The following is a 228,893-nucleotide window of genomic DNA, read 5'->3' as shown; positions in this document are numbered from 1 at the left end:
CGGGTCTATCGACCTTCCACGCTGGGGCAGAACGGGGTGCGCCACCCGGTACTGTTGTGGGGCAACGGGACCGGGACGGGCCCTACCGCGTATTCGGGCCTCTTGTCGCACTGGGCGAGTCATGGCTTCGTCGTCGCCGCCGCAGAGACCTCCAATGCCGGAACCGGCCGGGACATGCTGGCCTGCCTCGACTACCTGGTGCAGGAGAGCAACCGCAGCTTCGGTACCTACGTTGGCGTGCTCAACACCGGCCGGGTCGGCACGTCAGGTCATTCCCAGGGCGGCGGTGGGTCGATCATGGCTGGGCAGGATGATCGCGTGAGCGTGACCGCGCCAATTCAGCCCTACACCATCGGGCTGGGGCATGACTCGTCGTCCCAGCGGAATCAGAAGGGGCCGATGTTTCTGATGTCAGGCGGCGGCGACACCATCGCGTTTCCGTATCTCAACGCGCAGCCGGTCTACACACGGGCCAATGTGCCGGTGTTTTGGGGTGAACGGCGCTATGTCAGTCACTTCGAGCCGGTCGGTGACGGTGGAGCCTACCGCGGCCCCTCAACAGCGTGGTTCCGATACCAGCTGATGGAGGACGAAACGGCGCGCAGCACCTTCTATGGTCGCTTCTGCGGGTTGTGCACCAGCTATCTTTGGACCGAGGAGCGCAAGGGTATCGAGTAAGGCGGTTAACGAAGCCCGGCACGCGTCTTGGTGTGGGGCTTCGTTCGTCTGGCGGGAGCTATCAGCTGTTAGGCAGGATGCGACAGGTGATGCTTTTGATATAGCGGGTCTCGGGGATCGCCGGATGCACCGGATGGTCCGGGCCCTGTGATCCACGCTCGAGCAGCTGGATGTTGCGATCCAGATGGCGGGCACTGCCGAGCAGGATGTTCTGCAGGTTGTCTTCTTCGAGGTGCATCGAGCAAGAGGCGCTGACCAGGATGCCGTCCTTGTTCAGCAGGCGCATCGCGGTTTCGTTGAGACGACGGTAGGCGGCCTCGCCGTTCTTGATGTCTTTCTTGCGCTTGATGAATGCTGGCGGGTCGGTGATGACCACGTCGAAGCGCTCTTCGGCGTTCTTCAGCTCCCTCATCGCTTCGAAGGCATCGCCTTCCACGCAGGTCATTTTCTCCGCAACGCCATTGAGCGCGGCGTTGCGCTCGACGCCATCCAGCGCAAACGCGGAGGCATCCACGCAGAACACTTCGCTGGCGCCGAACGCTGCCGCCTGTACGCCCCAGCCGCCGATGTAACTGAACAGGTCGAGCACGCGCTTGCCTTTGACGTAGGGCGCCAGGCGTGCGCGGTTCATCCGGTGATCGTAGAACCAGCCGGTCTTCTGGCCTTGAAGCACAGGGGCTTCGAACTTCACGCCGTTCTCTTCCAGCGCAACCCATTCCGGAACTACACCGAAGGCGGTATCGACGTAGCGCTCCAGCCCTTCGGCGTCGCGGGCACTGGAGTCATTTTTCCACAGCACGCCGCGGGGCTTGAGGACCTGCACCAGGGCTTCGAGCACGGCATCCTTGTTGCGCTCCATGGTCGCCGAGGCCAGCTGCACAACCAAGTGGTCGTGAAAGCGGTCCACCACCAGGCCTGGCAGCAGGTCCGAGTCGCCATAGATCAGGCGGTAGCACGGTTGATCGAACAGGCGATCGCGCAGCGACAGAGCGACCTGGATGCGGTGCACAAGCAGCGACTTGTCCAGGCTGTGCTTGAGATCTCGAGACAAGAGACGAGCACAGATGAGGTTGTTTGGCGAGACGCCGACGATGCCCAGCGGCTTTCCGCCCGCCGCTTCGAGGATGGCCTGATCGCCAGCGGCAAAACCACTCAGCGGTGTGACTGCGGTGTCCACCTCGTTGCTGTAAACCCACAGATGGCCGGCGCGCAGGCGGCGATCGGCGTTGGCTTTGAGGCGCAGGCTGGGCAAGCTCATCGGGAGGGCTCCGGGAAAAGGGCGCGATTATAGGCCAGAGGGCTGACAAAAGCGCTGGCTGGTTGAGCGCAGGGCAATGGCCTAGGCTGGACGGAAGGGCGTTGAAAAGGGGGCTGTGCAAAGGATCGCCGGCGATTGGCTGCATCCTAGGCTTCAAAGAGCACCGAACCTAGGGTGGATCGATGAAGCGCGATCCACCCTAGGTTCAGCCTCCAGCTTCCATCAGGCCGCAAGGGCCTGGATCAGGGCTTGACTGAAGGCCGGAATGTCATCCGGCTTGCGGCTGCTGATCAGGTGTCCGTCAACCACGACCTGCTCATCGACCCAATCGGCACCGGCGTTCTTAAGATCGTCGGTCAGCGAAGGCCAGCTGGTCATCTTCTTGCCCTTGACCAGACCGGCCGAGGCCAATAGCCAAGCGCCATGGCAGATCACCGCGATGGTCTTGTTCGCTCGCGCCGCGTCGCGAACCAATTCCTGAGCCATCTCGTCGGTGCGGATGGTGTCGGAATTCACCACCCCGCCAGGCAACAGCACGGCGTCATAGTCCTCCATGCGAATGCTGTCGAACGTTTTGTCTACGTGAAACTTGGTGGCGGGTGTGGTGTGGTTCCAGCCGGTGACCTCGCCGTTTGATGACGAAACGATCTCAGCGGTCGCGCCGGCGTTCTCCAATGCTTCTTTTGGACCAGTCAGCTCGATTTGCTCGAAACCATCTGTTACCAGGATCGCTACGCGTTTTCCTTTCAGCGAATCGGCCATCTCGTTTCCTCCTCGTCGGATTGCAAAGTGATCTACTTGAATCCGACCATGAACTCGGCCAAAGTTCGCACTCTTTATTTAGTGGCTTTGTGCTATTCGCCAGGCCTGGCCGTCTCCATGTCCATCGAACTCACCGACGAGCAGATCCGCAGCGTGCTGCAAGGGATCAGTGTTCCACCGCAGCCGCAGATCATGGTTGATCTGCAGATGGAACAGGTCATGCCTGATCCCGACCTACGCGCGATTGCGCGGCTGATCAGCCAGGATCCGGGGTTGTCCGGCGCCTTGCTGAAAACCGTGAACTCGCCGTTTTTCGGCCTTGCCAATCGCATTGCCTCGATTCAGCAAGCCGTCAACCTGCTGGGTTGCCGTTCGGTGATCAATTTGATCAACGCGCAATCGATCCGGGGCGAGTTGACCGATGCCGCCATTGTCACGCTTAATCGTTTCTGGGATTCGGCGCAGGATGTGGCCAGTACCTGTCTGGCGCTGGCCAAGCGTATCGGGCTTCCCGCGCCTGATGAGGCCTATACCCTCGGGCTGTTTCACAACTGCGGCATTCCGCTGATGCTGACGCGCTTCCCTGGCTACATGACGGTGCTGGAGGAGGCCTACGCCAGCGTTGGCGCCGAGACGCGTATCACTGACATCGAGAATCGGGTGCTCAATACCAACCACGCCGTGGTGGGTTACTTTGTGGCGCGCTCCTGGAAGCTGCCGCAGCACTTGTGCGAAGCCATTGCCAACCACCACAACGCCATGGCCCTGTTCAGCGACGAGTGGGGCGATCCGCAGATCAAAACGCTCTTGGCAATCTTGAAGATGGCCGAGCACATCTGCGCCTGTCATCGCGTATTAGGTGAACAGCCCGAAGACCATGAGTGGGATGCCGTGGCGCAGCTGGTGCTCGAGTACGTCGGCCTCTCGGAATACGATTTTGAATGCCAGCGCGACAGCCTCCGCGAGCTGGGTGTCGGCTGACCGGGCTGCGCGTTAGCTGCTAAGGTCGCCATCCGTTCCACACTGCTTGTTTTCTCTGATGCCCGAACTCCCCGAAGTTGAAACCACCCGCCGCGGTATCGCGCCGCATCTGGTCGGCCAGCGTGTCAGCCAGGTCGTCGTGCGCGAGCGGCGGCTGCGCTGGCCGATTCCCGATGATCTCGATGTGCGGCTGTCTGGCCAGCGCATCGAGGGCGTTGAGCGGCGCGCCAAATACCTGCTGATCAAGGCGGAAGTCGGCACCCTGATCGCACACTTGGGCATGTCCGGCAGCCTGCGTCTGGTTCCAGTGGATCTGCCGGTTGGAAAGCACGAGCATGTCGACATCGTGCTGGAAAACGGCATGGCGCTGCGCTACACGGACCCACGGCGCTTCGGCGCGCTGCTCTGGAGCGATGATCCGTTGAGTCATGTGCTGCTCGCCAGCCTTGGGCCGGAACCGTTGAGCGATGCGTTCGACGGTGAACGGCTGTATCAGATGTCGCGCGGACGCAGCATGGCGATCAAGCCCTTCATCATGGACAACGCGGTGGTCGTTGGTGTCGGCAATATCTATGCAAGCGAGGCGTTGTTCGCTGCCGGAATCGATCCGCGGCGTGCCGCCGGCGCAGTGTCACGGGCGCGCTATATGAAGCTGGCCGTCGAGATCAAGCGCATCCTTGCCTACGCCATCGAACGCGGCGGCACCACGCTGCGCGATTTCGTCGGTGGCGACGGCAAACCGGGCTATTTCCAGCAGGAACTGTTCGTTTACGGTCGAGGCGGAGATTTTTGCAAGACCTGCGGCTCGACCTTGCGGGAAATTCGCCTCGGCCAGCGGGCCAGTGTTTATTGCGGCCGCTGCCAGCGATGATCTCGCCTGAGTGCGCAGGCGTTGACGTTGTTCACGATCACTAACCGACGGCCGCTGCTATAGTGGCCAGCACTACAATTACCTGCCTCGTATCGCCCAGCTGAAGGACCACACCATGAATCTGTTTCGCTCCACTGCTGTTGTCTTGGCCCTGACCACAGGTCTGCTGACGATGCCCGTGCAGGCGCAATCGGTACAGCAGAACGCCAGCGGCGATCCGATGTACACCGTCGAAGCCCCCAAAGCCTTCTCCATCGTTGGCGATCTGCTGATTGCCCGGCCGTTGCTGATCGCCGCGACCGTCGTCGGCGCCGGCCTGTTTGTGGTCAGCTTGCCGTTCAGTGCGATGGGCGGTGGAATCAAGGAAACCGGCCATGCGCTGGTCGTCGAGCCGGGCGCTGCAGCCTTTGCCCGCTGCCTGGGCTGCACCCGCGTCGGCTACAACCGCCAGGACTGAATCCCCGCCAGCATTGGCCGTTCGGAAACTGCCATCACGGCTCCGCCGCTTCACAGCGTGCGGAGCCGTTCTGTTTCCGGGCTTCGATTCTGTTTCGTTGGATTGCTGACAGGCGCAGCCAGGCGTGTGAGTGCCAGCCTGTAGCGAGATCGTTTGGAGTTTAAGGCGAGAGGGATTGTTGACCTCACCGCTCGGGTGAGGCCGAAGAGAATGATCAGGCCTTGCCGGTGATGATCATGTACTTCTGCATCAGCTCGTCCTTGCTCTCGACATTGCTCTCGTCGAGGGGGATGCAGTCGACCGGGCAGACTTGCTGACACTGCGGTTCGTCGTAGTGGCCAACGCACTCGGTGCAGAGGTTCGGGTCGATGACATAGATTTCCTCGCCCTGGGAAATCGCGCTGTTCGGGCACTCAGGCTCGCACACGTCGCAGTTGATGCAGTCATCGGTGATTATCAGGGACATCCAGCTGGCTCCAGCTGCGGCATCTGCCGCAGCGCAAGTAATAACGACGCGCCAATTTTGCCGCATCGACTCGCCCGGTGCACGCGGCAGTGCTCACCCTTCCGTCGCTAAGTGTCCGCTGCGCAAAGGCTGGGGTTCTTCAGCGCGAGCCGTAGCGCTCGGTCAGCGCCTTCATCACCGAGGGGTGAACGAATTTGCTGACATCGCCGCCAAGCCGGGCGATCTCGCGGACCAGGGTCGAGGAAATATAGGAAAATTTTTCCGATGGCGTAAGAAACAAACTTTCCACGTCCGGAACGAGCTGGCGGTTCATATTGGCCAGCTGGAACTCGTATTCGAAGTCCGAAACCGCCCGCAGACCGCGCAGCAGCACATTGGCTTTCTGTTCGGTGACGAAGTGCGCCAGCAGAGTGGAAAACCCCATCACCTTGACGTTCGGCAGGTGCGAGGTCACTTCCTTGGCCAGTGCAACGCGTTGTTCCAGCGGGAACAGCGGATTCTTGTTGGGGCTGGCAGCGACGGCAATGATGACTTCATCGAACAGGCGCGAGGCGCGCTCGACCAGGTCGGTATGGCCCATGGTGATCGGGTCGAAGGTTCCCGGATACAGCACTCGATTCATCGCGGCGTCCTGACGCTTGCGTGGGGGGTGGATGGTAGCGGCTCGGTGTCTGCAGCGTAAAGCATCAATGCGGATGGCTGCCGAATGTCAGCACAACGAAGCTGTTCATGGTTTTTTCAACCTTTCGGCCAATTGACTCGAGAGGTTCGCGGCAAGGCCATAGATGGACAATTGCGGGTTGGCACCGATGCTGGTGGGAAACAGCGAACCGTCGTGGATCGACAGGTTGTCCAGCTGATGATGCCGACCAAGGCTGTCAGTGACCGCTTGGCGCGGGTCTTCGCCCATGGCGCAACCGCCCATTACATGAGCACTGCCGAGCCGGGTGCGATATAGCTCGAGATTCAGCCCATCAATCATCTGGCGTGCTTGCTTGAGGCTGACCGCATGGCTGGCATCGTTGTGCAGCGGCAGGACGGCTCTGGCGCCTGCAGCGAACTGGATCTCGGCCATGCTGTGGTAGGCACGGCGGATGCCATCCCAGGTGTAGGGCGTCATCCGGTAGTCGAGCGTGGGCGTGCCGTCGCTGCGCAGCTGAACATCGCCTTCGGCGCTGTCAGGGTGAAATCCATCGCGCATCAACGCAATCATGGCGTTGGTATGTGGCAGCTGTTCCATGCGCCTGGCGTTGTCGGTGCCGGCGCGGCCAAGCAGCGTCGCGGCCAGGGCCGGATGAATAGGCGGCACTTCAAGCTTGTAGGACATACGCCCGCGGGCGCCATCGTCCCATTGGAAATGGTCGGAATAGATCGACTGGGGCGCCCCGTAGAACGGGTTGATCACCTGCTCGAACTGGGCTGCGGAGAAATTCACCAGATGCAGAAAGGTGCGTTTACCGACGCGCTGATGTGGGTCAGGCGCGTCCGAGCGCAGCAGGATGGCGGGTGTGTTGATCCCGCCACCGGCGAGGATGTAGTGGCGAGCACGCACCCGAATCTTGTGGCCGGTCGGCGCGACGCTGCGCGCATCCATGGCGAGGCACTCCAGTGCGGTGACGCGCGACTTGTCCAGAACAAGGCGTTCGGCGCGAGCGAGGTAAAGCAGCTCGCCGCCGGAATCCAGAGTGGCCGGGATGGTTGTCACCAGCATCGACTGCTTGGCATTGGTCGGGCAGCCCATGCCGCAGTAGCCCAGATTCCAGCAGCCTCGCACGTTGCGCCTGATCACCGCCCAGCTGTAGCCGAGTGCTGAGCAGCCGTCGCGGATCACCTGATTGTTGGCGTTGGGCGGCAGTGGCCATGGCTCGATGCCCAGGCGCTGTTCCATGCGTTCGAACCAGAGCGCCATGGATTGTTCGGAAAGCCCTTTGACGGAATGTTCACGCGCCCAATGTTCTAGAGTGGCGGCTGGGGTGCGGAAACTCGATGTCCAGTTCACCAGTGTCGAACCGCCGACGGCACGGCCTTGCAGTATGGTAATGGCGCCGTCCTTGCTGGTACGGCCGATCGCCTCCTGATAGAGCGAGGCGTAGGCGGACGGCTCCTGCATGTCGAAGTCGCGGCTGCTGCGCAGCGGACCTTCCTCGATCAGCAGCACTTTGTAGCCGGCTGCGCTGAGGAACTCGGCACTGGTGGCACCGCCAGCCCCGCTGCCAACGATGGCAATGTCGGCGTCGAGCGTGAGGTCTCGTTCAAACTGCGAACCGTCATGGGTTTTCCAGCCGCGAGCGATACCTTCGGCAATGGGGTCGGTAACAGGCATTTCGGTTCCTCAGGTCGGGCGAGCGGTCTTCGTGTCCATCGCTAGATGACCGGCGGGCCGGGATAACCGCAGTGCCGCCAGGATTCCGGGCGGCCGTACCAGGCCATCAGAATCATCTGCTGAAGCGAGGCATGACCCTGGCGCAACAGTGCGATCGGGCTGTTCTCCCATCGCTGTAGAAACGCCTGTACCTCGCCATCCTGCGCCTGTTCCCAGGCGCCCCAGATGCCCGTCAGCGGGCCGCGGGTGACGGTAAGAGAGAGCAAATCAAATAACTGCTGCACCTGTCTCAACACGGCGGGTGACAGATGGGCGAGCCCCTGATCAAGGCTCGCCAGGGTGCCCTGAAGGGCGCTGGGCATGCTCGATTCCGGCACGGCGCCTTCCAGCAGGACTGGCGTCAGTCGCTGTAGCATCGGCAGGTCGCTGTCGCGCAACTGCGTGAAGCCCGCAGCAGACGGCTCGGCGCGACAGCCAGACAAACTGCCGAGCAGGCCTGCACCGGCCAAGGCGGCGCTGCCAAACAGCCCGACCCTGAGAAGGCTGCGGCGGGAAAAGGATCGCTCGGTACTGGTCATTGTTGTCACCGGCTGCGCTTTTCAGCGCACGAACAACTTGTAGACCAGCTTCTGCAGGGCCTTGCCGTAAGGGGGGTAAATCATTCGCGCGGCATTGAAACGTTGCTTGATAAAAACGCCCTTGGCCTTGCTGAAGGTGAGAAAACCATCGTGCCCGTGGTAATGACCCATGCCCGACGGACCAACGCCACCAAAGGGCAGATCATCCTGCGCGACATGCACCAGCGTGTCGTTGAGACAGACCCCACCGGAATGGGTGTGACGCAGCACATGGCGCTGCTCGCTCCGGTCGTAGCCGAAGTAATACAGCGCCAGTGGGCGTGGACGTGCGTTGACATAGGCGAGCGCCTGATCGATCCCGTCATAGGGCACCACCGGCAGCAGCGGGCCGAAGATCTCGTCCTGCATGACCTGCATCTCGTCGGTGGCGTCGAGCAGCAGGCAGTGCGGCATGCGCCGGTCCTGGCCTTGCTCGAACAGCGGGAGCAGGCGCGCACCCTTGGCCTGGGCATCGTCCAGATAGCCTAGCAAACGGTCATGCTGCCGCCGGTTGACGATGGAGGTGTAGTCCGGGTTGTCCGCCAGCTTTGGATAAAAACGCTGAACGACCTTTTGATAGGCCTCGACAAAACCATCGACGCGCTGCCGAGGGACCAGCACATAGTCTGGCGCGACGCAGGTCTGCCCGGCATTGAGCGTCTTGCCGAAGGCGATGCGCTCGGCAGCGTCGGCGAGTGGCACATCGTTTGAAACGATAGCGGGCGATTTGCCGCCCAGTTCGAGTGTTACCGGGGTCAGGTTTTCTGCGGCGGCGCGCATGACGTGACGGCCAATGCTGGTGCTGCCGGTGAACAACAGATGATCGAAAGGCAGCTTGGAAAACGCGATGCCTACCTCTGCCTCGCCGAGGACAACCGCGACCTGGTCCTCGGGAAAGATCTGCGCGAGCAAGTCCTTGAGTAGTTGACCGGTAGTCGGAGTCGACTCGCTCATCTTCAGCATCACCCGGTTGCCGGCAGCCAGCGCGCCGATCAGCGGGCCGATGGCCAGATACAGCGGGTAGTTCCACGGCACGATAATGCCGACCACCCCGAGTGGCTGATAAACGACGCGGGCGCTGGCGGGCTGAAAGGCCAGTCCTACACTGCGTCTAGAGGGCTTCATCCAGCGCGGCAGAAGGCGTTTGGCGTGGCGAATGCCATGCAGGCTGGGCATGATCTCGGCGAGCCGTGTCTCGTCAGCCGAGCGATTACCGAAATCCTCACTGATGGCATCGATCACCGGCTGCTGATGACTGGCGAGCAAATCATGCAGCGCCTCTAGCCACTGCAGGCGATCCGCTGCAGTAGGGCTGGGGTTGGCCTGAAAAGCACTGCGCTGAAGCTCGAATAACGCCTGTAAACGCTCGGTTTCGAGATGGGTGGAGTGCGAATACACAGCGTCGGCAAGCATGAACGATGCTCCGGAAAGCGACAGATCGAAGATTTCTAGAGTAAAAACTCTAAACTGTCAAACCGGTGCGCGTCCACGGTGGTCGGGTTACCTTTGCGTCCCGGCTCTAGCACAACGAAAGTAGCTTTCCGCAATGTCCCCGAAACCAAGAACCCGCGAGCGCATCCTGCAGGCCAGCCTCGAGCTGTTCAATGCCCAGGGCGAGCGTAGCGTGACCACGAACCACATCGCTGCGCACCTGGAGATTTCGCCCGGCAACCTCTATTACCACTTCCGCAACAAGCAGGTGATCATCGCCGAACTGTTTGATCGATATGAGCGGAATGTCGATGGATTTCTGCAGCTGCCGGAAGGCCGGGCGCTGACCATCGAGGACAAGACCGAGTACCTCGAGGCGCTGCTCTCGGCTATGTGGGATTACCGTTTCGTGCACCGTGACCTTGAGCATCTGTTGAGTGGCGACAACATGCTGGCCGAGCGCTACCGGCTGTTTGCCAGACGCCACTTGCTGAGTGCGCAGAGGATCTATCAAGGCTTCGTCGATGCCGGAATCCTCCGGATGACGCCTCCCCAGGTAGAGGCGCTGGCCGTCAATGCCTGGATCATCATGACGTCATGGGTGCCCTTTCTCTGCACGGTGGACGGGGCCGATGACAAGCGCATGGATAGGCACATGCTACGTCGCGGGATCTTCCAGCTGCTGGCGCTAGAGGAGGGGTTCGTGACAGAGGCTGCACGGCCTGGCGTTTCAAGCTTGTTGGCGCAACTGCACGCCCCGCTCATGAACGGTTGATCGGCCAGCCAGTGAGACCTGTCTTGTCTGCTAAGGCTGCGTCAGCCACTCCGGTATCCGCCGCTCGAGGTAATAGCTTGGCTTGAACGGCGAGCCCTCGACGAAACCGACGTGCCCGCCGGTCCTGTGCAGTTCCAGTGTGGTGGTGGCTGAAAGCTCATCCGGCTCGGGCAGACTATGGCGAAAGACAAAGGGATCGTCCTCGGCCTGGATTAACAGCGTCCGAACGCGGATCTCCGGTAGGAAATAGCGGCTTGAGGCGCGGCGGTAGTAGTCGTGGGCATCGGTATAGCCATGCAATGGCGCGGTGAAGCGGCCATCGAAATCCCAGAAAGTGCGCATGCCCTCCAGCGATCCCAGGCGCTTCAGTGCCGAGAGATGGACGTCATTACCCTTGCTCTCGAAGAGGTGCTGCTTGTCCCTGACATAGGCGACCATCTCGCGCATGAAATGCGCCTGGTACACCCTTGAAAAGCCCAATCCGATACGGTCGGCGCATTGGTCCAAGCGAAAGGGTACGGAAACCGCCACAGCCTTTTCCAGCGGTGCTGCCTGGCCGGTCTCGCCAAGGTATTTGAGCAGCACGTTGCCCCCAAGCGAATACCCCACGGCATAGAGCGGCGCCAATGGCCGTGCGGCCTGTAGGTGAGCGATCACTTCGGTCAGGTCATCGCTGGCGCCGGAATGGTAGGCGCGCGGAAGCAGGTTCGGCTCGCCAGAGCACCCTCGCCAGTTGATGGCGACGCTTGCCCAGTTTCGGCTCGCCAACTGCCGTTGCAGGCCAAGCACATAGAGCGAATTCGATGAGCCGGTCAGGCCATGCAAAACCAGCACGAGCGGTGCCTCGGGATCATGTGGCCCGTGCCAATCGAGATCGATGAAGTCTTCGTCTGCCAGCCATAACCGCTCTCTGCGGCGCTGAAGCAGATGCGCGCGACGGCAGAAGGGGTTCCATAGCGTTTGCAGGTGGCCACCGGGCAACCACCAGGCCGGGGCGAAGGAGGGATCCATTTCAGGTGCAAAGGCTGTATCGGGAATGGTGGCGGACATGATCACCCTGGGTCGATTGCAATGCGATCCGTGTGGCCTGGTTGCCTGGGTCCAACCAGGCCACGGCGCGGCCTGAGCCTTACGCTTCGCCGGTGCGCTCCCACAGCGCGTAGTTCACCTTGCCCGCCTGTTTTTCGCGGTGCCGACGCCAGTTGCCAGGCAGGCCGAGGCTAGAAGGGGCGGCTTCGCTCTCGGTATAAACCCAGGCGTGCTTCGCCAGCCAGCCCCGATTCTCCAACAGGTCGCACGTGGGCTGCAGCAGGTTCTTGTTGAACGGCGGATCTAGAAACACCAGGTCGAAGGGGGTTGGGCTCTGGGTTTCGAGATAGCGCAGGGCATCGCTCTGCAGCAGCTGACCCTGGCCGCACTTGAGCGTATCGAGATGCTTGCGCAGGTTGGCGATGGCATTGGCGTTCACATCCAGCGCGAGGGCCATACTGGCACCGCGCGAGAGGGCTTCCAGGTAGAGCGCGCCACTTCCGGTAAAGGGGTCGAGCACGCGTGCACCGGAGAGGTAGGGCGCGAGCCAGTTGAACAGCGTCTCGCGTACTCGATCAGGTGTCGGTCGCAGGCCTTCTGCGTCAGGGAAGCCGAATCGACGGCTGCGCCATTCACCGCCGATGATACGTAACTGGCCCTGGCCTCCGTGGGCGGTGGGGCGTACGGGTGGATTGGCCATCAATGCTCCGGAACGCTGCTGGGTTGTTCGAGGGGCTTCGTGCTCGGCGGGGGCAGCGGCTTTTGCTCAACCTGCGGACCCGCGGTAACAATCACGAAGTCGTCCGAGCTCAGATGCTTGTTCATCGCGGCCTTGACGTCTTCGACCGACAGCGCCTGGACCTGTTGCATGAAGTCTTCAAGATAGGTCAGCGGCAGGTCGTAAAAGCCGATGCTTCCCAGCTGACCGACAATGTCGCTGTTGCTCGCCGTCGACAGCGGAAAGCTGCCAGCAATTTCGCGCTTGCTGCGCGCCAGCTCAGCGTCGGTTGGCCCCTTTTCCAGATATTCGGCTACCAGACGCTGAACCAGCGCCAGCGTGCCTTCGGCCAGTTCGGCACGGGTCTGCAGATTGATCATGAACGGGCCGGCGACCTGCATTGGGCTGAAGCCTGAATAGACGCCGTAGGTCAGGCCGCGCTTTTCGCGAACCTCTTCCATCAGGCGCGTGCCGAAACCGCCACCGCCAAGTATCTGATTGCCCAGGTAAAGCGCGGCGTAATCCGGATGGTCACGGGGAATACCCAGTTGCGCCAGCATCAGGTGAGTCTGGTTGGAGGGGAAATCGATGTGGTGAGTGCCAGCGGTTGGCTCGCTTGGTGATGGCGGTGGCGCCAGCGCAGGGCCCTGGGGCAGTGCCGCGGAGACCTGCTGGGCGATGGCTTCGGCTTCCTCGCGGCTCAGGTCGCCAACCAGCGCAATCACGGCGTTACCGGCGGTGTATCCCTTCTGATGAAAGGCGCGCAGCTCTTCGACGCTGATGCCGGGGATCGACTCCGGTGTGCCTTCACTGGCGTGAGCATAAGGATGATCGCCATAGAGCTGCTCGAACAGTTCGAGGCTGGCAAGCTTGCCTGGGTTCTGTTTCTGGAACTCGAAGCCGGCCAGGACCTGGTTCTTGATTCGCTGCAACGAGTCTTCGGGGAAGGTCGGTTGACCGACGACCTGGCTGAACAGCTGCAGCGCCTGCTCGCGTTTTTCCGTCTCGCTCAGGCTGCGCAGACTGGCGACCGCCATGTCGCGGTAGGAGCCGTTGCCGAAATTTGCGCCCAGGCCTTCGAAGCCCTCGGCGATTGCGCTGACATCCTTGCCTTCTATGCCTTCGTTGAGCATGGCATTGGTCAGCATGGCCAGGCCGGGCACGCCGTCATCCTGGCTGCTGCCAGCGGCAAAGGTCAGGCGCAGGTCGAACATGGGCAACTGATGCGCCTCGACAAACAGTACCTTGGCGCCGCCATCGGTCTGCCAACTCTGAATATCGAGTTCACGACGGGCCAGCGGTTTGTCGCCGAGCTCGGCCAACGACTCGAGCTGTGTGCGAGCGGCTTCGTCCTTTTTGGCGTCAATCGCGATGGCCTGTCCGGACTCGGCCGGCGTGGCGACGGTTTCTTCGGTCGGTACCGGAATGGATAGGACCGCATCGCCGGCTTCTTCGGTGCAGGCGGCCAGGCCGAGGCAGGACGCCATCGCCAAGCCGAGCAGGCCGCGACGCAACAGGTGGCGATCACTCATCGCTGGACTCCTCGGGTAGAACATGGGCAACGCTCAGGCGTGAGCGAGTGAAATAGGTACGGGCTGCTTCCTGAATATCCTCTGGCGTAACGGCCTCCAGGGCGCTGAGCTCTTCATCCATCAGCCGCCAGGAGAGCCCGACAGTCTCGAGTTGACCGATGGTGGTCGCTTGCTGGGTGATGGAGTCGCGCTCGTAGACCAGTCCGGCGATGACCTGAGCGCGGACCCTTTCCAGCTCCTCGGTCGAGGGCGCAGTCTGCTTGAGCCGTTCCAGCTGTTTCCAGAGACCAGCCTCGACTTCTTCCAGCGTCCGGCCTTTCTGCATGTTTGGCGCAGCGCTCAAGACAAACAGCGTGTCGCCGCGGGCGTAGGCGTTGTACCAGGCCGAGGCGCTGGTCACCAATTCCTCGCCTCGTTCGAGTTGCTGGGGCAGGCGTGCGCTGTAGCCGCCGTCGAGCAGCGCACTGATCAGCCGCAGTGCATGGATCTGCCTTGGGTTCTCACTGGTGGCCAGGCTCTGTGTATTGAAAGCCATGATCAGACTGGGGACCTGGGTTTGCACATGCAGGCGCAGCTGGCGCTCGCCAGGTTCTTCCAGTTCCAGTGGACGCTTGGCATTTGGTACGTCCTTTTTCTTGATCGGTCCGAAGTATCGTTCTGCCAAGGTTCGGACTTCATCGACCGTAACGTCACCAACCACCACCAGGGTTGCGTTGTTGGGCGCATACCAGCGCTCGTACCAAGTGCGTAGGTCCTCGCTGGTCATTCGCTTGAGATCGGCCATCCAGCCAATCGTCGGGATGTGGTAACCGCTGGCCGGGTAGGCCATGGCTTGGAAGCGCTCGAAGGCCAGCGCGCTGGGCTTGTCGTCGGTACGCAGGCGGCGCTCTTCCATGATTACTTCGATTTCGCGCTCGAACTCCTCTGGCGGCAATTTGAGGCTTGCCAGGCGATCGGCTTCCAACTCAAAGGCCACGGCCAGGCGGTCGCGCGCCAGTACCTGGTAGTAGGCGGTGTAGTCGTCGCTGGTGAACGCGTTCTCTTCGGCGCCCAGTTCGCGCAGGATGCGCGAGGCCTCGCCCGGGCCAAGTTTGCGGCTGCCCTTGAACATCATGTGTTCGAGGGCGTGGGACAGGCCTGTGTGCCCGGGCGACTCATAGCTGGAGCCAACCTTGTACCAGAGCTGGGAGACCACTATCGGTGCCCGGTGATCTTCTCGCACGATCACCTTGAGGCCGTTATCCAAAAAGAATTCGTGGGTGGGCTGGGCTTCGGCAGCCATGACCAGCGGTAGGTACAGGGTGCTGATTAGCAGGGCTGCGGCGCGGCGTAGCATCAAAGGCATAATTAAGAAAGGCTCGTTCAATGATCGATCCCGCCCGCGAGCACGTGGGCTGGTGAGGACGCGCGAGTCATGGTACTGGGGCCCTTGTGTCAGGGCAAAGGCATATGGAGATGCAGTGCCGGCGCGGCAAGCTGGGCGGATGGCCACGCTTAGCGAAGGCCGATGCTCAATGCTAGGATAGCGCCCGTCCGGCTGGTGGCATGTCCGCTGGCGTATCGCCCTTTTGAGAAAATCTTCTCCATGTTTGGTTCAAACGACGACAAGAAGGCGCCGGCCGATGCTGGCGAGAAAAAAGGCCTGTTTGGCTGGTTTCGCAAGAAGCCGCAAACACCTGCGGCCGAACCGCCGCCTGCCGAGCCGCTGGAAGACAGCCAGCCGTTCGCCGACGAGCCCGATACCGCATTGCCCGACGAGGCAGGGACGGTCGAAGAGTCCCTGCCTGCGGAGCCGGAGCCTACCCAGGCGGAGCCCGAAGAGGAGCGGAAGATCAAACTGGCCGCTGAACTGCAGCTTGAGCCCGAGGTAGAGCCCGAGCCTACGCCGGAGCTGGTTCAGCCTGAAGACGTGCCCGAATCGCCAGTGTTGGCCGAGATTGCCGTCGAGCCGGCCCCGGCTCCGGTTGTCCAAGAGCCTCCAGCCAAGCTCGGCTTTTTCGCCCGGCTCAAGCAAGGTCTGTCGAAAACCAGCGCCAGCATTGGCGAAGGCATGGCCAGTCTTTTCCTTGGCAAGAAAGCCATCGATGATGATTTGCTCGATGAGCTGGAGACCCGCCTGCTGACTGCCGACGTTGGCGTAGAGGCCACCACGGCGATCATGCAGAACCTGGCGCGGCGAGTCTCGCGCAAGGAGCTGGCTGACAGCGGTGCGTTGTATAAAGCGTTGCAGGAAGAACTCGCCAGCCTGCTCAAACCTGTGGAACAACCGCTGCTGATTGACGGCAGCAAGCAGCCGTTCGTGATCCTCGTGGTAGGTGTCAACGGCGTTGGCAAGACCACGACCATCGGCAAGTTGGCGAAGAAGCTGCAACTCGAAGGCAAGAAAGTCATGTTGGCCGCAGGCGACACCTTCCGTGCGGCTGCAGTCGAGCAGCTGCAGATCTGGGGTGAGCGCAACAACATCGCGGTGATCGCCCAGCACACGGGGGCGGACTCCGCTTCGGTGATCTTCGATGCGGTGCAAGCGGCCAAGGCCCGGGGCATCGATGTGCTCATCGCCGACACTGCCGGGCGCCTGCATACCAAGGACAACCTGATGGAGGAGCTGAAAAAGGTCCGTCGGGTGATGGGCAAGCTCGATGAAACTGCGCCGCACGAAGTGCTGCTGGTGCTCGACGCCGGAACCGGTCAGAACGCGATCAACCAGACCAAGCAGTTCAATCAGTCGGTCGAGCTGACCGGCCTGGCACTGACCAAACTCGACGGTACCGCGAAGGGCGGCGTGATCTTTGCTCTGGCCAAACAGTTCGGCACGCCGATCCGCTACATCGGCGTTGGTGAGGGCATCGATGACTTGCGAGCCTTCGAGGCGAACGCCTTCGTCGACGCCCTGTTTGCCGAGAAGGGGACGGGCGGAGCCTCGTCATGATCCGTTTCGAACAGGTGGGCAAGCGCTATCCCAACGGCCACGTCGGATTGCACGAGCTTTCCTTCCATGTGCAACGCGGCGAGTTCCTCTTCGTCACCGGGCACTCCGGCGCCGGTAAGAGCACCTTGTTGCGTTTGCTGCTGGCGATGGAAAGGCCCAGTAGTGGCAAGCTGCTATTGGCCGGCCAGGATCTGTCGCGAATCAGCAATGCGCAGATTCCGTTTCTCCGTCGGCAAATCGGCGTGGTGTTCCAGAACCACCAACTGCTGTTTGATCGCACCGTGTTCGACAATGCCGCCCTGCCGTTGCAGATCCTCGGGTTGAACAAGCGCGAAATCGGCCAGCGTGTAATGACCGCGCTCGAGCGCGTCAGTCTGAAGGACAAGGCGCTGCAGTACCCCTCCGATCTCTCCACCGGTCAGCAACAGCGGGTCGGCATTGCCCGCGCCGTGGTGCACCGCCCGGCATTGCTGCTTGCCGACGAACCGACCGGCAACCTCGACCCGCGTCTCGCGGCTGAAATCATGGGCGTATTCGAAGATATCAACCGCCTCGGCACCACGGTGCTGATCGCCAGCCACGACCTGGCGCTGATTGCCCGCATGCGTCACCGCATGCTCACGCTGCAACGTGGCCGATTGATCGGCGACGGGGAGGCTACCCGATGAGCGCACCCGAGCAGAACCCGAATCCAGCCGAACGCGCGGGCGGTGTACGCAACAAGCCCGAGCAGCCGAAGAGCGATGAGCCGGACTTCAACACCCTGTTTCATGCCTGGGTTGAAAGCCACCGAGCCAGCGTGGTGGATAGCGTCGGCAGGCTGATCAAGCAACCGATCGGTAGCTTCTTTACCTGCCTGGTCATGGCGGTCGCATTGAGCTTGCCGATGGGGCTGGCGCTGTTACTGGACAATGTCGAGCGGCTCGGCGGCTCCTGGCAGCGGGCGGCGCAGATTTCGCTGTTCATGCAGCTGGATGTGGACGGGGCGCAGGGGCAGGTGTTGCGCGAGCAAGTTCTGGCGATGCCCGACGTGTCCGAAGCCAGCTGGATCAGTCGCGAGCAGGCGCTGGAAGAGTTTCAACAGCTGTCGGGGCTCGGCGAGGCCTTGCGGGAGCTGCCGGAGAACCCGCTACCCGGGGTCATTTTGGTGACGCCCAACGAAGTTGATCGCGATAATCTCGAAGCGCTACGCCAACGCTTGGCAGAGTTACCCGGCGTCGAGCAGGCACAGCTGGACCTGCTCTGGGTCGAGCGGTTGACCGCAATTCTCAAATTGGGTGATCGGTTCGTGTTCGGGCTTAGCCTGTTGCTGATCGCGACGCTGCTGCTGGTCATCGGTAATACCATCCGCCTGCATATCGAAAACCGGCGCACCGAGATTGAAGTGGTGAAGCTGGTCGGCGGTACCGACGGCTACGTGCGGCGTCCGTTTCTCTACATGGGCGCGTTGTACGGGCTGGGAGCAGGCCTGATGGCCTGGGTCTTGTTGGCTTATGGGCTCGGCTGGTTGAACGAGGCGGTCATAGGCTTGGCTGGCTTGTATAACAGTGACTTTGGTCTGGCAGGTGTGCCAGCCGATGACGGGCTCTCGCTCGTGCTGGGTGCCGTGCTGCTGGGTTATATAGGCGCCTGGCTAGCCGTGGCGAGGCATTTGAGCGAGCTTTCTCCTCGCTAAGTTGTTGATTTAGATGGATTTATTAGGCTGTAAGGAAACTTTTCCACAGGCTTGCAGTCTCATGCGGCAGTGCTAAACTGCTGCAGCTTCATTTTTGGAGGACCTGCATGACATCTAATCTCCAACCTGTTCAAGCCCTGGTCCCGGGAGGCAATCTCGAGGCCTATGTGCAGACGGTCAACAGCATTCCGCTGCTCACGGTCGAGCAGGAACGCGACTTGGCTGGACGTCTGTTCTACCAACAGGACCTCGAGGCCGCCCGTCAGATGGTGCTGGCCCACCTGCGCTTCGTCGTACACATCGCCCGCAGCTATTCCGGCTACGGTCTGGCACAGGCCGATCTGATTCAGGAAGGCAACGTCGGCCTGATGAAGGCGGTCAAGCGCTTCAACCCGGAAATGGGTGTGCGTCTGGTTTCTTTTGCCGTGCATTGGATCAAGGCCGAAATCCACGAGTTCATCCTGCGCAACTGGCGCATCGTCAAGGTCGCCACGACCAAGGCGCAACGCAAGCTGTTCTTCAACCTGCGTAGTCAGAAGAAGCGTCTGGCCTGGTTGAACAATGACGAGGTCGAGCGGGTCGCCGACAGCCTCGGCGTTGAGGCTCGCGAAGTCCGCGAGATGGAAAGCCGTCTCACCGGACATGACATGGCCTTCGATCCTTCTGCCGATGCGGATGATGACAGCGCCTACCAGTCGCCAGCGCATTATCTCGAGGATCATCGCTACGACCCGGCGCGGCAACTCGAGGATGCCGATTGGAGCGATAACTCCAATTCGAACCTGCACGAAGCGCTGGACACGCTCGATGAGCGTAGCCGCGACATCCTTCAGCAGCGTTGGCTGAGCGATACCAAAGCGACTCTGCATGATCTCGCTGCCAAATATGGGGTTTCTGCAGAGCGGATTCGTCAGCTCGAGAAGAATGCGATGAACAAGCTCAAGGGTTCCATTCAGGCTTGATAGTAATGGCCTGAATCTTCATCCCGAGCCCAAAGGCGCTGCAACTGCAGCGCCTTTTTTTATAGTCGACCCAAAGGAAGGGGGCACATCCGGATTATCGCTGGCATCAGCGGCAGTGCCTGGAACTCTCCAGACTGTCGGTAAGGGCAATCAATAATTGGGCCGCGCTGATGGGTTTGTGTAGCCAGGTGATCCCCGTATCTTTGGCATTCTGCTCGAAATGGCTGGCCGCCGATATCACGATAATCGGCAGATCACGCGTGTCAGGGTTGCGACGCACTTCGTCAATCAGCTCGCGTCCGCTGCCGTCAGGCAAATGTAAATCGAGCGTCATTGCCTCGTAGCGGGTGCTGGCCAGCTTGTCTCGTGCCGCGTGCAGGCTCTGTACGCGGTCAACCGCATAACCGGCATCGCGCAGCATCAGCAGCAGCAACCGGCCGGTGTCCGGTTCGTCTTCGATCACCAGCAAGCGAGGCTGGCCTTGGTCTGGTGCCAAGGTGGCCGACTCGAGGATTGGCAACTCGCACCAGAACGTTGTGCCTTGGCCCTCGGCTGTATCAAAGCCGACACGGCCGCCCATCCGCTCGATGAATTCCTTGGTAATGGCGAGGCCCAGGCCAGTGCCGCCCTTCTGGCGGCTGTCGGAGGCATCCGCCTGCGCAAATTTTTCAAATACCCGCGTCTGGAAGCTTGCCGGGATGCCCGGCCCCTGATCGGTCACGCTGATGCGAACATGGGTGGGATCAGGCTGGCTGCAATGCAGAGTGACCTGCCCACCTTCCGGGGTGTATTTGATCGCGTTCGAAAGGAAGTTGGTCAGTACTTGCTGCAGGCGTAACCCGTCGACCCATACCTGCACATTGATCGGGTCACACAGCATGCAGCTCACCCCAAAATGTGCAGCGAAGGCCTGGTTGCTGATCAGTGCCTCGTCCAGCAATTGGCTCAGCGAGTGCTCGCGCATATCGAAGGTCATCTTGCCTGCGGTGATTTTTTCCATGTCCAACAGGTCGTTGATCAGGTAACCCAGCCGCAGGCTGTTGCGGTGCGCGATCTCCAGCATCTGCTGGATGGCAGGCGGTGTGTCGCCCAGGGCGCCGCCAGTGATCAGGCCCAAGGCGCCGCTGATGGATGTCAGAGGGGTGCGCAGCTCGTGGCTTACCGTTGAGACGAACTCGTCTTTCATTTGCTCGATGCGCTTGTGCTCGGTCAAGTCCATGCTGGTGCCGCTGATCCGCAGCGGCTGGCCGTCGCGGTCGCGCTGGATGTAGCCGCGGATCAGCACCGGCGTGATCTTGCCGCTTTTGTGCTGCAGACGTAGCTCGGTGGTGAAGTGATCGACCGCCGATAGCATGGTCTTGGCCAGTTGGGTCCGTTCCTGAGGCAGATCCTCGGCTACGATGAGTCGCTCCCAGAGCTTGAGATCCGAACTCAACTCGCCGGGACGGTAGCCGAGCATGTGCCAGGCGCGAGGCGATGCATAGAAGGTTCCCGCTTCTAGGTTCATGTCCCACAGCCCGTCATTACTGCCTTTGAGGGCAAGGCTGAGACGTTCTTCGCTGAGCTGAAGAGCGCGTTTGTTTTCCCGGATGTCTTCGGTCATCTGCTGGGCCAGCGCCTCAGCACGGCGGCGTCTGAGCAGCAGCGAAAACGTCAGCAGGAACAGCAACGCGCTCAGGCCGGTCCCGAGACCCGTTATCAGTCCTTTGTTGGTATGGAAAAACTCCTCGAAGGCCGGACGACTCTCCAGGCGCAGCGTCCATGTCTGGCCATAGAGATTCAACTGCACCACCTTGCTGTATTGGGCTTGCCCGACATCAGGAGCATCTTGACTGACAAAGATCAGCTGCTCGGCTTGCTCGGTATCGCCTGCGTATATGTGCAAGCTTAGGTTGGGATTGGCGGCGCCGAGAATTCCTCGCATCAGGTCGTCCAGCCGGTAGGGGCTGTAGACGAAGCCCATTAACGCTTGCAGGCGCTGGGTCACCGACGTTAACGGCTCATCAGGATGGTAGAGCGGTACATACATAAGGATGCCTGCCTGTACCTTGCCGTGAGTCTCCTGGCGTAACGTGACTTTCCCTGTGATCTGGGTTCTTCCGGTTTCAGCAGCGCTGAGCATGGCCTGCCGGCGAACCGGCTCGGAGAACATGTCAAAGCCGAAAGCGGCCAGGTTGCGATCGCGGAAAGGTTCGAGGAAGACGATGGGGGTATATAGCGAGCGGTCCGTTCCTTGCGGGTAGACCTCGTAGTCGGCATAGCCTTCAGCCCGGACGCTCAGCACATGGCTTTCGAGATCAGACGGCCGCAGGGCCTTGGCAAAACCGACCCCCTGAATGCCCGGGTAGCGCTCACCCAGGTGCAGGCGCTCGTTGTATTCACGCCACTGCGCGCGCGATACCTCTCCAGAAGCATCAAGCAGCCCAGCTGCCCCGAGCAGGATCTGCTCGTGGTCCGTCATGCGTTTATGAATGGCTTCAATGGTGGTGTTTACCAGCAGGTCAAACTGCTTGAGCGCGGCCCGCTCCTCTTTCATCTGCAGATGATTGAGAAGGGCCAGCTGTACCAACAGCGCCAACCCGAGGACGAGCCAGGCGATGCTGTTACGCCAGTGAAAGAATTGCCGCACCTTGCTGAACGGTGCACTTGTTTCGCTCATGCTATCTGCCGTGCGTGAGTGACGAATGGCGAGAAGGTGACGTCGCCCGGTTCGGCGACCTTCCTCACATGCGGGGCGTAGCCCGGCATTCACCCCATATGTTCATCGCAGCTTACTCGCTGGGATGGCGTACTGCCATAACGCTCCGACAGAGCGCTCCGGCTGTTACCTTGGTCGTTGGACGGGCTCTAAAGCTGGCCCGTCACGGTATGTTTCGGGTTGCCTTCAGCGTGACTTGCTCGCTGATAGTTTGTTCAGGTATCCGCTGCCGCCCAATTGCCTCACCTGCTTTCGGATCCAGGCGGCGCGACTGCGCACATGCGGACCGGGTCGACCGGCATTCCACTCGCGAGGGTTGGGCAGTACAGCGGCCAGCTGGCTGGCCTGACTGGCAGACAGGTAGGGTGCGCCGATGCCGAAATGATGCTGTGCGGCGGCTTCGGCACCGAATATCCCCTTGCCCCATTCGACGCTGTTCAGATAGACCTCCAGGATCCGCTGTTTCGGCCACAGCAGTTCTATCCAGCCGGTGAACCAGACTTCCAGTCCCTTGCGCAGCCAGCTGCGCCCGGACCAAAGAAACAGGTTTTTCGCGACTTGCTGGCTCAGGGTGCTGGCGCCACGGAGCGAGCCGCCACGTTCGTTGTGCTCGAATGCGGCGCGAATCGCAGCGATATCGAAGCCCCAGTGGTCGGCGAATTTCTGGTCTTCGGCTGCGATGACCGACATCTTCAAGTCGTCCGGCAGTTCTTTCCAGGGCCGCCAGTTGCGTTGCAGGTCAATGCTTTCACCGCTGGTCCAGGATTCGATCTTGCGTTCAACCATCAGCGCAGTGAAGGGCGGCGGCACCCACCGCAGCACCAGCACCAGCAATACGGACAGAGCCGTCAGCCATAGCAGCAGTTTGATGAGTCGGCGTAGCAGGGCTCGAAGCATGGGGCGTGGTCGCAACCGGGGAGAACGGGCATTATAACGGTGCATACAGTCCCTGACCGGAAGGCCCCCGAATGATTCGCCCGTTTCTTATGCTCGCTGGACTCTTCGGCTTGACTGGCGTCGCGCTTGGCGCCTTCGCGGCCCACGGATTGAAAAGTCGCCTGACTGCTGACTACCTCGCCGTGTTTCAGACTGGCGTGCACTACCAACTGATCCACGCGCTGGCGTTATTCGGCATCGCCTTGCTGGCGCTGCATGCGCCTAGCCGACTGCTGGTCGCCGCAGGAGGCTTGTTTACGCTGGGTATTCTGCTGTTTTCCGGCAGTCTCTATCTACTGACTCTGACGGGCGTCGGCAAGCTTGGAATCATCACACCCATCGGTGGCACGGCGTTTCTGGCCGGCTGGATCTGTTTGATGGTGGCCGCCTGGAACTTGCGCGTCTGATCGGCTCGCATGCATGCGGCCGAAATGAATGGTGGTTGCGGCTGCCTTGGTGGACCGAGTCGATCGGGCTAGAATGCTGGCCCTTTTGCAATGGTGGCGATCACTATGCACATCCAGTTGAACGGCGAGCGCTACGAGCTCCCTGACGGTCAGTCGGTGGCCGATCTGCTGCAGCGCCTGGGGCTGACTGGGCGCAGACTGGCGGTCGAGCTCAATCGCGAGATCGTGCCGCGTAGCCAACATGCCGCGACGACGCTGGTCGAGGGCGACCAGATTGAAGTCGTACATGCGATTGGCGGCGGCTGACGAGCCCGCCGCGTCGATATTCCCGGACGTCGCCCGTGCAGCGGCGTAATTCACGCTTCTTTTGATCTGTACAGGATGGTCGCATGAGCCCAGTTCCGCACGACAAACCCTTCACGCTTGCGGGCCGCACCTATCAGTCGCGCCTGCTGGTAGGCACCGGTAAATACAAAGATCTCGACGAGACCCGAGCCGCCATCGAAGCTTCCGGTGCGCAGATCGTCACCGTTGCGGTGCGCCGTACCAACATCGGCCAGAACCCAGGCGAGCCCAATCTGCTGGATGTGATCTCGCCGGACCGCTACACGATCCTGCCGAACACTGCTGGCTGCTATGACGCCGAAGAGGCCGTGCGCACCTGCCGCCTGGCCCGTGAACTGCTCGATGGGCACAAGCTGGTCAAGCTGGAAGTACTGGCGGATCAGAAGACTCTGTTCCCCAACGTGATTGAAACCCTCAAGGCCGCGGAAGTGCTGGTCAACGATGGTTTCGACGTCATGGTCTACACCAGCGACGACCCGATCATCGCCCGTCAGCTGGCCGAGATGGGTTGCATCGCGGTCATGCCCCTGGCTGGTCTGATTGGTACTGGGTTGGGTATCTGCAACCCCTACAACCTGCGCATCATTCTTGAAGAGGCCAAGGTTCCGGTTCTGGTTGACGCCGGGGTAGGCACGGCATCCGACGCGACCATCGCCATGGAGCTCGGCTGCGAAGCCGTACTCATGAACAGCGCCATTGCCCATGCGCAGAATCCGGTGCTGATGGCAGAAGCCATGAAGTACGCGATTGATGCCGGTCGTCTGGCCTACTTGGCCGGCCGCATGCCGAAGAAGCTTTATGCCAGCGCCTCCTCGCCGCTGGAAGGCCTGATTCGCTAGTTCTCCCTTTCCTGTTTCTGGTCGCGTGATCGCTCGATCACGCGACCAGCCTTTTTAACTGTAGGTTCGTTCATGAGTGACATTCCAACCCCAGCCGAGGGCCAACGGCGCATGCGCACCATCAAGAGCTTCGTGATGCGTGCAGGTCGCATGACCGAAGGGCAGCAGCGTGGTCTGGATCAGGGCTGGCCCCGGTTCGGTCTGGAGCTGGCGGACGGCCTGCGAGATTTCGATGAGGTCTTCGGGCGACAGGCACCGCGTACGTTCGAGATCGGCTTTGGCATGGGCCACTCCACCCTGGAAATGGCCGCGGCGGCTCCTGAGCAGGACTTCATTGCGGTTGAAGTGCACTCGCCGGGCGTTGGGGCGCTACTAAGCGGACTTCTGTCACAAAATCTGAACAACGTACGCATCTACAGTTGCGATGCGCTCGAAGTGCTGCGTGAATGCGTCCCCGATGCCAGCCTGGACCGGGTCTTGCTGTTTTTCCCCGATCCCTGGCACAAAAGCCGCCACCACAAGCGGCGCATCGTCCAGCCGGCATTTGCCGAACTGGTGCGGCAGAAACTCAAGGTCGGCGGTGTGTTGCACATGGCGACCGACTGGGAAGCCTATGCGGAGCACATGCTTGAGGTGATGAGCGTTGCGCCTGGTTATCGTAACCAGGCTACGAGTGGCAGCTACATCGAGCGCCCCTCGGAGCGCCCAACCACCAAGTTCGAGCGTCGCGGTGAGCGACTCGGCCACGGCGTCTGGGACCTCAAGTTTGAGCGCATCGACTGACCCGTTGAAGTACGTATCACCGTTACATCCGGCAGAGCCGCGACCCAGCGGCCCAGGGACGATCCAATAACGAAAAATGCCAGGAAGGCACGATTCCCAACGCCTCAACGAGCGCTCTGCCTGCGGGTCAGAGCCGTCATCTGCCGCGCCAGCCGCGCTGCAAGGAGCAAACAGATGTACAGAAAATTCGGAATTCTGCTGCTGGCGGTTTGCGCCAGCCAGGCTCAAGCCAAGGTCGACGACATGCAGGCCGTGCGCCTGGGCCAGGATCTGACCCCGCTAGGTGCCGAGCGCGCTGGCAACGCCGCTGGCACCATTCCGGCCTGGACGGAGGGCGTGCAGCCACCGGCAGGCTACGAAGTGGGCATGCACCACCTGGACCCTTATGCGGCGGACCCGGTGCTCTACCAAGTGGATCAGAGCAACGTCGAGCAATACGCTGCCCTGCTGCCAGAGGGGCTGCGGGCGCTGGTCGAGCGGTATCCGGACTTCCACCTGCGGGTATTTCCGACACGTCGCAGTGCTAGCAACCCGCAGCGCATTTATGACGCCACACGGCTGAACGCGGTCAACGCCGAGTTGATCGCCAACGGTAATGGGATCAAGGGCGCCTTTGCGGGCATTCCGTTTCCCATCCCGCAGGACGGAATGGAAGTGATCTGGAACCATGTCTTGCACTACAAGGGCGACCAGACTCACTTCGTCAACAATCAGGCTGTCGTCATCAACGGCAGCCCGACCTATATCAAGCGTGATCGCGAGATCTACTACGTCTACAACCGTGAAGGCATGACCCAGGCCGACCTGGACAATACTTCGCTGTACTACAAATACCGTGTGACCGCGCCAGCCAAACTCTCCGGGACTGCTCTGGTGGTTCAGGATCCGCTCGATCAGGTCCTGGCGGTACGCAAGGCCTGGCGCTACAGCCCTGCTGATCGCCGAGTGCGCCGCTTGCCGTCGCTTGCCTACGACTCGTTGCAGCCTGACACCAGTGGGCTGGCGACTGCGGATGTGGTGGATTCCTTCAACGGCGCACCGGATCGCTATGAATGGCAGTTGGTCGCCAAGCGCGAAATGCTGGTGCCGTACAACAGCTACGCGGTCCACCAGCAGGGCATTCCCTACGACAGCATCGTCGGTCCGCATACCTTGAACCCGGAACTGCTGCGCTATGAGTTGCATCGGGTCTGGGTCGTCGACGCCACCCTGCGCAAGGGCTACAGCCACCCCTATAGCAAGCGCCGGTTCTATGTCGATGAGGACAGCTGGTCGATCCTGGCAGTCGACCTGTACGACGAACAGGGGGAACTGATTGGCCTGCAGGAAAGCCATCCGATCAGTTATTACGAGGTTCCGATGTTCAACAGCACGGTCGAAACGCTATACCACCTCAAAGAGGGCAACTACTTCGTCGATGGGTTGGATAACAACGAGCCGATGTATGACTTCGGCGCCAGGCTTGGTCCGCGTGACTTCTCGCCGGCAGCGCTGCGTCGCGGTGGCAACTGACAGGTTGCCAGCAAAAAAAGCCGCCTAATGGCGGCTTTTTACGTTTGGATTGCCGGCGGGTGTGCTTGATCAGTTGCGGTCGGCGACCACGCCGATGATGAACAGCACGAGCAGTAGCACCGGCGCCAGGGTGTAGTTGTTGAACTGCGCCAATCCCTTGGCCAGCCAGGGGCTTAGATAGATGATGCCCAGACCGTAGACCAACGCGCAGAAGACCACGAACGCCAGCGTCCGAAGGACGAAGTTGAGGCCGCCGATGTTTTTCTGCACCCACGCGTTCAATGCTGGGCCGAACAGGACGAACAGCGTGGCCATGATCGCCAGGGAGATATCGAAGAGGTGGTGGCGGCTCCAGCGCGACAAGGTGGCGATGAGGTCCAGTATGAGATCCATGCAGGGTCCTTAGGGCAGGAAAAGTTGCAACAGGTCGTTGAGAAAAAGCTGGCCTTTGGCGGTAGCCACCAGCCGCTGCGGGTCAGGATCCAGCAGGCCGCGCGCTTCAGCGTCGCGTCGTCCGGTGGCTAGCAAGTCCAACGAGAGGCCGGTGCGCTGAGTGAACATCAATGAAGGCCCGCCGTCGGTGAGGCGCAGCACGTTCATCAGGAACTCGAACGGTAATTCGTCCTGCGAGAGTCGCTTGTGGCCCGCACGGAAGCGTTTGTCCGGGTCGAGGTAGTCTTTTGGCAGGCGGGTCTTCCAGTGTCGGTAGATCTCGCCGTCCGCTGCGGTCCACTTGCCATGGGCACCCGCACCGAGGCCGAGGAAGTCGCCGAAGGTCCAGTAATTGAGGTTGTGCCGCGCTTGCCGACCCGGTTGCGCATAAGCCGAGGTTTCATACTGGCGATAGCCGTGTTCGGCGAGCAGCGCCTGTCCGGCTTCCTGGATGTCCCAGAGCGTTTCGTCTTCCGGCAAGTGGGGCGGCTTGTTCCAGAACTCGGTGTTCGGCTCGACCGTAAGCTGGTACCAGGACAGGTGCGTTGGCTGCTGGGCGATGGCAATGCGCAGGTCGCTCAGCGCATCCTCCAGGCTCTGCTCAGGCAGGCCATGCATCAGGTCCAGATTGAAGTTGCCGAAGCCCGCCGCGCGCGCCATATCAGCAGATCGGATCGCCTCGTCGCCATCATGGATACGACCTAGGGCCTTCAGCTTTGCAGGCTGGAAGCTCTGCACGCCGATCGACAAGCGGTTGATACCGAGGCTGCGGTAGTCGCGGAATTTTGCCTGTTCGAACGTGCCAGGGTTGGCTTCCAGGGTGATCTCGATGTCCTCGGCAAACCCGACCCGCTGCCGCATGCCTTCAAGGATTCGTTCCAACGCGCTGGCGGAGAACAGGCTCGGCGTGCCGCCGCCGAAAAAGATAGAAGTCAGCCGGCGGCTCTGGATCTGCTCCAGATCGGCTTCCAGGTCCGCCAGCAGCGCGTTGACATAAGCGTCCTCGGGCAGCGAAACGCCGGCAGCATGGGAGTTGAAGTCACAGTACGGGCATTTGCGCACGCACCAGGGGATGTGGACGTAAGCCGCCAGGGGCGGCAACTCCAGGCGCGCTACCGCAGGTGGCTCGGGAGCGTCGCCGGTGGCTACCGCGGTCATGCGATCCCCAGCCGCTGCTTGAGCTGGGCCATGGCTCGGGCGCGGTGACTGAGCTGGTTCTTGTCTTTTGGTGCCAGCTCAGCGCTCGAGCAGTCGCGTTCCGGCACCCAGAACAGGGGATCGTAACCGAAGCCATGCTCCCCTTGGGCGCTGTGCAGAATACGACCGTGCCAGAGTCCTTCGCAGAGAATCGGCAGCGGATCGTCGGGATGCCGCAGTAACGCCAGCGCGCAGACGAACTGAGCGCCGCGCTCGGCGTCCGGCACGTCCTTCAGGGCGTCGAGCAGTTTGGCATTGTTCGCCGCGTCGCCCTGGCCGCCCGCGTAGCGCGCCGAGTAGATGCCCGGCGCACCACCCAGGTGATCAACCGCCAGCCCCGAGTCGTCGGCCAGCGCAGGCAAGCCGGATATACGCGCTGCATTGCGTGCCTTGAGGATGGCGTTCTCGATAAAGGAAAGCCCGGTTTCCTCCGGTTCGATGTCGCTGAATTCGCCAATCGAACGTACGCGTACGGCGTCGCCCAGCATGGCTTGCAGTTCCTTTAGCTTGCCGGCGTTGTGGCTGGCCAGCACCAGTTCGTTGAAGAGCATCATTCGTCCGGGAAGAATTCTTGGCTGAAGTCGAAGTTGATCGCCGGGGCGTCGGCAGGCTGTACGTCCAGGTTGAAGCGCAGGGTTTCTTGCGAGTCAAAGGGAAATTGAGCCAGGTAGTAGATGGCTTGCTCGCCTTCCTTTAATTGCTTGAAATTCAATGGGTAATCCTGGCCGAGCAGGTTCTTCACCGTACCGCTGACCTGCGCTGCGGTTGGTTTGCCGGACTTGAGCACCGATATGTTGACCACACCTTGAGTCTTGCTGCGAACGAGGCCAGCAGCGGCGGCGATGTCAGGCTGAAGGAAGCCGGAATTGAAGGCGATGTAATGCACATCGTATTCGCCGACGCTGTGTTTGCGCTCGGCCACGGCGGGCAGAGCGAAGAGCAGGGCGAGCAGGCATATCAAGCTAGATTTCATGGGTTATCTCCAGCAATGAGCGGTCAGCGGACGGCTCCGGTGACACGATAGATACCGATTTCACCAATCAGATTAGGCCACAAGCGGCTCGCCATGCCGTGCTTGTGATGGCGATCCACGGCCAGGCGCTCAAGCACCCGTGCGCCGAGTTCGTGGGACAGCCTTTCGAAGTCCTCGAAGGTGCAGAAGTGAATGTTCGGCGTGTTGTACCAGGTGTAGGGCAGAAAATCCGACACCGGCATGCGGCCTTTGCTGGCCAGGTACCAGCGGCAACGCCAGTGACCGAAGTTGGGAAAGGTGATGATGCATTCGCGGCCGACCCTTAGCATCTCCTTGAGCAGCTTGTCGGGGTAGTGGACCGCTTGCAGTGCCTGGGTCATGACAACCATGTCGAAGCTGTCACTGGCGAAGTTGCCGAGGCCCTTGTCGAGGTCTTGCTCGATGACGTTGACGCCTTTCTCGACGCAGGCAGCGATGTTGTCGGGGTCGATTTCCAGGCCGTAGCCGCTGACCTGCTTGTTGTCCCGAAGCCAGGCCAGCAGGTCACCGTTACCGCAGCCCAGGTCGAGCACGCGGCTCCCTGCCGGGATCCAGTCTTGGATGATGTCCAGGTCGGCGCGCATAGGGGTTCCTTTATACGGCGATGCGGTTCATGTAACCGCGAAAGGCCTGTAGATAACGGGGGATCGGAATCAGAAAGGCGTCGTGGCCCTGAGGGGCGTCGATCTCCAGGTAACAGACGTTTTTGCGCGCCGCCATCAGCGCGTCGACGATTTCATGTGAGCGCTCAGGCGAGAAGCGCCAGTCGGTGGTAAACGAAATCACGCAAAAGTCCGCCTTCGCCGTCGACAGTGCCTTGGCCAGGTCATTTTCGTAGGCTGCGGCCGGGTCGAAATAATCCAGCGCCTTGGTCATCAGCAGATAGGTATTGGCATCGAAGCGGCCGGAGAACTCTTCGCCCTGATAGCGAAGATAGCTTTCGACCTGAAACTCGACGCTGTTGAAATCGTAGTTGAGCTTCTCGCTCTTGAGCCCACGACCAAATTTGGTACCCATGGCGTCGTCGGACAGATACGTGATGTGGCCGACCATGCGTGCCAGCATCAGTCCCCGCTTGGGGATCACGCCCTTTTCTTGAAAGTGCCCGCCATGAAACTCGGGATCGGAGAGGATGGCCTGACGCGCGACCTCATTGAACGCAATGTTCTGCGCTGACAGCTTGGGTGCCGAGGCGATTGCCACGCAATGACGCACGCGCTCCGGGTGACTCATGGTCCACTGCATGGCCTGCATGCCACCGAGGCTGCCTCCGACTACTGCAGCCCACTGCTCAATGCCGAGCATGTCAGCCAGGCGGGCCTGGCTGTTGACCCAGTCCTCCACCGTAACAACCGGGAAATCGGCCCCATAAGGTTTGCCCGTGGCGGGATTGATGCTGCTGGGGCCCGTCGAGCCATTGCAGCCGCCGAGGTTGTTCAGGCTGACCACAAAAAAGCGGTTGGTATCGATGGCTTTGCCCGGACCGATGCAGCTGTCCCACCAACCCGGCTTGCGGTCTTCTGCGTCATGGTAACCGGCCGCGTGGTGATGGCCTGACAGCGCGTGGCAGATGAGCACGGCATTGCTGCACGAGGCGTTGAGCTCGCCATAGGCTTCGTAGATCAGCTGGTAATCGTTCAGCGTGCGGCCACAGGCGAGTGCCAGCGGCTCGGCGAAATGCGCGACCTTCGGACTCACCAGACCAACGGAATCGGTTGGGATAGCTGTGGGCATCGACCCTGGCTCGTACTGGAAGAAGGCGGCAAAGTCTAAAGGTTAGCGCGCCTCAATTCATCCTCAATCGCACCGCCGGTATCAGCCTAAGTTGGCGCTGGTGAGGCTGACGACCTTGCCTTGGCGGCGAATCGGTGCAGGTTTTCGCAGCACTCTCAGCATTTCACCCGCCTGGGCCAGTTGTTGCTCCAGCTCAAGGTTGTACCGCGCGAGCGCGCGGCCACGTTGGCTGCTTTGCTGGGTATCTTGCGCCAGGCCCTTGAGGCGCAGCATATGGGCTTCTAGTTGCTGCTTGTGCTCCAGCGAATGCTGCATCAGCGGTAGCAGCGCTTCGTTGGCCCAATGCTCGGCTTCCTGGCGCAAGCGCTGATGCATGGCGACCACCTCTTGAACAAGGGTGGCGAAGAAGCGACGGGTCAAGGTGCGCTGCTCGGTGAGCAGCGTCTTGAGTTGCAGGCGGAACTGGTCGGCCTTGCTTTGCAGGTCTTTGAGTTCTTTCTGGTATTGCGTCAGACGGAACAGCGGGGCGTCCACGCCGTGCAGCGGGTTCTCTTCGTTATGGCGCCTGTAGATGGCCGAGACCATCTTGTTGGCCAATGCCGCCTCGTGCTCAAGCGCAGCGATATCCTGCTCTACGGAGCGGAAAAAATGCACGATGCTGAGGTTGATTCCCAGAGTGGTCAGGCTGCCGGTCAGGCTGCGGCGCAGGCGAGAGAGGTGTTCCTCAAGCCGTTCCGGGCGCACCGTCGAACGCAGAAGCTCGCCCTGGCGTTGCAGTAGTCGCTGGTTGGTTTTCAGCTGAAGCAGGCGCTTGTGGTGCTGGTTATGGTCATGGCGGGTTCGGGCTGTCAGCTCGAGGAGCATCTGGCCGCTGTCCTGGCGATGACTATCGAGCAGTTGGCATTGCTCGCGAACCTTGGCCAGCCGCTGGGTCAGGATATGCTGGCTGTTTTGCAGCAAGGCGAGCACCTGGCGCACCACCTGTTGTTCCAGCAGATGCTCCTTCTGAGCAAGGATGCGCTCGCTGAGCAGATGTTCCAGTGCAACCAGTTGACTGCGCTCGAGCAGACTTTGATCGCCGCGAATCTTGGCCAGCAGGGCCTGCTTGGCTGAGAGGGGAAGCACATCCTCCACTGCGATGCCCAACTGTTGCGCCGTAGCGGCCTGCATCCGTTGAATCGCCTCATTGACGAAGGTCTCACCGGAGACGTCGTCCCACAGAACATCGATCTTGTTCAACACGGCAAACAGACGGTTTCGTCCACCGTCGTTGAGCTGGCGAATGTGCTGTTGCCAGATACCCATGTCGCTGGCCGTCACGCCGGCATCGGCCGACAGCAGGAAAATTACCGCGTGGGCGTTAGGCAGCATCGACAGCGTCAACTCCGGCTCGCTGCCGAGCGCGTTGAGGCCGGGTGTATCGAGGATGCGCAGGCCTTGGCGCAGTAGCGGATGGTCGAAGCTGACCATGGCGTGTCGCCAAGCCGGCACCAAGACTTCACCGTTAACTTCGGACGCTTCCAGCACATCGGGGTGGAAGCCCAGCTGGATAGCCTGCTCGGCGGGCATGGATTTCGCGGAAGCTACCTGGCCGAACGCTTCGACCATGGCGTCAGGATTCGCGGGATCCAGCGCAATGTTCGTCCACAAGCGTGGGGCGCGCTTGAGCTGGGCGATGCTGGTGTCTTCAAGGCGGGATTCGATCGGCAACAGGCGCATGTAAGAACGTTCCGCGCGGGGATCGAAGAACAGCTCGGTCGGGCACATGGTGGTGCGGCCGGCACGCGACGGCAGGATGCGCTGGCCATACTCCGAGAAGAACAGGCTGTTGATCAGCTCCGTCTTGCCGCGGGAATACTCGCCGACAAACGCGAGGGTTATATGGTCGGTGCGCAGCAGTTTCAGCGAACGGTCCAGGCGGGCTTCAACCACCTCCGAGTTCAGCCGGTTGTGCGCCAGCCAGCTGCGGTAACGGGTTATTTCGCGGATAAGGTCGCGTTTCCAGGAGACATAGGCATCCACCTGCCGGTCGAGTCGTTCCATGGTCGTGGTGCATCCTGAAAGGCGTAGGAGGCGATTATCCCTGCCACCCGGTGCGGGTCAATCGAGCCTTTTGTGAACCACCGCCCAAAGCCTGCACAAGGCTTGGGGCGGTTTCAGACTCAGATCAGCGAGCGCAGGATGTTGGGCATGTGGGTCATCATTGCCAGGTTATTGATGACCAGCATGTCGATCAGTTTGATCGCCAGAAACGCGAATATCGGCGAAATGTCCAACCCGCCCATGCTTGGCAGCAGACGGCGAAAGGGCGCCAATGCCGGTTCGCAGATCTGGCTGACCAGTTGGGCGCCCGGGTTGTGACTGCCAGGTGCGACCCAGGACAGGATCACGCTGATGATGAGCGCGTAGAAGAAGATGTTGATGAACAGTCCGGTCACGCCAATGACGGCCCAGACCAAGAGCTGCACAGGGTTTCCGATGGTGCCGAACGCAATCATCAGGATAGCGGCCATCAGTAGGATCTGGACGATGATCGCCAGTACCAGCGATGACAGGTCCAGTCCGCCGATACTGGGGATGACACGGCGCAGCGGCTTGAGCAGCGGGTGCGTGGCGCGGACGATGAACTGGCTTAGCGGGTTGTAGAAGTCTGCGCGGACCAGCTGCAGGATGAAACGCAGCAAGACGATCAGCAGGTACAGGCTGCCAAGCGTCTGGACGATCAGGATCAGGGCTTGCGAGAGTTGCGACATGAAGGCTCCTTAGTTGCCCAATTGTTCAGCGAGTTCGGCCGAGCGTTGTGCGGCTGCAGTCATCGCTTGCTCAACCAGGCTTTCGAAGCCGCCCGCTTGGAAGGCTTTGATCGCCGCTTCGGTGGTTCCGTTCGGCGAGGTGACACGACGTCGCAATTCGGCGGCTCCAACATCGCTTTCGCAGGCCATCCGCGCGGCCCCCAGGGCGGTGTGCATGGTCAGTTGTGCAGCTGTATTGCGTGGCAAGCCCATTCGCTCACCCGCGGCGGTCATCGCTTCGATCATCAGGAAGAAATACGCCGGGCCGCTGCCCGACACGGCGGTCACTGCATCGATCAGCGACTCCTTGTCCAGCCAGAGCGCCAGGCCAACCGCCGACAACAGCTGTTCGGCTTGCTGCTTTTGCGTATCGGTTACCTGATCGTTGGCGAACAGCCCGCTCACGCCCTGACGCAGCAAGGAGGGGGTGTTTGGCATGCAGCGAACGATCGCCCGTGGCGCCGTGTCACCCAGCCACGCCTGCAGGCTGGCGCAATCGATGCCCGCGGCAATCGAGACGACCAGCTGATTCGCTTGCAGGTGTGCAGCCAGGTCGCGGCAGACCGCTTGCATGACCTGCGGTTTGACTGCTAGTACCAGTACGTCTGCGCCTGTAACAGCCTGGGCATTGTCGGCAAATGCCTCAATGCCATGGGCGGCTTCAAGTTCGCTGCGTTTGTCGGCGCCGGGATCACTGGCGCAAATCGCGGAGGCCGGGAGGCCTTGTGCGCGTAGGCCGCCGATCAGGCTTGCGGCCATGTTGCCGCCGCCGATGAAGGCGATACGGGGAGTGCTCATGTGGGATTCCTTGTTAATCATGCGATGAAGCGTCTGCCGCCGCCTGTGGAGGGTAGGCACGGGCGCCGAACAGGGCAGTGCCTATGCGAACCCAGGTGGCGCCTTCGGCAATCGCTGCCTCGAGGTCCTGGCTCATGCCCATGGAAAGCGTGTCCAAATCCAGCTGCAGTTCGGACTGCAGTTGGCGCAGGCGGGCGAACGCTGCGCGCTGCTCGGCTGGATCGTCAGTCGGTTCGGGTATCGTCATCAGGCCGCGCAGGCGCAGGCGAGGTAAGGCTGCGATGGTCCGGGCCAGCTCCTGAGCCTCTTGTGGCTCGCAGCCGGACTTGCTGGCTTCACCGCTGACGTTGACCTGAAGGCAGAGGTTCAAAGGCGGAAGGTGGTCGGGCCTCTGATCCGAAAGACGTTGGGCGATTTTCAAACGGTCAACCGAGTGCACCCAGTCGAAGTGCTCAGCGATCAGCTTGGTCTTGTTCGATTGGATGGGACCGATGAAATGCCAAACCAGGGGCAGGTCGGCGAGTTCGGCCTGTTTCTCCAGTGCTTCCTGCAGGTAGTTTTCACCGAAATCGTGCAGGCCCGCTTCGCTGGCCTCACGGATGGCCTCGGCCGGTTGGGTCTTGCTCACTGCGAGCAGGAACACCCCGTCAGGATCTCGCCCTGCAGCTTGCGCCGCCTCACGGATGCGCGTTCCGACCTTTGCAATATTCGTCGCTATCGTGGACATTACCTGCGCCTGCCACCTTAGGGTCTGCGCGGCATTCTACCTGCTTGCTTGTAATTGGGGAGTCCCATGGATATCACAGAGCTGCTGGCCTTTAGTGCCAAGCAGGGTGCGTCGGATTTGCACCTGTCTTCCGGCTTGCCGCCGATGATCCGCGTCGACGGCGATGTGCGCCGGATCAATCTCCCCGCGATGGACCACAAGCAGGTGCACGCGCTGATCTACGACATCATGAACGACAAGCAGCGCAAGGATTTCGAGGAGTTTCTCGAGACCGACTTCTCGTTCGAGGTGCCTGGCGTGGCTCGCTTCCGGGTCAACGCCTTCAACCAGAATCGCGGTGCTGGTGCAGTATTCCGGACCATTCCGTCCAAGGTGCTGACCATGGAAGACCTCGGCATGGGCGAAGTCTTCCGCAAGATCACCGACGTACCGCGCGGGCTGGTGCTGGTCACCGGGCCGACCGGTTCGGGCAAGTCGACCACCCTGGCGGCGATGCTCGATTACCTGAACAACACCAAGTACCACCACATCCTTACCATCGAGGACCCGATCGAATTCGTTCACGAGTCGAAGAAGTGCCTGGTCAACCAGCGTGAAGTGCATCGTGACACGCTCGGCTTCTCCGAAGCGCTGCGTTCGGCACTGCGTGAAGACCCGGACATCATTCTGGTCGGCGAGATGCGCGACCTGGAAACCATTCGCCTCGCGTTGACTGCAGCGGAAACAGGCCACCTGGTATTCGGCACCCTGCACACCACCTCGGCGGCCAAGACCATCGACCGGGTAGTCGACGTGTTCCCGGCTGAAGAAAAGTCCATGGTCCGCTCGATGTTGTCCGAATCCCTGCAGGCCGTGATTTCCCAAACTCTGCTAAAAAAGGTTGGCGGCGGTCGGGTGGCGGCGCACGAAATCATGATTGGCACCCCAGCGATCCGCAATCTGATCCGTGAAGACAAGGTGGCGCAGATGTATTCGTCGATCCAGACCGGCGGCTCGCTGGGTATGCAGACCCTCGATGCCTGTCTTAAAGGCTTGCTGGCCAAGGGGCTGATCTCACGCGACAGCGCCAAGGAAAAAGCCAAGCAGCCGGAAAACTTCTAAAACCTATTGGGCTTGGCGCTTAGCCGGGCTTCTTCGCATTGCTATAGCGCGGCTAGGCCGGACGACGAGAACGACGATGGAATTCGAGAAACTGTTGCGCCTGATGGTGGAAAAAGGCGGTTCCGACCTGTTCATTACAGCTGGCGTGCCGCCGTCGATGAAGGTCAACGGCAAGATCCTCCCAGTCAATAAAACGCCGATGTCACCGGAGATGACCCGCGAGACGGTGCACGCGGTGATGAATGAACAGCAGCGTCGGGAGTTCACCGAAAACCACGAATGCAACTTCGCCATCAGCGCGCGCGGTATTGGCCGTTTTCGGGTCAGTGCCTTCTATCAGCGCAATCTCGCTGGCATGGTGTTGCGGCGAATCGAGACCAACATCCCCACGCTGGAAGACTTGAAGCTTCCTGAGGTGTTGAAAAAGCTCGCGATGACCAAGCGCGGCCTGGTGCTGTTCGTCGGTGCGACCGGTACCGGCAAATCGACCTCGTTGGCCGCTATGATCGGCTACCGCAACAAGAATTCCAGCGGCCATATCATCTCCATCGAAGATCCGATCGAGTTTATTCACCAGCACCAGAGCTGCATCGTCACCCAGCGTGAAGTGGGGATCGATACGGATTCCTTCGATGTTGCGCTGAAAAACACCCTGCGTCAGGCGCCGGATGTAATCCTGATCGGTGAAGTGCGGACCCGCGAGACCATGGACTACGCGGTGGCCTTCGCTGAAACCGGGCATCTGTGTTTGGCGACCCTGCACGCCAACAACGCCAACCAGGCGCTGGATCGAATTATCAACTTCTTCCCCGCCGACCGTCAGCAGCAGGTCTGGATGGACCTGTCGCTGAACCTCAAAGCTATCGTTGCCCAGCAACTGATCCCCACGCCCGATGGCAAGGGCCGCCGTGCGGTGATCGAGGTGCTGATCAACACGCCGCTGGCGGCTGATCTGATCCGCAAAGGCGAGGTCCACGAGCTCAAGTCGCTGATGAAACGCTCCACCGACCTTGGTATGCAGACCTTCGATCAGGCGCTATACAACCTCTATGTCCAGGGCGAGATCACCTACGAAGACGCCTTGGCGCATGCCGATTCCTCCAACGATCTGCGCCTGATGATCAAGCTGGGTTCGGAAACCGACGGTGAGCACCTCACCAGCGTTTCACAGGGCCTGACGCTGGAGGTCAGCGACGACGATAAGGGGCGCAGCTTCCGCTGATAGGGCTAGCCAGGCCGGCCGATTCGCTTGCCTGGCTGGTTGGCTACGCGCTCGGCCTGACCGTCACGCTGTGCTCCGGCGCGAGCTTGGCTCATCAATTGGGGAATTAGGGCGCCCTCAGGCAGGTTTTTCCAGAATCGAACCGGCAGGTTGCTTTGCATGACGTTGCGGTTCAGCCGCGCTGGGTTGAAAGTGCTTTCGTAATAGGTCTTCCACAATTCCGCCCCTGGATCCTGCGCGTTTTGCGCAAGCCGCCGCCAGGCGGGCGGGCACCGGTCGGCATAGTGCATGACCATTCCATCCCAAAGCACCGCATCGATTGGCGTCGCGATCAGCCAGGAATTCAGCCCCATCCGTTCTGCAAAGTGTGGTGCTGCACTTACCAGAACATCATGGGCCGGCTCGAACCAGGCGGCATAGTTCGGCAACTCGCCGCAACCTACCGGGCTGAAGCGCAAAAAGGCATGCATGTGGTGCGCTTCACGGCGCACGCCCTTGATCCGTGCGTGCAGTTCAGTTCCATCGATATCGCCGACCAGCCTGGCTGTTTGATCGCCTTTCGCGACCCGCCAGAGCACGCGGTACAGCAAGCTCCACCGATCGGCCGTACGAAAGCGGGCAGCACTTTCGAGCTCATCGATCAGTTGTCGCGGAACGCGCACCGACGATCCGGCATCGACTGGTCCTGTCGTTTCTGGCTCATCGAACAAGCCTCCTAGCTCGCCCTTGCCGAGCCACTCGACTTGATGCGGCGCGACGCCGCTTTGGAGCAGTTCACGGGCCCTGTCGCGCCAGTCATCGAAGCTTCCATCAAACCGTACTTGCATCACCACAAGCCCATCTGAACGGGGCCTTCGCTAAGCTGCTGGCGCAGGCTGGACGACTCTCGATAGGCAAGGCTTGGTCGGTAGTCTTGTGTGATGACAAAGGGTTTAGCCTTTTCAAGCGAGCAGCGAAGCCGTGTCAGGTCTTCAAAGCGGATGCGCTTCTGTCGGCGCAGGGCGACCAGCCGTTTGGCGCTAAGGATGCCGATACCGGGAACGCGCGCGATCAGCGTCGGTTCGGCGCTATTGAGGTCAACTGGAAAGTGCTCACGATTGGACAGCGCCCAGGCCAGCTTCGGATCAATGTCCAGCGGCAGGTTGCCTGGACCCGCTAGTAGCTCGCTGGCCTTGAAGCCATAGCCGCGCATCAGGAAGTCCGCTTGGTACAGGCGATGCTCGCGCAGCAGCGGGGGGGCTTCGAACGGCACGGTCTTGGGGCTGTGCGGTATGGGACTGAAGGCGGAGTAATAGACGCGCCGCAGTCTGAAGTCGCCATAAAGTGATTGGGCGGTGTGCAGAATGGTGCTGTCATCGGTGGCGTCAGCCCCGACGATCATTTGCGTACTCTGACCTGCCGGGGCGAAGCGTGGTGCGCTCTGTTCTGCTTTCGCTTCAATCTCGCCTTCATGAATGGCGTGCATCGCCTGCTTGATGGTCACCACCTGTTTTTCCGGCGCCAGACGAATCAGACTGGCCTCAGTCGGCAGTTCGATATTGACGCTGAGGCGGTCAGCGTAGCGGCCCGCCTCAGCAATAAGCTGCGGGTCGGCATCTGGAATCGTTTTCAGATGAATGTAGCCGCGAAACTCGTGCTCTTCGCGTAACAGCCTGGCCACACGGTTGAGCTGCTCCATGGTGTAGTCCGCCGAGCGAATGATCCCGGAGCTGAGAAACAGGCCGCTGATGCAATTGCGGCGATAGAAGTCCAATGTCAGCGATACCACTTCTTCTGGCGTGAAACGTGCCCGCGGAACATCGCTGGAGCGCCGGTTGACGCAGTACTGGCAGTCGTACAGGCAAAAATTGGTCAGCAGAATCTTCAGCAGCGCGACGCAGCGCCCGTCCGGCGTGAAGCTGTGACAAATGCCCATGCCATCCGTGGCGCCAAGTCCGCTGCGGCCTTTTGAGCTACGTTTAGGTGCGCCGCTGCTGGCACAGGACACATCGTATTTGGCGGCGTCGGCCAGGACGCCGAGCTTCTCGATCAACTGCATAGATCACCATGATGCTGGTTAGATATACAGTATCATGGCGAATCTCCTGCGTGGTGTCCGCTCGGCAGGCGCTGCAAATGAGTGGGAATCGGATAAGCTCACGCAATACCTAAACCGGACTGCGAGGCTCAGATGCGTCAAAACACCCATAGCACCCTGATCGGCTATCTTTTGTGGATTTTCGGCTTTCTAGGCTCGCACCGCTTTTACTATGGCAAGCCGATCACCGGCACTATCTGGTTCTTCACGCTCGGATTATTTTTTGTCGGTTGGATCATCGACCTGTTCCTGATTCCGTCAATGGATCGTGAAGCGGACATGCGTTTCCAACCTGGCCCGATCGACTATACCGTCGCCTGGATTCTGCTGACCTTTCTAGGTGTATTCGGCGTGCACCGGATGTACCAGGGCAAATGGATCACCGGGCTGATCTATCTTTGCACGGGTGGGCTGTTTTTCGTCGGCATCCTTTATGACTTCTGGACGCTGAACAGCCAGGTGTCGATGCAGAACATGGAAAAACGTATTGCTTGATGATTAGACGCTGACCGTTCGCAGCCCTGCTCAGCTGCGAACGGCTGGCAAGCGGCCTAGCCTTGGAAGGCGACTCGGCCGTCAACCAAGGTGTAGCGCACGGCCCCGGGCAGGCAATGCCCGATGAACGGGCAATTCCGGCCTTTCGAGTGCCAGCGCTCGCCGGCCAGGGTCGAGCTGCTCGGGTCGAAAAGAACCAAATCCGCGGCTCCGCCAATCGATAGCTGGCCGGCCGGCAGCTTCAGCGCCGCGGCCGGGCCGCTGCTCAGGCGAGCCAGCAAGGTCGACAAGTCCAGCAGGCCGTCTTCAACCAGAGTCAAGGCGAGAGGCAGGAGAATCTCGGCGCTACTGATGCCCGCCTCGGTCTCGCCGAACGGGGCCTGCTTGGCATCCGCTTCATGCGGTTGATGATGGCTTGAGATCACCGAGATGACGCCGCTCCGCACCGCTTGGCGAAGGCCTTCACGGTCGCCAGCACTGCGCAGCGGCGGCTGCACATGGTAGAGACTGGAGAAGCCGTGCAGCGCTTCGTCGGTGAGGATCAGCTGATACATCGCCACGTCGGCGGTGATCGGCAGGCCACGAGCTTGCGCATCGGCAATCATCTGGGCGCCGCGGGCCGTCGTGAGTTGGCTGAAGTGCGCGCGCACACCGGCTTGTTCCACCAGCAGCAGATTACGCGCCAGGGCGATGGTTTCCGCCGTTTCGGGTATCCCGGCCAGGCCGAGAAAGGCCGCGGCCGGGCCTTCATGGGCCAGGCCGCCCTCGGACAGGTCGCTGTCCTGAGAGTGAATGATAACGGTGAGGTCGAATGTTGCCGCGTATTCCAACGCTCGGCCCAGGTTGCGGTTGCTGGTGAAGTTGGTCAGGCCGTTGCCGAAGGCAACGCAGCCTGCGTCTCGTAGGGCGACCAGTTCCGACAGTTGCTCGCCCGCCAGGTTGCGCGTCAGTGCGCCGATAGGGAAGACCTTGGCATGGCCGGACTCCCGGGCGCGGTCAAGGATCAGTTCGGCAACTGCTGCGGTATCCAGTACCGGCTTGGTCTGAGGTGGGCAGCACAGGCTGGTGATACCGCCAGCGGTTGCCGCAAGCGTTTCGCTGGCGATGTTGCCTTTGCGGCTAAAGCCCGGTTCGCGCAGTGCCACCGATAGGTCGACCAGGCCGGGTGCAGCAATCAAGCCCCGTGCATCAATGGTCTTTGCTGCGCTGAATCCAGATGGTGCCTGGCCGAGAGCGATGATTTTGCCGTCCTGACAGTAAATATCAGTGATTTCGTCGCGTCCATTGGCCGGGTCGATCAGGCGAGCACCGAGGATATGGGTAGGCATCAGTTCCGCTCCTCGGCCGCGTATTCCTGTTCGAGTTGCCGTTGTGCGGTCTGCCCGCTCATCGCCATGGACAGCACCGCCATACGAATCGCGATGCCATAGGTAACCTGGTTGAGGATGACCGACTGGGCACCATCGGCCACCGCCGATTCGATCTCGACGCCGCGGTTGATCGGGCCGGGATGCATGACGATAGCGTCTGGTTTGGCCAGCGCCATGCGCTGGGTGGTCAGGCCATACAGGCGATAGAACTCGCCTTCGCTAGGCAGCAGCCCGCCCTGCATGCGTTCGCGTTGCAGGCGCAGCATGATCACTACATCGACATCGCGCAGGCCTTCGTTCATGTCGTGGTAGACGTTCACGCCGTACTGCTCCAGGCCAACGGGTAGCAGCGTCTTCGGGCCGATGACACGAATATCGGGACAGCCCAGTGTTTTGAGCGCGAGCATATTGGAGCGCGCTACGCGCGAGTGCAGGATGTCGCCGACGATGGCTACTGAGAGTTTTTCGAAGTCGCCCTTGTGTCGGCGAATGGTGAGCATGTCGAGCATGCCTTGGGTCGGATGCGCATGACGCCCGTCGCCGCCATTGATGACCGCCACATCCGGGCAGACATGTTCAGCGATGAAATGCGCGGCGCCCGAATCAGCGTGGCGAACAACGAACATGTCGGCGGCCATCGCTTCGAGATTGCGCAGCGTGTCGGTAAGTGTTTCGCCCTTGCTGGTTGAGGAGGTCGAGACGTTCAGGGTGATGACGTCAGCCGACAATCGCTTGGCCGCCAGCTCGAAGGTGGTGCGCGTTCGCGTCGAATTTTCGAAGAACACGTTGCACACGGTTTTGCCGCGCAACAGCGGAACCTTTTTTACCGCTCTGGCGCCGACCTCGAGGAACGAATCGGCAGTGTCGAGGATTTCCGTTAGCAGGGCACGGGGCAGGCCATCCAGCGAGAGGAAATGGCGCAACTGACCATTATCGTTCAGCTGTAGCGGGCGCTTGGCGTCGGTAGGCGTCATCGCGAGGGTCTCAATTGGCGGAGGCGAGGGTCTGGAGTTCGAGCGTAAGCGGGCTTGGGCCAAGCAGCTTTACCCGTTGGTCAGGCGCCAGCGAGAGTGTTGCGCCAACCACGTCCGGCCTGATCGGCAGCTCGCGGGCATTGAGGTCCAGCAGGCACACCAGGGTGACGCTGGCTGGCCGGCCGTAGTCGAACAGCTCGTTCAGCGCAGCACGAATGGTGCGGCCGCTCATGAGCACATCATCGACTAGGATCAGGTGCTGCCCTTCGATTTCAAATGGCAGCTCCGAGGGGCGTACCTGGGGATGCAGGCCGTTCTGGGTAAAGTCGTCGCGGTAGAACGAGACGTCCAGGATTCCCAGTGCTTCGTTCTTGGCCCGTTGTTCAAGCAGCGCCTGGGCGACCCAGACGCCGCCTGTGCGGATGCCGATGAAGCGCGGCTCGCTTATGCTCCGGCTCTTAAGGTGCTGATCCAGCGTTACAGCCATTACCGGGAGCAACTGGTCGGGGTTGGGCAGGGTCATGATTTCTCCTGGGACCGCTTCAGGCGGTTTGCTGGGCACTAAGCCAGCCTTCTAGTAAAAGAGCCGCTGCCAGGGCATCGACGGGGCGTTCACGGTAACCGCCGCTCTGACCGCCACGCAGGCGTTCGCCTTTGGCTTCGTATGTCGTGAGGCGCTCGTCATGGGTGTGCACTGGCAGGTTGAAGCGACCGTTGAGGCGGCGCGCGAATTTTTCTGCACGAGCGCTCATCTCGCTGGCACTGCCGTCCATATTCAGCGGCAGGCCGACCACCAGCGCATCCGGTTGCCACTCACGCAGCAGCGCTTCGATCTGTGACCAGTCAGGTACACCGTTCTGCGCCTTGAGCACGCAGAGTTCACGCGCCTGACCGGTCACCGCCTGGCCGACGGCGACGCCGATCTGCTTGGTGCCGTAGTCGAAGCCGAGCAGTAGCCGCAGTTTGTTCATGCGTGGCCGACTTGGTTGCTGAGCAGCCTGAGATCGATACCCAGCGATGCGGCAGCGGCCGTCAAACGCTGATCATAGGGCAGGTCGAAAAGGATCTCAGGCTGCGCCGGGCAGCTCAACCAGGCGTTGTCCGCTAGCTCCGCTTCCAGTTGGCCGGCTTCCCAGCCCGCATAACCGAGGGCAATAAATTGTTGTTTCGGGCCGTAGCCGTCGGCGATGGCGAAGAGCACGTCCTGGGAAGTTGTCACACCGAGCGGGCCCAGATCGAGTGTTGCCTGGAATTGCGCATCAGCCGGATGCAGCACGAAGCCTCTATCGGTCTGTACCGGGCCGCCCGAAAAGATCGTCAGGTGCTGGCTGCTGGCAATTCCTGGCTGATCCGGGCGGAGCTGCTCAAGTACGTCCGCCAGGTTCAATCCGCTCGGGCGGTTGACAATTAGCCCCATCGCGCCGTCCCGGTTGTGCTCAACCAGATAGATCAAAGTCTGGGCGAAATTAGGATCCGCCATGTGTGGCATGGCGATTAGAAAGTGATGCTTGAGGTAGCTGGGCGAGGTCGCGTTCATGGGTGCTAGCTTAAGCGTTGCGGCCTGGGCCGTGAAGCGGCCGCACCAAATGCTGTAGCCGACGCGGCGCGCACGTCTCTTGTCAGCGGCTTGACAAGCGGTCGCCACGCTCGAAGCGCCAGGTTCTGATGATTTCGACCTGGTCGTAGTTCTGCGCCAGTTCACCGGAAAAAGGCGCAAAGGGTGCCGCAAGTCTGACGATGCGCATGGCGGCCTCGTCTAGCATCGGCTGGCCTGAGGATTCGAGTACTCGGAGCTCCTGTACCGCGCCGTTTCGGTCAACAACCACCAACATCCGCAGACTCCCGTAGATGCGTTGGCGGCGCGCCTCATCGGGATAGTTAAGGTTGCCGATGCGCTCGACTTTCTTGCGCCATTCGTCGCGGTACCAGGCGCTGATGTCGCGCATGGTCGCTGCGCTGTTCTGGCGGCTGACACGAGGCCGCTTGGCATATTGCTCGACCTGCTGGGCGAGTTCGGCTTCAAGGCTGGCGATTTCCGCGCTGAGCTGCGAACTGTCATAGACGGGCGCCGGTTGCGCCTGCGGCTGCGGCTTGTTCTTCTGTGGCTTGGCCGGTGTCTTTTCAGGTTGCGGGGAGCGCGTCGCTACGGCTGTCTTGGGCGCCTCGCTAGGGTTGCTTGGCGGGGGCGACGAAGCGGGCGAGACCTTGCGTACCTGGGTGTCTTGAAACGGCGCTTGCTCAGTTGTTTTTGGCGAGGCCTTATGCTCCAGCGTGCCGCTGCCTTGCTGATTGTCCTGAGCCAGAAAATCCGCTTCCTTTGGCTTGTTTTCGCTCTTAAACGTGGACAGCGTGATTTCCAGCGATTTGCTGGTCTGCTTTGGTTCTGAGAGCGTGAAGCCGAGCCCTAGGATCAGGGCGCCATGAAGCGCGGCTGCGAGAAATATCGTAAAGCCGAGACGGTCTGCCGGACGGACGCCGGTAGGGGCAAGAGAAGGTTGGCGTGTAGCGGCGTTCATCGCATTTCAGTCGGCTTGAAGTGCGCGCAGTCTGCCCAGCGTGACTGTAAAAGTCTATGAACCAGGCGGCAGCTTTGATGGGTGGATATGGCGAAGCCTCGACCGAAGCGCAGCAGGCAATTCGACCGAGGCGCGGTTGACTCTGCGCCAACCGCTTCGGAGCTAAACGTTGGATTCGCTCAGTTTTGCTGCGATGGCATCCATCAGGCGCTCGCCGATGCGGGTGTCAAAGGCATTGTCGATCTCGCGGATGCAGGTCGGGCTGGTGATGTTGATCTCGGTGAGAAAATCTCCAATCACGTCCAGGCCGACGAAAAGCAGCCCGCGTTTGCGCAACTCCGGGCCCACAATCGCGGCGATCTCCTTGTCGCGCTCAGAAAGTGGCTGAGCGACTCCGCGCCCCCCGGCAGCGAGATTGCCCCGGGTTTCGCCCACTGCCGGGATGCGCGCCAGGCAGTAGGGCACCGGCTCGCCGTCTATCATCAGGATGCGTTTGTCGCCTTCATTGATGGCCGGTATGTAACGCTGCGCCATGATCTGACGGCCGCCATGCTCGGTCAGTACCTCGAGGATCACTGATAAATTCGGGTCGCCTTCGCGGTGGCGGAAAATCGATGCGCCACCCATCTCATCAAGCGGTTTGAGAATGATGTCACGCTGCTCGCGAGCAAACTCCCGCAGAATGTCGGACCGCCTACTGACAAGGGTTGGTGGGGTGCATTGTGGAAACTGGGTGGCAAAAAACTTCTCGTTGCAGTCGCGCAGACTCTGCGGGCGATTTACCACCAGTGTGCCGGCCTGCTCAGCAAGCTCCAGCAGATAGGTGGCGTAGACATACTCGCTGTTGAAGGGTGGGTCCTTGCGCATCAGGATGACATTAAGGTCGGCAAGAGCGTTGTCTTCTTCTTCCCCTGTTTCGTACCAGCGCTGGGGGTCGTTGAAGACCTGGATCGGGCGCATGCGGGCCCGCGCTTCGCCGGCAAGCTGGTAGAGATCGCGTTGCTCCATGTAGTAGATCGTCCAGCCGCGGCCCTGGGCTGCCAGCAGCATGGCCAGGGAGCTGTCTTTCTTGAATGCGATCTGCGCGATTGGGTCCATGATGATCCCGACGCGAACAGTCATGTGGTGGTCTCCAACGTGGGGCAGGCAAGCGCTGCCAGAGGCTTGAAATACCGACGCAGATTGGCGGCGGTTGTGCGCTGGGTCAAGGAAAATCCCGTTGCTCCGGCGGCAGATAGCTTGCATTTGAGGAGTGTGCTAAAAAGGTCCGGCGATTGGGTGCAGCCCATCGATGTCAGGGCCTTCAGCGCACTGACATAACGATAAACTACGACTCACCGAGGCGATGGTAGGGCGAAATGGAACAGCACTCCGAGGGCTTGAAGGTCATGGTGATCGACGATTCGAAAACGATTCGTCGCACCGCCGAAACGCTACTGAAAAAAGTAGGTTGTGATGTGATCACGGCGGTGGATGGCTTCGATGCGCTTGCCAAAATTGCGGATAGTCATCCGCGCATCATCTTCGTCGATATCATGATGCCCAGGCTTGATGGTTATCAGACCTGCGCGCTGATCAAGAACAACAGTTCGTTCAAGTCCACGCCGGTGATCATGCTGTCCTCGAAGGATGGTTTGTTTGACAAGGCCAAGGGGCGGATCGTGGGGTCTGACCAGTACCTCACCAAGCCGTTCAGCAAAGAAGAGTTGCTCGGTGCTATCAAAGCACATGTGCCTGACTTTGCACCGGTAGAGCAAGTATCCTGAAGTCCGGCCCATTGTGCCGCTGAAGCCTTTCCTACGGAGAAACCATGGCTCGCGTTCTGATTGTTGATGACTCGCCGACCGAAATGTACAAGCTGACAGCCATGCTGGAGAAGCATGGTCACGTCGTGCTCAAGGCCGAAAACGGTGCCGATGGTGTAGCGCTTGCTCGCCAGGAGAAACCAGACGCGGTGTTGATGGATATTGTCATGCCCGGTCTGAACGGTTTTCAGGCGACTCGTCAACTGACCAAAGATGCTGAAACCAGTCACATTCCAGTGATCATTGTGACGACCAAGGACCAGGAAACCGATAAGGTCTGGGGTAAACGTCAGGGAGCCAAAGATTACCTGACCAAGCCGGTGGACGAAGCGACATTGCTGAAGACCCTGAGCGCCGTACTTACCGGTTGATTAGCGGTTTCGGGATTCGGACGAAGGAAGTTACCAGCATGTCGGATACGCCTACGCCTTTTCAGCGACTCTTGGAGACCGACAGCCGTTGTAGGGCTTTGGCTGCTGGACTGCCGTCGCAGCAAGAAGCTATCCAGACATGGGCAGGTATCGGTTTCCGCATGGGTGGCCGACTGTTCGTCGCGCCGATGGGGGAGGTTGGCGAAATACTCCATGAGCCGCGCTACACCCTGCTTCCCGGCGTGAAGGCCTGGGTAAAGGGAGTGGCCAACGTCCGCGGCAGGCTTTTGCCCGTCATGGATCTGTGCGGCTACCTAGGGTTGGAGTTGTCGCCCCTACGCAAGCAGCGGCGTGTGTTGGTGGTGGACCACCAGGAAGTGTTCGCGGGACTGACGGTCGATGAAGTGTTCGGCATGCAGCATTTTCCGGTAGATGCATTCTCCGAACAGTTGCCTCCTGTCGAGGCCTCGATTCAACCATTCATTCACGGTGTCTTTCAGCGCGAGCAGCCCTGGCTGGTTTTCAGTCCGCACGCGCTTGCTGCGCATCAGAAATTTCTGGACGTGGCGTATTGATTTAGGTGGGGTCGGCTGATGCCGGCCTTTTGGTTCTTGGAAGGAAACGTACAGGTGGTCCAGGCGGGGGCCGGAAAAATGAAAAAAATGAACGCGAATGCATTGCTGGCAGGGGTACGTAGCAATACGTTGATCGCCGGCCTGTTTATCCTTCTGATCGTCTCGATGGTGTTGCTGTTCGTGAACTTCGCGTACATCAATACACAGGCCGACTACGATAACGAGTACGTAGGACACGCAGGTGAGCTGCGAGTTCTCTCCCAGCGCATCGCGAAGAACGCGGTTGAGGCGGCCACCGGTACCCCCGAGGCATTCGACTCGCTGAAAGATGCTCGCAACGACTTTAGCAAGCGTTGGAGCTACCTCTCGGTTGGTGATGAGCGCATCGGGTTGCCAGCGGTACCGGAAGCGCTGCAATCCGAAGTGGCGGCAGTGCAGCAGGATTGGGATACGCTGCGGCAGAACACCGACGCGATCCTCGCCAGCGAACAAACAGTACTGTCCTTGCATCAGGTGGCAGCCACCCTCGCCGAAACGATCCCTCAGCTGCAGGTTGAGTATGAGGAGGTCGTGGACATCCTTTTGGAAAGTGGCGCTCCAGCTGCTCAGGTTTCCGTGGCCCAGCGTCAATCGCTGCTCGCGGAACGTATCCTGGGTTCGGTCAACAAGGTGCTTTCCGGTGATCAGGATTCTGTGCAGGCCGCCGACATGTTTGGCCGCGACGCCAGCCTGTTCGGTCGCGTGCTCAGCGCCATGCTGGAAGGCAACGAAGCCATGGGCATTACCCGGGTCAGCGACGTCGAAGCATTGGATCGGTTGGCCGCCATTTCAGAGCTGTTCCAGTTCGTTTCAGGATCGGTAGACGAGATTCTGGAAACCTCACCGGAACTGTTCCAGGTTCGTGAATCATCGAACAGCATCTTCGAGGTCTCGCAGACGCTGCTCGACAAAACGTCCGAGCTGACCCAGGGGCTTCAAAACCGTGCTGAAGCCCGTTACGTCAATACTCTCGCTGGCTATGTCCTTGGTGCATTGGCACTGGCCTCGATTCTGCTGATCGGCCTGGTCATGGTTCAGGTTACGCGTCGTCGGTTGAGCGAAACCGCAGAAAAGAACGAACGGAACCAGACTGCCATTCTGCGTTTGCTCGATGAAATCGGCGACTTGGCTGACGGTGACTTGACGGTAGCTGCCACTGTTACCGAAGACTTCACTGGCGCCATCGCTGACTCGATTAACTATTCCATCGACCAGTTGCGTGACTTGGTTGAAACGATCAACCAGACCGCTGTACAGGTGTCTGGCGCGGCTCAGGAAACCCAGGCAACTGCAATGCATTTGGCCGAGGCATCGGAGCATCAGGCTCAGGAAATTGCTGGTGCATCGGCAGCGATCAATGAAATGGCTGTGTCGATTGACCAAGTTTCGGCTAACGCCGCCGAGTCCTCGGCGGTAGCTGAGCGTTCGGTTGCGATCGCGAACAAGGGTAATGAGGTCGTGCATAACACCATCACCGGTATGGATAACATCCGGGAGCAGATCCAAGACACTTCCAAGCGAATCAAGCGTCTCGGCGAGTCCTCGCAGGAGATCGGCGATATCGTCAGCCTGATCAATGACATCGCCGACCAGACCAACATCCTCGCGCTGAACGCCGCGATTCAGGCCTCCATGGCTGGTGACGCTGGTCGAGGCTTTGCGGTCGTCGCGGATGAAGTACAGCGTCTTGCGGAGCGCTCTTCTGCAGCAACCAAGCAGATCGAAGCGTTGGTTAAGACAATTCAGACCGACACGAACGAAGCGGTTATCTCGATGGAGCAGACCACGTCCGAAGTGGTTCGAGGTGCCCGTCTAGCACAGGACGCAGGGGTCGCTCTGGAGGAAATCGAAAAGGTATCCAAGAGCCTTGCAGCGCTTATTCAGAACATTTCCAACGCAGCTCGCCAGCAGGCATCGTCGGCTGGCCATATTTCCAACACCATGAACGTCATCCAGGAAATTACCTCGCAGACTTCTTCGGGCACCACAGCGACTGCGAAGAGCATTGGTAACCTCGCCAAGATGGCCAATGAAATGCGGCATTCAGTATCCGGCTTTACCCTGCCGGAATCGCAGGATCAGGCCTGATTTGAGTGCACAGCGGCCTGACACAGGCTGCTGTCGAAGTTCATGGATAAGGGGCAGGGCATGCAGCCAGGTGTTGATTGGTCACTGAGACCTTTGGCTGATATGTCGGCAGCGGAATTCAATGACTGGCAGACCCTGCTCGAGGAGCGTTCAGGCCTGGTCGTGACCGAGCAACGTCGGATATTTCTTCAGGCCAATCTGAGCCGCCGAATGCGCGAAGTCGGAGCGCAGGATTACGCGAGTTATTACCGTCAGGTCACCGACGGCCCTCGAGGGGCTGTTGAGTGGTCCACCCTTATGGATAGCCTGACTGTGCAAGAGACCCGTTTTTTTCGTCATCCGCCGTCGTTTGCAATGCTTTCTGATCACATGCAGCAGCATAGCGAATCGCGGAAGGCTGATCGGCCCTGGTCGCTGTGGAGCGTCGGTTGTGCAAGCGGCGAGGAAACCTACTCGTTGGCGATTTGTGCAGCCGAGGCACTTAAGTGCACCGGCGGCGAAACACAGTTTGGTGTGATAGGAACCGATATCAGTCTTAGCGCGTTGAGTCGTTCACGTGAGGGGCTCTATGGTCTCCGTCGACTCGAGCAGCTGGACCCCGACCTACGCGAGCGGTATTTCCAACCACTGGCGGGTGATCGTTTTCAAGTCGTGCCCAGTCTGGCAGCGAGGGTGTGCTTTGCCCGACTTAACGTGCTGGAGCTGGCCGGTGCGCCTATGTCCGATGTGGACGTCATTTTTTGTCAGAACCTGTTGATCTACTTCCGTCGCTGGCGCCGCCGCGAAATCCTCAATCGTCTTGCCGAGCGTCTGGCGCCGGGGGGGTTGCTGGTAATTGGTGCGGGTGAGGTGGTCGGTTGGCAGCACCCGGAGCTGGTTCCGGTGGCTGATAGTCAGGTTCTGGCCTTTACCCGGAAATGTTTATGAGCGGAGTCGCTATGGGTGATCGGCACGATTATGTCGCCCTGGAGTGGGTGAAAGGCGAGATTGCCGAAACGCTGAAGCAGGCACGGCAGGCCTTAGAAGCGTTCGTCGAAAACCCGCAAGACTCGACGCGGATGCGCTTCTGCCTGACCTACGTACATCAGGTGCATGGCACCTTGCAGATGGTCGAGTTCTATGGCGCTGCACTCCTTGCGGAGGAAATGGAGCAGTTGGCCCGTGCGCTGCTGGATGAAAGCGTCGCAAGCCAGACCGAAGCGCTTGAAGTGCTCATGCAGGCGATTCTGCAGATGCCGGTTTATCTGGATCGTATCCAGAGTGCTCGGCGCGATCTACCCATGGTGGTGCTACCCCTGCTCAACGATCTCCGGGCAGCGCGTGGCGAGAAGCTGTTGTCGGAAACCAGTCTGTTTTCGCCAGATATGTCCGTCCGAGCGCCGGCCCTTTCGGGCGAGTTTTTGGCACAGCGACAGACCGAGGATCTGCCAACGCTGCTTCGAAAACTACGGCAGATGTTGCAGGTCGCGTTGGTTGGGGTCATTCGTAACCAGGATCTGCCCACCAACTTAAGCTACATGGCACGTGTCTTTGCCCGCCTGGAAATGCTCTGTAAAGATGCGCCGTTAGGGGCACTATGGCAGATCGCATCCGGTGTGGTGGAGGGGCTCGCCAGCGGCGCTGTCGCTAACGGCACTACGGTACGCAACCTGTTACGTCAGGTAGACAAAGAACTCAAGCGGTTGGTCGCCGAGGGCGCCGAGGGCATCAATCAGGCAGCACCTGACGAGCTGACCAAAAACCTACTGTTCTATATCGCAAAGGCACCGGCTCAAAGTCCGCGCATCCAGGCACTGAAAGCTGAGTACAGTCTGGATGACGCGCTACCCGATAGCACACTGGTCGACGAAGAGCGGGCCCAGCTGGCTGGACCGGACCGTGGCGCCATGCGTTCGGTGGTGGCTGCATTGTGCGAGGAGCTGGTTCGAGTAAAGGACAGCCTTGATCTATTCGTTCGCAGCGATCGTTCAGGCCTTACCGATCTAGGCGCGCTACAGTCCCCACTCAAGCAGATAGCCGACACGCTCGCTGTGCTCGGTTTCGGTCAGCCACGGCGGATCATTCTGGAGCAGATCAGCCTGGTCGAGGCGTTGGCGGGTGGGCGGCAGCAGCCTGACGACGCAGCTCTGATGGATGTCGCAGGCGCTCTGCTATACGTCGAGGCGACGCTTGCTGGCATGGTTGGCGGCACCCCAGACGAGCACAGTGGCGAGGAAAGCCACCTCCCAACCACCGATGTTGGGCAGATCCATCGCCTGGTTATCCGCGAGGCGCGTACGGGGCTGGAGCAGGCGAAAGACGCCATCATCGAGTTCATCGCCTCCCAATGGAATCACCAACATCTGGCGCGTGTTCCAGAGTTGCTGACCCAGTCCCGCGGCGGGCTTGCAATGGTTCCCCTCGCCCGCGCCGCGGCGTTGCTGGATGCCTGTAATCAATACATCCAAGAACAGCTGCTCGCGAAACAGGCAATCCCTGATTGGCAGAGCCTGGATACGCTTGCTGATGCAATCACCAGTGTCGAGTACTACCTCGAGCGCCTCAGTGAAGACTGCGGCTCGCAGGGTGACTTGATTTTGGATGTGGCTGAAGAAAGTTTGCAGGCGTTGGGCTATCCGCTCAGCCTGCAGGCTCCGAATAAGCTTGAGGAAACCGAATCCGAGGCGAGTTTCGAGTTATCAGATCCGCTCGACGAAATCGAAGTGCTCTCTCTCGAGCCGGCATCAGAGTCTACGAATACCGCTGATACTCAGGACGCGGGCGCGCTTTGGTCAGACCCTTCACAGTCTGGTTTGGGCGAGCCGCCTCATGTCGACCTGACCGACGACGAGTTGAGCGTCCCCGATTTCGTTGAGGGTGAGGTTGAAGCGTTTGACTGGCCGGTAGAGGCCAACGAGCTGACCGAGCCAGAACCATCGCATTCGATTAGCGGTGGGACTGCCGAGACGTTGAGCGATTGCCAAGGTCAGCCTTCCGATGACTCGATGGGCTACGAAGTCGAGTGGTGCGAAGCTGAGATGACGGCACTCGATATGCCCGAAGTCTCGCTGCCCGGCCCGATCGTTCAATTGGCTAGCGACGAGTCCGCCATGACCGCGGAGGACGTGCTGGCAACGCCTGTTGCTTCCGTCAACCCTCCGGCACGGGATGTTCCGCCAAGCCTTCTGCCGCCACCTGAGGGTGAAGAGGCAGTCGATGATGACTTGCTGGAAGTGTTCATCGAGGAAGCAGCCGAGGTTCTCGAAACCATCAGTGAGTACCTGCCGCGCTGGTGTGAAGAGCCCACGGACAAGGAAGCGCTCGGCGAGGTACGACGTGCCTTCCATACCCTCAAGGGCAGCGGGCGAATGGTCCGTGCATTGATCATTGGAGAACTTGCCTGGTCTGTCGAAAACCTGCTCAACCGGGTTCTGGATCGCAGCATTGAAGCTGGCGAACCAGTCAAAAAGCTGGTGAGTGATGTGGTGGCGTTGATGCCGGCGCTAGTCGAAGAGTTTGCAGCCAAGGCCCAACGCCAGCGCGACGATGTTGACTTGCTTGCCGCTAACGCTCATGCCTTGGCCAAAGGGCAGGTGCCAGACCCTGACCCGCAAGGCGGCGTTGCGCATGACCAGCCGGTCCAAGAAGAAGCAAGTGAAGATGTGCTGGATCCGCAATTGCTGGAGATATTCCGCAATGAGGCTGAAGCGCATCTGGCCACACTCGTCGACTTTCTCGCCGATTGCGCGCAACGCCTGCCGCAACCGGTAACCGACCCTTTACAGCGTGCGCTGCACACCCTCAAGGGTAGCGCCCATATGGCGGGCATTCTGCCCATGGCGGAAATCGCCACACCGTTGGAAAGAATGGTCAAGGAGTTTAAGGCCAACCTGATACAGATGGATCTGGCCGAGGCCGAGCTGTTACACACCGCAGAGCAGCTGCTCAGGTGTGGACTGGAAAATCTCGAGCGTGAACCGTTGGCGGAGATCGAAGGAGCGGAAGAGTTCATTGCTCGCGTTCATGGGTTGCATGAGGCCCGACTCGCGGATGCCGGTGAGCGAGGCGACGGAGAGCATGGCGAGCCACGCGACCCTGGCATGATTGCGCTCTTTCTGTCGGAAGGCATGAACATCCTGCTTGATGCTGAAGCGCTTCTGCAGAGTTGGCGCGAGCATCCTGCCGAGCGGCAGGAATTGACCGCGCTGTTGGAAGAATTGACGACGCTGGGACTTGGCGCCCAGATGGCCGATTTACCGCAGATCGATACCCTGTGTCAGGTGTTACTCAATCTCTATGCCGTTGTGCAGGAAGGCCGTCTAGCAGTCAGCACTCGGTTCTTCGATGACGTCGAACAGGCTCATGAAGCCTTGGTCGGCATGATGGATCAGGTCGCAGCAGGTCTGCAGGTGACTGGGCAGCCCGAACTAGTGGCCAGACTTGAGCATTTGCTTGCCGAAGCGATTGATCCGCAGGCGTTGGAACAGCCGGTCAACGAAGTTTCCGGAGAGGCCTCGGCCACCTTTGCCTCGGCCGACAGTGCTCCCCAGCCTGAAGCCGAAGCCGAAGCCGAAGCCGAAGCCTGGCTTTCCGAGCCCATCTTGGACGAGGACGAGCTGGACGGGGAAATGGTCGAGATCTTTCTCGACGAAGCCGTCGATTTGCTGGAGAGCGCTGGCGGCGCGCTGGAACGCTGGTTAGGAGATCCGTCTAACCAGTTGGCGCTATCTGCATTGTTACGCGATCTGCACACGCTCAAAGGTGGCGCGCGCATGGCGGAAATTCGGCCGATCGGCGATTTGGCCCATGAGCTTGAAACGCTCTATGAGGGTCTTTCCGACGGTCGCTACGTGCATACAGATGACCTCGCCACGCTGTTATTACGCAGTCACGATCAGCTAGCGGTACAACTTGAGCAGCTTCAGGCACACCATCCAATGGATGCCGCTGCGGGGCTCATCGAGCATATTCGCGCGTACCGGCAAGGTGTCGCGCCGAACTTTGGTCCATTGGCTTCGACCGACGAAGAAATATCAATGGCCGAAGAGGGCTCGCAGAGCACGGATTTCGTTGTCGAAGAGATCGAGCCGCTGGACGCTCTGGAGCAGCTTGATGATTCCGTGTTCACGCTTGAAATGGACAGCGATGATCTTGAGCTAGAAAGTCCGTCGGCTGACGACCTCCCGCTTGCAGCGTCGGAACAGCCCGAGGAGCAGTTCGTCGCAGCGTTGCCCGAAGAGCTGGAAGCGGTCGCGCGGCAGGTGTCGATGTCGGCAGGCGAGCCAGGCAAGGCCGGAGAAGGCAGCTGGGAAAGTCGTGATCCGGAGCTGGTGGAGATATTCCTGGAGGAAGGCTTTGACATCATCGAGCGCGCCGGAGCATCGCTTCAGCGTTGGATGGAAGATGTAGGCAACAGTTTTGAAATCGAGGCGTTGCAGCGAGACCTGCATACCTTGAAAGGCGGCGCGCGGATGGCGGATATCCGTGAGATCGGCGATCTTGCTCATGAGCTGGAGTATCTATACGAAGGACTGTGTGCCGGTCATTACCGCGCAAGCGAGACCTTGTTCACGCTGCTGCAGACCTGTCATGACCGGCTCGCCGAGATGCTGGATGCCGTGCGCGCTTTCCGAGAGCTGCCGAACGGGAAAGACCTGATTGCGACCATCCAGCGGTTTCGCGCGAACCCTGAAGAGCAATTGAGCATGCCGAGCAGCGTTGCTTTGAAGGCAGCGGAGGATGCTGCTCAAGACGCCGCTGAAGCCGAGATTCTGGATATTTTCGTCGAGGAAGCCGACGAACTGCTGGAGGAAATGGAAGCCGCTCTCGGACGCTGGGAAGCTACGCAAGATAGTACGGCCCCTCTGGGCGACATGATGCGCGTGCTGCATACGCTGAAGGGTGGCGCGCGGCTGGCGGCCCAAGGTCGCCTTGGCGACATGGCGCACGATCTGGAGCAACGTCTCAGTGAGGCGCAACTGCAGGGTGATCCGTGGACTGACAGCTTATTTATGGACGTGCAGGGCGGCTATGACGCGTTGCTCAAAGAGGTCGAGTCGATGCGAGCGCGGCTTATACCTGAGCCCGACGCCCCTGCAGATCCTCAGCTTGAGGAAAGCCCTCAGGGCGACCACCCGGACTCCTCGGTGATCGTGCTCGAAACGCCTATTGTGGCCGCCAGCGCTCAGGCGTCGGTCAACAGCGCGCCGGCCAAGGTTCTGCCGTTCATCCGGCGTGCCGAACAGGCCGCCCTGGATGCTGCATCACGTCGCGCACCGCAGGAGCTGGTCAAAGTACCTGCTGAACTCTTGGAAGGATTGGTCAATCTGGCGGGCGAAACATCGATCTTCCGCGGTCGGGTTGAGCAGCAGGTCAGCGATGTCAGCTTCACACTGGGAGAGATGGAAGCCACCATCGAGCGTGTACGCGATCAGTTGCGACGCCTGGATACCGAAACCCAGGCGCAGATTCTCAGCCGCTATCAGGCCGAGGCGGAGCGTGCGGGATATGACGATTTCGATCCGCTGGAAATGGACCGTCATTCCCAGCTGCAGCAGCTGTCACGCGCATTGTTCGAGTCGGCGTCTGACCTGCTGGATCTGAAAGAAACCCTGGCTGCACGTAATCGTGACGCTGAAACCCTGTTGCTGCAGCAGGCGCGGGTCAATACGGAACTCCAAGAAGGCCTCATGCGCACCCGCATGGTCCCGTTCGATCGTTTGGTGCCCCGTTTGCGTCGGATCGTTCGCCAGGTAGCGGGCGAGTTAGGTAAACAGGTCGAGTTCCTAGTGGGTAATGCGACGGGAGAAATGGACCGCAGTGTGCTTGAGCGCATCGTCGCTCCGTTGGAGCACATGCTCCGCAACGCTGTCGATCATGGGATCGAGGTAGGCACTAAGCGTGCTGCAGCGGGTAAGCCCGAGCAAGGCAGTATCCGTCTCGATCTGAGCCGCGAAGGCGGTGACATCGTGCTGGCGTTGAGCGATGACGGTGCCGGTATCAACCTCGAGGCCGTCCGCCGTAAAGCAATTGAGCGCGGCCTGATGCTCCCGGGTAGCGAGCTATCGGACCATGAGGTGCTGCAGTTCATTCTGGAGGCTGGTTTTTCTACCGCTGAACAGGTGACGCAGATATCCGGACGCGGTGTGGGGATGGATGTGGTGCACTCTGAGGTCAAGCAGCTCGGTGGCTCCATGAGCATCGAGTCGACCCTTGGCAAGGGAACACGCTTTCTGATCCGCCTGCCCTTTACCGTGTCGGTCAACCGGGCGCTGATGGTGTACTCAGGAGAGGATCTTTATGCGATCCCGCTCAACACGATCGAAGGTATCGTGCGTGTGTCGCCTTACGAACTCGAAGCCTATTACCAGCCTGGAGCGTCGCGCTTCGAATACGCCGGTCAGACTTATGAGTTGCGTTATCTGGGCGAGCTGCTGAACAACGGGCAGCGTCCCAAGTTGGTTGGGCAGAGCCTCCCATTGCCGGTCATCCTGGTGCGCTCGAACGAGCATAGTGTAGCGGTGCAGGTCGATAGCCTCGCCGGTTCTCGCGAAATTGTGGTGAAGGGTCTGGGGCCGCAGTTTGCCACTGTCCCAGGGATCTCCGGTGCGACCATCCTCGGCGACGGCCGGGTGGTGGTGATCCTCGATCTGCTCGCGACCATCCGTGTTCTGCATGCTCACTTGCTCACCCAGCAGCAGCCATTGCGCCTGCTGGGTGAAGACGAACCGGTCGATGTCGAAGTCGATCGGCCGACGTTGGTGATGGTCGTGGACGATTCGGTGACCGTACGTAAGGTCACCAGCCGTCTACTCGAGCGTAACGGTATGAATGTGCTGACAGCTAAGGACGGCGTCGATGCGATCACGCAGCTGCAGGAACGCAAGCCGGACATCATGCTGCTGGATATCGAGATGCCGAGAATGGATGGCTTCGAAGTGGCGACGCTGGTGCGCCACGATGAGCATTTGAAGGATCTGCCCATCATCATGATTACCTCGCGTACCGGCGAAAAACACAGAGACAGAGCCATGGCCATTGGCGTCAACGAGTACCTAGGGAAGCCCTATCAGGAGTCGCTGCTACTCGAGACGATCCAGCAGTTGGTCACACGTCATGAGTGAGGTCAGCCCTGCCCGCATTGGCGTGATCGCAGATACCTCCCTGCAACGTCATGTCCTGCAGCAAGCGTTGAGCGCAAACGGTTACAACGTCGTGCTTAACTGCGATCCGGCACGGATTGAGGAAGCAGACTTGACTGCGGCGCAAGCCGACCTGTGGCTTGTAGATCTGGCGCAGACGGAAGACTCCCCGCTGGTCAACGCCTTGCTCGAGCGGGACAGCTGTCCGGTGCTGTTCGGCGAGGGGCACGCGCCGGAGCGCCACTCCGAACATTATCCGCGCTGGGAAAGGCGCATGTTTGGCAAGCTGAAGCGCTTGGTAGGCGACCCTTCCCGTGTGGTTGGGCCACGTCTTAAAGTGCTGCATGGAGAAGCAGAGCGCGCTAGCCGCCTGTCGTTGCCCGGCCCGCTGCTGGCTGCGGCTGAGTCGATCACCGGCAAACCCGCTCAAGAGGTCTGGCTACTGGCGGCGTCGCTTGGCGGCCCCGAGGCGGTAAAAGCATTTCTCGATGCGCTGCCGGTAGGGCTGCCAGTTGGTTTTGTCTACGCCCAGCATATCGAGGCAAGCTTCGAGTCCGCCCTGTCGCAAGCGGTAGGGCGACACAGTGAATGGAGCGTCAATCAGAGCAGGGCTAACGACTTGATTCGCTGTGGCGAAGTCGTAGTGGTACCTATCAGCGAAGAAATGGGCTTTGACAAGAATGGCGCCATGTCGCTCTCCGGGCGATGCTGGCCGGAGCCTTACAGCCCTTCTGTCGATCAGATGATGCTCAATCTGGCTCAACAGTTCGGTAACCGTTGTGGTGTCATTGCATTCAGCGGCATGGGCAGCGATGGCAGTGCAGCTGCCGCTTATGTTCTGCGGCAGGGCGGCAGGGTTTGGACTCAGCGTGCCGACTCCTGCGTCTGCTCAAGCATGCCCGACAGCCTGCGCGAGGGCGGTTATAGCTCGCTCAGCGGTGATCCGCGCGAACTTGCCCAGGCTTTGGTCAATCACTTCGCGCAGCAGGCCAGCCGGCCCGTTGTGGCATTGCAACTGGATAACCCATGAGTCAATCGACTATCACTCAAGACGCCTCTGCCAGCCTGACCGGGCTTCTGGTCCCCTTGGCCGACCGCACGCTGCTTTTGCCCAACGTTGCGGTAGCCGAGCTGATTCCATATCGCGCTCCGAACTTAGCGCAGGGTAGCCCCGCCTGGTTTCTCGGGCAGGTGGCCTGGCGAGACCTGACATTGCCTTTGCTGTCGTTCGAGGCGGCTTCTGGCGGCCAGCCTGAGACAGGTTCGCGGGCACGCGTGGCCGTGCTCAACGCTTTGGGTGGCCGTGATCATGTCAAATTCATCGCCCTGCTGGTTCAGGGCATCCCTCGCTCGGTCAAGGTTGACTCAAGTCTGGCGCGCTCGGATGTCGCCTTGGCGCCTCTGGAGTTGGATGCGGTCAATCTCGGCGATGTTCAAGCGCGCATACCGGATCTCATCGCGCTGGAACAGAAACTGGCGGACGCTGGCCTGATCTAATCGTGCCCAGAGCGCCCGACGATTGTTAATCGAGCACTCAGGTGTCAGGCTGGAAATCACCCCATAGTTGCTGCGCGAGACTAAGCGCAACCACCGGTGCGGTCTCCGTGCGCAGTACGCGGGGCCCAAGACGGGCTGGTTGGAATCCGGTGCTACGCGCCAACTCGACCTCCGAGTCAGTCAAACCGCCTTCAGGGCCGATCAGAAACGCTAACGTGGCCGGCGGGGAATGTGCTGACAACGGTTCAGCCACAGGATGCAGGACCAGCTTCAATTCCGCTTCCAGCTTCAGCCAGTCCGGTAGCGACATCGGCGGATGGATGATCGGGATGACCGAACGACCACACTGCTCGCAAGCGCTAATGGCGATCTGGCGCCAATGCGTCAGGCGCTTATCGGCCCGTTCGTCGTTCAAGCGGACTTCGCAGCGCGCGCTGGCGATTGGAGTGATCTCCGCGACCCCTAACTCGGTGGCTTTCTGAATCGCCCAGTCCATCCGTTCGCCTCGTGAGAGGCCTTGACCTAGATGGATGCGCAGCTTCGATTCAGGCAGCCCGGCAAGCTGTTCGCGCAACGTTACTGCAACCTGTTTCTTTCCCACCTCGGCCAGTTCGCCGCGATACTCGGTTCCGCTGCCATCGAAGAGCTGTACCGCTGCACCAACATTGAGCCGCAACACTCGACTGATGTAGTGAGCAGGGGCCTCCGGTAGCTGCTGTAGCCCGAGCGAGAGTGGCGTGTCGATGAAGAAACGGGAAAGGCGCATGGCTGGCTACGGGTTAGAAAGGGAGACGCAGTTTAATGGTTTACCGGGCACGGCTGTAGCCTGCTACCGGCTAACCGGGATCGCGGAACTCATCCGGCGCGCCAGCTGAAACCGCAACGCTGATGTCTGCTCGCGTGGCGATGTCGATGCTTTCGGTCGCCACCTCGGCCAGAAAATCGATCTGTTCTTCGGTGATGGTGTAGGGCGGCAGAAAGTACACAACGTTACCCAGCGGTCGCAGCAGCGCCCCCCGCTGCAGTGCGTGCTGATAGACCTTCAGGCCGCGACGTTCCTGCCACGGATAGGGCGTTTTGCTGGCTCGGTCCTGAACCATTTCGATGGCCAGAGCCATTCCGGTCTGACGCACCTCGGCGACCTTCGGGTGGTCGCTCAGGTGGGCCGTAGCGGTTTTCATGCGTATGGCCAGTCGCTTATTGGCCTCGATGACATTGTCTTGCTCGAAGATATCCAGTGTGGCTAGGGCTGCTGCGCAGGCCAGCGGGTTGCCGGTGTAGGTGTGCGAATGGAGGAAGGCGCGCAATGTGGCGTAGTCGTCGTAGAACGCCTGATACAGCTTGTCTGTGGTCAGCACCGCGGCCATAGGCAGGTAGCCCCCGGTCAGGGCTTTGGACAGGCAAAGGAAGTCCGGCGTGATGCCCGCTTGCTCGCAGGCAAACATGGTGCCGGTACGGCCAAAGCCGACCGCGATCTCATCATGGATGAGGTGCACGTCGTACCGGTCGCAGGCCTCGCGCAGCAGCTTGAGGTAGACCGGGTGATACATGCGCATACCGCCAGCGCCTTGAATCAGCGGTTCGACAATCACCGCAGCGATCTCACCATGATGCTCGTCCAGCGTCTGTTCCATGTGGGCGAACATAGTATGCGAGTGTTCTTCCCAGCTGACGCCATCCGGGCGGAGGTAACAGTCCGGGCTCGGGACCTTGAAGGTGTCCAGAAGGAGCGGCTTATAAGTGTCGGTGAACAGCGCGACATCGCCCACTGACATGGCGGCAACCGTTTCGCCGTGGTAGCTGTTAGTCAGAGTGACAAATCGCTGCTTGTCCGAACGTCCGATATTGCGCCAGTAGTGGAAGCTCATTTTCAGCGCGACTTCGATGCCGGTCGAGCCATTATCCGTGTAGAACACTCGATCTAGACCGGCAGGCGTGATGCTTACCAGTCGCTCCGACAGTTCGACGACTGGCTGATGACTGAAGCCGGCGAGCATGACGTGTTCGAGCTGATCGACTTGGTCTTTGATGCGTTGATTGATGCGTGGGTTGGAATGCCCGAACACATTGACCCACCAAGAGCTCACGGCGTCCAGATAGCGCTTACCGTCGAAGTCCTCAAGCCACACGCCCTCACCGCGCCGGATCGGAATCAGAGGAAGTTGCTCGTGATCTTTCATCTGAGTGCAGGGGTGCCAGAGTACGGATAGGTCACGCTGCATCCAGCTGTCGTTCAGGCTCATCATTGCTCCTTGGCATAGGCGTCGGCGCAGCCTAGCAGAAACAGCACGGCGGTCCGTTCAACGGAAGCGGATCTATCTATCAGGCCGATATTTTGAAACGAAAAAATGCGATTCATTTCGATCTGTTAGCCGTTAGGCTAAGCGCGTTCATAATTTGGGACTTCAGTGATGCAATGGCGGAATTCTTCCAGTAACTACGGTCTGGTCAGTATCACGATGCACTGGCTGGTGGCGGTGGCTGTTGTGGTGCTGTTTGCACTGGGTTATTGGATGGTCGGGCTGACCTATTACAGCAGCTGGTATCGGACCGCACCAGACATACATAAGAGCATCGGTCTGCTGCTACTGGCTTTGATGGTCATGCGCGTCACCTGGCGCTTCCTCAATCGCGGGCCAGCGCCAATCGCGAGCCATGGGAAGATGACGCGGCTGGCGACCAGGATTGGTCATGGCGCTCTTTACCTTGGCCTGTTGGCGGTCATGATTTCTGGCTACCTGATATCCACCGCAGATGGCCGAGGTATCAGCGTGTTCGGCTGGTTCGAAGTGCCCGCGCTGATCACGTCCATTCCCGATCAGGAAGACATAGCTGGCCTCATTCACGAATACCTCGCCTGGGGGCTGGTGATCTTTTCCGGTCTGCATGCTTTGGCAGCTCTCAAGCACCATTTCATTGATCGCGATCCGACGCTCAAGCGGATGATCGGGCGCGCCGATGCCTGACAAACCTCAAAAAAGGAGTACTCCATGTTAAAGAAAAGTTTTGCTGCATTGGCCCTGAGTTCAATGCTGCTTGCAGGTCAAGCGCTTGCCGCTGACTACGCCATCGATACCAAAGGCCAGCATGCGTTCGTCAACTTCAAGATCAGCCACCTTGGTTACAGCTGGCTGTGGGGTTCGTTCAAGGAGTTTGATGGCAGTTTCAGCTTCGATGCCGCGAAGCCCGAAGCCAGCAGTGTCAAGGTTACGTTGCAGACCGACAGCGTGTTTTCCAACCACGCCGAGCGTGACAAGCATCTACGCAGCGAAGATTTCCTGAATGTCTCCGAGCATCCAACTGCAACCTTCGAGTCCACCTCGGTCAAGCCGACCGGTGACGGTACTGCAGATATCACCGGCAACCTGACCCTGAACGGGGTAACCAAGCCGGTCGTGATTGCCGCCAAGTTCCTTGGTGAAGGCAAAGACCCATGGGGCGGCTATCGTGCAGGCTTTGAAGGGATGACGACCCTGACGCTCAAAGACTTCGATATCAAGATGGACCTGGGCCCGGCTTCGCAAACCGTTGACTTGATCATCTCCGTGGAAGGCGTACGCCAGTAACTAAACCTGTTTCACCGAACGCCGGCGTAAGCCGGCGTTCTGGTTTCTAGCCAGCCATCACCACTGTTCTCGAAACGCGGCAGCCTATGAGATTGGTTTGCTCAATCAGCGCAATAGAGCGTCGGAGACGCTATTGGCTGTTTACAGACACTGATGAATGTAAGTATATTCCCCCGCATTCTGCCATTCGAGTCTGCCCAGGCTCTTTCCCCTTGGGCTAGCTGTTCAACGAGGTCACTTCCGATGCTAATCAAGCCAGCCAGTGCTGTTCTGATTCCACTCATCGTCGCCGTAGCATTACTCAGCGGTTGTCAGGAAGAACAAGCGGAGTCGCCAGCGAAGCAGCCGGCTCCACAGGTGGGCATCGTGACGCTTGGGGCCGAGCCGTTCGAGTTGACTACGGAGCTGCCAGGCCGGACCACAGCCTTCCGTGTCGCCGAAGTCCGTCCGCAGGTCAGCGGCATCATTCAGAAGCGCCTGTTTACTGAAGGCAGCGAAGTGAAAAAGGGGCAGCAGCTTTATCAGATTGATCCGGCCGTCTACGAAGCCACTTTGAAAAGTGCCCAGGCGAAGGAGGTCTCGGCCAAATCGCTATCGGATCGCTATGCGCTGCTGGTCAAGGAGCAGGCAGTGAGCCAGCAGGCCCATGACGAGGCTCGGGCTGCGGCGTTGCAGGCCCAGGCCGAGCTGGAGCGGGCGAAAATCGATCTGCGTTATACCAAGGTGCTGGCGCCCATCTCCGGCCGCATCGGCCGCTCTGCGGTGACAGAAGGCGCGTTGGTCAGCAATGGCCAGGCGCAGGAACTGGCGACTATCCAGCAGCTCGATCCGATCTACGTCGATGTCACCCAGCCGGTGCAGGACCTGATCGCCCTGCGTCGTGATCTGGAGAGTGGTCGGCTGCAACAGGCCAGCGACAGTGCGGCGAAGGCGCGACTGATACTGGCTGACGGGTCCGAATATCCACATGACGGAACGCTGGAAGTCGCCGAGGTGGCGGTGGATGAAGGCACAGGCTCGGTCACCATCCGCGCCAAATTCCCGAACCCTGAAAAAGACCTGCTGCCCGGAATGTTCGTCCACGCAAGGCTGCTGGCGGGTGTGCGTGAGGAGGCCTTGCTGGTGCCTCAGCAAGGCGTTACCCGTAACGCTCGGGGCGAGCCGACGGCGATGGTCGTGGCCGCCGACAACAAGGTTGAACTCCGCCAGATCAAGACCGAGCGTGCAGTGGGTAATCGCTGGCTGGTCAGCGAAGGCTTGCAGCCTGGTGATCGCGTGATCACTGAAGGCCTGCAATTCATTCGCCCTGGTGTCGAGGTCAATCCGCAGCCAGCTGGCAACGTCAAGCAGGCCGGGCAGAGCGACGCTCAGGCTGGCACAGCTGCCGATGGCGCAGAGGAATAATCAGACATGTCCAAATTTTTCATCGATCGGCCCATCTTCGCCTGGGTCATTGCCCTGGTGCTGATGCTCGCCGGAACACTGGCGGTCCTTAATCTGCCCGTCAACCAGTATCCGAGCATCGCACCGCCGAACGTATCGATATCGGTCAATTATCCGGGCGCATCGGCACGAACTGTCCAGGACACCGTCGTGCAGGTCATCGAGCAGCAGCTCAATGGCCTCGATGGGCTGCGCTACATCTCATCTGAAAGCAATTCCGATGGCAGCATGACCATCAACGTGACCTTCGAGCAGGGCACCAACCCTGACATCGCGCAGGTCCAGGTTCAGAACAAGCTGCAGCTCGCCACGCCGCTGCTGCCTCAGGCCGTTCAGCAGCAGGGCATACGTGTGTCGAAATCGGCGCGCAACTTTCTGATGGTGGTGGCGCTGGTGTCGAAGGATGGGCAGCAGACCAACTTCGACCTGGCCAATTACATCGTGGCCAACGTGCAGGATCCGATCTCGCGTACGCCGGGTGTCGGTGACTTTCAGGTGTTCGGCGCCCAGTACGCCATGCGTATCTGGCTCGACCCGGCCAAGTTGCAGCAGTTTCAGCTGACGGCTGTGGATGTTCGATCCGCCATTCAGGAGCAGAACGTTCAGGTTTCATCTGGTCAGCTTGGTGGCTTGCCGGCTGTGGAAACCCAGCAGCTCAACGCCACGATCATTGGCAAGACCCGCCTGGAGACGCCGGAGCAGTTTGAGAAGATTTTACTGAAGGTCAACGCCGACGGGTCACAGGTACGCCTGCGTGACGTCGCGAAGGTCGAACTGGGTGCTGAAAGCTATGCGATCCGCGCCGAGTACAACGGTCGGCCAGCCGCTGGCCTGGGGATACGTCTTGCCGCAGGCGGCAACGCACTTGATACCGCCAAAGCGGTGCGCGCAACGATTTCCGAGTTAGAGCCCTTCTTCCCGCCGGGCGTCGAGGTGGTTTACCCCTACGACACCACGCCGGTGATCTCCGCGTCCATTGAAGGCGTTGTGCATACGCTGCTGGAAGCCTTCGTACTGGTCTTCCTGGTGATGTTCCTGTTCCTGCAGAACCTGCGGGCCACGCTGATCCCGACGCTGGCCGTGCCGGTGGTGATTCTCGGGACATTTGCGGTACTGCTCACGTTCGGATACAGCATCAACACCCTCACCATGTTCGCCATGATTCTGGCCATTGGTCTGCTTGTGGACGACGCGATCGTGGTCGTGGAGAACGTCGAACGGGTAATGCGCGAGGAGGGGCTTTCCGCACGGGAGGCCACTCGCAAGTCGATGGGGCAGATTCAGAGCGCGCTGGTGGGTATCGGCGTGGTGCTTTCGGCCGTGCTGTTGCCGATGGCCTTCTTCGGCGGCTCCACCGGGGTCATCTACCGGCAGTTCTCGATTACCATCGTCTCGGCCATGGTGCTTTCGGTGCTGGTTGCACTGATCTTCACGCCGGCGCTGTGCGCGACCATTCTCAAGCCGCATAGCGGGGATCACGAAGGCAAGCGCGGGTTCTTCGGCTGGTTCAACCGCACCTTCGAGCGCGGCACGCTGCGCTACGAGCGGGGTGTGGCTGCTGTGCTGCGGCGCAAAGCGCCCTACCTGCTGATGTACCTGCTCATCGTCGGCATCATGATATGGATGTTCACCCGCATTCCCACGGCCTTCCTTCCGGAGGAAGATCAGGGCGTGCTGTTCGCTCAGGTTCAGACGCCAGCGGGTTCAACTGCAAGTCGAACTCAGGAGGTCGTCGAGCAGATGCGCAAATACCTGCTGACCGAGGAAAGCGATACGGTCAGTTCGGTCTTCACCATTACCGGCTTCAACTTCGCCGGTCGCGGTCAGAGCTCTGGCATGGCCTTCATCATGCTCAAGCCGTGGGAAGAACGCACCGAACCCGGACAGGGCGTATTCGAGCTGGCACAGCGCGCGCAGGGCTACTTCTTCAGCCTTCGCGACGCCATGGTGTTCGCCTTCGCGCCCCCTGCGGTTATGGAGCTGGGCAATGCCACTGGTTTCGATGTGTACCTGCAGGACCAGGCCGGGCTCGGTCATGAAGCCTTGACCAAAGCCCGCGACCAGTTCATGCAGCTCGCTTCCGAGGACCCAACGCTCACCGGTGTTCGCTTCAACGGCATGCGGGACGAGCCACAGTATCGGCTGATCATCGACGATGAAAAAGCGCGTGCCCATCAGGTATCCCTGGCGGCAATCAACGACTCGTTGTCGATTGCCTGGGGCTCAAGCTACGTCAATGACTTCATTGATCGCGGTCGGGTCAAGCGCGTCTACATGCAGGGCGAACCTACCTCGCGGATGAATCCGGAGGACCTGGGCAAATGGTACGTACGCAACACCGAGGGCGAAATGGTGCCCTTCACCGCCTTCGCTACCGGCGAGTGGACGTATGGTGCGCCAAAGCTGACGCGTTTCAATGGCGTGCCGGCAATGGAGATTCTGGGCGCGGCCGCACCGGGTTACAGCTCCGGCGAGGCCATGGCAGCGGTTGAGCGGATCGCCGCGCAGTTGCCAGCGGGCATCGGTTACTCCTGGACTGGCCAATCCTATGAGGAACGTCTGTCCGGATCGCAGGCGCCCGCGCTCTATGCGTTGTCGTTACTGGTGGTATTCCTGGCGCTTGCCGCGTTGTATGAGAGCTGGTCGGTTCCACTCTCGGTCATGCTGGTCGTGCCTTTGGGCATTGTCGGTGCTCTGGCCTTCACCATGGGCCGCGGGTTGTCGAACGACGTGTTCTTCCAGGTCGGACTGCTGACCACGGTAGGCTTGTCGGCGCGGAACGCGATCCTGATCGTCGAGTTCGCCAAGACCCTGCATGAGCAAGGCATGACGCTGACCGCCGCCGCGATTGAAGCCAGCCGTATTCGTTTGCGCCCTATCGTCATGACCTCCCTGGCGTTCATGCTTGGGGTGCTACCTCTGGCGATTTCCAGCGGGGCAGGCGCAGGCAGCAAGCATGCGATCGGTACCGGCGTGATCGGCGGCATGCTCAGCGCAATGGTCTTGGCGATTTTCTGGGTTCCGCTGTTCTATGTCCTGGTGTCTTCGCTGGGTAAACGCAAAAAAACCGGCAGCGACGAGCAGAACGGAGAGGCGCAATGAACAAGTCACTATTGAGCCTGGCACTGATGGCAGCGCTAAGCGGTTGCTCGTTGATACCGGAGTACCAGCGGCCTGACGCACCTACGGCTGCCAGCTGGCCCGAGGGTGACGCGTATGTGGGTTCAGCAAGTGCGGCGAAAGGGCAGCAGATGGAGATGGACTGGCAGTCCTTCTTCAAGGACCCCGCGCTGCGTGAGCTGATAAAGGTGGCCCTGGAAAACAACCGCGACCTGCGTATCGCTGCGCTTAACGTCGATGCTTATCGTGCGCTCTACCGTGTGCAGCGGGCCGATGTGTTGCCGCTGGTAAGTGGTGATGCTGCCGGTAGCCGTACTCGGACCCCGGGCGATCTCAACCAGACCGGTGAGAGCGCCATCAGCAGTCAGTACAGTGCGACGCTTGGGGTGTCCTGGGAACTCGATCTGTTCGGCCGTCTGGGTAGTCTGCGTGAGCAGGCCCTGCAGGAGTTCCTCGCCACCGAGGCGGCGCAGCGCAGCACGCGGATCAGCCTGATTGCCAGTGTTGCCAACGCCTGGCTGACCTTGCAGGCCGATCAGGCCCTGTTGCTGGTGAGCCGCGACACACTCAAGGCCTTCGAAGAAAGCCTCTCGCTCACTCAGCGAAGTTTCGACGTTGGCGTAGCCTCGGCGCTTGAGTTGAGCCAGGCGCGTAGCGCGGTCGATACGGCAAGGGTTGGGATCGAGCGTTATACCCGCCAGGTGGCTCAGGACCGCAACGCCCTCACCTTGCTGCTTGGTCGGAATATCCCGGTGGAGTTGCCGGCCGATGGCCGGCTGGAGCGCAACCTGCTGGCCACGGTTCCGGTGGGGTTGCCGTCGGACCTGCTCTATAAACGGCCGGACATCATGCAAGCCGAATACCAGCTGCGTGCTGCCAATGCGAATATCGGGGCGGCGAGGGCAGCGTTCTTTCCGCGCATCAGCCTCACCGGGGCGGTAGGTACCGCGAGCAGTGAACTGTCCGGACTGTTCGATGGCGGCTCCAGCTACTGGAACTTTGCCCCGAGCATCAGTGTGCCGATCTTCAACGCCGGGCAGCTGCGGGCCAACCTCGACTATGCCGAGATCAGCCGCAATATCCAGGTGGCGCAGTATGAGCAGACGATCCAGACGGCGTTCCGCGAAGTGGCGGATGGGCTGGCCGCTCAATCGACCTACGTTCGCCAAGTACAGGCACAGCGTGATCTGTTGGAAACCAGTCAGGATTATTACCGTCTTGCAGAGCGTCGTTACCGCACCGGTATAGACAGCTACCTGACGCTCCTCGACGCACAGCGCCAGCTGTTCGAAGTACAGCAGCAATTCATCAGCGACCGTCTGGCGCAGATGGTCAGCGAGGTCGAGCTGTTCAAAGCGTTGGGCGGCGGTTGGGATGCCCAGGACGAGGCTATCCCAGGTCCGGGTTGACCTCGTGCCGCGGCGCTGGCCGTCGCTCGCTGATCTTACTGCTCGGCCAAGAGTAAAAGGCTCCAACAAAAACGCCGCCCTCAAGGGCGGCGTTTTTGTTTGTGCTACCTGTCAGCGATTGCGGGTCAGCAATGCCGGCTTCTCGCCACGAGGCTTGGTTGGCAGTTGTTCCAGCTGCTCGATGCTGGGCAGGCGGTCCAGCTTCGACTCCTTGTGGATGATGAGCGGCTGCTTTTCCTTTGGTTTCTCCGCCATGTCTCGACGGGCGCCACCGTTGTCCCCCTCGATGCGGCGACCTTCATTCTTGCGGCGTGGCTGGCTGCCACGGGCTGATTGGCCTTGACGCTTGCCTTTGCCCTGAGCGCCTGCACCGGCAGTAGCTGCGCGAGGACCCGCCGCGGCACGGGGTTGGCCGCCGGGTTGAGCTGGCGCTCCGGGACGACGCCCGCGGCCCTGCTTGTTCTGGTAAGGGCTGACGTAGTCGACGCTGTTGCCGAAGTTGTCTAGCTCGTCATCGAGGAAAACTTCCGGATCGCGATCACTGGGCAGGCGCGGCGGACGGCTCACCGGCGCGGCAGCCGTCTGCTCTGCTGAGCCCTGTGCAGGACGCGCATTGCGCGGCTTGTTGCGGCCACGACGGTTGCGGTCGCCCGACTTTGGCTCGCCAGCCGCCGCTTCGGTGGTTTTGGCCGGGCGCTCACCGCGCGGTTTGCGTTCGCTGTTGCGGGCAGGACGTGGCTGGCGCGGTTCACGGACTTCCGGCTTCTCCGCTTCGATGGAGGCGGCGTCGAAACCCATCAGGTCACCGTCCGGAATCTTCTGCTTGGTCATCCGCTCGATGCCTTTGAGAAGTTTCTCCTCATCGGGCGCGACCAGCGAAATCGCTTCGCCGCTACGGCCGGCGCGGCCAGTACGACCGATGCGGTGAACGTAATCTTCCTCAACATTGGGCAGCTCGAAGTTGACCACGTGTGGTAACTGATCGATATCCAGGCCGCGGGCCGCGATGTCAGTTGCGACCAGAATGCGCACTGCATTTGCCTTGAAGTCAGCCAGCGCTTTGGTGCGAGCGTTCTGGCTTTTGTTGCCGTGAATCGCCACAGCCGGCAGGCCGTGCTTGTCGAGGTATTCGGCGAGGCGGTTTGCGCCATGCTTGGTGCGGGTAAACACCAACACTTGCTCCCAGGCTCCCTGAGTGATCAGGTGAGCCAGCAGTGCGCGCTTGTGCGTGGCCGGCAGACGGAAGACCCGTTGCTCGATACGCTCGACCGTCGTGTTCGGCGGCGTGACCTGGATTTTCTCCGGCTCGTGCAGCAACTTGCTGGCGAGGTCGGTGATGTCCTTGGAGAAAGTCGCCGAGAACAGCAGGTTCTGGCGCTTGGTCGGCAGCTTGGCGAGAACCTTTTTGACGTCATGGATGAAGCCCATGTCGAGCATGCGGTCGGCTTCGTCGAGGACCAGAATCTCCACGTGGGAGAGGTCGACGGCCTTCTGGTTGGCCAGGTCCAGCAAGCGGCCAGGGCAGGCGACGAGCACGTCGAGGCCCTTGGCAATCGCCTGCACCTGCGGGTTCATGCCGACGCCGCCGAAGATGACCGCGCTTTTGAGCGGCAGATCGCGGGCATAAAGCTTAAAACTGTCGTGAACCTGGGCGGCGAGTTCGCGCGTCGGTGTCAGCACCAGTACGCGTGGCTGACGCGGACCATGGCGGTGCTCGCGATCGGGATGGCCACCTGGGAAAAGAATTTCCAGCACGGGAAGAGCAAAGCCACCGGTCTTGCCGGTTCCCGTCTGTGCAGCGACCATCAGGTCGCGTCCTTGCAACACGGCGGGAATGGCCCGCTGTTGCACTGGTGTAGGCTGGGTATAGCCGGCAGCCTCGACGGCACCGGCCAAAGCCTCGGAGAGACCGAGGGAAGCAAAGGACATGAGTAATCCTGTCTCGTATAGGGCGAAGCCCTGGATGGTCATGCCTGGCTCGAATCGCGACTGGCGTGCGATCCCGTCCGGTCCTGCCGCATCATCAACGATGACGACATCCGGGCGTAAGCCTGGCGGAAGCGCGGAGTATAACAGAGCCTGTTATCACCGCAGTGGTAGGACAGTGTGGCAGTTCGCAGGTTCATTGACCAGCTCCCTGTTTTTCAGGGAGCTGGTCGTTGCGTCAGCGGCCCAGCTTGAGATTGTCCCAGATAGCCAGGCTCGGCTCAGCCTGGTTCAGGGTGTAGAAGTGCAGCCCCGGTGCGCCGCCGGCAAGCAACTTCTCGCACATCTCGGTGATGACCTGCGCGCCGAACGTCTGGATGCTCTCCATGTCGTCACCGTAGGCTTCCAGTTGCTTGCGCACCCAGCGTGGAATTTCCGCGCCGCAGGCATCGGAGAAGCGCGCCAGCTTACTGTAATTGGTGATCGGCATGATGCCCGGCACGATCGGCGTTTCTACGCCCAGCTTGCGCACGCGCTCGACGAAGTAGAAGTAGCAATCGGCGTTGAAGAAATACTGGGTGATGGCGCTGTCGGCGCCGGCCTTGGCCTTGCGCACGAAATTAGCCAGGTCGTCCTCGAAATTGCGTGCCTGCGGATGCATCTCCGGATAAGCGGCAATTTCGATGTGGAAATGGTCGCCGGTTTCGGCGCGAATGAACTCCACCAGCTCATTGGCATAGCGCAGCTCACCGCTGGCCATGCCCATGCCCGACGGCAGATCACCGCGCAGGGCGACGATTCGCTTGATGCCGGCGTCCTTGTACAGGTTGAGCAGCTCGCGCAGCTCCTGCTTGCTGCCGCCAACGCAGGAGAGATGCGGCGCCGTGGACACTTTAACCTCGCCGTCTAGCTGCAGCACGGTGTTCAAGGTGCGATCGCGTGTCGAGCCGCCAGCACCGTAGGTGCAGGAGAAGAAGTCCGGCTTGTATTCGGCCAGGCACCTGGCAGTGGCCAGTAGTTTTTCGTGCCCAGCGTCGGTTTTGGTCGGAAAGAACTCGAAGCTGAAGCTATGGCTACGTGTGTGTGACATGACAATTCCTTTCGGCAAGCAGCCGCACTGCACTCAGACGATCTGGGTCGCCTGAGTGCCAATGCGGCATGGCCTCGATTAGTAGCGGTAGCTATCTGGCTTGAATGGGCCTTCGACTTCCACGCCGATGTACTCGGCCTGGCTCGGCGTCAGGCGAGTGATGACACCGCCGAAGCCCTTGACCATTTCCGCTGCGACTTCCTCGTCGAGCTTCTTCGGCAGCACCATGACGGTGACGTTCGCGGTCTTTTCAGTGACCGGCAGGTCGGCAAACTTCTCGTTGTACAGGTGGATCTGCGCGAGCACCTGGTTGGCGAACGAGCCGTCCATGATTCGGCTCGGGTGACCGGTGGCGTTACCCAGATTCACCAGACGGCCTTCGGCCAGCAGGATCAGGTAGTCGTCGTTCTGCGCATCGAAGCTGCCCGAACCGGTGCGGTGGATCTTGTGCACCTGTGGCTTGACCTCTTCCCATGCCCAGTTCTTGCGCATGAAGGCGGTATCAATCTCGTTGTCGAAGTGACCGATGTTGCAGACCACGGCGCGCTTCTTCAGGCCTTTGAGCATGCCAGCGTCGCAGACGTTGGCGTTGCCGGTGGTGGTGACGATCAGGTCGATCTTGCCCAGCAGGGCGGTGTCGATGCAGCCGTCAGTGCCGTCGTTGAGGCCGTCCTTGTATGGAGAGACCAGCTCGAAACCGTCCATGCACGCCTGCATGGCGCAGATTGGGTCGACTTCCGAAACCTTGACGATCATGCCTTCCTGACGTAGCGACTGAGCCGAGCCCTTGCCTACGTCGCCGTAGCCAATGACCAGCGCTTGCTTACCGGATAGCAGGTGGTCGGTGGCGCGCTTGATGGCATCGTTAAGGCTGTGGCGGCAACCGTACTTGTTGTCGTTCTTGCTCTTGGTGACCGAGTCGTTGACGTTGATCGCCGGGATCTTCAGGGTGCCTTTCTTCAGCATGTCCTGCAGGCGATGCACGCCGGTGGTGGTCTCTTCGGTGACGCCATGGACGCGCTCAAGCACCTGAGGGTACTTGTCGTGCAGGATCTGGGTCAGGTCGCCGCCGTCGTCGAGGATCATGTTGGCGTCCCACGGCTGGCCGTCCTTGAGGATGGTCTGCTCGATGCACCACTCGTACTCTTGCTCGGTTTCACCTTTCCAGGCGAACACCGGGATGCCGGCAGCGGCGATGGCCGCGGCGGCTTGGTCCTGAGTGGAGAAGATGTTGCAGCTGGACCAGCGTACTTCGGCGCCGAGGGCGGTCAGCGTCTCGATCAGAACGGCGGTCTGGATGGTCATGTGGATGCAGCCGAGGATCTTTGCACCTTTGAGCGGCTGCTCGCCGGAGTACTTGTGGCGCAGCCCCATCAAGGCAGGCATTTCCGACTCGGCGATGATGATTTCGCGACGACCCCAATCGGCCAGGGAAATGTCGGCGACCTTGAAATCGTTGAAACCTGCAGGCGTCATGACAGCGCTCATTGAAGAGTTCTCCATTCGTTTTTGTGCGAATGGGCGCCGTTGATGCGTATGGTTAACGCCCTGTCCGAGCCTGACAGGCCCCTGAATGGTGAGCCTGCTGCAGCGCCCCTCGGACAGGTGGCGGGCACGGCCGAACAGTGCCGGCGGTGTGAAGCTGGGCGATTATAGCCGCGCCCGCAGAAGATCCCAAGCCCGGCGCGCTACCCTTATGAGCGAGCGTGATTGGTATCGCGGGCGCAGATCCGCCGAACCAGCCTGCCAATGCTCAGTCCCTGGACCAGGATCGAAAACAGCACCACCAGATAAGTGATGTTCAGCAGCAGATTGCGCTCGTCGCTGGCTGGCAGCGCCAGCACCAGCGCTACGGAAATGCCGCCTCGCAGCCCGCCCCAGGTGAGGATGCGCACTGTGCCGTTGGGCAGTGCGCGGCCCATTTTGCGCAACAGAAAGGCTGCCGGACCGACTGCCACCAGGCGGGTGCCAAGGATGAGGAGGGTGACGCACAGCGCAATCAGCAGGTACTGCGCGCTGAATGGCAGTAGCACCAACTCCATGCCGATCAGCACGAAGAGCACTGCGTTGAGAATCTCGTCGAGTAGCTCCCAGAAGTTATCGAGGTTGTCCCGGGTGTGATCCGACATGGCATGCCGGCGCCCCTGGTTACCGATGATCAGCCCGGCCACCACCATGGCGATGGGGCCGGAGACGTGCAGGTGCGTAGCCAGGGTATAGCCGCCCAGCACCAGCGCGAGGGTCAGCAAGACCTCCACCTGGTATTGGTCGATGCTCTTGAGCAGGGCAAAGGTCAATGCGCCAAGCAGGGCGCCGAGCAAGATGCCACCTCCAGCTTCCTCGACGAACAACCATATGGCTTCCCCCGCGCCGGGCGCTTCGCCGCGGGCGAGCACGCCCAACAGCACGGTGAACACCACGACTGCGACCCCGTCGTTGAACAGCGACTCGCCGACGATGGTGGTCTCCAGTGCCTTTGGCGCGCCGGCCGAACGCATGATGCCGAGCACGGCGATGGGGTCGGTTGGCGAAATAAGCGCGCCGAACAGCAGGCAGTAGAGCAGCGGCGGCTGGAGCCCAAAGAGGTCGAGGATCCACCAACTGCCCAAACCGATCACGGCCGTGGAGAACAGTACCCCGACTGTAGCCAGTAGGCCGATCGCCCAGCGGCGGGCGCGCAGATCGGCCAGGTTGATGTGCAGCGCACCGGCAAACAGCAGAAACGACAACATCCCGTCCATCAACAGGTGATTGAAGTCGATTCGCCCGACCAACGCCTCGATCTGCGCTTCCAGCAGGGGCAGGCCGAGCATGGTCAGCCCATGCAGCAGCAGTGAGAACACCAGCGCCGTGGCCATTACGCCGATGGTGGGTGGCAAACCGATGAAACGGTAGTTGAGGTAGGCGAGCAGTGCCGTGAGGCTGATGAAAATGGCCGAAAGTTCTAGCATGGGGTCCTCAGGTCAGCGTCCATAGGCTGCAAAGAGTGGACTAGATGAGGGCGCAAATGGTGCCGGGCGGATTAAGCGCTTGGTGAATCGCGAACTCGGTCAACGACTGAGCGGTCGAACGCTAAGGTTCGGTGAACCTCGCCGGGCAAGTGACCCTCAGGAGCTGCCAACATGAACCTCTTGTTTCGTTCTGTTCTGCTAGTCATTACAGCCGGGTTGAGCCTGCCGGCTGCCGCCAATTCCTGCTATGTCAGTGCTGAAACGTCCGGCGCAGTGCCGCCGCCGGTGGTGACCGAGAAGTGCTTTCGCTACGAGGGCATGGGCGACAACAACATCGACTGGGTCTGCCAAAACAACGAGGCGGTGAAGAATTCTCGCCGGGAGATCCTCGACAGTTGCCCATCCGGTCATTTCGGCGTTTGTACGGCTGCGTTGACGCCCGCAACCCTGGCCAACGAACGCGCCACCGGCAGCCAGGCCGCCAGCACGCCCGCGCCCACCACGGTGCCCGAGCAGGCGCGCATCATCACCTACCACTACAAGGCAACCGACCACGCTCAGGCCAAGATTGATTGTGAAAGCGCGGGTGGTGAATGGTCGCAGTAGGCGGATGAGGTTTGGTGATACGGCTGGCAGGGGCGATAATCGCCGGCCGTTGTATTTGCGAGTAGTCGAACCATGAAGTTGTTGCCGTTGAGTGTGTCGCTGGTCACCGTGTTGGCGCTGTTGGCTGGCTGTGATCGCATCGATCCCAATTCTCCTCTCGGCAAGCGCAAGGCCATCTATCAGCAGATGCTCGACGTCAAGGAAGACCTGGGCGGCATGCTGCGCGGTCGCCTGCCGTTCGACCCGGAAGGCTTCACCAGCGGAGCGGCGAAGCTTGATCAGTTGTCCCGCCAGCCTTGGCAGTACTACCCAGAGGTCAAGGAAGCGCAGAGCGATGCCCGTGACGACGTCTGGCAACAGCAGGCACGGTTCAAGCAGATGGCTCGTGAACTCGAGGCCCGTACTGCCGCGCTCGTGGCAGCAACCACAGGGTCGGCGGTGACTGCGGAAAGTGTCGCGCCGGCATTTCAGCAGGTCGAAGATGCATGCGAGGCCTGCCACAAGGAATTTCGCGCCTATTGATTATGCGGGTGAGGAACGCGGTCAGTGTTTCGCCGCTTCCAATTGCTTGCGCGCCTGATCGAGGCGCCGCTTGCTCACCTCGATCACCTGCTGATCACCCGTTCCCAACGCCTCGCGCAGCTGCGCTTCGCGCGTCGTAGCCAGGCGCATCGCGCGTTCGATTTCAGCGTGGTTGGGCTGCAGTGGGACTACACCACTGCAGCGCTCGGTCAGGTTTTGCAGCTGAGCTTCCAGTAAAACGCGTTGACCGCTGTCGCCCTTCAGGCGGGCGTCCTTTATCTGCTGGCTGATGTGCTCGCGCTGAGCGCTGCACGTGGCATCCGTCTCTGCGGCGGCCATCGCTGGCTGATTCACGCAAAGGCAGAACAGCATAAAAGCGAGGAGATTGTGCCGGCCGGTCATGCACAGGTCCTTTTTTTGTTTTGATGTCATATGACTGGAGGCGAGCGGTGAAGTGCCGCTAGAAACCGACGATTCCTGCCTCATGCAGCCGCTGTCGCAGGCGTAGAACTTCCGGCGACGTGAAAAAGGCGTGCAGGTGCTGAGCGCGTGTTGCGCCAATGCCGGGTTCCGCTTGCCATTGAGCCAGGCTGACATTGGCCACGGCTTCCCAGTTCTCGGCGGGGATTGCATCGGCGCCAGGGGGCGCGCCGAGCGCCCGTAACCAGCTGGCAAGGGGGCGCTCGCGGGCTAGCTGAAAACTACTAAACAGGCTGCTGGCGCTGGCTTCACCGATGCCCGGAATCTGTTGCAGACGACGCTGGTCGAGCTGCAGCCAGTCAAGCAGGCCATCCACCAGCCCGGATTCCACCAGGGTTTGCCAGGTCCCAGGCCCCAACCCTGGCAGGTCGAGGCCGTGCTTGCCGCTGAGCCAGACGAGGCGTGCGACGAACTGCTGCTCGCAGCCAGGGCTGGCTTGCCAGCAACTCAGAAAATGGTAGTCACCGGGTCTGGGCGCCTCGACTCGTTGCCGCTGCTGCATGCGCCAGACGACACGCTCGAAGCGCGGGACAGTCAAGCCGGCCAGGGCGATCGCGATTTGATCGTCGGGCTGCACATCTTCCTGCTGCCAACGCTTCACGGAGCCTAGACTGACGCGGCTGACAAGGCGGTCATCGAGCTGTACCGGTTCCAGCTGCAGCACTGGGGTGATTCTGCCGCTGCGGCCAATGCTGAACGTTACTTCGCGCACTCGGGTGACGGCCGTGCGCAGTGGGTATTTCCAGGCGACTGCCCAATGCGGTGGCTGGGCCTGCCAGCGGGAAGCCTCCGGACGTTGGCCTTGGCGCAGCACGATGCCGTCGGTGGCGAACGGCAAGCGGTGGTGGAACCAGTACTCACGCCAATCTCCGGCTTGCTCGGCGGTATCCAGCGGCAGGGTCATCGCGGCACTATCGCCGAAGCCCATCGCAATCAGTCCTGCAAGGCGTGCCTGCATGTCCCTAGGGCCGTTGGGCCAGTCCCAGACGAACAGGCCGATCTGCGCGGCGGTTTCCCGATCCAGCGCCTGCCTCGCCATCGCCCCGGCGACACGGCTGCGTGCCCCGACACTGCCGGCTTCGGCCTGGACATGGTCCTGCAAGCGCCAGTACAGCTCACCCTGCAGGATCAGCTCTCCGCTGACAGGCAGCGCTAGCGGTATGGCCTGTAGCAGTTGGGCCCGGTCGGTCCAATCCTGCCCGTGACTGCCGTTGCCGCGGCTTACCAGCCGGAACAGAGAACCGTTCCGGTAGTGCAGCGTCACTGCGACACCATCCACTTTCGGTTGCACCCAGACATCCGAGCGAGTCGCGAGCCATTCCTTGACCGCCTCGGCATCTGCGAGCTTGGCCAGCCCGGTTTGCGCGACCGGATGGGCAACTGGCCCTTCGGCGCCGTCAAGCGGGTCCGCCGCAGCTGTTGCATTGATTGCAGCGAAGCATGCTTGCCATTGCTCCAGGCGCTGCCGGGCCTGGTCATAGATTTCATCATCGACCAGCGACAGGCCACGCTGATGGTAGGCGTCGTCCCACTCTGCCACCTGGGCGGCCAAGGCTGTGAGTTCCGTTTCGGCTCGGAGGTCAGGCCAGTCAGGGCACTCGGCCATTGCCAGGCAGGAGAAGGTACAGAGTGCTGCTGCAATCAAGCGCTGCATAAAGAGCATCCTTGCTCATTGAGGTCGGCCCATTCTGCCCCGCGGTGTCAGCTGCGGCCGTGCGCTAGCGCATGTTGAACAGTTCTTGATGAAAATCGCTGGCCGGCAGGCCGTGCTCGGTCAGGTCATGACGCAGTTCGCTGCCGAAGCGGGCCGGCCCGCAGAACCAGACGTCGCGGTTTTGCCAGTCAGGAAGCAGCTGGCGAACCCGTGCTGGCGTAAGCCGGCCCTGTTCGGCTGCCGTCAGGACGTGCAGGCGTATGCGGGCTGCTTCCGCCAGCGCTTCCAGGCCCGCGATGAAGCCCTGGTCCGGTGCACCGGTGCAGTAGAAAAGATCGACTTGGTGGCGTTGCTCTTTATCCGCCGCCAGCGCCTGCAGTTGGCCGATGAAAGGCGCAATGCCAATGCCGCCGGCAATCCAGATCTGTGATGGTGGGCGTCCGCGAAAATCAAAACAGCCGTAAGGGCCTTCTATCGTGACGGCATCGCCGCTGTGCAATGTTTGCGGCAGGGTGCGGGTGTAGTCACCGATGCCTTTTATCGAGAACGACAGCTGGCCGTCGTTCTGCCAGGCACTGGAGAGGCTGAACGGGTGCGGGCCTTCAGTCTCGTCAAACGTGACAAAGGCGAACTGCCCCGGCGTGTGCCCCGGCCAGGCGCCATCCAACATTATGTGCACCTGCAAAACGCGGTTGTCGGCGTGGAAGGTGAGTTCTTCAATGTGGCCGACCACCTGATGTCTGCGACCTACCCGACGCAACAACGAGACGCCCGCCGCGAACGAGCCGGCGGCAAGTAGCAAAGCCATGGTGACGCCCAACACTGAAGACCAGTAGACCGGCGGCATCAGCATCAGGCTGTGTGCGACCAGCACCAGATAGACCAGGCCAAGCCAGCGATGCGTCTTGAAGAACCAGCGATAGGGGAACTGCTTGAGCAGCGCGAGGATGATTAGCAGCGCGGCCAGGTAGAACGCCCACTCACCGATATCCTCGGCAAAGCCGCGCTGCTGGTGGAGCCAACCGATCAGCCCTTCCTGGATCTGACCCGCGCCGCGTCGCGCTGGAGGTTGGAGCCAGCCCAAATCCACCAGCCATTTTGGGATTTGCGCCCAGCCCCAATGCACTGCCGATACCACCAAGGCGGCGATGCCCAGCCATTTATGCAACCGGTAGTTCTTGTCCAGTCCGCCCAGCAGGCGCTCCAGCCACTGTGGGCGGATGGCGAGGTAGATCGCCGCGCTCATGGCGGTGATGGCAAGAGCGCCACTGTAATGAACCATGTCTGCGCGCAGCGGCCAGAAACGGGAGTAGTCGACTGGGACGACGCCAGCTGTGGTGAGCCAAAGAACGGTTACGGTTGTGAACAGCGTGACGAAGGCCAGTCTGATCCGATGCATACAAGGCCCCTCCTGTTGTGCTGACGGCATGAGCAGCATGCGCTTGCGATACGGCTGTGGGCATGATCGTTATCAACAGCATTGATTAGTGAGCTAATCAACAGCGCCGTACAATCGTCAGCCAAATGTTTTGCGGAGTGATTCATCTGTGCAACCCGTGATCACCATCGAGCACCTCACCAAGACATACGCCTCAGGACATCCGGCGCTCAAGCAGATCGATCTAGAGATCCACAAAGGCGAGATCTTTGCCCTGCTTGGGCCCAACGGCGCGGGCAAGACCACACTGATCAGCATCATCTGCGGCATCGTCAATCCCGGTAGCGGACGTGTGTTGGTGGATGGCTTCGACATCATCAATGACTACCGCGCCGCGCGTTCGAAGATCGGGCTGGTGCCGCAAGAGTTGTTCAACGAAGGATTCGAGAGCGTCTGGGCGACGGTGCGGTTTTCCCGCGGTCTTTTCGGAAAGGCGCCGGACGACGCTTACCTTGAGCAGCTGCTGCGCGACCTGTCGCTGTGGGACAAGAAGAGCGCGCGCATTATCGAATTGTCCGGTGGCATGAAGCGCCGGGTGATGATCGCCAAGGCGCTGTCCCACGAGCCGAGCATCCTGTTTCTCGACGAGCCTACAGCCGGCGTCGACGTCGAGCTGCGCCGCGACATGTGGGAAATGGTCCGCCGTCTGCGAGAGCGCGGTGTGACCATCATTCTCACCACGCACTACATCGAAGAGGCCGAGGAGATGGCCGACCGCATCGGTGTGATCAGCAAGGGCGAGATCATCCTGGTCGAGGACAAGAAAGCGCTGATGCAGAAGCTTGGCACCAAGCAGCTGACCCTGCATCTGCAACGGCCGCTTGCAGAGATTCCGGCGGAGCTGGCCAGCTATCCGCTCGAACTGGTCGACTCGGGCAACCAGCTGGTGTTCACCTTTGACGCCCAGCACGAGGACACCGGCATTGCCGACCTGCTCAGGCGCCTCGCCGCCCACGGCATCGACTTCAAGGACCTGCAGTCGAGTCAGAGTTCTCTGGAAGAAATATTCGTCAGTTTGGTGAAAGGCAGCCGCACATGAATTTCCATGCAATCCGCGCCATCTATCTGTTCGAGCTGGCGCGCACCTGGCGCACGCTGTTGCAAAGCATCGCCACCCCGGTTATTTCCACATCGCTGTATTTCGTGGTCTTCGGTTCGGCCATCGGTTCGCGCATGGAGGCGATGCACGGCATTCCCTACGGCGCCTTTATCATTCCCGGCCTGATCATGATGGCGCTGCTCACCGAGAGCATTTCCAACGCATCGTTCGGCATCTACATGCCGCGCTATTCCGGCACGATCTACGAAGTGCTGTCGGCGCCAGTGTCGTATCTGGAGATCGTGATCGGCTATGTCGGTGCGGCAGCGACCAAGTCGATCATTCTCGGCCTGGTGATCCTTCTCACGGCGCGCTTGTTCGTCGATTACGAGATCGCTCATCCCTTTGTGATGGCGCTGTTCCTGGTGCTGACGGCGGTGACCTTCTGCCTGTTCGGTTTCATCATCGGCATCTGGGCGGACGGTTGGGAAAAGCTGCAGATCGTCCCATCGCTGATCGTCATGCCGCTGGCCTTTCTGGGCGGCAGCTTCTATTCCATCGAGATGCTGCCGCCGCTCTGGCAGAAGGTCACGCTGTTCAACCCGGTGGTGTACCTGATCAGTGGCTTCCGCTGGAGTTTCTACGGCGTTTCCGACGTCAACGTTGGCATCAGCCTGGCCATGACGCTGGGCTTCCTGGCGCTGTGCCTCGGGTTGATCTGGTGGATCTTCAAGACAGGCTATCGGTTGAAGAACTAGCCTGAATGAAAAAAGCCCCGCTTAGCTTTTGCTGGCGGGGCTTTTTTGTGCCGGCGGGCTGTGTTTTACAGGCCTGCAGCGGCGCGCAGGGCGTCAGCTTTGTCGGTCTTTTCCCAGGTGAAGGCGGTGAAGGTGTCGCCACCGACCGTCATTTCAACTGGAGTACGCCCGAAGTGGCCATAGGCTGCGGTGGCTTTGTACATCGGGTGCAGCAGGTCGAGCATGGTGGTGATTGCGTACGGACGCAGATCGAAATGCTCGCGGACCAGGGCGACGATCTTCTCGTCGCTGAGCTTGCCAGTGCCGAAGGTGTTGATCGAAATCGAAGTCGGCTGAGCCACGCCGATGGCGTAGGAGACCTGAATTTCGCAACGCTCGGCCAGGCCGGCGGCGACGATGTTCTTCGCCACGTAACGACCAGCGTAGGCGGCCGAACGGTCGACCTTGGATGGGTCCTTGCCGGAGAACGCGCCGCCGCCATGACGGGCCATGCCGCCGTAGGTGTCGACGATGATCTTGCGTCCAGTCAGGCCGCAGTCGCCCACCGGGCCGCCGATGATGAACTGGCCGGTCGGGTTGATGTGGAACTGGGTGTCCTTGTGCAACAGTTCGGCCGGGATCACGTGCTTGACGATCAACTCCATCACCGCTTCCTTGAGGTCGGAATGCTTGACCTCAGGATTGTGCTGAGTGGAGAGCACGATGGCGTCGATGCCGACCACCTTGCCGCCTTCGTAACGGCAGGTGACCTGGCTCTTGGCATCTGGACGCAACCACGGCAGCAGGCCGTTCTTGCGCGCTTCGGCCTGGCGTTCGACCAGTGCGTGGGAGAAGCGGATCGGGGCGGGCATCAGCACGTCGGTTTCGTTGCTGGCGTAGCCGAACATCAGGCCCTGGTCGCCAGCGCCCTGATCCTCCGGCTTGGTGCGGTCAACGCCCTGGGCAATGTCCACTGACTGCTTGCCGATGATGTTGATGATGCCGCAGGTGGCGCCGTCGAAGCCGACTTCCGAGCTGTTGTAGCCAATGTCGACGATAACGTCGCGCACCAGCTGCTCAAGGTCGACCCACGCGCTGGTGGTGACTTCGCCGGCGACGATGGCGACACCGGTTTTGACCAGCGTTTCACAGGCCACGCGGGCGTGCTTGTCCTCGGCGATGATGGCGTCCAGCACCGCATCGGAAATCTGGTCGGCAATCTTGTCCGGGTGCCCTTCGGACACGGACTCGGAGGTGAAAATCGAGTATTCGCTCATCTATCGGTTCCTAATTACCGGTGGGTGAGTCGGCTGTCAGGGGCGAGCCGGGAAAAGTACCGGGTCTGGATCTGAAAACCGTTTTTCAAGCCAATGTAGAGGCTCTCGCCGGGCGTGAGCCCCGCGGCATCGGCCCAACGGGCCAGATCGTCCTGTTCGAAGCCCAGCCAGAGATCGCCGCAGGCCTCCTTGGCCCAACTCTGGTTGTGGCTGCACAGCTCGGTGATCAGCAGGCTACCGCCCACGTTCACCAACCGCGCCAGTTGCTTGAGTGCTTCACCTGGCGCGGCCAGATGATGCAAAACCATGTTCAGCACAACGCAATCGGCTGACGGACATTCGTCCTGCAAGGCGTCGGCAAGTTTCAACTCGACATTTTCCAGCGCATCCTGCTCGCAACGTGAGCGAGCCAGCTCTAGCATTGCCGGGCTGTTGTCCACTGCGACCACTCGGGCGAACCGATGAGCCAGTTCCGGCAGAAAGCCGCCGTCGCCGGGGCCTACCTCCAGCGCTGTAGCCTGGGCTGGAAGATGCAGCGCATCGAGCAGCGCGACCACGCTGTCGCGGTACTGCGGGAAGCTGGCGATCATGTCCTGCCGCGCCTGAAAGCTGCCGGCCATTCTTGCGAAGAAGTCTTCGCTGGCGGCGCTGCGCTGGGCATGCACCGCGGCAATGCGCGCCTGCACATCCAGCGGCAGGCTCAGCTGATCGACCTCTTCGAGCAGTGCGGCATGTAGCTTTCCGCCAAGGTTGTCGCTCTGGGGCAGGGCGCGGCGATAGAAGATCGCGTTGCCTTCACGGCGCGTCGCCAACAGACCGGCCTGGTTCAGCACCTTGAGGTGATGGCTGATGCCGGATTGTCCGGTGGCAAAAATCTGCGCCAGCTCGAGCACGCCGAACGAGTCGCTGGCCAGCGCACGCAGCACGTTCAGCCGCAGCGAATCGCCGCCGGCCTTGCACAGGGCGGCGAGCTGATCGCTGTCGTCGAAAGACATCTGGGGAATGCGCAGGCTCATAGGCAGCGCAGTCTAGTCGGTCGATTTTCGTCCAGCAATGGCAATATCAAAAAGTTTTGATATTGGACAGGCGGCGCCTTAGCCGATCAGGCTGTTGACGCCCATGCCGCAGGAGACCAGGCCCAGGGCCAATAGAAAAAAGTTGGGCAGCAGATCGAGCAGCCCTTGCAGGCGGTCATTGCTCGACAGTTGGCGTGACACCAGGCTGTAGGTAATCAAAATCGAAACATCGACCAGCGCCCAGATGGCGATCAGCGCCAGCGCCTGCGGCGCGAAGGGTTGCGCCGGCAGAATGAAGCCTGGCAGAAACGCGAGAAAGAACAGGATGTCCTTGGGGTTGGACAGCCCGACCGCCATGGCCCGCCAGAAGTAGTGTGACTGCGGGCGGGGCACCTCCCTGGCTTCTTCGCCACCGCCGCCACACAGGCCGTCGGCGCCAAGCCAGATCAGATAGAGCCCGCCGAGCACCTGGCCCCATTCGAGAATCACCGGTTTCAGGTCAAGGGCCAGATAGATCAGCATCAGTGCGGCGATCAACAGCAGTTGCGCGGAAATCACGCCGCCGAGAATGGTCCAGGCCGGCCAGCTGCGCCGCGCATCGGCGACAACCAGTGCGACGACTGGGCCGGGGGAGGCGATCAGCAGGGCGACCGCGGCAGCAAAGGCTAGATAGGTGGCATTCATAGCTCGGTTACCAGTTCGAAGATGCGCGATTGCTTGCCCAGCTTTTCGGTATAGAAGCGCAGGTTGCAGCTGGCGAAGGTGCGCTGCATCCAGCGATCGCTGCCATCGAAACGGGCGGTGAAGGGGCTGCGTGCGTGTGCCGTGCGACGGTTGTCGATAATCAGCAGATCGCCGCGAGTGAGGCGCACTGGCTCGACCACTTCCCATGCAACGGCGCGAAGTCGGTCCAGCGCGCGCTGAGCCCGATCGCTGTAGGCGACCATGAATTGCGGATCGAAGCGCAGAAAGGGGGCGTCAGGGTCGCCGTACAGCACAGTCTGATGCTTGTTGATATCGATGCGCTGGTTCTTTTCGCTGTGGCCGTAGTCGGACAGAAAGTTGTAGGGCTCGTTGAGAAAGAACACCTGGTCTTCGTAGGACAGTCGCTCCAAGATGCGTTCGGCCGACGCGATGTAGGTGACGGCCTCGGCAGCCGGATCCTGACGCAGGCAGAGCAGCAGCAGGTAGTCCGGCTGGATGGCGTGGAAGGCATTTTCGGTGTGCAGGTCGAGTTCGGTGTCGAAGCTGTCAGAGGTCGCGGCACGTGACTGCGTCTGCTGCGGGAAGAAATTGTTGACGATGCAACCGCCCGATTCCTGCACGTAGCCGATCGGCTCTCCCAGCAGCGCGGTGGCTTGCAAGAGCAGGCGCTCGCTGCGGTCGTCGGTCTTGTTCAGGTCGGTGCGTGAGGCGGGCGTCGGCGGGATCTCGCCGATTTCCGTGTCTTCCAACAGGACAAAACCCTTGGCGTTGCCGAACAGCTTGAAATCAAGGATGTCCGCTATCTGCGCCTGACTGAGCCCCCCGTGACGAATACTGGCAGACAAAAGTTGATCGAACTCGCGAGTGGGCATGTCATCCTTCCCTAGCGTTATACAAGGCAGAGGCCTCTTATTGAGTCGGTGCCAGCGCACGGCTGGCCCGATTGCCGGCGAGTATTGGTGGGCTCTGGAGGGTTGCAAAATGGAAAAAACGGCCATCTCCGATGAGTTTTACTCATGCCGGAGGCTGGGGGCATGACGTTGCGCATGCCGCCGCTGTACGCGCTGCGTGCCTTTGAGGTCGCGGCACGCTTCGGGTCATTTACGCAGGCCGCTGAAAGCCTGTGCATTACCCAAAGTGCGGTCAGTCGCCACGTGAAGACGTTGGAAGAAAGCCTCGGTTGCTCGCTGTTCGAGCGACGCGGTTCGCGGTTGGCGCTGACCGACACCGGACGTTTACTGGCGCAGGAACTCAAGGTCGGCTTCCGAACCATCGAGAACGCCTGCATCGCCATCAATCGGCAGCAGGACGCGCTCCGGCTGAAGGCGCCCTCGACCCTGACCATGCGCTGGTTGCTCGGTGCGTTGGAAAATTTCCAGCTCACCCATCCGCAGGACCGCGTGCAACTGACCAGTGCCTGGATGGACCTCGATTCGGTGGACTTCCACAACGAACCCTTCGATTGCGCCATCCTGCTGGGACACGGCGGGTTTCCGGCAGACTGGAACCGGATCAAGTTGTTCGATGAATGGCTGGTGCCGGTGTGTTCGCCGGATTATCAGGGGGGATCACTCTGGTCGGCTGCACGCCTCGCTGATGCAGAGCTGATTCACCCGTCACGTGACTGCCGAGATTGGCGCCGCTGGCTGCAGCGGGTCGGTCTGGTGGAGGCTGTCGCCTGGCAGCAGGGCAAGCTGTTCGACACGCTGGAGCTGGGAATTTCCGCTGCGGCGCAAGGACATGGGATTTCCATCGGTGATCTGGCGCTGGTGGATGCGGAGCTGCAGAAGGGGGCGCTGATGCTGCCTTTCAGTCAGGCCGTCCGCTCCGGTGACAGCTATTACCTGGTCTGGCCTGCCACCGGTGAAACGCCGGTGACGCTCACGCGCATGAAGGATTATCTCCTGCAGCATCTTCCGGATATCGACAGCCGCGGCGTCACCCTGCTCGACTGAGCGTGCGCGCCAGCGAAACGGCCCTTTATTCAGTCATTGCCCCGCCACCCCCGGTAGGGGAAAATGGTCGCCTTTTTCCGCCCCCTTCGTTTCAGAAGCTACCCCGCAGGAGATTCAGCGATGCCCAGCCGTCGTGAGCGAGCCAATGCCATCCGCGCCCTCAGCATGGATGCCGTGCAGAAAGCCAACAGCGGCCACCCGGGTGCCCCCATGGGCATGGCGGACATCGCCGAGGTTCTCTGGCGCGATCATCTGAAGCACAGCCCGACCAACCCTCTATGGGCCGACCGCGACCGCTTCGTGCTGTCCAACGGCCACGGCTCGATGCTGATCTACTCGTTGCTGCACCTGACCGGTTACGACCTGTCCATCGAAGACCTGAAGAACTTCCGGCAATTGCACAGCAAAACCCCGGGCCATCCCGAGTTCGGCTACACCGCTGGCGTCGAGACCACCACCGGTCCGCTGGGTCAGGGCCTGGCCAACGCCGTGGGCTTTGCCCTGGCTGAGAAGGTTATGGCCGCACAGTTCAATCGTCCCGGCCACGACATCGTCGACCACCATACCTATGTGTTCATGGGCGACGGCTGCCTGATGGAAGGGATTTCCCACGAAGTCTGCTCCCTGGCTGGCACCCTGGCGCTGAACAAGCTGATCGCCTTCTACGACGACAACGGCATCTCCATTGATGGCGAAGTCCATGGCTGGTTCACCGATGACACGCCGCGCCGCTTCGAGTCCTACGGCTGGCAGGTCATTCGTAACGTCAATGGCCATGACGCCGACGAAATTCAGATCGCCCTCGAAACCGCGCGTAAGAGCGACCGCCCGACGTTGATCTGCTGCAAAACCATCATCGGGTTCGGCTCGCCGAACAAGCAGGGCAAAGAAGAATCCCATGGCGCCGCGCTTGGCGACGCCGAGATCGCCCTGACCCGCGAGGCGTTGGGCTGGAAGCACGGCCCGTTCGAAATCCCCGCTGACATCTACGCCGAGTGGGATGCAAAGCAGAAGGGCGCGGACGCCGAGAACGAATGGAACAAGCGCTTCGCTGCCTACGAAACCGAATTCCCGGCCCTGGCCGCCGAGTTCAAGCGCCGCATGGCCGGCGAGCTGCCGGAAGACTTCGCTGAGAAAGCTTCGGCGTTCATTCGCGAAGTCGCCACCAAGGGCGAAACCATTGCCAGCCGCAAGGCCAGCCAGAACTGCCTGAACGCTTTTGGCCCGCTGCTGCCGGAACTGCTTGGTGGCTCTGCGGATCTGGCCGGCTCCAACCTGACGCTGTGGAAGGGCTGCAAGCCGGTGGTCGCCGAGGATGCCTCGGGCAACTACATGTACTACGGCGTGCGCGAGTTCGGCATGAGCGCCATCATGAACGGCGTCGCCCTTCATGGCGGCCTGATTCCCTACGGCGCCACCTTCCTGATGTTCATGGAGTACGCGCGCAACGCGGTGCGCATGTCGGCGCTGATGAAGCAGCGTGTCCTCTACGTCTTCACGCATGACTCCATCGGCCTTGGCGAAGACGGCCCGACTCACCAGCCGATCGAGCAGCTCACCAGCCTGCGCACCACGCCGAATCTGGATACCTGGCGTCCGGCCGACACAGTCGAGTCCGCTGTCGCCTGGAAGCATGCGGTCGAACGCAAGGACGGCCCGAGCGCGCTGATCTTCTCGCGCCAGAACCTGCCGTATCACATCCGCGACAACGAAACCGAAGCGTCCATTGCCAAGGGTGGTTACATCCTCAAGAACTGCGTCGGCGAGCCGGAGCTGATCCTCATTTCCACCGGTTCGGAAGTTGGGCTAGCCGTTCAGGCCTACGACAAGCTGACTGAGCAGGGCCGCAAGGTCCGCGTGGTGTCGATGCCCTGCACCAGTGTCTTCGATGCCCAGGACGCCGCATGGAAGCAGCACGTATTGCCGGTGGAAGTCGGCGCGCGTATAGCCATCGAAGCGGCCCATGCGGACTACTGGTACAAGTACGTCGGGCTCGACGGTCGCATCATCGGCATGACTACTTACGGCGAATCGGCCCCGGCTGGCCAGTTGTTCGAGGAGTTCGGCTTCACCGTCGAGAACATCCTGGCGGTTGCCGAAGAGCTGCTGGAAGACTGATAGGTATGCTGAAAGCTGGAGGCGTGCTTAAGGCCTCCAGCTCCGGCTTTGCGAGATCACAGCAGCTGAGAAGCGGCGGCAAAGGGTTGTCAGTGGCGGCGGTACGAACCACTTCCGGCCTTGGCTTCCCGCTTCCAGCTTGCACAAGACGAGCCGCGAATGCCCCGAACCCTCCCTTACCGCATCGCCCTCAACGGTTACGGCCGCATCGGCCGCTGCGTGCTGCGTGCTTTTTACGAGCGTAATGCCGCCTTCGATTTCGAAATCGTCGCCCTCAACGACCTCGCCGACATGGCCAGTCTCGAGTACCTCACCCGTTTCGACTCTACCCATGGCCGTTTTCCCGGCGAGGTCGGCGTAGAAGGCGATTGCCTGCACCTGAACGGTCACTGCGTGAAAGTGTTGCGTGAGTCGACGCCCGAAGCGATCGATTGGCGCGCTTTAGGGGTGGATCTGGTGCTGGAATGTTCCGGCGCCTACAACACCCGCGCCGGCGGGGAGAGTTTTCTCGCTGCGGGGGTGCCGCGGGTGTTGTTCTCGCAGCCCATGAGCGGCGCCGCGGATGTCGATGCGACAGTGGTCATGGGTATCAACCACCAGCAGCTGACAGGCACTGAGCGACTGGTATCCAACGCATCCTGCACGACCAATTGCGGCGTGCCGCTGCTCAAGCTGCTCAACGACGCGATTGGTCTGGATTACGTTTCGATCACCACGATTCACTCGGCGATGAATGATCAGCCAGTGATCGACGCCTATCACCACGATGACCTGCGGCGCACGCGCTCGGCCTTCCAGTCGGTGATTCCGGTCTCCACCGGCCTGGCAAAAGGCATTGAACGCCTGCTGCCGGAACTCTCGGGGCGGATTCAGGCCAAAGCCGTGCGGGTGCCAACGGTGAACGTGTCCTGTCTGGATATCACGCTGCAGATGACGCGTGATACCGATGCGTCGACGATCAACCAGATCCTGCGGGAGGCCGCTGAATCCGGGCCGTTGAAAGGCCTGCTCGCGTATACCGAGTTGCCCCATGCCAGTTGCGATTTCAATCACGACCCGCATTCGGCGATCGTAGATGGCAGCCTGACGCGCGCCTCTGGGCCACGGCTGGTAAACCTGTTGGCGTGGTTCGACAACGAATGGGGGTTTGCCAATCGCATGCTCGACGTGGCCGATCATTATCTGCGCGCCGCCCACCGCACTTAGCCGCCGCGCCGGGCGCCTGCGGCTTGAATACATCGCCGTTCTTGAACTTAAGGAAGATCACATGACCGTTTTGAAGATGACCGACCTCGACCTCCAGGGTAAGCGCGTGCTGATCCGCGAGGACCTCAATGTGCCGGTCAAGGATGGCGCAGTGAAAAGCGACGCGCGCATCCTGGCCTCGTTGCCGACTATCAAGCTGGCGCTGGAGAAGGGCGCGGCGGTGCTGGTCTGCTCGCACCTCGGCCGTCCGGAAGAGGGTGTGTACAGCGAAGAAGACAGCCTCAAGCCGGTAGCCGATTACCTGAGCAAGGCGCTCGGTCGCGAAGTGGCGCTGGTCAAGGACTACCTCGACGGCGTCGAGGTGCAGGCCGGCGAGCTGGTGCTGCTGGAGAACGTGCGCTTCAACAAGGGCGAGAAGAAGAACACCGACGAGCTGGCGCAGAAGTACGCCGCGCTGTGCGATGTGTTCGTCATGGACGCCTTCGGCACTGCCCACCGTGCCCAGGGGTCGACCCACGGCGTCGCCAAGTTTGCCAAGGTTGCCTGCGCCGGTCCGCTGCTCGCGGCTGAGCTGGATGCACTGGGCAAGGCATTGAAGAGCCCGGCGCAGCCGATGGCGGCCATCGTCGCTGGCTCCAAGGTCTCGACCAAGCTGGACGTGCTCAACAGTCTCAGCCAGGTCTGCAACCAGCTGATCGTTGGCGGCGGCATCGCCAATACCTTCCTTGCGGCGGCCGGCTACCCGGTGGGCAAGTCGCTGTATGAGGCGGACCTGGTCGACACCGCGAAAGCCATAGCCGCGAAGGTCAGCGTACCGCTGCCGGTCGACGTGGTGGTGGCCAAGGCCTTCGCCGAAGACGCCGAAGCCACCGTCAAGGCAGTCGCCGACGTAGCCGAAGACGACATGATTCTGGACATCGGTCCGCAGACTGCTGCTAATTTTGCCGAGCTGCTGAAATCCTCTAAAACCATCCTCTGGAATGGCCCCGTCGGCGTGTTCGAGTTTGATCAGTTTGGTAACGGCACCAAGGTTCTGGCCCAGGCGATTGCCCAAAGCCCGGCGTTTTCCATCGCCGGTGGCGGTGACACCCTGGCTGCTATCGACAAGTACGGTGTCGCGGAGCAGATCTCCTATATCTCCACTGGCGGTGGCGCCTTCCTCGAGTTCGTCGAAGGCAAGGTTCTGCCCGCTGTTGAAGTGCTGGAGCAACGAGCGAACTGAAGCCGCTGATGGCCTTTTGTCGTTACAAACGTAACGGCGAAAGGCAACCCCTGCGACGGGTTGCTGTCTCTGTTCTGTCCAGATGAGGAATGGAGACTCACCATGCGTTTCGCCGCAATAGCTGTTTGCTGTATTGGCCTGGCCGGTTGTGCCGGAGGTTCGCCGGACTCGCTCTGCGAAGTAATCGACCCGCCACCGGCACAGAGCCCGACTGCGCAGAACGATCAACGCCTCGAGATGCAAAGCACGGGCGACCCGACTGCAGGAACCGCCGCGGATATGCAGGATTGTCCCTGAGCCAGCAAGGAGGACCAATGAAAGGTCTGCTCATTCCGATTGCTGCATTACTGCTCGGAGGGTGTGGGCACTGGCAATCCGGTCCAGATGCGCCCTTTGTAGCTTGGAAGTGTCAGAGCGAGCAAAACATCGCCTGGCGCTATGCTGATGACAGTCACCAGATGGTGGAGCTGAAAATTGGCGACAGCCAGCAGGTTCATAGGTTGCGCAAGGAACCGGTGACCCGTGGTGCTTTCTATAGCGATGGTGTTGTGGCCTTTCATGACAAGGGGACTGGTGCGCTGGTCTATCGTCTGGCTGATGACAAGCTGCTCGCCCATGGGTGCAGTGCGTCGCTGATCAATATCTGATCGGAAAAAGCGGGCGAACTTCCTGTTTTAAGGCGTTTTTACCGGGTCTGATGGCTTTTGAGCCGTCCACCACTACAATGCCGCGCCATGCCGCGCGGTGCTTGAACACCGTCAGCCCTTGCGGCAGGCTTTACATGATTAATCGACCCTAACCGGGAGAAAGGAAAACATGGCACTCATCAGCATGCGCCAGATGCTCGACCACGCCGCCGAATTCGGCTACGGCGTGCCGGCCTTCAACGTAAACAACCTCGAGCAGATGCGAGCCATCATGGAAGCGGCCGATAAGACCGACTCCCCGGTGATCGTCCAGGCTTCGGCCGGTGCTCGCAAATACGCCGGCGCGCCGTTTCTGCGCCACCTGATTCTCGCCGCGGTGGAAGAATTCCCGCATATCCCGGTGGTCATGCACCAGGATCACGGCACCAGCCCTGACATCTGCCAGCGCTCAATCCAGCTGGGCTTCAGCTCGGTCATGATGGATGGCTCGCTGCGCGAAGACGGCAAGACGCCGTCCGACTACGAATACAACGTCCGCGTCACTCAGCAGACCGTTGCTTTCGCCCACGCCTGTGGTGTGTCGGTGGAAGGCGAGCTGGGTTGCCTGGGCTCTCTGGAAACCGGTATGGCCGGTGAAGAAGACGGCGTCGGCGCCGAAGGCACGCTGGATCACAGCCAGCTGCTGACCGATCCGGAAGAGGCTGCTGACTTCGTCGCCAAGACTAAGGTCGACGCTCTGGCCATCGCCATCGGCACCAGCCACGGCGCGTACAAGTTCACCAAGCCGCCAACCGGCGACACCCTGTCGATCCAGCGCATCAAGGAAATTCACCAGCGCATCCCGGATACCCATTTGGTGATGCACGGTTCGTCCTCTGTTCCGCAGGACTGGTTGAAAATCATCAATGAGTACGGTGGCGACATCAAGGAAACCTACGGCGTGCCGGTCGAGGAGATCGTCGAAGGCATCAAGTACGGCGTGCGCAAGGTCAACATCGACACCGACCTGCGCCTGGCTTCGACCGGCGCGATCCGCGAATTCATGGCAAAGAACCCCAGCGAATTCGATCCGCGTAAGTATCTCGCCAAGACCGTGACCGCCATGCGTGACATCTGCATCGCGCGTTACGAAGCGTTCGGCACCGCCGGCAACGGTTCGAAGATCAAGCCCATCTCCCTGGAAGGCATGTTTGAGCGCTATGCACGCGGCGAGCTGGATCCCAAGGTCAACTGAGTCGCTGCGTTGAATAACGAGCCCGCCTAGTGCGGGCTCGTTGCGTTTGGGGGTGTAGTACCTTGGGTCAGGCCAGCAGCTGCTGAATCTGGCTGCGCAAAGAGTCCAGTGAGAACGGCTTGGCCAGAATCGGCGCGGAGCGCGCAATCTCGCTGCCTGATTCATGGATCTCGATCGGGTAGCCGCTGATGAAGATGACCTTCAGATCGGGGCGCAGCTTCAATGCAGGCTCCGCGATCATTACGCCAGACACGCCGCCAGGAAGACGAAAATCAGTCACCAGCAGATCGAGTTGCGGCTTTGTTGCCAGAATCTCGAAGGCTCGCGGCGCATCTGCGGCCTCCAGTACCTTATAGCCTTCGCCAGCGAGGTAATCAGACAGCAGGGAAAGGATGTGAGGTTCGTCTTCGACGAGTAGAACGACTTTCTTGTGTGCTTGGCTCATCGGAGCGATTCTCGATGTATTTCTTAAACATAGTGCGGTAGGGGTATTAATCCACGCGGATCAGCGTTGGAGCGAACGCCGCTCCGCAAGTTCAGCGATGTGCAGCTGCTCGTCAATCGTTTGCTGCGATTTGGCGAACTTTCCGCGATGCCACATGCATTGGCAACCGGCAGTCGAGTAGTTAGGCTCCCCTTTTCATCGCTGGAGTTCCCTTATGCCTGACGAAAACCATCGCGCTATTTCGGAACTGACGCTGGACGACTATCGCACCAACGCCGAGGCCTTTCGCGATGGGACTCGAGACCACGACGTCAGCCAGAACATCGATGCGTTACTCCGGCACATTGAGGGCAAGGCGCCGCTGCGTATTCTCGATCTCGGCTGTGGGCCAGGGCGGGATCTCAAAGCCTTCATAGCGCGCGGGCATATTGCGGTCGGCCTCGACGGCGCAGAGCCCTTCGTGACAATGGCACGTGCCGAAACGGGGTGTGAAGTGCTGCATCAAAACTTGCTCGAGCTGGACCTTCCGGCCGAGTCGTTCGATGGCATTTTTGCCAATGCTGTGCTGTTTCATCTGCCCAGTCGCGAAATCGCCGACGTTTTGTCGAGGCTCCACGCGGCGCTTCGGCCCGCCGGGGTGTTGTTCTGTTCCAATCCACGCGGCGACAACCAGGAAGGCTGGAGTGGCGCCCGCTACGGCACCTGGTACGACTGGCCTACGTGGCAGCGCTTGCTGCATTCCGGCGGATTCATGGAATTGGAGCACTACTATCGCCCGCCAGGGCTGCCGCGCGAGCAACAACCCTGGCTTGCAAGCGTCTGGCGCAAGGCCTGAGCGCTCGACAGCGAACTTCGATATTTGTTCTTCCGCACAGCAGAATGCATGCCGTAAGCGTAACCGTCATGCGTTTTGCATGCGTACAAAGCGCCATTATGTGACGCAAGTCTCTGAAATTATGGGATTTTTTATGTTTGCCCGGTTGGCATGATCGATGCTCTAGCTACGTACGCTGGAACATAACCGGAGTACACAATAATGATTGCCGCTGAAAAAGTTCTCTCTGCCGCGTTTCCCGAATTCGAAGTCGTCACCGCGCCCCGTCCTGATGGCGGGCTCCTGCTAACGCTTCGTAACGATGATCGGGACGTCATCAAACGGGCCCTGTCCAAAGGACAGACCCAGACGAACATCCAGCTTGAATGGGTCATCAGCTCGGTCCGCCGTGATCTGGCGCTGGAAGCGGGAATGTCGCCCGCCATCGCCCGGCTGCAAAGCCAGAGCCGCACCGGACTGCCTACCTACGAGTACGCCTGAGTCAGACGGCTGGCCTGTATTGCCACAGGCCAGCCGTACTCGGACGTGCCTGTCTAGCGCTGACGATCAGACCGAAGAGCCTGAATGCAGCGCAAACCTGATTAGAGGAAATCCCAATGAACGCAATCGACCTGTTGATCGACGACCACGATAAGGTCAAAGACATCCTGACGCGCCTCACCGATACCACAGAGCGTGCCGTCAAGACCCGCACCGAACTGTTACAGAAGCTGGAAATGGAAGTGTCGATCCATACCCAGTTGGAAGAACAGATTCTCTATCCAGCCTTCAAGGAAGCGGGTGGGAAAGAGGAGAAGACCATGTATCACGAGGCCAAGGAAGAGCATCGTGCAGTCGATTCGCTGGTATTGCCAGACCTCAAGGCCACTGATCCCGCGACGCTCGAATTCTCCGGACGAGTAAAAGTCTGCAAGGAGCTGCTCGAGCACCACATCGAGGAAGAAGAGTCTGAAATGTTTCCCACCGCGCGTGAGTTGTTCAGCGATGACCAGCTGAACGAGATGGGACAACAAATGGAAGCGCTCAAGAGCCGTTTGAAGAAAGAATTCGCTGCGAAACAGGCCGCCTGATTGATCGCCGCCGGGGCGCAACGCCCCGGCCGAGCTGTGTTTACCAAAAGCAGTAGCCCCCTCTCTGTGCCCCGCTGATCTGCATCAACATTCCCGCTCAGCGCTACTGTCAGTCTTGATGGCGTAGTGCTACTTGGTGCTGGATTTGCCTGCACATAGCTGATCAAGCGAAAGGAGCCTCGCGTTGCGGCTCCAGAGTAGGTGGCGTATGGAAGACGAGCTGAAGGAACTGCTGGAGCGGATCGGTCTCGGGCCTGAGGTGATCAGTACGCGTACGCGCTTTCTGGAGTGGCAGTCCAGCGATGGCGAGAGGCTGAACAGAGCCGCTGCCGACCTGGATGATGCGCATGCCCGGTTCATCGAACGCCTCTATACCCACCTGTCTGCGTTCGAAACCCCGGCCGCCATGCTGGCCGATCCCCAGCGACTGGTGCGGCTCAAGCACAGTCAGCGAAGCTATTACGAACGGTTATGGAACGGCCCGTACGACCGCGGCTATGTGAAGGACCGCTTGTTGGTCGGGCTGGTGCATCAGCGCGTGGGCGTCGACCTGGAGTGGTATCTGGGCGCCTACCGGTTGTATCTAGGCGACATGCTGGCCGAGCTGCTGGGAGATGCGTCGGGTTACGCGGTGTTCGACAGCCTGCTCAAGGCGGTGTTCTTCGACATGATCCTCGCCATCGACACCTACACGGTGGCGCAGCGGCAGGCGCTGGAAGACAGTGAGGCACGCCTGGCCCGCGCCTTGAGGGGCACCGAGGACGGCATCTGGGACTGGCACATCGATGCCGATCAGCTCTATCTCTCCGAACGCTGGATGGCCATGCTGGGCCTTTCCGCCGAGCCCGGATACACCAGCGACAGCTGGTTCAAGCGGGTCCATCCGGATGACCTGGCTGGCTTGCGCGAAGCCATTTCCGCGCACTTGGGTGGCCGTACCGCAGCGCTGAACCACGAGTACCGCATTCAAACTCACTACGGCGAGTACCTTTGGGTGCAGGTACGCGGCGTGGTCGAGCATTGCGAACGCAGCGGGCGGCGCATGGCCGGCTCGCAGACCAACATCAGTGCGCGCAAGATCGCCGAAAGCTGCCTTCATCACGCGGCCCGTCACGATCCGCTGACCGGGTTGGCGAATCGTCTGCACATGGATGAGCTTCTCAGCGCCGCACAGCAGCGTAGTGGAGTGCGCGACTCTGCGCTGCTGTTCGTCGACGTTGATCGTTTCAAACTGATCAATGACAGCCTGGGTCACCGTGTCGGCGATCAGGTCCTGGTGGAGGTTGCCCGGCGTCTCTCCGGCTGCCTACGTCCTGGTGATCATCTCGCCCGTTTCGGTGGCGACGAATTCGTGGCCCTGCTCGGCGACCTTGCCTGCGCCAGCGACGCCGAGCGCGTGGCACAGCGCATGCTCAATGCACTGCGCGCGCCGTTGCAGCTGGCTGAGCAGACGCTGACGCTCACGGCCAGCATTGGTATCGCACCGCTGCAGCGTGATGGCAAACCGCTGGATGCCCTGCAAGCAGCCGATCTGGCGCTGTACCGTGCCAAGGACGCCGGCAAGAACCAGTTCGCCTTGTACTGCGAGGGGCTGCAAAGCACGGCGCAGCGTCAGCTGGAGCTGCAGAGCAATCTGGCGCAGGCGCTTGAGCGCAACGAATTCACCCTCTGTTACCAACCGATATGTCGCCTGGTTGATGGTCAGGCCCATCTGGCCGGGGTCGAGGCACTGCTGCGCTGGCAGCATGACGGGCGCTCGGTCGGCCCCCAGGAGTTCATCTCGATCCTCGAGGAGTCCCGCGAGATCGTGCGCGTCGGCGAGTGGGTGTTGCGCGAGGCCTGCGCGCAGGTCCGTCGCTGGCAGCAGACCGGTCAGGCGCAGCTCTACTGCTCGGTGAATCTGTCAATCAGGCAGCTGCAGCAGGCGGACTTCATCCACCGTCTGATCGCGATACTTGGCGAGACGCAGCTGCCCGCTTCGAGCCTGGTGCTGGAGATCACCGAGACCCTGTTGATGCAGCACAGTGATGCGGTGCTGGCGACCCTGCAGGAGATCGCCAACCTCGGTGTACGGCTGGCGCTGGATGATTTCGGCACTGGCTACTGCTCGCTCGGCTATCTGAAGCAGTTTCCTCTGCACATTCTTAAGGTCGACCGCAGTTTCATTGCCGGGGTGGCTGAAGATGCGGATTCCGCCGTGATCAGCCGGGCCATCATCCGGCTGGGCCAGAGTCTGGATCTGACGGTGGTCGCCGAGGGCGTAGAAGAGCCCAAACAGTTGGCATTTCTCGAGACTGAACACTGCCAGTACGCTCAGGGATATCTGTTCAGCCGACCCTTGTCAGCTGTCGACCTGCGCCGGAGCTTCCGTAATGACCACTGTGTCGACGGCCTATGGCAGCTGGCCGTGTCGGCCTAGCTCGCTTGCCTATCGAGTACTGAGGGCAGCCATTCGCAACCGTCGGGCGGCCTGGGCGCTCGAACGGGGCACTCCACGCTGTCTGCAGGGTCAATTTTCTTAAGAACTGACTCATGCCCGCCAGCTATTCGCGGGCTAGACGCTTTGGAGGTATTGATGCGATTGGCCTATCTGTTTGCGCCTGTGCTTGGCCTGGTTTTGGTGGGTTGCGGGCAGGATGATGCTGAGCGGGAGGTGGCGACGCCTGAGGCTGCGATCGCAAAGCCTGAGCCGCCGTTCACCGGTGCGCCACCCTCCAACGATGGAGCGGGTGCTGGTCCTGATGCCGGTGCGCCGTTGGCGACCGGTGCAGAGGGCAACATGGATACAGCACCAGCGGACAACGGCAGCGGTCTGGGCACTGCGTCCGGGGCGAGAACCGCACCTAACACCACACGCGGCGCATCAGGCGCTGCTCAGTAAACTTCCGAATGATCTGAATGCATGTGCCGAAGCCGCCAGCATGAGGCTGGCGCACTGCACGGCAGGAGAACTGATATGAAATCCAGACTGATTGCCATCACTGCAGCACTTCCGCTCGCATTGACACTGGTCGGCTGCTCGCCAGACGACGAGCCGTCGGCGCTGCGCAATGTCGAACGGAACCAGCAGGAGTACCAGAACACGGCGACCGACCCGGCCGGCCCGCGGGAAATCTCGCCGCCTTCCAACATGACCAATCAGTAGTGGGTCAGACGTACTGCGCCGCGGCGTAACCCGAGGCCCAGGCCCACTGGAAGTTGAAGCCGCCGAGGTGGCCGGTGACGTCGAGTACCTCGCCGACGAAATACAGCCCCGGCGACTTCTGCGATTCCATCGTCTTGGATGAGACTTCCCTGGTATCGATGCCGCCGAGGGTCACCTCGGCGGTGCGGTAGCCCTCGGTGCCCGCCGGCACCAGCCGCCAGCAGGCCAGGCGCTCGGCGATCTCGGTCAGTTCGTTGGCTGAATACTGCTTCACGGGTTTAGAGGTGAACCAGTGTTCCGCCAAGAGCCCGGCCATCTTGCGCGTGAACAGTTCGCCGAGCAGGGTCTTCAGTTCGGTATTGGGGCGCTCGCGGCGTTGCTCTTCCAACCACTCGCTCAGGTTCAGATGCGGCAACAGATTGATTTCAATCGCGTCGCCCGGCTCCCAGTAGGAGGAGACCTGCAGAATCGCCGGACCGGACAGCCCGCGATGGGTGAACAGGATGTTTTCGCGGAAGCTCTGGCCGTTGCAGCTGACCAGGCAATCCTCGACTGAAGTCCCCGACAGCGCTTCGCACATCGACTTAAGTTGTGGCTCGGTGATGGTGAAGGGCACCAGCCCTGCGCGGGTCGGCAGCAGGGTGTGGCCGAACTGCCGCGCCACTTGATAACCGAATCCGCTCGCGCCGAGGGTCGGGATCGACAAACCGCCCGTGGCGATCACCAGCGACTGGCAGGTTACCGGTCCTGAATCAGTCTGCAGCTGATAGCCATCTTCTGCTTTGTCGATCTGTTGTACCGCCGTATCGAGCCGCAGGTCGACGCCGGCTTGCTCGCACTCGTCGAGCAGCATGCCAAGGATGTCGCTTGCCTTGTTATCGCAGAACAACTGGCCCAGTTTTTTCTCGTGGTAGGGCACACCATGACGGCTGACCATCTCGATGAAGTCCCACTGGGTATAGCGGGCGAGCGCGGATTTGCAGAAATGCGAGTTGCCGGAAAGGAAGTTGGCCGGCTCGGTATAGAGATTGGTGAAGTTGCAGCGACCTCCGCCTGACATGAGGATCTTCTTGCCGGCCTTGTTGGCGTGGTCGATGAGCAGGACCCGTCTGCCCCGGGTGGCTGCCGTGAAAGCGCACATCAGCCCTGCAGCCCCTGCGCCGATTACCACCACATCCGTTTGCACCACCAAGCACCCCCAAGCAGAAAACGCGAGATAGTACTCCTGCCGCCGCACCGCTGCAGCCAGGGTTGGTGACAGCCGACAAAACGACCACTGCGTTCGGCTCGCTTTGTGCTTTGCTAAGTGGATGATGGCGTGTCGCTAGTAATGTCGCGAGGGTGCTGTGACGGAGTTCAGGCGTTATCTGTGGTTGGTCTTGCTGCTGACAAGCACTTCGCTCTCGGCCGAGACGTTGCGCCTGGCCGGAAGTGTCTGGCCGCCTTATACGGACCGAGCCTTGCCGGAGCAGGGGCTATCGGTCGATCTTATCCGCACGGCACTGGGCCGCGCCGGCTACCGCGTCGAATACCGTGAGGTGCCCTGGGAGCGTGCGCTGCTCGGGCTGAAAGATGGGCGCTACGACATGATTAATGATTGGCCTGCCGCGGACCGTGTCAGCTACTCCCGCAGCTCAAGGCCATTCCTGACCAACCGCGTGCGCTGGGTTCAACGCCGCGACAGTCACATTCGTTATGACGGCATAGACAGTCTGATAGGTTTGCGGATCGTGTTGAGCCGCGGCTATTTCTACGGCAGCGGCTTGCAAACCGATGCGCGACTGATCAGGGGGTACGCGGCCGATTTCGTGCAAGCGGCGCGCATGCTGCTCGCCGGCCGAGCTGACCTGACGCTGGAAGATGAGCGAACCGCGTCTTTCCATTTCAATCGCGAACTGGCAGGCGCCAGAGATGAACTGTCGTTTCTGCCGGGTGAGTTCAACCTGCTGGAACTGTCGCTGGTCGTGCGCAACGATCACCCTCAGCAGGCAGCAATCCTCGCGGCGTTCAACCGGGAGATCGCCGCGATGGTGGAAGACGGCAGCTACGCGGCGATCTTCCATCGTCATGGCTTGCCCGCACCCTTGGCGTTGCCTTAGCGCCGCGCCTTCGGCTGCTTGATGAGGTGTGCGGCCATGCTGCGTAGCGGTGCCAGTTGCCGGCAGATCAATCCCAGTTGGGTCTGCAACAGACGATGGCTGTCGTCGATGTCTTCGGAAGTTTGCTCCAGCTGCTGCGCCAGCGCTTCCTCAGCTTCGCTGTAAACGGCAACTGGCTGGTCGTGTTGCAGCCCGTTGGCCAACTCGTCGAGGCTGCTCGCCAATTGCTGTGCTGCGCTTTCCAGCATTTCGTCACGCGCATCGTCGGGCAGGCTCTCGCGGTGCGCGCCCAAGCCTGACAGGTAATTGAGCAGCGTATGCGAGAGGATCAGGAAGCGAAAGCCGGTTTCTGCGTCCTTGCGGAAATGCCCAGGCTCCAGAAGCATGTTCGACAAGGTGGTCGACAGCGCTGCGTCCGCGTTGTGTGCGTTGCGCCGTGCCAGTCGATAGGCCAGATCGTCGCGTTTGCCGCTCTCATACTGCGCCATGATCTGCCGCAGATAATCGGCACTGCGTGCCAGGGTATTGGCCACGACCTGATTGAGGCGCCGGCCCTGCCAGTCCGGCAGGACGAGGAACACGGCGGCCGCGGCGATCAGGCTGCCCAGGATGGTGTCGACCAGCCGCGGCCAGAACAACCCGTAACCATCACCCACCTGGTTGAAGCAGAACAGCACCAGCAGCGTGATCGCCGCGGTCGCCAGGGTATAGCGGCTGCTTCGGGTAGCGAAGAACACGACGCCGGCGATCACGGCGAACAGTGCCTGTATCTGCTGGCTGGGAAACAGGTCGAACAGCGCCCAGCCGACGGCCAGGCCGAGCGCCGTGCCCGTTACGCGCTGGACCAGCTTGATCCGCGTGGCGCCGTAATTGGGCTGGCAGACGAACACCGTCGTCAGCAGCACCCAATAGCCCTGTTCGGGGTGGATTGTGTGAAGCACGGCATAGCCGCAAAGCAGCGCCAGGCTCATGCGCAAGGCGTGGCGGAACAGGAGCGAGGTGGGTGTCAGCTGCAAGCGGATACGGTTGAACGCATCCCGCAACGACTGCGGCTGCCGATCCAGCAGGCTGCTGTCCTGTTCCCCTTCCAGAGCGTCAGGGTTGTTCGCCGTGGACAGCTGACGCTGCATGGTCGACAGGTTCCCGGAAAGCGCGCGCAATGAGCGCAACAGCCCGCGCCACGCCGGGTTGCTCTGCAGCCGCAGGTGTTCGAGCGATGACTCCAGATCCGCCAGCGCCTGTGCATTGGCTTCGCTGTAGCGAAACGGCTGGCGCAGTTGGACGGCATTCGCCAGGTCCGTGCAGGCCACGCCCTGCAAGCGCAGCAGCCGGCCGCAGCGAAACAGCACGTCGCTGTGAAAGAACGCCTCTGCCAGCTCTTGGTAAGGGTAGTGCGAGGAGCTGACGCGTTCGTGCAGGTCCTGTGCAAGGAAGTAGAGCTTGAGATAGTGGCTGATTTTTACCCCAGGCCGACCATTGCCCAGGCGATGCAAAAGGGTTTCCTTGGTGGCGTTCAGCGCGCTGACCACTCGGCCATTCTGCTGCGCCAGTTGCAGCCGACGTTCTTCCACATCCAGCTGGCGCACCGGCTCGAACAGGGCGGCCTTGAGTTTGTAGTACTGCCCCAGCTCCCGGTACAGGCGGGCCAGACTTTGCTGTACGGGCTGGTGCGAAAAGAGCGCATTCCAAACGACGGAAAGCAGGCCGTACCAGGTCGCGCCCGCCAATAACAGCAGCGGGTCGCGCCAGGGATGCAGCGCCTCGCCGCCACGCTGGTCGGCTGCGATCATGCTGTAGATCGAGAGAATCAGCGTCGCCTGGGCGATGGTTGCGTAGCGTTCGCCCAGCGCGCCGAGCATCACCAGGCTGAACGCTGCAGCCGCCATGCCGAGCGCAAAGAGCAGCGGGAAGGGGAACAGCAATTGCACCGAAACCGCGGCAATGCTGAAGCACATCAGCGTGACCAGCAGCGCCGAAAGCCGCCCTAGCCAGCTGTCGTCGGTTTCCGCCAGGGCGCTGGCGATGACGCCGAGAAACAAGGGAATCGCCATCGCTGGCTGGGAGAGATACCAGCTCAATCCCATGCTGCCGGCCAGTGCGATCAGTACGCGAAGGCTGTAGCCGAACTTGTCCAGTGCCCATAGCTGGCGCAGGGAATGGCTGAGCGAGGGTGAGCGCATAGAACGAGTCGGACCTGACTGGGAGAAGAGGAAGGTTGGACGCCAGCCGTTTACTGACGTCACGGCAAGCGAAGCAAAGCTTATACCGTCCATCCGTCTCGCATCATCGGAACGAAACCGCACGGTCATCGTTTAGCCGTATTCGTCAGGCTTCATTCATGCGCCCCCTCCCATTCCTATAAAAGAGGACACCGCATGAACCGTGAACACGATGCCAGCCGCCGCAGCCTGCTCAAAGGTGGCGCTATCACCGCCGCCGTCGTCGCCAGTACGCCGTTTCTCGGCACGCTGGAAGCCTTCGCAGCGCGTAACGCACAAGGTCGCGGCGCCGGCCTGGTTCGCAGCAGCTACGGCCCGTTGCGTCCGGCCAAGGACCTGAGCACCGGTCTGGAACTGCTCCAGCTGCCCGATGGGTTCCAGTACAAAAGCTTTTCATGGACGGGTGACCTGATGGAAAACGGTCAGCCAGTGCCCACGTCGCATGACGGCATGGGCGTCATCGAGGTGCGTCGCGGCCAGCATGGCCCGGAAATCGTGCTGGTGCGTAACCATGAAGCCAGCACCGGTCCGCTGATCGACGCCACCGGCATTTATGATGAGGTGACCCTCTCCAACGGCCAGCGTCCGGCCGGCGGAACAACCAACCTCTACGTTTCCCGCGACATCATGCAGCCGGTACGCACCCTGCCGAGTCTCGGTGGCACCCGTACCAACTGCGCCGGCGGTGTCACGCCTTGGGGCACCTGGTTAACCTGTGAAGAGAACACGTCTGACTACCGCAGTGTGGGTGGTCGTGCCCACGGCTATGTGTTTGAGGTGACGGCCGACCCGGCGCTTACCACTGGCCAGCCTATCGTGCAGATGGGTCGCTTTCGGCACGAAGCGGTCGCAGTGGACCCGCGTAACAGCTATGTCTATTTGACGGAAGATGCCCGCAACCAATCCGGCTATTACCGCTATATCCCCACGGACGCGAGCCAGCAGCCAGGTTCACTTGTCTCGGGTGGAATACTGCAAGCCGCTCGGGTGCGTAATCGTGCGTTGATCGACCTGCATGCGCCGAAGCAGGGCGACAGCTATCAGCTGGAATGGGTGGAAATATCGAATCCGGACCTCGAGCCTCAGCCCGAAGGCAGCGGCCCTTATGTTCAGGCGCGTCAGGCCGGCGGCCTGAGCATGAGCCGCGGCGAAGGCATCTGGTACAGCGAGGGCAAGCTCTACATTGTCGACACCAGTGCCGGTACCGACAGTCAGGGCCGCCCCGGCTACGGCCGTGGGGCGGTGTGGATGCACGATCTGGCGAATGACCGCTTGACCTGCATCTTCGCTTCCACCGACGCCGAAATCGCCAACAACCCGGACAACATTACGGTCAGCCCGCGCGGCGGTGTGCTTCTGTGCGAAGACGGTGGTGGTGTGCAGGACGCGTTCGGCTTTGGCGAACGCCTGCTGGGCCTGACCACCGCGGGGGAGGCGTACATCTTCGCCAAGAACAACGTGGTGTTCGATGACGTCCAGGCCGCTGCGGCCGGGAAGAACGCTTCGGGCGGCGACTACCGCAACCGTGAGTTCTGCGGCGCCTGCTTCGATCCGACCGGACACTTCCTGTTCGTCAACATCCAGACCCCCGGCATCACCTTTGCCATCTGGGGTCCCTGGGCTCGCGGTTCGCTGTAATCCGCACTATCAGCGAGTCGAGCGAGGACTGCTCGGCTCGCCAGCAGCGCCGTTCGCTCGGTCGTTCGAGTGAGCTGGCGTTGCTTCTTCGGGGCGGCACTCCGTTACGACACGAGCCTGTGCACGAGATGCGGCAGGCACCTGTCTTCCCGTTTGATTAGAGCGTGCGGACTTTCAGCGAGCGGCCTTTGATCTTGCCGGAATTGAGGCGATTCAAGGCCTGCTTGGCCACGTCACGCTCGACCGCGACGAACGCCTGGAAGTCGAAGATCGCAATCTTGCCTACCTGTTTGCCGGGAATCCCTGCATCGCCTGTCAGCGCGCCAAGGATGTCGCCCGGTCGCAGCTTGTCCTTGCGCCCAGCACCGATGCACAGCGTCACCATCGGCGGCTGCAACGGCCCGCCGGGCTGCACGTTCAGCTCGCTCAGTGGCCGCCAGTTGAGCGGCGCTTTCTGCCTGTCCTCGATGGCCTGGGCGCGATGACCTTCGGCCGGGGCGACCAGGCTGACGGCGATGCCTTTCTTGCCGGCACGACCGGTACGCCCAACTCGATGAATATGAATCTCCGAATCACGCGCCAGCTCGACGTTGATCACCATGTCCAGCGCGTCGATATCCAGCCCGCGGGCGGCGACGTCGGTGGCCACCAGCACCGACAGGCTGCGGTTGCTGAACATGGCCAGCACCTGGTCACGGTCGCGCTGTTCGAGGTCGCCGTTCAGGGCCATGGCAGAGATGCCTTTCGCGGTGAGGGCGTCGACCAGTTCCTGGCACTGCTGTTTGGTGAAGCAGAAGGCCACGCAGGTCTCCGGTCGGAAACTGGCCAGTACATGAATAACGGCCTGCATGCGTGCTTCGGGATCGATCTCGTAGAAGCGCTGCTCGATTTGGGTGTCGTCATGCAGGGCTTCGACCTTGACCTGCTGCGGATCACGCATGAAGGTCGATGCGAGTTGCTTGATGCCGGTGGGGTAGGTCGCCGAGAACAGCAGGGTCTGGCGCTTGCTCGGGGTCTGCCCGATGATTTCGGCAATCGCGTCGTAGAAGCCCATGTCGAGCATGCGGTCGGCTTCGTCGAGGATCAGCTTGTTCAGGCCGTCGAGTTTCAGTGAGCCTTTTTTCAAATGCTCCTGCACGCGTCCAGGCGTACCGACAATCACGTGCGCGCCATGTTCCAGCGAACCGATCTGTGGGCCGATGGATACGCCGCCGCACAGCGTTAGGATCTTGATGTTCTCAGCAGAGCGCGCCAGCCGGCGCAGTTCCTTGGCCACCTGATCGGCCAGCTCGCGGGTCGGGCAAAGCACCAGCGCCTGACAGCCGAAATAGCGCGGATTGATCGGCTCCAGCAGTGCAATACCGAAGGCGGCGGTCTTGCCGCTGCCGGTCTTGGCCTGCGCGATGAGGTCCATGCCCTTGAGCATGACCGGCAGGCTTTGTGCCTGGATCGGCGTCATCTCGGCATAGCCAAGCGCGTCGAGGTTGGCCAGCGTTGCAGGGCTGAGGGGCAGGGTGGCGAAGGCTGAACTGGGCACGGTTGAGATCTGCTGGAAAAAGTGAAGCGCAGTCTAGCAGGCGGCTACCGTTCACGCGTCACGCCCGTGGTTCGCTGCATCGGGCGGAACGGATCGCGGCGACGGTCGGTCCCACAGAAGTCAATACTGATTCAGGAGGCCGTTTTGTCCCGTTTGTTGTTGCTGTTGAGCGCGTTAACCCTTCCCGCCATAGCGGCCGAACCAACCTTGTTCGGCCGCTATGAGCAGATCAAGATCGAAGACCTTGGCAAGACCCTCAAAGCCAAGATGGACACTGGCGCGATGACCGCCTCGCTGTCGGCGCGCGATATCGAGCGCTTCGAGCGTGATGGGGAAGACTGGGTGAGATTCCGTCTCGCTGTCGAGGACGCTGACGACACGCTCTATGAGCACCGTCTGGCTCGCATCGCCGAGATCAAGACCCGTAAAGAAGAAGCCGTCGACCCCGACGACGATACAGATGCGGAACGTGGACCCGATGTGGCCGAGCGACCTGTGGTTGAGATGCAGCTGTGCATCGGCGATCAGCTGCGTGAAACCGAGGTAAACCTGACCGATCGCAGCCACTTCCGCTATCCGTTGCTGATTGGCGCTACGGCAATCCGGGATCTCGAGGCTGCCATCGATCCTGCTCAGAAATATACGGCAGGCCGTCCCACCTGCTAGCTAGCCTTGTGCGGTCCGAATGGGCGCGGATTCAAACGGCTTCCGCGCCCAGCTTATAAAACGCTACCCTCTGTAGTTAGCGGGAGCGCTTTCGCTCTGTCGGTGCGTATTGAAGAAGAACTCCGAGGGAAGCTGGGTTTCGTTTGTAGCGGAGACATAAACCTTAGGTGCTAATAACTAAGGTATTAATTTGACGACCATGAGCTTAATTAGTTGGTCAGAATATAAGTGGGCCGTGCACTTACTGTTGATGCTGCATATATCTGCTTAATAAGTAACGGTCGGCGAATGATAAAACGCATGTTGGTCAATTCGCTTTAGCTCCGTGACTGATGAGTCAGCTTAAGGCTCGCCCTCTGAGCAGCAAGGGATTCGAATGTTTGACCGCCATTTCGTTTGAGGTGCAGGCAGAAGCGCGCCTCCTGCGGCTTGAGAGGTAGCGTGCCTTCTACGCGCTCCGGTGTGCTGGCTTGCGGCGAGCAATCTCGATAATCGCAAGGCTGGCAACGGTCAATGTCTCGTTTAATCACTTGTTCTAGAGCGCGTCAGACTAAAGTCGGGGCTATCATTCCACGACACATCCTTGCTAAATTCACGATGTGGTTCCCTTCACCCGTAATAAAAATAAGACGGAGAACGTCATGGCCGACAGCGACAAAACAAATGCTGCTGCGTACTGGAAGGCGAATGTTCGCCTGATAACTTGGAGCCTGGTGGTCTGGGCTCTTGTCTCATATGGTTTCGCCATCCTATTGCGCCCTTTACTCGCCGGTATCCCGGTTGGGGGTACTGATCTGGGGTTCTGGTTCGCTCAACAGGGTTCCATCATCACGTTCATTTTGATCATCTTCCACTACGCGTGGCGGCTGAACAAACTGGACAAGGAATTCGGGGTTGAGGAGTAACCACAATGAGCCAATATTGGATCAACATGATGTTCGTGGGCGCCTCGTTCCTGCTCTATATAGGAATCGCGGTTTGGGCTCGCGCAGGGTCAACTAAAGAGTTCTATGTCGCCGGTGGTGGTGTTCACCCCGTAACCAACGGCATGGCAACGGCGGCAGACTGGATGTCTGCAGCTTCCTTCATTTCCATGGCCGGTCTGATCGCCTCTGGCGGTTATGCCACTTCTGCTTACCTGATGGGCTGGACCGGTGGCTATGTGCTGCTGGCGATGCTGCTGGCGCCCTACCTTCGCAAGTTCGGCAAGTTCACGGTACCGGATTTCATCGGTGACCGTTTCTACAGCCGTGGCGCGCGCCTGGTAGCGGTGATCTGCTTGATTCTGATCTCCGTGACCTACGTAATCGGCCAGATGGCAGGTGCGGGCGTGGCGTTCTCTCGCTTCCTTGAAGTGAGCAACTCCACCGGTATCTGGATCGCAGCCGTGATCGTGTTCGCCTATGCGGTATTTGGCGGCATGAAGGGCATCACCTACACCCAGGTGGCGCAGTACGTGGTTCTGATCATTGCCTACACCATTCCGGCCGTGTTCATTGCCATGCAGTTGACGGGCAACCCAATCCCGATGTTCGGCATGTTCAGCACTCATACCGAATCCGGTATGCCGCTGCTCGAAAAACTGAACCAGGTGGTCACCGACCTTGGCTTCGCCGCTTACACCGCGGACGTCGACAACAAGCTGAACATGTTCCTGTTCACCATGTCGCTGATGATTGGTACCGCTGGTCTGCCGCACGTCATCATTCGCTTCTTCACCGTACCGAAGGTGGCTGACGCTCGTTGGTCCGCTGGCTGGACACTGATCTTCATCGCTCTGTTGTATCTCACAGCACCGGCTGTTGCCTCCATGGCACGCCTGAACCTGGTTCAGACCATCTATCCGGAAGGCCCACAGGCTGAAGCGATCCGTTACGAAGATCGTCCAGAGTGGATCCAGACCTGGGAAACGACTGGTCTGATCAAGTGGGAAGACAAGAACGCCGACGGTCGTGTGCAGATGTACAACGACACCAACGCTACCTTCACTCCGACCGCTACTGAGCGTGGCTGGAATGGCAACGAGCTGACCGTGAACAACGACATCATTGTTCTGGCCAACCCGGAAATCGCCAACCTGCCGAGTTGGGTCATCGGTCTGATCGCGGCGGGTGCTATCGCTGCTGCGCTCTCGACTGCTGCGGGTCTGCTGCTGGCGATCTCCTCTGCCATCAGTCATGACCTGATCAAGACACTGATCAATCCGAAAATCAGCGAGAAGAACGAAATGCTGGCTGCCCGGCTAGCCATGACGGCAGCGATTCTGCTGGCGACTTGGTTGGGCCTCAATCCTCCGGGCTTTGCCGCTCAGGTTGTGGCTCTGGCGTTCGGTCTTGCAGCCTCGAGCCTGTTCCCGGCGCTGATGATGGGTATCTTCTCCAAGCGTGTGAACAGCAAAGGCGCTGTCGCAGGGATGCTGGTTGGTGTGATTTCCACCGCCGTGTACATCTTCCTGTATCTGGGCTGGTTCTTCATCCCTGGCACAGCAAGCATCCCCAACACGCCTGATCAGTGGTGGATGGGCATCTCCCCGCAGGCCTTCGGTGCGGTAGGTGCAATGCTGAACTTCGCTGTAGCCTACGCTGTATCGATGGCTACCGAGGCTCCGCCGCAGGAGATTCAGGATCTGGTCGAGAGCGTTCGTACCCCTAAGGGTGCTGGCGTTGCGCTTGATCACTAACTGATAATGCAACCGGTCGTCAGGCTAGTTCTGACACAAGGTTGAGGTAGAAGTCGGGCTTCCATATGGAAGCCCGATTTTTTTAGGGGAGTCGTATATGTTCTGGCATCTAATTGCGGCAGTCGTCGCGGGTGTGGCGGGAGCGGGTATTGGGCTACTGCTGCGCTTACTGACGCGTAAACGGTTGCCGATGTGGATCATTCCTGTATGTGCGGGTCTGGGAATGCTGAGTTACACCATCCACTACGAATACACTTGGTTCGAAGCCAAACAGGCACGGCTGCCGGAGGGCAGCGTGGTCGTTTCGAGCGAAGAGGGGGATATGTTGTGGCGCCCTTGGACCATGATGTATCCCATGCCGTTGAGCTACACGGTACTCGATCAGGCCAACGCACAGGTTCAGGATACAAATCAGGGCCGCATCGCCCGCTTTGTACTGTATCGCTTCGACAAGCAGCATCTGACTTCCACTGTGGTCAGTCAGCGCTATCAGATGATTTGCGCGGAGAAAGCCATGTTCAGGTTGAACGAGGCAGGTCAGGCCAAGATTGAAACCTTGACCGAACTGGAGGCCGATTCGCCGTTATACCAGCGCATCTGCGAATCAGACATGCGTTAAGCCGTTCGCGATCAAAGCGTTGTTTCGCTCTGATGGAGCGCAGCGCAGCTTTTGCAGCGACGCTTGGTCAGAAAGACCGGGCGTCAGGCTGAAGCCTTATGCAATGTCAGTGCTTGATTCCAAACTGTCCTGTTTGGATGGATGTCGTCATCCGCCGGCGCAGCGGCCATGATCCCAGCGCTGCCGGCAGGCCTAGACCGAGCCAGGCAAGCACATCCCGCCAGCCATCCCCCAACAGCGCAGCGAAAAGCCCGACGAGGCCGAGCACAGCAATCAGGCCCGGCAGCTGGAAGGTGATTCGCGCCGGCTCATGCTGCTACCTCGCGAGCTGAGGCCTGCAGGCCGCGGCGGCGTACCCGTCAAAGATTCGCTAATGGCCAGGTATTCCTTGTGGAACAGATTGTCGGTGCTAACAGCGACGCCGGCAGCTTTGGAGACAGCTGTCGGCCACGCAGGGCACAGCAAACAGCCGCCTCATAGGTCTGCTGGCGCGCGGTGGGTCGCCAGATGGCCATGGCGGCGCAGCCAGTTCAACAGCCAGCTGCGATGATTGCTATACAGCGAGCTCACGAACTGTTGACGGGTTGACCTAGCCGACAAGTGAATGCTCCAAGGCCGACGCGTGGCCTGTAGGGGAACTATTCGAATATGGTTGCAAGTTGTCGCCAGCGGATCAACGCGGATGCCGCGCTCACTCCTCCGCGGCTGTTGAGTCGAGCGTTACATGAATTGAGCCTGTTGCCGTTTGCGCCAGTTAGCCAAGCGCTGGTTAATGGCATCCAGGCTGTCCAGTCCTTGTCGGTGCGCCTTGCTGAACAGAATCAACGCCAGTTCGGCGGTGGCCAGTGCATCGGCGCTGGCGTGATGACGCTGAAGCACATGCAGGCCGAAATGGCTACACCAGTCGTCCAGGCCATTCTGTCTCGGGCGGTTGTCGGGACAGAGCATCGGCGCCAGCTCGGCGACATCGATGAAAGGATGTCGCAGCTTGTAACCGAGCGTTTGCTTCAGTGCACGGGTCAGCATGCGCTGGTCGAATCCTGCGTGAAACGCCAGGATCGGGCTGTTGCCGACAAACTCCATGAGATCCAGAAGCGCTTCGGCAGGGTCCTCGCCCGCTTCGAGTTCGCTGGGCGCGATCCCATGGATCAGCACGCTTTCGCTAACCTTTTGTGCTGGTCGCAACAGGGTCGATTCAAACTGATCGCCCAGCTGGATGCCACCTCGGTCGATCACCACGGCACCGATGGACAGAACGATGTCGCGGCGCATGTCCAGGCCGCTGGTTTCAAGGTCGAGCACTACCATGCGCTGCATAGACAGCGGACAAAGGCCCAGCGCAGCGGGCTCGGCAAGCTGATCGCGTCGCTGCAGTTGTTGCAGTTCGAGGGTCGGGCCGCGATGTTTGAACCAAGGCATATTCATAGCTGATAGCGAACTGCCAGGCTGCTCTGCAGGCGCTGCGCCTGGCGAAAGGATTCACGCAGGATACGCCGGTCCAGATGATTGAGGGTGTCGGGGTCGAGTCGGTTTGAATACGGCCGTCCTTCGCGCGCCTGCTGCTGATGCTGCTGCATGCGGGTCTGCTGGATGAAATGGTAGGCCTCCTCGTAGGCCGCGCCATCCTTCTCGTCAATGACATCCTTTTCGACCAGCTGGCGCAGTCGGTCCAGCGTGTTGCATGCGGTGATGCCGTGGCCCAGCGCGAGCAGGCGCGCGCCGTCGACGAAGGGCGTCAGGCCCTGCACCTTGAGATCCAGGGTCGCCTTGCCGTCGCCTTTGCGTGTCACCACGAAATCGCGAAAACGACCCACAGGCGGGCGATGGCGCAACGCGTTTTCAGCCATCATGCGCTGGAACAATCGGCTCTCGCCCACTTCTTCGAGCATGTTGGCGCGCAGCTGCTCGCAGCCCTCGCTGGGCCCCCATATTGCACGCAGGTCGAAATAGATGGTGCTGCTCAGCAGGTTTTCCGGTGTCGATTCGCGAACGAAGGCGCTGAAGCGTCGCTGCCATTCCAGTCGTGACAGGCACAGCTGCGGATTGCTGGCCATGATGTTGCCCTTGCACAGGGTGAAGCCGCAGGTGTTCAGATCCTGGTTGATGCGCTCTGCGAGCGGCAGCAGGCGCCCGCGGATAGATGCAGCTTCGGCCGCATCAGCGGCCTCGAAGAGTATGCCGTTGTCCTGATCGGTATGCAGAGTCTGCTCGCGGCGCCCCTCGCTGCCGAAACACAGCCAGGTGAAGGGGATGCCGGGATCGCCGAGCGTCTCGATGGCCAGCTCGATTACGCGGCAGACCGTATGGTCGTTGAGCAGCGTGATGATGTGGGTGATCTGTGTCGAAGACGCGCCGTGTGCCAGCATGTTGTCGACCAGCTGCAGAATGCGGCTGCGGATGATCACCAGCGTCTCGACGCTGTCGGCGTGGGAGATCGCCTGCGCTAGATGGACCAGGTCGACGCGCTGCAGCGAGAACAGGTCGCGTTCGGAAATCACCCCACTTAGCAGGCCTTTATCGACGACGCAGACATGAGCGATGTGACGCTCGGTCATCGCAATTGCGGCATCGAACGCGGTTGCATCCGGTGGAAGATGGAAGGGGTCCTGCGTCATGAATTCGGCAATCGGGACGGACAGGTCGGTCGTGCCGGTGCCGATCACCCGCCGCAGATCGCGCAAGGTGAAGATGCCCTGCGGGTGAAGTTCGAGGTCGGTGATCACGATGCTGCCGGTGTTGTTCTCGTGCATCAGTGCCACTGCATCGGCCAATGGCAGCGATGGCAGGCAGGAGACCGGATGGTGCAACGCGAGCTCGCCAATGCTTGTCTCCAGCGAGTATTGCTCACCCAGGCTTTCCACGGCCCGCATCTGCGCCTGCTGATTGACCAGGTCGAGCAGGCTGCTGACGCCGCGCATGGCGAAGTCACGAAACGCTGCCGATTTGGACACCAGCTTGATGAAGGCGGGCTTGCTCAATAGATAGCAAAAGGTATCTTCGGCGGCGAAGTGCCCGGTGCGGGTTGCGCGTTCGCCCATCAGCGCGGCCATCGGGAAGCATTCGCCGACGATCACTTCAAAAGTGGTGTCGGTACCGCGCTTGCTGGTGTGAGGACGCTGGCCATGCACGCGGCCTTGCTTGATGATGTAAAAGTGTTCGACGACACCGTCATCGGGCGAAATGATGCAATCGCCTTCACTGTAGAAGCGCAGCTGGCAGTTCTCTACCAGATAGGCGAGATGCCCCGGTTCCATCTGGTTGAAAGGTGGGTACTTGCGCAGAAACTCCATGGTCCCATGAATGTTCTGCAGCACGGCGGTCTTGCCTGCCTCGGCGAAAGCATCGGCTTTGCTCATGGTTCGGTTCCATTTTTTGGGCCCAATGGTGGGCTGTGGGTCCGGCGTGGCACATTGGACGTAAGTCTAGTCGCGCGGGCGCCGCATCGGGCTGACACGGGTCAGCTCATGGAACCGGGGTGTTGCAGGGTTTTTCGCTCATAAAAAAACCGCCCGATGCAGACGCAAGGGACGGTTCTTTCAGTTGCAGGTCAAGATCACGGCAGGGTGAACAACACCTTTACCGAATCATTGACTGCAGCGCTGTCGACGTAGCCGATAGCGTCGGCTTCCGCCGCAACTTTCGCGACCATTGCGGCCTCGTCGGCCACGCTGGTCATTGGCTGGCCTTTACCGGTGAACACCAGACCGGACCAATACGACTTGAGCTGCGACTCGTTCTTGTTGGTCACCGCCGAGTAGAAGCCCTCTTTGGCCGGCGTCCAGTCCTTGAGGTCGACGCCTTTCATGGACTTGTCCTTGCCCAGAAAGATGTTGGCGACCTCAGACTGCGACGGCGCTTTGGCCGCGCCCGGATTGACGATAACGGCGACCTCAGCCTGAGCCAGGGATGCCATGCCAAGCAGTGCAACACTGCTGAGGATGCGAAGGGATGCTTTCATCTGGACGCTCCTCAGAATACGAAATCGACGCCGACGGAAACGATGTCACCGTCGTAATTGCGGGCAGGAACGCCGCCACGTGCGCCACCGAAACGCTCGTACACGGCGTTTTCATAGACTTCCTGGGCGTTGCGGGTGAACACGCCGTCATAGCCGTTCTTAGTGTCGACGCGCTTGTACTCGCCCTTGACCACGACGGTCGGGGCGGCCTGGTAGTTAAGGCCCAGGGTCCAGGAGCTCTGACGACCGCCGTTGTCGTCCAGCTGTGCATAGGTTACGTGTGGCAGGAAATCGCCGAAGCGACGGCCACCCATGAGGTAAAAGGAATCGATCGATTCCATGTCGTCGTTCTCGATCATGCGCGAGGTCCACTCGTTGCTGCTGACCCAGACGCCGTTGTCGTACTGGTAGCCGATCGAGGTGAACTTGCCTTTCTCTTTGTCCAGTGTGAGCAGGCTCAGGGGCGCAACCACACCCGGGGCGACGGTGACGGTGCCGCTTATGTCGGTGCTGATGTCGGCTTCCACGTAACCGATGCGCAGGGTGCCGAAATCGTTGGTCGCCATGCTCACGCTGGCGCCGAACAACTTGCCGTAGTCGATATCGAACTGCTCGTCGTACGCATAGTAGTCGCGGTTCTTCGACTGGCCGCCAGCAAGCTGGAACGTCACCGAGCCGTAGGACAGCGGCAGGGTGTAGACCGCGTCGACGCCCTCGTAGTTGGTCACCTGAACCTGGCTGTAAACCTCATCGGGCAGGCGCAGCCAAGGGTAGCTGTAGCCGACGTCAAGGCTCTCGGAATACATGTACACCGGGCTGCGCAGGCGACCGGCGCGGAGCATCAGCTGGTCGTTGGTCTGCCAGGACAGATAGGCCCACTCAAGGTTGGCTTTCCATTCGTCCTGCTGGGCCTTGGCCGTGGCCTGCACAGTCACGCCGACGGTGTCGGTCACGCCGTAGCTCAACTGCGCACCTAACTTGGATAGCTGGTCGCCGCGCCAGGAATCGTTGGTCTGGCCTTGGACACCATAGCTGCGGCCGTCATCTTCGCCACCCAGATGGGTAACGCCGAGGGTGCCGAAACCGTTGAGCCGATGCTCGCCTTGCTCGAGGGCAAAGGCTTGAGTGGTTGCCAGGCAGACGGCTGCCAGGCCGATAACACGTACTGCGGTCATCAGGATGCTCCTAAAGCAATTTAAACGCGGAATTGGGCCGTGGCTGCACGCAGGTGATCGCCCGTGCTGACCAGTTGCTCGCCCAGTCGGGCGGTGGCTTCGGCGCCGTTTGCGGTTGCTTGTGCGTCCTGCTGCAACACTTGGGTTTCTTGTTGGATGGAACTCGACAGGCCGATCTGCTCTTGGGTGAACTGAGCGATACCGGCATTGAGTTCGTCGATCTGGTTGACGGTGCGGGCAATGGTTTCGAGCAACTGTGTCGCTTCGACCGAGCGCTCGATGCTGGCGCGCGACTTCTCGCCATTGCTGTTCATGACGTTGAGTACGGTGTTCGCACTGCTCTGCAGCCGTTGGATGATCTGCTGAATTTCCGCAGTAGAGGCGGCAGTTTTCTGTGCCAGATTGCGCACTTCGTCAGCCACTACGGCGAAGCCGCGGCCCTGTTCGCCGGCACGGGCGGCTTCGATGGCGGCGTTTAACGCGAGCAGGTTGGTCTGTTCAGCAATACTGCGGATCACGGTGAGCACCGAGCCGACTTCCTGGGTTTCCTCTTCCAGCTGCTCCATGGCCTTGACCGCGCCCATCACGCTGTCCCCCAGGTCACTGATACCGGTCGACAGGCTGCCGACGTGCGCACGCGCGGTGGCGGCTTGGCGCGCCGCGGAGTTGGCTTCGTCCGAGGCCTGCTGCGAGCGCTGCGCGACCTCCTGGATGCTGCCGGTCATGGTGAGGATGTCGCGGGTGATGGAGTCGGTGTGGTGCTGCTGCGACTTGGCGTTCTCTTCCGAACCCTGAGTAAGGTTGTAGAGCTCCTTGGAGACCTGACCCAGAGGACTGGCCGCTTCGATGATCTGGCGGATGGTGCGCTGCAGCTTGTCGAGAAAGCCGTTGAACAGCTCGATCATGGCGCCGATTTCATCGTTCGACTCGACATTGACGCGCTGGGTCAGATCGCCGTCTCCACGTGCGATGGACTGCAGAGAGGCGATCACACCGCGCACGTTTGACATCACGCTGCGAATCACCAGCCAGGCGCCGAGGCCCACAACCACGATCAGCACCAAACTCAGGATGATTCCCAGGCGAGTGGTGTTCTTGTTGGCTTCGCGGGTTTCGGCCAGGGTCTGTTGGAAATCCTGGTAGGCCCCGGTGCGGAAGTCAGTGGCCAGTTTCTGCGCTTGGGCAAGGTCACTGGCCATACGATCCAGGCTCGGGCGCAGATCATCGAACGAGGCACTGCCGTCGATCAGCTTGGCGGAAGCGTCGAGCGCGTTGTCGGCGTAGGCCTTGACCGCTTTGCGCCAGTCGTTGAGAGCCTGAAGCCGTTGCGGCTGGGTGTTCAGAAGCGTGGCGAGCGCCTGCTGCTGCGCATCGATTTCACTGAGCACTTCGCGCGCTTCGCCGAGAATCCCCGACTCTCCGGCAGCCACGGCGTTGTTCAGCAGACCGGGAATACGGGAGAACTGAAAGATCACCGCGTCTGTCTTTTCCAGCGTGGGATAGCTTTGTGTCTCGATGCTGACCAGGCGCGAATCCGTCGCAGACAGCTGCAGCGAGGTATAGCCGACATACAGAATCAGCCCGAGCAGGGCGACGGCGGGGACCAGCGACAGCTTCGCAGTGAGCGAGAAATTCTTGAACATGCATCGACTCCACAGTGGGTGGCGGATACTACGTAATGGCCACTAGAGGCGCATTGCCATCTGTCGGATAAATTGTGACTTGTTTTGGCAATCCGGTCACGTTATCGGATGTCGCAGGCGGAACTTGAGTGCCGTTGGGCTGCAAACGTCCATAAAAAAACCGCCCCGAAGGGCGGTTTTTTGTGCGGCGACGATTCGGGTTACAGGCCGTTCTTGGCTTTGAACTCGCGCCGGCGACGGTGCAGTACCGGCTCGGTGTAGCCGTTGGGCTGCTTGGTGCCTTCAAGGACCAGCTCCAGGGCAGCCTGGAAGGCCACGCTGTTGTCGAAGTCCGGTGCCATCGGGCGGTATACCGGGTCGCCTTGGTTCTGACGATCGACCACAGGCGCCATGCGCTTGAGGCTTTCGACCACCTGATCCTTGGTTACCACGCCGTGACGCATCCAGTTGGCCACATGCTGGCTGGAGATGCGCAGGGTGGCGCGGTCTTCCATCAGCGCGATGTCGTTGATGTCCGGTACCTTGGAACAGCCCACGCCCTGCTCGACCCAGCGGACCATGTAGCCGAGGATGCCCTGCGAGTTGTTGTCCAGCTCGTTGCGCTTCTCTTCGTCGCTCCAGTTGGTGTCCTGCGCCAGCGGGATGGTGAGGATGTCGTCGATAGAGGCCTTCTCGCGCTTGGACAGTTCGACCTGCCGCGCCTGCACGTCGACCTTGTGGTAGTGCATGGCGTGCAGGGTGGCGGCGGTCGGCGAAGGTACCCAGGCGGTGTTGGCACCGGCCATGGGGTGGCCGAGCTTCTGCTCGAGCATCGCGGCCATCAGGTCAGGCATGGCCCACATGCCCTTGCCGATCTGCGCCTTGCCCTGCAGGCCGCAGGCGAGACCGACGTCGACGTTGTTGTTCTCGTAGGCACTGATCCACTTCTCGGCCTTCATGGCTGCTTTGCGGACCATCGGCCCTGCTTCCATGGAAGTGTGGATCTCGTCGCCGGTGCGGTCGAGGAAGCCGGTGTTGATGAACACCACGCGCTCGCGCGCTTCCTTGATGCAGGCCTTGAGGTTGATCGTGGTACGACGCTCCTCGTCCATGATGCCGACCTTGAGGGTATTACGCGGCAGGCCGAGGACGTCTTCGACGCGACCGAACAGCTCGGTGGCGAAAGCCACTTCTTCCGGGCCGTGCATCTTCGGCTTGACGATATACATCGAGCCGGTGCGGGTGTTCTTGCGAGTGGTGTTGCCGTTGAGGTTGTGCACCGCGATCAGGCTGGTGAACAGACCGTCCATGATGCCTTCCGGCACCTCGTTGCCGTCCTTGTCGAGGATGGCATCGTTGGTCATCAGGTGACCGACGTTACGGATGAACAGCAGGGAGCGGCCGTGCAGGGTGAGCTCACCGTTGCCGTCGGCCTGGGTGTAGACGCGGTCCGGGTTCATTGCGCGGGTGATGCGCTTGCCGCCCTTGTCCAGCTCTTCGACCAGGTCGCCCTTCATCAGGCCAAGCCAGTTGCGGTAGACAACGGTCTTGTCGTCGGCATCGACGGCGGCGATGGAGTCTTCGCAATCCATGATGGTGGTCAGCGCCGATTCCATCAGCACGTCTTTGACGCCGGCTGCGTCGGTCTGGCCGATGGGGCTGGCCGGGTCGATCTGGATCTCGAAATGGATGCCGTTGTGCTTGAGCAGCACGGCGATCGGTGCATGGGCATCGCCCTGGAAACCGCGCAGTTGCACTGGATTCTGCAGGCCAGTAGTGCTGCCATCTTTGAGCGAGACGACCAGCTTGCCGGACTCGATGCGGTAGCCGGTGGAATCGGCATGCGAGCCGGTTTCCAACGGAGCGGCTTCGTCGAGGAAGGCTCGGGCATAGGCGATGACCTTGTTGCCGCGGATCTCGTTGTAGCCCGGCCCCTTGGTGGCGCCGTCTTCTTCGGAGATGGCGTCGGTGCCGTATAGCGCGTCGTACAACGAGCCCCAGCGGGCATTGGCGGCGTTCAGCGCAAAGCGGGCGTTCATGATCGGTACGACCAGTTGCGGGCCGGCCATGCTGGCGATTTCTTCGTCGACGTTCTGTGTAGTGGCCTGGAAGTCTTCGGCTTCCGGCAACAGGTAACCGATTTCCTGCAGGAAGGTTTTGTAGGCCGCGGCATCGTGTGCCTGACCGGCACGTGCCTGATGCCACGCATCGATCTGCGCCTGCAGCTCGTCACGCTTGGCCAGCAGCGCGCGGTTCTTCGGCGCCAGGTCGTGGATGACGCTGGAAGCGCCGGCCCAGAAGGCATCGGCATCAACGCCGGTACCAGGAATCGCCTCGTTGTTCACGAAGTCGTACAGGACTTTGGCGACCTGCAGGCCACCGACTTGAACGCGCTCAGTCATTACTCGCCTCACTTGGTTCTTCTTCAAATCCTTCGGACAGTTTCTTCTTGTAGTCCGGGTCGACGGATACTACATGAAGCCGTTCGGAAAATCAGTCCGCCACTCGGCCTAGGCCCAAGGCCCGTGATTCCTCTTCATCGGGCAGCCGGAACGCCGTGGCTTGGACACTTTGGCGCGGCGTCGACGCTGTTTGTTCTATACCTATGGAGTCGGACACCACGGGAGCGGTCCATTACTCTCAGCAGTCGCACGGCCAGCGCCGGTTGCCCTATTTCCCTATTGAAGGAGCCACAGATGGATCATCTCGTACTTACCGTGATTGCCGAAGACCAGCCAGGGCTGGTCGAATGCCTCGCCAAATGCATCGCCGAGCATGGCGGCAATTGGCTGGAGAGCCGCATGTCGCGGATGGCTGGCCAGTTTGCGGGTATTCTGCGGGTTGCCGTCCCGGCCCAGGCCCACGACGATCTCAGCGAGGCCTTGCAGCAGCTCGAGCAGCAGGGCATCCGGGTGCTCTTTGCTCAAAGCGGCGCCGAGCCGGAGCGGAGCTGGCGGATGATTCAGCTGCAGCTGGTTGGCAACGACCGCGCCGGTATCGTTCGTGACATTACCCGGCTGCTGGCCAAGCATGGCGTGAACCTGGAAAGCCTGGACACCGATGTGCTGCCCGCACCGATGACCAACGAGCTGCTGTTCCGCGCCGATGCACGGTTGGCCGTGCCGACCGAATTGTCCCTGGACGATTTGCAGGAACACCTGGAAACGCTTGCCGATGACCTGATGGTGGAGCTCAAGCTGCAGCCTGCCGACTGAGCCGTCTTCAGCGCGCGCTGGCTTTACGCATCAGGCGCCAGGCGTCGTAACTGTAGACGGCGAGGCCGGCCCATATCCAGACAAAGGCGAGCTGGCGATCGGCTGGGAAGGGCTCGTCGAATACCCACACCGCGAGCACCAGCAGCAACGTCGGCGTGATGTACTGCAGGAAGCCCAGGGTCGAATAGGGCAGATGCCGGGCCGCTGCGTTGAAGCACAGTAGCGGCAGCAGCGTAACCGGCCCGGCGGCCACCAGCCAGAGCGCTTGCGGTTGGGACCAGAACGACCATTCGGTGCTCGGGCCGCTGCCGAAGAAGAACAGCCAACCCAGCGCGATCGGCAGCAGCAGCCAGGTTTCCACCACCAGCCCCGGCAGGGCGGCGACAGGTGCTTGCTTGCGCAGCAGTCCGTAGCTACCGAAGCTCAATGCCAAGGCGATCGACACCCAGGGGAAGTCGGCCAGGGTCACCAGTTGCAACAGCACGCCGACAGCTGCCATCGCCACCGCCAGCCATTGCAGCGGGCGCAGACGCTCGCGCAAGACAACCAGCCCCAGCAGCACGTTGACCAGCGGATTGATGTAATAACCCAGGCTCGCTTCGAGCATGTGGTTGTGGTTCACCGCCCAGACGTAGATCAACCAGTTGCTGGCGATCAGCACGCTGGAAATCATCAGTACGCCAATCCGCCGCGGATGGGCGAGCAACTCCTGCCACCAGCCGGGGTGGCGCCAGAGGCTCAGCACCAGCGTGCCGAACAGCGCTGACCAGATGGCCCGCTGAGTGACGATTTCCAGCGCCGCATACTGCTCGATGGACTTGAAGTAGAGCGGGAACAGGCCCCAGATGGAAAAGGTCATCAGACCCAGTAGGTAACCCTTGCGCAGATCGGCGGTGGCCATGGATGTCCTGGTAAACGGGGCGGCGGAAAGCCGGTCATTTTGCGCTCAGGAAAAGGTATTTGTCTGCCTCGGGCGCCCTTCGAAGCATTCGCAAACACCCGACATTGAACGTGCCCGGCTGCAGCCCGTCAGACATTGCACGACTCAGGGGTCGCCGCTGCGACTCGACAGCCACACGAGGTGTTCGATGAAACTGCAGAACAAGGTCGCCCTGGTTACCGGCAGCTCCCAGGGCATCGGCCGCGGCATCGCCATACGCTTGGCCAAAGAAGGCGCCGATCTGGTGATCAACGGGCGGCACGATGACGAGCAGGCGCGTGAAACACTCGAGCTGGTGCAAGCCCTGGGGCATCGGGCCTGCTTCATCGCCGCTGACGTTGCAGAGCCCGCCAACTGCTACCAACTGATCGAACAGGCCGTCGAGCAGATGGGCCGGCTGGATATTCTGGTCAATAACGCCGGGGTGCAGAAGCACGCAGCCTTTCTCGATGTGAGCGAGGCGGATTACAACCAGGTGCTGAACGTCAATCTGCGTGGGCCGTTCTTCCTGTCCCAGGCCTTTGCCCGTCACCTGCGCGACACCGGGCGGGGCGGGCGGATCATCAACAACAGTTCGGTTCACGAAGAGCTGCCATTCCCCAATTTCAGTGCTTACTGCTCCAGCAAGGGCGGGCTCAAGATGCTGACGCGTAATCTGTCGATCGAGCTGGCCCCGCTGGGGATCACGGTCAACAACGTTGCCCCCGGCGCGATCGAGACGCCCATCAACCAGACCCTGATGAACGAGCCGGAGAAGCTGGCCGGGCTGCTCGAGAACATTCCGGCCAAGCGTCTGGGACAACCTCACGACGTGGCGGGAGCGGTGGCCTTTCTCGCCTCGGACGATGCCGACTACGTCACCGGCACTACACTGGTGATAGATGGTGGACTGCTATGGAATTACAGCGAGCAATGACCGATACCTCTTCGAACGCCTTCGATTACGACACCCGCGCGGTGTCGGCCGCCGATACGCTGAGCCCAGCGGATCGTTATCAGGAACTCTTTGTGGCAGTGCAGATGCAGCGCGTGTTTCCTGATAGCAAGACCTTCGTCGACTGTGCCCCTCGGCAGCATCCAGAGCGAATCCTGGAGGCCTACCGGGCGCAGAACAGCCAGCCAGGTTTCGATCTGCGCAGCTTTGTCCTTGAGCATTTCGAGGTCTACCAGCGACAGCCGATCGAGTTTGTCGCCGACCCTGACAATACGCTGGCTGAGCACATTGATCGGCTCTGGCCGGTGCTGACCCGCCGACCTCGGCAGCACCCGGAATTTTCCTCGCTGTTACCGCTGCCCCATGACTACGTGGTGCCGGGCGGTCGCTTTACCGAGCTGTACTACTGGGACTCCTACTTCACCATGCTCGGGCTGGACGAAAGTGGGCATTGCGAGCTGCTACGGTCAATGGCGGACAATTTCGCCTATCTGATCGACACCTACGGTCATGTGCCTAACGGCAACCGTTCCTACTACCTGAGCCGCTCGCAGCCGCCGGTTTTTGCGTTGATGACCGATCTGTTCGAGGCATCCGGCGTGCACCGCGCCAACGATTACCTGCCACAGCTGCGCAAGGAACATGCGTTCTGGACCGACGGTGACGATCAGCTGCGCCCGGGTGAGTCCCACCGACGCTGCGTCTGTCTGGCCGATGGCAGTGTGCTCAATCGTTATTGGGATGAGCGGGACACGCCGCGCGAGGAGTCGTATCTCGAGGACGTCGAAACGGCGCGTTCCTCCAGCCGGCCTGCGCATGAGGTTTATCGAGACCTGCGCGCGGGTGCCGAGTCCGGCTGGGATTTCAGTTCGCGCTGGCTGGCCGATCCTCAGCGACTATCGAGTATTCGCACCACGCAGATCATTCCGGTGGACCTGAACAGTTTTCTCTACAACCTTGAGCGACAGATCGCCCGTCTCAGTCACGCCAAGGGTCAGCATGACTGTGCCGAGGCCTTCCGTCAGCGTGCCGAAAAGCGTCTGGCGGCGATCGACCATTACTTGTGGAACGAGCAGCAAGGCGCCTATTTCGACTACGACTGGTGCCTGGCGCAGCCGCGGGACAACCTGACCGCCGCGACTCTGACGCCGCTGTTCGTCAAGCACGCCAGTGCCGAGCAGGCGGCACGGGTAGCTGAAGTTGTTCGTGAACGGCTGCTGGCCCCCGGCGGACTTTCCACCACTGAAGTCAGTGGCAGCGGTGAGCAGTGGGACCGCCCGAACGGCTGGGCGCCGCTGCAATGGATGGGCATCCGTGGGCTCCAGCACTACGGTCACGATGCGCTGGCCTTGCAGATCGAAGAGCGCTGGCTGAAGATCGTTTCAGTGCTTTTTGAAAGCGAGAGCAAGCTCGTGGAAAAGTACGTGCTGCGGCCCTGTACCGAGCACGCCGGCGGTGGTGAGTATCCGTTGCAGGACGGCTTCGGCTGGACCAACGGCGTGACTCGCAAGCTGATGCAGGCCGACCCGTCTCATGAAGCCCACCGTTGCCGAGCCGGCCGCTGCCGAGTGGAGTGAGCAGGGCGAACGGCTGCCGCGACTGTGGCGGGGAGCAGGCGCTCCAGTTCGGCGAGGCGGTAGATGCTAATTTGTAGGAGCGAGCTTGCTCGCGAAACTTTCGGTGATACCGACGGCTAAGTTACCCGCTTGCAGAGCGCGTCTGCCTACTGCGAAACCTCGCGATCTACCGCCGATACGGGCTCGGCAGCGCGCCGTTCAGATCAAGCGTGCCTTTCTCCACGAACCGCTGCGTGCCGAACGTCCTACCGCCCGCCAGCTTCCCTCGCAGCACATAGGGCACTTCATCCATGCCGATATGCTCAGCCAGGCCCAGCGCTTGCCGCGCGGCAGAGAATGCCGAGATGGTCATCGGCACGCTCAACACGGTTTCGCCGAAGCGTGGGATGGTTCCGCTCGCGTCGCTGACGCCGCTTGCTAGGTTGCGCCCGTTTATTTCGAGTTCCAGCGCCACGCCGTCGTAGTCCAGCGCCCTGTCATTGGGATTCTGCACCCGCAGCTTCACCGCCATCCGCAGTTCCAGTCCTTCCCCTGGCAACGGTTGGATGCCAGCCACCTGTACGTTGAGCGGGTCGTGATTGAAGAAGGAAGCGCAGGCAGCAAGGGTCAGCGTCAACAGGCAGACCGACAGTAGGCGAATAACAGGTACGGCGGAGCGCAAGGGCATATAGGTTTCTACTCGGTTTTCTTGGTGAGGTTGCCCATGCCCTGCAGCAGTTCCATGGGCAGCGGGAAGACGATGGTCGAGTTCTTGTCGCCAGCGATGTTGCTAAGCGTTTGCATGTAGCGCAGTTGCATGGCGCCGGGTTGGCGCCCGAGCATTTCGGCGGCCTGCATGAGCTTTTCCGAGGCCTGCAGCTCGCCTTCTGCATGAATGACCTTGGCGCGACGCTCGCGTTCCGCTTCTGCCTGCCGGGCAATGGCTCGAATCATTGATTCATCCAGGTCGACATGTTTGATCTCGACATTGGCGACTTTGATCCCCCAGGCGTCCGTTTGCGCGTCGAGTACCTGCTGGATGTCATTGTTGAGCTGCTCGCGCTCGGCCAGCATGTCGTCCAGATCATGTTTGCCAAGCACCGCGCGCAGCGTCGTCTGAGCCAGCTGGCTGGTCGCCGAGTGATAGTCCTCAACCTGGATGATCGCCTTCTCGGCATCCAGCACCCGGTAGTACACCACCGCGTTGACCTTGACCGAGACGTTGTCGCGTGAGATCACGTCCTGAGTTGGTACGTCGAGCACCAGGGTGCGCAGGTCGACCCGTACCATCTGCTGAATGCCGGGAATGATCAGGATCAGCCCCGGCCCCTTGACCTTCCAGAAACGGCCCAGCTGAAACACCACGCCGCGCTCATATTCGCGCAGGATGCGGAAGGTCGATGCCAGCAGCGCAATCACCAGCACCACGACGGCGACAAAACTCATTTCAAAACCCATGCTTCACCTCTTCTCGATTGAGGGCCCGTCGGCCGCGGTCACATCCAGTTGCAAGCCATGCCGTGCCACCACGCGAACCTGCTGGCCCACTTGCAGTGGCGCCAATCCCTGCACCTGCCAGTGCTCTCCGTGCAACTGCACCCAGCCATTGCTGGGGTTGCCTGCCTCGACACCGGTGATTCGAGTCAGCGTCCCGATCAGCCCGCCATCACCGGTGACCACCGGCTGCCGTCGGGCTTTCAGCGCCATGCTGACGATGGCAAAGACCAGCAGCGCGCTGATGACCCCGAGCGTACCGATCAGCTCCAATGGAATGCCGAAGCCTGGCACCTCCGTGTCGATCAGAATCAACGAGCCGGTGACGAAAGCGACGATGCCGCCAAGGCCGAGCACGCCGAAGCTGGGAATGAAGGCTTCGGCAACCATGAACGCAAGGCCCAGGAGAATCAGTGCAACGCCGGCATAGTTGATCGGCAGCAATTGCAACGAAAACAACGCCAGCAGCAGACAGATCCCGCCAATGACGCCGCCGGCGCCGGTGCCCGGGTTGGAAAACTCGAAGACTAGGCCGTAGATGCCAATCATCATCAGGATCAGCGCAACGCTGGGGTTGGTAATCACCGCCAGCAGGCGGACTCGCCAGTCCGGGTCATGGCGCTCGACAGTGACGCCAGCAGTTCTCAATGTCTGCGGGCCATCGTTGGTCTGGATGGTTTGGCCGTCGAGCTGGGTCAGCAGGTCATCAAGGTCGTCAGCCAGGTAGTCGACCACGTTCTGCTCCAGCGCCTCGGTTGCCGACAGGCTGACGGCCTCGCGCACGGCCCGTTCGGCCCATTCGGCATTGCGCTCGCGCAATTGCGCCAGGCCGCGAATATAAGCGGCTGCGTCGTTTACCTGCTTGCGGCTCATGGCGTCGCCGCTCTTTTCGTTTTCTTTCTCGGCCTCCGGTGAAGGCTCCGGTGGGCCGCCGCCGCTGCCACCGATCTGCACCGGGGTTGCGGCGCCGAGGTTGGTGCCAGGCGTCATTGCGGCGACGTGACTGGCGTAGAGCAGGTAGGTGCCTGCGCTGGCCGCCCGCGAACCGCTGGGCGTGACGTACGTGGCGATCGGCAGTGGGCTGGCGAGGATCTCTTTGATCATCGCGCGCATCGAGATATCCAAGCCGCCGGGCGTGTCCAGCTCCAGCACCAATAGCTGCGCCTCGGCTTCCTGCGCCCGCTGGATGCCGCGGATGACGTAATCGGCGCTGGCCGGGCCGATTACACCGTCGACTCGCAGCACGACCACCGGCCCGGCCGCCTTTGCGGCACTGACGAAGGCCAGCATCAGGCCAAGCAGCCAGGCGAACCGGTGAACCAGACGACGATGCATCAGCTGTAACCTCCCGGTCGGCAGCAGGCCGATGATTGATGAGGCGGTTCTCTGAGGATAGTTCAGTCGGCCGCAGGTTCCTCTTCGCCGTGCGGTACCTTGACCCAGGTCATCGCCCAGGGGCAGCGGCCTCGGGACGCCGCGAGGTCAGCGACCCTCATACCTCGTGCAAGGCTGAACAAAAGGGGCGGTCGCCGGCGCAGCGTGCCGCTGCGTGATACTCCGCTCCTCCGGACTTTTGAGCGCATTCATCATCTCTAACGCGGGATGTGGCCGGCTGGCGGCAAACTGTTTGACGGCCTTGAGCATTGCCCCTTACCGCGCCATGTGGCAGCGTGAAACGGACACAGCGTGAGAGCTGAAATAAAGTGGCGAGGCAGTGCGCTGCAACAGCCAGGTTAGCCAAGGCGCTGGAGCGCGTGCGGGGGAGGCGGAATGGAACAGCAAGACGATGATCGCGTTGGCGGCGCGGTGCGAACAGCGATGGTTTACGTCAAGTGGATCGGTTTCGCAGCTTGCTCGTTGGCGGCGTTGGGCTACGCGGCGATCGGTAACTACAACATGACCGGTCTGATGCTGGCGTTGGCCGTGCTGTCGTGGATCAACATCCGACGTAAGCGCAACAAGCCCGAACCGCCTGCTCGCCCTTAGCAGAAAGAACGCGAGGTTGGCTGTCATCTTCGACTATTCGCTTATGGCGACGGGGTTAGGCTATCGGCGATAGTCGGTTGGCTGAGCGCGACTGCTCGGCGTTGCGCGTAGCTCAAAAGGCAGAGCGCATCGACGCATTCAGCTGACTGCATTCCAAGGCCAGCCGCGTTCTCTCCTTCTTGCGCCTTCGGGTGCCCCATGCGACTCACACGGTCGCTACCGGATATTGAAATCGCGGTCTTTTGGATTGCGATTGCTCCATCGAAACACCCGCGCGTGCTATCTGCAGGCGCACCGATTGCTGCGCTCTAAGGAACCCCTTTCCGGCTATCAGGTCGATTCACAGTAGACCGATTGGCTAAACCAGACTTTAGGGGAACCACAATGGACTTGATCCGCATCATCATCGCGATATTGCTGCCGCCGCTGGGGGTGTTCCTGCAAGTCGGCCTGGGGGGCGCCTTCTGGCTTAACATCCTGCTGACCTTGTTGGGCTATATCCCGGGGATCATTCATGCGGTCTGGATCATTGCCCGTCGCTAAGAGTTGACCCACGAGCAATCGGGCCCGGCCATTCGGCCGGGCTTTTTTTGTGCTTGCAAGCGAGGCGGTGTAAAGTCCCCGATCGACTGCGTGGCTTGTGGCATCTCACGCGAATCACCAAGAACTTGTCGGGATCGGAGACGTTCGCCTCGCGGATGCATCTGCCGGCTCGGCCGTGGGCCACTGTCATGGGCACAGCGGCCAGGAAGGAACCAGATGGGCGACTCTTTCATCGATCAGAATCACTTCAAGCGAATCCTCAACCGCAACGTGGCGGTGCCTCTGGGTTTCGGGTTCCTCAGCGCGTTTTTCTTCAGTGCCATCGTTTATTTCTTGCTCAACGTCAGCCACTGGGTAGAGCGCTCGGTGGTGGGCGTCGGCTACGCCCACGACATGCTCAAGGTGACGGGAGATCTTGAGGCCTCGATGCGTGGCTACCTTATCGCCGGAGAACAGGTGTTTCTCGAGCCCTACCGTAATCAGCTGCCGGTGTACGAAAGCCTGTTCGAACAGATGACCACGTTCGCCGCTGACGATCCGGTACAGCTCAATAGAGTCGAGCGCATCGGCCGGCTTCATGAACAATGGATCGCTTTCGCCGGGGAGGCGATCGAGCGCAGGGATCAGAACCTGCCTGTCATCGAGTATGTCCGCAGCCATAGAGGGCTTGAATTGAAGGAAGAGCAGCGTCGTCTGCTCAACGAGTTCATCGCCCACGAAAGGCAGGTCCGAGCCGAACGTACCGACACGACCGAAACGATCACCACCGCGCTGATTGGCGGTTTTCTGCTGTTCAGCCTGATCTTCAGCGGCCTGCTGGTCTATTTCGGGCGGCGTGACCTGATCAGTCTGTCGGACAGTTACTCGGAGTCGCTCGAACAGCAACAGGCGCACGCCGCCGCTCTGGAAAAGCAGGCCTGGTATCGAACAGGCCAGACCCAGCTCAGCGAATCAATGATTGGCGAACAGGCCTTGCCGACCTTGGGTCAGAACGTGCTTGGCTTCCTCGCGCGCTACCTGGGCATGAGCGTTGGTGCGCTCTACGTCACACAGGATGGCAAACTGCAGCGCGTCGCTGAGTTCGGCTGGGACCGGGAACGTCTGCAATCCGGTCGCGCGCTGGAGCTTGGCGAGGGGCTGGTGGGCCAGGTGGCCCTGGAGCGCCGCGTGATGCGGCTCGACAATGTGCCGCAGGGTTACCTGAACGTCAGCTCGGCGCTGGGCAGCGCTGACGCTGCGTCCGTGCTGATCTTTCCTGTCGAGGACAGCGGCATGGTCAACGCCGTGCTTGAGGTCGGCTTCTTGCGGCCCTTGCTTGATGAAGACCGCGAATTGCTGCAGCGGGTCAGCGAGAACATCGGCTCGGCCATTGAGGCCGCGCGCTACCGTCAGCGTCTGCAGCGCATGCTCGCTGAAACCCAGCAACTCAACGAGGAGTTGCAGGTGCAGCAGGAAGAGCTGCGCGCGGCCAACGAGGAGCTCGAAGAGCAGTCAAACGCCTTGCGTGAGTCGCAGGCACACATGGAAGAGCAGCAGGCCGAGCTGGAACAGACCAACGAGCAACTTGCCGAACAGACCCAGGCGCTGGCGCTGCAGCGCGACGAAATGGACCTGAAGAACCATCGCTTGCATGAGGTGCAGCTGATGCTCGAAGAGCGCGCCGATGAGTTGCAGCGCGCCAGTCGTTATAAATCGGAATTCCTCGCCAACATGTCCCACGAGCTGCGCACGCCGCTGAACAGCTCGCTGATTTTGGCCAAATTGCTGGCAGACAATCCGCACGGAAATCTGCAGGAAGACCAGGTGCAGTTCGCACGCTCGATCTACTCGGCAGGCAACGATCTGCTCAGTCTGATCAATGACATTCTGGATATCTCCAAGGTCGAAGCCGGCAAGCTGGATGTACACCCCGAGCTGTTGATCCTGACGCGGTTGGTCGATGGATTGAAGAGCCTGTTTCTCGCCCAGGCGCTGGAAAAGACCTTGCAGTTCGACGTTCAACTCGACGAAAGCGTGCCATCCAGCCTCTTTACCGACCGGCAACGGCTGGAGCAGATTCTCAAGAACCTGCTGTCCAACGCCTTCAAGTTCACCGAGAAGGGCTCGGTCGAACTTCGGGTTACGCGACGTGACGACCAGCAGATCGCCTTTGCCGTGCATGATTCGGGAATCGGTATCCCTGCCGATCAGCAGGAGGTGATCTTCGAAGCCTTCCGTCAGGCCGATGGCACCACCAACCGCCGTTATGGCGGCACCGGGCTAGGCTTGTCGATCTCTCGCGAGCTGGCCCAGCTGCTCGGTGGCACCATCGAGGTCAGCAGCGAGCCGGGGGCCGGCAGCGTGTTCACCTTGGTCGTTCCGGAGAACTACAGTGCCCCGGTGGCCGAGCAGGAGCCCGAGCCACTACCTGCGCCGATCAATATCCAGGCCTCGCCTGCACCCGTGGCGACTCCGATTGCTGCAACGCCGCGACCAGTGCTGGAGCAAGCCGAAGGCGTAGCAGCCCTGGCGGACGACCGCGAGCGCTTTCCGTTCGAGCGTTCGGTGCTGGTGATTGAGGACGAGCCGCAGTTTGCCGGCATTCTTCGCGACCTGGCACACGAACTGAAATACAGCTGCCTGATCGCGCAGAACGCCGACCACGGCTTCGACACCGCGGTGCAGTACCGACCTGATGCGATCCTGCTGGACATGCGGTTGCCAGACCATTCGGGGCTGACCGTGCTTGAACGGCTCAAGGAAAATCCCATCACCCGCCACATCCCGGTGCACATCGTGTCGGTGGAGGATCGCAAGGAAGCCGCGATGCAGATGGGCGCCATCGGCTACGCGACCAAACCAACAACCCGCGAAGACCTCAAGGCCGTGTTCGGCCGCTTCGAGGAGAAGCTGGCGCAGAAGGTCAAACGTATCCTGCTGGTCGAAGACGACGCTCGTCAGCGCGAAAGCGTCTCGCGGTTGATCGAGGACACCGATATCGAGATCACCGCGGTGGAGTTTGGTCAGCAAGCCCTCGAGCTGCTGCGTACCACGGTCTTCGACTGCATGATCATCGACCTCAAACTGCCAGACATGGATGGCCATGAGCTGCTCGAACGCATGGCGCGCGAGGACATCTGCTCGTTCCCGCCGGTGATCGTCTATACCGGACGTAACCTGACCCGCGACGAAGAAGCGGCGCTGATGAAATATTCGCGCTCGATCATCATCAAGGGCGCGCGTTCGCCGGAGCGCTTGCTCGACGAGGTCACGCTGTTCCTGCACAAGGTGGAGTCCGACATGCCGCCGGAGCGGCAAAAGATGCTCAAAAGCGTGCGCAGCCGGGAAAAGGCCTTCGAGGGCCGCAAGATTCTGGTGGTCGACGACGACGTGCGCAACGTTTTCGCGCTAACCAGCGCTTTGGAGCAGAAGGGCGCGCTGATCGAGATTGCCCGCAACGGCTACGAGGCCATCTCGCAGCTCCAGAATGTCGGCGATATCGACCTGGTGCTGATGGACATCATGATGCCGGAGATGGATGGCTTCACCGCCATGCAGGAAATCCGCAAGGACTTGCGCTTCGCCAAGCTGCCAATCATCGCCGTGACCGCAAAAGCGATGAAGGATGATCAGGATCGCTGTCTGCGGTCGGGCGCCAACGATTACCTGGCCAAACCCATCGACCTGGACCGTCTGTTCTCGCTGATCCGCGTCTGGCTGCCAAAGGTGGAGCTGCTCTGACATGCCGGACCGCAACCAGGCCATCGAGCTGAAGCTGCTGATCGAAGCGATCTACCTGCGCTACAGCTACGATTTTCGCGACTATTCAGGTGCTTCGCTCAAGCGCCGCGTGCTGCTGGCGCTGAAGCAGATGCGCTGCGAGAGCATTTCGGAATTGCAGCGCCGGATTCTCTACGACTCGCAGGCGTTCATGGAGCTGCTACAGTTCCTCACCATCCCGGTGAGCGAGATGTTCCGTGACCCCAGCTATTACATGGCGTTGCGTGAGCAGGTGATCCCGGTACTGCGCACTTACCCGTCACTGAAGATCTGGATTGCCGGTTGCAGTACGGGCGAAGAGGTCTACTCAATGGCGATCCTGCTCAAGGAAGAAGGGCTGCTTGATCGCACAATCTTGTACGCAACAGATATCAACCCAAGGTCGCTGGAGCGTGCGCGGCAGGGCATCTTCAACATCGATAACATGCGCCTGTACACCGACAACTATCAAAGTGCCGGTGGCAAGCACAGCTTGAGTGATTACTATACCGCTGCATACGACTCGGCAATCATGGATAAGTCCTTGAGAGAGAACGTAACGTTCGCCGATCACAGCTTGGCGACCGACAGCGTATTCGCCGAAACGCAGTTGATTTCCTGCCGCAACGTGCTGATCTATTTCAACAAGCCGCTGCAAGATCGGGCCTTTGGCCTGTTTCTCGATTCGCTCTGTCATCGCGGCTTTCTCGGCCTCGGCAGCAAGGAAACCCTTGAGTTTTCCGGTTATGCCGAGCGGTTCGAAGCCTTCAACAAGCAGGAAAGGATTTTCCGCAAGCTATGAAAGCTCCCGCCGAAGCCTCAACCAAGCTGCCCGCCCGGCCTGTGGATGCCGTAGTGATCGGCGCATCGGCTGGCGGGTTGGCCGCGCTCAGTGCGCTGGTGTCGGGGTTGCCGTGTTCGTTTCGCTTGCCGCTGCTGATGGTTCAGCATGTGCCCCCGAAAGGGCCGACCCAGCTGGTGGAGATCTTCCAACGCAAGACCGATCTGGGTGTGAAGGAAGCGCGCGATAAGGAGCCGGTTCACGGGGGCACGCTCTACTTTGCAGCACCCGGCTATCACCTGCTGGTCGAGGCGGACATGACCTTGTCTCTCAGCCAGGATGAGGCGATGCATTTTTCAAGACCTTCGATTGACGTGCTCTTCGAGTCAGCGGCAGATGTCTGGGGCGACCGCGTCGCCGGCATCCTCCTGACCGGGGCCAACGAGGACGGCGCCGCCGGTCTCGAGTCGATCAAGCAGGCTGGCGGCCTCACAATCGTTCAGGATCCCGGCGAAGCCGAGGTGCCGACGATGCCACTTGCTGCACTCCAGCGCTTCGCGCCGGATTACATTTTGCCCTTACGCGATATTCATCGATTGTTGCGTGATCTGGAGTGACCTATGCCCAACCAAACCGATGAAGCGAACCTGCTGATCGTCGACGATTTGCCGGAAAATCTGCTGGCGCTGGAGGCCCTGCTAAAGGGCCCGGGTATCCAAGTGCATCAGGCCGAGTCGGCTGAGCAGGCGCTTGAGCTGCTGCTCCGCCACGAGTTTGCACTGGCCATTCTCGATGTCCAGATGCCGGGCATGGATGGTTTCCAGCTGGCCGAGCTGATGCGCGGTACCGAGCGCACCAAGCAGATCCCCATTGTCTTTGTCAGCGCTGCCGGCCGCGAGCTCGACTATGCCTTCAAAGGCTACGAAAGCGGTGCCGTCGACTTCATGCAGAAGCCGCTGGACACCCACGCCGTGCGCAGCAAGGTCAGCGTGTTCGTCGACCTGTATCGCAACCGCAAGCGTCTGGCGCGTCAGCTGGAAGAGCTGGAGCGCAGCCGCCGCGAACAGGAAGTGCTGCTCGACGAGCTGCGCAGCACCCAGGCCGAGCTGGAGAATGCGGTGCGCATGCGCGACAACTTCATGTCGATCGTCTCCCATGAGCTGAAGACGCCGCTCAATACGCTCATTCTGGAAGTGCAGTTGCGTAAATTACAGCTCGGTCGAGAGAGCGGCGCGGCGTTCAGCGAGGACAAGCTGCGGCAGATGGTCGACAAGGACGAGCGGCAGGTCCAGAGCCTGATCCGCCTGATCGACGACATGCTCGATGTCTCGCGTATCCGCACCGGCAAGCTGTCGATTCGGCCGACGCAGGTGGATTTGGGAAAGCTCGTAGCCAGCGTGGTGGAAAATTTCGCCCCGCAAATGGAAGTGAGCGGCTGCACACTGCTGTTCCAGCGCCCCGAACCGATCATCGGTTGCTGGGACGAGTTTCGTATCGAGCAGGTGCTGGCCAACTTGCTCACCAATGCCATGCGTTACGGTGCGGGTAGTCCTGTGCAGGTGAGCGTCTGCGCGAGCGAGTCTGGTGCCTGTATCGAAGTGTGCGACCAGGGTATTGGGATCAGCCCAAAGAGCCTGGAACGCATTTTCTGCCAGTTCGAGCGCGCCGAAGGCAGCGAATGCAGCGCAGGACTCGGCCTTGGGTTGTTCATTGCAGAGCAGATCGTCAAAGCGCACAAAGGCCAGATTCAAGTCGAGAGTGAAGAGGGCAAGGGGGCGCTGTTCAGGGTTCTGCTGCCATTGAACGCCAACGCCAACGCTTGAGGCGCACGGGCGCGCATCAGGTCCAGGTCAGCTGTGGCCATCCCCGGGTTTCAGCTTGTTCACGCAATAGCGGGTCGGGGTTCACGACCCGCGGATGCGCCACTTGCTCTAGCAGCGGCAGGTCATTGATCGAGTCGGAGTAGAAGTGCGCGCCCTCCAGCGATTCGCCCGCCGCCTCTGCCCACTCACGTAACCGCGTCACCTTGCCTTCACGGTAGGTCAGCACACCACGGGTGTTGCCGCTGTAGAAACCGTGCTGTTCCTCCAGCTGAATAGCCAGCACGTCTTGGATCCCGAGGCGTTCAGCGACGGCCCCGACGAGGAACGCCGCCGAAGCGGAAATCACCAGAATGCGATCACCGGCCTTGCGATGCTCGGCAATGCAGCGCATGGCATCGTTATAGATCAACGGCTCGATCACATCCTCGACGAAGGGTTCGACGACATGGTCCACCTCTTCAGCCGTACGGCCTACCAGGGGTGTTAGGCTGAACGCCATGTAGTCTTCCATCGCCAAGGTGCCGAAGGCGTATTCGGCCATCAGCTCTGCATCCTTGCGCAGGAAGGATTCTCCGTCCACCCAGCCGATCTTGGCCATTTCATGGGCCCATAGGCTGGCGCAGTCACCATCAATCAGTGTTTCGTCCAGGTCGAAAATTGCCAGGGCCATCAAGCCACCTCGTGAATTGCCGAAGCGTCGATGGTAAGGCCAACCTGGCAGCCGCGGGGAAAGAGATCGGCGGCGGAGCGATTCAATACATCGACCAGCAGCTCAACGCCGCGCGCCTCGACGCGGTATCGAATCACGTTGCCAAGCAAACTATGACTTTTGATCACGGCGGCAATGACGTTGCCGCCGTCGGCGGAGTGGATCAGCACAATGGCTTCCGGACGGATCGCCACCTGCGCATCGACCGGGCGTTGCAACAACCGTGAGGCGATGTCCGGCGCGAGCAGGTTGTAGTTGCCGATAAAGCCGGCCGCGAAGGCATCCACCGGCGCCGTGTAGAGGGTCTCGGCATCGGCGCTCTGGACGATGCGACCGGCGTTCATCAGCAGGATGCGGTCCGAGAGGGTCAACGCCTCCTCTTGATCGTGGGTCACGAAAATGGTGGTCAATCCCAGTTCCTGCTGGATCGCGCGGATCTGGTCGCGCAGGTGCTTGCGAATGCGCGCATCCAGCGCTGACAAGGGCTCATCAAGTAACAGCAGGCGAGGGCGGGTCACCAGCGAACGCGCCAGGGCCACGCGCTGACACTGGCCACCGGAAAGCTGGCTGGGGTAGCGACGGGCGAAGTCGTTCAGCTCGACCATCGCCAGCACGTCGGCCACCCGCCGTGCGTTTTCGTCGCGCCCGATCTTTTGCATGCGCAGGCCGAAGGCGACGTTCTGCTCGACCGTCATGTTCGGGAACAGTGCGTAGCTCTGAAACACCATGCCGATGTTGCGCTTTTGCGGTGACAGCGGCACCAGATCCTCGCCGTCGAGCAGGATCTGTCCGCCATCCACCTCGGTCAGGCCGGCGATGCACCGCAGCAGGGTCGACTTGCCGCAGCCGGAGGGGCCGAGCAGGGTGACCAGCTCACCTTTGGCAATTTCACAACCGATGTCGCTGAAAACTCGGGTATCGCCGAAAGCCTTGTGCAGGCCGCGAATGGATAGGTAGCTCATAGGGCCGTCCCGTTCTGGTTGGTTGCAGCGGTGGGCTGAGTCATGAAGCTCGCTCACGGTTTAGCCGAGTCGCCGCCCAGGTAAACACCAGTACAAAGAAGAAATAGGAGATCACCAGCGCGCTGTTGAAGTGGCCGCTGCTGTTTTTCATGTTGTTCAGGTAGACCTGTAGGGTTTCGTAGCGGGTGCCAACCAGCAGGTTGGCGAAGACGAACTCGCCGAACAGAAAGGAGAAGGACAGAAACAGCGACACCATCAACCCCTTGCGCAGGTTCGGCAGCACCACCAGAAAAGCCGCCTTCCAGGTGCTGGCGCCGAGCAGGTGGGCCGCGTCCATCAGGTCGCGCAGGTTGATCGCCTGCAGGTTGTTGCTGATCGCGCGATACATGAAGGGCAGGGCGATGGTGAAGTAGGCGCCGATGAGGATCCAGGGCGTACCGACCATCGCCAGCGGGCCGGAGCCATAGAGCTGCAACAGCCCGACCGAGGACACCACCGGCGGCACCGCGAAGGGCAGCAGGATCAGGATGTTCATCAGGCCGTCGAGCTTCGGGAAGTGGTAATGCACCACGAACAGCAGCGGCAGGATCAGCACGACCGCCAGCGCCAGGGCGCCGAAGCAGACCAGCAAGGACTGGCCGAAGGCACGCAGGAAGCGCTCTTCACTCCACAGTTGCAGATACCAGTCGAAGGTCAGCCCATCCGGCAGGATAGTCGCCGACCAGCTGCTGGAGATCGAATAAAGAAAAGTCGCCGCCAATGGCAGCAGCAGGATCAGGAACAGCAGCCAGACCACGACACGGTGGTAGAGCAGGCCGCGCCTGGCTTCAGCGGCTCGCATGGTAGCTCCTCCGCAGCAGCAGCTGATGCGCCACGGTGATGACCGCCATCAGCCCCACCAGCACCATCGCCAGGGCACTGGCCATGTTCGGATCCAGAGAGATGTCCCCGGAGATCATCGCCGCGATGCGGATCGGCAACACGTTGAAGTTGCCTGTGGTGAGGTAGTAGACGGTGGCATAGGCGCCCAACGCGTTGGCCAGCAGGATGACGAAGGTGCCGAGCAACGCCGGCGTGAGGACCGGCAGACCGATGTAGCGCCAGTAGCTCCAGGTGCCGGCACCGAGCAGCGAGGCCGATTCGCGCCAATCTTCTCGCAGCGCGTCGAACGCGGGGTAGAGCAGCAACACGCCCAGCGGGATCTGGAAATAGGTGTAGAGCACGATCAGGCCGGTCTTGGAGTAAAGGTTGAAGTCCTCGATGATGCCGGCCTGCTTGAGCAGGATTGTCAGTGCCCCGTTGAATCCGAGCAGGATGACGAAGGCGAACGCCAGCGGTACGCCCGCAAAGTTGCTGGTCATGTTGGAAAAGGCCATGACGAAGTCACGCAGTCTGGAATCGACCTGACGCAGCGAATAACTGCCAAGGATCGCAATGACGATGCCGAACAGGCTTGACCAGAAAGAGATTTGCAGACTGTGCTTGATGGCTTGCAGGTAGAACTTCGAGCCGAATATTTTCTGGAAGTTGGCCAAGCCCCAACCTTCCGGCGTGTTCAGGCTGTTGACCGTCACCCACAGCAGCGGGGCGATCTGAAAAACGAAAAAGAACAGCCCGAAAGGCAACAGGCAGAGCAGCGCCAGGCGTTTGCCACGTGGCAGTCTACGGCTCACTGCGGTTGGAGCGGCAGGGTTGCGTACGGCCGCAGTCTTGAGGTTGTTCTGGAGCGGCGCGGTCATTTCAGCAGCGCCTGGCACAGCGGTTTGTCGTGTGCGATCCCGAGCAGTTCGCACAGCGTGCCGCACAGGTCGGTCTGTTTCGGTCGGGCAGACGGGTCGAGGCTGAACGCCGAGCCCAGCACGAACAACGGCACCTCACGCTCTTCGGGCAGCAAGCCATTGTGGGAGCGATCGTTGTTCATGCCGTGGTCGGCCGTGACCATCACCTGGTAGCCGTCATCCAGCCATCGGTGCAGGTATTCCGCCAGCAGGATGTCGGCGCGCCGCCCCGCGTTGCGGTATTGAGACGAATCCAGGCCATGCTTGTGGCCGGCATCGTCGATATTCATCGGGTGCACCAGCAGGAAGTCGGGGCTATGCCGCAGCCGCAGGCTTTCCGCGTCGGCGAACAGGTGTGAATCCGGGTAGTGATCTTCGTAGTAGAAATGCCCGTGCTGGATCGGCAGCTCGGGGGTGTCGTTGTGACGGTCGCGTGCCGCGTGAAACGGCGCGCGGTTGTAGAGCTCGCTGACCCAGTGATAGGCCGCGGCCGCCGTGCTTTTCCCGGCATCTTGCGCGTAGTGGAAGATGCTGCGCTCGGTGGACAGCCGCACCACGTCGTTGTGCACGATTCCGCTCTCGATGGGCGGCACGCCGGTGAGAATGCACTCGTACAGCGGTCGGGAGAGTGCCGGCAGTTCGCACTGCAACTGATACAAGGCGCCGCGCCCGGCGATGCAATACGCCTGCAGGTGTCCGAGCGCGTGCTCGGCAACTCCGTAGTTGAGGCCGTCCAGCACAACGAGGATGGCTTTACCCATGCTTGGGTTTCCTACCTGATGTTTTCTGTAGGGGCAGGCTCGCTCGCGAAAGCGACCCTTAGTCGAGCCCCTTCGCGAGCGAGCATGCTCATGGCTGGCGGAGAGACCCCGCCGCCAATCACTCCATCTCGATGATCACGTTTTCCTGCCATTGCTGCGGCAGCGCCTTGGAGGTCGCTTCCCAGGCTTCGGCATTCTCGATGGGCTTGACCTTGGCGTATTGCTCGTTCGACAGCAGCTTCGCCTGAACCTCGGCCGGCAGGGTCAGGTGCTCGGCGCGAATCGGGCGAGCGTTGCCCTTGGCCAGATTGATCTGCCCAGCGTCGGAGAGGATGTACTCACGCGCCAGTTTGGCGGCGTTGGGGTGCTTGGCCCATTTGTTGATGATGGTCGTATAGCCGGAAATCACCGAACCGTCGGAGGGGATCAGCACCTCGAAGCGGCTCGGGTCGATCTGGTCCCGGTAGGACAGGCCATTGAAGTCCCAGACCACGCCAACTTCCACTTCGCCGCGCTCCAGTGTCTGGATCGTTGGGTTCGATAAGGACAGGCGGCCCTGCTTAGCGATTTCGGCGAAATAATCCAGGCCCGGCTGGATGTTCGTTTCGTCACCACCGTTGGCGATGGCGGCCGCCAGCACACCGTTTACGGCCTGAGCGGCAGCGCTGACGTCACCGATGGCGACCTTGTAGGTGCCATCCTTGAGCTCGGCCCAGGAGGACGGTGCCTTGTCGACCAGTTGTTTGTTGACGATAAAGGCAATCGAGCCGGTGTAGGCCAGCATCCAGTGGCCGTCCTTGTCCTTCGCCCAGTCCGGAATCTGCTCCCAGGTGCTTGGCTTATAGGCCTGCGTGACGCCCTGCTGCACCGCAATCGGCCCGAACGCGGCGCCGACGTCGCCAATGTCGGCTGTGGCGTTGTCTTTCTCGGCGGCGAACTTGGCGATCTCCTGCGCCGAGCTCATGTCGGTGTCCATGTGCTTGAGACCGTACTTTTTCTCCAGGTCCTGCCAGGTGTCCTTCCAGTTGGCCCAGCTGTCCGGCATGCCGACACTGTTGACCTCACCTTCCGCTCGCGCCGCCTCTTCGAGGCCTTTCAGGTCCGTTTGTGCAGCGTTTGCCGATGTCGCCAGGGCAATCGCCGATCCCAGCAGTGATGCCAGCAGCAGTCGTTTCATCAGAAGCTCCTTTCGCAGGTCGGGTTGGTCTAGATCAACAAGACTGGAGCCAATCTAGGCGGTGCAAATGACATTTTGATGTCGTTGCCTCCGCCGCCGCCCGTTAGAGCGACACCGCGACAGGAGTGCCGTAGCAAGCCTAGCTCAGCCTGAGCGCCTTGCCTGGCGGGGCCTATCGAAAATTGCCGATACGCTTGAGTGGACCAAAACACCCCCTGTGGCGGCCGGCATTGCGTGCCAATGTCATGCGGCGGTCATCCGGCTTGCCTAACCTGCAAAGCGTTTGCGGCTGAAATGACGAGAGCAAGCGCTCCGTCTTGGTGCTGGACTAGTCCAGCTGGGGAGAAAGTGATGCGTGACGAGGCACCGCGAGCGGTTACGGCAATTTGTCGGTCCTTGCAGGAGCAGATCGCCCATGGATTGCTCCAGCCCGGCGGGCAGTTGCCATCCGAGCGCAAACTCAGCGAGCTCTTCGACACTACGCGCATCACACTGAGAGAGGCGCTGGGCCAGCTCGAGTCGCAAGGGTTGATCTACCGGGAAGATCGCCGCGGATGGTTCGTCTCACCGCCTCGGATCGCTTACAACCCGCTGGTGCGCAGCCACTTCCACGCCATGGTCCGCGAGCAGGGCAGGCTCCCGGCAACCGAAGTCTTGACCGCCCGGTTAGTGCCCGCCGCAGCCGACATCTGCGCGCGACTGGGATTGCCCGCGCTGTCCGGCGTCGTCCAGATCCGCCGCGCCCGGCGCATCGATGGTCGGCTGGTACTCTATGTCGAACACTACCTGAACCCCAGCTATTTCCCAGGCATCCTCGACTACGACCTGACCCGCTCGCTGACCGAGCTGTACGCCAGCGAATACGGGATCCACTACGGCCGGGTCCGCTTCGACATGGTCCCCACCGCCCTGGATCCCGAAGCGGCCACCACCCTGCGCACCGCCCCCGGCAGCCCAGCCCTGCGCATCACCCGCCTCAACCGCGACCAGCATGACCGGTTGATCGATTGCGATGTGGAGTACTGGCGGCACGATGCGATTCATGTGTGCGTGGAGGTGCCGGAGTAGGGGGGGGGCCGATTTGGGTGAGTAACGGCTGGGTAATTCAGACTTCCAAACCGCGTTCACGCTCCAAGTCGATCAGCCGTGTGGTTGGGCCATTGGATTGCAGCCGTTCGGTGACGAGCTGTGGCCAGCGGTTGCGGGAGCGGCGCCTGGCGATGTTGTAGGTGAACTCTTGCAGCCAATCCATTGGATAAAACAATAAATGGCCCAAATACAGCACGGTATCGCTGCCAGTCAGGTAGTTCTTGCCGCCCGCCTCGGCCTTTTTTTCGGCAATCTTTTGGCGTTGGTAAGCGAGAAATCCGGTGGGTTTTATATGGGCAGCCAACATGGAGGTAACAAAGGCATCGGACTCGCTGCGCTGGCCGTTCTCGTCGAACCAAGGGCCGTTGTCCATATAGGCGCGCAGCCACTCCCAGAAGCCCTTCTGCATCGCCAGGGTCTTGCCCATGGGCAGACCCAGAGTCACCAATAGGGCGTTGTCCGGCTCGCCCAGGCGCCGCACCAAGATTTCCAGCGAGGCATTACGCATGCCGCCGGTGTGCGGGCCTAGCATGACGAACTCGCCGGCCAGCGCCTGGATGCCGTCCCAGGGGCTGTGGTACAGCTCGCCGTCATGGTCGAAATAGACCTCGCGGGTGCGGCGATTGAATAGGATGGGCAATGGTAGTGGGCGGAAGAGTTCCCAAAGGAAGGGGGCGATAAGCATAGGGACACAAATCCAGAGCATGGACGGTACTAGATCCCAACGCTGGGCGACTAGAGCTATAAAGGCCACGACAATTAGCAGCATTACCCCTCCACCACCTAACACCCCAGTGGCCAGCCCTCTATCCGTATCCCCTCCCGCCTTCAATGCCAGGTAGTGCTCGGTATGTTCATCGGTGACGAACATCTCCCAAGGCTTTTCCCCCGTGGATTGTTCTGCGTGCAGAATCACGCTGGACGCCTGCCCAAAGCGGGCACGGGCTTGCTGGATCAGGTCGCTTACAGCCATGCAAGTTCCTTGATTTCAATGGCGGGCAGGGTCAGGCCCTCGATGGGGGAGTAGGACAGCTCGCCACTGATGGCATTCAGCTCGCGCCCCTCTTCCTCGTGGTAGACACGACGGTAGACGGCCACGCTGGGCTCCACTTTGACCCGAGTGCCTCCTTGGTGGTCGAAGTCTCTACCGGTCCACTCCACCGGCTTGCGTGCGCCGCCAAGGCCGAAGAAGCCGCCCCAGATCTCCGTACCCTTGAAGTGGATCATGGTGTCGGCCAACGCATCCTTACCGGGCAGGCGTAGCAACAGGTACGTAATCTGCTGCATGCCGTGATACGGGTTCAGTTCATTGAGGCGGTAGGCCTGAAAGGTTATAGGGAAGACGATCTTGTAGAACTCGGTCATCGATCGCTCGTAGCTATTGGCCCAGTCGGCTGGGCGGGAGCCAAAGCGGGTGTGCTTGACCCAGGCCTCTAGCGGGGTGTCCAGGGTGTATTGCCGGGCGATGACCCCGCCGACGATTAGAATGGTGACGCCCAGAGCGCGGGCCGCCAAGTGCGGCGCTGCACCCACACCGCGGCCTAGAGCGGCGGCCTCGCCGGCAATTACCGCCGCGCGGGCGGCGCGCACGGCCCGGAAGGTTTTCGCATACAGAACCAGATTGGTACCAGAGGCGAGGCTGAGGCCGGCATTGATGGCGGCGGTGTCCATGTCTCCCGCCTTGTAGGCGTCCAGGGTTTCGATGCCATAGACCAGTACATCGAAGCCCGAAGTAATCGATTGAAGAAAAGCTGTTTTAGCTCCAATACTTAAAGCCCTTGTCAATGCTGTTTGTGACGATAAGGAATGCGTACCTGCAACCTTAGTAGTTGCTTCCCAGTCAACCTCAGCCACTCTTTGCCATACGGCAGATACGGCAGATGACATTCCCATGAAACCGCCAGCGAGACTCAGCTTGCTCTTGGCCGTGCCATCCAGAACTTGTACACCACCCCATACAAAATTCACCCCCGCCACCAATGCCACCAAGCACTTGAGCGGCGCCTTTTCCAGCCCCCCTTTGCTGAGGCCGAGCATATCCTTCAGGTTGGCATCTGCCGCCAGATGGCCGCTCAGGGCAGGCAGGTTCTTCGCTGGTAGCAGCCGGAAGAACGGCAGAGCGGCGCTTACTGCGATGCTCAATTGCGTGGGTTTGAGCCGAGCCGCCAGCTTCGGCCTTGTGCCCATTAGGTCGCTCATCCACTCGCCCAATTGGCGCTGGCTAACCAGCTCTACCGCCAGCCGTTGTTGGCTGCGTGCCAGCGCTGCCGCCAGATAGATTTGTCCGGCTGTTTTGGCTCCTTCATTGGAGCGCTGCAGGCCGAGTCCGGCAATGGGAGCCAGGGCGGCAAACAAGGCTTCAAGTACAGAGCCTTGGGTGTGCTTGGCCAGCTTCTCTGCGGCTTTGTTAAGCAGCTCTGCCATCTGACGGGCTTCGTCCAGCAAGTCTGCACCGTTGCTTTTCACGCCGTCGGCGAGCCCGGTCAGCGCATTGATTTCTCCCACGCCCAGGCGTTTGCCCAGCCCCAACAGCGACCATAGCAGCCTGGGTTTGCCGGTTTGTTCGTGGGGCGTCAGGGCGCTGGCGATGGCTTTGGCGCCTAGGCTGGTGGCTGATGGGCCGAGGCAGGCGGCGGCGAAATGCAGTTCCAGCGCCGTACGTGCGCCGGCTTGGCTGATATCGAAGTGGCCGCAGGCCGTGTCCAGGCTGGCCGGCCCGGTTTTCGCTAAGGTGTTGAACCAGTCCGCCCAGAGGCTACTGAGGCGGCGAATATCGGCAGCATGGTTGTCCTCTTCTTGCGTATGCTCCTGCCAGGCGGCCCTCAGTTTCGAGTAATCGGTGATGCTGCGTAATTGTCCGCCGATTTGCCGGTCGCTCTCGGCCAGAGACTTGAGCACGCCGGCGATGGCCCAATCCTCACCGCGTGTTTCGCGGGTGATGTTGAATGCTTGCTGGCGGGCGCGGACCAGCTCGGCCAAGTCGAGCAACACGCCCCAGGGATCGTCGAGCAGGGCATAGGCCTGCTGTTCGCAGCGCTGCATGTCGCCGAGCAGGCGGGGCCAGGCGGGGCGATGCGCGGTGGAGGGTTCGCAGCTCCAGCCGTAGCCGTTAGCGTCCATGTAGTCGCCAATTCGCTCGTGAATAGTACGGGCGGGGCCGCTGAAAGGTGCAGCACCAGGGCTTATTTCGCGCATCACCCGTTGGCATACACCAGGCTTGGTCTTGGCCGCGGCAAACTGCGCGTCGCTCCACTGAGTAGGCGACCAGGCCAGCAGGGCTTTCTCGCCTGCGGGCAATAGCAGATAGGGCAGGCTGCGCCCATCGATAACTTTGCCAGCGCGCGGGGTCTGCGCCAGGGCGGCTTGGTGGACGCGGTACTCAACCATCTTGCTCAGGCCGCTTTGCCAGACGTACAGCCAACCGTCGCGTAGCAGTCGGGCGGTGTAGTTCAGAGGCCGCCCCTGTAGCTCCAGGTTTTGCGCGTCATCGCCGAGGTAGGGGAATGTGCCCTGCAAGGGCGGCAAGCCGTAAGCGCTGGTCTCTACCGCCAGCGTCGGGCCGAGGGCGTAGCGCAGTGGCAGCACTGCGCTGAGCAGTGGGCAGGCTGCAGCGGACAGTTGGGTCGAGCGGGGAGCTTGGGCGGTCATGCGTCCACATCCTGTGTTGTGTCCTCTTGGCTTGCCAGTGCCTGCAGAAGAGGCAAATCAAGCGTCAGCCGGGCGGCTATACCTTGGTCGGCGACGGCCATATCCTGTTGCGGCTGTTCATAGTGCCAAGCGCAGACGACGCCGACCTCATGGCGAAGCCAGATGCGCTCGACACGATGCCAGAACCCTTCGGGCCATTGGGTCTTCGCCAACCAAGCGCGGTATAGCGGACGAGCGTCGCCCAGACGCAGCCAGAGCTCACGACCATCCGGCGCAAAGACTCGCGCTCGGCGTTGCATGATTCGGTAGAGGTCGTCCACCGACACATCGCTCTCCAACCAGACGCCATCCAGTATTTCGCTGCCGGTTCTCCAAGCTTCATAGGCTGCGCTGCCAGTGGGCGCATCCAGTAGGATGGGACCGGCGTCGGCTATCGGTTCGTAGGGTGTGCCGAGCAATAACGGCCGGGGCTGATGGCTTGGGAAGTGTTGGTAGAGCCAGGCAAACGAGTTTTCATAGCGGGCGCCGTCCAGCAGAACGGCTCCGCTGCCGACGGTACTGGGAAGACTCATGCCTTGTCCTCCACAGAAGTCTTGGCTGCCTCGCAAACTTCGCAGATACCCGCTTGTGTGCTGCGAAACAGAATATTTTGTTTGACCAGTGCTTCCAGAGGAATCCCCGCCTTGTCCGCATCTGCAGGCTTGACCTGCCCCGGCAGGATCGACGCAACCTCCGAGCCCTTACCCGGACTACCACCTGAATTCATCCTGATCAGCGGCCCGACCATCGTGATGCCACCCGCGTCCAGCTTGATAAAGCTGCCTGCGGCCTTGAAGGTCAGTTCGCTGCCGGCTTCGAGCACCACTTTCAGGCCGCTGGAGAGGTGGATTTCCTGGCCAGCCTTGATGAGCTGGCCGTTGCCCAGTTTGATGTGCTGGCTGTCGCCCACCGTGAGGTGGTCGGTGGCCTTGATCTCGATCTTGCGGTCTGAATGGGTAGTGCGGTGCTCTTCGGCGCGGTATTCGCTGTAGCTGTTGGCCTCAACGGTGTCGTGGCGTTCGTGACCGACGCGGATCTTCTGGTCGTGTTCGATGTTCTCGTCCCAGTCGCGCTGGGCGTGAATATATAACTGCTCGGCGCCCTTGCGGTCTTCGATGCGTAGCTCGTTGTAGCCGCCACCGCCTGGACTGCTCAGGGTTTTGAAGACGCTACGGGTCTTGTTTGCGGGCAGCTCGTAAGGAGCGGCGTTTTCCTTGTGATACAGGCAACCCGTTACGAGAGGCTGGTCGGGGTCGCCTTCGAGGAAGGTGACCAGCACTTCCATGCCAACTCGGGGAATGGCGATGCCGCCGTAGCGGTCGCCGGCCCAGCTCGAACTTACGCGCAGCCAGCAGCTGGTGTGTTCATCGGCTTTGCCTTCGCGGTCCCAGAAGAACTGCACCTTCACCCGGCCGTATTGGTCGCAATGGATCTCTTCTCCATCCGGGCCGGTCACTACCGCGCTCTGGCTGCCGAGAATGCGAGGTTTGGGGTGACTGAGCGCGGGGCGGAAGGCTACGGACCAAGGCGTGGCGCTGAAGTGGTTTCGGTAGCCTTGGATGAAGTCGTTGCTGGCAAAGAGTTTCTCTCCGTGGAGGGGAGAGGGCGTCGGCGCGGAGGTGCCTGAAAACTCAGTGACGGACTCTTCCAACACCTGCGGTTGCTTGCCTTCATGGACAACTTCGGTCAGCAGCCAGAGCTGATTCCAGTCGCTGCGCGGATGAGCGGTTACGGGAAGGAAATGACCGCTGACAAGCCGCGGCTGATCGCTGTCACCCTCGGCCAGTTCGAAATCGTGACGGTGACGCTCCAGGGCCCGGCGGGACAGGTGCTTGCCGCGCTCGCGGTCGACGAAGCGGCCGGGATAGTCGTAGTTCTCGAGGTCCGGCTGAGTGCCGCTGCTAACCTCCGCCTCCATCGTCAGACGAGGTTTTTCGAAGTCGTAATCGCGCCGGGTAACGCGGCTGGTGCGGGTCTCGACGCGCACGCCGAAGCGCTTGATGACCGGCTTATCGGCGACCATACCGCTGTCCTGCTGATAGGCAACGGAGGCAAGCGTCGGGAACACCGTCTGGTCATCACCAAATACCAGCAGGTGGCCGGTTTCGCTGTGCTGAAAGTGGTAGTGAATGCCTTCTTCTTCGCAGAGGCGCTGGATGAAGCGCAGATCCGTTTCATCGTACTGAACGCAGTAGTCCCGCTTGGGATAGAGCACCGGTCCAAGGTCGAAACGATGGCGATCGCCAGCAAGGATGCCGTGCTCATCAAGCACCTTCGCAATGATCTGCGGTACCGAGAGTTGCTGGAAGATGCGTTGGTTGGTGCGGTGTGACAGATAGGCGAGCTGTGGACGCAAGGTGACGCGATAGCGCGTCAGACGTTTGCCTGAATTGCCTTGCGCTGCACTGTAGATCAGGCCATGGATACCCTTGCCGCCAGGCGACAGGGTTAGAAAGGCGCGCTGATGCAGCAGGCCTTCCAGGTCGAGATCGGGGCGTTCACTGACCAATTCGAGATCGAACGCGAAGGGCTGCGAGATGGCCTCTCGCCCTTTGAATTCGAGTACCTGCAGGTCATGTTGGACGCCTTCAACAATTAGGCTGAAATGCGTTTCGTTGGCCGGATTGAACATTCCCTGTTCCTTTGTAACCAGTCCATGGCAGCGACCCGATAGCGGTTCGCAAGGCGGCAATGCCTGTATTTCAGGGGTGCCGTAGCGCGGATTGGAGCAGCGCCCAGTTCCGCAGAAATCTGGCAGCTATTCTCGCTCTTTCGGGCAATTGCTCATGTGAAGCACTGCGTTGTTTACCGATTGCGTTCGCTGAAAACGCATCGGCCAGGGTAAGCCTGGCCGATGCGGTTGACCGTGGCCGCGAGGCCTGATCCGGGCTTAGGCCGAGATCGGGGTGCGCCAGTCGTCCGAGCCGGACGTGCCGGAGACTTCGTGCGTCCAGACGATCTTGCGGTAGGTGAAGTAGACGTCTTCCAGATGGGTGAAATGCGACATGTTCGGATCCTGGCAGTTGGGCATGCGCGACTGCACGTCGACGATGACTGCGTCTTCCAGTTCGATAGTGAAGTAGTGCTCCTGAGTACCGGTGGAGGATGTGCGGTACCACTCCAGGCGGCACTTGTTCAGGCGCTCGCCGGACGTCAGGGCATTGAAAATCAGCGGTGACGATTTGTCGAACACCTTGGTGATCATCAGCGGTTTATGCACGCGCTGGCCGGTAGGTTGGCCGGATTGCGGGTCGCGGGGGATGATGACCTGATGCTGGAAGGCCTGCACCAAAATCTGGTCTTCGTGTCCTTCCTGGAAAATATTGCCGACCGAGTCCTCGGTGAACGTGCCTGCAGTGATCAGGCCTTGCTTGGTGCCTTCGAGGGACAGATACGCGGGTGTTGGCATGAACGCTCTCCTTGCCTTGTTGAATGCCGGAATGGCTTGGCAACAAGTACAAGGGGCGTGCCAATTAGTAAAATATTCTAAATATCAATAGCTTGAAGGAATGGCCGTCGTCTGCTGAGGACTGATTGGGGGGCGGCTCACATTTAGCTGGGCAACTTTTTGCCGAGCCCTGCGCAAGGTTTGGCGCAAGTGGGCTTGAGCCCAGCCACCGCAGACCTTGCAGCAGGGGTAACCGGAGCTCGCGGCAACAGGATGCGCAGCATGTTGCGCAGGACGGGACTCAGGATGAGCAGCTGATTTCCAAGTGCTTGCCCCACTCCGGTGGGCGTTCGGCATAGTGCGCCATGCCCGGCTGCTCGTCGAAGGGGCGGCTGAGCACCTGATGCAGCTCACGCACGGGGTCATAGTCACCGGCTTCGGCCGCCTCGATTGCTTTTTGCGCCAGGTAATTGCGCAGGATGTACTTGGGATTGGCTGCGTGCATGCGTGCACGGCGCGCCTCATGATCGCCTCCCTCCTGTTCGCTACGCTGGCGGTAGGTGACGGCCCAATCATCGAAAGCTTTGATGTCGATGAAATCGTCGCGCAGCCGCGCCAAGGCCAGCTCTGCCGGGCTGTCTCCGAGTTCGCGGAAGAAGCGCGTGTAGTCGATGGCGCTGCTCTGCATCAATTGCAGCAAGCGCTGAATCAACGCTTTGTCACTGTCTTCGGCGGTCTTTAAGCCCAGCCGCTTGCGCATCAGGTCGAGCCACGCCGCTTCGTAGATCGGCAGGAACAGGTCCATGGTTGCGCGAAGTTGTTCGATGGGGATGAGGGGCGTCAGTGCCTGCGCCAACGCGGCGAGGTTCCAGTGCGCGACGGGCACCTGATTCTCGTAGGAATAGCGACCGGCGTGGTCGGAATGGTTGCAGATGAAGCGCGCGTCAAAATCGTCGAGGAAGGCGTAGGGTCCGAAGTCGAAAGTGATGCCGAGGATGGACATGTTGTCGGTGTTCATCACCCCGTGACAAAAGCCGTACGCCTGCCATCTGGCGACCATTTCAGCGGTGCGCTCCAGCACTTCGCGAAAGAAGGCGTGGTAGGGCTCCGGGTGCTCCAGGCACTGCGCAAAGTGGCTTTCGACGACATGATCGAGCAGTTTTTTCAGCTCGTCGTGCTGCTTGGTGTAGTAGAAAAATTCGAAGTGGCCGAAACGTACGTGGCTCGGCGCAAGGCGCATCAGCATCGCACCGCGCTCCGGGCGTTCTCGATAGACCGTCGAGTCAGAACCGGTCACGCAGAGCGCGCGGGAGCTGGGAATGCCCAGCGCATGCAGGTGTTCGCTGGCCAGGAACTCGCGGATCGAAGAACGCAGCACGGCACGGCCGTCACCCATGCGGGAGTAAGGCGTCATGCCGGCGCCTTTGAGGTGCAGATCCCAATGCTCGCCCGCCTCGTTGACCACCTCACCGAGCAGCAGACCACGGCCATCGCCAAGCTGCGGGTTATAGCTGCCGAACTGGTGGCCGGAATAGACCATCGCCCGCGGCTGCGCCGTGCTCCAGAGCTTGTGGCCGGCGAACAGCTCGGTGAACAGCGGATCGTCCTTGGTTGCCGGGTCGAGATCAAGCAAGGCCATGGCGGCTTCGCTGGCCACCACAAGTCGCGGCTGTTCCAACGGCTGCGGTGCGACCTCGGTGGAGAACACGTCGCCGAGTTGGGCGAAGCGATTGTCGAAATGCAGCTCGGTAAGCGTCTTCACAGCGGCTCCGGCAGTATGCGGGTGAGCGCCCGGTTACGGGCGCGCTCAGATGTTGGAGTGCCAGGCCGCCGGTGATGTTCCTCACGCCTGGCTGTCGGGTGGTGGCGCGCTTGGCTTGTCGTCGGTTTGATTCAACCGCGGTGCCGTACCCAGCTGCAGCACCTTGCCGTCAAGGTTCTTTAGGAACACATCGACCTGACGGAACGCGATATTGATACCCGCCTTCGAAAACTCGCGGTCAATGAAGCGGTTGATCTCATCGGTCGCCGGGTTGCGGTCGCCAAGGTCGCGCACGTGGATACGAAGCTCATGGTCCAGCGTGCTCTCGCCAAAGTTGAGAAACAGCACCAACGGTTCCGGGTCCTTGAGCACTCTCGGGTTTTCCTGGGCGGCTTTGTAGAGCAGTTTTCTGGCCATATCCAGATCCGAACCATAAGCCACGCCAACCTTGATCGTCACGCGGGTGATGGTGTCGCTCAGGGACCAGTTCACCAACTGGCTGGTGATGAAGGTCTTGTTTGGGACGATGATGTCTTTTCGGTCGAAGTCGGTAATGGTGGTAGCACGAATGCGAATCCGGCTGACCGTGCCTGAGAGATTGCCGATGGTCACCACATCGCCGATCCGCACCGGACGCTCGAAGAGGATGATCAGGCCGGAAATGAAGTTGGCGAAGATCTCCTGCATGCCGAAGCCCAGGCCAACCGAGAGCGCAGCCACCAGCCACTGCAATTTGTCCCAGCTGACGCCAAGCGTCGACAGGAAGGAGACGAAGCCGATGCCGGCCAGCAGATACGACAGCAGCGTCGTGGTGGCATAGGCGCTGCCCTGCGCCAGGTGCAGTTTTGATAACACCAGCACTTCCAGTAGACCCGGCAGGTTGCGCGCCACGGCTACCGTAATGGCGACGATCAGCAGAGCCCCAAGCAGGTTGTTAAGGGTGATGGCATTGGTCGTGGCGGTGTCGCCAGCACCACTGACGAATTCATAGAGCACGACGTTATCGAGATATGAGACCACGCTGATGAGATCCGCCCAGACCCAATAGAGCACCGCGAAGAAAAGGCCGAACATCGCCAGGCGGGTCAGGCGCAGGGACTGCTGGTTGACCTGTTCGATATCCAGCGCGGCGTCACCGGTTGACTCGCTGCTGTCCATTGCCTCGTCGGTCTGGGTTTCGCGCTTGGACAGCGCCCGCTGATAGGCGAGCCGTCGTGCGGCCACGGTCAGGCCGCGGATCAGCGTCGCTTCGATGACGATCCAGGCCAGCAGTAGATACAGCGTGTCGATCAAGCGCCCTGTCAGTTTCAGGGCCGTGTAGTAATAGCCAAAACCCACCACCAGAATCAGCGCCAGGGGCAACATGCTGAACAGCAGGCCAATGAAGCGCCGCACAGGCGGCGCGTTCTGGCTCGATGGGCCCTTGCGCAGCAGGCGCATCAGACGCCAGCTCATCAGCGCAAAACAGACCAGCACCACGACGATGCCGACCACGTCGTCGACCAGGCCGGCCGGTTGATGCTCGGCGATTGCCACCACGGCCACCAGCGCCATGACCACCAGGCCCAGTCGCCGGATTTCGTTGCGCAGGAAGGCCACTTGCGGCCGGAACCAGCCGAAGTGCGCCTCGGCGACGCGATTGGGCGAGAGCATGCGGTAGGCGCTGTAGAACACCAGCCAGGCCTGCGCCATTTGGTAGAACGCGGCACCCAGGCTGATGTTCTGCCCGCGACCGTCCATTTGCAGCAGGTAGCCGCACAGGGCGAGGAAGAGGGCCCCGGGCAATGCCAGCAGCAGGTTCAGGAGCAGCGCCAGGGGCGTGTGTAGCTGACTGTCATGGCGGAAATGACCGATGTCAGCGCTCAACGAATCGAGCTTGGCGTTGATCGCGTTGCGGCGCCAGAGCAGCAGGCCGATCAACAGCAACAGCGGTACGAAGAACAACGGTCGCTCGATCAGGCCCGCGCCTAGCGCACCGAATGCCGAGCTCCACGGCATGGCGCGTAGCTGGCGGTCGAGCAGCGTCGGCACGCTTTTGAACCAGTCCAGATCCAGTGGGCGATTGCTGGGAATCCAGAACATCTGCTCATCCAAGGTGTTGCGCAGAGCTTCTGCCTTGCTCTGTAGCTGGCGCTGATTCAACTGCAGCGTGATTGATTCGCTGAGCAGGGCGTTCAGCGAGTGGTTGAGCCGATCAAGTAGCTCGCTGCGGGTGCGAACCAACTCCAGCAGCGCACTGCGCAGCTCCGGCGTCACCTCTTCGGGGGGCTGGTTGGCGAGTTGCTGCTCGACATAGTCCTCGACGTTGTCCGCGGTTTCACGGCGCTGGTTCAGTTCGAACTGGTAGAGGCGAATGTCAGCGATCTCATCGGCCAGGTCTTTGTCCAGCGACAGCTGCGGCAGGGCCTGCTTCTGTTGGTAAAGAATCTTCGACAGCAGCAGGCTGCCTTCAAGTACGGCGATCTGCTCTTCCAAAGCCTGATCGGCCTGGTTGAGCGTGTCGAGCTGTTGTCGGGTCTGCAGATTTTGCTGGGTCAGGTCGTTGAGCCGCTCGGTGGCCCGTAAAAGGTAGCCAGACAAGCGCTTGTTCTCGGCGCTTTCAGCAGGCAACAGCTTGTCGGAGCCGGCCTTCTCGGCCTTCAGTGAAAACTCGGCAACCGTTTGTTCGGATTCTTCGCGCCGTTTGTCGTTGATGGCCGCCTGCAGCGCCATGGTTTCGCGTTCGGCGCGGGCGATCCGTTCGGACAGCAGGTCGCGGCGGGCAATGCCCAGATCCTGCAGCAGACTATTGCCGGCCAGCTCATTGCGGCGCAAGTCGATCTGGGCGTTGAGCGCGGATTTCTCCGCGGCAAGCAGGGCGCGGCGTTCATCACTCAGCGGCTTGCCGCCTTCACGGCCGGTCTTGAGCAGATTGTTGATCTCGTCGATCCGTGTCTGCGATTTGCTAATGTCGGCCTGGGCACGCTCGGGGCGGGTTTGCGCGCTGATGATCATGCTGTTGGCGGCGGTCAAGGCCGTTTGCCAGGTCGATAGCTCCTCTACGCGTTCTGCCAGTCGTTGCTCCAGGGCCGGCACCTTCAGCTTGGCCAGCCTATCGGCCAGGTCGCTGGTGTCGATGCCTTTGAGTTTGCTCAGCTCCCGCTGGGACTCGACAATTTCCTTCGGCGCACTGGCCAGTTCGGCCTTCAGTTCGGTCAACCGCTGTTGCGCGGTAGCGGCCTGCTCGGCAAGGCGTTGGGCGCGGTCGTCCGCGCTCGGCTGCGCGGGCTTCGCTTCTTCGGCGGCCGGTTTGGCGCCGGAAAGGCCGGGAATGGACTGGGCAAAGGACGAAGCGGGCGCGAAGGCGAGCAAGGTCGCCAGTAACAAGGTACGCAAGGGTGCCATGAACGTTATCGAGTGAAGAAAAGAGTGCGGAGTCTAAGGGCTGCAGGAGGCCGAGGCGAGTCCATAGATCGGAACGCTCTGGCGCGGGGCGTTGCGCTTGGGTAGCGATCAAAAATGCAGCGAGGGACCGGGTTTGTTGCCCTCGGGAAACTTCAGACCGACCTTGCGCACCCGGCCGTGCTCCATGGTCGCGATAGTCCAGGTCAGGCCATTCCACTCAATCTGATCGCCGGTGACCGGCTTGCCACCGACGCGCTCGGCCATGAATTCACCGATCGTCTGGTTGCCGGCGACATCGCCGAGTTTCAAACCGTACAGCGCCGCAAGGGCGCTCATTTCAGCCTCGCTTTCGAGGATGAAGTCACCAAAGAAGCGCATGTCTCGCCCGCGCTGCGGCGCCTCGCTGAACAGCTTGCCCAGCGCTGGGAGGTCTTCTTCGTGGCCGATGACGCAGAGGATGTCGTCCACCTGCAATCGGGTGCTACCGGAGGGGTGTAGCAGCGCTTTACCACGGAACAGCGCCGCGATACGCGTACCGGTGGGCATCTTCAGCTCACGCAGCGCGGCGCCGATGCACCACTTCTTGGCGGTCAGGCGATAGATGAAAAGTTCCCACTGGCTGGTGGTGTGAATCTGCAACCCGGCGCGGGAGATCGGCAGTGGCGAGGGCGGCACCTCGACCTTGGCCTTCTTCGCCGCCCAGGTCAGCGTGGTGCCTTGAAGCAGCAGCGAAACCAGCACGATGAAGAACGCCACGTTGAAGAACAGCTGGGCGTTTTCCAACCCGGCCATCAGCGGAAATACCGCGAGGATCACCGGCACTGCGCCGCGCAGGCCAATCCAGGATATGAAAAGACGCTCGCGCAAGTGGAAGCTGCGAAACGGTGCCAGGCCGATGAACACCGCCAATGGGCGGGCAAACAGGATCATCCACAGCGACAAGCCCAGCGCCGGCAGGGCGATGGGCAGCAGCTCGCTGGGTGTGAGCAGCAGGCCGAGCACGAGGAACATGCCGATCTGGCTGAGCCAGGCGAGGCCGTCGAACATGTGCAGGATGCCGTGGCGGTTGCGGATCGGCCGGTTGCCCAGCAGCAGGCCGCAGACATAGACCGCGAGAATGCCGCTGCCGCCGATGGCGCCGGACAGCGCATAGATCATGATGCCACCGGCCACCGCCAGCAGCGGATAAAGACCGTCCGCCACCGAAAGACGGTTGATCAGGTGCAGCAACAGCCAGCCACCGGACAGGCCGAGCAAGGTGCCGATGCCGAACTGTTGCAGCAGGCTGAGGAAGAAGCCCCAGCCGAACCCGGTCTGACCAGAGGCGAGCATGTCGATCAGCGCAACAGTCAGAAACATCGCCATGGGATCGTTGCTGCCCGACTCGATTTCCAGCGTCGAGCCGACCCGTTCGTTGAGCCCCCGGCCGTTGAGCAGGTTGAACACCACGGCAGCATCGGTGGAGCCCACGATGGCGCCGATCAACAGCCCCTGCATCAGCGGCAGATCGAACAGCCAGGCCGCGGCCAGGCCGGTCAGGCCTGAAGTCACCACGACACCTGCAGTCGCCAGCGAAAAGGCTGGCCAGAGCGCGACGCGGAAGGTGGCGGCGCGGGTGCGCATACCGCCGTCGAGCAGGATGATCGCGAGGGCCAAGTTGCTGATCAGGAAGGCCAGCGAATAGTCGTCGAAGACGATGCCGCCGATACCATCGACGCCTGCGAGCATGCCGACCGCGAGAAAGATGACAAGGATCGGCACGCCAAGGCGCGTCGACAGAGAGCTCATCAGTATGCTCGCCGCAACCAACAGGGCACCGACAAAGAACAGTTGGTTGATATGGCCGATATCCAAACGCGCGCTCCGAAGGTTAGTGCTGGCAAGCATGCAGGCTGCATGCCAGCGATTCTAACCCGCGGTTTTGACGTGCTGTCAAAAAAGCCCGACAGCGACGGGCGTTTCGAAGAGGGCGTAGCGCCGCAGCTAGGTGGCAGGCAAGTGGTGAGACGCCGACGTGCGCCAGTGCAGCGCATGTCGGGTGCTGGGTTAGAACCAGTTTTCCTGCATGGCCAGGCAGGTGTCGTCACGACCTGCCAGCAGATCCAGTTCGTGGTGGCAGCTCGGCACTTCCCAGGTCAGGAAGTAGCGTGCAGCCTGGAGCTTGCCGCGGTAGAAATCCACGTCCGCCTCGTTGCCCTTGGCCAGGCCTTGTTCTGCGCGAATCGCCTGTTCCAGCCAGCGCCAGCCAATCACCGCATGACCGAAGACTTTCAGGTACAGCGCCGAGTTGGCCAGTGCCTGGTTGATCTTGCCAGCCATCAGATCGCCGAGCAGGACCTGGGTGACCTCGGTCAGGCGCGTCAGAAGCTGTTCCAACGGCTGACGCAGCGCATCCAGCGAGCTGAACTCGCCAGCGCGCTTGCACGTACCCTGGATCAGACCGAGCAACTGGCGCAGCCCCGCGCCGCCGTTCTGCGTCAGCTTGCGTGCCAGCAGATCGAGCGACTGGATGCCGTGAGTGCCTTCGTGAATTGGATTGAGCCGGTTGTCACGGTAGTACTGTTCGACCGGGTATTCACGGGTGTAACCGTGGCCGCCGAGAATCTGGATCGCCATCTCGTTGGCCTTGAGGCAGAACTCCGACGGCCAGGACTTGACGATGGGCGTCAGCAGGTCCAGCAGCTCATGGGCATTTTTGCGCTCCTCCTCGGTTGCCGCAGTCTGCTCTTCGTCGACGATGCGCGCGGCATACAGGCCAAGATCGAAGGAGCCTTCGACGTAGGCTTTCTGCATCAGCAACATGCGCTTGATGTCGGTGTGCTGAATGATCGGCACCTGCGCCGACGCCGGGTTCTTGCCATCAGGCAGGCGGCCTTGCGGACGCTCACGGGCGTAATTCAGTGAGTACAGGTAACCGGCGTAACCGAGCATGATGGCGCCCATGCCGACCCCGATGCGCGCGTCATTCATCATCTGGAACATGTACGACAGGCCCTTGTGCGGCTCGCCTACCAGATAGCCGACGCAGTCGCCGTTGTCGCCGAAGTTCAATGCGGTCGAGGTGGTGCCGCGCCAGCCCATCTTGTGAAACAGCCCGGCGAGGATCACGTCGTTGCGCTTGCCCAGCGAGCCGTCATCGTTGACCAGAAACTTGGGCACGATGAACAGGCTGATGCCTTTCACGCCGGGCGGGGCGTCCGGCAGCTTGGCCAGGACCATGTGCACGATGTTCTCCGACAACGGATGATCGCCGCCGGAAATGAAGATCTTGTTGCCCTTCAGGCGATAGCTGCCGTCACCGGCTGGCTCGGCGCGGGTGCGCAGGTCGGACAGGGAAGAGCCGGCATGCGGTTCGGTCAGCGCCATGGTGCCAAAGAAGCGGCCTTCGAGCATCGGCTTGAGAAAGCGCTGCTTCTGCTCGTCACTGCCGAACACTTCGATCAGGTGCGAGGCGCCTATGGTCAGCATCGGGTAGGAAGAGGTGCCGATGTTGGCCGATTGGAAGTGCGCAAAGCAGGCACGCGACAGGAGGTTCGGCAGCTGCATGCCGCCGTCGTCGAAGCTGCGTGAAGCGTTGTGGAAACCGGCCTCGATGAACGCATCGACGGCAGGTTTCACTTCCGGGATCAGTACGGCTTCGCCGTCCTTGTAGATCGGCTCATTCTCGTCGGCCTTGCGGTTGTGCGGGGCGAAGAGGTTCTCGGCGATGCTGCGGGCGGTATCGATGGCCGCATCGAAGGTTTCGCGGCTGTGATCAGCGAAACGCTCACGCTGGGTCAGGCCTTCTGCGTCCAGCACTTCATAGAGTTCGAAGGCCAGGTTACGCGGGCAGAGCAGAGTCTCGGACATGGAAATTCCTCCGTTTACATGCACTCGAGTCTAAGGAGCCGGTGAGACGGCTGCCTAGCACCATACATTCGAGTGATGGGGCGACACAGCAGCGTCCTCTAGGGCTTGCCCTCGGCGGCCTCAGTGTGGTCTTGCGCAGAAATATTCGAGCAACTGGGCGAGATGACCATTACCGATGTCTGCGTCGATCAGGTGCTGTTCGGCCCGTGCCAGGTGTTCTTCAACATGCTGGCGAGCCGCCTCGGGGCCGAGCAGGGCTACCACCGTGCTTTTGCCCGCGTCTTTGCCGGAATCCTTGCCGATCTGTTGAGGGCTGAGCCCGTCGGACAAGTCATCAAGCAGCTGGAAGGCCAGCCCAAGCTCGGTGGCAAAACCGGTGAGATGGCGCATCTGGCTGGCGCTGGCGCCGGCCAGTAACGCAGCGGACTCCACCGCCGCCGTGAACAGCGGGCAGGTCTTCAGGCGATTGGTATGGGCGATGGCTTCCAGCGGGCGGGCGCGCTGCCCCTCGCGCAGGTCGTTAAATTGGCCGCGAACCAGGCCCTGCGCACCGGTGGCTTGCGACAGCAGGCGCACTAGATGATTGCGTGTCGACGCGTCGATGCCGGCGGTCGAGGCAGCTATGCTGAAGGCTTGGCTGAGCAGCGCGACCGAGCCCAGGACCGCGACATCCTCGCCGAACTGGCGGTGGATGGTCGGCCGGCCGCGGCGCAGCTCGGCGTTGTCCATGCACGGCATGTCATCAAGAAACAGTGACGCGGCATGCACCATTTCCAGGGCGCAGGCCAGGTCGAGCCCGGCATCAGACGCGGTCGTTTCCTGCTGCAGATCCCTGAGGGTCAACAGCAGCATCAGTGGACGGACGCGCTTGCCCGGCGCAAGGGTGCCTTCGCGCATGGCCGTGGCGATCGCATCCTGCGGGGGCGCTATCGGTAGCCACTGGCCTAGCCGTTCGTCAACCTGTGCACGCAGCGTACTGACTGTCTGTCCGAAGTCGTGTTGCGTGTCCGGCAAAGCGATGGCCATGACGACCTCCTGTATCGTTTTTCGTTAGATATCGTGACAATACCTGTACAGAGTGTATAAGTCTTGGCACTTTTAATGACCACTACCGTCCACATAAGGTCATCGAACGAGGCGCTGCATGACTAAAGAAACTATTGCGGAACGTAAGAACGACCATCTGGACATCGTTCTTGACCCGCGCCGCGCCTGTTCCGTAATTGATGCAGGCTACGCTGCTCTGACCTTCGAGCACTGTGCAGTTCCGGAGTTGCGTCTGGACGACATCGATATTCGTGCCTCGCTGTTCGGCCGGACCCTCTCGGCACCGTTGCTGATCAGCTCGATGACGGGCGGTGCGGCGCGGGCGACCCAGATCAATCGAAACCTGGCCGAGGCGGCGCAGGTTCTCGGCATCGCGCTGGGGGTGGGCTCGCAACGAATTGCGCTGGAGACCGATTCGGACCAGGGGCTGACCCGGCAGCTGCGTGAGCTGGCGCCCTCGATTCCATTGCTGGCCAACTTCGGAGCCGCCCAGCTGGTCGCAGGCTACGGGTTGGACGAGGCGCAGCGAGCCGTCGACATGATCGAGGCCGATGCGCTGATCATTCACCTCAACCCGCTGCAGGAAGCGGTGCAGGTAGGCGGTGATCGCAACTGGCAAGGTGTGTACGCCGCACTCGAAGCACTGGCCTCGCGCTTGCCGGTGCCGTTGGTGGCGAAGGAGGTCGGTGCGGGTATTTCGCCAAGCGTGGCGCAGCGATTGCTCGATGCCGGCGTGTCGGTAATCGACGTTGCGGGTGCCGGCGGTACCAGCTGGGCTGCTGTAGAGGCCGAACGAACCCTGGATCCGCAACAGCGCTCTATCGCCAAGGCATTTACCGGCTGGGGCATACCCAGCGCGCAGGCGATCTTGAACGTTCGCCGCGCCTGCCCGGACGCGCAGCTCATCGCTTCAGGGGGCATTCGGGACGGCATTGATGCGGCCAAGGCGATCCGCCTCGGCGCCAATCTGGTGGGCCAGGCCGCCGGCGTGCTGGACGCAGCGCTGATCGGGCCGGAAGCCGTGGTCGCGCATTTCCTGGTGTTGATCGAGCAACTGCGCATCGCCTGCTTCTGCACCGGTTCGGCCAGTCTGGCGGCACTGGCCAAGGCGCCGCTACTGGCACCGTTCGACCCATCGACGCTGTGATGCACAGGCACGACTTCCAATCGGCCGACCGGCGAGGTTCGCTTCAATGACTCATTTCGCCGTGATCGGGCCGGCGTTTCACAGCCATATGCGGGCCATGGAGGCCGTCGCCGGCGAGCTGCTGAGGCGCGGGCACCGGGTGACGGTCGTGCAGCAGGCCGATGTTGCCGCGATGCTGCGCGACCCTCGGCTAGGTTTTGCCCAGGTCGGCACGGGCTCGCATCCGCCAGGCTCACTTCAGGCCGTGATCGACCGTGCCGCGCGGCCTGGGGGACCCTGGGGTATACGCCGGGTCATTGCCGATATGGCCTCGGCGACCGATATGTACTGCCGAGAGGCGCCAGCTGTGCTTCGCGCCATCGGTGCAGACTGCATCATCGCCGACCAGATGGAGCCGGCCGGTGGGCTTGTGGCCGAGTATCTTGGGCTGCCGCTCGTGTCGGTAGCCTGTGCATTGCCAGTCAATCGCGAAGCGCTGGTGCCGCTGCCGGTCATGCCCTGGCGCTATCGCCCCACGCCCTGGGGCGAGCAGCTGAACTTGCACAGTAGCGGTGTGTATGACCATGCCATGCAGGCGCATGCCAGGGTCATCGCCCGCCATGCGGCAGCGTTTGGTCTGCCGCCTCGCCAACGCCTCGATGAATGCCTGTCGCCGCTGCTGCAGCTGAGCCAGACGACCCCCGGTTTCGATTTTCCGCGCAACGCACTACCTGAACATTTTCATGGCATCGGCCCGCTGCGTTCTACGCTTGCCGGCGAGCCACCGATGGATATTCCGGTCGCACCCGGCAGGCCATTTCTGTTCGCCTCGCTGGGTACCCTGCAGGGCGATCGCTTCGGCCTGTTCCGGCGCATCGCTGCAGCCTGTCGCGAGCTGGATGTTCAGCTCTTGATCGCCCACTGCGGTCGTCTGAATGCCTCGCAAGAGCGACGACTGCTCGAGGTCGGCGCCAGTTGGGTCACCGATTTCGCGCCCCAGCGTGCGGTGCTGGCGCGAGCGGATGTCGTGATCACCCATGCCGGGCTCAACACCGTGCTCGACGCGCTGGAAGCCGGGGTGCCGAGCCTGGTATTGCCGATTGCTTTCGATCAGCCCGGCGTGGCGGCTAGGGTGGTACATGCCGGTGTGGGCTTGAAGCTTGACCCGCGCTTGGCCAGTCGTCGACGCATTGTGCAGCGGTTGCGGCGACTGTTACGCGAGCCCGGCTTTGCACAGCGTGCCAGGGTGCTGGGTGACGAGGTCCGCGCGGCCGGCGGGGCGGTGCGGGCGGCGCAATTGATCGAGGCGGCGCTTGACGCTGAAGCACTCGGCTTGCAGAGGGCTGAACATGGCTGATGCCGATCTGATCCTGGTCGGTGGGGGGCTGGCCAACGGGTTGCTGGCCCTGCGCTTGCGCCAGGCGCGTCCGGATTTGCGATTGCTGATTATCGAACAGGGCGCAACCCTCGGCGGCAACCATACCTGGTCCTTTCACGAGCACGATCTAGCGTGTGCTCAGCAGGCCTGGCTGGAGCCGCTGGTGGGTCATCGCTGGCCCGGCTATGAAGTGATTTTTCCGGGTCTACAGCGCCGGCTAGGCAGTGGCTACGCCAGCCTCTTTTCTGATCGCTTTCATCAGCTGCTGATGTCTGAGCTGGCAGACGGCGTGCGCCTGAACACGGTCGTCACCCGCGTTGAGCCGCGACAGGTACGACTCGGTTCCGGCAGGGTATTACGGGCCGGTGCGGTGATTGATGGGCGCGGTGTGCGCCAGACCGATCAGTTGGCGCTGGGCTTTCAGAAATTTCTCGGTCAGGAACTGCGGCTGCACGAGCCGCATGGCTTGCTGGAACCGATCATCATGGACGCCAGCGTCGCCCAGCAGGATGGCTACCGGTTCGTCTATGTGTTGCCGCTCAGCACCGACACTCTGTTGATCGAGGACACCTATTACGCGGACGGCGATGCCGTTGCGCCGGGCACCTTGCGAGACAACATCCGGCGCTACGCCGAGGCACGCGACTGGCGCATCGCCGAGACGTTGCGCGAAGAGCAGGGCGTGTTACCCATCGTGCTGTCCGGCGACCTGCAGGCGTTCTGGGAAGAAGCCCGCGGCGTGCCGCAGACGGGCCTGTCTGCCGCCTTGTTTCATCCCACGACCGGCTATTCGCTGCCCGATGCGGTGCGGCTGGCGGATCATCTGGTCGCGCTGGATCGCTGGGATGTCGACAGCCTGTTCGCGGCGATTCGCGACTATTCGATGCTGCAGTGGCGGCAGCGCGGATTCTTCCGCCTGCTCAATCGCATGCTGTTCATGGCGGGGCCGGCGGATCGCCGCTGGGCAGTCATGCAGCGCTTCTACGGTTTGCGGGAATCGCTGATCCAGCGTTTCTATGCCGCACACCTGACGACCTGGGACCGCTTGCGCATTGTCTCGGGCAAACCTCCCGTGCCGGTGCGCGAAGCGCTGCGAGCGCTTGCCGCCGGCAATCTGCACCACAAGGAAAAACGATGAACGAGGCAACTGGCGTTGTGAAGCGGGCGGTGGTGATTGGAGCCGGGTTCGGCGGATTGGCGCTGGCCATTCGGTTACAACGCGCCGGCATCCAGACCACGGTGCTGGAAAAGCGCGACAAGCCGGGCGGCCGCGCCTACGTCTATCACGACCAGGGCTTCACCTTCGATGCGGGGCCGACGGTCATCACCGATCCGCCTGCGCTGGAAGAGCTATTCACCGGCGCTGGCAAACGCATGGCCGATTACGTCGAACTGCTGCCGGTCAGTCCCTTCTACCGGCTGTGCTGGGAAGATGGCTACAGCTTCGATTACGTCAACGACCAGGCCGAGCTGGACAAACAGATCCATGCGCTGAACCCGAAGGATGTTGCCGGCTACCAGCGCTTTCTCGCCTATTCACGTGCGGTGTACGAGGAGGGATACGTCAAGCTCGGCACCGTGCCCTTCCTGTCCTTTCGCAGCATGATTGGCGTCGCGCCGCAGCTGGCCAAACTGCAGGCCTGGCGCAACGTGTACAGCATGGTGTCGAGCTTCGTGGAGAACGAACGCCTGCGCCAGGCCCTGTCGTTTCACTCCCTGCTGGTGGGCGGCAACCCGTTCGAAACCTCGTCCATTTACGCATTGATCCACGCGCTGGAGCGGCAGGGGGGCGTCTGGTTTCCACGCGGTGGCACTGGGGCGCTGGTACAGGGGATGGTCAGGCTGTTCGAAGACCTGGGCGGCAAGCTCGAGCTGAACGCCGAGGTCGCGAGTATCGAGCTTTCCGGTGGGCTGGCAAGGACCGTGGTCACCTGGGACGGGCGCCGCTTCGTCACCGATGCGGTGGCGTCGAATGCCGATGTGGTGAATACCTACAAGCAGCTGCTCGGGCATGAACAGCGTGGTCGCGACGAAGCCAAACGGCTTTCCGGCAAGCGCTTTTCCATGTCGTTGTTCGTGATCCATTTCGGCCTCAAGCGCCGTCACGAACACCTGCAGCACCACACGGTGTGCTTCGGGCCGCGCTACCGCGAACTGATCGATGAGATTTTCAAGCGCGAGACCCTGGCTGACGACTTCTCGCTCTACCTGCACGCGCCTTGCGTCACCGATCCGTCGCTGGCGCCTGAAGGCTGTGCCAGTCATTACGTGCTGGCGCCGGTGCCTCACCTGGGCACGGCCGACATCGACTGGGCCGTGGAGGGACCAAAGTACCGCGACCGGATCTTCGAATACCTCGAACGTCACTACATTCCCGGGCTGCGCGAGGATTTGGTCACGCACAGGATCTTTACCCCGTTCGATTTTCGCGACGAGCTCAACGCCCATCTCGGCTCGGCGTTTTCGCTGGAACCGATCCTCACCCAGAGCGCCTGGTTCCGCACGCACAACCGTGATGACGTGATTCCCAACCTCTACATCGTCGGTGCCGGTACGCATCCCGGCGCGGGTGTGCCGGGCGTGGTGGGGTCGGCCAAGGCCACGGCCGGCCTGATGTTGGAGGATCTTTCCGGATGAACGATCAGGTAATTGACCACTCGACTCAGGCGATCAACGTTGGCTCCAAGAGTTTTGCGTCGGCGGCCAAGCTGTTCGACGAGCGCACCCGTCAGAGTGCGGTGATGCTCTATGCGTGGTGCCGGCATTGCGACGATGTCATCGATGGTCAGACCCTCGGGCACGGCCAGGTGGAAGGCGATCGCTCCACCGGAGAAGCGCGCCTGGCCGAGCTGGTGGACCTGACCGAGCGAGCCTATGCAGGCGAGCCGATGCGCGATCCGGCATTCGCGGCGTTCCAGCAGGTCATTCAACGCCACCAGATTCCGCGAGAGTACCCCTTGGAGCATCTGGCGGGCTTCCGCATGGATGTGCAGGACTACCGCTATCAGACCCTCGACGACACGCTGCTGTACTGCTACCGCGTCGCCGGGGTAGTGGGCTTGATGATGGCCAAAGTAATGGGTGCCGAAGCGGAGGCGACGCTAGACCGAGCTTGCGATTTGGGGATGGCGTTCCAGCTGACCAATATCGCCCGCGATATCGTCGAGGATGCGGAGATTGGTCGCGTCTATCTGCCGGCCGACTGGCTCGCGGAAGCGGGTATCCCGGCTGAGGCGATTGGCCTGCCATACAACCGACCCGCGCTGGCGCTGCTGGCGGCCCGTCTGGTTGATCTGGCCGAGCCTTACTACCGGTCGGCCTCGCAGGGTTTGCGCGACCTGCCACTGCGTTCGGCCTGGTCCATTGCCACGGCGCACGGCGTCTATCGGCAAATCGGTGTGGAAGTGAAAGCGCGCGGCGCGGCGGCCTGGGACACGCGCGTGTCGACGACCAGCGCGCAGAAGTTGCAGTTTCTACTGGGTGGGGGAATGCTGGCGCTGGCTTCGCGCAAGATGCCGCTCACGCCGCGTCCTGATTCCCTCTGGACGCGTCCTCGTCGGGCTTAGCCGTGGTTTTGCGCAACGGCCCGTCATGCAGCTCTCGCAGCTGCTGTCTGAGCACGGGTAGCGGCGGCGCATAAAGGAAACCGAAGGACACGCAGCGTTCCTTGCCGTCTACCGCATGATGCAGGCGATGTGCCTGGTACAGACGCTTGAGGTAGCCATTGCGCGGTACGAAGCGCAGCGGCCAGCGGTGATGCACCAGCCCGTCATGGGCGACGAAGTAGAGAAAGCCGTAGGCCGTCATCCCGGCGCCGATCCATTCCAGCGGGTGATAGCCCGCAGTGCCCAGCGCGATCAGCAGTATCGCGACGCCAGCAAACACCACCGCATACAGATCGTTCTTCTCGAACCAGCCGTTGCGCGGCTCGTGGTGCGACTTGTGCCAGCCCCAGCCCCAGCCATGCATCACGTACTTGTGCGCCCACCAGGCAAACAGCTCCATGCCGGCCAGGGTGGCTAGAAATACCAGTGTGTTAGTCAGCACGGTCATATCCGATCCGTTCATCTGCAGGTCGCGCCAGTTTACGCGCTACGTCGCCGTAATGGACCCAGCCCCGACGCCTGGCGCTGCCTTGATTGTCGCCTAACTTTTCCAGCCGGATGCAAGCGCCTCGGTCAGCTGGGCCGCCGGGATCGGCTGACAACCGCTGACGTTCTGCCCGGCCCACAGCGGTGAGAAGTGATCAAGGCCTTGAGGCTCAGCGGCGGCGCGCAAACTGCCGATAGCATTGCCTGCCAGTGGAAACGCCGGTACGGCGTCTGGCCGAGCGCCCAGTTCGCGGATCAGGCGATTGACGATGCCCCGCGCTGGCCGTCCGGAGAACAAAGTGGTCAGTACGGTGTGCTCGGCAGCAGTGCTCTGCAAGGCCTGGCGGTGCAGCGGACTGGCGCGGCTTTCGTCGCACAGCAGATAAGCGGTGCCGACCTGCACTCCCGCTGCGCCAAGCGCCTGTGCGGCGGATACGCAGCGGGCACTCGCAACCCCGCCGGCCGCGATCACCGGCACGTCCAGCGTGGCAACCAGTTGCGGCAGCAAGGCAAAGGTGCCGAGCTGCCCGTTGATGTCTTCGCTGAGAAACATGCCGCGATGTCCGCCGGCTTCTACACCCTGAGCGATCACCGCGTCGACGCCTTGCGCCTGCAGCCAGCGGCCTTCTTCCAGCGTTGTGGCGCTGGAGAGGATCTTCGCACCGGTTGCTTTGACCCTTTTCAACAGTTCTGGCGCTGGCAGGCCGAAATGAAAGCTGACCACCGGCGGACGATGCCGCTCCACCACTTCCGCCATTGCAGCATCGAACGGCTTGCGGGTTGCGCCACCGGGGATACTCGTCGGGTCGATGGCGAATTCTTTCAAGAAAGGCGCCAGCGCTGCCAGCCAAGCCTCCGTTCGTGCGGCGTCGTCGGCAGGCGTCTGATGACAGAAGAAATTCACGTTGTAGGGTTTGCGCGTCAGTGCTGCGATAGCGGCCAGCTCGGCATCAAGCGCCTCTGCATTGAGCATGCCTGCCGGAATCGAACCCAGCCCGCCGGCATTGGACACTGCGGCCGCGAGCTGATGGTTCTGCGAGCCGGCCATCGGCGCCTGGATGACGGGCAAGTTGATCGCGAGGAGGGCGCGGATATCCATCATGATTCCTTTATCGGCTGGGTGAAGCTGCTGACTGTAGCAGCCGTTTGTCATGGATTCGTCATGCGGGTGGACTCTAACCTTAGCGGCCCCTGCGAATCGCCGCGCTGCGCAGTTAAACTGTGCGCAATTCAGGAGTGCCCGATGAACTACCGCCACGCTTTCCATGCCGGCAATCATGCCGACGTCTTCAAACACCTCGTATTGTCCCGTCTGTTCGCCATGCTGGCGCGCAAGGAGGCGCCGTTCGCCTACCTCGACAGCCACGCGGGCGTCGGCCTGTATGACCTCGCGGGCGATCAGGCCAGCCGCACCGGCGAATGGCTGCAAGGCATCGCACGCCTGTGGCAGGCAGAGGATGTGCCGGCTATGGCGCAGGGCTATCTGGACGTGATTCGTGCACTCAATCCCGACGGCACCCTGCGTTACTACCCCGGCTCACCGGAGCTGGCACGACAGCTGACGCGCCCGCAGGATCACCTGCAGCTCAACGAAAAGCACCCGGAAGATGGCCGCCTGCTGAAAGACAACATGGCAGGCGACCGCCGTGTGGCGGTGCACCTGGGCGAGGGTTGGTACGTGCCGCGCGCCTTGATGCCGACCGCCGAAAAGCGCGTTGTCCTGCTCATCGACCCGCCTTTCGAGCAGGCCGACGAGCTGAGCCGCTGCGTGACGGCCTTGAAAGAAGCGCTCGGACGCATGCGCCAGACTATCGGTGTGATCTGGTACCCGATCAAGGATGAGCGGCAGCTCAAGCGCTTCTATCAGGACCTTTCACGTAGCGGTGCACCCAAATTGCTGCGCGCTGAGCTGTACGTCCACCCCACCGACGAGGCGCTGCGGCTGAACGGCTCGGGTCTTGCGATCAGCAATCCGCCATGGGGGCTGGAAGAGGAGTTGCGCGAGCTGCTGCCTTGGCTGGCCAAACTGCTCGGTCAGAGCGAAGGTGGCTGGCGCCTGGACTGGTTGATCGAAGAGGCCTGACGCGGCGTGAGCCCCGCCTAGGAAAGCGTCCACAGTTCGTAGGGTGGATCGGTGCAGCGTGATCCACCCTACGAAAAGGTTCTGTAGGGTGGGCTTCAGCCCACCGGAGGAGCGCCCCGAGCGTCGTAGGATGCGCCAGTTGCTCGGTGATCAACGCTTGAGCTAGAACAGCTTCAGCGGCTCTTCCTGCAGCGCCGACATCTGCTCACGCAGGATCAAGACCTGATCCCCCCAGTAGCGTTCGGTGCCGAACCAGGGAAAGCTCATGGGGAAAGCGGGATCATCCCAGCGGCGCGCCAGCCAGGCGCTGTAGTGCATCAGGCGCAGCGCGCGCAGGGCTTCGATCAGCGGCAGTTCGCGTGGGGCGAAGTCGTGGAATTCGCTGTAGCCGTCCACCAGTTCGGACAGCTGCCCAAGCCGCTCGTGACGTTCGCCAGCCAGCATCATCCAGATGTCCTGCACCGACGGGCCCATGCGGCAATCGTCCAGATCAACCAGCTGGAACGCATCGTCACGGGCGAGAATGTTGCCGGGGTGGCAGTCGCCATGCAGGCGGATCGGCTGAAAATCGGTGCGGGCGAACACATCATCGACGCGTTTCAGCAGGTCGCGCGCCACCGACTCGTAAGCGGGTAGCAGGCTCTTGGGTACGAAATCCCCTTCGAGCAACGTTGCCAGTGACTCATGGCCAAAATGCTGGGCGTTCAGCGTTTCCCTGTGTTCGAACGGGCGGCTGGCGCTAACCGCGTGCATGCGGCCCAGCAGCTGGCCGAGGCGGTAGAGCTGATCCAGATTGCCTGGCTCCGGCGCGCGACCACCACGGCGGGGAAAGAGCGCGAAGCGAAACCCGGCATGTTCGAACAAGGTCTTGCCGTCGCGCTCGACGGGCGCCACGACCGGGATCTCTCGATCGGCCAACTCTCTGGAGAACTGATGCTCTTCAAGAATGGATTCGTTGCTCCAGCGACCCGGGCGATAGAACTTCGCCACGATCGGCGTTTCGTCCTCGATGCCCACCTGGTAAACGCGGTTTTCGTAGCTGTTCAACGCCAGCACGCGAGCGTCGCTGAGAAAGCCGGTACTTTCCACCGCATCGAGCACAAGGTCAGGCGTAAGTGTGTCGAAGGGGTGGCTCATGGTCGGCTCCGCAGGCGGGCAACCAGTGTATTGCACTGGTGTGTTTACACAACCGCGCAGTGCCTTACTGCTCGCCGGGCTTCGGTGTTCGTGCCAGGCAATAGACATCCACACGCGCCGCCCCTGCCCGCTTGAGCAGGCGGGCCAGTGCCTCGGCGGTTGCGCCTGTGGTGAGCACATCGTCGATGATCGCCAGATGACGTCCGGGCAGCCTCCGGTCGTCGATCAGGGCAAACGCCTGGCGCAGGTTCCGCCGCCGACTCGCCGCATCGAGCTGCTGTTGCGACTGGGTGTCCTGAACCCGCTGGAGGAGTTTCGTATCGACTGGGATCGTCAATGCCGAGCTCAGCCAATCGGCGATCATCTGCGCCTGATTGAAGCCGCGCTGACGCAGCCGTTTACGGGCCAGGGGCACCGGTAACAAGGCGTCGGGGCGTGGCAAGCCCTCATCGAAGGCGTGCTGCAAATGGCGCGAAAGCTGCTCTGCCAGCAGCCGACCGAGAGGCCACTGGGCGTGGTGTTTGAAGCGGGTGATCAGGCTGTCTACCGGAAACGCGAAGCGCCACGGCACGCTGACCTGGTCGAACGCGGGCGGCCGCTTCAGGCATTCGCCGCAGATCAGCCCGGACGCCGGCAACGGCAAGGCGCAACGGGTGCAGTGCTCGCGCAGCCAGGGGAGCTCGGCTTCGCAGGGGCTGCAAACCGATTGGCCGGTTTCGCAGCGCTCATCACACAGCGCACAGTAATGCTCAATATTTAACCAGTTGTAAACCATGATTCCTTTCCTGGTTGACAGCGCCTCGGCCTTGGCTAACCATTTCGCATCCGTGCCTGGCCACTGAGCCGCCATTCATTACAAGGAACACTCATGAGCGCCACTGCCGCTTCCGTTACCCGTCACGACTGGAGCCTCGCTGAAGTCAAGGCGCTCTTCGAACAACCCTTCAATGACCTGATCTTCCAGGCTCAGGGCGTGCATCGCCAGCACTTCGATGCCAACCGCGTCCAGGTTTCGACATTGCTGTCGATCAAAACCGGCGCCTGTCCGGAAGACTGCAAGTACTGCCCGCAGTCCGGCCACTACAACACTGGCCTCGACAAAGAAAAGCTGATGGAGGTGCAGAAGGTCTTGGAAGCGGCTGCCGAAGCCAAGGCGATCGGCTCGACGCGCTTCTGCATGGGTGCTGCCTGGAAGCACCCGTCCGCGAAGGACATGCCGTATGTCCTGAAGATGGTCGAGGGCGTGAAAGCTTTGGGTCTGGAAACCTGCATGACCCTCGGCAAGCTCGATCAGGAGCAGACCAAGGCACTGGCCGCCGCGGGCCTGGACTACTACAACCACAACCTCGATACCTCGCCGGAGTTCTACGGCAACATCATCACCACCCGTACTTATGCCGACCGTCTGGAGACGCTGAGCTATGTGCGCGAGTCGGGAATGAAGATCTGCTCGGGCGGCATCCTCGGCATGGGCGAGTCGCTGAACGACCGTGCCGGTCTGCTGATTCAACTGGCCAACCTGCCCGAGCACCCGGAGTCGGTGCCGATCAACATGCTGGTGAAGGTCAAGGGCACCCCGCTGGCCGAGGAGCAGGACGTCGACCCCTTCGACTTCATCCGTATGCTTGCCGTGGCGCGGATCATGATGCCGAAATCCCACGTGCGGCTGTCCGCCGGTCGTGAGCAAATGAACGAGCAGATGCAGGCCCTGGCCTTCCTCGCTGGCGCCAATTCCATCTTCTACGGCGAGAAGTTGCTGACCACCGGCAACCCGCAAGCCGACAAGGATATGCTGCTGTTCAAGCGCCTGGGCATTCAGCCTGAAGCGCGCGAAGAGCACGACGATGAAGTGCACCAGGCGGCCATTGAGCAGGCGCTGGTCGAACAGCGCGACAGCAAGCTGTTTTACGACGCCGCGTCGGCCTGATTAGCGCCAACGAGCAGTACGCCCCCCTGTAGCCGCGCAGCGCCCGATACATAGGCGCAGCTACAGGTTCGCCAGCAAGCTGGCTCCTACAGAAGCCTTTCTGCCATGCCGTTCGATCTTGCTTCCCGTCTCGCCGAGCGTCGCGCCGCCCATCTTTATCGGCACCGTCCGTTGCTGGAAACACCGCAGCAGCCGGAGGTGACGGTCGATGGCGAACCGTTGTTGGCGTTCTGCTCCAACGACTATCTCGGGCTGGCCAGCCACCCTGATGTGATCCGCGCCCTGCAGCAGGGCGCCGAGCGCTGGGGCGTGGGCGGCGGTGCGTCGCACTTGGTCATGGGGCACAGCACTCCGCATCACCAGCTCGAAGAGGCTTTGGCTGAATTCACCGGTCGGCCGCGTGCGCTGCTGTTTTCCACCGGCTACATGGCCAACCTCGCTGTCGTCACCGCGCTGGTGGGGCAGGGCGACACGGTGCTCGAAGACCGCATCAACCATGCCTCCTTGCTTGATGCCGGTCTACTCAGTGGCGCTCGCTTCTCCCGTTACCTGCACAACGATTCAGACAGCCTAACCAAGCGCCTCGAGAAGGCCATCGGCAATACGCTGGTGGTCACCGATGGTGTATTCAGCATGGACGGTGATCTGGCCGATCTGCCAGCGCTCTGCGCGGTTGCGAACGCCAATAACGCCTGGGTGATGGTGGACGACGCGCATGGCTTCGGCCCGCTGGGCAATACCGGTGGTGGCATCGTCGAGCATTTCGGTTTGGGCATGGCTGATGTGCCGGTTCTGGTCGGCACGCTGGGCAAGGCCTTCGGCACCGCAGGGGCCTTCGTGGCAGGCAGCGAGGAGCTGATCGAGACGCTGATCCAATTCGCTCGGCCGTACATCTATACGACCAGCCAGCCGCCGGCTGTCGCATGCGCCACGCTGAAAAGTCTGGAGCTGCTGCGCAATGAGGGTTGGCGTCGGGATCATCTGAACAACCTGATTGCACGGTTCCGCCAGCGGGCAGGCGACATCGGTCTGACCCTGATGGACAGCCCGACCCCGATCCAGCCGATACTTGTCGGCAGCAGCGAGCGCGCCCTGAAACTATCGGCGGCATTGCGTGAGCGTGGCGTTCTGGTGGGGGCCATTCGCCCGCCGACCGTGCCTGCCGGCGGTGCTCGGCTGCGGGTGACCTTCAGCGCGTCGCATAGCGAAGCGCAGGTGGAACGACTCTTGGATATCCTGGCCGAATGCTGGAATCGAATGGCCGAGGAGCCTGAAGCAAATGCCTGATCAGCTGTTTTTGCTGCCCGGATGGGCGTTTGGCCCGGCTGCGTTGCAGCCTTTGTGCGAGGCTTTGTCAGAGCTTGCGCCGGATCTCGATGTAATCATCGAGCCCTTGCCGGAGCTTGCCGAGGCCGGTGCCTGGCTGGATGAACTCGACCGCCGTGTACCCGATGACAGCTGGTTGGCCGGTTGGTCGTTGGGCGGGATGCTGGCGTCGCAGCTCGCAGCGCGGCGCGTGGACTCCTGCCATGGGCTGGTCACCATTGCCAGCAATCCGTGCTTCCGCGCTCGGCCACAATGGCCCGAGGGCATGGCACCGGATATCTTTGACGCCTTTCAAGAGGCGTTCCGGCTTGATCCCGAGGAAACATTGAAACGTTTCCGTCTGCTCTGCAGTCGCGGTGGCTACGATCCGCGAACGCTGGCCCGTCAGCTGGAGGTCAGCCGGTCCGATTCTGCGCCGGCTGTGCTCGATGCCGGCTTGCAGTTGCTCGCTGAGCTGGACGGTCGCGGCGCGCTGCACGGCTATTTCGGACCGCAACTACACCTGTTCGCCGGTGGCGACGCGTTGGTGCCACCGACGGCCTGTGACGCACTTCGACGCTGGATGCCGGGCATCGAAGCAGAACTGATTGCGTCGACCAGCCATGCTCTGCCGCTGGAGCGGCCTGATGACGTGGCGGCAACCATCGCGGCATTCATCAGGGGCAGAGCAAAATGACGGATGCGGCCACGGCACCGACGTTGGGGACGGAAAGCGCCCTGCCTGACAAACGTCAGGTCGCGGCGTCATTCTCCCGCGCTGCGTCCAGCTATGACGCCGTGGCCGATCTGCAGCGCACGGTCGGTAACACGCTGATCGAGCGTCTGCCCTGCTCAACGGCGCCGGCGCGCTGGCTCGACCTGGGATGTGGCACCGGCTATTTCTCTCGAAGCCTTGCAAGCCGTTTCCCTGCTGGCGAAGGCGTCGCGCTGGATATTGCCGAAGGCATGCTGCGCCGCGCCCGACCTCAGGGCGGCGCCAGCCATTTCGTCGCTGGCGATGCCGAATGCTTGCCGCTGCGTGATGCGTCGGTAGATCTGATCTTTTCCAGCCTGGCGCTGCAGTGGTGTGAAGATTTCTCCGCCGTAGTCGGCGAGGCGAAGCGGGTGCTGCGTCCCGGTGGTGTGTTCGCCTTCAGCAGTCTGTGCAGTGGCACGCTGCAAGAACTGCGCGACAGCTGGCAGGCGGTGGACGGTTTTGCCCACGTGAATCGCTTTCGTTCGTTCGGCGCGTACCAGCATCACTGCACTCACAGTGGTTTGCAGCTGGAGCGGTTGGAGGTCGAGCCGCAGGTGCTGCATTTCCCTGAGCTGCGGCAGCTGACGAGTGAACTCAAGGCGCTCGGCGCACATAATCTCAACCCTGGCCGTCCGGGTGGGCTGACCGGTCGCGCACGTATTCGTGCGCTGATCGATGCCTACGAACGGTTCCGTACGCCGAGCGGGCTCCCTGCGACCTATCAGGTTGTGTATGGCGTGTTGCGCAAGGAAATGACATGACCACGGCTCATTTCGTCACCGGCACAGATACCGAAGTCGGCAAGACCACCATTGCTGCCGGGCTGCTGCATGCCGCGCGGCTGGCCGGGCTCAGTACGGCGGCGGTGAAGCCTGTGGCATCCGGTTGCGAAATTACGGCCAACGGCCTGCGCAACAGCGACGCGCTGGCGCTGCTCGGTGAGTGCACACTGCCGCTGCGCTACGAACAGGTCAATCCTATGGCCTTCGAACCGGCGATAGCTCCGCATCTGGCCGCTCGCGAGGCCGGTGTCGACCTGACTGTCGCGGCGCTGGCCGAGCCGGTTCGTCGAGTGCTGGCGTTGCACGCTCAGTTTGCGCTGGTGGAAGGCGCAGGTGGTTGGCGCGTGCCGCTGGCTGGAGACGAAACACTTTCCGATCTCGCCATAGCGCTCAGCCTCCCGGTCATCCTCGTGGTCGGCGTGCGCCTTGGCTGTATCAACCATGCGCTGCTCAGCGCCGAGGCCATCGAGCGAGATGGACTTAGGCTGGCAGGCTGGGTCGCCAACATCGTCGATCCTGCCACCTCACGGTTGCAGGAAAATCTCGCGACCTTGGAGCAGCGCCTTGAGGCACCATGCCTCGGTCGGGTGCCGCGCTTGGCGACTGCAAGCCCGGCGGAGGTTGCGCGCTACCTCGACCTATCAGCGCTCCGGCTCATGCCGTTCAGGGCGTGAACACGCGTTTGTTATAGCGACGTGGAACTGGCGTCAGCGGATCGGCTCCGGTATCAATGATAGCTATGTGATCTCAGAGGGGTTGAATCATGCAGATCAACAACAGCCTTTTATCTGCCGGCCTTGGCGCGTACCAAGCCGGACAGCCGCGAGTTGACCAGGCCAGTGGCGTCGTGGCTGATCGCACACTGCCGGCTGCCCAAACCTCTCAGGCCGTGGCTGACACGGTCGAGCTGACCGAGCAGCTGGTTCAGATGAAAGTGGGTGAGCATCAGGCCAAGGCCGGCGTTCGCCTGCTGCAGACGGCTGACGAAGTGCTCGGCACCCTGGTCAACACCAAAGCCTGACCTGCGCCGGCCTTTCTGGCCGGCCGTCTCGCCCGATCTCGAGCACCTCTCTCCCTGTCTATGGTTATTCAGATGCCGACGAATGGCGTCATGGTCGCTGCTTGACATCGATCAGGCCTAAACGTATGTTTCAAACGCCTGTTTGACCTGCCGGGGCGATGCCGGATGGTCCAATCAAATCAAGCGTGGCTGATCTGCCAGCCGCCTGAATCAAGAACCCACTGCTGAGGTTTACGATATGCCTGACTACAAGGCCCCCTTGCGCGATATCCGCTTTGTACGTGACGAATTGCTCGGCTACGAAGCGCACTACCAAAGCCTACCGGGTTGTGAAGACGCCACCCCGGACATGGTCAACGCCATTCTCGATGAAGGCGCCAAGTTCTGTGAGCAGGTGATTGCCCCCCTCAACCGCGTGGGCGACATCGAAGGTTGCACCTGGAGCGAAAGCGGCGTGAAGACGCCGGCCGGCTTCAAAGAGGCTTATCAGCAGTTCGTCGAAGGCGGCTGGCCGAGCCTGGCTCATGATGTCGAGCACGGTGGCCAGGGCTTGCCTGAATCGCTGGGCATGGCCATCAGCGAAATGGTCGGCGAAGCCAACTGGTCTTGGGGCATGTACCCCGGCCTGTCTCATGGCGCCATGAATACCCTGCACGAGCACGGCACGCCCGAGCAGCAGCAGGCCTATCTGACCAAGCTGGTGTCGGGCGAGTGGACCGGCACCATGTGCCTGACCGAGCCGCACTGCGGCACCGACCTGGGCATGCTGCGCACCAAGGCCGAGCCTCAGGCTGATGGCAGCTACAAGGTTTCGGGCACCAAGATTTTCATTTCTGCGGGTGAACACGACATGGCCGATAACATCGTCCATATCGTTCTGGCTCGCCTGCCCGATGCGCCGCAAGGCACCAAGGGTATTTCGCTGTTCATCGTGCCGAAGTTCCTGCCGAACGCTGAAGGCGGCGTGGGCGAGCGCAACGGTGTGTCCTGTGGCTCGCTCGAGCACAAAATGGGCATCCACGGTAATGCCACCTGCGTGATGAACTTCGACGGTGCCACCGGCTTCCTGATCGGCCCGCCGAACAAGGGCCTGAACTGCATGTTCACCTTCATGAACACCGCACGCCTGGGTACTGCGCTGCAGGGTCTGGCTCACGCCGAGATCGGTTTCCAGGGAGGCATCAAGTATGCGCGTGAGCGCCTGCAGATGCGTTCGTTGACCGGCCCGAAGGCACCTGAGAAAGCCGCTGACCCGATCATCGTGCATCCGGACGTACGTCGCATGCTGCTGACCATGAAGGCCTTTGCCGAAGGCAATCGTGCAATGCTTTACTTCGCTGCCAAGCAGGTCGATATCACCCAGCGCAGCAAGGACGAAGAACAGCGCAAGGCCGCCGATGCAATGCTGGCGTTCCTGACGCCGATCGCCAAGGCCTTCATGACCGAAGTTGGCTTTGAAGCGGCCAACCATGGCGTGCAGATCTACGGCGGCCACGGCTTCATCGCCGAGTGGGGTATGGAGCAGAACGTGCGTGACAGCCGTATCTCCTGCCTGTACGAAGGCACCACCGGGATCCAGGCGCTCGACCTGCTGGGCCGCAAGGTGCTGATGACCCAGGGCGAGGCGCTGAAAGGCTTTACCAAGGTCGTGCACAAGTTCTGCCAGGCCAACGAAGGTAACGAGGCGGTCAAGCAGTTCGTCGAGCCACTGGCCAAGCTGAACAAGGAGTGGGGCGACCTGACCATGAAGGTCGGCATGGCCGCGATGAAGAACCGCGAAGAAGTCGGCGCCGCTTCGGTGGATTACCTGATGTATTGCGGTTATGCCTGCCTGGCCTACTTCTGGGCCGACATGGCGCGCCTGGCTTCGGAAAAGATCGCGGCCGGCGAAGACGCAGATGGCTTCTACACTGCCAAGGTGCAGACCGCGCGTTTCTATTTCCAACGCATCCTGCCGCGTACCCGCATGCACGTGGAAGCCATGCTGTCCGGTGCTGACAACCTGATGGACATGGACGAGGCGCACTTCGAGCTGGCCTACTAAGGTCTCTCGCAAAAAAGAAACCGCTGCTACGGCAGCGGTTTTTTTTGTCTGTTTTTCGCTATGCCAGTCATTGTTGTTCACCTCGTGGGTGAACCTGTCATCAAGTGCAGGCAGAATGCCTGCTTTCCTCACGGGCGTTACCGGAGCCGCCGTGCCTCGTCTGAGTCCAGCTCGCTTCAGTCATTTCTATGCACCCCTGGCGTTGTTGGTCGGAGGGCTTGTCGCTGCGCGTCAACCGACTCTGAATGAGTTCTTCACGTCGCTGTTCAATGTGCTGCCCACCGTGTTGCTGTTGCTGGGGGGTGCCTTCTGCATTGCCTATGCACGGGTCCGGGAGACCTTTCTGCTGCTGACGGTATATATCGTCTATTTCTTGCTCGATACCCAGGTCGACCATTACCGGCTCACCGGATCGCTACTGCCTGAGGCCGCGCTCACCTTCCACCTGTGCAGCCTTCTTTTGCCGTCGCTCTACGGACTTTATGCCCTTTGGCAAGAGCGTGCACATCTGTTGCAGGACGGACTGGCACGGCTTGCCGTCGTGTTTGCCGTCTCAGTCTTGGCGCTGGCCTTGGCGCGGCGCTTCCCCGAGGGAGTGCTCGACTGGCTGACGGACGTTCGCTGGCCGTCATTGCAGGCTGACTGGCTGCAATTGATCCAGCTGGCCTATCCAGTATTTCTGATCGCCATACTTGGGGTGCTGGCGCAGTACCTGCGGCGGCCACGGCCAGTGCACGCGGCGCAGTTGGTTGCGCTGATCGGCTTGCTCCTGATGCTGCCTCAGGTATTCAGTCGACCCGGTGCGCTCAACGTCTTGAGCAGTTTGATGATGCTAGTGCTGGTGGTTTCCATTGCCCAGGAGGCCTATCAAATGGCATTTCGTGACGAGTTGACCGGCTTGCCCGGCCGTCGCGCCCTGAACGAGCGGCTGCAGCGGCTGGGTCGTCAGTACGTCATTGCCATGGCTGACGTGGATCGGTTCAAGGCCTTCAATGACACCCACGGACACGACGTGGGGGACGAGGTGCTACGCCTCGTTGCGAGCCGGTTGCGCAAGGTCGGTGGCGGTGGCCGTGCCTATCGCTACGGGGGCGAAGAGTTCGCGCTGGTATTTCCGGGGCGCGAGCTGGCGCATTGCCTGCCGCATCTGGAAGCCGTGCGGCAGGCCGTGGAGAGCTATCCACTGCAGCTGCGCGACAAGTCCAGCCGGCCCAAGGATGCGGCGCAGGGGCGGCAACGCCGCGGTGTTGCTGCGGCAGCGGCGGTCTCGGTGACTATCAGCATCGGCGTCGCCGAGCGCTTGATGACACAGCGCAGCCCCGAGGAAGTCATCAAAAAGGCCGACCAGGCGCTCTACAGCGCCAAGGGGGCAGGGCGCAACTGTATCCGATCGCATGGAGAGAACCGCCGCGGTGCGATGCGTATGTTGAAAGAGGTGAGTGCCGACGGCTAGGGTTCAGCCGAAAAACAGCCAGTGTTGACGGCGCGAGTCGGTGGGGGCGCCGGTGATTATGGCGGCGCATTCAGCGCCTGCAATGTGATGGCGAGCGGGTCGATCTGACAGTAGCGTGGCGGCATAACAATGCACTGTGCTGTTCTGGAGAACGATATGCCCGCTTACAAGGCTCCCCTGCGCGATATGCGCTTTCTGATCGACGAAGTGTTCGACTTTCATGGCAGCTACGCGGCCAACGGTGCAGAAGACGCGACGCCTGACACGGTCAGCGCCATCCTCGAAGAGGGTGCCAAGTTCTGCGAGCAGGTCCTTGCGCCCCTCAACCGTAGCGGTGATGAGGAAGGTTGCCACTTCAACGACGGCGTGGTCGTTACCCCCAAGGGTTTTAAGGAAGCCTTTGCGCAGTATGCGGAAGGCGGCTGGATGGGCCTGGCTTCGGATCCCACCTATGGCGGTCAAGGCCTGCCGCACTCGCTGGGTCTGGTGGTCGGCGAAATGGTCGGCTCGGCCAATACCTCCTTCGGTATGTACCCGGGACTGACCCATGGCGCTATGGCCGCGATAGCCGCCCATGGGACCGACGAGCAGAAACAGGCCTACCTGCCCCTTATGACCGAGGGCCGTTGGACCGGCACCATGTGCCTCACCGAATCCCATTGCGGCACGGACCTGGGCATCATCAAGACACGTGCGGTTCCGAATGCAGATGGCAGCTATGCAATCAGCGGCACGAAGATCTTCATCTCGGCTGGCGAGCACGACATGAGCGAGAACATCGTGCATCTGGTGCTGGCCAAACTCCCCGATGCTCCGGCGGGCACCAAAGGGATTTCACTGTTCATCGTGCCCAAGTTTCTGCCTGATGCTTCCGGAGAGGCAGGCGAGCGCAACGCTGTCGCCTGTGGCTCCATTGAGCACAAGATGGGGATCAAGGCCTCGGCGACCTGCGTGATCAACTTCGATGGTGCCAAGGGCTTTCTCATCGGTGAGCCCAACAAGGGTCTTAACTGCATGTTCACAATGATGAACCATGCACGTCTGGGCACCGGGATGCAGGGGCTTTGCAGTGGTGAGGCGAGCTTCCAGGGCGCCATCCAGTACGCCAACGAGCGGTTGCAGATGCGGGCGCTGACCGGGGTGAAGTTTCCCGAGAAGCCTGCCGACCCGATCATCGTGCACCCCGATGTGCGGCGCATGCTGTTGACGATGAAGGCTTTCAACGAGGGCAACCGTGCCCTGGCCTACTTCACCGCGCAGCTGCTCGATCAGATTCACAGCTCGGACGCCGACAAGCGCAAGGAAGCCGAGGATCTGCTCGCCTTTCTTACCCCTATCTGCAAGTCCTTCATGACCGACACGGGGCTGGAGGTGACCAACCTCGGCATGCAGATATTCGGCGGCCACGGCTACATTCGCGAGTGGGGCATGGAACAGCTGGTGCGCGATTGCCGCATCGCGCCGATCTACGAAGGTACTAACGGCATTCAGGCACTCGACCTGCTGGGCCGTAAGGTGCTCGGCAGCCAGGGCAAGTTGATGCTTGGTTTCACCAAGCAGGTACACAAGTTCTGCGAGGCCAACGCGCAGCATCCTCAGCTGCAGCACTACGTCTCGCAGCTGGCTGGCCTGAATCGCGAGCTGGGCGAGATCACCACCCGAATCGGCATGGCCGCAATGAAGAACCCTGACGAAGTCGGCGCGGCCTCGGTGGACTACCTGATGTACTGCGGCTACCTGGTTCTGGGCTACTTCTGGCTGCGCATGGCGGTCGTAGCGCAAGGCAAGCTCGACGAGGCGAGCGATGCGGCCTTCTACCAATCGAAGCTGACAACTGCCGAGTTCTACTTTGCCCGGCTGCTGCCGCGCACCGCGGCCCACAAAGCCGCCATCGAGGCCGGCAGTGCCAGCCTGATGAAACTGACGGCCGACCAGTTCGCTTTCTGACCCATCGGCTGATTCTTTAGCCCGCCACGTGCGGGCTTTTTTGTGGGCGATATCAGCCGGGCTTGTGGATGGCAGGCGCGCAAAAGAGGCCATCTGTCCGGTCGAGATGAGAACTGGTAAGTCATTTAAAGACGCTTCGGGCGCCGATTGGTCTTCAGTTAGACTCGCGAAACTGCTGCGGCCAATCGGCCGGGTGACATGTTTTCTGCGAGGTCTTTTCCATGGCTGACTACAAAGCACCGCTGCGCGATATGCGTTTCGTCCTAAACGAAGTCTTCGACGCCCCGAAGCTCTGGCAGACGATGCCAGCGCTGGCGGAAGTCGTCGATGCGGAAACCGCCGAAGCTATCCTCGAGGAGGCGGGCAAGATCACTGCCAATTCCATTGCGCCGCTCAACCGCAGTGGTGATGAGGAAGGCTGCCGCTGGGTCGACGGCGCGGTAACCACCCCGGCCGGCTATCCAGAGGCCTATCGCCTTTATGCCGAAGGCGGTTGGGTCGGTGTAGGCGGTGACCCAGCGTACGGCGGCATGGGCATGCCGAAGGCAATCTCGGCACAGGTCGAGGAGATGATGAACTCCGCCAGTTTGGCGTTCGGCCTGTACCCCATGCTGACCTCCGGCGCCTGCCTGTCCATCTACGCCCATGCCAGCGAAGAGCTGAAGCAGAAGTACCTGCCGAACATGTACGCCGGTGTCTGGTCCGGCTCCATGTGCCTGACCGAGCCACACGCCGGTACCGACCTGGGCATCATTCGCACCAAGGCCGAGCCGCAGGCGGACGGCTCGTACAAGGTCAGCGGCACCAAGATCTTCATCACCGGTGGCGAGCATGATCTCACCGAGAACATCATCCACCTTGTGCTGGCCAAGCTGCCCGATGCACCGGCCGGCTCGCGCGGTATCTCGCTGTTCCTGGTGCCTAAGGTGATGGTTACCGACGACGGTAGCCTTGGGGAGCGCAACAGCCTCGGCTGCGGCTCGATCGAGCACAAGATGGGCATCCAGGCCTCTGCCACCTGCGTGATGAACTTCGACGGGGCGACGGGCTGGATGGTCGGTGAGCCGAACAAGGGCCTGGCAGCGATGTTCACCATGATGAACTATGAGCGTCTAGGCGTGGGTATTCAGGGATTGGCTACGGGTGAGCGTTCCTATCAGAGCGCCATTGAATACGCGCGTGAGCGTATCCAGAGTCGTGCCCCGACTGGTCCGGTCGCACAAGACAAGGCCGCCGACCCGATCATCGTCCATCCGGACGTGCGCCGTATGCTGTTGACGATGAAAGCGCTAAATGAAGGTGGCCGCGCTTTTTCCAGTTACGTGGCGCTTCAACTGGACATCGCCAAGTTCAGCGATGACGCCGAAGCCCGCCAGCGTGCCGAGGCACAGGTGGCCTTGTTGACGCCGGTGGCAAAAGCATTCCTCACCGACATGGGGTTGGAGACCACTGTCCACGGTCAGCAGGTGTTTGGCGGCCACGGCTTCATCCGTGAGTGGGGGCAGGAGCAGCTGGTGCGCGACTGCAGGATCACCCAGATCTACGAAGGTACCAATGGTATTCAGGCGCTGGACCTGCTCGGACGCAAGGTTGTGGGCAGTGGTGGTGAGCTTTACAGCGCGTTTGCCGAAGAAGTCCGCTGCTACTGTGCAGCAGCGGGCAGTGAGCTTGAAGAGTTCACGGAGCCTCTGAAAGCAGCACTGGAGAACCTTGACGCGCTCACCGCGTCTGTCATCGACAGCGCTAAGCGCAATCCCAACGAGATCGGTGCGGCCTCGGTCGAATATCTGCATGTGTTCGGTTACACGGCTTACGCCTATATGTGGGCCCGGATGGCAGAAGCCGCACTGGGCAAAGAGGCCCAGGACGACTTCTATGCCAGCAAGCTAGGCACCGCGCGGTTTTATTTCGCACGACTGCTACCTCGCATCCACTCGTTGAGCGCCTCCGTACGAGCCGGCAGTGAATCGTTGTATTTGCTGGATGCTGCGCAGTTCTAAAGCTTAATCCGTGAAGGCATATTGAAATTAATTGGCCATCCTTGGGAACAATGTGCCATTGCCTCAGTCATAGATCTGCTTCGCTTGTAGTCAATCGCTTACACGCAGCGCCAAGGAAAGGTTTGCGTGTAAGTGAATGCTTACAAGTCGTGGTGCGAACTGCTACTACAGGTTTTTCAGACCGATCGGTAGTCTTTTCCGCCATGGACGCTGCGTAGGGAAGCGCTTTAGCCAAAACGGACGCGTAGCGGAACGACGCCAGGGAGGCGTAAGTCACGGATGTCGGTTACAGTCTGCAAAGGCCCCGCTTCGGCGGGGTTTTCTTTTTTCAACAGTCACAAACCAAGCTCTATTCGCGCGGTTCATCGAGCTCACTGCTTCGGTGGTCTATCAGCTCGCGTCAACCGAAGTTCGACGGACGCGCATGCGCGTTGAGATATCCGATCTAGCACCAACGCCGCCAAACAAGGCTTTACTAACCTTTGCTGCCCCGTATGGCACTCAATGGGTTATCGACGCCGCGTAGCTTCAGGCTGGCATACAGACGCCGGTGCCGCCTAGACCACAGTATCCGCCCGGATTTTTCGCTAGGTATTGCTGGTGATAGGCTTCGGCGTAGTAGAACGCTGGCAGGTCCGCAATCTCTGTGGTGATTCCGCCCAGCCCATGCTTGTTCAGCTCTGCCTGAAAGCGCGCTTCGCTATCGCGTGCCATCTGAAGTTGATCCTCATCGAAGCAATAGATCGCCGAACGATACTGGGTGCCAAGGTCGTTGCCTTGGCGCATGCCCTGGGTCGGGTTATGGGCTTCCCAGAACAGCCTTAGCAGGTCGCCATAGGAAATCTGCTGGGGGTCGAAGACTACTAGCACGGCTTCGGTGTGCCCGGTGAGCCCGGAGCAAACTTCTTCGTAGGTGGGGTTTGGCGTGTGCCCGCCGGCATAGATCACCGCTGTTGTCCAAACACCGGGCTGCTCCCAAAAGCGTCGCTCGGCGCCCCAGAAACAGCCCATGGCAAACATGGCCTGTTGCAGATGCGCCGGGAACGGTGGTTGCAGCGGGTTGCCGCTGACGAAGTGGGTCTGGGGCACCGGTACGGGTGTGGCGCGTCCGGGCAGGGCTTGGCCCGCATCAGGTAGCGCTTGTTTATGAACGAGAATCTGCGAGCGCAGGGTCATGGTGGTCCTCGTGCCTTGGGTAGGTTTTCCGCAAGCCTAGGCTACCGAGCTGACAAATCCAACGAGCACTTGCCTGGACGGTAGGCGCAGAACCGTTAGAGCCAGTGTGGATATCGGCGTAGCGAGTTGAGTAGCTGGTCGCTGGGGATGGGTTTGTCGAACAGGTAACCCTGCCCGATATCGCATCGTTGATTGCGCAGGAAGGTAAGTTGCTCGACCGTCTCGATGCCTTCAGCCACCACCTTTAGGTTCAGGTTGCGCGCCATGGCAATGACAGCTGAGGTGATCTCGATATCATCCTGGTTGTCCGGGATGTCCTTGATGAAGCTACGGTCGATCTTGATCACGTCGATCGGGAATTTCTTCAGGTAGCTCAGCGACGAGTAGCCGGTACCGAAGTCGTCCATTGCCAGCGTGACCCCGAGTGCCTTGAGGCCTATCAGTTGCTGGCGGGTCTCTTCGGTCGCTTCGAGCAGCAGGCTTTCGGTCAACTCCAGCTCAAGGCGGTCGGGCGGCAGCTGTTCTTCGGAGAGAATGGCGGCGATAGAGCCCACCAGGTCGGGGTCTGAGAACTGCTTGGGCGACAGGTTGATCGCGATTTGTGGGGTGCCGATACCCAGAGCTGCTAGCTGCAGTCCCATCTTGCATGCTTCACGTGCAACCCACTTGCCTATCGGAATGATCAGCCCGGTTTCTTCGGCAACGCCGATGAATTGATCCGGGCGGATCATGCCTTTTTCCGGGTGGTTCCAGCGCAGCAGTGCTTCCAGTCCTTGCAGCCGACCGCTGCGCAGGCAGAGCTTGGGTTGATAGAAGACCTCAAGCTCGTTCTGCACCAGCGCACGACGCAGGTTGTTTTCGACGAATAGCTTGTAGTTGGCCTCGGCATGCAAGGCTTCGGTGAACACCTGCACCTGATTCTTGCCGTTGGCCTTCGCTTTATGCAGCGCTAGGCCGGCGTGTTTCATCAGCGTCTCCGGATCACGGCCATGCAATGGCGAGCAGGCCAGGCCAAGGGAGGCGCTGACGCTGATCAGCTGCTTGTCGACGAACAGGGGTTTGTCGAGGATGCGCAGCACTTGATAGGCCAGCAATTGACCCTCTTCCAGGCCCATATTGTCGAGCAGGAGGGCAAATTCGTTGCTGGCAAAGCGCGCGAGCACGCTGTCGCGGTTGAGGCTGTTGCGCAGACGGCGAGCCAGGCTGGTCAGCAACTTGTCACCGGTCTGGTGCCCGAGGCTGTCATTGATGCGCTTGAAGTTGTCGATATCCACCAGCAACAGGCACAGCTGTGGTTCTTTGCTGCCGGCGAAACGCTCTTCGATGCTGCGGATGAAAAACGGGCGATTTCCTAGACTGGTCAGGTTGTCGGTATAGGCCAGGCGCTCGATGTGCTGCTGCGCCAATTTGCTCTGCGTGATGTCTTCGTAAATGCCGATGTAATGCGTGAGCTCTCCGCTCTCACCGAATACCTTGGAAATCGAAAGCTGCCCCCAATAAGGCTCCAGGTTTTTGCGACGGCTTCGGAATTCGCCTTGCCAGCTGTTGCTCTGTGACAACACCGATGAGGTGTCGAACAGCAAGTCGCTGAGGTTTTCCAATGCAGTCAGGTCGGCCAGGCGGCGACCACGAACTTCATCGGCTGAGAACTGGGTGATGGAGGTGAAGCTCGGGTTTACGTATTCGACGATGCCGTCACGGTCGACCAGGATGAACGCACTGGCGCTCTGTTCTACCGCACGTTGGAAGAGGTGCAGGGTATGAGTGGCACTGACACGTTGCTGATTGGCCAGTACCTGAGCGTACTGATCGGCCAGTTCGCCAGCGAACGCCACCTCATCGGCATGCCAGGTTCTGACGCAACCGGAGTGCTCCAGGCACAGCACGCCAAACACTTCGCCACCCACCCGGATCGTTGCGTCAAGTATCGACGTGATGCCTCGTGGCTTGAAGAATGTCTGCGTGAGTTCCTTTGTGCGGGGGTCGTCGGCGACGTTTTGCACGTCGATCACTCGCCCCCTGTGCAGCGCGTCCATGTAACTCGGGCAAGCCGATATGTTCAGTGATGACGGGTATTCCAAACTGCCGCTGTCGCGGCAGTAGGCTGCAATAGCCTCTAGCTGATCCCCTTTCAGATGCCATATCGAGGCGCGAGCAATTCCATAGGCGTCGCTGGCGGCCTGGGTGATCAGCTGGGCTGCTTCGAGCTGTGGGTCAGCTGCGCTATAACGGTGCCGTGCCAGGCGCACAATAAGGCTCTGTTGAGCACGGGAGCGGATCAGGTGTTCGAGGTGCTCATCCTGAGCCTGCTGATAAAACTCTAGGGTCGACCGTAACTTTGCGTTCTCGGATTCCAGGGCTGGGAAAGTCCGCTCTGCATGGGGTTCGACAATTAGGTAGCCACGCACCAATTCTCGACCATACTGTTGGCAGAGTTCGCCAATCTCCAGCATGTCCAGCGGTCCATCGGTGGTGTGCAGGCAATAACGAACGGAGTAGTGGCCCAGAGTTGCCAGCTGCGCTTGCACGACGTCATGAAGTTTAAGGCGAGCCTGCGGTTCCATGAGGCTGGCGTAAGGCGAGTCGATAAGAGAACAGAGGTCCTGCGCAGGTTGGCCCAGGTATTGCTCGCAGGCGGGATCAAGAAACAGCAGGGCCCAGCTGGACTCATTCAAACGCTCGAAACGCAGCATGCCCAGCCTAGAAGGCACTGGCAACTGTGTCACAACCTCGGTCGCCAAACGGCTGGCGGCATCGGTATGTATTTTCATCGAGCGGTTTGCTTCCAGTATGCTGCGGGAGTCGCTTGGTTAGCCGCAGCTTAGACGCTTTCTACGGCGTGGCGATGGCTAAATAATATTAATTATCGCAAGGGTGCATCATGCAGCAGGGACTGACAAGTCGGCTATCAAAGTTACTGTTAATCTCGATTCTCCTGATCATCAGCGGGCAGCTCAAGGCTGCCGAACCAATTACTTTGGGCTCAGATGAACCGTCCCGATACCTGGCCGAGCTCAAGACGCTTTATCTCACCCAGAACGAACGAAAAGCCCTGCTCGCGCACAGCAATGCGCTGCTTAAAACCTATGGATTGCGTGCGGCCTATCAAGTCGGGAAGGCCAACCCAGAGGATCTCGAATACCAGCTCAGCGCTGGCGCGCCTGGCGAATTGCGTATCCGTGAGGAGCGCCGCGATGCGTCCGGCAACGTCGCTGTGCGTAACCGTGGGTTCTCGGTGTTCGGTATGGATCCCTACATTCAGTACCAGTGCCCGCCACAAGGCTTGGCATGCACTTTCGTCGGCGCAGCTGGCGGCGAACCATGGCTGACCATCCTCCGTGACCCCGAGGGAGCCGAGGAGTTGGCGAAGGCGCTGTCATTTCTGTTTCGCAATATGCAAAAGGGTTAAGGACGTTTAACGTTTCCCTCACAGACAAGAAACCCGCCAAGAGGCGGGTTTCTTGTGACTCATCGGATCACAACAGCATCGTGCGGATGTCCGCCAGCAGCTCGGAGAGGCGCTTGGTAAAGCGCGCCGCCGCGGCGCCGTTGATGACGCGGTGGTCGTAGGACAGCGACAGCGGCAACATCAGGCGAGGCTGGAAAGCCTTGCCATCCCACACCGGTTGCATCGTTGCCTTGGAGACACCCAGGATTGCCACTTCCGGCGCGTTGACGATTGGCGTGAAGCCAGTGCCGCCAATGTGGCCGAGGCTGGAGATGGTGAAGCACGCGCCCTGCATGGCGTCGGGCGAGAGCTTCTTGGTGCGCGCCTTCTCGGCGAGATCCGCTGCCTCGGCCGCCAGTTGCAGCAGGCTCTTCTGATCGACGTTCTTGATTACCGGCACCAGCAGGCCATCAGGCGTATCGACGGCAAAACCGATGTGCACGTACTTTTTGCGGATCACAGCCTTGCCGCTAGGGGCTAGCGAGGCATTGAATTCCGGCAGTTCCTTAAGCAGGTGCGCACAGGCCTTGAGCAGCAGCGGCAGCACGGTCAGTTTGACGCCTGCTTTCTCAGCGACAGCCTTTTGCGAAACGCGGAAGGCTTCCATTTCGGTGATGTCGGATGACTCGAACTGGGTTACGTGCGGGACGTTGAGCCAGCTTCGATGCAGATTGGCAGCCCCCACCTGCATCAGGCGGGTCATTGGCACTTCCTCGACTTCGCCAAACTTGCTGAAGTCGACCTCCGGTATCGGCGGAATGCCCCCGCCACCGGTAGAGCCTGCGGCCGGAGCTTGCTTGGCCTTGTGCATCATATTCTTGACATAGGCCTGCACGTCTTCCTTGAGGATCCGTCCTTTCGGCCCGGTGCCAGGAACATCGGCCAATTCGACACCGAACTCGCGTGCAGTCATGCGGACCGCAGGGCCGGCATGTACCTTGGTGCCGGCCTTGCTTGGGCCGCTCACGGCCGGAGCAGGGGCCGCGGCCACTTTGGATTCAGGCACGCCTTGCTTGTTCGGCGCGACTGCCTGCTGTTGTGGGGCTGCTTCTTGCGGTTTGGCTTCGGCCTTCTTCGCCGGTGCTGTGCCAGCCACCTTCAGGGTCAGGATCAGGTCGCCGGTCTTGGCATCATCACCGACCTTGATCGACAGGGACTCCACCACGCCAGCCTTGGGCGCGGGAATCTCCATGCTGGCCTTGTCGGATTCAAGGGTGATCAGCGACTGGTCGGCCTCGACGCTGTCGCCGGCCTTGATCATGACTTCGATGACCTTGGCGCTGCCGCTGGAGCCAATGTCCGGAATCCGTACTTCCTCCACGGATTCGCCCGCTGGTTCGGCGGGCTCTTCAGTTACAGCCTGCTCGGTGAGCTTTTCCTTGGGCGCACTTTGCGCCTGACCTGATGTGGCAGAGCTGGCCGCGGTTGGCTTGCTCGGCGCCTCACCCTTGAGAATCAAGATCAGATCGCCGGTGCCGACCTCATCGCCCACCGTGACCGAAATGCTTTCGACCACGCCGGCGGCTGGAGAGGGGATCTCCATGCTGGCCTTGTCTGATTCGAGAGTGATCAGCGGTTGCTCGGCGGCAATGGTGTCGCCGGGCTTCACTGAGATTTCGATCACGCTGGCTTTGCCGGAGGAGCCGATGTCCGGCACCTTGATCTCCTGCGACTCGCCTTCCTCGGCAGAGGCCGAGGAGTTGTCATCGCCCGACGCAGGTGTTTCGGCTTCATCGGTCGAGCCACCACTGCTGGCAGCGGCAGGCTCGGCTGCGGCTTGCGCCGGCGCTTCGCTGTCGGTTCCTTCTTCGCTTTCCAGCTCGAGCAGCTCGTCACCTTCTTTCAGGCGGTCGCCGAGCTTGACCTTCAAGGCCTTCACGACGCCAGCCTTGGGCGCCGGGATTTCCATGCTGGCCTTGTCGGATTCGAGCGTCAGGATGCTCTGGTCGGCTTCGATACGGTCGCCGACCTTGACGAACAACTCGATTACTTCACCCTCACCGCTGCCGATGTCGGGTACGCGTATGGTTTCACTCACAATAGGTTCTCCTGTGCGCACGCATCAGCAATCCAGAGGATTGCGCTTCTCGGGGTCGATACCGAACTCGGTGATGGCGTTTGCCACGACCGTGCGTTCGATGGCGCCGCGAGCGGCGAGTGCCTGCAGGGCGGCGACCGCGACCCAGCGACGGTCGACTTCGAAGAAGTCACGCAGCTTGGCGCGCGAGTCACTGCGGCCGAAGCCGTCGGTGCCCAGCACTTGGTATTCACGCGACGGGACCCACTGGCGAATCTGATCGGCGAACAGCTTCATGTAGTCGGTGGAGGCGATGACCGGGCCTTCGCGGCCTTCCAGACACTGCTCGACGTAGCTCTTGCGGGGTTCGTCGGTTGGGTGCAAGCGGTTCCAGTGGTCCACGGCCAGGCCGTCGCGGCGCAGCTCGTTGAAGCTGGTCACGCTCCAGACGTCGGCACCCACGCCCATCTTGGCGAGGATGTCCACCGCGGCGCGTACCTCGCGCAGGATGGTGCCCGAGCCCAGCAGCTGCACGCGGTGTTTGAAGTCGCCCTTGGCTTCTTCAAGCAGGTACATGCCCTTGAGAATGCCGTCCTCGACACCCTGCGGCATGGCCGGCTGCTGGTAGTTCTCGTTCATCACCGTGATGTAGTAGTAGACGCTCTTCTGCAGCTCCATCATCTCGTGCATGCCGTGGTGCATGATCACCGCCAGCTCGTAGCCGTAGGTAGGGTCATAGCTGCGGCAGTTGGGGATGGTGCTGGCGAGGATGTGGCTATGGCCGTCCTCATGCTGCAGACCTTCGCCGTTCAGCGTGGTACGGCCGGCGGTGCCGCCCAGCAGGAAGCCGCGGGTCTGTGCATCGCCCGCCGCCCAGGCCAGATCGCCGATACGCTGGAAACCGAACATCGAGTAGAAGATGTAGACGGGTAGCATGGGCTGGTTGTAGTTGCTGTAAGCGGTACCGGCTGCGATGAACGAGGAGAACGCACCGGCTTCGTTCAGACCTTCCTGAAGAATCTGGCCGTCCTTTTCTTCGCGGTAGTACATCACCTGATCGCGGTCCACCGGCTCGTACAGCTGCCCCACCGGGGAGTAGATACCCAGCTGGCGGAACATGCCTTCCATACCGAAGGTGCGTGCCTCGTCGGCGAGGATCGGCACGATGCGCTTGCCCAGATCCTTGTCTTTGACCAGTTGCGACAGGATCCGGCCAAAAGCCATGGTGGTGGAGATCTCGCGATCACCGGAACCATCAAGCACGGCCTTGAGCGTTTGCAATGGCGGCGTCGGGATGCTGAAGCTCTTTGGCCGACGCTGTGGCAGCGAACCGCCCAGTTTTTCGCGGCACTTGCGCAGGTAGCGCATCTCGGCGCTGTCTTCGGCTGGCCGGTAGAACGGCAGTTCTTCGAGCTGCGAATCGTTGACCGGAATGTCGAAGCGGTCGCGGAATTTCTTCAGGCTGTCGATATCGACTTTCTTGGTGTTGTGGGCAATGTTTTTCGCCTCACCGGCACCGGTGCCGTAGCCCTTGATGGTCTTGGCCAGGATGACCGTTGGCTGACCCTTGTGGTTGACCGCCTGATGGTAGGCTGCATAGACCTTGTAGGGGTCGTGGCCGCCGCGGTTGAGCTTCCAGACTTCCTCGTCGGACATGCTCTCGACGCGCTTGAGCAGCTCTGGGTCAGCACCAAAGAAGTGTTTGCGCACGTAGGCGCCATCTTTGGCCTTGTAGTTCTGATACTCCCCGTCGATGGCCTCGTCCATGCGGCGCTGCATGCGGCCGTCTTCGTCGGCGGCGAACAATGGGTCCCACAGGCGGCCCCAGACGACCTTGTTGACGTTCCAGTTGGCGCCTTTGAACACGCCTTCCAGTTCCTGAATGATTTTGCTGTTGCCGCGAACCGGGCCGTCGAGACGCTGCAGGTTGCAGTTGATGACGAACACCAGGTTGTCGAGGTTTTCACGGCCGGCCAGGGAGATGGCACCCAGGGTTTCCGGCTCGTCGCACTCGCCGTCGCCGATGAAGCACCAGACGCGCTGCTTGCCCTTCGGAATGAATCCGCGGTTTTCCAGGTACTTCATGAAACGCGCCTGGTAGATCGCGGTGATCGGCCCGAGGCCCATGGACACGGTCGGGAACTGCCAGAAGTCCGGCATCAGGTGCGGGTGCGGGTAGCTCGACAGGCCCTTGCCATCCACCTCCTGGCGGAAGTTGAGCATCTGGTCTTCGCTCAGGCGGCCTTCCAGGAACGCGCGCGAGTAGATGCCGGGGGAGGCGTGACCTTGATAGTAGATCAGGTCGCCGCCATGTTCTTCGGTGGGAGCCTGGAAGAAGTAGTTGAAGCCGATGTCATAAAGCGTCGCGCTGGAGGCAAAGGTGGAAATGTGTCCACCCAGGTCCGGGTCCTTCATGTTTGCACGCATCACCATCGCCAGCGCGTTCCAGCGGACCAGGGAGCGAATTCGACGCTCCATGAACAAGTCGCCGGGCATCTTCGCTTCACGGGTGACGGGGATGGTGTTGCGGTACGGCGTGGTGATGCCGTAGGGCAGTGGGGTGCCGCTACGGGTGGCCAGCTCCCCCATCCGGGTCATGAGATAGTGGGCGCGGTCTTCACCTTCGCGGTCGAGAACTGACTCGAGGGCGTCCAGCCATTCCTGGGTTTCGACGGGATCGAGATCTTGCATGGCTTGCTCCAGGGCGGAAAGGCTTCCAGAATCGGTTGCCTGCTTCGCGGCCGGCTTTGTGGGCCGGCGCGTATATGTTCTTGGATGTGGTGCCGGGGGTAGAGCCGGGCTCTGTAGTTTTACTACAAAACCGCAGCCGATTCAGCCCCCTGTTGGAGTATTTCGTAGTAAAACTACAATGTGACGGGTCGGTCGGGCGGGCTTGCTCCGGCGTCAGGGGCTCTACTCCGGACGTTATCGCTATCCTTCTGGCCGTTCTTGTACAAAGGAACATTCATGAGTTTGCCATCGCTGGTTGCATTGCCGACATCGCTTCAACCTTTGGTCACCCGTGCGGAGGAGACGTTCCTCGGCGCCTTGCGCGACACATCGGAGCAGGCCGAGCAGCTGTTTTCAGCATGGCCGGCTTCGCGCCGCGAGGCCTTCGGTCGGGTTTGCGCCGCCAGCGACTTCGTCAGCGAACAGGTTAGCCGAGATCCCGGGATGCTGCTGCAGTTGGCCGAAAGCGGTTTGCTGGAGCGCTCGCTGAAAGGTGGCGAAATGCGCTCGGAGCTCGCCGAGTTGCTTGGCGATTGCACCGATGAGGACAGCCTGGCCCGTCGGCTGCGGCGATTCCGCAACCGACAGCAGGTGCGGATCATCTGGCGTGACGTGACTCGCCAGGCTGCTCTTGCCGAGACCTGCGGCGATCTGTCCGACATGGCTGACGCCTGTATCGACCTGGCGTACCAATGGCTGTACGAGCGCCACTGCGAGCAATTCGGCGTTCCGACTGGTCGGCGCAGCGGCGATGCCCAGCATATGGTTGTGCTTGGTATGGGCAAGCTGGGCGCACGTGAACTGAATCTGTCCTCGGATATCGACTTGATCTTTGGCTATCCAGAAGGTGGCGAGACCGTCGGGGCAAAGCGCTCCCTGGATAATCAGGAGTTCTTTGTCCGCCTCGGGCAGCGGCTGATTAAAGCGCTCGACGCGCCGACAGTCGATGGGTTCGTCTTTAGAGTGGACATGCGACTGCGGCCCTATGGCTCGTCCGGTTCGCTGGTGTTGAGCTTCAATGCGCTGGAGCAGTATTACCAGGATCAGGGGCGCGATTGGGAACGCTACGCCATGATCAAGGCGCGCGTCGTCGGCGGCAGCGAAGCGGCGGGCAAAGAGCTGCTGGAAATGCTCAGGCCCTTCGTCTATAGGCGCTACCTCGATTTTTCCGCCATCGATGCGCTGCGCACCATGAAACAGCTGATACAGCAGGAAGTCCGGCGCAAGGGCATGGCCGCCAACATCAAGCTGGGCTCGGGCGGCATTCGCGAGGTGGAATTCATCGCCCAGGCTTTCCAGCTCATCCACGGGGGGCGCGACCTTAGCCTGCAACAGCGCCCCCTGCTCAAGGTGCTGACAACCCTGGCAGGGCAGGGCTATCTGCCGCCTGCCGCCTTAGAGGAATTGCGCGAAGGCTATGAATTTCTGCGCTACACCGAGCATGCGCTGCAGGCCATCGATGATCGCCAGACGCAGATGCTGCCGGAGAACCAAGTCGATTGTGATCGCGTCGCCTTGATCATGGGCTTCGCCGACTGGGAGGCCTTTCACCAGCAGCTTCTTTATTGGCGTGGCCGAGTCGACTGGCATTTCCGTCAGGTGATTGCCGATCCCGACGAAGATGAAAGTGCCGAAGGCGAGACGTTGGTTGGCGGTGAATGGCTGCCGTTGTGGGAGCAGGATTGGGACGAGGAATTCGCCTGTCGTCAGTTGAGCGAGGCAGGCTTTCGCGATGGCCAAACCGCTTGTCAGCGACTCGCTGCGTTGCGCAGTGGCAATCAGGTGCGCACCATGCAACGGTTGGGGCGGGAGCGTCTCGATGCCTTCATCCCGCGGCTTCTGGCTCAGGCAGTCGAGCAGGACGATCCGGATCTGGTGCTGGAGCGCGTGCTTCCTCTGGTCGAGGCGGTGGCTCGGCGTTCGGCTTATCTCGTACTGCTGACGGAAAATCCAGGCGCGTTGCAGCGTCTGCTTGAGCTTTGTGCCGGGAGCCCCTGGATCGCCGAGCAGATCACCCGCTTCCCGTTATTGCTCGACGAGCTGCTCAATGCCGGTCGGCTGTTCAGTCCACCTCAGGCGCCGGAGCTCGCCGCCGAGCTGCGCGAGCGCCTGGCGCGCATTCCCGAGGACGATCTCGAGCAGCAAATGGAGGCGCTGCGTCACTTCAAGCTGGCGCACCGTTTACGTGTCGCGGCGTCCGAGATCGCCGGCACGCTGCCGCTGATGAAAGTCAGCGACTACCTAACCTGGCTCGCGGAGGCCATTCTTGAAGAGGTGCTGGCACTGGCCTGGCGCCACACCGTTGCGCGGCACGGCCAGCCGCAGCGTGCAGACGGTTCGCTGTGCGATCCCGCCTTCATCATCGTGGGCTATGGCAAGGTCGGCGGAATCGAGCTGGGCCACGGCTCAGACCTGGATCTGGTGTTCATCCATGACGGCGATCCGAACGCCGAAACCGACGGTGCCAAGCCCATCGATGGCGCGCAGTTCTATACCCGCCTTGGGCAGCGCATCATTCACTTGCTGACCACCCAGACGACCTCCGGGCAACTCTACGAAGTCGACATGCGCCTTCGTCCGTCAGGCGTCTCCGGCTTGCTAGTCAGCTCGTTGGGTGCCTTCAATCGCTACCAAAGCGAGGAGGCCTGGACCTGGGAGCATCAGGCGCTGGTGCGCGCTCGAGTGTTGGTCGGCTGCCCGCAGCTGGCGGCCGATTTCGAGAAGGTTCGCGCTTCAGTGCTCGGGCGCTCGCGAGATCTTGAGCAATTGCGTGGTGAGGTCAGCGAGATGCGGGCCAAGATGCGCGACAACCTTGGCACCCGCACAACCGGCGCCGGCACCGCTGAAAAAGCCTTCCTGACTGATAGCGAGTTCAATCTCAAGCAGGACGCCGGTGGTATCGTGGATATCGAATTTATGGTGCAATACGCGGCTTTGGCGTGGTCGCACCAGCATCCGCAACTGCTGCGCTATACCGATAACATCCGCATTCTTGACGGGTTGGAGCAGGCCGGGTTGATGACCGGCGATGAGGTTCGGCTGCTGCAGGACGCCTACAAGGCATACCGTGCAGCGGCCCACCGGCAATCACTGCAGAAACTGCCTGGCGTGGTGAGTGGGGACCAATTTCACGACGAGCGTCGGTCGGTGATGCGCATCTGGCGTGAGCTGGGGCTCAGCTGAACTCGTCTGCAAACAGCATTTATCGAATCTTGAGGTGGCAACAATGTCGATGGCCGATCGTGATGGCGTGATCTGGTATGACGGTGAGATGGTGCAGTGGCGCGATGCGACCACCCATGTGCTAACCCACACCCTGCATTACGGCATGGGCGTGTTCGAAGGCGTTCGTGCCTACAACACGCCGGCGGGTACTGCGATTTTCCGTCTACAGGCCCATACCGATCGCCTGTTCGATTCCGCGCACATCATGAACATGAAGATGCCGTACTCGAAAGAGGAAATTAACGAGGCGACCCGCGCCGCTGTACGTGAAAACAATCTTGAAAGCGCCTATATCCGTCCGATGGTTTTCTACGGATCAGAAGGCATGGGGCTGCGCGCCAGCGGCCTGAAAGTGCACGTGATCGTTGCTGCCTGGCACTGGGGTGCCTACATGGGAGACGAAGCGCTGGAGGTCGGCATCAAGGTGCGCACCAGTTCCTTCACGCGTCATCACGTCAACATCAGCATGACCCGCGCCAAATCCAACGGTGCCTACATCAACTCCATGCTGGCACTGCAGGAAGCCATCTCCGGCGGCGCGGACGAGGCATTGATGCTGGATCCAGAAGGCTATGTGGCTGAGGGTTCAGGCGAGAATATTTTCATCATCAAAGACGGCGTGATCTACACCCCTGAAGTTACTGCGTGCCTCAATGGCATCACCCGTGGCACCGTGCTGACCCTGGCCGACGAGCTGGGTATCAAAGTGGTCGAGAAGCGCATCACCCGCGATGAGGTTTATATCGCCGATGAAGCCTTCTTCACCGGTACTGCTGCAGAAGTCACTCCGATCCGCGAAGTTGATGGTCGAAATATTGGTGCTGGCCGTCGCGGCCCGGTAACCGAGCGCATCCAGAAAGCCTATTTCGATCTGGTTTCCGGCAAGACCGATGCGCACGCTGAATGGCGGACGCTAGTCAAGTAAGCGCCGTGTCCGCCGTAAGCGCGAGCTGCTTGAGCGGCCCGCGCTTGCAGCCTGAGGCCCGAAGCGTGAAGCTGCCTTTATGAATATTCTGATTGTGGGTCCTAGTTGGGTCGGCGACATGGTGATGGCGCAGACGTTGTTCGCCTGTCTGAAGCAACGCCACCCTGCCTGGCAGATCGATGTGCTCGCGCCGGAGTGGAGCCGGCCGATCCTCGAGCGCATGCCCGAGGTCAGGCAGGCGTTGAGTTTTCCGGTGGGGCACGGTGTGCTCGACATGGCGACCCGACGCACTATTGCGGCGAGTCTGCGTGGGCAATATCAGCAGGCAATCCTGCTGCCCAACTCGCTGAAATCTGCCTTGGTGCCCTTTTTTGCCGGCATTCCCAAGCGCACCGGCTGGCGTGGCGAAATGCGGTTCGGCCTGCTCAATGACATGCGCAAGCTGGATAAACAGCGTTATCCGCTGATGATCGAGCGCTTCATGGCGCTGGCCTTCGAGCCCGGCGCCGAGCTGCCCCAGCCGTACCCGAAGCCGTCGCTGCGGATCGTTGAGGAGACACGCGATGCAGCATTGGCGCGTTTCGGGCTTTCTCTTGATCGACCGGTGCTGGCGCTTTGCCCCGGTGCCGAGTTTGGTGAGTCCAAGCGTTGGCCGGCCGAGCATTTCGCCAAGGTCGCCGAGGTGAAGATCCGTGAAGGCTGGCAGGTCTGGCTGTTTGGCTCGAAGAACGATCATGCTGTCGGTGAAGAGATCTTGCAGCAGCTGATTCCCGGACTGCGTGAAGAGGCCCTGAATTTGGCGGGCGACACCAGTCTGGCTGAAGCCATCGATCTGCTCTCCTGCGCCGAGGCGGTGGTGTCCAACGACTCGGGGCTGATGCACGTCGCCGCCGCGCTCGGGCGTCCGCTGGTTTCAGTCTATGGCTCGACATCGCCGGCCTTCACGCCACCTCTGTCCGAGCGGGTTGAGGTTGTACGTCTGGGGCTCGATTGCAGTCCATGTTTCGAGCGCACCTGCCGCTTCGGTCATAACAACTGCATGCGCGAACTGAAACCGCGCCCGGTAATCGAGGCGCTGGGACGCCTGGTTCCCCAGCCAGTCGAGGTGCGCTGAGTGAGGGTTTTGCTGGTCAAGACCTCTTCGCTGGGTGATGTGGTCCATACGCTTCCGGCGTTGACCGACGCGCAGCGCGCCATTCCAGGTATTCAGTTCGACTGGGTGGTGGAGGAGGGTTTCGCTGAGATCCCTGCCTGGCACCCGGCGGTTGCGCAGGTGATCCCGGTGGCGATTCGTCGCTGGCGCAAACATCCTCTCCAAACCCTTCACTCCGGTGAGTGGCAGCGCTTCAAGGCGCGTCTGCGCGAGACCCGTTACGACCTGGTCATCGATGCGCAGGGACTGCTGAAAAGCGCTTGGTTAACCCGTTACGTCATGGCGCCTGTCGCCGGTTTCGATCGTGCCTCGATTCGCGAACCGCTGGCGGCGCGGTTTTATGATCGATGCTTCAGCGTGCCGCGGGAACAGCATGCTCTCGAGCGGGTACGACAGTTATTTGCCCAGGCGCTCGGTTATCCGGCTCCCGCGACAGTCGCTGAGTACGGCTTGGATCGCAGCCAGCTGGCTACGCCCGGCGAGCAGCCTTATTTACTCTTCCTGCACGGCACCACCTGGGCAAGCAAGCATTGGCCGGAGCGTTACTGGCGCGAACTGGCCGAGCGCATGAGTGAGTTCGGCTGGGCGATCCGCTTGCCCTGGGGTAACGCGGAGGAAAAGGCCCGAGCCGAACGAATCGCTAAAGATCTGCCAGGTGCTTCGGTATTGCCCAGGCTCAATCTGGGTGGTGTTGCCAAAGTGGTCGCCGGCGCGCGTGCTTGTGTAGCGGTTGATACGGGGCTTGGTCATCTCGCCGCCGCCTTGGATGTTCCGAGTATTTCGCTCTACGGCCCCACGTTGCCGGGCCGCGTCGGTGCATATGGCCGTTCCCAAGTACACCTGTGCGCGCCTGGGCCGAACGCCGGCAAAGGTGACCGCCACAAACCCTGTTTTGACGAGCTGCCTTCTGAGCGCGTCGCAAGCGAACTCAAGGCCCTGTTGCGGTCATCGGAGACGCCCTGATGCAACTGGCCTTTATCCTCTATAAGTACTTTCCGTTCGGCGGTCTCCAGCGCGACTTCATGCGCATTGCGCTGGAATGCCAGCGACGCGGCCATGCTATCCGGGTCTACGCAATGATTTGGGAAGGCGACGTGCCCGCGGGTTTTGAAGTGCTGATCGCGCCAGTCAAGGCGATCTTCAACCACACCCGCAACGAACGCTTCACTGTCTGGGTTGAAAGCGACCTGGCCAGGCGACCCGTGGATCGAGTGGTTGGCTTCAACAAAATGCCGGGTCTGGACGTGTATTACGCTGCAGATCCCTGTTTTGAAGATAAAGCTCAGACCCTGCGCAATCCGATCTATCGCCGCTGGGGCCGCTACAAGCATTTCGCCGAATACGAGCGGGCGGTGTTCGAGCCCAGCTCTAAGACTGAAATTTTGATGATTTCAGAAGTGCAGCAGCCGCTGTTCGTGAAGCACTATGCGACGCCTGTCGGCCGTTTTCATCTACTGCCGCCGGGTATCGCCCAGGATCGACGGGCGCCGTCCAATGCCGCAGACATTCGGGCCGATTTCCGCCGTGAGTTCAAGCTAGAGGACGATGACCTCTTGTTGGTGCAGATCGGTTCAGGGTTCAAGACCAAGGGGCTCGACCGCAGCCTTAGAGCCGTCGCTTCGCTACCTCGCGAGCTGAAGAAGCGGACACGCCTGTTCGTCATAGGTCAGGACGATCCCAAGCCGTTTCTAATGCAGGCCAAGAAGCTGGGCGTAGCCACTCAGGTCGAGTTTCTCAAAGGCCGCAGCGATATTCCCCGCTTTCTGCTCGGAGCGGACCTGCTGATGCATCCTGCGTACAACGAGAACACCGGTACTGTGCTGCTCGAAGCGCTGGTCGCCGGGCTGCCGGTACTGGTCACTGATGTGTGCGGCTATGCACACTACATCTCGGATGCCAACTGTGGCCGTGTGGTGCCCACTCCGTTCGTCCAAAACACCCTTGATCGTCTGCTGGCCGAAATGTTGGCGGGCAATGAACAGCGAGTTCTTTGGTCGCAGAATGCCCTCGCGTTTGCCGAGCGCGCTGATCTTTACAGCATGCCCGAGCGGGCTGCCGACGTAATCCTTGCGGAGCGCTCATGAAGCTGATCGTCGCTGAACCCTTCAAAACCCTATGGGCCGATCGCGATCCGTTTGAGGCCGTGGAGCAGTTGCAAGGGCAGGTCTACCGAGAGCTTGAAGGCCGGCGCACGCTGCGGACAGAGGTCGACGGACGCGGTTACTTCGTCAAGATCCACCGCGGCATCGGCTGGGGCGAGATCGTCAAGAACCTCGGCACCGCCAAGCTGCCAGTGCTCGGAGCGGGGCAGGAGTGGCGAGCCATCCAGCGCCTGCATGATGTGGGTGTACCGACCATGACGGCAGTAGCCTACGGCGAGCGCGGCAGCAATCCCGCCACACAGCATTCGTTCATCATTACTGAAGAGCTGGCCCCGACCGTCAGCCTCGAGGACTTCTCGGCTAACTGGCTGGAACAGCCGCCGTCCCCGGCACTCAAGCGAGCGCTGATAGCAGAGGTGGCGCGCATGGCCGGCACCATGCACCGCGCTGGGGTCAATCATCGTGATTTTTATATCTGCCACTTTCTGCTGCATACCAACAAGCCGGTAATAGCTAATGATTTCAAGCTTTCGGTGATAGATCTGCACCGCGCTCAGGTTCGCAGCGAGACACCTCGGCGCTGGCGTGACAAGGATCTGGCCGGGTTGTATTTCTCGGCTCTGGGCATCGGTCTGACGCAACGCGACACGCTGCGCTTTCTCCAAGTTTACTTTCAGCGACCGCTAAGGGAGGTCTTGCGTGACAATGCTTCGTTGATCTCCTGGCTGCAACGCAAATCCGGAAAGCTTCAACGCCGCTTCGAGCGCAAATACGCGACAGGTGCTCACGAGTGATTCGTTGGCAGGTCGCCGATGGAGTAAGCGCAGACGTGGCGCGTACGTTTGGCAGTCTCGAGACAGTTTTCGCGTTAAATGGAGAGCCAATAACGCGTGATCCGCTGTCCGAGGTGCTCCGTGTCAGCGTTGGCGGGCAGCGTTATTACATCAAGCGCTATTGGGCTGCGGGTAAGGGCTTGCGGCGCTTCATCGGGCGTCCGCGGGTCGAAGCTGAGTGGCAAAATTTGCAGCACTTCCACGATTGGGGAGTCTCCGTTGCGCCACTGGTTGCGTGGGGGCAGCAGCGCCAGGCGGGGTTCTTTCAGCGAGGCGCCTTGGTCACCCTGGAGGTGCCAGGGACCGTGGATATGGCTGCCATGGCTAAGGATGGCGATGCGCGTCTAGCGAATCCGCGGTGGGTGCGCCACCTCAGTGAACAGTTGGCAAGCGCGACGCGCACGCTGCACGACCATCGCTTCGCTCACAACGATTTGAAATGGCGCAACCTGTTGGTTAATGAGGCTGGCAAGCTGTTCCTAATTGATTGCCCGTCTGGTGACTTCTGGTGGGGGCCGCTTCTTCAGCATCGTATCGTCAAGGATCTGGCCTGTTTGGATAAAGTAGCTAGATGCACCTTATCCCGGACCCAACGACTGCGCTTCTTCTTGCTCTACCGGCGACGCACGCGGCTTAGCCTCGAGGATAAGGCACTGATCAAGCAGATACTCGTTTATTTTGAAGGACGCGAATGAGAGATTTCATTTCGTCAGCACATGCGCATTCACTAAGGAGCGCAGGCCTTGATAGTTTCGACGCATTGTGGCGTTTGGAGCTGACCGCGGTCGATGCGCCGAATGCGGTCAAAGGCGGTTGGAGCAGTGTGTACCGGTTGGATATAGGTGACGCTGGTTATTACCTCAAGCGGCAGAGCAATTATCTGTCGCGCAGCTGGCGCCATCCTTTCGGAGAGCCAACGTTCGCCGCTGAGTTTCGCAATATTCGCCGCTATCAGCAAAAGCAGCTCCCCACTCTTGACGTTGCATTCTTTGCTCAGCTCCGTGCTCAAGGTGAGGTCAACGCCGTGCTGCTGACTCGTGCGCTGGATGGTTGGCGGGACCTGAGTAGTCTGCTTGACCGGTGGTCAGCTCTAGCGGAGGCGAGCCGCAACGCGGTACTCGCTTCCTGCGGGAAGCTGGCTCGTCAGCTACATGGCGCAGGGGAAGTGCATGGTTGTTTTTATCCCAAGCATATTTTCCTGCGTGAGCATCGTGGTGCTTACGAGGCATGTCTGATCGATCTGGAAAAGACCCGCTTGCTGCTGGGGCGCAGAGACCGCTTACGTGATCTAGAGGCATTGGTCCGTCGTGCGGAATTGTGGCGCGAAGAGGAGTTACGATGTCTCTTGGCGTCTTACCTGGACGAAAATGCTGACAGCCGAGCGATTGAGGACTGGCTGAAATCCATCCGTGCGCGCCACCACTACAAAGCAGCCAAGGCATGAAGCTCGCACAGCTGCGCTCGGCTGGCCGTACTCCGTCTCTACCGATGACCATCGCGCTGGGTGCCGACGAGCTGCATATCATGCAGTGGCTGCGTGTGCTGCCAGGGCAGCGTTATGTGGCTCGCGCGCAGTGGCGAGGTGTCCAGGTGCTTGCCAAACTCATGGTGGGTGATCGCGCCCGCCGTCATTTCGATCGTGAACTCGCCGGTGCGCAGCTGCTCGCCGCGCAGCGTCTCACAACGCCAGACTTGCTGGACGAGGGCTTTGAGGAAGGCGGCGGTGGATGGCTGCTGTTCGAATATCTCGAAGACGCAGAGAGCCTGCACGAGGCCTGGCTCGCTGTGGCTCGTCAGCTGCCATTGAACGAAGCCCAGCGGGATGTGCTTGGCAGTGCGCTGACCGAAATTGCAACGCTACATGCCAAAGGGCTCTGGCAGAGCGATTTGCATCTGGACAATCTGATGCGCCACGAGCAGCGGCTCTACCTTATCGATGGTGGTGGCATTCGTGCCGAAACCCCTGGCCAGCCGTTATCGAGGGATCGCGTGCTGGAAAACCTGGCTGTCTTCTTCGCCCAGCTTCCAACAACTCTTGAGTCCTTCATTGAAGAACTACTGGTGAACTACCTGTTGGTCAACAGTGCACATGCCCTTCCGCTCGAGGCGCTCGTGGACAAGACTCGTGTGGCCCGCCAGCAGCGCCTCGCCAGCTTCCTCAAGAAGGTCGGACGCGATTGCACGGCGTTCAGCGTGCACCGCGATCATGGCGGGGTAGTCGCTGTACGCCGCGAGTACGAAGCTGAACTGCGCGGCGTGTTAGCAGACCCGGATGGCTTCATTGCCGCAGGCGTAGCGCTCAAGCGGGGCGGCAGTGCCACGGTTGCGCGTGTTGATACCCCAGAGCGGCCCTTGGTGGTCAAGCGCTACAACATCAAGGGCGTCATGCACTGGCTCAAGCGCTTCTGGCGGCCATCTCGGGCGTGGCACAGCTGGGTAGAGGCGCATCGCCTCGAGGTGCTGGGTATCTCCACGCCGCAGCCGCTAGCCATGATAGAGATGCGTCGTCTCGGCCTTCGCTCACGCAGCTATCTGATTACCGACTATATAGGCGGGCAGGATATAATCGCGCGTTTCGCCCCGTACGTGGATGGTGCTCCGCCGGAGCATGAACTGCTGGCGCTTGAGCAGTTACTGGCAGCGCTGATTCGTGAGCGCATCAGCCATGGCGATCTGAAAGGTACCAACGTGCTATGGCTGGACGGCAGGTGGTCGCTTATCGACCTGGATGCACTGCAGCAGCACCAGAGCGATGCTCGATTCCGTCAAGCTTTTTCCAGGGATCGTGATCGATTGTTGCGCAACTGGCCTGTCGAAAGTGCGTTGTACCGTTTGCTGGACCATCGTTTACCGAAAGGCAGCTTGGAGCAGGACGCTTGAAGCTGGAAGAAACGCCCACGGGCTAGTACTACAACGCGCTATTGCTCCGAGCCTCCGGCTTTGAGCTCTAGGCTGCTTTTCTCAAGAGGCTTTTTACAGTGGCACTGACAATTCTCGGCCTTTCCGGCGCCCTCAGTCATGACCCATCCGCCGCCCTCTACATTGACGGCAAGCTGATCGCTGCCGTAGAGGAAGAGCGTTTCGTACGCGACAAGCATGCGAAAAATCGCATGCCGTACGAATCAGCAAAATTCTGCCTGGAGCAGGCTGGTATCAAACCTGCCGATGTCGATGTGGTCGCCATTCCGTTTGCACCGATCAGCATCCTCGAGAAAGCTCGCTGGCATTACGCCAAACGCTATTGGTACGCGCCGGATCGAGCGCTAGATGCCATTCTGTTTGGCAATCGCCGCTACAAGCGCTACCACAAGCGAATCCAGTGGTGCCTGCAGCAACTGGGATTCGATCTGAAGAAGATAAAGATCGAGCCGGTTGAACATCATCTGGCTCATGCATCGAGTGCCTATCACTGCTCCGGTTTCACCGAGAAAACAGCAATTCTGGGTATCGATGGTAAGGGTGAGTACGCCACGACGTTTTTCGGCTATGGCGAGAACGGCCGCATCCATAAGATAAAAGAATTTTACGATCCGGATTCGCTTGGCGGACTCTACGGCGCGATTACCGAATTCCTTGGCTTCGAGATGCTCGACGGTGAGTTCAAAGTCATGGGCATGGCGCCGTATGGCGATGCTTCCAAGTATGATTTTTCGCGACTGGCCAAATTCGAGAATGGCGAGTTGGTCATCAACACTGATTACGCCAACGTTATTGGCTTCCGCCGCTTCAAGGAAAAGGGCAAGGGCTACTACTTTTCGCCCAAGCTGATCGAGTGGCTGGGGCCGAAGCGCGAAGGCGATATCGCCGACGACCCCTACATCCACTATGCCGCTGCCATGCAGGCCCTATTCGAGAAGCTGGCGCTGCAGATGATGGACCATTACCTGGGCGACATCATTCGCGAAACAGGCAAGATCGCCTTCGCCGGTGGCTGTGCGTTGAACGTCAAGCTAAACCAGAAGATCATCGCCCGCGACGAGGTCATAGAGCTCTTTGTCCAGCCGGCTTCAGGCGATGCAGGAACAGCAGTAGGCGCGGCGGCTTATGTCTCACATCAACGTGGTGTGCCCGTCGAGAAAATGGAGCACGTCTATCTCGGCCCGTCTTACTCGAACGAAGACATCATCGCAGCATGCGCCCGCCATCCGAGCAAGCCGACCTGGCAGCAAATCGACAACATGCCGCAGCGGATCGCGCAGATCATGGTCGACGGTAATCCGGTAGCCTGGTTTCAAGGCCGTATGGAGTTCGGCCCGCGCGCGCTGGGTGGCCGTTCAATTATCGGTTGTCCGAGCGTTCCGGGCGTGGCCAACCGGATCAACGAGCAAATCAAGTTCCGCGAGCGCTGGAGGCCTTTTTGCCCATCGATGCTCGATACCGTTGCGTCTCAGATGCTCAAGGTTGACCATCCGAGCCCGTTCATGACCTTCACCTTTGAGGTCAACGAAGGCTGGAAAGAGCGCGTCGGCGAAGTGGTTCATGAGGATGGGACGTCACGAGCGCAGGTGCTTGAGCGCCGCTATAACCCTCGTTGGTATGACCTGATGGTCGAGTTGGAAAAGCTCACCGGCAATGGCGTCTCGCTCAACACCTCGCTCAACCGCCGTGGCGAACCGATGATCTGCTCGCCGACCGACGCGCTGAATATGTTCTATGGGTCGGATTTGCAGTATCTGATCATGGAAGACGTTCTGGTTGTTAAGCCGTGATCAGATAATAAATTTGGCTGGAACCAGCATGCTGTTGACGTTGACTTCGAGAGGGGCGCCATCGATTGATAAGTCTGGGCCTAACAATTGCCGTCTCGCGATAGTGCGGTCGATGGGGTTAGGTGACAGCCTGATGAATCTGGTGATAGCCAGCAACCTAGCACGTGCTGGCTATAGCGTAACGATGCTCAGTAACCACTTAGCGCGCTTTGCTCCCTGGTTGCCCGACCTCGAGATGTTGCCATTCCCAGCGGTTGGAAAGACTTTCGGCATCGCCGATGCGTACGATCTAGTCATCTCTGGCTGCGACAGTATCGTCACCAGCGCAGTATCTGATAAGGCGATTTTGGCCGAGCATTTTCTAGTTTTGGGTACGCTCCGGGGTGACTCGGCTTACTTCCAAGATCACCGGCCTCGGCTGGAACAGCGAGTCGGAGCTGATAAGGCCTATGTACTGGTGCGGCTTGCGAGCTGTACTGGCCCGATGCGCGTTTTAAATGACGACAGCGTATCGACGGTAGACCAGGCAGTTGCTTCCTGTCAGTTGAAGCTGGGGCTGGGCGATGCCGTTGCCGGTCCGGGCTTCATGCTCGGATCCTCGGCTGCGGGCGTGCGGGTGTTAACGCTCTTCCGCAAGCGAGGCGATGGATCCTGTTGGCGGCCTGGCTGGGGCAGAAACATGGTAGTTCGGCCTGTCATTTCAGTCGGTGCGTTAAGGGACAGCTGGAAGTGCCTTCTCAGTGTCCAGCGAGTCGAGAGGGCATTCGAACTGCTAGTCCGACAACATAAGAGCGTTTCGTGATGAGTACTCCGCACACTCACCAGGACCATCCTGAGCAACTGCTGTTTTCAGTCGTTATACCGGCCTATAACTATGCCCATACTCTCCCACGCGCGGTGAAATCCGTACTACCCCAGCTCCAGACCTTAGCCGGTGAGCTGCTGGTTATTGACGACGGTTCTACTGATGACACAGCTGCCGTTTTGGAACGTCTGTTGGATGAAACCGGTACGAGCATGCGGGTAATTTATAAAAAGAACGGTGGTCCTGCCTCGGTGCGCAATCTGGGCATCGCGCGGACGCACGGGCGTTACCTTCTATTCTTGGATGCTGATGACGAGCTTCTGCCTGACGCATTGCTACAGCTGGCCGCGCATATTGATCGTCATCCAGAGTCCCGAATGATCATAGGCGAACATTGTTCTATTTCGCCTGATGGCCGTCAGCGCCGGCATTCGGTGCATCCGTTGCCGGAAAGTGCTTGTGCCCGAGTTCGGGCTTACCTTCTTGATAAAACCCTTGCGCTGTCTAATGGCGCATGCGCTATGCACCGTGATGTGTTTGAGCATGGTGATTATCCAGAAGCGTTACGCAGCAGCGAAGACATCCCGGTATTTGCACAGGCGCTTGCTCGCTACCCTTGTTCCGTACTGAACCATCCGTTAGCCCTGATTCACAAGCATGACACCAGCTTGCGGCATAACCTTACGCATGCTCGAACTGTGCAGTTGAAATTGGTCGACGAGGTGTTTTCAGATAGGCGTATGCCATCGTCAATGCAAGCGCTTAGGCGACCGTTTGCGGCTCAGCGCTGCTTGTCCCTATTTCGCACTTTTCAGAGTGCGGGGGCTCTCGCAGAAGCGCGGCACTTCTACCGAGAAGCGCTGCGCTATGACTGGAAGGTGGTATTCCACTGGTCTTATACCCGCAAATTCTTGCGTTCGATCTGGAGAGTTTGAAATGCGGGTGCTTGTTCTTACCAGCGCTGATCGGGCACTGGACAACCGAAGGTTGTGGGCGTCGCTGCAAGCTCCCACTCAGGTCGATGTGCGCTTTCTCGACAAAAGCCAGCAACGGGATCTGCGGGGCTATTTTGTCGGGATAACACCTGGCGAGTATGAACGTATCGTCCTTGATCTAATGTTCAAGCATATACGCACTCAGAGTCGATTTCTGCGCACCCTGACGGCTCTGACTCTATACGAGGAAGACGCCTATCTAGACTTCATGCCTGGATCTCGATGGAACGGCGCGTTTGTTCGCTTCTACCGACAGTTGCCAGGTGTGCGGGTAATTAGCACGGGGTTTGCCGTTACTAATCATCTGCGTGCCGCTGGAGTCGACGCCCATTTCGTCCCGAAGGGTTTCGACCCCGCCCGCATGGTTCAGCGCAGTCAAAAGCGCAACATTGAACTGGGTTTCATCGGGCGGCTCGGCAGCGCCGCGTATTCAGGTCGGCGCTCCCTGCTCGAAGCACTTGCGAAAGTAGAGCCGCTGCAGATTATGCGTACCCATACTGCAGATGAGTACGTAGACACGCTCAGCCGCATCTACGTTTTCATCAGTGCAGATGTCGGGCTAAGCGAATACATGGCGAAGAATTTCGAGGCCATGGCGTGCGGATGCTTGCTCTTGGCCAAACGTCAGGGTCGGGGAGAAGAGGAGGCGTTAGGCTTGGAAGACGGCGTAAATCTGCTGCTATACGATGATCTTGCTTCGTTACTTGAACGTTTGGAATGGGCTCGCGAGTATCCTGGCCTCGCTCAATCAATTGCAGTTAGGGGTCGTGAGCATGTCTTGGCGCGGAATGCCTACGACAAACTTGCGCGTGAGATTGCTGAGGTCGTCTCAGTCCCTTTCACTAACGTATCTTCTCAACCTTGGTGGAAATTTTGGTAAGCAACGATCCCTGTCCTAAAGTCAGCGTCATTATCGCTTCTTATAACCACGCCCCTTATGTAGAAGCATCTATTCGCAGCGTGATGGCCCAGACTTACCCCAACCTTGAGTTGCTTGTAGTGGACGATGGCTCGACTGATGAAAGCGTCGCGATTATAGAGCGATTGCAAGGGGAGCTAGACTTCGATTTCGAAGTTCAAAAAAATCAAGGGCTTTCTCGTACGCTTAATTCTGCTATCGCGCGGAGTACAGGTGAATACGTCGCGCCGTTCGGCTCTGACGACATCATGTTACCTGGCCGGCTAGCCACTCAAATCGAATACATGCACGACAAGCCCGAAGTGGGTATTTGTGCCGGCTCTGTTACCAGCATCGGCCCTGATGGTGCGCCGCTTGGCAAAGATAAGCTGCCCTCGTGGCGCCGGTTAGATTTCGAAGATGTGTTTCTCAACCGCAAACCCGGTTCGCCAGCGGCTACTTTATTGTTCCGCCGGGAGGCACTAGATGCTGTAGGGGGATTTGATTCCGAGGTGCGCCTTGAGGATCTCATCATCGAACTCAAAATTACACGAGCCGGTTGGTTCATCGATGTGCTCGGCGAGGTGCTAGCGCTGTACCGGGTGCACGGAAGTAATACCTACAAGAACTATCCGTTCATGGTCGAAAATGTGTTGCTAACATTCTCGCGATTTAGCGATCATCCTGCGTATTCAGCAGTCTGTAATAACTACCGGAATTCGATGTTTCTTAAATGTGCGCGGCGGGATAAGGCGCTCGCGCGCCAACTATTGCGCGAACTGCCGCTAAGCGCTTGGGATGGCAAGACATTACGTGGGCTTTACCGCTTGCTACTTCCAGCCTCGGGGCGTGATCGGGCATAAGCTAAAAAGCCAGTCAAATCATCGCTGCATAGCAGGGAGACTATTCGGCGTATCTCTTCCTCAGGCCATTCCCACCAAGCAGTGTGTAGCAGTTCGGTACGAATATGCTCATCGAAGCGCCAGCGTATTCTCGCGGCTGGGTTGCCAGCAACAATGGCATAAGGTTCGACATCACGACTGACGATTGCACCGTTCGCAATGATCGCGCCATGCCCAATGTTCACGCCAGAAAGAATGGTGCTATTGGCGCAGATCCAGACATCGCTGCCGATCACTACATCGCCCCGGGTGCCGCCGTATTCGCGTATATCGCTAGCTTCCGATAGATACGCGGGGAAGGGATAGGTGCTTACCCAGTCGGCACGATGATGGCCGCCGAGAAATATCTGCACGTTGTCAGCAATCGAGCAATAGCTACCGATGCGTAATGTACTGCCCTCGTCCCAATCGTGTACGCACGGAATACCGTAACTTCCTAGACCTATCTCGTAGTTTGGATAACGTTCGCGAAAGCGTACCTGGGGTCGTAAGAATCTCGGTATCTCTGGGCGCCCACGCAAGCTCTTGATTATTTTGCGCAGGCGCCGCTCAAACCCTCTGAGAACTTTCAAGGCCGTTACCCTTTTCATTGCTCGCGCCGATCCATGCGCTAATGGTTAATGCAAGCGGAATCCAGATCAGAAACCAGTGCTCTTTTGGGCGAGACAGGAAGTCGCGCCCCTCAGTGAGTCCGGCGACCAAGCCAAAGATCAGCAGCGCCGAAGCAATCATCACCGCGGGATTACTCCGGTTGCGCCAGCTGTAAATGAGCGCGATGGTATACAACACTATCCACAGAGCCAGACCCACTAGCCCACCCGCTAGCAACACCGCCAACTCAATGTTGTGGGGGTCGTTGAAAATAAGATTCGAGCCTTTGATTTCTAGCAACAATCGGTGGTCGTAGCCATAACCGAACAAGGGCTGCTCGTTTGCAAGCTTCAGAGCTTCGATCCAAATGTCGGGACGATAAGATAGGCCTCTCGACATGATCGCCGATGGGTCGATAGATAAAAGACCAGCCCCTAGGATCAGTCCTATCACAATTACCATTAGGCTCCGGCGATTCACGTTCAGCATGCAGAGCCACAATGCTGTTGTTGAAAGCGCGAGAAGCGGAGTGCGTGAACCGGTAGCTATAATCACAACGCTGAGAAAGACTAGGCAGATCAGCGGCGCTGCCGAGCGTTCATGAGCAGCAAACCACGATGCGAGCCAGAACGCTGCGAAGAAACCGTAGACGTGCGCGCTAAGTAGCGGATTGTACAGGGCGCCGTATCCACTGAACCGCTCGTTGCCAAGTATGCCGTGGCCGCTATATAGGAAATATCCATATGAAAGTGCTCCGCTAATTGCGGCTGCTACCCCAGCTACTCTTAACGTTCTAGATAGTAGCTGCGATCGATCCGAAGCCATCAGCGCCGCTGAGAGCAGGAGTACTAGCACATAGATGGGCCTTTTGATCAGAGAATGAGCTGACGCAGCGCTATCTGTCCATAAGAGCGTAAGGGTCATGTAGCCGGCGAATGCGATGTAGGCAACTAGAATCGGATGACGGAGCAGTCGGGCGCTCAGCACTGGCTGCATTATCAGTGCAATCAAAGCGGGAGTTGCGATCAGCGCGTAATAGAGCTTGTGGAAGAGTGACCGGTCGCCGATCCAAAATAGTCCGGTTAGCAATGCTAGCCAACCCACTGGTAGGACCATACGAATGATCCAGCGGGATGCTCGCACGGCTCGAGTTTCGGGGCTGATGATGTTCGAAGTCAAAGGGTTGGACATTACAGAGGGTCTGGAAGTAGTTGAGTTAGCTCGGTCATCGCGACAGGGGGTTTGGCATGAAGGACATAGCTGTCGAAGAAAACGCGGTCGCCGTTATCGATTAGCCAGTGTCTATCTTCTGAATAGCGGAGGATATGTCGGAAGTTGCGTAGTCGCTTACGCTTGCTGAGGGTTTTTCTGCCTGCGCTAAGGTCGGCTATATCAATCAGTCCGAGTACACCGTTTTCACCCAAAACGACATTGCCCAAATGCAGCGAGCGAAAGTAGATTCCTTTGTTGTGCAGCTCAGCGACGAACTCGCCGAAGCGGGCACGTAACGCCAGGCGTTCGGTCGGGTCATCAATCTGGCGCAGCGTCTTTCCCTGCAGCGGCGCGTAGTGCACAAGATCCCGCTGAAGCATTGCAATGCGATATACGCCGATTACGCTCGGGCAAGCAATGCCTAGGTTTTTCAGCACTTCGATGTTGTCGGCAAAGCGCTTGGCGTAGGGATAGAGCAGAGCAGAAGAAACGAGCCTCTTGCGCCGGAACAGCTTAAGGAACGTGCCGTCTGCCAAGCGCAACACCTTCTCTCCGTGTCCGTCAGCTTCGACCACTTCCGCGTCGCCACGCAGTGAGCAGTATTGATCATGGGAAAGAGGGGTCATCTGCAGGGCGGCACCGGGCTGTATATAGACGACGCGCAGTTTACCCTAAGCGACTGACCTGTTCGGCAGCTGATGATGTCCAAGCGATTATTGTCGAGCGGAATAGCCTGAAAAGCTCATGCTAGAATTGCGGTCCTAATAATTGGATGTCCAGTCGCAGATGAGCAGAACCGACCAAACCGAAGCTCAGTCCTCCAGTCTGAAAATTTATTTGCGACTGCTTGGCTACGTAAGGCCTTATATCGGCTTTTTTGCGCTCAGCATCGTCGGATATGTGATCTTTGCTTCCTCGCAGCCGATGCTTGCCGGAATACTCAAGTACTTTGTTGACGGGCTTGCGGATCCGAAGGCAGTGGCGTTTCCCGCTGTTCCATTTCTACGTGACCTACAGCTCTTGCAGACCGTTCCGTTGCTTGTGGTGCTCATTGCGCTTTGGCAAGGCATCGGCTCCTATCTTGGGAATTTCTACCTTGCCAAGGTTTCGCTCGGATTGGTTCATGATCTACGTATGGCCCTATTCAATAGTCTACTCACCCTGCCAAATCCCTATTTTGATAACCACAATTCCGGCCATCTTATTTCCCGCATAACTTTCAACGTAACCATGGTGACGGGCGCAGCCACTGATGCGATCAAAGTCGTCATTCGCGAAGGGCTTACCGTCCTGTTCTTATTCGGTTACCTCCTGTGGATGAACTGGAAACTGACCCTGGTCATGCTTGCTATCCTGCCCGTCATTGCCGTAATGGTCAGTAGTGCCAGCAAAAAATTCCGTAAGCAAAGTGGCAAAATTCAGTTAGCAATGGGAGATGTGACGCACGTTGCGTCTGAGACGATTCAAGGCTATCGGGTGGTCCGCAGTTTTGGCGGCGAAACCTATGAGTCGGCACGCTTTGCTGCAGCCAGTCAAGACAATACTGATAAGCAGCTGCGCATGACTAAGACGGGGGCGGTCTATACGCCGATGTTGCAGCTGGTTATCTATTCCGCCATGGCTGTGCTGCTGTTTCTGGTGCTATTGCTGCGCGGCGAAGCCACTGCAGGCGACTTGGTTGCGTATATTACTGCAGCGGGTTTGCTCCCGAAGCCGATTCGGCAGCTCTCGGAAGTCAGTTCGACTATCCAGAAAGGTGTAGCAGGCGCGGAAAGCGTGTTTGAGCAGCTCGATGAGCCTCCGGAGACCGATGATGGTACGGTCGAGCTGGACCGGGTCAGTGGCCGGCTGCAAGTCGAGGGCTTGAGTTTCACCTATCCCGGTACTCAGAAGCAGGTACTTCAGGATATTTCATTCGGCGTTAGTCCTGGCCAGATGGTCGCCCTTGTTGGTCGCTCAGGGAGCGGCAAGTCGACACTGGCTAATTTAATCCCACGTTTCTATCACCACAGTGAGGGGCAAATTCTGCTCGACGACGTCGATGTAGAGCACTTTGCGCTACGGAACCTACGCAAGCACATTGCGTTGGTGACCCAGCAGGTCAACCTGTTCAACGATAGCGTCGCCAATAATATTGCGTATGGTGATCTCGCGGGTGCGCCGCGCGAGGAAATCGAACGGGCTGTCGAAGCTGCTTATGCAAAGGAATTTATTGACCAGTTGCCAGACGGGCTGGACACGCAGGTGGGTGAAAATGGCGTGCTGCTTTCCGGCGGACAGCGTCAGCGCCTAGCGATCGCGCGTGCCTTGCTGAAGAACTCGCCAATCCTCGTCCTTGACGAAGCGACCTCGGCATTGGATACCGAATCTGAGCGGCATATCCAGGCGGCGCTCGATCAGGTAATGAAGGGGCGCACAACACTGGTGATTGCGCACCGGCTTTCCACAATCGAAAAAGCAGATCTGATCCTTGTGATGGATCAGGGGCGCATCGTCGAGCGCGGCTCCCATGGCGAACTGCTTGCGATGAACGGCTACTACGCCAGGCTACACGCGTTGGGACTGGACGACCACGCCGCATCTGACCAAGCCTGAACAAATTGCGACCTTGAACTGCGGAGCCCCTCAATGAAACTCACCATGCCCCGTTTCGACCAAGCCTCCGTCCTGGTGGTTGGCGACGTCATGCTCGATCGTTACTGGCATGGCGGCACGTCGCGGATTTCGCCGGAGGCGCCGGTGCCGGTGGTCAAGGTCGAGCAGGTGGAGGATCGGCCGGGTGGCGCCGCCAACGTGGCTCTTAACATCTCGGCATTAGGTGCGCCGGCCGCGCTGGTTGGTGTCACGGGCGTGGATGAAGCCCGCCAAAGCCTGATTGATAGCCTGGCTGCAGCTGGCGTGCAGGCACACTTTCAATCCATCGAGCATCAGCCGACCATCATCAAGCTGCGTGTGATGAGCCGGCACCAGCAACTGTTGCGGATGGACTTCGAAGAGCCGTTCGACACCGATCCGGCCGCGTTGCTGCAGGACGTCGAGCAGCTGTTGCTGGGCGTGAAGGTGCTGATTCTTTCCGACTACGGCAAAGGCGCACTGCGCAATCACCAGTCGCTGATTCAGGCCGCGCGCAAGCGTGGCATTCCGGTGCTTGCTGATCCCAAAGGCAAGGACTTCGAAATCTATCGCGGCGCTTCGGTTATTACGCCGAACCTCGGTGAGTTCGAGGCCATTGTCGGCCACTGCGCGGACGAGGCCGAACTGGTCGCCAAGGGCGCTGCGCTGATGCACAACCTGGAACTTGGTGCTCTCTTGGTGACTCGCGGCGAGCACGGCATGACGCTGTTGCGTCCGGAGCATTCGCCGTTGCACCTGCCTGCTCGGGCTCGGGAAGTGTTCGACGTCACGGGCGCTGGGGATACGGTGATTTCGACGTTAGCGGCGGCAATTGCTGCTGGAGAGGAACTGCCCCAGGCCGTGGCATTGGCCAATCTCGCGGCCGGGATTGTCGTAGGCAAGCTGGGCACAGCCTGCATCAGCGCACCGGAACTGCGTCGTGCAGTGCAGCGCGAGGAAGGTTCCGAGCGCGGCGTCATGACCCTCGAGCAGCTGCTCACCGCGATTGAAGATGCACGCGCTGACGGCGAGAAGATCGTGTTTACCAATGGCTGTTTCGACATCCTGCACGCCGGGCATGTGACCTATCTGGAGCAAGCCCGCGCTCAAGGGGATCGCTTGATCGTCGCGGTGAATGACGACGGGTCTGTGAGTCGTCTGAAGGGGCCGGGCCGGCCGATCAACTCGGTCGATCGGCGCATGGCAGTGTTGGCTGGGCTCGGCGCGGTTGATTGGGTCGTATGTTTCGCTGAGGATACGCCAGAAGCGTTACTCGCCGAGGTCAAGCCAGATGTGCTGGTAAAGGGGGGGGACTACGGCGTCGATCAGGTTGTTGGCGCGGGTCTGGTCACTGCCTATGGCGGCGAGGTTAAAGTGCTCGGGCTGGTCGAGAACAGCTCGACCACGGCGATCGTAGAAAAGATCCGCAAGCGGTAGGCGCAGCGTATGCCCAGCTTACTCAGCTGGGCACTACTTCTTCTGAATTCAACCTGATTCAGCTGCGGCGAGGGTCTTGATCCAGTCGCGCCAAGTGATTCGCTCTTCCCGTACCACCCAATCATCCTGCGCTGCGAAGCTCTCCGAAAGCCAAAGTCCACGCGTGCTGGCCGGAATGGGCTGACCTTTGCGCAAGGTGTACAACGCGGCAGTTGGACGCCCCTGCAGCAGCGGGACCAGATAAAGATCGGGCCTGCTGCGGGACAGCTCGGCAACGAGCTTGCCGTCTTCCAGCCGTTCATCGACATGGAACAGGCTGAGCTCCCGGGTTTCCTTCGGCAATTCGAGGCGCATGTCGTACACCAACTGCAGGGAAGCCGTTGGCAGATGAACATAGGCTCGCGGGCGCTCCATCAAGGTCATCTGCCCGCACTGCACTGGTCTCGCCGAGCCGGAAAGGGAAGCCAGATTGAAGTTCACCGCCTCGCGGTAGCGCAGGCTGCCCTGATAGGGGGCCGGTAGCCAGGTCTCGCCGAAGCGTCCGGCGAGCCAGCCCTCTGGCGTTTCCAGCAGACATTCTTCGGCGACTTCCTGAATCGCAGTGAGCAGCGGCAGGCTGAGCTCGTGGGCCGGAACATAGCCGGAAATCAGCTTGAGCACTACGTCACCCCGGTCCTGACGGTGCTGGCGCACCAGCACCCAGTATTCTTGACCGTGCCAAGAGAGCGTTAGGCGTACCGATACGCCGAGGTTAGCCAGTTCGAGACTAAAGCGGCTCGGGTCGTCTACGGCCACCGGTCGGCGACGCTCGAGCATCTCGCTGAAATTTAGCGGGCGGCCGAGGCTTTGATAGCTCAAGCCTTCAGGGCTGGCTTCGACGAGCAGCGGCAGCGTCTTGAAGGCGGTGGGGTTCTTGCGGATCAATACACGCGGCATTCGGCTCCTCCTGTAGTCGGCGGCCGTTTGGCCGTGTTTATTGTTGTTGGGATAAAACGGATGCGGCGGTGCGTACGTTAGCTGACAAGTGTTGCGGGTTGATGGTGCCGATGATGGCCGAGCCTACGCCTGGATGACTGAACAACAGTTCGAAACTGAGCCGTACGGGGTCCTCGTCTGGCTTCAGGCAAACATGGCCGCTGGCGAGCGCTTTCTTGACCAGGATGCCTTTGGTATGTGCCTGAGCGTAGTCGAGCACCGGCCGTTCGGCCTGCTCGTTGAGGTTGTAGGTGACCATCGCACAGTCACCCTGTTCGAGGGCGAACAAGCCGCCTTCCACCGTCTTGCCCGAGAGGCCGTAGCCAAGGATCTTGCCTTCGCGCTTGAGTTCCGCGAGCGTTTCGTAGACGCCACTGTGCTGCAGAATTTCCAGATCGCGCCCGTCCGAGTGCACCAGTACCAGCTCAATACGGTCGGTTTTCAGCCGCTTTAGGCTGCGCTCGACGGAAAAGCGCGTATGGGCTGGTGAGAAATCAAAATGCGACAGACCGTCGACGAACTCCTCGCCGACCTTGCTGACCACCACCCAATGATCGCGCTGGCCCTGCAGCAGCGGGCCCAAGCGCTGTTCGCTGATGCCATAGGCGGGGGCGGTGTCGATCAGGTTGATGCCGAGGTCTCGCGCCAAATCAAGCAAGTGGCGCGCCTGTGCATCGTCTGGAATACGGAAGCCGCTGGGGTATTTCACGCCTTGATCACGGCCCAGCTTGACCGTGCCCAAGCCCAGTGGCGACACATTCAAGCCTGTGCTGCCCAACGGACGATGCAGGGCGTGGAGCGTGGTATCCATCAGACCAGTCCTTCCCAAAACGGCCCTGTGATCGCGGGGCGCGGAAGTTCGGGCAGGGCCGTCAAGGGTTGCGGCTGGATACCGTCGCGAAGCAGCGCGGCCTCGACCCGGTCAGAGAAGTCTGGGGACAGCGCCAGTTTGGTTGGCCAGCCTACCAGCAGGCGGCCCTGCTCAGCGACGAAGGCGTTATCCGGTCTGGCCAGTGCGGATTGCGCAGGCTCGGCCCGATCGATGCGCAGCGTGGCCCATTTGGCTGCCGATAGATCGATCCAGGGCACCAGCTCGGCCAGCTCTTTCTTCGCGGCGGCAATCTGCGATGCTTCGTCGCGCGCAACCCCGCTGGCTTCGGCCAGGTCACCGCCCAGGTACCATACCCATTCTCCGTCGGCAGCAGGGTGGCTGGTGACGGTGATGCGCGGCTTGGAACCGCCGCCCAGGCAATGTGCATACAGAGGCTTCAATGTCGGAGCCTTGACGATGACCATGTGCAACGGGCGCTTCTGCATCGCCGGCTGAGCGAGGCCCAGCGCATTCAGCAGTTCGGCATTCCCCGCGCCGGCCGTCAGGACAACGCGTTGAGCACGGATCGAACGACCGTCAACCATCAATCCGCTGAGCTCGCCGTTTTCCTGTAGAGGCTCGATTCGCTCGGCTTTCAGCAGGCCTGGGCCGGACAGTTCTGCGAGTCGCTGGATCAGGCTGGGCACGTCCAGTACCAGCTCGCTGAGGCGGTAGACCCTGCCTTTGAAGCGAGGATCCTGGAGCGCCGGGGGCAGCTCTCCGCCCTTGACCTGACCCACGCGTGACCGCACGGCTTTGCTGGCAAAGAAGCTGGTGAGGTTGCCAGTCAGGGTGCCGGGTGACCATAAATAGTGAGCATCCGATAGCAGGCGTACACCGGCGAGGTCCAGTTCGCCGTTGCCGGCAAGCGCCTCGCGCCAGCGTCGTGGCATGTCGGCGATGGCTTCCGATGCGCCGGTCAACGCGCCGCTCAGTGCGTACTTGGTCCCGCCGTGGATGATGCCCTGCGACTTGACGCTTTGTCCGCCGCCGAGCACACCCTTGTCCACCAGCAGCGTCGAATAGCCCAGTCGGCGTAGGCGTGCGTTCAGCCACAGACCGGCGACTCCGCCGCCAACGATCAGAACATCGGTGCTCAGTGACTCGGACATGAAGGGACCTCTTGGAGAAATCAGGCGCGCAGTATAACCGCTCACCCCTGAACATCAGCCGATCCGGCTCAGTGTCCGGTACTGCCGGAAAAGACCTGGATGACCACCACGCCAGCGACGATCAGCGCCATGCCTAGCACCGCCGGTAAATCGAGCTTCTGCTCATAGATCACTGCTGCGGCGATGCTCACCAACACAATGCCGAGGCCAGCCCATATGGCGTAGGCAATGCCCACCGGTATCGTCCTGACCACCAAAGCAAGCATCCAGAATGAGAGGCTGTAGCCCGCGATCACCAAGAACAGCGGTAGCGGGCGACTGAAGCCTGCCAGCGATTTCATGGAGGTGGTGGCAATCACTTCGGCGGTAATGGCGATGGCAAGATAGAGATAGCCAGTCATACGGTCTCCGGTTCTGGGCAGTGCAGATTCGCGCTGCGTCCATTCGGCTCCTGCGGGGCGGGCAAGTTCGGTGCGGCGCTAGGGGATTTCGCTTCGTGCTTCGCTGTGGCCGTTGCGTCCGTCGCTTTGCTAAGCTCCGCGCCCATGAATCGCGCCTTCTATACCTTGCAGTTTCATCTCGCCCTGCCTCTGGTGCTTGCGCGTCTATTCTGGCGCGCCCGTAGAGCACCGGCTTATCGGGCACGCATCGGGGAGCGCTTGGCTGTAGGGCTGCCGGAGTTCCAGCAGGGTGGCATCTGGGTGCATGCGGTGTCGGTAGGCGAAAGCATTGCCGCGGCGCCGATGATTCGGGCGTTGATGGAGCGCTATCCGTTGCTGCCTATCACCGTCACCTGCATGACGCCGACGGGCTCTGAGCGCATCAAAGCGCTGTTTGGGGATAGGGTGCAGCACTGCTATTTGCCCTACGATCTACCGTGGGCGGCGGCGCGCTTTCTGCAAGCGCTGCAACCCAAGCTGGCAGTCGTGATGGAAACCGAGTTATGGCCGAACCATATCCATCAATGCGCGAAGCGGGGTGTCCCTGTGGCACTGGCCAATGCGCGTCTGTCCGAGCGTTCTGCGCGCGGTTATGCACGCTTCGCCCGACTAACCGCACCGATGCTGGCCGAACTGAGCCTGATCGCCGCTCAGACCGCCGCCGAGGCCGAACGCTTTCAGGCGTTGGGTGCGCGTAAGGAGAGCGTACAGGTTACCGGCTCAATCAAGTTCGACCTGAATATCGATCCGGCGCTGCCTGAGCGCGCGTCGCAGCTTCGGCAGCAGTGGGGTGCCATGTCGCGGCCGATCTGGATTGGTGCCAGCACTCATATGGGTGAAGATGAGATTCTGCTTGCGGCGCATCGACTGATCCTCGCTGATAGGCCCGATGCGCTGTTGATCCTGGTGCCGCGCCATCCTGAGCGCTTTCGCTCCGTCCATGAGCTGTGTGGGAAACAGGGTTTCATCACGGTCCGCCGGTCCCTCGCTGAACCGCCGAAGCCCGAGACTCAGGTGGTGTTGGGCGACACCATGGGCGAACTGCTGTTTTTGTTCGCCTTGGCTGATGTCGCCTTTGTCGGCGGCAGCCTGGTGCCTACGGGTGGCCACAACCTGTTGGAGCCTGCCGCATTGGGCAAGCCCGTGCTGACGGGGCCGCACCTGTTCAACTTTCTCGATATCGCCGCACAACTGCGCGATGCCGGTGCGCTTGCTGAGGTCAGCAATGCAGCTGAATTGGCATCAGTGATAGCGCTGTTCTGGCGCGAGCCCGAGCGCGTCGCAGATGCACGCAGCGCGGGCTTGAAGGTTCTGGAGAACAATCAGGGCGCGCTAGAGCGTTTGCTGATGGGGTTGGGTGCCTTGCTCAAGTAACGAGGCATCAGGCTGCTCGGGGAGTTGCGCTTTGCTGGGCACGGGTGCCCGCTGGGCCGGGCGCTAAACTGTTAGTGGTTCCGGCCCGATACAGGCCGATCATGCATGACGCGTGGCGTTCCGCCTGTTTGGGGCGGCTCGCCACCACTACTCGATGCGCACCGGTTTGGCGAAATTCTCAGACAGATCCGGCGGCAGGAAATCAGTGTCCGGGTCGTAGTCGGTTTTCAGATAGCGTTGCAGATCTTCCAGGTCACCAGGGTTGAGTGTTCCGGCGGCCTGTTTCAGGCGCAGGCTGTCGATGATGTAGTCGTAGCGGGCATTGTTGTAGTCACGCACCGAAGCGAACAGGCGGCGTTGCGTGTCGAGCACGTCGACAATATTGCGCGTGCCGACCTGGTAGCCAATATCGGTCGCTTCCAGCGCGCTCTGGTTGGAAACGATCGACTGCCGCCGTGCCTGCACCTGTTCGACGTCGGTGTTGACCGCCCGATAGAGGTTGCGCGTGGTTTCGACCACCTGACGCCGTAAGCTTTCACGCTGTTGCTCGGTCTGGGTCAGCTGGTGAAAGGCTTCGCGGCGCTGGGAGCTGATCAGCCCGCCGCTGTATAGAGGAATGTTCAGCTGCAGGCCGATGCTGCGCTGCTCGACGTCGCCGGTGTAGCGGGGGATGCCAGTCACCGCTTCGCTACCCGTGTTGGTGAAACCCAGGCTGTCGTTGTCGCCCTTGCTGTAGCGCGCCACAGCGTCGAGGGTCGGCGCATGCCCAGAACGACGCTGGCGCAGCGTTTCCTCGGCCGCGTTGACGGCCTGATTACTGGCCAGCAGATCAAGGTTCTGCTGCGTGGCGGTGTTGACCCAGGCGCTGGCGTCATTGGGGATGGGCGGCAGCACCGGCAAGCTGTGCTCAATGCCTTCCAGTGCCAGATACTCACGATTGGTCAGGGTGAACAGCGCCTGAAACGCATCGTCTACTTGCCGTTGTGTAAGCAATCGGTTGGCGCGCGCGGTGTCGAAGCCCGCCTGAGCTTCGAGCACATCGGTACGGTCGGACAAACCAACTTCGAAGCGCTCATTGGCCTGGTCGAGCTGGCGCTGAAAGGCCGACTCTTCGGCCTTGGCTGCGGCCAGATTGTCCTGGGCACGTAACACGGCGAAGTAAGCTTGCGCGGTGAGGCGAATCAAGTCCTGTTCGGCGATCGAGTACTCCAGCGCGGCCTGTTCGCTGATGGCTTCGGCCGCCTGCAACTGGAACCAGCGTTCAGGGCGAAAGATCGGCTGGCTGAGGGTCGCCTGGTAGACGGTGCCGCTGCGTGACAGCGAGCGCGAACCCATGGATGTATCGACATCGGTGCGCGTATTGCTGAGCTCGGCGCCGCCGCTGAGGTTCGGTAGCAAGCCGGCACGTGCCTGAGGCACGACTTCCTGGATCGCCTTGAACTGCGCGCGCGCCGCCGCGAGGTCGGCGTTGTTTTCAACGGCTTGTCGGTAGACGCTGACCAGATCGGTCCGAGCGGAAAGGGGTGGCGCTGTCTGAGCCCAGCTCAGCCCGGACGAGGCGACGGTCACGGCGAGTGCCAGCGTGAGTCTGCGCAGCATGTGCGTCTTTCCCTGAAGCGAAGTGATGGGCAAGGCTATGCGCGGTCATGCGGTCGGTCAAGGCGCTTGAACAGTGTGTTCGGGACCTTGTTGGATGCGATCAGGCAGCTGGGCGGTCGGAGAGGGAGGTGACCCGGCGGTCGCGGCGCTTGCCATCGGCATGGTATTCGCGGTCAGTCTTGATTAGACTCGGCCCCGTTCTTGTCGGGGTGCCTTGAAGCGAAGGCTGAGATCGGAAAGTTCCGGATCCCGTTGAACCTGATCAGGTTAAGGCCTGCGTAGGGAACAAGATGTGCTCGCCAGTCGTTCCGGTAAGCTCTCTCGGCGCCAGTTCCGGCGCGCCCGATGCCCTTGATCCGCCGTGTTTTTCAGGTTCGCCCCGACAACTTTCGAGGAGCCAGCCTGATGCGTGCAGAACAACAAAACCTGAGTGAATCAGCCCAGGTCGACCAGGGGTCGATCCAGCCTTTCCCGCGTTCGCAGAAAATCTATGTGCAGGGTTCGCGCCCCGACATCCGCGTGCCGATGCGCGAGATCAGTCTCGACGTCACGCCCACGGATTTCGGCGGTGAGATCAACGCGCCGGTACTGGTGTACGACACCTCCGGTCCCTACACCGATCCGAGCGTGACCATCGATGTGCGTAAAGGCCTGGCCGACGTGCGCTCGGCCTGGATCGATGACCGTGGCGATACCGAACTGCTTGACGGCCTGACTTCGCAGTTCGGCCAGCAACGCCTGGCCGATGCCGAGCTGACGAAGATGCGCTTCGCCCATGTGCGCAATCCGCGCCGCGCCAAGCCGGGCAAGAACGTCAGCCAGATGCATTATGCGCGTCAGGGCATTATCACGCCCGAGATGGAATACATCGCCATCCGCGAAAACATGAAACTGCAGGAAGCGCGCGCCGCCGGCCTGCTCACCGAGCAACATGCCGGGCAGAGCTTCGGGGCTTCGATCCCGAAGGAAATCACCGCCGAGTTCGTTCGTGACGAAGTGGCTCGCGGCCGCGCGATCATCCCCGCCAACATCAACCACACCGAGCTGGAGCCGATGATCATTGGCCGCAACTTCCTGGTGAAGATCAACGGCAATATCGGCAACTCGGCGCTGGGCTCCTCGATTGAAGAGGAAGTCGCCAAGCTGACCTGGGGCATCCGTTGGGGCTCGGACACGGTGATGGACCTGTCCACCGGCAAGCACATCCACGAAACCCGCGAGTGGATCATCCGCAACTCGCCGGTACCGATCGGCACCGTGCCGATCTACCAGGCGCTGGAAAAGGTCAACGGTGTGGCCGAAGACCTGACCTGGGAGCTGTTCCGCGACACCCTGATCGAACAGGCCGAGCAGGGCGTTGACTACTTCACCATCCACGCCGGCGTCTTGCTGCGCTATGTGCCGCTGACCGCCAAGCGCGTCACTGGCATCGTCAGTCGCGGCGGCTCGATCATGGCCAAGTGGTGCCTGGCACATCATCAGGAGAATTTCCTCTACACCCACTTCGAGGAAATCTGCGAAATCATGAAGGCCTATGACGTCAGCTTCTCGCTGGGGGACGGCCTGCGGCCCGGCTCGATTGCCGATGCCAACGACGCGGCGCAGTTCGGTGAGCTGGAAACCCTTGGTGAGCTGACCAAAATCGCCTGGAAGCACGACGTCCAGTGCATGATCGAAGGCCCCGGCCACGTGCCGATGCAGATGATCAAGGAGAACATGGACAAGCAGCTGGAGTGCTGCGACGAGGCGCCGTTCTACACCCTAGGCCCGCTGACCACCGACATCGCCCCGGGCTACGACCACATCACCTCGGGGATCGGTGCGGCGATGATCGGCTGGTTCGGCTGCGCGATGCTCTGCTACGTCACGCCAAAGGAACACCTTGGGCTGCCGAACAAGGATGACGTCAAGACCGGCATTATCACCTACAAGATTGCGGCGCATGCTGCGGACCTCGCCAAGGGCCATCCGGGTGCGCAGATTCGCGACAACGCCCTGTCCAAGGCGCGCTTCGAGTTCCGCTGGGAAGACCAGTTCAACCTCGGCCTCGACCCCGACACCGCACGGGCCTTCCATGACGAGACCCTGCCGAAGGATTCAGCCAAAGTCGCGCATTTCTGCTCCATGTGCGGGCCAAAGTTCTGCTCGATGAAGATCACCCAGGAAGTGCGTGAATACGCCGCGGAAAACGGGCTTACCGATGAGCAAAAAGCAATCGAGGCCGGCTTCAAGGAGCAGTCTTCGCGCTTCAAGGACGAAGGCTCGGTGATCTACAAGCAGGTGTAGCGGCCCCGTCAGCCATCACCCCGGTGACTGGGTCGTAGGGTGGGTGTCGCTCTTGCATCCACCGTGCCGCGGCTTGGTGGATCGATGAAGCGTGATCCGCCCTACGAAACAGCCAGGGGCTGGTGCGTGGCTCGTCTGTAGGGTGGAAAACGGCGAAGCCTTTTCCACGCCTCGACCAGCCGCTTCTGTCGAAATCAGTCGGCGGCCATCGGGGCCTCTCCCTCTAAGGCGGATAAGCGTTCGGCGTTACCTGACCTTTGGATTGCTGATGATATTTGTTCCGTGAGGCGAACTACTCGTGCTCACGGTATGCCGGGCAACCGGTTTTTCTGAGATAACAATGTGAACATTCCCGGTCGTTATTCCCCGCATCAGATGATCGCCGCTGAGCACCGTGTGTTCAGTGGTCGCGATCTGTTTTCCCTCTGGTTCTCCCTCGGCATCGGTCTGATGGTGCTGCAGCTCGGTGCGTTGCTGGCGCCGGGCCTGGGCATGAGCGGCGCCTTGCTGGCCATCCTCAGCGGCACCGCCGTCGGCGTGATATTGCTCGGGGCGGTCGCAGTGATCGGCACCGACACCGGCTTGTCTTCAATGGCCAATCTGAAGCGCACCTTGGGTGACCGCGGCGCGGTGCTGCCGGCCTTGCTGAATCTGTTTCAGCTGATCGGCTGGGGTGCGTTCGAGATCATCGTCATGCGCGACGCGGCGAGCCTGTTGGCCGCGCGTGCGTTTGGCGAGCAAAGCGGATGGGTCAGTCCGGCGCTATGGACGTTGTTCTTCGGTGCGCTGGCGACGTTGCTGGCGATCACCGGTCCGCTGACCTTCGTCCGTCGAATCTTGCGCAAGTGGGGCATTTGGCTGCTGCTTGGCGCCTGCGTCTGGTTGACCTGGAACCTGTTCGACAAGGCCGATCTCCGGGCCCTATGGGCACGTCCGGGTGATGGCTCGCTGCCCTTTGCGCTGGGCTTCGATATCGCCATCGCCATGCCACTGTCCTGGTTGCCACTGATCGCCGACTATTCGCGCTTCGGTAAAGCGGCGCGACGCGTGTTCGGCGGCACCGTGCTGGGCTTTTTCTTGGGCAACGTCTGGCTGATGAGCCTTGGTGTCGCTTATACCCTGGCGTTCGCTGACAGCGGCGAGGTCAATGCGCTTCTGCTGGCGCTGGCCGGTGCCGGGCTGGGGATTCCGCTGCTATTGATCCTGCTGGACGAGTCGGAGAATGCCTTTGCAGACATCCATTCGGCTGCGGTCTCGGTTGGCCTGCTGCTGCCGTTCAAGGTCGAGCGGCTGGCGCTGACTATTGGCGCGCTGTGCACCTTGATCGCCTGGTTGGCGCCATTGGCGGAATACCCGAACTTCCTGCTGCTGATCGGCTCGGTATTCGCCCCGCTGTTTGGTGTGGTGCTGGTCGATCACTACCTGCTCAGGAGGCGTGGCCGATTGCAGATGGCCAGTACGCTGTTGCGCTGGGAGACCTTACTGGCGTGGGCCCTCGGCGCGGCCGTCTACCACCTGCTGGCGAACGCCTGGCCGGAAATTGGTGCCAGCCTGCCGGCGCTGTTCCTTTCCGGCGGGCTGCTGCTGGTGTTGAGTCGTTTTGGCGGGGCTACGGCAGGTAGGCCGGTTTCAGTATCCCGCTGAGCTCCCGGTACGGAATCTCCAGTTCAGGGTGGCCGCTCGAATACGGCGCAATGCTGTAAACGTCGTATTTGAGCAGCACCTTTTCTCGTAGCAGCGCAATGTTGGCAGTCTGCTGGAAGGGCCATTGGCGGCTGAAAGCGGCGTCGTGCTCGTTGGCTAGCAGCCATTGCTGGTGCGCCTTCGCGGCAACGCGCCAGAAGGCGCCTTCCTTGCCCGGCAGCAGTACATCGGCGAGCTTCAGCTGACGGTCCTGCTCTCGGTCGTAATTGATGAAGCCGCGCCCGGGCATTCCGTGAGCGCCGCCAGTGTGGATATAGCTCGACAGCTCAACCACCAGCAGCGGCCCATGCTGCTCACGCAACTTGGCTTGAAGATAGCTGCTCCAGCCGGGCTCCGCGTCTTGCAGGAAGGCCTGTTGATAGCCCTCGAGGGATGCCGGGACCTGTTCATCCGGGCTGACTACCGTCATCTCGCGCAACCGCTGGTCGATCAGCGCGTTCAGTACGGGCTCGTTTTTAAACAGCTGAGTATCTATGTTCACCAAGGGGCAACTATCGTCTTGCTCAGGGCAGCCGGTCGGACGTTGCTCGCTGAGGATCTGCCGAAGGTCTACTGGTGGCTCGCCACCAAAGTGTTGGCAGCCGCCTATCAGCAGGCTGAAAGCTGTTAAGACGATGGCATTGCGAATTGGCATCAATGGATTGGCTCCTGCGGCGGCTTCAGTGCGGGTTCGAGTGCGCGGGCGGAACGAAGTTCGAGAATCGTCAGCTGGGCATCTTCCGTTATGCGAGTGGTCTGCAAAGGGCTGCGCCTGAGCAAGCGGCGCGCTAGGATGGCAGCAGAGAGACCGCTCACGCCGTGACGGTTGCAGCCTTTTCCGGCGCCAGCAGTTGCTGGCACAAACCGATATGTGAGTAGTGCATGAACGATATTTTCAAAGCAGGCGCCGACGATGTCGAGATCATCAGCCGCGAGCGCTGCTTCAGTGGCTTTTACAACCTTGACCGCTTCCGCCTTCGCCATCGTTTGTTCCGAGGCGGCATGGGCGCCGAGATCGAGCGCGAGCTGTTTGTTCGTCACGATGCCGTCTGTGTGCTTCCGTATGATCCTCAGCGCGACGAGGTTGTATTGATCGAGCAGTTTCGTGTCGGTGCCATGGCGCATGGCGACAACCCATGGCTGGTTGAAACGGTGGCCGGCCTGATCGATAAGGACGAGCAGCCTGAAGAGGTGGCACGCCGGGAGTCGGTGGAAGAGGCAGGCCTGGAGCTCGGCGAGCTCTGGCCGGTGTCTGTTTACTATCCGTCACCAGGGGGCAGCACCGAGCGCATTCATCTCTACGTCGGACGTTGCAGCAGTGAAGGCGCTGGCGGCGTGTTCGGACTGGAAGAGGAGGGTGAAGACATCCGTGCAGCGGTGTGGTCTCTTGATGAAGCATTGGAGGCGCTGCGCGATGGCCGGATCGATAACGCGGCGACGATCATTGCGCTGCAGTGGCTGGCTTTGAATCGCAGCGAGATCAGGGAGGCATGGATATGAGGCGAACCCGCGAGCGATACCGCGTCGACCTGCTGGAACTTCAGGCGGCCTGCGAGGCAAACTATCTGCGTCTGATGCGTTTGCTTCCGGAAATGCGCAACCGTCCGGACACGCGCAGGATCGCCATGAGCCAAGGCGACCGCCTGCTCGGCGTGCTGGTGCTGGCCGTCACCGAGAGCTGCCCCTACACCACCACCGTTCAGATCAGTCAGCAGGACTGTCTGCCTTGGTTGCCAGTGCCGCAGATGGACGTACGTGTCTACCATGATGCGCGTATGGCTGAAGTGATTGGCGCCGAGAACGCCCGGCGTTTCCGCGGCATCTACAGCTATCCCAACGCGCAAATGCATCAGCCTGACGAAAAAAATCAGCTCAACCTGTTCCTCGGGGAGTGGCTTGGTCACTGCCTTGCTTGCGGCCATGAGCTGGAGTCTGTGCTTTAAGCGGGACAGCGCACGCCTGATGTGGTGATGGCGCTGTGCTATTGGCTCTGTGATGCTCCCAAGCGGTTCTGTGATGCATGCCCGCATCGCGCGGTTTACCCCTGCAACGCCCAGCCACCATAATTCTTCTGCGATTTCGCCAAAGGAGACGGGTCTTGGCTGCTGCGCCGCTCACTGTTGAACACGACTCGGTACTGCTCGTACAGCTGACCGATAGCCACCTGTTCGCCGAAGCAGGCGGCAAGCTGTTGGGTATGGATACGGCTGACAGTCTGCAGCGTGTCGTGGATCTGGTTCTCGATGAGCAGCCGCGTGTCGACCTGATGTTGGCGACCGGTGATCTTTCCCAAGACGGCTCCCTTGCCTCCTATAAGCGGTTTCGCCAGCTGTCCGAGCGTATAGACGCGCCGGTTCGCTGGTGTCCAGGCAACCATGACGAGTTGGCCCCAATGCAAGAGGCAACCCGTGGCAGCGACATGATGGCGCCCGTGTTTGATATCGGTGCGTGGCGGGTCGTCATGCTCGATACGCTGGTGCCGGGCGCGGTCTTCGGAATGCTGCGTGACGAGCAATTGGCCCTGCTGGAGCAAACCCTGCAGCAGGCACCGCACCGGCCTCACCTGGTCTGCCTGCACCATCACCCGGTCTCGATTGGCAGTCGCTGGATGGACAGTATCGGATTACACAATCGTGAGGCGCTGTTCGAAGTGCTTGACCGTTTCAGCTGCGTCAAGGCATTGCTTTGGGGGCACATCCATCAGGCGTTCGATAGTGAACGTCGTGGTGTTCGCTTGCTAGCCACCCCCTCCACCGGCGTGCAGTTCGCGCCCGGCAGCGAGGACTTTCAAGTCGATACGCTTGCGCCCGGCTACCGCTGGTTGCGGCTGTACGCTGACGGCTCACTCGATACCGGTGTTTCGCGAGTGGTTGGTATCGACTTCGTAGTCGATTACTGCGTCAAAGGGTATTAATCATCGCAGGTCTGTGAAAGTGTTTGGCGCTGACGCAGTCCCGCACCGATTGGCCTCAGGCTTCCCAGGCGGCTTGCAGCTTGCGCGCCTCGCCTAGTAGCCTTCCCATCCTTTGTCAGTCCAGCGAATCAGCATGTCTCGCGAACAGCCCACCATTCTCTATATGCACGGCCTCAACAGTTCACCGTTGTCACATAAGGCCAGCCAGTTGACAGCAGCCCTGCGTCGGCTGGACCGGACTGACTCGCTGCAGGTGCCGGCGTTGCACCATCATCCACGACAGGCCATTAAGCAGCTTGAGACGGCGATTGCAGCGCTGGGGCGACCGCTGCTGGTCGGCAGCTCCCTCGGCGGATACTATGCAACGCATCTCGCCGAGCGCCACGGGCTCAAGGCCCTGCTGATCAATCCGGCCGTTACGCCTCATTGCCGTTTCGATGGTTATCTCGGCCCTCAGACCAACCTCTACAGCGGCGAGGTCTGGGATCTGACTGAAGACCATGTCACGGCGCTGGCCGAGCTGGAGGTGCCATCGCCGCAAGATGCCGAGCGCTACCAGGTCTGGTTGCAGACGGGTGACGAAACGCTGGATTACCGCCATGCGGCGAATTACTACAGGGGCTGTGCTGTGCGCATTCAGGCCGGTGGTGATCATGGCTTCCAGGGTTTTTCCGAGCGGCTTCCTGCCTTGCTGGCCTTTGCCGGCTTTGATCCGGCCCTGTTTGCAGACGTCGATTTTTCCGATTTATAAGGACATCACGAGACGCACATGTCTTATACCGCCGAAGCCATTGAAGTCCTCTCCGGCCTGGATCCGGTGCGCAAGCGACCAGGCATGTACACCGACACCTCGCGGCCCAACCACCTCGCCCAGGAAGTCATCGACAACAGTGTCGACGAAGCGTTGGCGGGGCATGCCAGCTCGGTCCAGGTCATCTTGCATCAGGACAATTCCCTTCAGGTGATCGACGATGGTCGCGGCATGCCGGTGGACATCCATCCGGAGGAGGGGGTTTCGGGCGTCGAGCTGATCCTCACCAAACTGCACGCAGGCGGCAAGTTCTCGAACAAGAACTACCAGTTTTCCGGTGGTCTTCACGGGGTGGGCATTTCTGTGGTCAACGCGTTGTCGACCCGTGTGGAAGTGACGGTCAAGCGCGAGAGCAACGAATACCGCATGGCGTTCGCCGACGGCTTCAAGGCTAGCGAGCTGGACATCATCGGGACGGTCGGTAAGCGCAATACGGGTACCAGCGTACATTTCTGGGCCGACCCGAAATACTTCGATACCCCGAAATTCTCGATCAGCCGGCTCAAGCATGTGCTCAAGGCTAAAGCCGTGCTTTGCCCCGGCTTGAATGTCAGTTTCGAGGACAAGAACACCGGAGAGAAGACCGAATGGCACTACGAGGACGGTCTGCGCTCGTATCTGGTCGACGCCGTCAGCGCGTTTGTTCGGCTACCCGACGAGCCCTTCTGCGGCAGCTTGGCCGGCAGCAAGGAGGCGGTTGACTGGGCACTTCTTTGGCTGCCGGAAGGCGGTGACAGTGTCCAGGAAAGCTATGTCAACCTGATCCCAACTGCGCAGGGCGGCACCCACGTCAATGGCCTGCGTCAGGGGCTGCTGGATGCCATGCGGGAGTTCTGCGAGTTCCGCAATCTGCTGCCACGAGGCGTCAAGCTGGCGCCGGAAGACGTCTGGGAGCGGATCGCATTCGTGCTCTCGACAAAGATGCAGGAGCCGCAGTTCTCCGGTCAAACCAAAGAGCGTCTGTCTTCGCGGGAGGCCGCCGCGTTTGTCTCCGGGGTGGTCAAGGATGCTTTCAGTCTGTGGCTCAATGCGCATCCCGAGCTGGGCTTGCAGCTGGCCGAACTGGCCATCAGCAACGCCGGGCGCCGGCTCAAAGCCAGCAAGAAGGTCGAGCGCAAGCGCGTCACCCAGGGACCGGCGCTGCCCGGCAAGCTGGCCGACTGTGCTGGGCAGGACCCGGCGCGCTCCGAGCTGTTTCTGGTCGAGGGGGATTCTGCGGGCGGTTCCGCCAAGCAGGCCCGCGACAAGGAGTTTCAGGCAATCATGCCTTTGCGCGGCAAGATCCTGAATACCTGGGAAGTCGACGGCGGCGAGGTACTGGCCAGCCAGGAAGTGCACGATATCGCCGTGGCCATCGGCGTCGATCCCGGCGCGATGGATATTTCCCAGCTGCGCTACGGCAAGATTTGCATCCTCGCTGACGCTGACTCGGATGGTTTGCACATCGCAACCCTGCTCTGCGCGTTGTTCGTTCGTCATTTCCGCCCGCTGGTGGATGCCGGTCATGTGTATGTGGCCATGCCGCCGCTGTACCGCATCGATCTGGGCAAGGACATCTTTTATGCGCTCGACGAAGCCGAGCGTGACGGCATCCTTGATCGCTTGCTGGCGGAGAAACGCCGTGGCAAGCCGCAGGTCACGCGCTTCAAGGGTTTGGGGGAGATGAACCCGCCTCAGTTGCGCGAAACCACCATGGACCCGAACACACGCCGGCTCGTGCAGTTGACCCTGGATGACTTCGACGGCACCCGCGAAATCATGGACATGTTGTTGGCCAAGAAGCGCGCCGGCGATCGCAAAAGCTGGCTGGAGTCCAAGGGCAACCTCGCGGAGGTGCTGCTTTGAATTTTCTCTGGATGGTGCTGCTGGGTGCGCTGGCGGTGCCATTCTCGGCAACCGCTGCGCCTGAATTGACCATGCTCAGTGAGCATCCCGTCGATGGGATCGCCGCAGGCAATCTATCCGGGCTGGCCTGGTGCGGTGACGCGCTCTGGGCAGTATCGGACCGAGAGGACAATGTCCTGTACCGTCTGGATGCCAGCGATACCGTCTGGCAGGCCGAGGCCGAGCGCTTCGAGTTGCCGCCGGTGCCGAATACCGGGTTGTCCTGGGGGGTGCGCATGCGCTCCGCGTTCACCGGCATGCTGCGTGGTGGTGAAATGGATTTCGAAGGCCTGAGCTGCGACAGCTTGGGCAATCGTTACCTGGTCAGCGAAGCGTATGCCGCTGTGCTGCGGGTGAATCCAGCGGGGACGGCCGAGTGGCTGAACCTGCCGGGTGCAGTGGTGCGGCAGGCGCGGGCGAGCGGGATGTTGCTCAAGTTCAACGCTATGTTCGAAGGTGTAGCGGTTGATTCGGGCGCCGATCGGCTGTGGCTGGCCGCAGAGCACAGTCGCCGTGGTCTGTTG

At 60.7% G+C, this 228,893-nt stretch carries 198 protein-coding genes and 2 riboswitches (2 of these 200 cut by a window edge); of the genes, 105 read left to right on the top strand and 93 right to left on the bottom strand.

Going from position 1 to position 228,893, the window contains the following annotated elements; translation table 11 throughout:
• Positions 1-678, top strand: the 3' portion of a protein-coding gene (locus AAGW23_RS01795; protein ID WP_342404640.1) for an alpha/beta hydrolase. 171 nt of this gene lie to the left of the window's left edge; the window shows 678 of its 849 coding nt (coding positions 172-849); its start codon lies beyond the left edge, outside the window; the stop codon is at positions 676-678.
• A gap of 61 nt (positions 679-739) precedes the next feature.
• Here the strand turns inward: AAGW23_RS01795 and AAGW23_RS01790 are convergent, their stop codons facing one another.
• Both AAGW23_RS01790 and AAGW23_RS01785 read right to left on the bottom strand, forming a co-directional pair.
• On the bottom strand, positions 740-1,936 hold the full coding sequence (locus AAGW23_RS01790; protein WP_342404638.1) for a class I SAM-dependent rRNA methyltransferase: 1,197 nt from the start codon (positions 1,934-1,936) through the stop codon (positions 740-742).
• A gap of 222 nt (positions 1,937-2,158) precedes the next feature.
• The gene (locus AAGW23_RS01785; protein ID WP_342404637.1) at positions 2,159-2,698 is read right to left on the bottom strand and encodes a type 1 glutamine amidotransferase domain-containing protein; all 540 of its coding nucleotides are present in this window, start codon (positions 2,696-2,698) and stop codon (positions 2,159-2,161) included.
• Positions 2,699-2,815: 117 nt separating this feature from the next.
• Between AAGW23_RS01785 and AAGW23_RS01780 the strand changes: the two genes are divergently transcribed.
• From AAGW23_RS01780 to AAGW23_RS01770, 3 genes are all read left to right on the top strand, one after another.
• Positions 2,816-3,679: an HDOD domain-containing protein gene (locus AAGW23_RS01780; RefSeq protein ID WP_342404636.1), complete on the top strand. Its 864-nt coding sequence runs from the start codon at positions 2,816-2,818 to the stop codon at positions 3,677-3,679.
• Between the two features lie 58 nt (positions 3,680-3,737).
• A complete protein-coding gene (gene mutM, locus AAGW23_RS01775) occupies positions 3,738-4,550 on the top strand; it encodes a bifunctional DNA-formamidopyrimidine glycosylase/DNA-(apurinic or apyrimidinic site) lyase (protein ID WP_342404635.1) in 813 nt (270 codons plus the stop codon).
• Between the two features lie 115 nt (positions 4,551-4,665).
• Positions 4,666-5,007 (top strand): hypothetical protein, encoded by a 342-nt coding sequence (locus tag AAGW23_RS01770; RefSeq protein WP_045423621.1) that lies wholly within the window; start codon positions 4,666-4,668, stop codon positions 5,005-5,007.
• Positions 5,008-5,221: 214 nt separating this feature from the next.
• Here the strand turns inward: AAGW23_RS01770 and AAGW23_RS01765 are convergent, their stop codons facing one another.
• From AAGW23_RS01765 to AAGW23_RS01745, 5 genes are all read right to left on the bottom strand, one after another.
• Positions 5,222-5,473 (bottom strand): YfhL family 4Fe-4S dicluster ferredoxin, encoded by a 252-nt coding sequence (locus tag AAGW23_RS01765; protein ID WP_045423623.1) that lies wholly within the window; start codon positions 5,471-5,473, stop codon positions 5,222-5,224.
• A 139-nt stretch (positions 5,474-5,612) separates the two neighbouring features.
• Positions 5,613-6,095 (bottom strand): pantetheine-phosphate adenylyltransferase, encoded by a 483-nt coding sequence (gene coaD / locus AAGW23_RS01760; protein WP_029404817.1) that lies wholly within the window; start codon positions 6,093-6,095, stop codon positions 5,613-5,615.
• 105 nt (positions 6,096-6,200) lie between these two features.
• Positions 6,201-7,796: a GMC family oxidoreductase gene (locus AAGW23_RS01755; protein WP_342404633.1), complete on the bottom strand. Its 1,596-nt coding sequence runs from the start codon at positions 7,794-7,796 to the stop codon at positions 6,201-6,203.
• A 41-nt stretch (positions 7,797-7,837) separates the two neighbouring features.
• Positions 7,838-8,374 carry a twin-arginine translocation pathway signal protein gene (locus tag AAGW23_RS01750; protein WP_342404632.1) on the bottom strand — a complete coding sequence of 179 codons (537 nt, stop codon included), beginning with the start codon at positions 8,372-8,374 and terminating at the stop codon, positions 7,838-7,840.
• Positions 8,375-8,395: 21 nt separating this feature from the next.
• A complete protein-coding gene (locus AAGW23_RS01745; protein WP_342404631.1) occupies positions 8,396-9,826 on the bottom strand; it encodes a coniferyl aldehyde dehydrogenase in 1,431 nt (476 codons plus the stop codon).
• Positions 9,827-9,959: 133 nt separating this feature from the next.
• Here AAGW23_RS01745 and AAGW23_RS01740 point away from each other — a divergent pair, with 133 nt between their 5' ends.
• Positions 9,960-10,619: a TetR/AcrR family transcriptional regulator gene (locus AAGW23_RS01740; protein ID WP_342404629.1), complete on the top strand. Its 660-nt coding sequence runs from the start codon at positions 9,960-9,962 to the stop codon at positions 10,617-10,619.
• A 30-nt stretch (positions 10,620-10,649) separates the two neighbouring features.
• Here AAGW23_RS01740 and AAGW23_RS01735 read toward each other — a convergent pair whose 3' ends face one another.
• From AAGW23_RS01735 to AAGW23_RS01720, 4 genes are all read right to left on the bottom strand, one after another.
• Positions 10,650-11,630, bottom strand: a complete 981-nt coding sequence (locus AAGW23_RS01735) for a hydrolase (RefSeq protein WP_342404939.1) — start codon at positions 11,628-11,630, stop codon at positions 10,650-10,652.
• Positions 11,631-11,748: 118 nt separating this feature from the next.
• On the bottom strand, positions 11,749-12,348 hold the full coding sequence (rsmD, locus tag AAGW23_RS01730; RefSeq protein WP_342404628.1) for a 16S rRNA (guanine(966)-N(2))-methyltransferase RsmD: 600 nt from the start codon (positions 12,346-12,348) through the stop codon (positions 11,749-11,751).
• The gene (locus AAGW23_RS01725; RefSeq protein WP_342404627.1) at positions 12,348-13,898 is read right to left on the bottom strand and encodes a pitrilysin family protein; all 1,551 of its coding nucleotides are present in this window, start codon (positions 13,896-13,898) and stop codon (positions 12,348-12,350) included. Before AAGW23_RS01725 ends, rsmD begins: the two co-directional genes overlap by 1 nt.
• The gene (locus tag AAGW23_RS01720) at positions 13,891-15,243 is read right to left on the bottom strand and encodes a pitrilysin family protein (protein ID WP_342404626.1); all 1,353 of its coding nucleotides are present in this window, start codon (positions 15,241-15,243) and stop codon (positions 13,891-13,893) included. Before AAGW23_RS01720 ends, AAGW23_RS01725 begins: the two co-directional genes overlap by 8 nt.
• 240 nt (positions 15,244-15,483) lie before the next feature.
• On the opposite strand from AAGW23_RS01720, the gene ftsY reads away from it, so the two are divergent.
• The 4 genes from ftsY (at position 15,484) to rpoH (ending at position 19,464) form a co-directional block, all read left to right on the top strand.
• Entirely contained in the window at positions 15,484-16,827 is a 1,344-nt protein-coding gene (ftsY, locus tag AAGW23_RS01715) for a signal recognition particle-docking protein FtsY (protein WP_342404625.1), read from the top strand.
• Positions 16,824-17,495: a cell division ATP-binding protein FtsE gene (ftsE, locus tag AAGW23_RS01710; protein WP_073299191.1), complete on the top strand. Its 672-nt coding sequence runs from the start codon at positions 16,824-16,826 to the stop codon at positions 17,493-17,495. Before ftsY ends, ftsE begins: the two co-directional genes overlap by 4 nt.
• Positions 17,492-18,502, top strand: a complete 1,011-nt coding sequence (gene ftsX / locus AAGW23_RS01705; protein ID WP_102836647.1) for a permease-like cell division protein FtsX — start codon at positions 17,492-17,494, stop codon at positions 18,500-18,502. Before ftsE ends, ftsX begins: the two co-directional genes overlap by 4 nt.
• Positions 18,503-18,609: 107 nt before the next feature.
• A complete protein-coding gene (rpoH, locus tag AAGW23_RS01700; RefSeq protein WP_102836648.1) occupies positions 18,610-19,464 on the top strand; it encodes an RNA polymerase sigma factor RpoH in 855 nt (284 codons plus the stop codon).
• A 106-nt stretch (positions 19,465-19,570) separates the two neighbouring features.
• Here the strand turns inward: rpoH and AAGW23_RS01695 are convergent, their stop codons facing one another.
• Together AAGW23_RS01695 and mtgA are read right to left on the bottom strand one after the other, a co-directional pair.
• A complete protein-coding gene (locus AAGW23_RS01695; protein WP_342404622.1) occupies positions 19,571-22,123 on the bottom strand; it encodes a hybrid sensor histidine kinase/response regulator in 2,553 nt (850 codons plus the stop codon).
• Positions 22,124-22,348: 225 nt separating this feature from the next.
• Positions 22,349-23,059 carry a monofunctional biosynthetic peptidoglycan transglycosylase gene (gene mtgA, locus AAGW23_RS01690; protein ID WP_342404620.1) on the bottom strand — a complete coding sequence of 237 codons (711 nt, stop codon included), beginning with the start codon at positions 23,057-23,059 and terminating at the stop codon, positions 22,349-22,351.
• Between the two features lie 71 nt (positions 23,060-23,130).
• Between mtgA and AAGW23_RS01685 the strand changes: the two genes are divergently transcribed.
• The 5 genes from AAGW23_RS01685 (at position 23,131) to AAGW23_RS01665 (ending at position 26,984) form a co-directional block, all read left to right on the top strand.
• A complete protein-coding gene (locus tag AAGW23_RS01685; RefSeq protein ID WP_342404619.1) occupies positions 23,131-23,505 on the top strand; it encodes a DUF423 domain-containing protein in 375 nt (124 codons plus the stop codon).
• 105 nt (positions 23,506-23,610) lie between these two features.
• Entirely contained in the window at positions 23,611-23,811 is a 201-nt protein-coding gene (gene thiS / locus AAGW23_RS01680; RefSeq protein ID WP_342404617.1) for a sulfur carrier protein ThiS, read from the top strand.
• Between the two features lie 83 nt (positions 23,812-23,894).
• Entirely contained in the window at positions 23,895-24,689 is a 795-nt protein-coding gene (locus tag AAGW23_RS01675) for a thiazole synthase (protein ID WP_342404616.1), read from the top strand.
• Positions 24,690-24,761: 72 nt separating this feature from the next.
• On the top strand, positions 24,762-25,472 hold the full coding sequence (gene trmB, locus AAGW23_RS01670; RefSeq protein ID WP_102836652.1) for a tRNA (guanosine(46)-N7)-methyltransferase TrmB: 711 nt from the start codon (positions 24,762-24,764) through the stop codon (positions 25,470-25,472).
• Positions 25,473-25,646: 174 nt separating this feature from the next.
• A complete protein-coding gene (locus AAGW23_RS01665) occupies positions 25,647-26,984 on the top strand; it encodes a DUF1329 domain-containing protein (protein WP_342404615.1) in 1,338 nt (445 codons plus the stop codon).
• A gap of 69 nt (positions 26,985-27,053) precedes the next feature.
• Here the strand turns inward: AAGW23_RS01665 and AAGW23_RS01660 are convergent, their stop codons facing one another.
• The 10 genes from AAGW23_RS01660 to AAGW23_RS01615 all read right to left on the bottom strand — a co-directional run bounded on the left by AAGW23_RS01660 (position 27,054) and on the right by AAGW23_RS01615 (position 35,676).
• Positions 27,054-27,377: a DUF3392 domain-containing protein gene (locus tag AAGW23_RS01660; RefSeq protein ID WP_342404614.1), complete on the bottom strand. Its 324-nt coding sequence runs from the start codon at positions 27,375-27,377 to the stop codon at positions 27,054-27,056.
• Positions 27,378-27,386: 9 nt separating this feature from the next.
• The gene (gene hemW, locus AAGW23_RS01655; protein WP_342404613.1) at positions 27,387-28,574 is read right to left on the bottom strand and encodes a radical SAM family heme chaperone HemW; all 1,188 of its coding nucleotides are present in this window, start codon (positions 28,572-28,574) and stop codon (positions 27,387-27,389) included.
• Complete coding sequence (gene rdgB, locus AAGW23_RS01650; protein WP_342404612.1) at positions 28,571-29,167, bottom strand: RdgB/HAM1 family non-canonical purine NTP pyrophosphatase; 597 nt, start codon at positions 29,165-29,167, stop codon at positions 28,571-28,573. The genes hemW and rdgB overlap by 4 nt, the downstream gene beginning before the upstream one ends.
• Entirely contained in the window at positions 29,164-29,586 is a 423-nt protein-coding gene (locus AAGW23_RS01645; protein WP_342404611.1) for a DUF4426 domain-containing protein, read from the bottom strand. The genes rdgB and AAGW23_RS01645 overlap by 4 nt, the downstream gene beginning before the upstream one ends.
• A 23-nt stretch (positions 29,587-29,609) precedes the next feature.
• Entirely contained in the window at positions 29,610-30,209 is a 600-nt protein-coding gene (gene metW / locus AAGW23_RS01640; RefSeq protein WP_159966896.1) for a methionine biosynthesis protein MetW, read from the bottom strand.
• A 10-nt stretch (positions 30,210-30,219) separates the two neighbouring features.
• Positions 30,220-31,359 carry a homoserine O-succinyltransferase MetX gene (gene metX / locus AAGW23_RS01635; RefSeq protein WP_342404610.1) on the bottom strand — a complete coding sequence of 380 codons (1,140 nt, stop codon included), beginning with the start codon at positions 31,357-31,359 and terminating at the stop codon, positions 30,220-30,222.
• A gap of 81 nt (positions 31,360-31,440) precedes the next feature.
• Positions 31,441-33,402 (bottom strand): dynamin-like GTPase family protein, encoded by a 1,962-nt coding sequence (locus AAGW23_RS01630; protein WP_342404609.1) that lies wholly within the window; start codon positions 33,400-33,402, stop codon positions 31,441-31,443.
• Positions 33,403-33,521: 119 nt separating this feature from the next.
• The gene (locus AAGW23_RS01625; protein WP_342404608.1) at positions 33,522-34,112 is read right to left on the bottom strand and encodes a YggT family protein; all 591 of its coding nucleotides are present in this window, start codon (positions 34,110-34,112) and stop codon (positions 33,522-33,524) included.
• Positions 34,113-34,121: 9 nt separating this feature from the next.
• A complete protein-coding gene (gene proC, locus AAGW23_RS01620; RefSeq protein WP_342404607.1) occupies positions 34,122-34,949 on the bottom strand; it encodes a pyrroline-5-carboxylate reductase in 828 nt (275 codons plus the stop codon).
• Between the two features lie 13 nt (positions 34,950-34,962).
• Positions 34,963-35,676, bottom strand: a complete 714-nt coding sequence (locus AAGW23_RS01615; RefSeq protein WP_342404606.1) for a YggS family pyridoxal phosphate-dependent enzyme — start codon at positions 35,674-35,676, stop codon at positions 34,963-34,965.
• Positions 35,677-35,742: 66 nt separating this feature from the next.
• On the opposite strand from AAGW23_RS01615, the gene pilT reads away from it, so the two are divergent.
• The gene (pilT, locus tag AAGW23_RS01610; RefSeq protein ID WP_021206033.1) at positions 35,743-36,777 is read left to right on the top strand and encodes a type IV pilus twitching motility protein PilT; all 1,035 of its coding nucleotides are present in this window, start codon (positions 35,743-35,745) and stop codon (positions 36,775-36,777) included.
• 76 nt (positions 36,778-36,853) lie between these two features.
• Positions 36,854-37,999: a PilT/PilU family type 4a pilus ATPase gene (locus tag AAGW23_RS01605; protein ID WP_342404604.1), complete on the top strand. Its 1,146-nt coding sequence runs from the start codon at positions 36,854-36,856 to the stop codon at positions 37,997-37,999.
• 5 nt (positions 38,000-38,004) lie between these two features.
• Here AAGW23_RS01605 and AAGW23_RS01600 read toward each other — a convergent pair whose 3' ends face one another.
• Together AAGW23_RS01600 and AAGW23_RS01595 are read right to left on the bottom strand one after the other, a co-directional pair.
• Positions 38,005-38,829 carry a TIGR03915 family putative DNA repair protein gene (locus tag AAGW23_RS01600; RefSeq protein ID WP_342404603.1) on the bottom strand — a complete coding sequence of 275 codons (825 nt, stop codon included), beginning with the start codon at positions 38,827-38,829 and terminating at the stop codon, positions 38,005-38,007.
• Positions 38,826-40,037: a putative DNA modification/repair radical SAM protein gene (locus tag AAGW23_RS01595; RefSeq protein ID WP_342404602.1), complete on the bottom strand. Its 1,212-nt coding sequence runs from the start codon at positions 40,035-40,037 to the stop codon at positions 38,826-38,828. Before AAGW23_RS01595 ends, AAGW23_RS01600 begins: the two co-directional genes overlap by 4 nt.
• A gap of 132 nt (positions 40,038-40,169) precedes the next feature.
• Here AAGW23_RS01595 and AAGW23_RS01590 point away from each other — a divergent pair, with 132 nt between their 5' ends.
• A complete protein-coding gene (locus AAGW23_RS01590) occupies positions 40,170-40,571 on the top strand; it encodes a TM2 domain-containing protein (protein WP_342404600.1) in 402 nt (133 codons plus the stop codon).
• Positions 40,572-40,627: 56 nt separating this feature from the next.
• Here AAGW23_RS01590 and AAGW23_RS01585 read toward each other — a convergent pair whose 3' ends face one another.
• The 7 genes from AAGW23_RS01585 to gshB all read right to left on the bottom strand — a co-directional run bounded on the left by AAGW23_RS01585 (position 40,628) and on the right by gshB (position 46,553).
• A complete protein-coding gene (locus tag AAGW23_RS01585) occupies positions 40,628-41,899 on the bottom strand; it encodes a dihydroorotase (RefSeq protein ID WP_342404599.1) in 1,272 nt (423 codons plus the stop codon).
• The gene (locus AAGW23_RS01580) at positions 41,899-42,915 is read right to left on the bottom strand and encodes an aspartate carbamoyltransferase catalytic subunit (RefSeq protein ID WP_342404597.1); all 1,017 of its coding nucleotides are present in this window, start codon (positions 42,913-42,915) and stop codon (positions 41,899-41,901) included. The genes AAGW23_RS01585 and AAGW23_RS01580 overlap by 1 nt, the downstream gene beginning before the upstream one ends.
• Positions 42,916-42,925: 10 nt before the next feature.
• Positions 42,926-43,438: a bifunctional pyr operon transcriptional regulator/uracil phosphoribosyltransferase PyrR gene (pyrR, locus tag AAGW23_RS01575; protein ID WP_342404595.1), complete on the bottom strand. Its 513-nt coding sequence runs from the start codon at positions 43,436-43,438 to the stop codon at positions 42,926-42,928.
• Positions 43,439-43,457: 19 nt separating this feature from the next.
• The gene (gene ruvX, locus AAGW23_RS01570) at positions 43,458-43,886 is read right to left on the bottom strand and encodes a Holliday junction resolvase RuvX (RefSeq protein WP_342404594.1); all 429 of its coding nucleotides are present in this window, start codon (positions 43,884-43,886) and stop codon (positions 43,458-43,460) included.
• Positions 43,883-44,452: a YqgE/AlgH family protein gene (locus AAGW23_RS01565; RefSeq protein ID WP_342404593.1), complete on the bottom strand. Its 570-nt coding sequence runs from the start codon at positions 44,450-44,452 to the stop codon at positions 43,883-43,885. The genes ruvX and AAGW23_RS01565 overlap by 4 nt, the downstream gene beginning before the upstream one ends.
• 82 nt (positions 44,453-44,534) lie before the next feature.
• Complete coding sequence (locus AAGW23_RS01560) at positions 44,535-45,431, bottom strand: energy transducer TonB (protein ID WP_342404592.1); 897 nt, start codon at positions 45,429-45,431, stop codon at positions 44,535-44,537.
• A gap of 162 nt (positions 45,432-45,593) precedes the next feature.
• Complete coding sequence (gene gshB, locus AAGW23_RS01555) at positions 45,594-46,553, bottom strand: glutathione synthase (RefSeq protein WP_342404591.1); 960 nt, start codon at positions 46,551-46,553, stop codon at positions 45,594-45,596.
• Positions 46,554-46,789: 236 nt separating this feature from the next.
• On the opposite strand from gshB, the gene pilG reads away from it, so the two are divergent.
• From pilG to AAGW23_RS01515, 8 genes are all read left to right on the top strand, one after another.
• The gene (gene pilG, locus AAGW23_RS01550; protein WP_019339789.1) at positions 46,790-47,197 is read left to right on the top strand and encodes a twitching motility response regulator PilG; all 408 of its coding nucleotides are present in this window, start codon (positions 46,790-46,792) and stop codon (positions 47,195-47,197) included.
• A 44-nt stretch (positions 47,198-47,241) separates the two neighbouring features.
• Complete coding sequence (pilH, locus tag AAGW23_RS01545) at positions 47,242-47,607, top strand: twitching motility response regulator PilH (RefSeq protein WP_102836674.1); 366 nt, start codon at positions 47,242-47,244, stop codon at positions 47,605-47,607.
• Between the two features lie 38 nt (positions 47,608-47,645).
• On the top strand, positions 47,646-48,182 hold the full coding sequence (locus AAGW23_RS01540) for a chemotaxis protein CheW (RefSeq protein WP_342404588.1): 537 nt from the start codon (positions 47,646-47,648) through the stop codon (positions 48,180-48,182).
• Between the two features lie 78 nt (positions 48,183-48,260).
• Positions 48,261-50,309, top strand: coding sequence for a methyl-accepting chemotaxis protein (locus AAGW23_RS01535; RefSeq protein WP_342404587.1), 2,049 nt, complete (start codon positions 48,261-48,263; stop codon positions 50,307-50,309).
• 60 nt (positions 50,310-50,369) lie between these two features.
• On the top strand, positions 50,370-51,236 hold the full coding sequence (locus tag AAGW23_RS01530) for a protein-glutamate O-methyltransferase (protein ID WP_342404586.1): 867 nt from the start codon (positions 50,370-50,372) through the stop codon (positions 51,234-51,236).
• Between the two features lie 11 nt (positions 51,237-51,247).
• Positions 51,248-58,411, top strand: coding sequence for an Hpt domain-containing protein (locus tag AAGW23_RS01525; RefSeq protein ID WP_342404938.1), 7,164 nt, complete (start codon positions 51,248-51,250; stop codon positions 58,409-58,411).
• Positions 58,404-59,459 (top strand): chemotaxis protein CheB, encoded by a 1,056-nt coding sequence (locus tag AAGW23_RS01520; RefSeq protein ID WP_342404585.1) that lies wholly within the window; start codon positions 58,404-58,406, stop codon positions 59,457-59,459. Before AAGW23_RS01525 ends, AAGW23_RS01520 begins: the two co-directional genes overlap by 8 nt.
• Positions 59,456-59,926 (top strand): chemotaxis protein CheW, encoded by a 471-nt coding sequence (locus tag AAGW23_RS01515; RefSeq protein WP_342404584.1) that lies wholly within the window; start codon positions 59,456-59,458, stop codon positions 59,924-59,926. The genes AAGW23_RS01520 and AAGW23_RS01515 overlap by 4 nt, the downstream gene beginning before the upstream one ends.
• A gap of 37 nt (positions 59,927-59,963) precedes the next feature.
• Here the strand turns inward: AAGW23_RS01515 and AAGW23_RS01510 are convergent, their stop codons facing one another.
• Together AAGW23_RS01510 and AAGW23_RS01505 are read right to left on the bottom strand one after the other, a co-directional pair.
• Complete coding sequence (locus AAGW23_RS01510) at positions 59,964-60,692, bottom strand: 16S rRNA (uracil(1498)-N(3))-methyltransferase (protein WP_342404583.1); 729 nt, start codon at positions 60,690-60,692, stop codon at positions 59,964-59,966.
• Between the two features lie 70 nt (positions 60,693-60,762).
• Positions 60,763-62,169, bottom strand: coding sequence for an adenosylmethionine--8-amino-7-oxononanoate transaminase (locus tag AAGW23_RS01505; protein ID WP_342404582.1), 1,407 nt, complete (start codon positions 62,167-62,169; stop codon positions 60,763-60,765).
• 168 nt (positions 62,170-62,337) lie between these two features.
• Here AAGW23_RS01505 and AAGW23_RS01500 point away from each other — a divergent pair, with 168 nt between their 5' ends.
• From AAGW23_RS01500 to adeC, 5 genes are all read left to right on the top strand, one after another.
• Positions 62,338-62,892: a cytochrome b gene (locus tag AAGW23_RS01500; protein ID WP_342404580.1), complete on the top strand. Its 555-nt coding sequence runs from the start codon at positions 62,338-62,340 to the stop codon at positions 62,890-62,892.
• A 24-nt stretch (positions 62,893-62,916) separates the two neighbouring features.
• Entirely contained in the window at positions 62,917-63,492 is a 576-nt protein-coding gene (locus AAGW23_RS01495) for a YceI family protein (protein ID WP_342404579.1), read from the top strand.
• Between the two features lie 243 nt (positions 63,493-63,735).
• Entirely contained in the window at positions 63,736-64,896 is a 1,161-nt protein-coding gene (locus AAGW23_RS01490; protein ID WP_342404578.1) for an efflux RND transporter periplasmic adaptor subunit, read from the top strand.
• Positions 64,897-64,902: 6 nt separating this feature from the next.
• Positions 64,903-68,037 (top strand): efflux RND transporter permease subunit, encoded by a 3,135-nt coding sequence (locus tag AAGW23_RS01485; RefSeq protein WP_342404576.1) that lies wholly within the window; start codon positions 64,903-64,905, stop codon positions 68,035-68,037.
• Positions 68,034-69,464, top strand: a complete 1,431-nt coding sequence (gene adeC, locus AAGW23_RS01480; protein WP_342404574.1) for an AdeC/AdeK/OprM family multidrug efflux complex outer membrane factor — start codon at positions 68,034-68,036, stop codon at positions 69,462-69,464. Before AAGW23_RS01485 ends, adeC begins: the two co-directional genes overlap by 4 nt.
• Before the next feature lie 111 nt (positions 69,465-69,575).
• Here adeC and AAGW23_RS01475 read toward each other — a convergent pair whose 3' ends face one another.
• The 4 genes from AAGW23_RS01475 to AAGW23_RS01460 all read right to left on the bottom strand — a co-directional run bounded on the left by AAGW23_RS01475 (position 69,576) and on the right by AAGW23_RS01460 (position 75,431).
• Complete coding sequence (locus tag AAGW23_RS01475) at positions 69,576-71,393, bottom strand: DEAD/DEAH box helicase (protein WP_342404573.1); 1,818 nt, start codon at positions 71,391-71,393, stop codon at positions 69,576-69,578.
• Between the two features lie 235 nt (positions 71,394-71,628).
• Positions 71,629-72,480 carry a methylenetetrahydrofolate reductase [NAD(P)H] gene (metF, locus tag AAGW23_RS01470; protein ID WP_102836689.1) on the bottom strand — a complete coding sequence of 284 codons (852 nt, stop codon included), beginning with the start codon at positions 72,478-72,480 and terminating at the stop codon, positions 71,629-71,631.
• A 78-nt stretch (positions 72,481-72,558) separates the two neighbouring features.
• Positions 72,559-73,968 (bottom strand): adenosylhomocysteinase, encoded by a 1,410-nt coding sequence (gene ahcY / locus AAGW23_RS01465; RefSeq protein WP_342404571.1) that lies wholly within the window; start codon positions 73,966-73,968, stop codon positions 72,559-72,561.
• A gap of 24 nt (positions 73,969-73,992) precedes the next feature.
• Positions 73,993-74,085: riboswitch (S-adenosyl-L-homocysteine riboswitch) on the bottom strand.
• 89 nt (positions 74,086-74,174) lie between these two features.
• Complete coding sequence (locus tag AAGW23_RS01460; protein WP_342404570.1) at positions 74,175-75,431, bottom strand: sodium:proton antiporter; 1,257 nt, start codon at positions 75,429-75,431, stop codon at positions 74,175-74,177.
• A 171-nt stretch (positions 75,432-75,602) separates the two neighbouring features.
• On the opposite strand from AAGW23_RS01460, the gene AAGW23_RS01455 reads away from it, so the two are divergent.
• A complete protein-coding gene (locus AAGW23_RS01455) occupies positions 75,603-76,037 on the top strand; it encodes a hypothetical protein (protein WP_342404569.1) in 435 nt (144 codons plus the stop codon).
• Positions 76,038-76,109: 72 nt separating this feature from the next.
• Complete coding sequence (locus tag AAGW23_RS01450) at positions 76,110-76,559, top strand: cytochrome c (protein WP_342404567.1); 450 nt, start codon at positions 76,110-76,112, stop codon at positions 76,557-76,559.
• A gap of 21 nt (positions 76,560-76,580) precedes the next feature.
• Here AAGW23_RS01450 and AAGW23_RS01445 read toward each other — a convergent pair whose 3' ends face one another.
• The 3 genes from AAGW23_RS01445 to AAGW23_RS01435 all read right to left on the bottom strand — a co-directional run bounded on the left by AAGW23_RS01445 (position 76,581) and on the right by AAGW23_RS01435 (position 80,092).
• Positions 76,581-76,961, bottom strand: coding sequence for a DUF1090 family protein (locus AAGW23_RS01445; protein ID WP_342404566.1), 381 nt, complete (start codon positions 76,959-76,961; stop codon positions 76,581-76,583).
• A gap of 58 nt (positions 76,962-77,019) precedes the next feature.
• Positions 77,020-78,693 (bottom strand): NAD-dependent DNA ligase LigB, encoded by a 1,674-nt coding sequence (gene ligB / locus AAGW23_RS01440; RefSeq protein WP_342404565.1) that lies wholly within the window; start codon positions 78,691-78,693, stop codon positions 77,020-77,022.
• A 64-nt stretch (positions 78,694-78,757) separates the two neighbouring features.
• Positions 78,758-80,092 carry a ferredoxin reductase family protein gene (locus AAGW23_RS01435; protein WP_342404564.1) on the bottom strand — a complete coding sequence of 445 codons (1,335 nt, stop codon included), beginning with the start codon at positions 80,090-80,092 and terminating at the stop codon, positions 78,758-78,760.
• A 148-nt stretch (positions 80,093-80,240) separates the two neighbouring features.
• Between AAGW23_RS01435 and AAGW23_RS01430 the strand changes: the two genes are divergently transcribed.
• Entirely contained in the window at positions 80,241-81,170 is a 930-nt protein-coding gene (locus AAGW23_RS01430; protein WP_102836700.1) for an ABC transporter ATP-binding protein, read from the top strand.
• Positions 81,167-81,928, top strand: coding sequence for an ABC transporter permease (locus tag AAGW23_RS01425; protein WP_102836701.1), 762 nt, complete (start codon positions 81,167-81,169; stop codon positions 81,926-81,928). The genes AAGW23_RS01430 and AAGW23_RS01425 overlap by 4 nt, the downstream gene beginning before the upstream one ends.
• Before the next feature lie 65 nt (positions 81,929-81,993).
• Here the strand turns inward: AAGW23_RS01425 and metK are convergent, their stop codons facing one another.
• From metK to AAGW23_RS01405, 4 genes are all read right to left on the bottom strand, one after another.
• Positions 81,994-83,184 carry a methionine adenosyltransferase gene (gene metK / locus AAGW23_RS01420; RefSeq protein ID WP_342404562.1) on the bottom strand — a complete coding sequence of 397 codons (1,191 nt, stop codon included), beginning with the start codon at positions 83,182-83,184 and terminating at the stop codon, positions 81,994-81,996.
• A 14-nt stretch (positions 83,185-83,198) separates the two neighbouring features.
• A complete protein-coding gene (locus tag AAGW23_RS01415) occupies positions 83,199-84,200 on the bottom strand; it encodes a metalloregulator ArsR/SmtB family transcription factor (protein WP_342404560.1) in 1,002 nt (333 codons plus the stop codon).
• 78 nt (positions 84,201-84,278) lie between these two features.
• Entirely contained in the window at positions 84,279-84,884 is a 606-nt protein-coding gene (locus tag AAGW23_RS01410; RefSeq protein ID WP_102836704.1) for a LysE family translocator, read from the bottom strand.
• Complete coding sequence (locus tag AAGW23_RS01405; protein WP_045423774.1) at positions 84,881-85,777, bottom strand: TauD/TfdA family dioxygenase; 897 nt, start codon at positions 85,775-85,777, stop codon at positions 84,881-84,883. The genes AAGW23_RS01410 and AAGW23_RS01405 overlap by 4 nt, the downstream gene beginning before the upstream one ends.
• Positions 85,778-85,939: 162 nt before the next feature.
• On the opposite strand from AAGW23_RS01405, the gene AAGW23_RS01400 reads away from it, so the two are divergent.
• The 7 genes from AAGW23_RS01400 (at position 85,940) to fba (ending at position 93,287) form a co-directional block, all read left to right on the top strand.
• A complete protein-coding gene (locus tag AAGW23_RS01400; RefSeq protein ID WP_342404559.1) occupies positions 85,940-86,860 on the top strand; it encodes a LysR substrate-binding domain-containing protein in 921 nt (306 codons plus the stop codon).
• Positions 86,861-86,980: 120 nt separating this feature from the next.
• Positions 86,981-88,978, top strand: coding sequence for a transketolase (gene tkt / locus AAGW23_RS01395; protein WP_342404558.1), 1,998 nt, complete (start codon positions 86,981-86,983; stop codon positions 88,976-88,978).
• 159 nt (positions 88,979-89,137) lie between these two features.
• Complete coding sequence (gene epd, locus AAGW23_RS01390) at positions 89,138-90,184, top strand: erythrose-4-phosphate dehydrogenase (RefSeq protein WP_342404557.1); 1,047 nt, start codon at positions 89,138-89,140, stop codon at positions 90,182-90,184.
• Positions 90,185-90,245: 61 nt separating this feature from the next.
• Positions 90,246-91,406 carry a phosphoglycerate kinase gene (locus AAGW23_RS01385; RefSeq protein ID WP_148925432.1) on the top strand — a complete coding sequence of 387 codons (1,161 nt, stop codon included), beginning with the start codon at positions 90,246-90,248 and terminating at the stop codon, positions 91,404-91,406.
• Between the two features lie 102 nt (positions 91,407-91,508).
• A complete protein-coding gene (locus AAGW23_RS01380) occupies positions 91,509-91,703 on the top strand; it encodes a hypothetical protein (protein WP_342404556.1) in 195 nt (64 codons plus the stop codon).
• A 17-nt stretch (positions 91,704-91,720) separates the two neighbouring features.
• Positions 91,721-92,053, top strand: a complete 333-nt coding sequence (locus tag AAGW23_RS01375; protein ID WP_342404555.1) for an MliC family protein — start codon at positions 91,721-91,723, stop codon at positions 92,051-92,053.
• A gap of 169 nt (positions 92,054-92,222) precedes the next feature.
• A complete protein-coding gene (gene fba / locus AAGW23_RS01370; protein WP_342404554.1) occupies positions 92,223-93,287 on the top strand; it encodes a class II fructose-bisphosphate aldolase in 1,065 nt (354 codons plus the stop codon).
• 67 nt (positions 93,288-93,354) lie between these two features.
• On the opposite strand, the gene AAGW23_RS01365 is transcribed toward fba, so the two are convergent.
• Positions 93,355-93,732, bottom strand: coding sequence for a response regulator (locus AAGW23_RS01365; RefSeq protein ID WP_342404553.1), 378 nt, complete (start codon positions 93,730-93,732; stop codon positions 93,355-93,357).
• 214 nt (positions 93,733-93,946) lie between these two features.
• On the opposite strand from AAGW23_RS01365, the gene AAGW23_RS01360 reads away from it, so the two are divergent.
• The 6 genes from AAGW23_RS01360 to AAGW23_RS01335 all read left to right on the top strand — a co-directional run bounded on the left by AAGW23_RS01360 (position 93,947) and on the right by AAGW23_RS01335 (position 98,782).
• Entirely contained in the window at positions 93,947-94,567 is a 621-nt protein-coding gene (locus tag AAGW23_RS01360; RefSeq protein ID WP_342404552.1) for a class I SAM-dependent methyltransferase, read from the top strand.
• A gap of 201 nt (positions 94,568-94,768) precedes the next feature.
• Entirely contained in the window at positions 94,769-95,047 is a 279-nt protein-coding gene (locus tag AAGW23_RS01355; protein WP_102836714.1) for a DUF3509 domain-containing protein, read from the top strand.
• A gap of 116 nt (positions 95,048-95,163) precedes the next feature.
• Positions 95,164-95,637, top strand: coding sequence for a hemerythrin domain-containing protein (locus tag AAGW23_RS01350; RefSeq protein WP_342404551.1), 474 nt, complete (start codon positions 95,164-95,166; stop codon positions 95,635-95,637).
• Between the two features lie 208 nt (positions 95,638-95,845).
• Positions 95,846-98,056, top strand: coding sequence for a putative bifunctional diguanylate cyclase/phosphodiesterase (locus AAGW23_RS01345; protein WP_342404549.1), 2,211 nt, complete (start codon positions 95,846-95,848; stop codon positions 98,054-98,056).
• A gap of 156 nt (positions 98,057-98,212) precedes the next feature.
• Positions 98,213-98,518 carry a hypothetical protein gene (locus tag AAGW23_RS01340; protein WP_342404548.1) on the top strand — a complete coding sequence of 102 codons (306 nt, stop codon included), beginning with the start codon at positions 98,213-98,215 and terminating at the stop codon, positions 98,516-98,518.
• A 75-nt stretch (positions 98,519-98,593) separates the two neighbouring features.
• The gene (locus AAGW23_RS01335) at positions 98,594-98,782 is read left to right on the top strand and encodes a hypothetical protein (RefSeq protein ID WP_046161648.1); all 189 of its coding nucleotides are present in this window, start codon (positions 98,594-98,596) and stop codon (positions 98,780-98,782) included.
• Positions 98,783-98,786: 4 nt separating this feature from the next.
• On the opposite strand, the gene AAGW23_RS01330 is transcribed toward AAGW23_RS01335, so the two are convergent.
• A complete protein-coding gene (locus tag AAGW23_RS01330; RefSeq protein ID WP_342404546.1) occupies positions 98,787-99,971 on the bottom strand; it encodes an NAD(P)/FAD-dependent oxidoreductase in 1,185 nt (394 codons plus the stop codon).
• A 157-nt stretch (positions 99,972-100,128) separates the two neighbouring features.
• Here AAGW23_RS01330 and AAGW23_RS01325 point away from each other — a divergent pair, with 157 nt between their 5' ends.
• Positions 100,129-100,881, top strand: a complete 753-nt coding sequence (locus AAGW23_RS01325; RefSeq protein WP_342404545.1) for a substrate-binding periplasmic protein — start codon at positions 100,129-100,131, stop codon at positions 100,879-100,881.
• On the opposite strand, the gene yccS is transcribed toward AAGW23_RS01325, so the two are convergent.
• Positions 100,878-103,061 carry a YccS family putative transporter gene (yccS, locus tag AAGW23_RS01320; protein WP_342404544.1) on the bottom strand — a complete coding sequence of 728 codons (2,184 nt, stop codon included), beginning with the start codon at positions 103,059-103,061 and terminating at the stop codon, positions 100,878-100,880. The two genes, AAGW23_RS01325 and yccS, sit on opposite strands and share 4 nt — an antisense overlap.
• Before the next feature lie 195 nt (positions 103,062-103,256).
• Here yccS and AAGW23_RS01315 point away from each other — a divergent pair, with 195 nt between their 5' ends.
• Positions 103,257-104,738 carry a PhoX family protein gene (locus tag AAGW23_RS01315; protein ID WP_342404542.1) on the top strand — a complete coding sequence of 494 codons (1,482 nt, stop codon included), beginning with the start codon at positions 103,257-103,259 and terminating at the stop codon, positions 104,736-104,738.
• A gap of 157 nt (positions 104,739-104,895) precedes the next feature.
• On the opposite strand, the gene dbpA is transcribed toward AAGW23_RS01315, so the two are convergent.
• On the bottom strand, positions 104,896-106,275 hold the full coding sequence (gene dbpA / locus AAGW23_RS01310; RefSeq protein WP_342404541.1) for an ATP-dependent RNA helicase DbpA: 1,380 nt from the start codon (positions 106,273-106,275) through the stop codon (positions 104,896-104,898).
• Between the two features lie 144 nt (positions 106,276-106,419).
• On the opposite strand from dbpA, the gene AAGW23_RS01305 reads away from it, so the two are divergent.
• The 4 genes from AAGW23_RS01305 to AAGW23_RS01290 all read left to right on the top strand — a co-directional run bounded on the left by AAGW23_RS01305 (position 106,420) and on the right by AAGW23_RS01290 (position 110,240).
• On the top strand, positions 106,420-106,941 hold the full coding sequence (locus tag AAGW23_RS01305) for an ATP-dependent zinc protease (protein WP_342404539.1): 522 nt from the start codon (positions 106,420-106,422) through the stop codon (positions 106,939-106,941).
• A 641-nt stretch (positions 106,942-107,582) separates the two neighbouring features.
• Positions 107,583-107,846 carry a DUF4212 domain-containing protein gene (locus AAGW23_RS01300; protein ID WP_102836722.1) on the top strand — a complete coding sequence of 88 codons (264 nt, stop codon included), beginning with the start codon at positions 107,583-107,585 and terminating at the stop codon, positions 107,844-107,846.
• A 5-nt stretch (positions 107,847-107,851) separates the two neighbouring features.
• Entirely contained in the window at positions 107,852-109,621 is a 1,770-nt protein-coding gene (locus tag AAGW23_RS01295; RefSeq protein WP_342404538.1) for a sodium:solute symporter family protein, read from the top strand.
• Between the two features lie 97 nt (positions 109,622-109,718).
• Entirely contained in the window at positions 109,719-110,240 is a 522-nt protein-coding gene (locus AAGW23_RS01290; protein WP_342404537.1) for a hypothetical protein, read from the top strand.
• A gap of 106 nt (positions 110,241-110,346) precedes the next feature.
• Here the strand turns inward: AAGW23_RS01290 and AAGW23_RS01285 are convergent, their stop codons facing one another.
• The 7 genes from AAGW23_RS01285 to AAGW23_RS01255 all read right to left on the bottom strand — a co-directional run bounded on the left by AAGW23_RS01285 (position 110,347) and on the right by AAGW23_RS01255 (position 119,397).
• Entirely contained in the window at positions 110,347-110,538 is a 192-nt protein-coding gene (locus tag AAGW23_RS01285) for a hypothetical protein (protein ID WP_342404937.1), read from the bottom strand.
• A gap of 422 nt (positions 110,539-110,960) precedes the next feature.
• Complete coding sequence (locus AAGW23_RS01280; protein ID WP_342404536.1) at positions 110,961-111,665, bottom strand: 3'-5' exonuclease; 705 nt, start codon at positions 111,663-111,665, stop codon at positions 110,961-110,963.
• Complete coding sequence (locus AAGW23_RS01275; protein WP_342404535.1) at positions 111,662-113,596, bottom strand: putative nucleotidyltransferase substrate binding domain-containing protein; 1,935 nt, start codon at positions 113,594-113,596, stop codon at positions 111,662-111,664. The genes AAGW23_RS01280 and AAGW23_RS01275 overlap by 4 nt, the downstream gene beginning before the upstream one ends.
• Positions 113,597-113,793: 197 nt before the next feature.
• Positions 113,794-114,198, bottom strand: coding sequence for a phosphate ABC transporter substrate-binding protein (locus AAGW23_RS01270; RefSeq protein ID WP_342404534.1), 405 nt, complete (start codon positions 114,196-114,198; stop codon positions 113,794-113,796).
• A gap of 11 nt (positions 114,199-114,209) precedes the next feature.
• Positions 114,210-115,373: a hypothetical protein gene (locus AAGW23_RS01265; protein WP_342404533.1), complete on the bottom strand. Its 1,164-nt coding sequence runs from the start codon at positions 115,371-115,373 to the stop codon at positions 114,210-114,212.
• 20 nt (positions 115,374-115,393) lie between these two features.
• Complete coding sequence (locus AAGW23_RS01260) at positions 115,394-117,016, bottom strand: methyl-accepting chemotaxis protein (protein ID WP_342404532.1); 1,623 nt, start codon at positions 117,014-117,016, stop codon at positions 115,394-115,396.
• Positions 117,017-117,216: 200 nt separating this feature from the next.
• The gene (locus AAGW23_RS01255; RefSeq protein WP_342404531.1) at positions 117,217-119,397 is read right to left on the bottom strand and encodes a malate synthase G; all 2,181 of its coding nucleotides are present in this window, start codon (positions 119,395-119,397) and stop codon (positions 117,217-117,219) included.
• Positions 119,398-119,691: 294 nt separating this feature from the next.
• On the opposite strand from AAGW23_RS01255, the gene AAGW23_RS01250 reads away from it, so the two are divergent.
• Positions 119,692-120,210, top strand: a complete 519-nt coding sequence (locus AAGW23_RS01250; RefSeq protein WP_342404530.1) for a glycine cleavage system protein R — start codon at positions 119,692-119,694, stop codon at positions 120,208-120,210.
• A 7-nt stretch (positions 120,211-120,217) separates the two neighbouring features.
• Here AAGW23_RS01250 and rarD read toward each other — a convergent pair whose 3' ends face one another.
• Complete coding sequence (gene rarD / locus AAGW23_RS01245) at positions 120,218-121,111, bottom strand: EamA family transporter RarD (RefSeq protein WP_342404529.1); 894 nt, start codon at positions 121,109-121,111, stop codon at positions 120,218-120,220.
• A 187-nt stretch (positions 121,112-121,298) separates the two neighbouring features.
• Here rarD and AAGW23_RS01240 point away from each other — a divergent pair, with 187 nt between their 5' ends.
• Positions 121,299-122,066, top strand: a complete 768-nt coding sequence (locus AAGW23_RS01240) for an SDR family oxidoreductase (protein ID WP_342404528.1) — start codon at positions 121,299-121,301, stop codon at positions 122,064-122,066.
• Positions 122,063-123,661: an alpha,alpha-trehalase TreF gene (treF, locus tag AAGW23_RS01235; protein ID WP_342404527.1), complete on the top strand. Its 1,599-nt coding sequence runs from the start codon at positions 122,063-122,065 to the stop codon at positions 123,659-123,661. The genes AAGW23_RS01240 and treF overlap by 4 nt, the downstream gene beginning before the upstream one ends.
• Before the next feature lie 166 nt (positions 123,662-123,827).
• On the opposite strand, the gene AAGW23_RS01230 is transcribed toward treF, so the two are convergent.
• From AAGW23_RS01230 to AAGW23_RS01220, 3 genes are read right to left on the bottom strand one after another with little or no spacing between them, the layout of a single operon-like run.
• Entirely contained in the window at positions 123,828-124,328 is a 501-nt protein-coding gene (locus AAGW23_RS01230) for an LEA type 2 family protein (RefSeq protein ID WP_342404525.1), read from the bottom strand.
• A gap of 8 nt (positions 124,329-124,336) precedes the next feature.
• Entirely contained in the window at positions 124,337-125,098 is a 762-nt protein-coding gene (locus AAGW23_RS01225) for a slipin family protein (RefSeq protein WP_342404524.1), read from the bottom strand.
• 3 nt (positions 125,099-125,101) lie between these two features.
• On the bottom strand, positions 125,102-126,469 hold the full coding sequence (locus tag AAGW23_RS01220) for a nodulation protein NfeD (RefSeq protein ID WP_342404523.1): 1,368 nt from the start codon (positions 126,467-126,469) through the stop codon (positions 125,102-125,104).
• Between the two features lie 435 nt (positions 126,470-126,904).
• Between AAGW23_RS01220 and AAGW23_RS01215 the strand changes: the two genes are divergently transcribed.
• The 6 genes from AAGW23_RS01215 to AAGW23_RS01190 all read left to right on the top strand — a co-directional run bounded on the left by AAGW23_RS01215 (position 126,905) and on the right by AAGW23_RS01190 (position 134,005).
• Positions 126,905-127,120 (top strand): hypothetical protein, encoded by a 216-nt coding sequence (locus AAGW23_RS01215; RefSeq protein WP_342404951.1) that lies wholly within the window; start codon positions 126,905-126,907, stop codon positions 127,118-127,120.
• Between the two features lie 384 nt (positions 127,121-127,504).
• On the top strand, positions 127,505-127,663 hold the full coding sequence (locus tag AAGW23_RS01210; protein ID WP_045423855.1) for a YqaE/Pmp3 family membrane protein: 159 nt from the start codon (positions 127,505-127,507) through the stop codon (positions 127,661-127,663).
• 216 nt (positions 127,664-127,879) lie between these two features.
• Complete coding sequence (locus tag AAGW23_RS01205; RefSeq protein ID WP_342404522.1) at positions 127,880-131,383, top strand: response regulator; 3,504 nt, start codon at positions 127,880-127,882, stop codon at positions 131,381-131,383.
• A 1-nt stretch (position 131,384) separates the two neighbouring features.
• A complete protein-coding gene (locus AAGW23_RS01200) occupies positions 131,385-132,203 on the top strand; it encodes a CheR family methyltransferase (RefSeq protein WP_342404521.1) in 819 nt (272 codons plus the stop codon).
• Positions 132,200-132,799 (top strand): chemotaxis protein CheB, encoded by a 600-nt coding sequence (locus tag AAGW23_RS01195; protein WP_342404520.1) that lies wholly within the window; start codon positions 132,200-132,202, stop codon positions 132,797-132,799. Before AAGW23_RS01200 ends, AAGW23_RS01195 begins: the two co-directional genes overlap by 4 nt.
• A gap of 3 nt (positions 132,800-132,802) precedes the next feature.
• The gene (locus AAGW23_RS01190) at positions 132,803-134,005 is read left to right on the top strand and encodes a hybrid sensor histidine kinase/response regulator (protein ID WP_342404519.1); all 1,203 of its coding nucleotides are present in this window, start codon (positions 132,803-132,805) and stop codon (positions 134,003-134,005) included.
• Positions 134,006-134,021: 16 nt separating this feature from the next.
• Here the strand turns inward: AAGW23_RS01190 and AAGW23_RS01185 are convergent, their stop codons facing one another.
• The 6 genes from AAGW23_RS01185 to AAGW23_RS01160 all read right to left on the bottom strand — a co-directional run bounded on the left by AAGW23_RS01185 (position 134,022) and on the right by AAGW23_RS01160 (position 139,392).
• Entirely contained in the window at positions 134,022-134,675 is a 654-nt protein-coding gene (locus AAGW23_RS01185; RefSeq protein WP_342404518.1) for an HAD family hydrolase, read from the bottom strand.
• On the bottom strand, positions 134,675-135,676 hold the full coding sequence (locus AAGW23_RS01180) for an ABC transporter ATP-binding protein (protein ID WP_342404517.1): 1,002 nt from the start codon (positions 135,674-135,676) through the stop codon (positions 134,675-134,677). Before AAGW23_RS01180 ends, AAGW23_RS01185 begins: the two co-directional genes overlap by 1 nt.
• A gap of 40 nt (positions 135,677-135,716) precedes the next feature.
• Positions 135,717-136,517, bottom strand: coding sequence for an ABC transporter permease (locus AAGW23_RS01175; RefSeq protein WP_342404516.1), 801 nt, complete (start codon positions 136,515-136,517; stop codon positions 135,717-135,719).
• Positions 136,504-137,337 carry an ABC transporter permease subunit gene (locus tag AAGW23_RS01170; protein ID WP_342404936.1) on the bottom strand — a complete coding sequence of 278 codons (834 nt, stop codon included), beginning with the start codon at positions 137,335-137,337 and terminating at the stop codon, positions 136,504-136,506. Before AAGW23_RS01170 ends, AAGW23_RS01175 begins: the two co-directional genes overlap by 14 nt.
• A 74-nt stretch (positions 137,338-137,411) precedes the next feature.
• The gene (locus tag AAGW23_RS01165) at positions 137,412-138,215 is read right to left on the bottom strand and encodes an alkaline phosphatase family protein (RefSeq protein WP_342404515.1); all 804 of its coding nucleotides are present in this window, start codon (positions 138,213-138,215) and stop codon (positions 137,412-137,414) included.
• A gap of 118 nt (positions 138,216-138,333) precedes the next feature.
• Entirely contained in the window at positions 138,334-139,392 is a 1,059-nt protein-coding gene (locus AAGW23_RS01160; protein ID WP_342404513.1) for an ABC transporter substrate-binding protein, read from the bottom strand.
• A gap of 351 nt (positions 139,393-139,743) precedes the next feature.
• Here AAGW23_RS01160 and AAGW23_RS01155 point away from each other — a divergent pair, with 351 nt between their 5' ends.
• Positions 139,744-140,460 (top strand): UTRA domain-containing protein, encoded by a 717-nt coding sequence (locus AAGW23_RS01155; protein ID WP_342404511.1) that lies wholly within the window; start codon positions 139,744-139,746, stop codon positions 140,458-140,460.
• 37 nt (positions 140,461-140,497) lie between these two features.
• Here AAGW23_RS01155 and AAGW23_RS01150 read toward each other — a convergent pair whose 3' ends face one another.
• From AAGW23_RS01150 to AAGW23_RS01105, 10 genes are all read right to left on the bottom strand, one after another.
• Entirely contained in the window at positions 140,498-141,454 is a 957-nt protein-coding gene (locus tag AAGW23_RS01150; protein ID WP_342404510.1) for a hypothetical protein, read from the bottom strand.
• Positions 141,445-144,129 carry a toxin VasX gene (locus AAGW23_RS01145; protein ID WP_342404509.1) on the bottom strand — a complete coding sequence of 895 codons (2,685 nt, stop codon included), beginning with the start codon at positions 144,127-144,129 and terminating at the stop codon, positions 141,445-141,447. Before AAGW23_RS01145 ends, AAGW23_RS01150 begins: the two co-directional genes overlap by 10 nt.
• A complete protein-coding gene (locus tag AAGW23_RS01140; protein ID WP_342404508.1) occupies positions 144,126-144,701 on the bottom strand; it encodes a DUF4123 domain-containing protein in 576 nt (191 codons plus the stop codon). Before AAGW23_RS01140 ends, AAGW23_RS01145 begins: the two co-directional genes overlap by 4 nt.
• On the bottom strand, positions 144,698-146,800 hold the full coding sequence (gene tssI, locus AAGW23_RS01135) for a type VI secretion system tip protein TssI/VgrG (RefSeq protein WP_342404507.1): 2,103 nt from the start codon (positions 146,798-146,800) through the stop codon (positions 144,698-144,700). The genes AAGW23_RS01140 and tssI overlap by 4 nt, the downstream gene beginning before the upstream one ends.
• A 258-nt stretch (positions 146,801-147,058) precedes the next feature.
• Positions 147,059-147,577, bottom strand: a complete 519-nt coding sequence (locus AAGW23_RS01130) for an Hcp family type VI secretion system effector (RefSeq protein ID WP_019339876.1) — start codon at positions 147,575-147,577, stop codon at positions 147,059-147,061.
• A gap of 280 nt (positions 147,578-147,857) precedes the next feature.
• Positions 147,858-149,318 carry a protein adenylyltransferase SelO gene (gene selO / locus AAGW23_RS01125; protein WP_342404503.1) on the bottom strand — a complete coding sequence of 487 codons (1,461 nt, stop codon included), beginning with the start codon at positions 149,316-149,318 and terminating at the stop codon, positions 147,858-147,860.
• Positions 149,319-149,399: 81 nt separating this feature from the next.
• Complete coding sequence (mscK, locus tag AAGW23_RS01120; RefSeq protein ID WP_342404502.1) at positions 149,400-152,702, bottom strand: mechanosensitive channel MscK; 3,303 nt, start codon at positions 152,700-152,702, stop codon at positions 149,400-149,402.
• A gap of 108 nt (positions 152,703-152,810) precedes the next feature.
• Positions 152,811-154,556 (bottom strand): potassium/proton antiporter, encoded by a 1,746-nt coding sequence (locus tag AAGW23_RS01115; RefSeq protein WP_342404501.1) that lies wholly within the window; start codon positions 154,554-154,556, stop codon positions 152,811-152,813.
• A gap of 192 nt (positions 154,557-154,748) precedes the next feature.
• Entirely contained in the window at positions 154,749-156,551 is a 1,803-nt protein-coding gene (locus tag AAGW23_RS01110) for an acyl-CoA dehydrogenase (protein ID WP_342404500.1), read from the bottom strand.
• A 120-nt stretch (positions 156,552-156,671) separates the two neighbouring features.
• Positions 156,672-157,577, bottom strand: a complete 906-nt coding sequence (locus AAGW23_RS01105; RefSeq protein WP_342404498.1) for a polyprenyl synthetase family protein — start codon at positions 157,575-157,577, stop codon at positions 156,672-156,674.
• A 118-nt stretch (positions 157,578-157,695) separates the two neighbouring features.
• Between AAGW23_RS01105 and fni the strand changes: the two genes are divergently transcribed.
• Genes fni through AAGW23_RS01080 form a run of 5 tightly spaced genes read left to right on the top strand, consistent with a single transcriptional unit; the run spans position 157,696 to position 163,668 of the window.
• Positions 157,696-158,745: a type 2 isopentenyl-diphosphate Delta-isomerase gene (gene fni / locus AAGW23_RS01100; protein ID WP_342404497.1), complete on the top strand. Its 1,050-nt coding sequence runs from the start codon at positions 157,696-157,698 to the stop codon at positions 158,743-158,745.
• A 46-nt stretch (positions 158,746-158,791) separates the two neighbouring features.
• The gene (locus AAGW23_RS01095) at positions 158,792-160,081 is read left to right on the top strand and encodes a glycosyltransferase (protein WP_342404495.1); all 1,290 of its coding nucleotides are present in this window, start codon (positions 158,792-158,794) and stop codon (positions 160,079-160,081) included.
• The gene (crtY, locus tag AAGW23_RS01090; RefSeq protein ID WP_342404494.1) at positions 160,074-161,240 is read left to right on the top strand and encodes a lycopene beta-cyclase CrtY; all 1,167 of its coding nucleotides are present in this window, start codon (positions 160,074-160,076) and stop codon (positions 161,238-161,240) included. The genes AAGW23_RS01095 and crtY overlap by 8 nt, the downstream gene beginning before the upstream one ends.
• The gene (locus AAGW23_RS01085) at positions 161,237-162,739 is read left to right on the top strand and encodes a phytoene desaturase (protein WP_148925383.1); all 1,503 of its coding nucleotides are present in this window, start codon (positions 161,237-161,239) and stop codon (positions 162,737-162,739) included. Before crtY ends, AAGW23_RS01085 begins: the two co-directional genes overlap by 4 nt.
• Positions 162,736-163,668: a phytoene/squalene synthase family protein gene (locus AAGW23_RS01080; protein ID WP_342404493.1), complete on the top strand. Its 933-nt coding sequence runs from the start codon at positions 162,736-162,738 to the stop codon at positions 163,666-163,668. Before AAGW23_RS01085 ends, AAGW23_RS01080 begins: the two co-directional genes overlap by 4 nt.
• Here the strand turns inward: AAGW23_RS01080 and AAGW23_RS01075 are convergent.
• The gene (locus tag AAGW23_RS01075; RefSeq protein WP_342404492.1) at positions 163,622-164,155 is read right to left on the bottom strand and encodes a sterol desaturase family protein; all 534 of its coding nucleotides are present in this window, start codon (positions 164,153-164,155) and stop codon (positions 163,622-163,624) included. The two genes, AAGW23_RS01080 and AAGW23_RS01075, sit on opposite strands and share 47 nt — an antisense overlap.
• A 93-nt stretch (positions 164,156-164,248) precedes the next feature.
• On the bottom strand, positions 164,249-165,292 hold the full coding sequence (locus AAGW23_RS01070; protein ID WP_342404490.1) for a nitronate monooxygenase: 1,044 nt from the start codon (positions 165,290-165,292) through the stop codon (positions 164,249-164,251).
• Positions 165,293-165,436: 144 nt separating this feature from the next.
• On the opposite strand from AAGW23_RS01070, the gene AAGW23_RS01065 reads away from it, so the two are divergent.
• Positions 165,437-166,276, top strand: coding sequence for a 23S rRNA (adenine(2030)-N(6))-methyltransferase RlmJ (locus AAGW23_RS01065; RefSeq protein WP_342404489.1), 840 nt, complete (start codon positions 165,437-165,439; stop codon positions 166,274-166,276).
• A 162-nt stretch (positions 166,277-166,438) separates the two neighbouring features.
• Here AAGW23_RS01065 and AAGW23_RS01060 read toward each other — a convergent pair whose 3' ends face one another.
• Entirely contained in the window at positions 166,439-167,413 is a 975-nt protein-coding gene (locus AAGW23_RS01060) for a serine/threonine protein kinase (protein WP_342404488.1), read from the bottom strand.
• A gap of 64 nt (positions 167,414-167,477) precedes the next feature.
• Positions 167,478-168,188, bottom strand: a complete 711-nt coding sequence (locus AAGW23_RS01055; protein ID WP_342404487.1) for a ComF family protein — start codon at positions 168,186-168,188, stop codon at positions 167,478-167,480.
• A 93-nt stretch (positions 168,189-168,281) separates the two neighbouring features.
• Here AAGW23_RS01055 and bioB point away from each other — a divergent pair, with 93 nt between their 5' ends.
• The 10 genes from bioB to AAGW23_RS01005 all read left to right on the top strand — a co-directional run bounded on the left by bioB (position 168,282) and on the right by AAGW23_RS01005 (position 180,649).
• Positions 168,282-169,340 (top strand): biotin synthase BioB, encoded by a 1,059-nt coding sequence (bioB, locus tag AAGW23_RS01050; protein ID WP_102837550.1) that lies wholly within the window; start codon positions 168,282-168,284, stop codon positions 169,338-169,340.
• A 105-nt stretch (positions 169,341-169,445) separates the two neighbouring features.
• Positions 169,446-170,627 (top strand): 8-amino-7-oxononanoate synthase, encoded by a 1,182-nt coding sequence (gene bioF / locus AAGW23_RS01045; protein WP_342404486.1) that lies wholly within the window; start codon positions 169,446-169,448, stop codon positions 170,625-170,627.
• On the top strand, positions 170,620-171,342 hold the full coding sequence (locus tag AAGW23_RS01040; RefSeq protein ID WP_342404485.1) for an alpha/beta fold hydrolase: 723 nt from the start codon (positions 170,620-170,622) through the stop codon (positions 171,340-171,342). The genes bioF and AAGW23_RS01040 overlap by 8 nt, the downstream gene beginning before the upstream one ends.
• Positions 171,339-172,163 (top strand): malonyl-ACP O-methyltransferase BioC, encoded by an 825-nt coding sequence (bioC, locus tag AAGW23_RS01035; protein WP_342404484.1) that lies wholly within the window; start codon positions 171,339-171,341, stop codon positions 172,161-172,163. Before AAGW23_RS01040 ends, bioC begins: the two co-directional genes overlap by 4 nt.
• Entirely contained in the window at positions 172,160-172,858 is a 699-nt protein-coding gene (gene bioD, locus AAGW23_RS01030) for a dethiobiotin synthase (protein ID WP_342404483.1), read from the top strand. Before bioC ends, bioD begins: the two co-directional genes overlap by 4 nt.
• Positions 172,859-172,947: 89 nt before the next feature.
• Positions 172,948-173,205, top strand: a complete 258-nt coding sequence (locus AAGW23_RS01025) for a hypothetical protein (protein WP_342404482.1) — start codon at positions 172,948-172,950, stop codon at positions 173,203-173,205.
• Positions 173,206-173,443: 238 nt separating this feature from the next.
• Positions 173,444-175,249: a phenylacyl-CoA dehydrogenase gene (locus tag AAGW23_RS01020; protein ID WP_342404481.1), complete on the top strand. Its 1,806-nt coding sequence runs from the start codon at positions 173,444-173,446 to the stop codon at positions 175,247-175,249.
• Positions 175,250-175,364: 115 nt separating this feature from the next.
• Positions 175,365-176,702 (top strand): GGDEF domain-containing protein, encoded by a 1,338-nt coding sequence (locus tag AAGW23_RS01015; RefSeq protein WP_342404480.1) that lies wholly within the window; start codon positions 175,365-175,367, stop codon positions 176,700-176,702.
• A 156-nt stretch (positions 176,703-176,858) separates the two neighbouring features.
• A complete protein-coding gene (locus AAGW23_RS01010) occupies positions 176,859-178,649 on the top strand; it encodes an acyl-CoA dehydrogenase C-terminal domain-containing protein (protein ID WP_342404479.1) in 1,791 nt (596 codons plus the stop codon).
• Between the two features lie 221 nt (positions 178,650-178,870).
• Positions 178,871-180,649, top strand: coding sequence for an acyl-CoA dehydrogenase C-terminal domain-containing protein (locus AAGW23_RS01005; RefSeq protein WP_342404477.1), 1,779 nt, complete (start codon positions 178,871-178,873; stop codon positions 180,647-180,649).
• Positions 180,650-181,177: 528 nt separating this feature from the next.
• On the opposite strand, the gene msrA is transcribed toward AAGW23_RS01005, so the two are convergent.
• Both msrA and AAGW23_RS00995 read right to left on the bottom strand, forming a co-directional pair.
• Entirely contained in the window at positions 181,178-181,825 is a 648-nt protein-coding gene (gene msrA, locus AAGW23_RS01000) for a peptide-methionine (S)-S-oxide reductase MsrA (RefSeq protein ID WP_342404475.1), read from the bottom strand.
• A 95-nt stretch (positions 181,826-181,920) separates the two neighbouring features.
• Entirely contained in the window at positions 181,921-184,596 is a 2,676-nt protein-coding gene (locus AAGW23_RS00995; protein WP_342404474.1) for a bifunctional diguanylate cyclase/phosphodiesterase, read from the bottom strand.
• Positions 184,597-184,706: 110 nt separating this feature from the next.
• On the opposite strand from AAGW23_RS00995, the gene AAGW23_RS00990 reads away from it, so the two are divergent.
• Positions 184,707-185,234 carry a hypothetical protein gene (locus tag AAGW23_RS00990; RefSeq protein ID WP_342404473.1) on the top strand — a complete coding sequence of 176 codons (528 nt, stop codon included), beginning with the start codon at positions 184,707-184,709 and terminating at the stop codon, positions 185,232-185,234.
• Positions 185,235-185,301: 67 nt separating this feature from the next.
• On the opposite strand, the gene aceF is transcribed toward AAGW23_RS00990, so the two are convergent.
• Entirely contained in the window at positions 185,302-187,311 is a 2,010-nt protein-coding gene (gene aceF / locus AAGW23_RS00985) for a dihydrolipoyllysine-residue acetyltransferase (RefSeq protein ID WP_342404472.1), read from the bottom strand.
• A gap of 24 nt (positions 187,312-187,335) precedes the next feature.
• Positions 187,336-189,981, bottom strand: a complete 2,646-nt coding sequence (gene aceE / locus AAGW23_RS00980; protein WP_342404471.1) for a pyruvate dehydrogenase (acetyl-transferring), homodimeric type — start codon at positions 189,979-189,981, stop codon at positions 187,336-187,338.
• A 276-nt stretch (positions 189,982-190,257) separates the two neighbouring features.
• Between aceE and glnE the strand changes: the two genes are divergently transcribed.
• From glnE to AAGW23_RS00910, 14 genes are all read left to right on the top strand, one after another.
• Positions 190,258-193,203 (top strand): bifunctional [glutamate--ammonia ligase]-adenylyl-L-tyrosine phosphorylase/[glutamate--ammonia-ligase] adenylyltransferase, encoded by a 2,946-nt coding sequence (glnE, locus tag AAGW23_RS00975; protein ID WP_342404469.1) that lies wholly within the window; start codon positions 190,258-190,260, stop codon positions 193,201-193,203.
• A gap of 43 nt (positions 193,204-193,246) precedes the next feature.
• Positions 193,247-194,170: a branched-chain-amino-acid transaminase gene (ilvE, locus tag AAGW23_RS00970; RefSeq protein WP_159966993.1), complete on the top strand. Its 924-nt coding sequence runs from the start codon at positions 193,247-193,249 to the stop codon at positions 194,168-194,170.
• A gap of 79 nt (positions 194,171-194,249) precedes the next feature.
• Positions 194,250-195,284: a lipopolysaccharide heptosyltransferase II gene (gene waaF / locus AAGW23_RS00965; protein ID WP_342404468.1), complete on the top strand. Its 1,035-nt coding sequence runs from the start codon at positions 194,250-194,252 to the stop codon at positions 195,282-195,284.
• A complete protein-coding gene (gene waaC, locus AAGW23_RS00960) occupies positions 195,285-196,286 on the top strand; it encodes a lipopolysaccharide heptosyltransferase I (RefSeq protein WP_342404467.1) in 1,002 nt (333 codons plus the stop codon). It abuts the gene before it with no gap.
• Positions 196,286-197,407, top strand: a complete 1,122-nt coding sequence (locus AAGW23_RS00955; RefSeq protein WP_342404466.1) for a glycosyltransferase family 4 protein — start codon at positions 196,286-196,288, stop codon at positions 197,405-197,407. Before waaC ends, AAGW23_RS00955 begins: the two co-directional genes overlap by 1 nt.
• Positions 197,404-198,219 carry a lipopolysaccharide core heptose(I) kinase RfaP gene (gene rfaP, locus AAGW23_RS00950; protein WP_342404465.1) on the top strand — a complete coding sequence of 272 codons (816 nt, stop codon included), beginning with the start codon at positions 197,404-197,406 and terminating at the stop codon, positions 198,217-198,219. Before AAGW23_RS00955 ends, rfaP begins: the two co-directional genes overlap by 4 nt.
• Positions 198,216-198,953: a lipopolysaccharide kinase InaA family protein gene (locus AAGW23_RS00945; protein WP_342404464.1), complete on the top strand. Its 738-nt coding sequence runs from the start codon at positions 198,216-198,218 to the stop codon at positions 198,951-198,953. Before rfaP ends, AAGW23_RS00945 begins: the two co-directional genes overlap by 4 nt.
• Entirely contained in the window at positions 198,950-199,702 is a 753-nt protein-coding gene (locus tag AAGW23_RS00940; RefSeq protein WP_342404463.1) for a lipopolysaccharide kinase InaA family protein, read from the top strand. The genes AAGW23_RS00945 and AAGW23_RS00940 overlap by 4 nt, the downstream gene beginning before the upstream one ends.
• A complete protein-coding gene (locus AAGW23_RS00935; protein ID WP_342404461.1) occupies positions 199,699-201,138 on the top strand; it encodes a lipopolysaccharide kinase InaA family protein in 1,440 nt (479 codons plus the stop codon). Before AAGW23_RS00940 ends, AAGW23_RS00935 begins: the two co-directional genes overlap by 4 nt.
• Before the next feature lie 98 nt (positions 201,139-201,236).
• Positions 201,237-202,967, top strand: a complete 1,731-nt coding sequence (locus tag AAGW23_RS00930; RefSeq protein ID WP_342404460.1) for a carbamoyltransferase — start codon at positions 201,237-201,239, stop codon at positions 202,965-202,967.
• Between the two features lie 133 nt (positions 202,968-203,100).
• Positions 203,101-203,769 (top strand): hypothetical protein, encoded by a 669-nt coding sequence (locus tag AAGW23_RS00925; RefSeq protein WP_342404459.1) that lies wholly within the window; start codon positions 203,101-203,103, stop codon positions 203,767-203,769.
• Positions 203,769-204,707, top strand: coding sequence for a glycosyltransferase family 2 protein (locus AAGW23_RS00920; RefSeq protein WP_342404458.1), 939 nt, complete (start codon positions 203,769-203,771; stop codon positions 204,705-204,707). The genes AAGW23_RS00925 and AAGW23_RS00920 overlap by 1 nt, the downstream gene beginning before the upstream one ends.
• 1 nt (position 204,708) lies before the next feature.
• On the top strand, positions 204,709-205,647 hold the full coding sequence (locus AAGW23_RS00915) for a glycosyltransferase (RefSeq protein WP_342404457.1): 939 nt from the start codon (positions 204,709-204,711) through the stop codon (positions 205,645-205,647).
• Positions 205,641-206,528: a glycosyltransferase family 2 protein gene (locus AAGW23_RS00910; RefSeq protein ID WP_342404456.1), complete on the top strand. Its 888-nt coding sequence runs from the start codon at positions 205,641-205,643 to the stop codon at positions 206,526-206,528. Before AAGW23_RS00915 ends, AAGW23_RS00910 begins: the two co-directional genes overlap by 7 nt.
• Here the strand turns inward: AAGW23_RS00910 and AAGW23_RS00905 are convergent.
• The 3 genes from AAGW23_RS00905 to AAGW23_RS00895 all read right to left on the bottom strand — a co-directional run bounded on the left by AAGW23_RS00905 (position 206,486) and on the right by AAGW23_RS00895 (position 208,996).
• Complete coding sequence (locus tag AAGW23_RS00905) at positions 206,486-206,920, bottom strand: CatB-related O-acetyltransferase (protein WP_342404454.1); 435 nt, start codon at positions 206,918-206,920, stop codon at positions 206,486-206,488. The two genes, AAGW23_RS00910 and AAGW23_RS00905, sit on opposite strands and share 43 nt — an antisense overlap.
• 196 nt (positions 206,921-207,116) lie before the next feature.
• Complete coding sequence (locus AAGW23_RS00900) at positions 207,117-208,349, bottom strand: O-antigen ligase family protein (RefSeq protein WP_342404453.1); 1,233 nt, start codon at positions 208,347-208,349, stop codon at positions 207,117-207,119.
• The gene (locus tag AAGW23_RS00895; RefSeq protein WP_342404452.1) at positions 208,349-208,996 is read right to left on the bottom strand and encodes a toluene tolerance protein; all 648 of its coding nucleotides are present in this window, start codon (positions 208,994-208,996) and stop codon (positions 208,349-208,351) included. The genes AAGW23_RS00900 and AAGW23_RS00895 overlap by 1 nt, the downstream gene beginning before the upstream one ends.
• Positions 208,997-209,156: 160 nt before the next feature.
• Here AAGW23_RS00895 and msbA point away from each other — a divergent pair, with 160 nt between their 5' ends.
• The gene (gene msbA, locus AAGW23_RS00890; RefSeq protein WP_342404450.1) at positions 209,157-210,965 is read left to right on the top strand and encodes a lipid A export permease/ATP-binding protein MsbA; all 1,809 of its coding nucleotides are present in this window, start codon (positions 209,157-209,159) and stop codon (positions 210,963-210,965) included.
• A 33-nt stretch (positions 210,966-210,998) separates the two neighbouring features.
• On the top strand, positions 210,999-212,420 hold the full coding sequence (hldE, locus tag AAGW23_RS00885) for a bifunctional D-glycero-beta-D-manno-heptose-7-phosphate kinase/D-glycero-beta-D-manno-heptose 1-phosphate adenylyltransferase HldE (RefSeq protein ID WP_342404449.1): 1,422 nt from the start codon (positions 210,999-211,001) through the stop codon (positions 212,418-212,420).
• Between the two features lie 48 nt (positions 212,421-212,468).
• Here the strand turns inward: hldE and AAGW23_RS00880 are convergent, their stop codons facing one another.
• The 4 genes from AAGW23_RS00880 to AAGW23_RS00865 all read right to left on the bottom strand — a co-directional run bounded on the left by AAGW23_RS00880 (position 212,469) and on the right by AAGW23_RS00865 (position 215,779).
• On the bottom strand, positions 212,469-213,356 hold the full coding sequence (locus tag AAGW23_RS00880; protein WP_342404448.1) for a metal ABC transporter ATPase: 888 nt from the start codon (positions 213,354-213,356) through the stop codon (positions 212,469-212,471).
• Between the two features lie 37 nt (positions 213,357-213,393).
• Positions 213,394-214,206 carry an aldo/keto reductase gene (locus AAGW23_RS00875; RefSeq protein ID WP_342404446.1) on the bottom strand — a complete coding sequence of 271 codons (813 nt, stop codon included), beginning with the start codon at positions 214,204-214,206 and terminating at the stop codon, positions 213,394-213,396.
• Positions 214,206-215,378: an NAD(P)/FAD-dependent oxidoreductase gene (locus AAGW23_RS00870; protein WP_342404445.1), complete on the bottom strand. Its 1,173-nt coding sequence runs from the start codon at positions 215,376-215,378 to the stop codon at positions 214,206-214,208. The genes AAGW23_RS00875 and AAGW23_RS00870 overlap by 1 nt, the downstream gene beginning before the upstream one ends.
• 68 nt (positions 215,379-215,446) lie before the next feature.
• Complete coding sequence (locus AAGW23_RS00865) at positions 215,447-215,779, bottom strand: DMT family transporter (protein WP_342404443.1); 333 nt, start codon at positions 215,777-215,779, stop codon at positions 215,447-215,449.
• A 144-nt stretch (positions 215,780-215,923) separates the two neighbouring features.
• Between AAGW23_RS00865 and waaA the strand changes: the two genes are divergently transcribed.
• Positions 215,924-217,192 (top strand): lipid IV(A) 3-deoxy-D-manno-octulosonic acid transferase, encoded by a 1,269-nt coding sequence (gene waaA / locus AAGW23_RS00860; protein ID WP_342404441.1) that lies wholly within the window; start codon positions 215,924-215,926, stop codon positions 217,190-217,192.
• A gap of 147 nt (positions 217,193-217,339) precedes the next feature.
• Here waaA and AAGW23_RS00855 read toward each other — a convergent pair whose 3' ends face one another.
• Positions 217,340-218,791 carry a TolC family outer membrane protein gene (locus AAGW23_RS00855; RefSeq protein WP_342404439.1) on the bottom strand — a complete coding sequence of 484 codons (1,452 nt, stop codon included), beginning with the start codon at positions 218,789-218,791 and terminating at the stop codon, positions 217,340-217,342.
• Positions 218,792-218,986: 195 nt separating this feature from the next.
• A riboswitch (TPP riboswitch) is annotated at positions 218,987-219,093 on the top strand.
• Between the two features lie 103 nt (positions 219,094-219,196).
• On the opposite strand from AAGW23_RS00855, the gene thiC reads away from it, so the two are divergent.
• A complete protein-coding gene (thiC, locus tag AAGW23_RS00850) occupies positions 219,197-221,077 on the top strand; it encodes a phosphomethylpyrimidine synthase ThiC (protein ID WP_342404438.1) in 1,881 nt (626 codons plus the stop codon).
• A gap of 375 nt (positions 221,078-221,452) precedes the next feature.
• Complete coding sequence (cytX, locus tag AAGW23_RS00845) at positions 221,453-222,721, top strand: putative hydroxymethylpyrimidine transporter CytX (RefSeq protein ID WP_425540805.1); 1,269 nt, start codon at positions 221,453-221,455, stop codon at positions 222,719-222,721.
• On the opposite strand, the gene AAGW23_RS00840 is transcribed toward cytX, so the two are convergent.
• Entirely contained in the window at positions 222,687-223,415 is a 729-nt protein-coding gene (locus tag AAGW23_RS00840; protein ID WP_342404434.1) for an RsiV family protein, read from the bottom strand. The genes cytX and AAGW23_RS00840 overlap by 35 nt on opposite strands.
• 227 nt (positions 223,416-223,642) lie before the next feature.
• Here AAGW23_RS00840 and AAGW23_RS00835 point away from each other — a divergent pair, with 227 nt between their 5' ends.
• From AAGW23_RS00835 to AAGW23_RS00810, 6 genes are all read left to right on the top strand, one after another.
• Entirely contained in the window at positions 223,643-224,260 is a 618-nt protein-coding gene (locus AAGW23_RS00835; RefSeq protein ID WP_342404433.1) for an NUDIX domain-containing protein, read from the top strand.
• Positions 224,257-224,703: a DUF1249 domain-containing protein gene (locus AAGW23_RS00830; protein WP_342404432.1), complete on the top strand. Its 447-nt coding sequence runs from the start codon at positions 224,257-224,259 to the stop codon at positions 224,701-224,703. Before AAGW23_RS00835 ends, AAGW23_RS00830 begins: the two co-directional genes overlap by 4 nt.
• Positions 224,704-224,858: 155 nt before the next feature.
• Positions 224,859-225,674 (top strand): 3',5'-cyclic-AMP phosphodiesterase, encoded by an 816-nt coding sequence (gene cpdA, locus AAGW23_RS00825; protein ID WP_342404431.1) that lies wholly within the window; start codon positions 224,859-224,861, stop codon positions 225,672-225,674.
• A gap of 133 nt (positions 225,675-225,807) precedes the next feature.
• Positions 225,808-226,425: a YqiA/YcfP family alpha/beta fold hydrolase gene (locus tag AAGW23_RS00820; RefSeq protein WP_342404430.1), complete on the top strand. Its 618-nt coding sequence runs from the start codon at positions 225,808-225,810 to the stop codon at positions 226,423-226,425.
• 18 nt (positions 226,426-226,443) lie between these two features.
• The gene (parE, locus tag AAGW23_RS00815) at positions 226,444-228,330 is read left to right on the top strand and encodes a DNA topoisomerase IV subunit B (RefSeq protein ID WP_342404429.1); all 1,887 of its coding nucleotides are present in this window, start codon (positions 226,444-226,446) and stop codon (positions 228,328-228,330) included.
• A gap of 11 nt (positions 228,331-228,341) precedes the next feature.
• Positions 228,342-228,893 carry the 5' portion of an esterase-like activity of phytase family protein gene (locus tag AAGW23_RS00810; protein WP_342404935.1) on the top strand. It continues 414 nt past the right edge of the window, so the window shows 552 of its 966 coding nt (coding positions 1-552); the start codon lies at positions 228,342-228,344; the stop codon falls past the right edge of the window.

Origin of the sequence: Stutzerimonas chloritidismutans (assembly GCF_038562055.1) — a bacterium.
Lineage (GTDB): Bacteria > Pseudomonadota > Gammaproteobacteria > Pseudomonadales > Pseudomonadaceae > Stutzerimonas > Stutzerimonas chloritidismutans_A.
This window is presented reverse-complemented; position numbering and strand designations above follow the sequence as displayed.

What these genes read in the sequence shown, in the direction of transcription:
- AAGW23_RS01790 (WP_342404638.1), bottom strand. Translation starts at nt 1,936, where the DNA reads ATGAGCTTGCCCAGCCTGCGCCTCAAAGCCAACGCCGATCGCCGCCTG.
- AAGW23_RS01785 (WP_342404637.1), bottom strand. Translation starts at nt 2,698, where the DNA reads ATGGCCGATTCGCTGAAAGGAAAACGCGTAGCGATCCTGGTAACAGAT.
- AAGW23_RS01780 (WP_342404636.1), top strand. Translation starts at nt 2,816, where the DNA reads ATGTCCATCGAACTCACCGACGAGCAGATCCGCAGCGTGCTGCAAGGG.
- mutM (WP_342404635.1), top strand. Translation starts at nt 3,738, where the DNA reads ATGCCCGAACTCCCCGAAGTTGAAACCACCCGCCGCGGTATCGCGCCG.
- AAGW23_RS01770 (WP_045423621.1), top strand. Translation starts at nt 4,666, where the DNA reads ATGAATCTGTTTCGCTCCACTGCTGTTGTCTTGGCCCTGACCACAGGT.
- AAGW23_RS01765 (WP_045423623.1), bottom strand. Translation starts at nt 5,473, where the DNA reads ATGTCCCTGATAATCACCGATGACTGCATCAACTGCGACGTGTGCGAG.
- coaD (WP_029404817.1), bottom strand. Translation starts at nt 6,095, where the DNA reads ATGAATCGAGTGCTGTATCCGGGAACCTTCGACCCGATCACCATGGGC.
- AAGW23_RS01755 (WP_342404633.1), bottom strand. Translation starts at nt 7,796, where the DNA reads ATGCCTGTTACCGACCCCATTGCCGAAGGTATCGCTCGCGGCTGGAAA.
- AAGW23_RS01750 (WP_342404632.1), bottom strand. Translation starts at nt 8,374, where the DNA reads ATGACCAGTACCGAGCGATCCTTTTCCCGCCGCAGCCTTCTCAGGGTC.
- AAGW23_RS01745 (WP_342404631.1), bottom strand. Translation starts at nt 9,826, where the DNA reads ATGCTTGCCGACGCTGTGTATTCGCACTCCACCCATCTCGAAACCGAG.
- AAGW23_RS01740 (WP_342404629.1), top strand. Translation starts at nt 9,960, where the DNA reads ATGTCCCCGAAACCAAGAACCCGCGAGCGCATCCTGCAGGCCAGCCTC.
- AAGW23_RS01735 (WP_342404939.1), bottom strand. Translation starts at nt 11,630, where the DNA reads ATGGATCCCTCCTTCGCCCCGGCCTGGTGGTTGCCCGGTGGCCACCTG.
- rsmD (WP_342404628.1), bottom strand. Translation starts at nt 12,348, where the DNA reads ATGGCCAATCCACCCGTACGCCCCACCGCCCACGGAGGCCAGGGCCAG.
- AAGW23_RS01725 (WP_342404627.1), bottom strand. Translation starts at nt 13,898, where the DNA reads ATGAGTGATCGCCACCTGTTGCGTCGCGGCCTGCTCGGCTTGGCGATG.
- AAGW23_RS01720 (WP_342404626.1), bottom strand. Translation starts at nt 15,243, where the DNA reads ATGCCTTTGATGCTACGCCGCGCCGCAGCCCTGCTAATCAGCACCCTG.
- ftsY (WP_342404625.1), top strand. Translation starts at nt 15,484, where the DNA reads ATGTTTGGTTCAAACGACGACAAGAAGGCGCCGGCCGATGCTGGCGAG.
- ftsE (WP_073299191.1), top strand. Translation starts at nt 16,824, where the DNA reads ATGATCCGTTTCGAACAGGTGGGCAAGCGCTATCCCAACGGCCACGTC.
- ftsX (WP_102836647.1), top strand. Translation starts at nt 17,492, where the DNA reads ATGAGCGCACCCGAGCAGAACCCGAATCCAGCCGAACGCGCGGGCGGT.
- rpoH (WP_102836648.1), top strand. Translation starts at nt 18,610, where the DNA reads ATGACATCTAATCTCCAACCTGTTCAAGCCCTGGTCCCGGGAGGCAAT.
- AAGW23_RS01695 (WP_342404622.1), bottom strand. Translation starts at nt 22,123, where the DNA reads ATGAGCGAAACAAGTGCACCGTTCAGCAAGGTGCGGCAATTCTTTCAC.
- mtgA (WP_342404620.1), bottom strand. Translation starts at nt 23,059, where the DNA reads ATGCTTCGAGCCCTGCTACGCCGACTCATCAAACTGCTGCTATGGCTG.
- AAGW23_RS01685 (WP_342404619.1), top strand. Translation starts at nt 23,131, where the DNA reads ATGATTCGCCCGTTTCTTATGCTCGCTGGACTCTTCGGCTTGACTGGC.
- thiS (WP_342404617.1), top strand. Translation starts at nt 23,611, where the DNA reads ATGCACATCCAGTTGAACGGCGAGCGCTACGAGCTCCCTGACGGTCAG.
- AAGW23_RS01675 (WP_342404616.1), top strand. Translation starts at nt 23,895, where the DNA reads ATGAGCCCAGTTCCGCACGACAAACCCTTCACGCTTGCGGGCCGCACC.
- trmB (WP_102836652.1), top strand. Translation starts at nt 24,762, where the DNA reads ATGAGTGACATTCCAACCCCAGCCGAGGGCCAACGGCGCATGCGCACC.
- AAGW23_RS01665 (WP_342404615.1), top strand. Translation starts at nt 25,647, where the DNA reads ATGTACAGAAAATTCGGAATTCTGCTGCTGGCGGTTTGCGCCAGCCAG.
- AAGW23_RS01660 (WP_342404614.1), bottom strand. Translation starts at nt 27,377, where the DNA reads ATGGATCTCATACTGGACCTCATCGCCACCTTGTCGCGCTGGAGCCGC.
- hemW (WP_342404613.1), bottom strand. Translation starts at nt 28,574, where the DNA reads ATGACCGCGGTAGCCACCGGCGACGCTCCCGAGCCACCTGCGGTAGCG.
- rdgB (WP_342404612.1), bottom strand. Translation starts at nt 29,167, where the DNA reads ATGATGCTCTTCAACGAACTGGTGCTGGCCAGCCACAACGCCGGCAAG.
- AAGW23_RS01645 (WP_342404611.1), bottom strand. Translation starts at nt 29,586, where the DNA reads ATGAAATCTAGCTTGATATGCCTGCTCGCCCTGCTCTTCGCTCTGCCC.
- metW (WP_159966896.1), bottom strand. Translation starts at nt 30,209, where the DNA reads ATGCGCGCCGACCTGGACATCATCCAAGACTGGATCCCGGCAGGGAGC.
- metX (WP_342404610.1), bottom strand. Translation starts at nt 31,359, where the DNA reads ATGCCCACAGCTATCCCAACCGATTCCGTTGGTCTGGTGAGTCCGAAG.
- AAGW23_RS01630 (WP_342404609.1), bottom strand. Translation starts at nt 33,402, where the DNA reads ATGGAACGACTCGACCGGCAGGTGGATGCCTATGTCTCCTGGAAACGC.
- AAGW23_RS01625 (WP_342404608.1), bottom strand. Translation starts at nt 34,112, where the DNA reads ATGTCGCAACTCTCGCAAGCCCTGATCCTGATCGTCCAGACGCTTGGC.
- proC (WP_342404607.1), bottom strand. Translation starts at nt 34,949, where the DNA reads ATGAGCACTCCCCGTATCGCCTTCATCGGCGGCGGCAACATGGCCGCA.
- AAGW23_RS01615 (WP_342404606.1), bottom strand. Translation starts at nt 35,676, where the DNA reads ATGTCCACGATAGCGACGAATATTGCAAAGGTCGGAACGCGCATCCGT.
- pilT (WP_021206033.1), top strand. Translation starts at nt 35,743, where the DNA reads ATGGATATCACAGAGCTGCTGGCCTTTAGTGCCAAGCAGGGTGCGTCG.
- AAGW23_RS01605 (WP_342404604.1), top strand. Translation starts at nt 36,854, where the DNA reads ATGGAATTCGAGAAACTGTTGCGCCTGATGGTGGAAAAAGGCGGTTCC.
- AAGW23_RS01595 (WP_342404602.1), bottom strand. Translation starts at nt 40,037, where the DNA reads ATGCAGTTGATCGAGAAGCTCGGCGTCCTGGCCGACGCCGCCAAATAC.
- AAGW23_RS01590 (WP_342404600.1), top strand. Translation starts at nt 40,170, where the DNA reads ATGCGTCAAAACACCCATAGCACCCTGATCGGCTATCTTTTGTGGATT.
- AAGW23_RS01585 (WP_342404599.1), bottom strand. Translation starts at nt 41,899, where the DNA reads ATGCCTACCCATATCCTCGGTGCTCGCCTGATCGACCCGGCCAATGGA.
- AAGW23_RS01580 (WP_342404597.1), bottom strand. Translation starts at nt 42,915, where the DNA reads ATGACGCCTACCGACGCCAAGCGCCCGCTACAGCTGAACGATAATGGT.
- pyrR (WP_342404595.1), bottom strand. Translation starts at nt 43,438, where the DNA reads ATGACCCTGCCCAACCCCGACCAGTTGCTCCCGGTAATGGCTGTAACG.
- ruvX (WP_342404594.1), bottom strand. Translation starts at nt 43,886, where the DNA reads ATGAACAAACTGCGGCTACTGCTCGGCTTCGACTACGGCACCAAGCAG.
- AAGW23_RS01565 (WP_342404593.1), bottom strand. Translation starts at nt 44,452, where the DNA reads ATGAACGCGACCTCGCCCAGCTACCTCAAGCATCACTTTCTAATCGCC.
- AAGW23_RS01560 (WP_342404592.1), bottom strand. Translation starts at nt 45,431, where the DNA reads ATGAACGCCGCTACACGCCAACCTTCTCTTGCCCCTACCGGCGTCCGT.
- gshB (WP_342404591.1), bottom strand. Translation starts at nt 46,553, where the DNA reads ATGACTGTTCGCGTCGGGATCATCATGGACCCAATCGCGCAGATCGCA.
- pilG (WP_019339789.1), top strand. Translation starts at nt 46,790, where the DNA reads ATGGAACAGCACTCCGAGGGCTTGAAGGTCATGGTGATCGACGATTCG.
- pilH (WP_102836674.1), top strand. Translation starts at nt 47,242, where the DNA reads ATGGCTCGCGTTCTGATTGTTGATGACTCGCCGACCGAAATGTACAAG.
- AAGW23_RS01540 (WP_342404588.1), top strand. Translation starts at nt 47,646, where the DNA reads ATGTCGGATACGCCTACGCCTTTTCAGCGACTCTTGGAGACCGACAGC.
- AAGW23_RS01535 (WP_342404587.1), top strand. Translation starts at nt 48,261, where the DNA reads ATGAAAAAAATGAACGCGAATGCATTGCTGGCAGGGGTACGTAGCAAT.
- AAGW23_RS01530 (WP_342404586.1), top strand. Translation starts at nt 50,370, where the DNA reads ATGCAGCCAGGTGTTGATTGGTCACTGAGACCTTTGGCTGATATGTCG.
- AAGW23_RS01525 (WP_342404938.1), top strand. Translation starts at nt 51,248, where the DNA reads ATGGGTGATCGGCACGATTATGTCGCCCTGGAGTGGGTGAAAGGCGAG.
- AAGW23_RS01520 (WP_342404585.1), top strand. Translation starts at nt 58,404, where the DNA reads ATGAGTGAGGTCAGCCCTGCCCGCATTGGCGTGATCGCAGATACCTCC.
- AAGW23_RS01515 (WP_342404584.1), top strand. Translation starts at nt 59,456, where the DNA reads ATGAGTCAATCGACTATCACTCAAGACGCCTCTGCCAGCCTGACCGGG.
- AAGW23_RS01510 (WP_342404583.1), bottom strand. Translation starts at nt 60,692, where the DNA reads ATGCGCCTTTCCCGTTTCTTCATCGACACGCCACTCTCGCTCGGGCTA.
- AAGW23_RS01505 (WP_342404582.1), bottom strand. Translation starts at nt 62,169, where the DNA reads ATGAGCCTGAACGACAGCTGGATGCAGCGTGACCTATCCGTACTCTGG.
- AAGW23_RS01500 (WP_342404580.1), top strand. Translation starts at nt 62,338, where the DNA reads ATGCAATGGCGGAATTCTTCCAGTAACTACGGTCTGGTCAGTATCACG.
- AAGW23_RS01495 (WP_342404579.1), top strand. Translation starts at nt 62,917, where the DNA reads ATGTTAAAGAAAAGTTTTGCTGCATTGGCCCTGAGTTCAATGCTGCTT.
- AAGW23_RS01490 (WP_342404578.1), top strand. Translation starts at nt 63,736, where the DNA reads ATGCTAATCAAGCCAGCCAGTGCTGTTCTGATTCCACTCATCGTCGCC.
- AAGW23_RS01485 (WP_342404576.1), top strand. Translation starts at nt 64,903, where the DNA reads ATGTCCAAATTTTTCATCGATCGGCCCATCTTCGCCTGGGTCATTGCC.
- adeC (WP_342404574.1), top strand. Translation starts at nt 68,034, where the DNA reads ATGAACAAGTCACTATTGAGCCTGGCACTGATGGCAGCGCTAAGCGGT.
- AAGW23_RS01475 (WP_342404573.1), bottom strand. Translation starts at nt 71,393, where the DNA reads ATGTCCTTTGCTTCCCTCGGTCTCTCCGAGGCTTTGGCCGGTGCCGTC.
- metF (WP_102836689.1), bottom strand. Translation starts at nt 72,480, where the DNA reads ATGTCACACACACGTAGCCATAGCTTCAGCTTCGAGTTCTTTCCGACC.
- ahcY (WP_342404571.1), bottom strand. Translation starts at nt 73,968, where the DNA reads ATGAGCGCTGTCATGACGCCTGCAGGTTTCAACGATTTCAAGGTCGCC.
- AAGW23_RS01460 (WP_342404570.1), bottom strand. Translation starts at nt 75,431, where the DNA reads ATGCTAGAACTTTCGGCCATTTTCATCAGCCTCACGGCACTGCTCGCC.
- AAGW23_RS01455 (WP_342404569.1), top strand. Translation starts at nt 75,603, where the DNA reads ATGAACCTCTTGTTTCGTTCTGTTCTGCTAGTCATTACAGCCGGGTTG.
- AAGW23_RS01450 (WP_342404567.1), top strand. Translation starts at nt 76,110, where the DNA reads ATGAAGTTGTTGCCGTTGAGTGTGTCGCTGGTCACCGTGTTGGCGCTG.
- AAGW23_RS01445 (WP_342404566.1), bottom strand. Translation starts at nt 76,961, where the DNA reads ATGACCGGCCGGCACAATCTCCTCGCTTTTATGCTGTTCTGCCTTTGC.
- ligB (WP_342404565.1), bottom strand. Translation starts at nt 78,693, where the DNA reads ATGCAGCGCTTGATTGCAGCAGCACTCTGTACCTTCTCCTGCCTGGCA.
- AAGW23_RS01435 (WP_342404564.1), bottom strand. Translation starts at nt 80,092, where the DNA reads ATGCATCGGATCAGACTGGCCTTCGTCACGCTGTTCACAACCGTAACC.
- AAGW23_RS01425 (WP_102836701.1), top strand. Translation starts at nt 81,167, where the DNA reads ATGAATTTCCATGCAATCCGCGCCATCTATCTGTTCGAGCTGGCGCGC.
- metK (WP_342404562.1), bottom strand. Translation starts at nt 83,184, where the DNA reads ATGAGCGAATACTCGATTTTCACCTCCGAGTCCGTGTCCGAAGGGCAC.
- AAGW23_RS01415 (WP_342404560.1), bottom strand. Translation starts at nt 84,200, where the DNA reads ATGAGCCTGCGCATTCCCCAGATGTCTTTCGACGACAGCGATCAGCTC.
- AAGW23_RS01410 (WP_102836704.1), bottom strand. Translation starts at nt 84,884, where the DNA reads ATGAATGCCACCTATCTAGCCTTTGCTGCCGCGGTCGCCCTGCTGATC.
- AAGW23_RS01405 (WP_045423774.1), bottom strand. Translation starts at nt 85,777, where the DNA reads ATGCCCACTCGCGAGTTCGATCAACTTTTGTCTGCCAGTATTCGTCAC.
- AAGW23_RS01400 (WP_342404559.1), top strand. Translation starts at nt 85,940, where the DNA reads ATGACGTTGCGCATGCCGCCGCTGTACGCGCTGCGTGCCTTTGAGGTC.
- tkt (WP_342404558.1), top strand. Translation starts at nt 86,981, where the DNA reads ATGCCCAGCCGTCGTGAGCGAGCCAATGCCATCCGCGCCCTCAGCATG.
- epd (WP_342404557.1), top strand. Translation starts at nt 89,138, where the DNA reads ATGCCCCGAACCCTCCCTTACCGCATCGCCCTCAACGGTTACGGCCGC.
- AAGW23_RS01385 (WP_148925432.1), top strand. Translation starts at nt 90,246, where the DNA reads ATGACCGTTTTGAAGATGACCGACCTCGACCTCCAGGGTAAGCGCGTG.
- AAGW23_RS01380 (WP_342404556.1), top strand. Translation starts at nt 91,509, where the DNA reads ATGCGTTTCGCCGCAATAGCTGTTTGCTGTATTGGCCTGGCCGGTTGT.
- AAGW23_RS01375 (WP_342404555.1), top strand. Translation starts at nt 91,721, where the DNA reads ATGAAAGGTCTGCTCATTCCGATTGCTGCATTACTGCTCGGAGGGTGT.
- fba (WP_342404554.1), top strand. Translation starts at nt 92,223, where the DNA reads ATGGCACTCATCAGCATGCGCCAGATGCTCGACCACGCCGCCGAATTC.
- AAGW23_RS01365 (WP_342404553.1), bottom strand. Translation starts at nt 93,732, where the DNA reads ATGAGCCAAGCACACAAGAAAGTCGTTCTACTCGTCGAAGACGAACCT.
- AAGW23_RS01360 (WP_342404552.1), top strand. Translation starts at nt 93,947, where the DNA reads ATGCCTGACGAAAACCATCGCGCTATTTCGGAACTGACGCTGGACGAC.
- AAGW23_RS01355 (WP_102836714.1), top strand. Translation starts at nt 94,769, where the DNA reads ATGATTGCCGCTGAAAAAGTTCTCTCTGCCGCGTTTCCCGAATTCGAA.
- AAGW23_RS01350 (WP_342404551.1), top strand. Translation starts at nt 95,164, where the DNA reads ATGAACGCAATCGACCTGTTGATCGACGACCACGATAAGGTCAAAGAC.
- AAGW23_RS01345 (WP_342404549.1), top strand. Translation starts at nt 95,846, where the DNA reads ATGGAAGACGAGCTGAAGGAACTGCTGGAGCGGATCGGTCTCGGGCCT.
- AAGW23_RS01340 (WP_342404548.1), top strand. Translation starts at nt 98,213, where the DNA reads ATGCGATTGGCCTATCTGTTTGCGCCTGTGCTTGGCCTGGTTTTGGTG.
- AAGW23_RS01335 (WP_046161648.1), top strand. Translation starts at nt 98,594, where the DNA reads ATGAAATCCAGACTGATTGCCATCACTGCAGCACTTCCGCTCGCATTG.
- yccS (WP_342404544.1), bottom strand. Translation starts at nt 103,061, where the DNA reads ATGCGCTCACCCTCGCTCAGCCATTCCCTGCGCCAGCTATGGGCACTG.
- AAGW23_RS01315 (WP_342404542.1), top strand. Translation starts at nt 103,257, where the DNA reads ATGAACCGTGAACACGATGCCAGCCGCCGCAGCCTGCTCAAAGGTGGC.
- AAGW23_RS01300 (WP_102836722.1), top strand. Translation starts at nt 107,583, where the DNA reads ATGGCCGACAGCGACAAAACAAATGCTGCTGCGTACTGGAAGGCGAAT.
- AAGW23_RS01295 (WP_342404538.1), top strand. Translation starts at nt 107,852, where the DNA reads ATGAGCCAATATTGGATCAACATGATGTTCGTGGGCGCCTCGTTCCTG.
- AAGW23_RS01290 (WP_342404537.1), top strand. Translation starts at nt 109,719, where the DNA reads ATGTTCTGGCATCTAATTGCGGCAGTCGTCGCGGGTGTGGCGGGAGCG.
- AAGW23_RS01280 (WP_342404536.1), bottom strand. Translation starts at nt 111,665, where the DNA reads ATGAATATGCCTTGGTTCAAACATCGCGGCCCGACCCTCGAACTGCAA.
- AAGW23_RS01275 (WP_342404535.1), bottom strand. Translation starts at nt 113,596, where the DNA reads ATGAGCAAAGCCGATGCTTTCGCCGAGGCAGGCAAGACCGCCGTGCTG.
- AAGW23_RS01270 (WP_342404534.1), bottom strand. Translation starts at nt 114,198, where the DNA reads ATGAAAGCATCCCTTCGCATCCTCAGCAGTGTTGCACTGCTTGGCATG.
- AAGW23_RS01265 (WP_342404533.1), bottom strand. Translation starts at nt 115,373, where the DNA reads ATGACCGCAGTACGTGTTATCGGCCTGGCAGCCGTCTGCCTGGCAACC.
- AAGW23_RS01260 (WP_342404532.1), bottom strand. Translation starts at nt 117,016, where the DNA reads ATGTTCAAGAATTTCTCGCTCACTGCGAAGCTGTCGCTGGTCCCCGCC.
- AAGW23_RS01255 (WP_342404531.1), bottom strand. Translation starts at nt 119,397, where the DNA reads ATGACTGAGCGCGTTCAAGTCGGTGGCCTGCAGGTCGCCAAAGTCCTG.
- AAGW23_RS01250 (WP_342404530.1), top strand. Translation starts at nt 119,692, where the DNA reads ATGGATCATCTCGTACTTACCGTGATTGCCGAAGACCAGCCAGGGCTG.
- rarD (WP_342404529.1), bottom strand. Translation starts at nt 121,111, where the DNA reads ATGGCCACCGCCGATCTGCGCAAGGGTTACCTACTGGGTCTGATGACC.
- AAGW23_RS01240 (WP_342404528.1), top strand. Translation starts at nt 121,299, where the DNA reads ATGAAACTGCAGAACAAGGTCGCCCTGGTTACCGGCAGCTCCCAGGGC.
- treF (WP_342404527.1), top strand. Translation starts at nt 122,063, where the DNA reads ATGACCGATACCTCTTCGAACGCCTTCGATTACGACACCCGCGCGGTG.
- AAGW23_RS01230 (WP_342404525.1), bottom strand. Translation starts at nt 124,328, where the DNA reads ATGCCCTTGCGCTCCGCCGTACCTGTTATTCGCCTACTGTCGGTCTGC.
- AAGW23_RS01225 (WP_342404524.1), bottom strand. Translation starts at nt 125,098, where the DNA reads ATGGGTTTTGAAATGAGTTTTGTCGCCGTCGTGGTGCTGGTGATTGCG.
- AAGW23_RS01220 (WP_342404523.1), bottom strand. Translation starts at nt 126,469, where the DNA reads ATGCATCGTCGTCTGGTTCACCGGTTCGCCTGGCTGCTTGGCCTGATG.
- AAGW23_RS01215 (WP_342404951.1), top strand. Translation starts at nt 126,905, where the DNA reads ATGGAACAGCAAGACGATGATCGCGTTGGCGGCGCGGTGCGAACAGCG.
- AAGW23_RS01210 (WP_045423855.1), top strand. Translation starts at nt 127,505, where the DNA reads ATGGACTTGATCCGCATCATCATCGCGATATTGCTGCCGCCGCTGGGG.
- AAGW23_RS01205 (WP_342404522.1), top strand. Translation starts at nt 127,880, where the DNA reads ATGGGCGACTCTTTCATCGATCAGAATCACTTCAAGCGAATCCTCAAC.
- AAGW23_RS01200 (WP_342404521.1), top strand. Translation starts at nt 131,385, where the DNA reads ATGCCGGACCGCAACCAGGCCATCGAGCTGAAGCTGCTGATCGAAGCG.
- AAGW23_RS01195 (WP_342404520.1), top strand. Translation starts at nt 132,200, where the DNA reads ATGAAAGCTCCCGCCGAAGCCTCAACCAAGCTGCCCGCCCGGCCTGTG.
- AAGW23_RS01190 (WP_342404519.1), top strand. Translation starts at nt 132,803, where the DNA reads ATGCCCAACCAAACCGATGAAGCGAACCTGCTGATCGTCGACGATTTG.
- AAGW23_RS01185 (WP_342404518.1), bottom strand. Translation starts at nt 134,675, where the DNA reads ATGGCCCTGGCAATTTTCGACCTGGACGAAACACTGATTGATGGTGAC.
- AAGW23_RS01180 (WP_342404517.1), bottom strand. Translation starts at nt 135,676, where the DNA reads ATGAGCTACCTATCCATTCGCGGCCTGCACAAGGCTTTCGGCGATACC.
- AAGW23_RS01175 (WP_342404516.1), bottom strand. Translation starts at nt 136,517, where the DNA reads ATGCGAGCCGCTGAAGCCAGGCGCGGCCTGCTCTACCACCGTGTCGTG.
- AAGW23_RS01165 (WP_342404515.1), bottom strand. Translation starts at nt 138,215, where the DNA reads ATGGGTAAAGCCATCCTCGTTGTGCTGGACGGCCTCAACTACGGAGTT.
- AAGW23_RS01160 (WP_342404513.1), bottom strand. Translation starts at nt 139,392, where the DNA reads ATGAAACGACTGCTGCTGGCATCACTGCTGGGATCGGCGATTGCCCTG.
- AAGW23_RS01155 (WP_342404511.1), top strand. Translation starts at nt 139,744, where the DNA reads ATGCGTGACGAGGCACCGCGAGCGGTTACGGCAATTTGTCGGTCCTTG.
- AAGW23_RS01150 (WP_342404510.1), bottom strand. Translation starts at nt 141,454, where the DNA reads ATGGCTGTAAGCGACCTGATCCAGCAAGCCCGTGCCCGCTTTGGGCAG.
- AAGW23_RS01145 (WP_342404509.1), bottom strand. Translation starts at nt 144,129, where the DNA reads ATGACCGCCCAAGCTCCCCGCTCGACCCAACTGTCCGCTGCAGCCTGC.
- AAGW23_RS01140 (WP_342404508.1), bottom strand. Translation starts at nt 144,701, where the DNA reads ATGAGTCTTCCCAGTACCGTCGGCAGCGGAGCCGTTCTGCTGGACGGC.
- tssI (WP_342404507.1), bottom strand. Translation starts at nt 146,800, where the DNA reads ATGTTCAATCCGGCCAACGAAACGCATTTCAGCCTAATTGTTGAAGGC.
- AAGW23_RS01130 (WP_019339876.1), bottom strand. Translation starts at nt 147,577, where the DNA reads ATGCCAACACCCGCGTATCTGTCCCTCGAAGGCACCAAGCAAGGCCTG.
- mscK (WP_342404502.1), bottom strand. Translation starts at nt 152,702, where the DNA reads ATGGCACCCTTGCGTACCTTGTTACTGGCGACCTTGCTCGCCTTCGCG.
- AAGW23_RS01110 (WP_342404500.1), bottom strand. Translation starts at nt 156,551, where the DNA reads ATGTCCGAGACTCTGCTCTGCCCGCGTAACCTGGCCTTCGAACTCTAT.
- AAGW23_RS01105 (WP_342404498.1), bottom strand. Translation starts at nt 157,577, where the DNA reads ATGGCCATCGCTTTGCCGGACACGCAACACGACTTCGGACAGACAGTC.
- fni (WP_342404497.1), top strand. Translation starts at nt 157,696, where the DNA reads ATGACTAAAGAAACTATTGCGGAACGTAAGAACGACCATCTGGACATC.
- AAGW23_RS01095 (WP_342404495.1), top strand. Translation starts at nt 158,792, where the DNA reads ATGACTCATTTCGCCGTGATCGGGCCGGCGTTTCACAGCCATATGCGG.
- crtY (WP_342404494.1), top strand. Translation starts at nt 160,074, where the DNA reads ATGGCTGATGCCGATCTGATCCTGGTCGGTGGGGGGCTGGCCAACGGG.
- AAGW23_RS01085 (WP_148925383.1), top strand. Translation starts at nt 161,237, where the DNA reads ATGAACGAGGCAACTGGCGTTGTGAAGCGGGCGGTGGTGATTGGAGCC.
- AAGW23_RS01080 (WP_342404493.1), top strand. Translation starts at nt 162,736, where the DNA reads ATGAACGATCAGGTAATTGACCACTCGACTCAGGCGATCAACGTTGGC.
- AAGW23_RS01075 (WP_342404492.1), bottom strand. Translation starts at nt 164,155, where the DNA reads ATGACCGTGCTGACTAACACACTGGTATTTCTAGCCACCCTGGCCGGC.
- AAGW23_RS01070 (WP_342404490.1), bottom strand. Translation starts at nt 165,292, where the DNA reads ATGGATATCCGCGCCCTCCTCGCGATCAACTTGCCCGTCATCCAGGCG.
- AAGW23_RS01065 (WP_342404489.1), top strand. Translation starts at nt 165,437, where the DNA reads ATGAACTACCGCCACGCTTTCCATGCCGGCAATCATGCCGACGTCTTC.
- AAGW23_RS01060 (WP_342404488.1), bottom strand. Translation starts at nt 167,413, where the DNA reads ATGAGCCACCCCTTCGACACACTTACGCCTGACCTTGTGCTCGATGCG.
- AAGW23_RS01055 (WP_342404487.1), bottom strand. Translation starts at nt 168,188, where the DNA reads ATGGTTTACAACTGGTTAAATATTGAGCATTACTGTGCGCTGTGTGAT.
- bioB (WP_102837550.1), top strand. Translation starts at nt 168,282, where the DNA reads ATGAGCGCCACTGCCGCTTCCGTTACCCGTCACGACTGGAGCCTCGCT.
- bioF (WP_342404486.1), top strand. Translation starts at nt 169,446, where the DNA reads ATGCCGTTCGATCTTGCTTCCCGTCTCGCCGAGCGTCGCGCCGCCCAT.
- AAGW23_RS01040 (WP_342404485.1), top strand. Translation starts at nt 170,620, where the DNA reads ATGCCTGATCAGCTGTTTTTGCTGCCCGGATGGGCGTTTGGCCCGGCT.
- bioC (WP_342404484.1), top strand. Translation starts at nt 171,339, where the DNA reads ATGACGGATGCGGCCACGGCACCGACGTTGGGGACGGAAAGCGCCCTG.
- bioD (WP_342404483.1), top strand. Translation starts at nt 172,160, where the DNA reads ATGACCACGGCTCATTTCGTCACCGGCACAGATACCGAAGTCGGCAAG.
- AAGW23_RS01025 (WP_342404482.1), top strand. Translation starts at nt 172,948, where the DNA reads ATGCAGATCAACAACAGCCTTTTATCTGCCGGCCTTGGCGCGTACCAA.
- AAGW23_RS01020 (WP_342404481.1), top strand. Translation starts at nt 173,444, where the DNA reads ATGCCTGACTACAAGGCCCCCTTGCGCGATATCCGCTTTGTACGTGAC.
- AAGW23_RS01015 (WP_342404480.1), top strand. Translation starts at nt 175,365, where the DNA reads ATGCCTGCTTTCCTCACGGGCGTTACCGGAGCCGCCGTGCCTCGTCTG.
- AAGW23_RS01010 (WP_342404479.1), top strand. Translation starts at nt 176,859, where the DNA reads ATGCCCGCTTACAAGGCTCCCCTGCGCGATATGCGCTTTCTGATCGAC.
- AAGW23_RS01005 (WP_342404477.1), top strand. Translation starts at nt 178,871, where the DNA reads ATGGCTGACTACAAAGCACCGCTGCGCGATATGCGTTTCGTCCTAAAC.
- msrA (WP_342404475.1), bottom strand. Translation starts at nt 181,825, where the DNA reads ATGACCCTGCGCTCGCAGATTCTCGTTCATAAACAAGCGCTACCTGAT.
- AAGW23_RS00995 (WP_342404474.1), bottom strand. Translation starts at nt 184,596, where the DNA reads ATGAAAATACATACCGATGCCGCCAGCCGTTTGGCGACCGAGGTTGTG.
- AAGW23_RS00990 (WP_342404473.1), top strand. Translation starts at nt 184,707, where the DNA reads ATGCAGCAGGGACTGACAAGTCGGCTATCAAAGTTACTGTTAATCTCG.
- aceE (WP_342404471.1), bottom strand. Translation starts at nt 189,981, where the DNA reads ATGCAAGATCTCGATCCCGTCGAAACCCAGGAATGGCTGGACGCCCTC.
- glnE (WP_342404469.1), top strand. Translation starts at nt 190,258, where the DNA reads ATGAGTTTGCCATCGCTGGTTGCATTGCCGACATCGCTTCAACCTTTG.
- ilvE (WP_159966993.1), top strand. Translation starts at nt 193,247, where the DNA reads ATGTCGATGGCCGATCGTGATGGCGTGATCTGGTATGACGGTGAGATG.
- waaF (WP_342404468.1), top strand. Translation starts at nt 194,250, where the DNA reads ATGAATATTCTGATTGTGGGTCCTAGTTGGGTCGGCGACATGGTGATG.
- AAGW23_RS00955 (WP_342404466.1), top strand. Translation starts at nt 196,286, where the DNA reads ATGCAACTGGCCTTTATCCTCTATAAGTACTTTCCGTTCGGCGGTCTC.
- rfaP (WP_342404465.1), top strand. Translation starts at nt 197,404, where the DNA reads ATGAAGCTGATCGTCGCTGAACCCTTCAAAACCCTATGGGCCGATCGC.
- AAGW23_RS00940 (WP_342404463.1), top strand. Translation starts at nt 198,950, where the DNA reads ATGAGAGATTTCATTTCGTCAGCACATGCGCATTCACTAAGGAGCGCA.
- AAGW23_RS00935 (WP_342404461.1), top strand. Translation starts at nt 199,699, where the DNA reads ATGAAGCTCGCACAGCTGCGCTCGGCTGGCCGTACTCCGTCTCTACCG.
- AAGW23_RS00925 (WP_342404459.1), top strand. Translation starts at nt 203,101, where the DNA reads ATGAATCTGGTGATAGCCAGCAACCTAGCACGTGCTGGCTATAGCGTA.
- AAGW23_RS00920 (WP_342404458.1), top strand. Translation starts at nt 203,769, where the DNA reads ATGAGTACTCCGCACACTCACCAGGACCATCCTGAGCAACTGCTGTTT.
- AAGW23_RS00915 (WP_342404457.1), top strand. Translation starts at nt 204,709, where the DNA reads ATGCGGGTGCTTGTTCTTACCAGCGCTGATCGGGCACTGGACAACCGA.
- AAGW23_RS00900 (WP_342404453.1), bottom strand. Translation starts at nt 208,349, where the DNA reads ATGTCCAACCCTTTGACTTCGAACATCATCAGCCCCGAAACTCGAGCC.
- AAGW23_RS00895 (WP_342404452.1), bottom strand. Translation starts at nt 208,996, where the DNA reads ATGACCCCTCTTTCCCATGATCAATACTGCTCACTGCGTGGCGACGCG.
- msbA (WP_342404450.1), top strand. Translation starts at nt 209,157, where the DNA reads ATGAGCAGAACCGACCAAACCGAAGCTCAGTCCTCCAGTCTGAAAATT.
- hldE (WP_342404449.1), top strand. Translation starts at nt 210,999, where the DNA reads ATGAAACTCACCATGCCCCGTTTCGACCAAGCCTCCGTCCTGGTGGTT.
- AAGW23_RS00880 (WP_342404448.1), bottom strand. Translation starts at nt 213,356, where the DNA reads ATGCCGCGTGTATTGATCCGCAAGAACCCCACCGCCTTCAAGACGCTG.
- AAGW23_RS00875 (WP_342404446.1), bottom strand. Translation starts at nt 214,206, where the DNA reads ATGGATACCACGCTCCACGCCCTGCATCGTCCGTTGGGCAGCACAGGC.
- AAGW23_RS00870 (WP_342404445.1), bottom strand. Translation starts at nt 215,378, where the DNA reads ATGTCCGAGTCACTGAGCACCGATGTTCTGATCGTTGGCGGCGGAGTC.
- AAGW23_RS00865 (WP_342404443.1), bottom strand. Translation starts at nt 215,779, where the DNA reads ATGACTGGCTATCTCTATCTTGCCATCGCCATTACCGCCGAAGTGATT.
- waaA (WP_342404441.1), top strand. Translation starts at nt 215,924, where the DNA reads ATGAATCGCGCCTTCTATACCTTGCAGTTTCATCTCGCCCTGCCTCTG.
- AAGW23_RS00855 (WP_342404439.1), bottom strand. Translation starts at nt 218,791, where the DNA reads ATGCTGCGCAGACTCACGCTGGCACTCGCCGTGACCGTCGCCTCGTCC.
- thiC (WP_342404438.1), top strand. Translation starts at nt 219,197, where the DNA reads ATGCGTGCAGAACAACAAAACCTGAGTGAATCAGCCCAGGTCGACCAG.
- cytX (WP_425540805.1), top strand. Translation starts at nt 221,453, where the DNA reads ATGATCGCCGCTGAGCACCGTGTGTTCAGTGGTCGCGATCTGTTTTCC.
- AAGW23_RS00840 (WP_342404434.1), bottom strand. Translation starts at nt 223,415, where the DNA reads ATGCCAATTCGCAATGCCATCGTCTTAACAGCTTTCAGCCTGCTGATA.
- AAGW23_RS00835 (WP_342404433.1), top strand. Translation starts at nt 223,643, where the DNA reads ATGAACGATATTTTCAAAGCAGGCGCCGACGATGTCGAGATCATCAGC.
- AAGW23_RS00830 (WP_342404432.1), top strand. Translation starts at nt 224,257, where the DNA reads ATGAGGCGAACCCGCGAGCGATACCGCGTCGACCTGCTGGAACTTCAG.
- AAGW23_RS00820 (WP_342404430.1), top strand. Translation starts at nt 225,808, where the DNA reads ATGTCTCGCGAACAGCCCACCATTCTCTATATGCACGGCCTCAACAGT.
- parE (WP_342404429.1), top strand. Translation starts at nt 226,444, where the DNA reads ATGTCTTATACCGCCGAAGCCATTGAAGTCCTCTCCGGCCTGGATCCG.